This is a genomic window from Pseudacidovorax sp. NFM-22, assembly GCF_021401245.1.
In the GTDB taxonomy this organism is placed as follows: Bacteria; Pseudomonadota; Gammaproteobacteria; order Burkholderiales; family Burkholderiaceae_C; genus Xenophilus.
This window is the reverse complement of record NZ_JACBFY010000002.1, coordinates 278,769-509,454: the sequence shown is the minus strand read 5'-3', so window position 1 is coordinate 509,454 and position 230,686 is coordinate 278,769. Positions and strand designations below refer to the sequence as shown.

The window sequence follows — 230,686 nt, the reverse complement described above, 5'->3', positions numbered from 1 at the left end:
CGAGCGGATGGCCTCGATCTCCGGGAAGCCGAAGACGCGCTGGTAGAAGCCGCTCAAGGCGACCACGTCCTTGGCGAAGACGTTGACGTAAGACAGGTGTGCCATTACTTGGTGCCACCGAAAGTGGTTTGCTTGACGAACTTCGAAGTGAGGTGATCGCCGGAGGAGATGGGCGCGTACTTGGCCTTCTCGCCCGGCGCCAGGCAGGTCGGCAGGCACTCGACCATGGCGTCGTAGTTGGGCTGGTGGAAGAACACCAGCGACTGCCGGCGGTTGGTCTGCGCCACCTCGAAGGGCGGGTTGACCACGCGGTGCATGGTGGAGACCCACTGGTCGTTGGTCCACTGCATCATCAGGTCGGCGATGTTGACCACCAGGCCGCCTTCGACCAGCGGCACGTCCACCCATTCGCCGGCCTTGTTCTGCACCTGCAGGCCCTTGTCGTCGGGCAGCACGATGGTCAGGCTGCCGTAGTCGCTGTGCGCGCCGGCGCGCAGCTGGCCGGGCAGTGGCGCCTCGCGCTGGGGCGGGTAGGACAGCACGCGGAACATGCTGATGTGCTTGTCGATCTTGTCGTCGAAGTAGGTCTCGGGCAGTTCGAGCCCGAGCGCGAAGAGGCGCATGAGCGAGCGCGACAGGTCGCTCATCGCCTCGAAGTACTGCTCGTAGGCCTCGCGGAATCCCTCGATGGGCGGCCAGCTGTTGGGCTCGAAGTGCGGGCCGGCGGCCGGGCCGCGGTGGTACTCGTCGTTCGGCACGTTCGACGGGCCGATGGAGAAGGACTCCTTCAGGTCGCCCGGCGAGGCCTCTTCGAGGCTGTACGACAGGCCCTCTTCGCCGACGGCGCTGTAGCCGCGCACCGCGTCGTCGCGCGGGCGGTCCACCTTGCGCTTCTCGGCCAGCGGCAGGTCGAAGAACTGGCGCGACAGGGCCGAGACGCGGGCGATGAGCGCCGGGTCGATGCCGTGGTGCGTGATCACCAGGAAGCCGATGCTGCGGCAGGCCTCGTCCACCTGGCGGGCCAGCGCGGCCTTCTCCGCGGCGGTGCCCGAGAAGTAGGGCGCGAGGTCGATGATGGGAACGGTCATCAGGGTCATGGGGCGTCTCGATGCGCGGAAGGGGTACTGCAGAGCCCGTTTGCAACGACCGTGCCAGTTGGACCAAATGGACAAACGCCTGCCGGGCTGCGTACGATGCGCCGCATGCACGCCATTCGGCCGCGCTGCGGTGTCTTGGTGCAGGTCAAGACAGAGGAGCGGTGCGCGAAGCCCGTTGCTGGTGCGTGCAGGCTGGTACGCGATTCGCAATGACCGATGCAGGCGGGCCGTTGCCGACCCCACGACGCACGCCCACGACAACAAAAGGAAAGGGAAGCCCGATGGCCAGACCACCCGCGGCGAAGAAGAAGGCGCCGGCCGAGGTGCGCAAGCGCAAAGCAGAACCCGTGGGCACCAAGGCAGCGCCCGCAGCCGGCAAGCGAGCCGCGCGCCGGCCGCGCCAGGCGGAGGACAAGCGCAGCGTGATCCTGTCGGCCGCGCTCGGCCTGTTCTCGCGCTATGGCCTGCACGGCACCAGCGTGGACCAGGTGGCCGCCCGCGCCGAGGTCTCCAAGAGCAACCTGCTCTATTACTTCGCCAACAAGGAAGAGCTGTACGTGAGCGTGCTGCGCGAGCTGCTGCACGTATGGCTGGAGCCGCTGCGGGGCTTCAGTGCCGAGCAGGACCCGCGCGAGGCCATCGCCAGCTACATCCGCCGCAAGCTGATCATCTCGCGCGACCAGCCCGATGCGTCACGGCTGTTCTGCCTGGAGATGATCCAGGGCGCCCCACTGCTGCGCGAAGAACTGGCGCTGGAGCTGCGCACGCTGGTGGAGCGCAAGTCGGAGGTGATCGGCGAATGGGTGAGCTCGGGCCGGCTGCGGCCGGTGGCGCCGCATCACCTGATCTTCGGCCTCTGGGCGCTGACGCAGCACTACGCCGACTTCGCCGTGCAGGTGCAGGCCATCGCGGGTCGCACGCTGCAGGACGCGGCCTTCTTCGAGGAGACGGTGGAGAACGTGCAGCGACTGGTGCTGGATGGGATCTGCGTGAAGTGAAACACCCCCCATGCCGCTTCGCGGCTCCAGGCGGCCGCCAGAGGTGGCTGCTCTTCGGGCACGTCCAAGCCTGCGCAGGCAGGCTCGGAGCCGCGGCCCTCAGCCCCTCTCTCGCGCCTTCGGCTTGGAGGGGGGCGCACCCAGAGGCCTGGCAGAGCCAGTTCCTCGGGTGCACTGGCATGGCCTGCTCCGCGGCCCCTTGATTCTTGTGCCCACGGAGACTGCTGGTGCTGCGGGGGGCGCGCAGCACGCTGGGCGCCGCGAAAGGGCTCGGGGCTCTGCGCTCAGTGCGCTGCGGCTGGAGGAAGCAGGTCGTGGTAGCGGCGGTCGAAGTACACCAGGCCATGGGCGGCGTTGCCCAGGCGCACCGCATCCACTTCGCAGAACAGCACGTCGTGGGTGCCCACGGCGGTGCGGTTCACCACGCGGCATTCGAAGGTGGCCGCGGCTTCGGCCAGCACCGGCACGCCGCTGCGGCTCGCATGCCACTGGGCGGCGGCGAAGCGCTCGTCCATCGGCGTCTTGCCACCGAACAGGTTGGACAGCTGCTGCTGGCCCGCGCCCAGCACGTTCACGCACAGCACGCCGTTGGCCTGGAAGATGGGGTACACCGAGGCGCTGCGGTTCAGGCAGACGATCAGCGTGGGCGGCTCGTCGGTCACGCTGCACACGGCCGAGGCGGTGAAGCCCGCGCGGCCCGCGGGACCATCGGTGGTGATGACGTTCACGGCCGCACCCAGGCGGGCCATGGCGTTGCGGTAGTCGCCGCGTTCGGGCGGCGTGGCGGCCAGGGCCTGCAGGGCCGCGGCGGCGGTGGGAGCGGGGGCGGTGGACATCATCATCGGAAGCCGGAAGAGAAGAGGGTTCAGTCCTGACGCGACAGGAAGCCGATCAGCGCCGCGTTGAAGCCGGCCGGATCGGTCACGCTGTGCGCATGCCCGCCGTGCGGGCTGCGGTCGAGGAGGGCGTGGGGCAGGCCTTCGGCCAGGCGCTGGGACATCGTCCATGGCACCAGCACGTCGTCCTGCGCGCAGGCGACCAGGGTGGGCGCGGCGATCTCGTGCAGGCGCGCGTCGACGTCGAAGGCGCGCAGGGCACCGATGCGCGCGCGCATGTTGGCCTCGCCGGGGAAATGGGCGAAGGCATGGTCCACCTCGGCCTGCACCTCGGCCGCATGGGCCGCGGCCCAGTCGGCGGGGTACAGGAAGATGGGCTGCGCCTCCACATAGGCGCGTGGCCCGCAGGCCCCCAGCAGCGACAGTCGGGCGTCGAAGCAGCGGGCCGAGTGCGGATTGGGCCGCGACCAGGCGTTGACCAGCACCAGGCTGGCCACGCGCGCGGGCGCATCCAGCGCCAGCTGCAGGCCGACCAGGCCGCCCAGGGCATGGCCCACGAGGTGGCAGCGCTTGGTGCCGGTGGCGTCCATCACCTCGGCCACGTCGCGCGCCATGTCGGCGATGCTGTAGCCCGCGGGCAGGTCGGCCGGGCTGCGGCCGGTGCCACGCTGGTCGTAGGCCACGACGCGCCAGCCGGCCTCGACCAGCGCGGGGATCTGCGGCTTCCAGAAGCCGGCCGAGCCGCCCAGGCCGGAGGACAGCAGCACGCTGGGCGCGCCGGGCCGGCCTTCGCCGTGCACCTCGTGGTACAGCGCCATGGTGCGGCTCAGGCCTTCTTGCCGACGTGGGCGATGGAGGCGATCTCCACCAGCGCGTCGGGCTTCACCAGGCCGCACTGGATGCAGTAGCGCGCCGGCTTCGTGCCCGGGAAGTACTCGGCATACACCGCGTTGACCTTGGCGTAGTTGGCCCAGTCGGTGACGAAGATCATGTTGAAGGTGACGTCGTCCATCGTGCCGCCAGCGGTCTCGATGACGCCCTTGATGGTCTCCAGCACATGGCGGGTCTGCGCGGTGGCGTCGCCGACGTGCACCACGTTGTTGTCCTTGTCGAAGGGCAGGGTGCCCGAGACATAGACGACCCCGTCGGCCAGCGTGCCGGGCACGAAGGGCGCGATGGGGGTGCTGGTGCCGGGAGGGATGATGGCTTCCTTGGGCATGAAGGGACTCCAGAGTGGGATGAACGAAGGATCAGGCCGTGGCGGCTTCGGTGGCGGCGGGCGTGGCGGCGGTGGCCGGTGCGAGGGCCTGGCAGAACGCGTCCACCGTCGACACCCAGCCGAAGAAGGTCTCGACGTTGTAGACCGTGGCCTGCTGGATCGCGGCGCCGCCCAACTCGTGGGTGGCGTCTTCCAGCATCAGCGAGAAGTACTCCAGGTGGAAGGCATCGCGCAGCGACGACTCCACGCACACGTTGGTGGCGATGCCGGTGAACACCAGGCTGCGGATGCCGCGGGCGCGCAGGCTGCTGTCCAGCGTGCTGTTGAAGAAGCCGCTGTAGCGCGTCTTGGGGATCACGATGTCGCCGGCCTGCGGCTTCATCGCCTCGATGAGTTCGTAGTCCCAGCCGCCCTTGGCCAGGAAGCGGCCTTGCAGCTCGGGCTTGGCGCGCATGGTCTTGAGCGCGTTGGACTTGTGCCAGTTGGGCGAGCCGGGCCCGCCCGCTTCCACGTACTTCGCGTCCCAGCCGTTCTGCAGGAAGACGATGAGCATCCCCGCCGCCCGCGCCGCCTCGATGGCGCGCACGATGCCGGCGATGGTGCCCTGGGCACCGGAGATGTCGAAGCCGGCCGAGTCCACGTAGCCCCCGAGCGAGGCATAGGCGTTCTGCATGTCGACCACGATCAGCGCGGTCTGCGTGGGCACGAGCGCCAGGGGCTCGGGGCGCGAAGGAATCACCGTCGGTGCCGGTGCGCCCGGCGCCTGGGGTGGACCGACCGGCGTGGTCGAGCGCAGGGTGGCATTGGTCTTGGTGCTGCTCATGCTTCCACCTCCGTTCACGCCGCCAGCGCCTCGGGCGCACCCACCTGCGAGGGCACGGGCGTGTCCACGTCCACGCGGCTCTTCATCAGCGGCTGGATGCGCTCGCCGAAGTCCTCCACGCCCTGCACGAAGTCGTCGAAGGTCAGCAGCACGCCTTCGGTGCCGGGGACCTCGGCCATCTCGTCGAGCATGCGGGCCACGCTGGCATACGAGCCCACCAGCGTGCCCATGTTGATGTTCACCGCCGAGGGCGAGGTGGCATCGGTCATCTGGCGCACGTTGGTGTCGCCGCCGGACTTGGTGTCGGCCGCGCCCTGCTGGGCCATCCAGGCGATGGCGTCGGTGTCGGCGCCGGCCTTGTAGTGCTCCCACTTGGCGAAGGCGGCTTCGTCGGTCTCGGCGGCGATCACCATGATGAGCACGTAGGTGGTCACGTGGCGGCCGGTCTTGGCCGTGGCCTCGATCAGCTTCTGCGCGGCGGGCGCGAAGGCCTTGGGCGTGTTCACGCCCTTGCCGAAGCAGAAGTTGTAGTCGGCGTACTTGGCCGAGAAGGCCATGCCGGCGTCGCTCTGGCCGGCGCAGATCACCTTCATGTCCGCCTGCGGCTGCGGGCTCAGGCGGCAGTCGTCCATCTTGAAGTGGGTGCCCTTGAAGTCCGACTGGCCCTTGCCCCACAGGTCGCGCAGCACCTGGATGTATTCGGACAGGTACTCGTACCGGGTGGCGAAGAACTCGTCGCCGGGCCACATGCCCATCTGCGAGTACTCGGGCCGCTGCCAGCCGGTCACCAGGTTCAGGCCGAAGCGGCCGTTCGAGATGCTGTCGATGGTCGAGGCCATGCGCGCCACGATGGCCGGCGGCATGACCAGCGAGGCGGCGGTGGCGAAGAGCTTGATCTTCGTCGTCACGGCCGCCAGGCCCGACATCAGCGTGAAGGACTCCAGGTTGTGGTCCCAGAACTCCGTCTTCCCGCCGAAGCCGCGCAGCTTGATCATGGACAGCGCGAAGTCCAGGCCATAGTGCTCGGCCTTGAGGGTGATGGTCTTGTTCAGCTCGAAGCTGGGCTTGTACTGCGGCGCGTTCTGCGACAGCAGCCAGCCGTTGTTGCCGATGGGGATGAAGACGCCGACTTTCATGTGCGTGGACTCCGGGATGAGGATTGCCGGCGGGTGTGCATGCGCTGTGCCAATGCCGTTTTCCTGTTCCACATCAAGGACTTGATCGAAAAGTCCCATACACGTTTTGACCAAATGGTCCAAAACGGTTCGCGGCGATGGGCGCGTGCGCGGCAAGGTGGTGCGCCGCATGCCGGGGCGTGGTGCGTGCGCAGCGGCAGAATCGCGGCTGCCATGCCCAGCAAAACCCGATACCCCGCCGCCCTGGGCGGCACCGCCGACGACCTGGAAGCCGCCTTCTACGACGCGCTGCAGCGCGGCGACGCCGATGCATTGATGGCCTGCTGGGCCGACGAGGAGGACGTGTTCTGCGTCCACCCAGGCGGGCCGCGCCTGGTGGGCGTCGCCGCCATCCGCAGCGCCTTCGAGCAGATGTTCGCCAATGGCGGTGCCGTGCATGCGCGGCCTTCGCATGTGCGCCGCGTCGAAGCCCTGGGCACCAGCGTGCACAACGTGCTCGAACGCATCGAGGTGCTCACCGCCGAAGGCCCGCGCCACGCCTTCGTGCTGGCGACCAACGTGTACCTCAAGACCGAGATGGGCTGGCGACTGGTGGCGCACCATGCCAGCCCTGGCACCTCGCGCGAGCCCGACGACGCGGTGGAAGTGCCGGGCCTGCTGCACTGAGGTCGCCGAGCACAGTGCAGGCCTTCGTCGCGCCCCGCTGGCTGCCGGGCGGCAATGCGCAGACCATCTGGCCGGCTCTCTTCGGCCGCCGCTACACGGGCGCCGCGCCGGTGTACCGGCGCGAGCGCTGGAACGCGCCGGACGGCGACTTCGTCGATGTGGACTTCCAGGACGCGGCCGATCCGGCCACGGCGCCGCTGCTCGTGCTCTTCCACGGCCTCGAAGGCTCGTCGCGCAGCCACTATGCCGAGGCACTGGCCGCGGTCGCGCGCGAACGCGGGCTGGGCTTCGCGGTGCCGCATTTCCGCGGCTGCAGCGGCGAGCTCAACCTCGGGCCGCGCGCCTACCACTCGGGCGACCATGAAGAGGTGGGCTGGGTGCTGGCCCGCCTGCGCGAACGCAGCCCCGCCGGCGTGCTGGCCGTGGGCGTCTCGCTGGGCGGCAACGCCCTGCTGCGCTGGGCCGAGGAGGCTGGCGACAGCGCGGCGGCCGTGGCGCAGGCCGTGGCCGGCGTGAGCGCACCGCTGGACCTGGCCGCCGGGGCCGATGCCATCGGACGCGGCTTCAACCGGCTGGTGTACGAGCGCATGTTCCTCTCGACCATGAAGCCCAAGGCGCTGGCCAAGCTGGCGCAGCATCCGGGGCTGTTCGACGCGGACCGGTTGCGTGCCGCGCGCTGCCTGCGCGACTTCGACGACCTGTTCACCGCGCCACTGCATGGCTTCAAGGATGCGGTGGACTACTACGCCCGCGCCGCCGCGGGGCCGCGGCTGGGCGACATCCGCATTCCCGCGCTGGTACTCAATGCCCGCAACGATCCTTTCGTTCCCGGCGAGAGCCTGCCGGTGCCCGCTCGGGTGACCAATCCGCTCGTGACCCTCTGGCAGCCGCTGCATGGCGGCCATGTCGGCTTTCCGCAGGGCGGCTGGCCAGGGCATGTACGGACGATGCCGCAGGCCGTGGTGGACTGGCTGCTGGCCCATCGCTGAAGCCGCGTAGGTTGACGAAGCCGGCCCTGTCCGGTGCGCCCGGCCGCCGGGCAGCCCTGGCATGGGTGTCGGCCATGGCTCACCCAGGTTGGCGGCATGGGCGACATGGCATGAGGACGTCGGCGCGGACAATGCCGCAATGGATGACATCGTCAAACAGGCACTGGCCAAATGGCCCAACGTGCCCCATTGCTTTGGTTGGCTGGGCCTTGATGCACGCGGCCAGTGGTACATGCGCGACGACCCCACGCAGGCGGCCGGTCCCTTTCCGCAGAGCAAGGGCTCGCTACTGCGGCATGACAAGCTGATCGACTTCATCCAGCGCAACTACGAGCCGGATGCCCAGGGCCAGTGGTTCTTCCAGAACGGACCGCAGCGGGTCTACGTGGAGCTGGAGGCCGCGCCGCTGGTGTGGCGCGTGATGGACGACTTCTCGCTCCAGGCGCACACCGGACTGGCTGGCGCGTTGCAGCGCGTGCTGCTGGATGCGGAGGGTCGCCTGTATGTCGCAGCGCCGGCCGGCCTGGGCATCGTCCATTCGCAGGACATGGGCCTGGCCGCCGACGCGCTGGAGCAGGGCGCTTGGCCAGCGCCCGAGGAGGTGCCGGCGGCCGAGCTGCCGACGCGTTTCGGCTTCGTCCGCAGCCCGGCCGCGGCGCGCGACCTGGCCTCACGTTAGGCGGGAAGGCGCCGCACGGCGCCCGGTTAGTGCGACCCGCGGGGTGCCTGAGTGCCGCTGCGGCGCCACAAAACAGAAAAGCCGGCGATTGCCGGCTTTCGAGGAGGCCCGGAGGCCCAGGCGTGCAGTCTGCGCTGGTTACTGCTTGGCTGGCATTTCAGCGGCTGCCGCAGGGGCTGCTGCCGAGGTGGCCGCTCCATCGCCCGCCGGCGCGGCGGCGGCTGGTGCGGCCGGCTCTTCGAACTTGGCGCCGCCCGAGTTGGCCATGTAGGCCGCGGCGCGGCTGATCTCCACATCGCTGAAGTCGCCACCACCTTGGGGCGGCATGGCGCCCTTGCCCTTGAGCGCATGCTCGGTCAGGGTGGCCAGGCCCTGGCCGATGCGAGGACCCCAGGCCGCGGCATCGCCGAAGTGGGGAGCGCCCGGAATGCCGGGGCTGCCGTGGCAGGCGGCGCATTGGGTCTTGAAGACGGTCTCGCCGTTGGCGAGCGGGCGGTTGGCATCGCGGATCTCGACCATGCCCACCTTGCGGATGCGCTCGGCGACGTCGCGGTCGCGGGCGTCCTGGCTGACGCCGTAGAGGTTCATGTTGTCGCCGGTGGCCGCACCGGAGGGCTTGAGCCCGGACACCACGAAGAAGACCAGCCCCGCAATGATGAGGATGGGGACCACGAAGCCGAAGAGGACCGCGAGCATCAGCTGCTTGGGATTCTTGATCGGGCCCGTATGCGCCTCTTCGGTGGCCGGAGCCGGGTTTTGCGCGCTCTCGCTCATCGCTGTCCTCGGTATCGGGGGCTATTGGAAAACAGCGTTCGATTATAGGGACGGGGGGTGTGCGGACAGGCCCCGGCTGACCCGGGATAACCCCCGCACACCCCCCGAAAGAAGGACTCCTGATGCAGATCAGCGATCGGCCCGAAGGCCGCCGCCGACGCCTGCGTCCGGGCCTACTGGGCGCCGGCCTGCTGCGTGCTGCTGGTCCAGCCGCCGCCCAGCGTCTTGTAGAGCGTGACCTGGTTCTGCAGCAGCGCCAGCTGGGTCTGCACGGCCGTCTGGCGGGCCGTGAACTGCGAGCGCTGCGCGTCCAGCAGGTCCAGCGCACTGGCCACGCCGTTGCGGTAGCGCAGGTCCGACAGGCGCAGGCGCGTGCCTTCGGCCTCGGCCTGGGCGCGGGCGGCACGGGCCTGCTCGCCCAGCGTCTCGCGGCCGGCGAGGGCGTCGGCCACCTCGCGGAAGGCGGTCTGGATGGTCTTCTCGTACTGGGCGACGGCGATGTCGCGGCTGACGCGCGCCGAGGCCAGGTTGGCCGAGTTGGCGCCGGCCGTGAAGATCGGCAGCGTCAGGCTGGGCGCGAAGCTCCAGGCCCGCGTGCCGTCGCCGTTCCACAGGCCCGAGAAGTCGGAGCTCACCGTGCCGATGGAGGTGGTCAGCGCGATGCGCGGGAAGAAGGCCGCCCGCGCAGCACCGATGTTGGCGTTGGCCGCGATCAGCTGCTGCTCGGCCGACCGGATATCGGGCCGCTCGGTCAGCAGGTCCGAGGGCAGGCCGGCCGGCACGTCGGGCATGGCGCGCACGCTGGCCAGCCCGCCGTTGTCGCCCGCCAGGCCCTCCAGCGCACTGGCCGGCACCGGCGCGCCCAGCAGCAGCGCCAGGGCGTTCTCGTCCTGGCGGCGCAGGCGGATCTGCTGCGCATAGGTGGCGCGTGCGTTCTCGGCCAGCGAGACGGCCGACTGGTAATCCAGCTCGGACGCCACGCCGTTGTCGAAGCGCAGCTTGGTCAGCTTGAGCGTCTCCTCGCGCGTGGCCAGCGTCTGGCGGGTGATGGCCAGCAGCTCTTCGTCGGCGGCCAGCGTGAGCCAGCCGTTGGCCACCTGGGCGACCAGGCTGATCTGCGTGGCGCGGCGCGACTCCTCGGTGGCCAGCGCGCGGGCCTGCGCGGCGGCGCTCAGGCTCTGGATGCGGCCGAAGAAGTCGATCTCCCACGCCGTCACGCCCAGGCCCGCCGAGTAGCTCGACGACACCTTGGGCGCGGACGAGCTGTAGGCGCGGGCCGAGTTGGGCTCGGAGCGCGAGCCCGTCGTGCTCAGCCCCACCGTCGGGAAGAGCGCGGCGCGCTGCACGTCGAACTGGGCGCGGGCCTGCTCGATGTTGAGCACGGCCACGCGCAGGTCGCGGTTGTTGTCGAGGGCCGTCTGGATCAGCCCCGCCAGCCGCGGGTCGGAGAAGAAGGCCTGCCAGGGCACGTCCACCGCCGCCTTGGCGCTGCCCGGCTGGGCCGGGTCGCCCGGGAAGGTGGTGGGCACCGGCGCGGCCGGCCGCTCATAGGTGGGGATCAGCGAGCAGCCGCTCATCAGCAGCGCAGCGGCCAGCGCCAGCGGCGCCAGGGGCCCGAAGGGCAGCGTCATCATCGTCTTGGACTCAGCCATGGTTGTCGGCTCCGGATTCTTCCTGAATGCCCGCTTCCTGGGCATGGCGCTTGTTCATGTCCTGCTGGCGCTTGCTGCCCTTGAAGATCGTACGCACCACCACGAAGAAGATGGGCACGAAGAACACGGCCAGCGCGGTGCCCGTGAGCATGCCGCCCAGCACACCGGTGCCGATGGCGCGCTGGCTGGCCGAGCCCGCGCCCGAGGCCAGCACCAGCGGCACCACGCCCAGGCCGAAGGCCAGCGAGGTCATCACGATCGGGCGGAAGCGCAGGTGGGCGGCCTCCAGCGCGGCGGCGATGGCGCTCTTGCCCTGCGCCTGCAGGTCCTTGGCGAACTCGATGATCAGGATGGCGTTCTTCGCCGACAGGCCGATGATGGTGATCAGGCCCACCTGGAAGTACACGTCGTTCGAGTAGCCACGCAGCAGCGTGGCCAGCAGCACCCCCAGCACGCCCAGCGGCACCACCAGGATCACCGACAGCGGAATCGACCAGCTCTCGTACAGCGCCGCCAGGCACAGGAACACCGCCAGGATGGCGAAGCCATACAGGATGATGGCCTGCGAGCCGGCGAGCTTTTCTTCGCGCGACTGGCCCGTCCATTCGAAGCCGAAGCCCGGCGGCAGCTGGCCGGCCAGCTTCTCCATCTCGGCCATGGCGGCGCCCGAGCTGTAGCCGGGCGCGGCCTCGCCGCTGATGCGCATGGCCGGGTAGCCGTTGTAGCGCACGGTCTGCTGCGCGCCCTTGATCCAGCGCGTGGTCGCGAAGGAGGCGAAGGGCACCGGCTGGCCTTGCGTGTTGGACGCGTTCAGGCGCAGCAGGTCTTCGGGCTGCATGCGGGCCGGGGCATCGGCCTGCACCACCACGCGCTGCAGGCGGCCGCGGTTCGGGAAGTCGTTGATGTAGCTCGAGCCCAGCGAGGTCGACAGCGCGGTGTTGATCGCGTCGAAGTTCACGCCCAGGGCCTGCGCCTTGTCGCGGTCGATGTCGATCTGCAGCTGGGGCGCATCCTCCAGGCCGTCGGGGCGCATCGCGGTCAGCACCGGGCTCTTCATGGCCATGCCCAGCAGCTGGTTGCGGGCGTTGACCAGTGCGTCATGGCCCTGGCCCGAGCGGTCCTGCAGCCGGAAGCTGAAGCCGCTGGCCGAGCCCAGTTCGGGAATCGGTGGCGGGTTGAGCGGGTAGATGAAGGCATCGCGCACGCCCGACAGCGCACCGAAGGCGCGGCCTGCCAGCGCGGAGGCCGAGTTGGCCTCGCCGTCGCGCTCCTTCCAGTCCTTGAGCGTGACGAAGGCGATGCCCGCGTTCTGGCCCTGGCCCGAGAAGCTGAAGCCCAGCACGCCCACGATGCTCTGCACCTGCGGCTGCTTGAGCATGAAGTTCTCGACCTTCTCCATCACGGCCTCGGTGCGCTCCAGCGTGGCGCCCGGGGGCAGCTGCACGTTCACCAGGATGTTGCCCTGGTCTTCCTGCGGCAGGAAGGAGGTGGGCAGGCGCGAGTACACGAACACCACGCCGCCGATGATGGCCAGGTAGATGATCAGGTAGCGCGCCGCGCGGCGCAGTAGGCGCGACACGAAGCCTTCATAGCCCTTGGCCGTGCGCGAGAAGCCGCGGTTGAACCAGCCGAAGAAGCCGCGCTTCTCGTGGTGGTGGCCCGCTTCGACCGGCTTGAGCAGCGTGGCGCACAGCGCCGGCGTGAGCGACAGCGCCATGAAGGCCGAGAAGGCGATCGAGGCCACCATCACCGCCGAGAACTGGCGGTAGATGTTGCCCGTGGAGCCGGCGAAGAAGGCCAGCGGCACGAACACCGAGATCAGCACCACCGTCACGCCGATGATGGCGCCGGAGATCTGCTGCATGGCCTTGCGCGTGGCCTGCAAGGGCGGCAGGCCTTCCTCGCTCATGATGCGCTCGACGTTCTCCACCACCACGATGGCGTCGTCCACCACGATGCCGATCACCAGCACCATGCCGAACATGGTCAGCACGTTGATCGAGAAGCCCAGGGCCAGCAGCGTACCGAAGGTGCCCAGCAGGGCCACCGGCACCACCAGCGTCGGGATGAGCGTGTAGCGCCAGTTCTGCAGGAACAGGAACATCACCAGGAACACCAGCACCACGGCCTCGACCAGGGTCTCGACCACCTGGCTGATGGAGATGCTGATGAAGGCCGAGCTGTCGTAGGGGATGGAGTAGCTCACGCCCTGCGGGAAGAAGCGCTTGAGCTCGTCCATCTTGGCGCGCACCGCCTTGGCGGCCTGCAGCGCATTGCCCGAGGGCGACAGCTGCACGCCCAGGCCCACGGCCGGCTTGCCGTTCAGGCGCGCCGAGGTGGCGTAGCTCTGGCCGCCGATCTCGATGCGGGCCACGTCCTTGAGCCGCACGGTCGAGCCGTCGGCATTGGCGCGCAGCACGATGTTGCCGAACTGCTCCACCGACGACAGCTGGCCCTTGACCACCACCGTGGCCGCGATGGCCTGGCCGGTGACGTTGGGCAGGTCGCCGATGGTGCCGGAGGCGACCTGGGCGTTCTGGTTGCGGATGGCGGTGTTGACGTCGCCCGCGCTCAGGTTCAGGCCCTGCAGCTTGGCCGGGTCGATCCACACGCGCATCGCCGTCTCGCTGCCGAAGAGCTGCACCTGGCCGATGCCGGGCACGCGCTGCAGTTCGGGCTGGATGTTGCGCGCGGCGTAGTCGCCCAGCTGCGTGGTGTCCACGGCCGGGTTGGTCGACGACAGCATCGTGAACAGCAGGAAGTTGTTGCGCGACTTGTCCACGCGCACGCCCTGCTGCGTCACGGCCGAGGGCAGGCGCGGCGTCGCGCGCGACAGCCGGTTCTGCACGTCCACCTGCGCCAGGTCGGCATTGGTGCCGGGCTCGAAGGTCACGGTGATCGAACCGGTGCCGTCGGCCTGCGCCACCGACTCCATGTAGATCAGGCCGGGCGAGCCGTTCATCTCGCGCTCGATGACCGACAGCACGCTGTCTTCCAGCGTCTGGGCCGAGGCGCCGGGATAGGCGGCGTTGATGACGATGGCCGGCGGGGCCACCGGCGGGTACTGGGCGATCGGCAGCTGCGTGATCGCCACGCCGCCCATCACCAGGATGAACAGAGCGATCACCCACGCAAAGATGGGGCGATCGATGAAGAACTTGGCCATAGAGGTGCTCGCGTTCCTTCTTCGTGATCAGTCGGGGTTGCGGGCCGGCGTCATTGCTTGGCCGGTGCGGCCGCGGCCGCAGGGGCCGATGCGCCAGCGGCCGGGGCTGCGGCGGCGGTCGTCGGCGGCTGCCAGGGCACGGCCTTCACCGGCGTGCCGGGCGGCAGCATCTGCAGCTTCTGGAAGCCGTCGACCATCACCTGCTCGCCTTCCTTGAGGCCCTCGGTCACGATCCAGCGGTTGTTCCTGCCGGCGGTGATCTTCACGTTGCGCTTGGACAGCTTGCCGTCCTGGCCCACGATGGTCACGGTGTCGCCCTGGTCGGTGCGCGTGACGGCCTGCTGGGGCACGCTGATGGCCTTGTCGACCTGCGCCTGCTCGGTGCGCACGCGCACGTACATGCCCGGCAGCAGCTCGCCCTTGGGGTTGGGCACCTCGGCGCGCAGGGTGATCTGGCCGGTGCTCGCATCCACCGTCAGGTCGGAGAAGAGCAGGCGACCGCGCTGGGCGAACTCGGTGCCATCTTCCAGCACGATGCGCACGTCGGCGGCGTCCGGGCCGCTGGCGCGCTGCAGCTTGCCCTGCGCCATGGCGCGGCGCATGCGCATCACCTCGGTCGCCGACTGCGTGAAGTTGACGTAGAGCGGATCGATCTGCTGGATGGTGGCGAGCTGGGTCGCTTCGCCCTGGCCCACCAGCGCGCCCTCGGTCACCAGCGCGCGGCCGATGCGGCCCGAGATGGGGGCCGTGACGGTGGCATAGCCCAGGTTGATGCGGGCCGTCGTCACGGAGGCGCGGCCGGCCAGCACGTCGGCCTCGGCGGCCTTCTGCGAGGCGACGGCGTTGGCATAGTCCTGCTTGCTCACCGCGTTGGCCTCGACCAGGGGCTTGTAGCGGTCGGCCAGCGCCTTGGCCTGAGCCGCATTGGCCTCGGCGCGCGCCAGGGTCGCCTCGGCGCTGCGCAGCGTGGCCTCGTAGGGCGAGGCGTCGATCCTGAACAGCGGCTGGCCGGCCTTCACGTCGCTGCCCTCCACGAACAGGCGCTTCTGCAGGATGCCGGCGGCACGGGCGCGCACCTGGGCCACGCGCGTGGCCTCGAGCCGGCCGGGCAGCTCGGTCACCAGCCCGACTTCGCCCGGGGTGGCGATCACCACACCGACCTCAGGGGCCGGCATGCCGCCACCCGGAGGGCCGCCGGCCGGTGCCGCGGCGTCCTTCTTGCCGCAGGCCACCAGGGCCAGGCTCAGAAGGACCGCGGTGGCGGCGAGGGTCAGGGGCGAACCGGGACGAAACATCGAACGACTTGCAACAACATGCGATGCAGGCATGCGAATCCTCTTGGAGTGGGATTGAAAAAGCGGAGGAAGCGGACGCGCCGCGGATCGATCATGCGTGCAGGCAGATCGGGGCGCCAGAAGCTTGCCGGGGCAGCAAGTTTACATACATTCTTGAATGTATAGTCGCGGCCCTCACGTTTCGGTTTATTTCGTTTTCTTGCCAAGGAGATGCCGTGGTACGGCGCACGAAGGAAGAAGCCCTGGCCACCCGCCATCGCCTGCTCGATGCGGCCGAGCGGCTGTTCCAGGCCCAGGGCGTGTCGCGCACGTCATTGCAGCAGATCGCCGAGGAAGCGGGGGCCACCCGCGGCGCCGTCTACTGGCATTTCAAGGACAAGGCCGACCTCTTCAACGCCATGATGGAGCGGGTCACGCTGCCGATGGAAAAGGGCGTGCGCCAGGCGGCCGCGCCAGCCGGGGTCGATCCGCTGGACCTCATCGAGCAGGGCATGACGCAGGCGCTGGCGCTCATCGCCGACGACCCGCAGGTGCGCCGCGTCTTCCAGATCGCGGTGCACAAGGTCGAGTACACGGACGAGATGGCCTCGGTGCAGCAGCGGCACCTGGGCGCGCGCGACGCCTGCGTCATGGACTTCGAGAAGGCCCTGCGGCTGGCTGCGCGCATGCGCGGGCTGCGGCTGCCGGTGCCGGCCCGCACCGCGGCGCACGGCCTGCATGCCCTGATGTCGGGCCTGATCGACGACTGGCTGCTGGAGCCGGCGGCCTTCGACCTCGTGCCCGCGGGCCGTCGGCTCTTCGGGGTCTATCTCGCCGGCCTTGGCCTTCCCCGCGACCAGGAGTCGGCCGAGACCGGCGCCGCCGTCCCGTCGGCGGGGCGCCCCGAGCACGCCAAGCGCAGAAGATCGGTCATAATGCCGGGTTCGCGGCCGAACTCGGCGCGACTTTCTCGCCGTATTTCAACGGATAGAATTCGGCCCTCCGAAGGCTGAGATCCAGGTTCGATTCCTGGCGGCGGGACCAAACACAAAACCCGGCTACGTTTCTGACGTAGCCGGGTTTTTCCTTTGTTCTGTCCGATGCGAAGGACCGGGTCCCGGCCCCGGGGCCGACATGCGGCTCCTCGAAGATAAATGAACCACCAAGTTCATTTATGCTTCGGCGATGCGGATGTTCATGCGTTCCCGAGCCCCGGAGCCCGTTCCTGCGGCGGGCCGATTTCAACCGGATGCACAGGCATCGGCTGCGGCCGTTGATGAGGCCGCATGTCGGTCGACAGCCTCGACCTGATCAAGACCTTCCATGAAGTTGCCAGCCGTGGCAGCTTCTCGAAGGCGGCCGTCTCGCTGCAGCTGTCCAAGGCGACGGCCAGCAAGTACGTGGCGGAACTCGAGCGGCGGCTCGGCGTGCGGCTGCTGCACCGCTCCACCCGCGCGATCAGCCTGACCGATGCCGGCCAGCGTCTGCTCGAGCGCAGCACCTACCTCGTTTCCTACGCAGAGGAAATGATGGACGAGCTGCGCGAATTCGGATCGCTGCCCAAGGGAGGGCTCACGCTGAGCGCACCCTACGGCCTGATGTTCGGCGGCTTCAGCGACATCATCGCCACCTATGTGCGCAGCTACCCGGACGTGCGGCTCACCCTGCGCTTCACCAACGAACCGATCGATCTCATCCGCGAGGGCGTGGACCTGCACTTCGGCAGCGGCACCATCGCCGACCAGCACCTCATCGCGCGCCGCGTGATGAAGTTCGACCTGGTGCTGTGCGCTGCGCCGGCCTACTGGGAGCGTTTCGGCAAACCGGCCACGCTCGAGGAACTGACCCACCACAACGTGCTGCAGTACAGCGCCTGGGCGGCGGCGAGCCTGGCGCCGGCACGTCGGCCGGACACGCCGGTCGCCCGTCGGCTTGGCGTCATCGAGGTCAACGACCCGGTGGCCGTGGTCCAGCTGGCGTTGCGGGGCGTGGGCATCGCAGTCGCGCCCAAGCCCGCCGTGGCGTCGTTGCTGGCGAATGGGGAACTGGTCCAGGCCCTGGACGAGCACATGCCCACGGACCTCTGGGTCTATGCGGCCTATTCCGAGCGGCGCCACAAGAGTGCGGCGCTGTCGGCGATGCTGCGCCTCCTGGATCGCTTCGGCCTGGATGTCCAGTGAGCGTGGCGGGACCGCGCTCCGGGTTTCGAAGGATGCCGAAGGTCCGTGTTCAGTCTGCGTGCGCGACGGCCGTGACGGGCGGCCGCTGCGCCGGGGCCTGCGTGTGAGCGCCGGCGCGCACCGCGCCGTCCATGCCGCAGCGGTAGCGGCGCAGCCAGTCGGCATCGACCGTGGGCCGTGCCGGTGCGCGCAGGGCCGCGATGGTGCGCAGATGGCCCGCGTCCCAGGGATCGAGTTCCTCGCCCTCGCTGCCGGCCAGGTCCACCCATTCGGCATCCACGGCCGCCACGCAGCCGATGCCCTCGGGCCACATGGGGCGGCCGAGCGCACGCACCAGATCGGCGAGCCGTTGGCGTTCCTGGTGGGCGTCCGGGGTGCAGGGCCAGGCCACGAAACAGTCCTCGGCCAGCACGGCCACGCGGCGGGGGTCCGTCACGGCCTGGCGCAGGCGGCGCAGCAGTTCCCGGCTCGCGCCGGTCGCCACGTCCTCGCCATAGGCGGCGCGGATGGCCCACAGGTCCGGCAGCGTCACCAGCGCCGCGCGCGAGCCCGACAGCTCGCCGTCCGGGCGCGCGCCGTCCGCCCGTGCAGGGGCGCTCCCGTGCCGCGTCGGCACCGGCGGGAACAGGCAGCGCCGCCCCGCGACGCGCTCGTCGGTGCCTGTTCGCAGCAATGGCAGGGCATCCAGCATGGCTGTCAATGTAGGAAGCCCCCAGGTCGCTGCCGAGCGGAAACGGCCTCGAAATGACAAGTCGCTGACATCTGTCCGCAGCGCCCAGTCAGAGATATGTCAGCCAGTTAACACCTGATGCGCGATGCACCATCGCGGTGAACGAGGTGCCGCCCAATACTCGTGCCGCCATCAGGAGAGCGGGGATCTGGAAGGGCTGAGGAGGTGGGTGACCGACGCAGGGCATGCATGCACGCAATGCCCGGCGCCGGCGTGCCGTGCCTTGGGCTCCTGGCCGCCAAGCCGATGGCAATCCGGCTTGAATCTGTCCAAGGAGAACGTCAGTTGTTTGAAAAGGTCGTGCCCGTCAACAAAGAGCGCCATGCGCAAACGCGCATCAAGGAAATCACGGGCTTTTCCTTCGCCTCCAAGTTCCACATCGCCTACGTCACCATGCACGAGTTCGCCCGTGCCGCGGCGATCTATCCCATCGTCTTCCTCGAAGACAAGGAGAAGGACGAGTTCCGGCCCGTGGCCCTGCTGGGCCTCGATGCCGGCACCAACCTCTTCGTCGGTGCCGACGGCAAATGGGACGCCTCCTATGTGCCGGCGATCATCCGCCGCTATCCCTTTGCGCTGGCCTCGTCCGACAAGGAAGGCCAGTTCACCATCTGCATCGACGAGGGCAGCGAACTGGTGAGCAGCACCGAAGGCAGCCCGCTGTTCGACGACAAGGGCGAGCCCACGCAGGTCATCGAGAACGTCAAGCGCTACCTGTCCGAGCTGCAGCAGATGGACGCGCTGACCCGCGAGTTCGCCAAGTTCCTGGCCGCGCACAACATGCTCACGCCGCTGAACATGCGCGTGCGCGAGTCGGCCGGCATCAAGAACATCGCCGGCTGCTACGTGATCAACGAAGAGCGCCTGAACAACCTCTCGGACGAGCGCTTCCTGGAGATCCGTGCCAAGCGCTACCTGCCTGCGATCTATGCGCAGCTGATCTCGCTGGCCCAGATCGAGCGGCTGGTCACGCTGGCCGACAAGCGCGCCGGCAAGTAAGAAGACGCGGGCCGTGCGCAGGCGGGCGTCGACAAGGCGCGGCATGAAGCCGCGCGCAGGCTGGGTCGCGATGCTGGCCGCGGGCGCCTGCGCGCTCGCGCTGCCGGGCGCGGCGGCGCAGTCGCCCGCCGCGTCGGCGGCCGATGCACGCACGCTCACACCCCGCCGCTTCATCCAGCTGGTGGTGGACCGCAATGCCGAGATCGCCTATGCCCGCCTGCAGGCCCGCATCGCCGACCGCGGGCTGGCGGCCGAGGCCTCGCTCTACCAGCCGACGGCCTTCGGCTCGGTGCGCCACGAAAGCCGGCGCCGCCAGCGCACCGCCGAGGAACAGCTCTCGTCCCTGGCCGCCCGCACCTCGGTGCTGGACGAGATGGTGAACACCGCCGAGGCCGGGCTGCGCATGCGCGCCTCCACCGGCGCGGAGATCAGCACCAGCCTGCAGCGCTCCCTGCGCCGCAACAACCTGATCGAGGCCCTCTACAACGACGGCAGCGACCGCGAGGCCACCGCGCAGCTGGTGGTCACCGTGCGCCAGCCGCTGCTCAAGGGCCGCGGCACCGATGCCGTCGAGGCCGACCTGCGCGTGGCCGAACTCGAACGCGAGGTGGGCTACTGGACCTTCCGCCAGCAGCTGCTCAAGATGGGCAGCGAGGCCCTGTCCGCCTACTGGCAGCTGCAGCGTGCGTACCGCTCGCACCCGCTGCGCCAGCGCCTGCTAGACAACGCCCGCGAAGCGCTGGCCGATGCGCGCGAGCGCGCGGCCGCCGGCCGCGTGGCCGTCACCGTCGAGGACGAGGCCCGCGCCCTGCTGTCGATGCGCGAGAGCGAGCTGCTGCGCAGCAGCCAGGCCATCGTCGAGGCCGAGGCCCGCATCCGCACGCTGCTGGACCTGCCGCCCGAGGACGGCGCCTGGGCCCTGCCCGCGCTGCCGCCGGTGCCCGGCGACGAGGCCGCGGCCGCCGGCGCCTGGGAGCGCCGCCTCGACCAGTGGCCGCCCTTCCAGATCGCCAGCCTGCGCGTGCGCCAGAACCAGCACCGGCTGGACTTCGCGCGCAACCAGGCCCAGCCGCAGCTGGACCTGCAGGCCAACTGGGGCTCGCACGGCCTGGGCCGCAATCCCCACTCGGCCATGACCCCCGTGACCCACAACCGCTACCCCGACTGGTATGTGGGCCTGTACTACGAGCAGCCGCTGGGCGGCACCACGCGGCCCGAGGCCCAGTACCAGGGCCAGCAGCTCAAGCTGGAGCAGGCCGAGCTGGAGGCGCGCAACGCCCGCATCGGCTTCGCCAACGACTGGCGCAGCCGGGCCGACGCGCTGCAACTGGCCCGGCGCGACGTCGAGCAGCTGCGCGCCGACCTCGACAGTCGCGCCCGCCTGCTGCGGGCCGACGAGTCCGGCCTGCGCGACCAGCTGGTGCCGCGCGCCCGCGTGTTGCGCCGCGAGGCCGAGACGCTGGAAAGCGAGCTGCGCCTGGTCGAAGGCGACGCCCGGCTGTGGACGGCCCTCACCCTGTTCCAGCAGTCCGAAGGGCTGCTGCTCGCCGCCTACGGCGTGGACGTCACATGGCAATGAAACGACGCCCCGGCACCGACCGCCTGCGGGGCCGGCGCGCCGCCGTCCTCGATGTGCGCGCCGCGGCCTTCGGCCTGCTGCTGCTGGCCGCCAGCGCCGCGCTGCACGCGCGCGAATTCACCGGCCTCGTCCATGCGCGGCACGACCTGCTTCTGAGCGTGAGCGTGCCCGGTGTCGTGGCCCGCGTGCCCGTGGCCGTGGGCCAGCGGGTGGAGGCCCGCACGCCGCTGCTCTACATCGACGAGCGCATCCAGGCCACCGAGGTGCAGCGGCGCCGGGTGATGCTGGACGACCTCTCCGAGCTGCGTGCCACCGAGGAGCGCGTGCGCACCCTCGCGCCGCTGTACGAGGACACGCGCAAGCTGCTCAATGCCCGCGGCGCGGTCAGCCGCGACGAGGTCGCGCGGCTGGAGCTGGACCTGGTCACCGCGCGCGGCCGCGTCGCCCAGCTGCAGGCGCAGAAGGTGCGCGAGCGCGTCGAGCTGGCCGCGGCCGAGCAGGAGCGCGAGCTGCGCCGCCTGACGGCCCCCGTGGCCGGGGTGGTCACGCGCGTGGACACCGACGTGGGCGAATGGGCCAAGCCCGGCGACGCGCTGATCCAGCTGGTGGACGCCGACAACTGCTACCTCAAGCTCAACCTGCCGCCGGCCGCCGCGCTGCCGCTCAAGGCCGGCGCCGAGCTGCCGGTGCGCTTCGACCCGGCCACCGGCGTGGCGCCGGTGCGCGCCCGCGTCAGCTACATCGCGCCCGTCATCGACGCCGCCAGCGGCCTGGTCGAGGTGCGGCTGGGCTTCGCCAACCCGAAGGGCGCGGTGCCCGCGGGCATCAAGGGCATCGTGGACCTGCAGGAAGGGAGCCGCTGATGGGCGCGGCCGACCCTCCCCACACGCTCGGCGCGCCGGACGCGCTGGGGCTGGTGCAGGCCCTGCAGGCGCTGCGCCGCCGCTCCAGCGGCGAGCCCGGCTTCTGGGACGAGTACGCCGCGGGCCTGCGCCACCTGTGTCGCGCCCGCCGCGTGTGGATCGCCGGCCGCGTCGATGCCGCCGCCGAGCCCGCCCTGGCCGACGGCAGCGGCTGGCAGCTGCTGGGCGGTGCCGCCGAGGCGGCCCTGCCCATGGCGGGCGTGATCGATGCCGCCACGCTGGCCAGCCTGCAGGCCCTGGCGCCGCGCGCGGCCGACAAGGGCTTCGCGCTGATGCCCCTCACGCACGAGGGCGTCGCGCTGTTCCACCTGGCCGTGCGGCAGGCCGGCGAGCGGCCGGTGCTGGCCCTCATCGAGATTCCCCAGCGCGAGCGCGCCAGCCTCAACGAACTGGCCCTGCGCGCCCAGCTCGTGGCCGACATGCCGGGCGTCGGCGCCCCGGTCGGCGCGGCGGTGGGTGAGGGCGTCCCGGCCGCCTCGCCCACGCTGCCCGCGCTGCTGGCGTTGGCCACCGAGGTGCAGCGCGAGGCCCACGGCAGTGCCGCCCGGCTGGCCCTGGTCAACGGCCTGGCTGCCCTCTGCGGCGCCTCGCACGTGGCCCTGGGCTGGGTCGACGAGGGCCGTGCGCAGCTGGCCGCCATCAGCCACCTGGACCGCTTCGACGCCGGCACCGACCTGATCGCCCTGGTCGAGGCCGCCATGGACGAGAGCCTGACGCACGAGGGCGTGCTGCAGGCCGACCAGGCGCCCGTGCTGCAGCGCCTGGGCGAGGCCCTGGGCCTGCCCGCGGTGTGCGCCATGGCCATCGGCCCCGAGAACGGCCCGCCCGAGGCCGCGCTGCTCTTCGCGCTGCCCGAAGGCCGCGGCGTGGACGAGCCCGGCCTGGCCCGGGTGCGCGGCATGGCGGCGCTGGTGCTGCCGCGCCTGGCCGAGCTGCGCCAGCGCGAGCGCTGGTGGGGCCTGCGTGCGCGCGACGCCCTGCGGCTGCGCCTGGCGTCCTGGCTGGGGCCGCGCCATGTCTGGCCCAAGGCCGTGGCCGTGGCGGCCGGCCTGTTCGTGCTGTACGCCGCCTTCGCCACCTGGGACTACCGCGTGCACGGCACCGGCCAGCTCGCCACCGACAGCACGCGCGTGCTGGCCGCCGGCTACGACGGCCGCGTCGACAGCGCCGAGACCAGCGCCGGCGAGCGCGTGCAGAGCGGCCAGCTGCTCGCCACGCTCGACACCCGCGAGCTGCGCCAGCAGGAGAACGATGCCGACGCCGAGGTGCGCCGCTTCGGCGCCGAGGCCGACAAGGCCCGCGCCGCCGCCGCCTGGGCCGAGATGGAGGTGTCCACCGCCCGCCAGCGCCAGGCCCAGGCGCGCCTGGCCCGCGTGCGCGAGGCATTGGCCCAGGCCGAGGTGCGCGCGCCCTTCGACGGCGTGATCGTCGAGGGCGAACGCAAGGACCTGCTCGGCGCCCCGGTCAAGAAGGGCGACAAGCTCTTTCGCATCGCCCGCGTCGAAGGCCTGTACGTGGTGGCCACGGTGCCCGAGGGCGACATGCCCCTGGTGCCCGCGCAGGCCAGCGGCGAGCTGGTGCTGGTCAGCGACCCCGACCGTCGCATCCCGCTGCGTGTGACGGCCGTGATCCCCGTGGCCCAGACCAAAGGCCAGGACGGCAACCAGTTCCTGCTGCGCGCCGAGATGCAGCAGCCCGCCGCCGACTGGTGGCGGCCCGGCATGAGTGGCGCCGTGCGCATCGACGCCGGCGAACGCAACGTGGCGTGGATCCTGACCCACCGGCTGGTGGACAAGCTGCGCCTGTGGCTGTGGTGGTAGCGGAGCGCACACGACATGCCCGGCGCCGCCTTCAGTGACACCTGGTACCGCGTGGCCGGCCAGCGCGTGGCGCTGCAGCCGGCCGTGCAGGCGCGGGCCCAGCGCTACCGCGGCCAGCTGTGGTTCGTGCTGGAGGACGTCTACGCCCACCGCTTCTTCCGCGTCACGCCGCAGGCCTACGACTTCGCCCGCGCGCTCGACACCGGTCGCACCGTCGACGAGGTCTGGCGCGAGTACGTGCGCGTGCACGGCGCCGCCGCCCCCGGCCAGGACGAGGTGGTGCGCCTGCTGTCGCAGCTGCACGTGTCCAACATGCTCGTGACGGCCGGCTCGCCCGACAGCCATGCCATCGACGAGCGCAGCCGCCGCCAGAAGGACCGCGAGCTGCAGGGCAAGCTGCTGTCCTTCCTGTACGTCCGGGTGCCGGTGTTCAACCCCAACCGGCTGCTCGACCGCCTGCGTCCGCTCGTCATGGCCTGCACCGGCCGCGCCGCGGGCGTGGTGTGGCTGCTGGCCGTGCTGGCCGGCGTGTGGACGGCCGTGGAGCATTCCGAGCGCCTGGGCCGCCATGCCGACGGCGTGCTCTCGCTGTCCAACCTGCCCTGGCTCTACCTGGGCATGACGCTGCTGAAGGTGCTGCACGAGACGGCGCATGCCTTCGTGGTCAAGCGCTACGGCGGGCAGGTCCACACCTTCGGCGTGATGTTCCTCATCTTCACGCCGCTGCCCTATGTGGACGCCACCGCCACCTGGGGCTTCGGCAGCCGCTGGCGGCGCGCCTACGTGGGCCTGGCGGGCGTGGCCACCGAGCTGTTCTTCGCCGCCCTGGCCACGCTGCTGTGGGCCCACACCGCCGAAGGGCCGCTCAACGGGCTGGCCTTCAACATCATGTTCATCGGCTCGGTCTCGGCGCTGCTGTTCAACGGCAATCCGCTGCTGCGCTTCGACGCCTACTACGTGCTCACCGACCTGGTGGAGATGCCCAACCTCTACCAGAAGGGCCAGCAGCAGGTGATGGCCTGGTGCGACCGCGTGCTGCTGGGCAACCGCGCCGCCGCCGGCCCCGCCACCGATGCGACCGAGCGCCTGTGGTTCACCGCCTATGGCTGGGCCAGCTTCGCCTACCGCCTGCTGCTGAGCGCGACCATCCTGCTGACCACGCTGGACAAGTGGTTCGGCGTCGGCCTGGCGCTGCTGGCCACCACCGTCGTCACGCTGCTGGTGCTGCCGGGGCGCAAGTTCGCCGCCTACCTGGCCGGTCCGGCCGTGGCCGGGCGCCGCACGCGGGCCGTGGGCACCGTGGCGGGCCTGGTGCTGGCGGTCTACGTGCTGGCCGCCTGGGTGCCGCTGCCCCATGCGGTGCGCGTGCCCGGCGTGCTGGAGGCACAGCGCCGTGCGCTGCTCTTCGTCGAATCGCCGGGCGTGCTCACCGAGCTGCGTGTGCGCCACGGCCAAAGCGTGCGCCGCGGCGAGGTACTGGCCGAGCTGCGCAATCCCGACCTCGACCTCAACATCGACCTGGCCGCCCTGCAGCTGGACGAGCTGCGCACCCTGCAGCTGCAGTCGCTGCAGCGCACGCCCGCCGACGCCGCGCCGCTGCAGGTGCGCATCGACGCCACCCGCCAGCAGCTGGACGAGCTGCGCGCCCTGCGCGAGCGCCTGACCGTGCGCGCCCCGCAGGACGGCGAATGGGTGGCGCCGCAGCTGCACGAGCGCCGCCAGGCCTGGATCGAGCGTGGCCAGCTGCTGGGCGAGGTGGTCGATGCCGGCCACTACCGCTTCAGTGCCGTGCTGGCGCAGGGCGACGCGGCCGACCTGTTCGGCGCGCCGCCGGTGGCCGGCGAGCTGCGCCTGGCCGGCCAGGCGGGGCAAGGCATCGCCGTGCAGCGGCTGGAGGTGATCCCGTACCAGCGCGAGCGCCTCGCCTCGCCGGCCCTGGGCCTGCCCGGTGGCGGCGAGGTGGCCGTGCGGCCGGACGACAGCACCGGCACGCTGGCGGCCGAATCCTTCTTCGAGCTGCGGGCGCCGCTGCCTGCCGGCGCGGCGGCCACCACCTATGCCGGCATGTCCGGCGTGCTGCGGGTGGCCCTGCCCGCGCAGCCGCTGTGGGACCGCTTCCACAAGGGTTTCCTGCAACTGCTGCAGAAGAGGTACGCGCTGTGATCCTGCCCGGCGCCGACGCCTCCCACGACAGCACGCCGGCCGCGCCGGCGCTGCGCTCGCCCTGGGCCGGGCGCAGCACGCTGCCGGGCTGGTGGCGTCTGCAGGCTTGGCGCCAGCAGGCGATGCTGGCGGCCCTGCTGCAGTCGGCACGCGCCGCCGAGCCACCGCTGCAACTGCTGGACGACGAGGCGCTGGCCGCCCGGGCGCGCCAGGCCCGTCACGCGCTGCGCGCCGCCGTGGCCCGCGCCGGCGAGGCCGCCACCGGCACCACCGTGGCCGCCTGGGGCGCCGCCGCTGCGGCGGCGGCCGAACTGGCCTCGCGCAGCCTGGGCCAGCGGCCCACGCCGGCCCAGCTGCAGGCGGCCCTGGCCATGGCGCAGGGCCGGCTGGTCGAGGCCGGCCCCTGCAGCGGCAAGAGCCTCGCCATCGCGCTGGCCGCCGTGCTGGGCGCCTGGGCCGGCCGCCGCTGCCACCTGGTGTGCGGCAACGAACTGCTGGCGGCGCGCCATGCCGCCGCCTTCGGGCCGCTGTACCTGCGCAGCGGCGTGCCCTGCGCCGTGCTGCCGCCCCAGGCCCCCGCCGACGCGGCGCCGCAGGCCTACGGCGCACAGGTGCTGCTCGTCACCGCCCGCCGCCTGCTGGCCGACCGGCTGCGCGATCCCGCGCTGTGGCCGCGCGCCACGCCCTGCTGGGCCCTGGTGGACGACGCGGACCGCGTGCTCATCGACGACGCCGTGCATCCGCACGTGGCCAGCGAGCCCGGCCACAACCCGCTGCTGCTGGAGGCCATCGCCTGCGCGCAGGGGCTGGCCGAGGGCTTCCGCGCCGGTGAGCACTACCACGACCGCCGCCGGCTGCTGCGCTTCACCCCCGCGGGCCAGGCGTTGCTGGCCGAGGTGGAGGCGCGGCTGCCCCCCTTCTGGCGCGCGCCCCGCCGGCGCGACGAGCTGCTGATGCAGGCGCTGGTGGTGCGCGACCGGCTGGTGCGCGGCCGCCACTACGACGTGCAGCCTGGCCCGGCCGGCGGCGCGCGCATCGTGCTGGGCGGCGAGATGCCGCTGGCGCAGCTGGTGCCCGAGCGCAGCCTGCACACCGGCCTGCTGCAGGCGCTGGAGGCGCGCGAGGGCCTGCCCCTGTCGCATCCGCCCGCCACCCGCGGCCGGCTGTCGCACCAGGAACTCTTCAGCGGCTACCGGCTGCTGGGCGGCATCGCCTCGTCGCTGCGCGGGCTGGAGTCCGAGCTGTGGCGCATCTACGGCGCCGTGGTGCTGCGCCAGCCGCGCACCGCCGCGCCGCTCGCCCTGCGGCATGGCCTGGCCGCGACCGACGACGAGGTGCGCGCCCGCCAGGCCGCCGAGGCCGCGGCCGAGGCCGTGCGGCAGGGCGCTGCCGTGCTGGTGGGCCTGCGCCGCATGGAGAGCTTCCGCCTGCTGGTGCCGGCGCTGCGCGCGCACGGCCTCAGCCCCGCCGTGCTGGGCGCCGCCGCGCCGGGCCCCGACGACGGGTTGCTGCGTCCCGGCGAGGTCGTGCTGGTGCCCGAGCCGCTGCTGGCCGGCCTGGACGTGCGCACGGTGCCGGCCACGACGCCGCTGCATCTGCTGCTGCCCGAGGCGCTGGATGCGGCCCGCACCGAGGCGCTCTTCCACGCCCGCGGCCAGCGCCTGCCGGCGCCGCGCCGCAGCCTTCGGCTGTGGTCCGCCCCCGCCGGCACGCCGCTGACGGCCGCCGTGGCGCGACTGCAGTCGGCCCTGCCGGCGCGCCTGGCCGATCCCCTGGCGCTGGTGCTGCTGCGCACCGGCCTGCGCCTGCAGCGCGCCGCTGCCGCGCGCCAGGCACGCCGCCAGCGGCGCCAGCTCTTTCTGCACGAGCAGCAGCTCGTGCTCCAACTCTCCTTCGCCGCTCGCGGCGAGGCCCCTGTCCTGCGAGGTGAACTGCATGCCCCCCTTCCTTGAACCGATGCGCGCCCTGCGCCGCGCGCGCCCCTGGCCGCTGCTCGTGCTGGCCCTTGCCGGCTGCGGAGGCGGAGGCGGCGGGGGAGGCGGCGGCTTCTTCCTGCCCGTGCCCGAGACGCCGCTGGTGCTCAGCATGGCCGACAGCGTCGCGCTGGAGTCCGGCAACGGCATCATCTTCACGGTCAAGGTCGAGTCCGGCCCCAACGTGGACAAGACCATCACCTTCACCACGGCCGACCTGGCGCCCAACCTGGCCGCCAAGCCGGTGGCGGGCTATGCGCGCGGCGGGGCCAACTGCCCCGCCGGCGGCGACTACGTGGCCGCCAACGGCACCTCGCTGCGGGTGCCGGCCGGCGCCTCCAGCGTGACCTTCGCCATCCCGCTGTGCGACGACGGCACCTTCCAGGCCAACAAGCGCTTCCGCGTGAGCATCGGCGGCGCCTCCAATTCGCCGGTGGCCTACGGCACCATCCTCAACGACGATGCGGGCGGCCTCAACGACACCGGCATCGCCCAGTGCTACACGGCGGCGGGCGCGGCGGTGGCCTGCCCGGCCAGCGGCCTCGCGGGCCAGGATGCCGAATACGGCCGCGACAGCCGGGCCCTGACCGGCGGCGGCAGCGACGGCCCGGCCGGCTTCAGCTATGCCAAGGTCTCGGCCAGCGGCCAGGCCATGGCCTCCGGGGACAGCGGCTGGGCCTGCGTGCGCGATGCGGTCACCGGCCTGATGTGGCAGGTGCAGCAGGGCGTGAGCCAGCCGGCCGCCACCGCCTTCGCCGACGTGCAGGCGCAGATCGACGCCGCCAACACGGCCCGCCTGTGCGGCGCCAGCGACTGGCGCCTGCCCGAGGTCGCCGAGCTCGACAGCCTGGTCAACGCCGGCCGCAGCACCGGCGTCGCCGCCACCACCGAGTGGTTCTCCGACCTGGCCGGCCTGGGCAACCAGGCGCGCTCGGTGTTCTGGAGCAACACCACCTATCCCGACGACACGCAGACCGCCTGGGTGGTGGACTTCTCGCTGGGCATCGTGGGCCCGCGCAACAAGGCCGATTCGCCCGGCAATGCCGTGTCGTTGCGGCTGGTCAGCGGCGGCAGCGCGCCGGCCCTGTCGTCGGCGGCGCCGTGCACCGCCGACTCGGCCAAGTCGGCGTCCGACCGCTACAGCGCGCCCGGCGACGGCACCGTCACCGACCGGCGCACCCAGCTCATGTGGGCGCAGTGCCCGCAGGGCCAGAGCGGCGGCAGCTGCGAGTCGGGCAGTGCCGCCAGCTTCAGCTGGAGCGGCGCGCTGGGGCAGGTGGCGGCGGCCAATGCCGCGGGCTGGCTGGGCTACAGCGACTGGCGCCTGCCCAACCGCAACGAGTTGGCGTCGCTGGTCGAGCGCCACTGCCGGGCCCCCGCCTTCAACCGGGCGTACTTCCCCAACAGCGCGGGCGCCAGCTACTGGAGCAGCTCGCCGGCGGTGCCCAGCGCGGGCAGCGCCTGGTACGTGGACTTCGTCGATGGCGACGTGGCCATCGCGGACATGGCGGGCAACCGCCGGCTGAGGCTGGTGCGGGCGGGCCAGTGACACCCGGCTGCCGGCGGGCGCCACGCCCCCGTGCCGATCGCGCACGGGGGCGTTTGGCGCTTGCAGGCGGGCCGCTGAGGCAGGAACAGGGCATGCCGCGGCCAGCCGCGGCGTGATGACGAGGCGGGCCCGCGAGGGGCCCGATCGGAAACGAGAGAGACGGAGAAGATCATGAAGAAGGCACTCAAGAAGACCGTGGCGCGCATGGTGCGGGACGCCTGGCGCCTGGAGGCGCTGGAGCCGCGCGTGCTGCTGTCGGCAGACCCGGTGCTGGGCGTGTTGCCCGTGGTCATGCCGGACGACCAGGGCCATGGCCAGGCCCTGCACGGCGCCTACGACTTCGATGCCCCGGACGGCCAGGCGCCGGCCACGCCGCTGATCTCGCCCGAGGCCTACCAGGCGCTGGTCGAACAGCCGCGCCTGACGGCCGTGCCCGCCACCTTCTCCGTCGACAGCCAGGTCTTCGACGTCGGCAACCTCGCCAGCCAGGGCTACTTCGACAGCACGCTCGCGGTGGCGGCCAACGAGACGCTGTACGGCTCGGGCTCGCTCAACGTGGCGCTGCTCAACAGCGGCACCGTGAGCCCGGGACATTCGCCCGGCGTGCAGAACGTGCTGTCGTACACCCAGGCGGCCGGCGGCACGCTGGACATCCAGCTGGGCGGCAGCGCCGCCGGCACCGGCAGCGGCCACTACGACCAGCTCAACGTCAGCCAGCTGGCCACGCTGGACGGCAAGCTCAGCGTGAGCCTGATCGACGGCTTCCGGCCCACCGAGGGGCAGGAGTTCACCTTCCTCACCTACGGCCAGCTCAGCGGCAGCTTCGCCCACGGCACGGGCTTCGTCCAGGCCGCCGACGACCTGTACTTCACCATCGAGCAGCGGGCCGGCGACGGCGGCGGCGGCGCGCTGGTGCTGGTGGCCCACCAGCTCGACGGGGCCGCGGCCTTCCTGGTGGACGCGCTGGCCCAGACCACCGGCGGCACCACGGCCACCGACCGCATCGGCGAGTTCCTCAACCATTCCTACTTCGCCGACAACCAGAGCGTGGCCTTCAGCGGCGCGGTGGACCTGGGCCAGGGCCTGAGCCTGTCCGGCGACTTCCAGCTGGGCCACACCGCCCACCTGCTGCTCGGCGAGGGCGCCGATCAGGGCTACTACGACGTCTTCACGCTGTCGCTGGCCGGCGGCAGCGGCTACCTGGGCCTGGACGCGGCCGACAGCCAGGCGCCCGGCCTGGCGTTCAGCGGTGCCGACGTGGGCATCGTCTTCATCGCCGCCACCGACGGCAGCGACCGCGGCTGGGTGATGGCGCAGGGCCAGGCCAGCGGCGCCAGCCTGCAGGGCGTGGCCATGCAGCTGGACGCGACCCAGCTCACGCTGGAGTTCAGCCTGGGCCTGGGCGCCGGCAACAGCGGCAGCCTGGACCTGCACAACACGCCGCTGCACATCACCGACGCGCAGCAGCAGGTGCTCTACACCTTCGACGGCACCGGCTCGGACAGCAACGCCGCCACCCTCGCCGGCCATGCCAGCCTGACCGTGGCGAGCGACCTGCGCCTGGAAGGCGACATGGGCTTCTCGGTGGCCGACGGCACGCTGCAGGCCGCGGGGCAGGACATCAGCGCCCGGCTGCAGGCCGGCGGCATGGCGGTGGGCATCGACCACGGGGCCTTCGGCCTGGTGGTCGACGGCGACGGGCTGATCGCGCTGGAGGCCTCGGGCCGCGCCTTCCTGCAGGGCGGCGACTTCGCCTCGGTCAGCGCCGACTCGGCCACGCTGCGCTTCAACCAGCAGGCGCAGGCGCTCACCGGCCATGCGCTGGCCTTCGGTGACTTCGCCTACACCTTCTCCGACCTGCCGGGCCACAGCGCGGCCACGGTGGGCATCTACGGCCTGCAGGCCGTGGTGGGCGGCAGCATCGCCATCCATGGCGACTTCTTCTTCCAGCCCGGGGCCGACGGCGCCATGGCCATCGTGGCCAGCAAGGCCTCGGTCGCGCTGCGCAGCGGCGCCTTCGATGCCGGCGTGACCGACGCCGACGTCGGCCTGCTCGTGCTGGCCGGCGGTGGCGGCACCGTGCTGGAGGCCACGGGCGGCATCGACGTCGCCCTGGGCGCGGACGTCACGCTGGCCGCGGCCGTGGCCAGCGTGCGCTGGAACAGCACCGCCGCCGATGCCAGCGGCACCGTGGTCGACGCCGCGGGCGGCAGCCACACCTTCGGCGATGGCCTGCTCGCCGGCGTGCAGGAAGTGGCCGTCAGCCAGGGCCTGCTCGAAGTCGCCGGCTTCTTCAGCGCCACCGGCGACTTCGCGCTGCACAAGGGCACGGCGCAGATCGTGCTGGCCGGCGATCCCGACACGCCGGTGCTGGCCGACGTGCTCACGCTGGGCGCCAGCCACCTGGACGCCAGCGCCGGCCTGCTGGGCACCGCCTTCGGCCTGCAGATGACGGGCGTGGAATTCGCGCTCGCCCTCATGAGCGCCCGCAGCGATGCGAGCCGCACCTGGACCGGCCTCAAGGCCTCGGCCGAGACCGTCTCGCTGCAGGGCGTGCCGGGCGTCTCGGCCAGCGGCAGCCAGTTCGGCATCACCATCAACCGCGCCGGCCGCGCGGGCGACCCCGTGGCCGACCTGGCCCGCAGCCCGCTGCGCGTGGCCACCGGCGCCGACGGCGGCGAGGTCGTGCTCGACATGGACGGCGCCGCCGGTGAACTGCTGCATGCGCAGGGCACGCTGGACCTGTCGCTCTTCGGCTTCCTGCAGGCGCAGGGCACCGTCTCGGTGGACCGGCGCAGCGAATCGGTGGTGCTGGCCGACGGCAGCGTGGTCGATGCGCAGCTGCTGGCCATCGGCCTGCAGGACGCGGCCGGCCATGTGGGCATCGGCGGCGTGGGCTTCGACCTGGCCGGTGCCGACCTGGGCCTGGCGCTGCTGGCCGACTCGGCCGATGCCAGCCGCACCTGGGTCAGCGCCCAGGCCACGCTGGGCGCGGCCAGCCTGAGCGGCATCGACGGCCTCGCGCTGTCCGGCCGCGACCTGGGCCTGGCCATCAATCAGGCCGGCCGCCAGGGCGACGCCGTGGTGGACTACCTGGCCCATGGCCTGACGGTGGGCGAGGGCGCCCAGGCCGTGGCGCTGGACATGGACGGGCGCGACGGCACCCTGCTGCAGGTCGGCGGCCACCTCGACCTGCAGGCCTTCGGCTTCTTCAGCGCCGAGGGCGACTTCGCCCTGCGCAAGAGCAGCCAGACCGTGGTGCTGGCCGACGTGGCCGCCACGGCCGACGTGGACGAATCGGCCACGCCGGTGCAGGTGGACATGCTCAGCCTGGGCGGGCGCGGCATCGCCGCCTTCGCGGGGGTGCGCGACGGCCAGGCCGACGCCTTCGGCCTGCGCCTGTCGGACGTGGACTTCGCGCTGGCGCTGCTGAGCGAAGCCGGCGCGGGCGCGCAGGCGCGCCACTGGAGCAGCCTGCAGGCCCGCGTGGGCGAGGCCGCCTGGGTGGGCATCGACGGCTTCGCGCTGTCGGGCAGCGGGCTGTCCATCGAGATCAACCGCGCCGCCGCCGACGGCAGCCTGGTGGACTACGCGAGCGGCCGCACCCAGCTGGCCGTTCCCGTGGCCACCGGCACCACCGTGGCCCTGGCCATGGACGGCAGCGAAGGCGAACTGCTGCGCGCCAGCGGCCACCTGCGCGTGGACGCCTTCGGCTTCCTGCAGCTCGAAGGCGACTTCGCCCTGGCCAAGTCCACCCAGACGCTCACGCTGGCCGACCACAGCCAGGTGCGGGCCGATCTGCTCACCCTGGGCGGGCACGACCTGCAGGCCTTCGCCGGCACCGGCGGCGGCACCGCCCAGGCGCTGGGGCTGCAGCTGTCGGGCGTGGACTTCGCGCTGGCCCTGTCCACCGAGCAGGTGGCGGCCGGCCAGCCGGCACGCAGCTGGACCAGCCTGCAGGCCCGGGCCGACGGCGCCGCGCTCACCGGCGTGGACGGGCTCACGGCCGCCGGCGAAGACCTGCGCCTGGCCATCAACCGCGCCTCCTCCGGCCCGGTGGTCGACTTCTCCACCGGCGCCACCGCACTCGCGCTCGACACCGGCGCCGGCCGCCTGGCCTTCGACATGGACGGTGCCGAGGGGGCCATCACCCGCGCCGCCGGCACGCTGCGGCTGGACGTCTTCGGCTTCTTCCAGGCCAGCGGCAGCTTCGCGCTGGAAAGCTACGACACCACGCTGCACACCGCCGACCGGGCCGGCACCGCCGCCGACGAGTCGGGCGACGTGCAGGTGCACCTGCTGACGCTGGGCGCCAAGGACCTGGAGGCCTTCGCCGGCGTCGGCGGCACCGGCTTCGGTCTGTCGGGCGTGGACCTGGCGCTGGCCCTGGCCACCGAGAAGACCGCCGCCGGCCAGGGCACGCCGGCGCGCCATTGGAGCGTGCTGCAGGCCACTGCGGGCACGGCCGGCTTCACCGGGCTCGACGGCTTCAGCGCCAGCGGGCAGGACCTGTCCGTCGCCATCAACCGCGCCGCCGCCGATGGCGTGGTGCTCGACTTCTCGGGCAGCCATGGCCTGGCCGTGGACACCGGCGCCGACACCGGATTCACCCTGTCCCTGGACGGCAGCGAAGGCGCCGTCACCCGCGCTGCGGGCAACCTCACGCTCGACCTCTTCGGCTTCGTGCAGCTCGAAGGCGACTTCGCCTTCAACCGCAGCAGCGGCACCGTCACCCTGGCCGACGAGGACCACACCCAGGTCGGCGTCGACCTGCTCACCGTCGGCGCGGCCCATGCGCGCGGCTTTGCCGGCCTGGCCGGCGGCAGCAGCGACGCCATCGGCCTGCGCTTCGACGACGTCGGCTTCGGCCTGGTGCTGGCCACCGAGCAGCTGCAGGCCGCAGGCGGCACGGCCCGCCACTGGAGCGCGCTGGAGGCCAGCGCCGGCAGCGCCGCCTTCATCGGCGTCGAGGGGCTGGTGGCCACCGTCAGCCAGGTCGAGCTGCGCATCAACCGCGCCGATGCCGATGGCGTGGTGGTCGACTGGGCGGCGCAGCCGCTGCCCGTGGCCACCGGCCCCGACAGCACGCGCACGCTGGACTTCGCCGGCAGCGCCGGCGAGCTGCTCGAAGCCGCGGCCCACATCGAGCTCGATGTCTTCGACTTCTTCGCCGTGGAAGGCGACTTCGCGCTGCAGAGCAAGCGCCAGGACCTGACCCTGTCCGATGGCAGCGTCATCCATGCCGACACCCTCACGCTGGGCGGCGCCGGCCTGTCCGCCTTTGCCGGCCTGCATGGCGGCAGCGACGACGCGCTGGGCCTGCGGCTGGGCCAGGCCGACTTCGGCCTGCTGCTGGCCACCGACCGCGATGCGCCGGCCCGCCACTTCACCAGCCTGCAGGCCAGCGCCGAGCTGGCCGACTTCGTGGGGCTCGACGGCGTGACCATCGCCGGCTCCGACCTGCAGGTGCAGATCAACCGCGGCATGCCCATCCCGGCGGTGGATGCCAGCACCGAGACGCAGAACGCGCAGTGGCGCCTGCAGCTGGCCGCCGGCACCGCCGGCACGCTGGACCTGGACTACGGCGGCCACCAGGCGCAGCTCGCGCTGGACGGCCGCGAAAGCAGCAGCGCCCTCATCGCCCTGCTCACCGGTGCGCTCGAAGGGCTCACGGGCATCGGCCAGGGCAACGTGAAGGTCAGCGGTTCGCGGGCCGAAGGCTTCACCATCGAGCTCGTCGGCGCCCTGGCGGGGGCCGAGGCCCAGGCGTTGACGGTGCAGGCCCATGCCGCGCCGGTCACGGTCACCGTGGACACCGCGGCCGAGGCCACGGCCGGCGCCAGCGAGGTCAAGCAGATCGTCATCGAGGCCGAGCGCGTGCCCGCGCCGCCCGTGAGCATCGGCATCGCGCAGGTGGTGGCGGCCACGGCCGGCGCCGACGAGGTCAAGCAGCTGCTCTTCACCACGCCCTATTCGTCCCGGGGCACCTACACCCTCGAGATCGACGGCGTCGCCGGCGCGCGCACGCTGACCTTCGTGGGCAACGACGTCACCAACAACGCGCGCTACATCCACGATGCGCTGGTCGGCCTGCTGGGCGCCGCCGACGGCGACGTGCAGGTCCGCTTCGACACCCAGAGCCAGGGGGGCCACCGCTACACCATCCGCTTCCTCGGCGCACTGGCCGGTACCGACATCGGCGACCTGATCGTCACCGAGGCCCTGTCGGGCGACGTGGTGCCGCTGAACATCCGCCAGGGTGGCGGCGGCTCGGGCGAGGTGCAGCGCATCGCCGTCGACACCACGGCCACCGGCCACTACACGCTGTCGCTGGCCTACGGCGGCCGCACCTACACCACCGCGGCGCTGGCCTTCGACGCCGACGCGCAGGCGGTGGAGGACGCCCTCAACGCCGCCTTCGCCGCCATCGGCGGCGAGGTGAGCGTCGGCACCACGGCCGGCGGCGCGCTGCTGGTGCAGTTTGGCGGCGTCTTCGTCGGCCAGGACGTGGCCACCCTGCGCAGCCAGGTGAGCGTGGACGAGACGCGCCCCTCGGGCAGCTTCACCATCGAATACGCCGGCGTGCGCACCGGCCCCATCGCCTACAGCGACGACCCGGCCACCCAGGCCGCGGCCATCGAGGCCGCGCTGCTCGCCCTGGACGCCTTCGCGCCCGGCGACCTGCAGGTGACCTACAACGCCAATGCCTCGGGCAGCCGCTTCGCCAGCTACGACGTGGTCTTCACCGGTGACCGAGCCGACCAGGACGTCGGCGATTTCACCACCCACTTCGGCGACCTGGACCATGCCAGCGCCGCGCCCTTCAACCTCGTGCAGGGCCATGCCGCGGGCGCCGAGTCGCAGCGCGTGCACTTCGACACCCAGGCCACCAGCGGCGGCTTCACGCTGTCCTTCACCCACGGCGGCCAGACCTGGACCACCGGGCCGCTGGCCTTCGACAGCAGCCGCGCCGAGATCAATGCGGCGCTGGCCGCGGCCTTCGGTGCCCACATCGACGGGGCCCTGATCGAGGCCACCTTCTGGAACGGGCAGGACCTGGTGGTGCGCTTCGGCGGCAGCCTGGCCGGCGAGGACGTCGCGGCGCTGCAGGTGCAGGCCACGGCCGAGGTGCAGCAGCCCGTGCTGTCTCAGCTGCAGGACGGCTTCACCCACCACACGCCGGCCGAGCCGGCCGGCACGCTGGTCATCGACTTCGCGGCCCGGTCCGTGGACGCGGCGACCGGGCCCGGCGGCCAGGCCATGACGCTGGACATGGACGGCGCGCTGGGCGAGCTCACGCGCGTACAGGGCCACCTGGAGGTGGACCTGTACGGCTTCTTCCAGGCCGGGGGCGACTTCGCCATCGACCGCAGCAGCAGCCATGTGACGCTGGCCGACGGCAGCGATGTGGCCGTGGACCTGCTCACCCTGGGCGCGCACGACGCCCATGCCTTCGCCGGCCTGGACGGCGGGCATGCCGACGACCGGACCGGGCTGGTGCTGGACGGCGTGGACTTCGCGCTGGCGCTCGTCACCGACAAGCTGGACGCCCAGCGCCACTGGACCAGCCTCCAGGCCACCGCGGCCCAGGCCGAATGGGTGGGCACCGACGGCCTGACCCTTGCCGCCACCGGCCTCAGCGTCGCCATCAACCAGGCCAGCCGCGACGGCGACGCCGTGGTGGACTACGGCGACGGCGCCACCGCGCTGAACATCGCCACCGGGCCGAACACCGAGCTGGCGCTCGCGCTCGATGGCGACCAGGGCGAGTTGCTGCAGGCCAGCGGGCACCTGACCGTCGACGTGTTCGGTTTCTTCCGTGTGGAGGGTGATTTCGCCATCGAGAAAAGCAGCGCTGAGGTCACCCTGGCGAAGGCCAAGGACCAGACCGAAGCCGAGAAGGTCGAGGTCGACCTGCTCACGATTGGCGGCACGGGCGTCGACGCATTTGCCGGCATCAATGGCGGCACCAGCAGCGCGATGGGTCTGGAGCTGACTGGCGTCGAGTTCGGCCTGGCTTTGATGAGCCAGCAGATGGCCGCAGGCAGCACCACGCCCGCACGGACGTGGACGAGCTTGCAGGCAACGGCCACGAGCGCCGAGTTCAAGGGTGTGGACGGCCTGGAGTTGTCCGCGGGCGCCATTGCCGTGGCAGTGAACCAGGCCGGCAAGGCTGGCGACCAGGTGGTCGACTACGGCACTGGCAAGACCGAACTGAAGGTCGGCACCGGAACCGGCAGCGACCTCGAACTGACGTTGGACGGCAGCAAGGGCGAACTGCTGCAGGCCAGCGGTCACCTGACCGTTGACGTCTTCGGCTTCTTCCGCGTCGAGGGCGATTTCGCCATCGAGAAGAGCAGCGCTGAGGTCACCCTGGCGAAGGCCAAGGACCAGACCGAGGCGGAGAAGGTCGATGTCGACCTGCTCACGATTGGCGGCACGGGCGTGGATGCCTTCGCGGGCATCAACGGCGGCACGTCCAGCGCCATGGGTCTGGAACTGACCGGCGTCGAGTTCGGCCTGGCCCTGATGAGCCAGCAGATGGCGGCGGGCAGTACCACGCCCGCACGGACGTGGACGAGCTTGCAAGCAACGGCCACGAGCGCTGAGTTCAAGGGCGTAGACGGCCTGGAGCTGTCCGCGGGCGCCATTGCCGTGGCAGTGAACCAGGCGGGCAAGGCCGGCGACCAGGTGGTCGACTACGGCACTGGCAAGACCGAACTGAAGGTCGGCACTGGCACGGGCTCCGACCTCGAGTTGACGCTGGACGGCAGCAAGGGCGAACTGCTGCAGGCCAGCGGCCACCTGGCCGTCGACGTGTTCGGCTTCTTCCGCGTCGAGGGCGACTTTGCCATCGAGAAGAGCAGCGCTGAAGTCACGTTGGCGAAGGCCAAGGACCAGACCGAGGCGGAGAAGGTCGAGGTCGATCTGCTCACGATTGGCGGCACGGGCGTGGATGCCTTCGCGGGCATCAACGGCGGCACGTCCAGCGCCATGGGCCTGGAACTGACTGGCGTTGAATTCGGCCTGGCTTTGATGAGCCAGCAAATGGCGGCAGGCAGTACCACGCCCGCACGGACGTGGACGAGCCTGCAGGCAGCGGCCACGAGCGCCGAGTTCAAGGGTGTGGACGGCCTGGAGTTGTCCGCGGGCGCCATCGCCGTGGCAGTGAACCAGGCCGGCAAGGTCGGCGACCAAGTGGTCGACTACGGCGCCGGCAAGACGGAACTCAAGGTCGGCACCGGCACGGGCTCCGACCTCGAACTGACGCTCGACGGCAGCAAGGGCGAACTACTGCAGGCCAGCGGTCACCTGACCGTCGACGTGTTCGGCTTCTTCCGCGTCGAGGGCGACTTCGCCATCGAGAAGAGCAGTGCCGAAGTCACCCTGGCGAAGGCCGCGAACCAGACTGACGCCGAAAAGGTCGAGGTTGATCTGCTCACGATTGGCGGCACGGGTGTGGATGCCTTTGCGGGCGTCAATGGCGGCACCAGCAGCGCCATGGGCCTGGAACTGACTGGCGTTGAATTCGGCTTGGCTTTGATGAGCCAGCAGATGGCCGCGGGCAGTACCACGCCCGCGCGGACGTGGACGAGCTTGCAGGCAACGGCCACGAGTGCCGAGTTCAAGGGCGGGGACGGCCTGGAACTCTCGGCCGGCGCCATCGCTGTGGCGGTGAACCAGGCCGGCAAGGCCGGTGACCAAGTGGTCGACTACGGCGTCGGCAAGACCGAACTGAAGGTCGGTACGGGCACGGGCTCCGACCTCGAATTGACGCTGGACGGCAGCAAGGGCGAGCTGCTGCAGGCCAGCGGTCACCTGACCATCGACGTCTTCGGCTTCTTCCGCGTCGAAGGCGACTTCGCCATCGAGAAGAGCAGCACCGAAGTCACCCTGGCCAAGACCAAGGACCAGACCGACGCCGAGAAGGTCGAGGTCGACCTGCTGACCATCGGTGGCAGCGGCATCGATGCCTTTGCCGGTGTCAATGGCGGCAAGGCCAATGCCATGGGCCTGGCGCTGACGGACGTCGAATTCGGCCTGGCGCTGATGAGCCAGCAGATGGCCGCGGGCAGCACCACGCCCGCCCGCACCTGGACCAGCCTGCAGGCCTCGGCCGCCTCCGTGGCCTTCGTCGGCCTGGGCGACGACGTGACGGCCTCGGCCACGGACCTGATGGTGCGCATCAACCGCGCAGGCGTGCAGGGCGACCCGGTGGTCGACTATGCCGATGGCGCCACCGACCTGAAGATCGACGTGGGCGCCGACGCGCCGCTGGCGCTGGACATGGCGGGCAGCAAGGGCGAGATGACGCAGGCCGCCGGCCACATCGCGCTGGACATCTTCGGCTTCTTCCGCGTCAGCGGCGACTTCGCGGTCGAGAAGAGCACGGCCGACGTGCAGCTGGCCGCCAAGGGCACGGCCCAGCCCGAGAAGGTCGCCGTGGACGTGCTGACCATCGGCGGCGCCGGGGTCGACGCCTTCGCCGGCACCGGCAACGCGGGCCTGCAGCTGCAGGACGTGGACTTCGGCCTGGCGCTGATGACGCAGCAGTCGGTGCCCGGCCGCACCTGGACCACGCTGCAGGCCACCGCCGGCAGCGCCTCGGTGCAGGGCATGGGCAACCTGCAGCTGGACGCCACCGACACGCGGGTGCTGATCAACCAGGCCGGCCGCAACGGCGATGCCGTGGTCGACTACGCCAGCGGCGCCACCGAGCTGGCCGTGGCCACCGGCGATGGCGACCTGGCCTTCGACATGGCCGGCAACCTGGGCGAGCTGCTGCAGGTCAGCAGCCACCTCAAGCTGGACGTCGACGGCTTCTTCCAGGCCGAAGGCGACTTCGCGATCCAGACCAGCACCCGCACCGTCACCCTGGCCGACGGCACCGAGCAGGCGCCCGCCAGCCAGGTGAAGGTGGACGTGCTGACCATCGGCGGCCACGACGTGGACGCCTTCGCCGGCCTGCATGGCGGCCAGGCCGATGCCCTCGGCCTGGCGCTGCACCAGGTCACCTTCGGGCTGGCGCTGATGACCGAAGCCGCGCCGGCCCAGGGCAGCGCCGCACGCACCTGGACCAGCCTGCAGGCCACGGCCGGCAGCGCAGGCATGGTGGGCACGGGCGATCTCACGCTCACGGCCTCGGACGTGGCCGTCGCCATCAACAAGGCCGGCACCCCGGGCGGCGCCGTGGTCGACTACGCGGCCGGCGCCACCCAGCTCGCCGTGGTCACCGGCAGCGGCACCGACCTGCAGCTGAGCATGGACGGCGCCGACGGCGCGCTGCTGCAGGCCAGCGCCCACCTGGTGGTGGACCTGTACGGCTTCGTGCAGGTCGAGGGCGACTTCGCCATCGAGACCCGCACGGCCGAGGTGCGCCTGCAGGACCTGGCCTCCACGCCCGACGTGGACGAGGGCGCCCAGCCCGTGGCCGTGGACCTGCTGGCCATCGGCGCCCACAACGTGCATGCCTTCGCCGGCGTCAACGGCGGCACCAGCGACGCGCTGGGCATCGAACTCGACGGCGTGGACCTGGCCATCGCCCTGATGACCAGCCAGGCCGATCCGGCCCGCCGCTGGACGGCCGTGCAGGCCAGTGCCGATCAGGCGGCCTTCATCGGCATCGACGCCATCACCCTGGCGGCCACCGACGTGGGCATCGCCATCAACCGCGCCTCGGGCGCCGGCCAGCCGGTGGTGGACTTCGCCCGCATGGCCGAGCCGCTCACGGTGAACCTGGGCGGCGGCGAATCGCTGGCCTTCGACCTGGACGGCCAGGCCGGCAGCACCACGGCCGTGAACATCGGCCGCGCCACGCTCGCCATCTCCGACTACATCTACATCAGCGGCGGCTTCCACCTGGAGCAGCTGGCCACCACGCACGTGGACGTGGTCACCGGCCTGGCCGCCAACGGCGCCGGCCTGTCGCCTGCGCTGCGGGCCGGCCTGGCCAAGGTGCAGGGCCTGTCGGCCGACGACCGCCTCATCGACGACCTGGAGGTCTCGGCGCTGCTGCTCAGCGGCACCGACCTGGAGATCTTCGCGGGCCTGGGCCCCTACTTCATCGACAGCAACGGCAACGGCATCCGCGATGCCGGCGAGGCGCAGAATCCCGACGCCTTCGGCGTCAAGCTCGACGACATCGACGTCGGGCTGGTGATGTTCGACTCCACCCTCGCGGCGGACCCGGACTCGGTCATCCCCGACCTCTATGCCCTCAAGGTGAGCTGGGGCCAGGGCATCGACATCGACCTGGGCGGCATCTTCAAGTTCCAGACCCAGGGCCTGACCATCGACGTCAACCAGGGGGGCGCGTGGGCCGGCCAGCCCGCGGGCAGCGTGGCGCCCTACGTCGACTTCGCCAGCAGCTTCGAGGGCGGCCTGAAGGTGCCCACGGCCACCGGTACGCCCATCGTGCTGGACTACGACCGCGCCACCATCGCCGTCAGCCTGGCCCATGCGCTGCTGAACATCGGCGACTTCTTCCAGGTCGAGGGCAGCTTCGCCTTCGAGCGCACCACCACGCAGGTGGACGTGGCCACGGGCCTGTCGGCCGCCGACAGCTTCGGCGCCCTGGGCACCGACCTGGCCCGCTTCAAGGCGGCCGGGCTGCTGTCGGCCGACAACAGCCGCTTCACGCACCTGGCGGTGGACAGCATCACCATCGGCGCCGCCGACGTGCGCATCACCATCGGCGACCCGGACGACCCGTTCTTCACGCTCGACCACATCGACGTGGCCTTCGCGACCTTCCGCGCCAGCAAGAGGGTGGACGCCAACGGCGTGATCCCGCTCATGTACGCCATGAAGGCGTCCTGGGCCAATCCGCTGGACGTGGACTGGGGCTTCATGCAACTGCAGGTGCAGGACCTGCAGGTGCAGCTCAACCAGGGCTCCAGCTGGCGCGGCCTCACGGTGTCGCCCACCGTCGACTTCGTCTCCAGCTTCGGCGCGCAGGGCATGCGCGTGGCCACCGGCGGCGACGACGTGTACCTGGACTTCCGCCAGGCCTACTTCGGCGTGGAGGTCGGCCATGCGCTGATCGCCATCGGCGACTTCTTCTACATCGAGGGCGGCTTCTCGCTGGGCAAGGGCAAGGGCGTGGCGGTGGACATCGTCACCGGCTTCGGCGCCTACGACCCGACGGCCGCCGCGGCCGTGGGCAGCCTCGCCACCCCGGGCCACTACGACCGGCTCGAGAACTACGCCATGAACATGGTCACGATCGGCCTGTCCGACGTGAAGCTGTTCGTGGGCGCCGGCCCCTACTTCGTGGACGAGGACGGCGACGGCGTCATCGACGCCACCCGCAACCCCGACGCCGTGGGCCTGGTGGTGGACAACCTCGACCTGGGCATGGCGATCTTCACGGACCCCAAGCACAAGGTCGGCCGCCTGTGGTCGCTGGAGGCCAGCGTCGACCAGATCGCCTTCGTGGGCCTGGACTTCCTCACCCTCAGCGCCCAAGGCGCCGAGGTGCATGCCAACCAGGGCACCGCCTGGTCGGGCACGACGATCCGCCCCTACGTCGACTACCTCTCCAGCTTCGGCAGCGACGGGCTGGAAGTGCGCACCGGCGGCACGCCGGTGGCGCTGAAGTTCAGCACCAGCTACATCGGCGTGGACGTGGCGCGCGCCACCCTCACGCTGGAGAACTTCATCCACATCCAGGGTGGCTTCAGCTTCGAGCAGGGCCGGCGCGAGCGCTTCTCGGTCGACACTGGCGCCACCGCCGGCAACCTGCCGCTGTCGGCCGCGCTGCTGGCCGCGGGTGCCGCCGGGGCGCAGGTGTCCGAGGACCTCGGCCGCATCGACAACGTCGAGTTCCAGCTGATGACCATCGGGCTCAGCGACGTCGATGTCTTCATCGGCTACGGCAACCCCGACTTCGACAGCGCCGTGCCGCTGCGCGAGCAGAGCGACCTGTTCGGCCTGGCCCTGTCCAACGTCGACCTGGCCCTGGCCATCCTCACGCCCACCGGCGCGATGGCCAAGCTGCTGCCCAAGTTCACCGCCCTCGACGGCTCGGCCGACGAGTTCGCCGTCGCCGGCGGCGAAGGCCTGTTCGAGCTTTCCAGCGGCCGCATCGAGGTGCAGATGAACTGGAGCGACGGCTGGAAGGCCGATCCGAAGGTGCATGCCTCCATCGACTTCTCCGAGGCCACCGGCCGGCCGCTGCAGGTGCGCGCGGGCGACCAGCTGCTGACCATCGACTTCGCGGCCGGCGCCTTCATCCAGGCGCAGGTGCAGGGCGCGCTGCTGTCGGTCTCGGAATTCGTCTACTTCCGCGGCGACTTCGCCTTCCGCATGGGCTCGGCCACCGACCTCACGGTCAAGACCGTGCTGGGTGCCACCACCGTCAAGGCCAATGCCATCGAGTTCGGCGCGAACAACGTGCAGGCCTTCGTGGGCATCAATGGCCCGTACCGGCAGGACAGCAACGGCGACGGCGTGGTCGACAACCGGGACCCGGTCAACGACGAGGCCATCGGCCTGGTGATCGACGACTTCGACCTGGGCATGACGGTGCTGACCACCCAGTTCGACGCCCTCAACCCGCTGGTGCCCGCCAACACCAAGTTCGTCGGCCTGAAGGGCCATGGCGAGCAGATCGGCTTCGTCGGCTTCGGCAGCGACTTCATCCAGTTCAACCTGCAGGACATCGAGGTGGCGGTCAACGCCAGCAGCCGGCAGGAGCTGGTGGCCGACTTCACCAACGGCGGCACCCGCGAGGGCCTGGCCATCGCCACCGGCGGCGAGCCCGTGGTGCTGGACTTCAGCAATGCGCTCATCGAAGCCACGGTGGCGCATGCCACGGCCTCGGTCGCCGGCATCCTGTCGCTGCAGGGGGGCTTCACCTTCCAGAAGCGCACCGTGGAGAACGTGGCCTTCCACCTGCCCGGCACCACGCTGACCACCTCGGCCGAGGCGCTGGTGGTGGCGGGCAAGGACATCTACGCCTTCGCCGGCATCAACGGCCCCTACCGCCGCGACACCAATGGCGACGGCGTCATCGACGCGCAGGACCCGCCCAACGACGACGCCATCGGCCTGGCCATCGACGACCTGGACTTCGCGCTGGCCATGATGACGCCCACGCTGGCGCAGGGCGTGCCGCTGCCTGGCAAGTTCTTCGGCCTGTCGGCCACGGCCGGCATGGCCGGCATCGTCGGCACCGATCCCTTCCTCACGCTCAACGCGACGGACCTGCTGCTGTCCTTCAACGGCGCCTTCCTCGGCACGCTGCCCGTGCCCGGCGCCTATGTGGACTTCAGCGCCATCGACGGCGGCAAGGGCCTGCAGATCCCCATCGGCACGCAGGGCGAGCACCTCACGCTGGACTTCGACAGCAACTCGCTGGGCATCGGCATGCAGGCGCACCTGGGCCTGTTCGACCTGATCAACATCGATGGTGGCTTCCACTTCGAGTTCGAGCTGCCCGACGCCAGCCATCTGTTCCCGTCGATCAAGCTCTCGGGCCTGGGCGACCTGCTGCCCGAGTTCTCGCCCGACCTGGACTTCCTCAAGGGCGCGCTCGACTTCGTGCGCAACATCGACCTGTCCATCGGCTTCGATCCGAACCTGGGGCTGACGCTCTTCGGCTCGCTCTCGCTGCCCGACCTGTCGCTGGACCTGGGCGACTTCGTGCACCTGCGCGGCGACTTCCAGCTCAACATCGGCGAGACCTTCACCGGCACCCTCTACACCGGCCTGCCCTCCGAGGTGTCGCTCATCGAGACGCTGCTGGGCGACCAGGCGCAGTCCATCCTGGGCGCGCTGAAGGCGCTGGGCGGCGTGGCGGACGACTACTCCACCATCCAGAACGTCAGCTTCAAGGGCCTGAGCTTCGGCGCGAGCAACGTCTACGCCTTCGTGGGCCTGGGCAACCCGGACTACGAGGAAGTGCCGAACGGCAACGGCAAGCTGCAGATCGCCAACGGCGACGACCTCTTCGGCTTCAGCATGGAAGGCCTGGACGTGGGCCTGACCATGTTCAAGGCCCAACTGCCGAGCGTGTTCCAGGCGCAGGACTTCTTCTCGCTCTATGCGCACGCCGACACCGCCCGCACCTACGGCATGGGCGACGTGCTCAAGATCCGCGCCGAAGACCTCACCATCGAGCTCAACCGCGGCGGCGAGATGTTCGGCGGCCTGCTGCACGGCACGGCCGACTTCGTGGACAGCTTCCCGGCCGACGCGCAGGCGGGCCGGCCGGCCGGCTTCGAGGTGCGCACCGGCGGCACGCCGGTCTACATGCAGCAGCGCGGCACCCAGCTCATGGGGCTGGACATCGGCTATGCCGAGATCCAGGTGTCGCAGTTCCTGAGCCTCAGCGGCTCGCTGGCCTTCCGCAAGGGCGAGCGCATCGTCGGCGCCCAGGTCGACCTGGGCGGGCTGCAGACGCTGGTCAACGATGCCACCGGCAACGCCGGCACGCACCTGGCCATGGACATGGAGACGCTCACCCTGGGCGGCTACAACCTGCAGGGCTTTGCCGGCGTGGGCGGGCCCTACCGCTACGACAGCGCCACCGACGACAACGACCGCATCGACAACGACGACCCCATCAACGACGGTGCGGTCGGCGTGGCCATCGGCAACGTGGACTTCGGCCTGGTGATCGCCAAGCCGGCGCTGCTCACCAGCATTCCGGGGCTGGAGGCCGCCTCCCCGTACTTCCTGACGCTCAAGGCCGACGTCGGGTATGCCGGCCTGGTCGGCGTGGACCCGGACATCCTGGCCGTGCAGGCGCAGGACGTGTCGGTCAACATCAACACCTTCGTCCTCACCAACGATCCGACGGGCAACCTCAACCCGCTGCTGCAGCTCTTCGGGCCGCCCTCCATCGACTGGGCCGCCACCTTCAAGGAGTCCCCCGAGGACAAGAACGGCAACGGCGTGCTGGACGCCGGCGAAGACCTCGACGGCAACGGCAAGCTCGCCACCCGCGGCTATGCGCTGCCGGCCGGCGGCGACCATGCGGTCATCATCGACTTCGACCAGGAGATCATCCAGGCCGCCATCGGCTATGCGCAGATCAACGTGGCCGGCTTCCTGCAGCTGTCGGCCTCGATGGCGCTGACCAAGAAGGGTTCCGAGACCGTCACCCTCAACAACGGCCAGCAGACGCAGGTGACCAGCCTGGCCATCGGCATCAACGACGCCTACGGCTTCATCGGCGTGGGCGGCTACTGGCGCGACAGCAACGGCGACGGCCGCATCGACGAGAGCGACACGCCCAACGACAGCGCCGTGGGCCTGGCCGTCAAGAACCTGGACCTGGGCCTGGTGGTGGCCAAGGAACTGGTGATCGGCCTGAACTCGGTGGACGTGGGCGTGTACCTCGCGGGCCGCGCCAGCGTCGAGGCCATCGAACTGGTAGGCGTGCCCGGGGCCGAGCTCGATGCCGAGAACATGGTCATCGAGATCAACACCGGCGTGCGCGCCTCGGTGGGCCTCGGCCATGTGGTGCGCGACGCGGCCTCGGGCGCCGTGTCCTTCGACCCGGACCTGAGCCTGTCCTTCAGCTTCACCACCATCGACTTCAGCAAGTCGACCTGGCTGGACTCGAATGGCGCCTCGCACCAGGGCTATGGCATTCCCACGGGCAATGCCGACCAGCCGGTGGTGCTCATGTACAACGAGCAGCTGCTGCGCGTCTTCGGCGAGGCCGAGCTCAAGCTCTTTGGCCTGGTCAGCATGACCGGCGTGCTGGACTTCCGCTTCAGCGAGAGCGAAGGCCTGGTGGCCTTTGCCGACGTCACCGTCGCCATCGGGCCCGAGGGCCTGAACCTCAACCGCCACGGCACCGGCCTGGTGGTGGTGCGCGGCGGCAGCGATCCGGGCGTGGCCCTGCGCCTGGCGCTGGACGCCGACCTGGCCATCGGCTCGGTGGTGCAGATCCATGCCGACCTGGACCTGTCGCTCAACACCTTCGGCCGCGACGTGGTCTACGTGGTGCCCGAGCAGTTCCGCGACAAGGTGGACTTCGACACCTTCACCATCGGCGCCGCGCCTCCGGGCAAGCCCGACTGGGTGGGCGTGTACGCGGCCGTGGTGGGCCACGGCACCCTGGACCTGCTGGACGGCGCGCTCACCCTCAAGGGCGACTTCAGCGTCATCGTCGCCGAGATCGACGGCGCGGTGCGCGCCGAGCTGGGCGCCACCGCCACGCTGGACCTGCCGCTGCTGGAGCCGCTGTCGGTCACCGGCACGCTGGGCATCGTGGTCGATGGCGGCGACACCGGCATCTACGGCGCCTTCGAGGTGGGCGGCAGCGGTGCCGACTCCATCATCATCGACGGCGGCGGCGTGTTCACCGTCTCCGGCCGCTTCCTGCTGCAGATCAACACCACCGCCGCGAAGCAGGAGGTGCGCACCCTGGCCGTGGACGCCGCCGGCAAGCCGCTGGGCACCGTGTGGCTCGACCCGCAGATGCTGCGCATCTCGGGCTCGGGCGCCGTGGCCGTCGGCCCGGTGGAGATGACCGGCGCCATCGACCTGCTGATCGACAAGCGCGGCGTGCAGGCCGCGCTGGACGTGGCGCTGGAGCTGGGCGGCTTCGGCCGCGTGGCCGTGGGCGGCTCGGCCGCCTTCCTGATGGACGGCGACGCGCCCGTCTTCGCGCTCAACATCCACACCCACGTCAACATGGGCGTGGACATCATCGGCATCAGCGCCGATGCGGACATCCGCATCAACACCGGCCACAGCGACTACACCGACCTGCACGGCAACGTGATCAAGGCCAACACGCTGTTCGACATGCAGCTGAAGGGCGACATCAGCCTCTTCCTCTTCGATGTCGACTTCAAGGGCGGCATCAGCGTGATCGACAACGTGTTCAAGCTGTCCTTCGACGGCAGCCTGAACTTCTTCAATGCGCTGACCATCGACGTCGGCGGCTACGTGGATTCCGAGGGCAACTTCGAGATCCGCGGCAAGGCCGAGATCGACATCTGGCTCGGCCCGCTGCACCTCAACGCCGGCGCCTCGCTGGTGCTGTCGAGCCAGCCGCGCTTCGCGGCGGCGGTGTGGGGCTCGCTGGACTTCGAGATCGACCTGGGCCTGTTCTCCATCGACATCACGCTGGCGGGCTTCCGCGGCGAGATCGACATCAACGCCGCCAGCGCCTACCTGGCCGCGCGGGTGACGGTGATGGGCATCACCGTCTCGGGCAGCTTCAAGTGGTCGTGGGCCGACCCGCCGCAGATCGCCCACCAGGTGGGCGACACGCTCTACCTGAACATGGGCGATACGTCGGGCCGCTACGGCGACACGGTGTACGACGACATCACCAACGAGTCCTACTCCATCGAGCAGGAGCGCGGCAGCGACACGGTGGTGGTGCATTCGCTGGGCGAGACGGCCAGCTTCACCGGCGTCAACCGCATCGTGGGCGTGGGCGGCAAGGGCAACGACTCCATCTACGTCGGCAAGTACGTCACTGCGGCGCTGGACTTCGACGGCGGCGAGGGCAACGACAGCTTCGTCATCCTCGGCGGTGCCGCGGGCAGCGTGATCCGCGGCGGCGCGGGCGACGACGAGTTCCTCAGTGGCGAGGTCAGCGGCCTGCGCTTCGAGGGCGGGGCCGGCAAGGACCGCTTCACCGGCGGCGACGCCGCCGACATCGTGGACATGGGCGAGGGTGTCAACACCATCACGAGCGGCGGCGGCAACGACGTCATCTACGTGGGCGCCGGCGTCAACACCGTGGACGCGGGCAGCGGCGACGACCTCATCTACGTGAGCGGTGCGGGCACGCTCAACCTCAAGAGCGGCACCGGCACCGACCGCCTGGTGATCTCGCCCTTCTCCAGCACCGGCACGCTGCTGCTGGGCGACCACAGCCTGAAGGCGGCCATCGACGGCGCCGACCGCGTCATCAACTTCGACGACGCCCTGGAGCGCCTGGAGCTCAGCGACACCAGCACCGGCCGCACGGTGCTGAAGATGACCGACGGCGCCAGCTGGGGCCACACCTCGCTGCACCTGGAGACGGCCGGCATCCTCGACGTGCGCCAGACCGCGCTCTACAAGGCGCCGGACGCCCTGCTGAGCATCAGCGCCGCCGGCATCGACGGCACGCTCGCCACGCAGGTGTCGCAGCTGAACGTGGTCAACCGCGGCACGGCCGGCGCGGCCTACGCCGATATCGTGGTGCGCGAGGCCGACAGCCTGAGCGTGGTGACCGACGGCTACGCCGCCGGCGGCCTGAGCACGCCGACGGGCCGCATCGACCTGCAGCTGGGCAGCCACGAGGCGCTGCTGTCGCTGGACGGCGGCCAGATCTCCACCGGCACCGGCGGCGGAGCCATCGCCCTCGTGGCCGACGACGTGGACTTCGCCTCGGGCGACGACCAGGTCAGCGGCACCGGCAGCTTCAGCCTGCGCACCTTCTCGGCCGGCCAGGGCTACCGCGTGGGCGGCGCAGCCCAGGGCACCTATGGCGGCGACTATTCGCTGGGCAACGAGACGGGCTTCCTCGAACTCGGCATGCGCGACCTGGCCGCGCTGCGCGACGGCTTCTCGTCCATCGCCCTCGGCCATGCCGCCACCGGCGTGCGCATGTACGTGGGCGATGTCGAGGACGCCGTGGTGGGCACGCAGTTCTACTCGGCCCTGCTGCGCGACGACGCCACCTTCATCGCCGACCGCATCACCGTTCAGGGCGATGTGCAGTCCACCGAGCGCCTGGCCTTCGCCGGGCGGCTGATGGAGATCCAGCGCCAGAACGTGCGTGCGCCCATGGGCGTGCCCGACGCGGGCATCCACGCCCGCGAGACCGTGCTGCGCCTGACCGAACAGCTGGTCGTGAGCGGCTGGCTGCGCGCCGACGACCTGCTGGACGTGCAGGTCGTGGGCAGCACCGGCGCCGATGCGCTGGTGAGCTACGGCGCCGAGGCCAACAGCATCACCGCCGACAAGGGCGCCGCCATCGAGACCATGAAGGCGGGCAGCCACCTGTTCCTGGGCGGCTCGGGCTCGGTGGTGATCGCCGCCGGCGTGAAGGCCCATGGCGACGACGTGCAGCTGCAGATCGCCGCCGGCGCCTCGCTGCGCGTGCTCGAAGGCGCGACGGTGTCGGCCGAGGGCGCACGCTCGGTCATCGCGCTGAGCGCCACCGGCGCGCTGGGGCTGCTCTCGGGCAGCGCGGTGCTCTCGGGCGCGCGCTTCGGCGCCGACGGCCTCACGCCGGAGCTCACCGGCGTGGGCGCCAGCGTCTCGATCCAGACGGCCGGCGAGCTGATGCTCGCGGGCTCGCTCACCGCCGCCGGCGCGCTGCACATCGATGCCGGCGCCGTCAGCGATCCGCATGCCGACTACTTCGACACGCTGCCCGGCCGCACGCTCGCCACGCTGGGCGACGCGCAGAAGTTCGCCGCCATCATCGAGGCGCTGAACCGCGGCGGCATCCATGTCGACCTGCGCCAGCTCTTCGGCGGCGCCGACACGCCGCTGGCCGCGCTGGCCTCGGCCACGGCCCTGGCCAACTACACGCCCTTCGCCGAGCTGCCCGACGACGCCAAGGCGGCGCTGGTGGCGTCGCTCGGCTACACCACCTACGACCACGGCGGCTACTGGAACGCGCAGACGCACAGCTTCCGCACCGCGCTGACCGAAGGCGAGCTGGTGGCGTATCACAACGCCGACATCGACTGGGGCAGCGCCGGCGCGCCGGCCACGGACGCTGGCTTCGACCAGCTCACGCTGGCGCAGAAGAAGGCCGTGGCCGCCTCGCTGGGCTATGCCACCTACGACGGCCTGGTGTTCACCCACACCGCGCCGGACGGCAGCCTCACCGTGGCCACCGGCTTCACGCAGGGCGTGGCGCACGACTACGACAACGGCCACATCGACTGGGCCGCCGCCGGCGTGCCCGCACCGGCGGCCGGCACGGCCTTCGACCAGCTCTCGGGCGCGCAGAAGCTGGTGGTGGCCCAGGCCCTGGGTTACACCTTCGACTACTACGCCATGCCCGGCGACCTGTGGAATGGCACGGGCCTGGACGCCACGCCGATCGCGCCGCTGCCCGCGGTGGACGCCGGCTGGAGCCAGCTCACCGCCCTGCAGCGCCAGATCGTGGTCGACTACCTGGAGCACGGCAGTGGCGAGAAGAACTTCTTCAACTACAGCGCCGCGCCCGGAAAGAAGGTGCTGACCACCTTCAGCGAAGGCCCGGCCACCGACTACAGCAACGCCAGCATCTACTGGGGCAGCGCGGGCCAGCCCGCCGCCGACGCGGGCTTCGACCAGCTCACCGACGCGCAGAAGAAGGTGGTGGCGCGTGCGCTGGGCTACGAGGTGCTGGACGGCCTGCACTTCATCAAGGCCGACGCCGACCGCACCGTGCGCATCGTCGACGGCTTCGCTCAGGGCCAGGCCGCCGACTACAACCTGGACGCCATCGACTGGGGCGGCGCCGCCGCCCCGGCCGCCGGCGCGACCTTCGAGGACCTCGACCCCTCGCAGCGTGCCGTGGTGCTCGACGCCCTGGGCTATGCGCAGGTGGACCGCGAGGTGTTCCACAACGCGGCCACCGGCCGCACCGTGGGCCTGCTGGTCGAGGGCGAAGGCCGCGACTACCGCAATGCCGACATCGTGTGGACGGGGGCCGACGGCCATGCGCTCACCGTGCCGGCACCCGGCACCACCTTCGACCGCCTGAGCCTGGAGCAGCAGGACGCGGTGCTGCGTCAGCTGGGCTATGCCCGCTGGGACGGCGCCGTCTACTACAACGCCAATGCCTCGGCCGATGCGCAGTACCGCCTGAGCTTCGAGGCCGGGGCGGACTACCACGCCGAGACCCTGCGCTGGAGCGACGTGACGCGTCCCGCGGACGGCACGGCCTTCGCCCAGCTCTCGGGCGACCAGCTCTTCCGCATCGTCGACCAGAGCGGCTTCAAGACCTACGCCGGCACCGTCTACTACAACGCCGCGGCCGCCGAGGGCAAGCAGGTCATGACCGGCTTCACCGAGGGCGTGGACTACCGCAACGACACCAGCGGTGCCGCCGGCACCGACCGCTGGGTGGTGCGCGACGGCAGCCACACCTACGTGGTGCAGGCCTACGACGCCAACAACGACGGCGTGGTCGACGAGATCCGCGTGCTGGAGCCGCATCCGCTGCTGGGCCAGCGCGGCTTCGGCTTCCTGCTGACGGGCACCGTCACCACGCTGCAGGACGATGCGGACTTCGTGGTCTCCACCGCCGACGACGTGATCGTGCGCGGCAACATCAACCTGCTGGGCCAGGGCTCGGACCTGGTGCTGCAGTCTGACCGCTGGGTCTACTGGGAAGGCCAGGCTCGCGTCAACGGCAGCATCACGCTGGTGGGCGGCATGTCGCTGGACGGCACCGACCTGCACGGCGCCAATGCCGACGGCACCAGCGTCTACGTCAACGCCTCCTCGGTGCTCAACACCACGGCGGCAGGCAGCAGCGTCACCGTCATCGGCAGCCGCGACGTCGAGCTGCATGGCGCGCTGGTGGCCGGCGGCACCATCGGCAGCAGCGGCATCCAGTGGAGCGGGGCGGATTCCACGGTGCGCGTGCAGGCCGGCGAACAGGTGCTGGTGGACACGGCCCTGCAGGCCACGCGTGCGGTGCAGATCCAGACCACCGGCCTGACCGGCGCGGACGACGACGGCTGGGGCGTGGTCATCGGCAGCGGGGCCGGCCTCAATGCGGCGGGCATCACCAGCGACGGCTCGGGCGGGCTGGTCTCGGTGGACGCCTATGGCGGCATCACCATCGGCGGCAGCATCCTGTCGGGCGGCACGCTGCAGCAGAGCGGCGCGCCCGGCACCGGCGGCGAACGCACGGAGACCATCGACTGGTCGGCCGAGGCCTCGCGCGTGGTGCTGCGCTCGGCAGGCCAGCTCTACCTGGGCGCCCAGACCACGGGCGCCTCGGGCGCGACCGTGGAGGTGGGCGCCACCATCCGCGCCAGCCAGAGCGTGGAACTGGCCGGCGGCTACAGCGGCGACGGCATCGGCGTGCGCATGCCCGGCAGCGCGCGCGTGGCGGTGCACGATGCGGACGGCCGCATCGTGGTGAGCGCCTCGCAGGACGCGCAGCTCGACGGCCTGCTGGTGGCCGGCGGCGAGGTGGTGGACCACTTCGACCCGGCCGGCATGACGCTGGGCAGCACCGTCCATACCTTCGGTGGCGACTCCACCATCAGCATCACGGCGGGCCAGCAGGTGCGCCTGGGCCGCGACCTGATGGCCGGCAAGTCCATCGAGGTGCGCGGCGGCATCGGCGCCGGCACGCCCACCAGTGCCAACCCCTGGGCCGACCAGGGCGTGGTGCTCGGCGGCAACGTGCACCTGAAGACCTGGTCCGAGGACAGCGCGATCACCCTGTCGGCCGCGGGCGACGTGTCGGTGCTCACGCCGGCCTGGACGCAGGAGCTGGCGGCGGCGGGCTTCGCCGAATACGCCGACGGCCACCTGAGCCGCGACGCGAGCCTGGTGCTCACCGTCAAGGACGGCAGCAATCTGCACAGCGCCACCGTCACCGTGCCGGCCTCGGCCACCGCGGGGAACGGCGGCCTGGCCTCGCTGGTGCAGAACCTGCAGGCGGCCATCGACGCCACGCCCGAGCTGTCCGGCTACGGCCTGACGGTGCGCCTGACCGACGGGCGCCTGATGATCACCGGCGACTACGCCTTCACGCTGGCCGATGCCGGCGGCGGCGCCGGCCTGCTCGGCTTCACGCAGGCCGTGTCGGCCCCGGCCGATTCCGACCGCGGCTGGGCGCTGGACGCCAGCGCCCGCGGCTCGGTGGTCAACCTGGGCCGTGCCAATGCGCCGGGCGGCGAGATCACCATCGCCGGCGCGATCCGCGCCTATGGCGCCATCAACCTCTATGCCGGCACCAACGCCCTGGGCAACCAGACGGTGGAACTCACCGAGACCGGCCTGCTGGAGACCCTCTCGGGCGGCATGCACCTGGCCCCGGCCGGCAACGCCATCATCCGCGGCGACCTGGTGGCGCGCGGCGCCAATGCCGACATCGTCATCGAGGCGCGCAACACCCTGGAGCTGCGCGGCGACCTGACGGCCCAGCGCGACATCATCGTCAGCGCCGGCAGCCAGGTGCGGGCCGGCGAGCTGAGCCTGGTCACCACCAACTCGGCCCACTTCAACACGCTGGACGCCAACGGCCGCATCCTCTTCAGCGGCGTCAACGACGTCTCCATCAACAGCGCGCTCGGCCGCGACAGCGGCGGCACGGGCCTGGTGCAGATCGTCTCCAGCCAGGGCACGCTGACGCTGCAGCACGAGGCCGGCTGGATCGAGACCGGCGGGCAGATCGTGCTGTCGGGCCGCAACGTGGACCTGGCCGGCACCGTGCGCAGCACGGCGGCCACGCCGGCCACCTACGACTATGAGGTCGACATCGCGGCCGCGCAGGGCGTGCAGCTGCATGCCGACATGCAGCTGGCCGGTTCGCTGCGCGTGGTGGCGGGCGGCAACGTGGCGCTGTACGGCTCGCCCATCACGGCAGGGGCCGCGGGCCAGAGCGTGCTGGTGCAGGCGGCGGGGGACATCGCCATCGGCTCGGTCGGTGCCGCCAGCGGCGGCGCGGTGATCACGGCCGACCGGCTGCTCGAACTGCGCGCCGGCGGCAGCATCCGCTCGGCCGCGGACGGCCAGCTGGTGACGCTGGCCGCGGCCAGCGTGCTGCGCCTGGATGCGGGCGCGCGCATCGAGCTGGCGGGCGATGCCTATGCCGGCGGCCGGCAGCTCGACGGCGCCGGGGCCCAGATGCAGCTGCGTGCGGCGCTGGACATGGTGGTCGCGGCGCACCTGTCCGCCAGCGGCAGCCTGCAGCTGCTGGCGGGCACCGACACGGCCGGCAACGGCCTCGCGGTGACCTCGGCCGGCCGGCTGGGCGTGGGCGATGCCGACGGCCAGGTGGTGGTCTCGGCCGATGGCGACCTCATCCTGCGCGGCGACGTGGTGGCCGATGGCGAGGGTGCGGACATCACCCTGAGCTCGCGCTCGCAGGTGGTGGTCTCGGCCCTGGTGCGCGGGGACGACCAGGTGCGCGTCGAGGGCGGCACCGATGCCGCCACGCGCATCGGCGTGCTCATCGACACCCTGGTGCTCGACGCCGACGGCAAGCAGATCTCCGGCGGCGTGCTCGACACCGGCGAGGGCGGCACCGTCACCGTGCGCGCGGCCGACGGCATCACCATCTCGCACGTGATCGGCGAGCGCGTGGACGGCAGCAGCCCCACCCGCGCCCACGTGAAGGACGTGGTGATCGCCTCCACCTCCGGCGACGTCAACGTGATGCGCAACATCGAGGTGCAGGAGAGTGTGGCCATCACCGGCGCCAGCATCAACATGACGGCCGGCAGCCATGTCTTCGCCTTCGGCGAAGACTCGTCCATCTACATGCAGGCGCGCACGCGCCTGGTGCTGTCCAGCGCCTCGGCCGCGGGCACCGACGCGCCCATCGTCAAGGCCGGCTCGCTGGTGCACCTGGCGGCGCCCACCGTGGTCATCAACGGCAACGTGCAGGTCGACCAGGACGCCGACCATGGCCTGCTGCTGGTCAACGCGGGCGCCTCGCTCACGCTGGGCGGCTTCCTCGGCTCGCGCCATGACGTGCACCTCAATGCGGGCGTGGACCTGGGCCTGGGCCGCGAGAAGCTGGAGTCCGACATCGCGCGCGCCCAGCTGGCGGGCGGCAACATCCTGGTGCTGGAGCAGGGCAAGGTCAATGCCGAAGGCACGCTGGTCGTGCAGGCCGGCGGCGACGTGGTGCTCAAGTCCGCGCAGCAGCTTGCGGCCGTTCAGGCCGTGCAGGTCACCAGCTACACCACCACCGAACAGACGGTGGACGTGGTCACCGGCTACCAGCAGGTGGCCGACGGCACCATCCAGGTGCCCGAGGTGAGCTGGCAGACGACGCAGGTCACCGAGCAGGTGGGCACCGAGCTGGTCAAGGTGGGCAGCAGCTATCACACGATGGACGTGACGCTGTCGCAGACCGGCTACTACAACCCCTCCGCCGCGGCCAACCAGCAGTTCCGCGAGTTCTTCATCGAGGGCGTGGACTACTTCAACACGGCCGAGGAGAAGGCGCTGAGCACGCTGCCCAACAAGGCGGCCATCCCGGTGGTCGACTGGACGCGCGCCGGCGACGAGCAGAACCCCGGCCGCTCGGTCGCGGCGCCCAGCGGCGACTACAAGAGCTCCGACTACAAGAGCTTCTCGCAGCTCACCGATGCGCAGCGCTGGGCCGTGCTCAACACGCTCGGCTACATGCCGCTGTACGACTTCGGCTACGACAACGCCGTCACGCACCAGACGCTCAACGGCAACACCACCGAGTCGGCCTGGACGCCGGACTGGAAGGACGGCACGCTGCAGGTCTTCTATGTCAACGTGGCCGGCTGGCGCGACAAGTACGTGCTGATGCCCGTGGGCGCGCAGGAGGACGTGCTGCGCGTGGTCAGCCAGGGCAGTGCGCTCTACCTCGATGGCGACACCAGCGCCGACGGCAGCAACGCTGGCGGCAGCTGGGTGCAGGCCGGTGCCACCCACAGCGGCGAGCTGGTGGGCAGCTACATCGACAGCAGCAAGGTCTTCTACAAGCAGGTCAGCTCCAACTTCACGGGCACGGCCAGCAATTTCGACTGGTCGAGCCAGTCGCTGGACTTCGACCACGACATCGGCCGCTGGAAGGTCAGCTACATGGACGGCACCGGCACCCGCCAGTACCTGGACATGGCCGACGACCATGACGCGACGATCAGCTACGCGCCGAAGTGGTCGTGGTTCGACAGCGATGGCGCCAAGATCAATGTCAACAACGCCGCCTTCGGCATCAGCGCGATCCTGGCGAACGACGACTACCGCGCCACCCTGGCCTCGGGCACGGCCTCGCTGGTGCTGCAGTCCTCGGCCTTCGACAGCACGCGGCAGGTCGGCGTGGCGCCGGGCATCCAGGCAGGCTATGCCGGCCCGGTCTTCTACTGGTGGGCCAACTACGTGGGCTATGCGCTGGAAGTCAAGAACGACACCAGCAACCTCGTGGGCAACTACAACGGCTCGCGCGGCGGCGACGACTGGAACGACGACATCCAGGCGGTCAAGTTCAGTTCGGCCACCTATGCGGTGCAGGTCTTCCAGCACAAGAACTACGGCGGCTGGGAAGAGAAGCTCACGGGCAGCAAGCCGGACTTCGGCGGCCATAACGACGAGATCACGGCCATCAAGGTCTGGGGCTACCGCTACGAGAACTTCTGGAACTACACCTACCAGTGGACGGCCAAGACCGAGAACGTCTACGACCAGCGCGTGCAGCTCAAGTACCAGCTGGCCACGGTGGCGCAGGACATCGATGACTACCGGCCGGTCTACCAGACCACCACCAAGGAGGTGATGGTCACCACGCTGAAGGACGTGACCGTCTGGAAGTCGGTGCCGATCATCCAGAAGGTCACGCAGCTCGTCTCCGAGGCGCACACCGAGACGGTGGGCAGCAGCTACGGCGACTTCGGCGATGCCGCCGCGCTGGGCGCGAAGAACATCGTCATCGACGCCGGCGCCTCGGTGCGCCTGTCGGGCGTGGTCAGCGCCAGCGAGCGGCTGGACGTGAGCGCCCGCACGCTGGTGCAGGTGCAGGGCGTGGCCGATGCGCAGGGCCACGCCGTGCAGTCCACGCTGCAGGCCCACAGCCTGAGCCTGGCCGCGGGCACCACCCTGGAAGTGGGGGACAACGCCACCCTGCTGGGCACCGGCAGCGGCGCCACCGTGACGCTGCTGGCCGCGCAGGACCTGACGCTGGGCGGCGCCACGCATGCCGGCGCCGCCACGGGCGACAGCCTGGCGAGCGTGACGGTGGATGCGGGCCGCGACCTCTTCGTCAGCGGCACCGTGACCGCCGGCAGCATCGACCTGGAGGCCGGCTCGGCCGCCGCCGGCACGGCGCGCGACGGCGGCATCGAGGCCGACGCCCAGACGGTGCTCAAAGCCACGCAGGGCGACATCTCGCTCGCCGCCGGCCGCTTCGGCGGCGACATCGTGCTCGACCATGTGACGCTGGACGCCACCGCTTCGCAGGGCGTGCTGCACCTGCAGGCGCAGGCCGGCTTCATCGAGCAGCGCCGCGACCTGGTGCAACTGCCGGGCACCACCGGCGACGAGAACAAGGTCTGGGTGGCCATGGGCACCATTGCCGCGCGCCGCCTGGAGGCCTCGGCCGAGACCGGCCTGACCCTCGGCACCCGCGTGGCCGAGGCGCAGCTGGCGCTCACCGGCGTGGGCAACATCGACCTCGTCAACACCGGCGCGCTGAAGCTGGATGCCCAGACCGCCGACGGCGGCATCACGGTGGGCAACACCGGAAAGCTCACGGCGGAGCGCGTGCTCACGCTGGGCGCGAGCGACCGCAACGACATCGCCCTGAGCACCTTCAGCGCCGCCGGCCTGGCGGGCGACCTGGTGCTGGGCGACGTGCGCAACGACGCGCGCGGCGACGTCACCGTCAGCGCGCAGGGCGCCATCACGCAGGCCGACCAGACCCGCGTGGTGGCCGACGAGCTGGTGCTGACGGGCACCGGCGCGATGGACATCGCCACCAACGTCAACAGCCTGCGCCTGGCGGTGCAGGACAGCGCCAGCGCCACCGTGGCGCAGGGCGCGCGCCGCCTGACGGTGCAGGACGTGCAGATCGCCGACGGCAGCTTCACCCTCACCGGCGAAGGCGTGGTCGAGCTGGTCGAGGTGGTGCTGCGCACCAACCAGGCGGGCAACGACATCACCGTGGACGCGCAGCAGGACCTGCTGGTGCGCCACGTCTCGGCGGGCATCTACGCCGCCACCGCGGCCGACCTGCCGGTGGTGGACGGCCAGGCCCAGCAGAGCCTGAGCTCGGCCGGCAAGGTGACGCTGGTCTCGCGCCAGGGCGCCGTGGCCGAGTCCTTCGCCGACGCGGCGGTGGACGTGGTCGCGCAGCGCCTGACGGTGCGCGCCGCCACCGGCATCACCGGCCTGGAGATCGCCGTCAACGAACTCGACGCCACCACCGCGGGCGGCGACATCGCGCTGCACGACATCGATGGCGTGGGCGAGAAGTACGCCGGCCTCACCGTGGTCCAGGCCCTGAGCAGCGTGACCGCCGGCAGCGGCAACACGCGCGTGGCCATCGAGAGCGAAGGCAGCCTGCTGGTGGACGAGGACGGCCGCATGGCGGGCGATACCGTGTCGCTCACCAGCCACCAGGGCAGCGTGGTCGTCAGGACGCCCAAGGCCGGCGATTCGCTGGCCTACAGCCGCGGCGTGGTCTTCGACGCGGCGCAGACGGTGGAGCTCTACCGCTTCTTCGAGGCGCCCGAGTGGATGGAATACCGCGCGGGCAAGTACTTCGTGTTCGGCACCGAGGCCTCGGGCGGCGAGCCGGTCACCAAGCTGCTGCCCGCCACGCTCAGCGCCGACACACTGATCCTGCAGACCGGCGAGAGCCTGAACCTCAAGGACGTGACGCTCAGCGTCAACCGCCACCTGGAGCTGGTGGCGGGCCAGAACGTCAACCTCAGCGGCACCACCGCGGTCAAGGCGCAGCATTACGACGGCAGCGCCGCGCTCGGCGCCATCGAGCAGGTGATCGTGCGCGCCGAGGGCGCCACGGCGGTGCAGCAGTCGGTGGACGTCAACGCCAGCGGCAGCACCTCGGTCCACGCCCCGACGCAGGAGACCGGCTTCATCAACCTGCAGGTGGACCAGCTGCCCGCGCTGCGCTTCGACCTGCGGGTGCGGCAGGACATCTTCGTCCACGTGCAGGACGACCTGACGCTCAGCGGCTTCGTCGGCGGGCTGCAAGGCTTCGATCCGGCCCGCAACGTGACGCTGATCGTGGACGGCACCCTGGCCGTGCAGAGCGGCATCGTGGCCGCGGCCACCCCTGGCGGCGTGCTCAGCCTCACGGCGCAGGCCGTCACCAGCGATGGCGCCTCGGTGTTCATCTCCGACCGGCTGGAAGTGCAGACCGCGGGCGACGCCCAGCTCAACACGTTGGTCGACACGCTCAAGGTGCGCTCGACCGTGCACGGCGCCATCCGCATCAACGAGGCCACGGGCCTGGTGGTGGAACTGGCCAGCGCCCGCGACGGCCTGATCGACATCGCCGCCGGCGGCGACCTGTACCTGCGCGAGGTGCGCAACTTCGCCGGCGGCAGCGACATCGACCTGCGCGCGGCCGGCGTCATGTACGTCGACCTGGTGGAGGCTGCGACCGACCTGGGTGCCGAGAAGACCTCCGGCCACATCACCGCCGACGCCCTGCACGGCGTGAAGGAATGGAAGGCCCTGTCGGTGGCCACGCTGCAGGCCGACGGCACCACCACCGTGGTGACCGATGCCTATGACGACCGCACCGCCGACCTCTACGGCTACCAGGTGACGGTGCGCGGCGCGGCGCAGATCACCCAGCTCACCGACCCCGGCAAGCACGGCAATGGCGACGACGTCGAGGTGCGCACCATCGCCGCCGGCGGCTTCAGCTACGACGCGCAGAGCACCGTCACCGAGCATTCGCTGCTGGAGGCCGGCGGCGCCATCGTCAACCTGCAGGGCCAGACGCTCACGCCGGCCGGCGTGTCGGTGGCGCAGGTCAGCACGCTGGCCTTCGGCATCCAGCCGGCGGCGGGGCAGATCTACGCCGTCACCGTCAACGGCCATGCCTACAGCGTGACCGCGGCCCAGGGCGACACGGCGGCCGACGTGCTCGGCGCGCTCAAGACGCGCATCGAGCAGGGCGAGGCCATCGCCGTCACGGTGGATGCGGACAACCTGCGGCTGGTGCTCAGCGCCGAGCAGGGCAACACGCCCTTCACCCTGGCCGGCGTGTCGCTGACCCTGCCCACGCTCGACGCCGTCACCGGCGGCGTGGCCAAGGACGGCGGCAGCCTCGACACCGGCGCCGGCGACGTGCCGCCGGGCTTCGACCAGGCGCAGCACACCAACGTGCTGTTCGACAGCGGCGCGGCGCCGCAGTCCGGCAAGCTCTACGGCCTCACGCTGGACGGGCACGACTACCTCGTGCGCCTGGGCACCAATGCCTTCATCGACGTCACCGGCCTGGGCAACGGCAGCGGCAGCCTCGACGTGCTGGCGCTGCAGGCCGACAGCAGCCTGGGCACGGCCAGCGGCACGGCCTCGGGCAACGACGTCACGGTCGACCTGGCGGGCCTGTCCGGCATCGTCGCGGGCGCGCACTACACGCTCACGGTGGCCGACGGCAAGCGCTTCGACGTGGTCGCCGCCGATGGCGACACCCGTGCCAGCATCGCCGGCAAGCTGGCGGCGCTGGCCGATGCCGACGCCACCATTGCGGCCCAGGTCTCGGGCACGGTCATCACCTTCAGCGCGGGCGCCACGCTCGCGGCCACCCAGGTCGGCGGCAGCTCGATGCAGAGCGTGCAGGCCGGCCAGGCGGGCCTGCTGCAGGACGACACCACCCAGGCCGGCCGTCACTTCGACCTGAGCAGCCTGCAGGTGCAGCAGGGCTGGCGCTACGTGTTCACCGTGGGCGGCCAGAGCTTCAGCTACACCGCGGCCAGCGGCGACGGCCTGGCGGCCGTGGTGCAGGGCCTGGCGGCGGCGGTCGATGCTCATGCCAGCTACGGCGCCACCGCCACGGTGGCCAGCGTGACCGACTGGGCCTCGCTGCGCACGGCGCTGGCGGCGCAGATCGAGCGCGGCGAGGCCATCGACGCCACGGCCTACGACGGCCGCGTGCTCGACCTGCGCAGCCTGACGGTCGCGGCCGGCACGGCCTACACCATCACCCTCGACGGCACGGCCTACAGCTACACCGCCCAGGCGGGCGACAGCGCACAGGCCGTGACGGCCCAGCTGCTGACGCTGATCCAGGAGGGCGGCTACAAGGTCAGCAGCGACTTCGCCGATCCGCAGTCGGGCGCCGGCGGCCTGCTGACGGTGCTCAGCACCTCGGCCATCGCCTCCGCCTCCACCAGCTTCGGCGCCAGCGTGGCGCAGCGCAGCGTGGTCGGCCTCGCGGCCGAGGTGGCCAACGACGCCTTCGGCACGGTGGCCCTGGGCCAGTCGGGCGCGGTTGCTGCCACCTTCGACACCGACGTGGACGCGGGCACGCAGGTGCAGCAGAAGAGCCATGTGGTCTTCGCCGATCCGGCGACGGCCGGCTACACGCTGGCCACGGGCAGCGTCTTCACGGTGCAGGTCAACGGCCACGCTTACAGCGCCACCGTGGGCAGCGGCGGCGTGACCGCCAGCTGGGCCTCGGTGCTGGGCGCCCTGGCCACCGCCATCGAGGCGGGCGAGGTGGACGGCGGCCATGCGCTGCTGGACGTGGGCTTCGATGCCGCCACGCGCCAGCTGGTGCTGACGGCCAACGCGGCCAACCAGGCCTTCACCGTCGACGACGTGACGGTGCAGCGCCTGTCGCAGACGGCGGTGGCCGGCGGCGTGGTCGACGCGGGCAGCGTGCTGGCCGCGGCCGGCCAGGACGCCACGCAGGCCAGCCGCCTCACGTTCAGCGGCACGCCGCATGCGGGCGTGGACTACACCGTGCAGGTGGGCGCGCGCAGCTACACCGTGCAGGTGGGCGGCTCCGTGGGCGGCCAGGCCGTCACGGCCGACTGGGCCTCGGTGCTGGGCGCGCTGGAGCAGCGCATCGAGCAGGACGGCGTGGTCGCAGCCAGCGTGCAGGGCAGCACCCTCACGCTCACGGCGCTGCAGGCCAATGCGGCCTTCGAGCTCAAGGGCAGCGTGCGCGATGCCGCCGCCACCCAGGCGCTCGCCAAGAGCGGCGACTATGTGCTGATCGTCCCCGACCGCAGTGCCGGCGACGCCAGCCTGCTGGTCAGCGGCAGCCTGACGGTGGTCAACCTGCCCACCTTCGACGGCGACAACCTCACGCTCGGCGCGGGCCGCGACCTGGTGGTCGTCTCCGACATCGACGTGGGCAGCAGCGGCACGGTCACGCTCAGTGCCGGCGCCTCGCTCACGCTGGGCGGCACGCTCAGCGCGGGCGCGCTCACGGTGTCGGCCGGCCATGACCTGACGCTCACCACCGAGGTCGGCACGCTGCAGGTCACCATGACCGGCGACGGCAACCTCACGGTGATCCAGACCGGCGCGCTGGAGATCACCGGCATCCAGATGGCCGGCGGCAACATCACCATCGTGGCCGACGGCGATGTGCGCATCGGCGCCATCACCGGCACCGCGGGCGACGTGAGCATCACCTCGCGCACCGGCGCCATCGCCATCGACAGCATGACCTCGGCTGGCGCGGTGACGCTGACGGCGGCCGGTGCGGTGTCGGCGGGCCGGCTGGTCAATGGCGCGGTGGTCGGCACTATCGAGGCCGACACGCTGACGGTGACGGCCGGCTCGGCCATCGCCATCTACGAGAAGGACGGCATGACCGTCACCCAGGCGCTGAGCACCAGCCATGCCGCGGTGCACCTGCAGTCGGGCGGCGCCATGACGGTGGACGGCGCCATCGCCGCCACCGGCAGCGCCGGCATCTCGCTGGTCACCACGGCCGGCGTGCTGACGCTGAACCAGGCGCTGTCCAGCGTCTCGGGCGACGTGACGTTGCGCGGCCAGGGCGGCCTGGCCATGAGCGGCCAGGGCGACATCACCAGCGTCTCGGGCGCGGTGACGCTGGACGCCGGCACCGGCAGCCTTTCGATGGAAGGCGACACCACCGTCAATGCGGGCAGCGGCGCCATCGCGCTCGATGCGGGCGGCGCCATCCTGCTGGGCAAGCTGCGCACCACCCACGACGGCGCGCTGCGCATCGTGGCTGGCGGCGTGCTGGACGTGGCCGAGGGCAGCACCGACGTCATCGCGGCCGACGCGCTGCTGTACATCCGCTCCAGCGGCGGCATCGGCGAGGACGGCAATGCGCTGGAAGTGCAGGTGCGGGCGCTGGATTTCGTCAACACCGGCCACGGCGACGTGTTCATCGAGGAGGTGGACGGCCTGCAGCTGGTGGGCGTGGACCAGCAGGCCGCGGGCCGCGTCTCGATCCTGGCGCGCCATGGCGACATCGACGTGCTGGCGAGCGGCGCCGGCGTGCACAGCGCCGGTGGCGACCTGGCGCTGTATGCGGGCGGTAGCCTGCACATCGGCCAGGCGGTCGACACCACGGGCGGCAGCATCGCCCTCACGGCCGAGGGCGGCGACGTGGCGCTGGGCGCCACCGTCAAGGCCGGCGGCAGCGGCAGCATCGGCGTGCGCGCCCTCGCCGGCTCGGTGGTCAACGACAGCGCCGCGCTGGGCTGGCTGCGCGACGGCAGCGGCTTCGACGCCGACATCGACTGGATGCTCTCGCGCAACAAGTTCACCATGGACCAGGCCACCGGCCTGATCACCGTGGCGAACCTGGAGGACTACAACGCCGCCTCGCACGTGCCCAACGGCACGGTGCTGCGCAGCGCCGGCGGCCCCATGCTGTCGGCCGCGGGCGGCGGCATCACCATCACGGCCAAGGGCTCGGTGGGCCAGCGCTACGAGGACTTCACCTTCAGCCCGCAGGCCATCGTGGTGGACGCGCAGTCGCTCACCGTCTCCAGCACCAGCCGGCAGGACGTGGTGGTCTTCGCCACCGGCTCCATCGTTGTGCACTCGGACGCCGCGGCGGCCGGCTCGCGCGGCGGCCAGACCGACGTGGCGGCGCTGCAGGGCGAGCAGAAGTTCGTCAACGACGTGGACGCGGGCGGGCAGGACATCACCATCCGCTCCGACCAGGTGAGCATCGCCGCCGACGTGCGCAGCGCCGGGGCCACGCTCACCTTCAAGCCCTCGGACCCGACCGGCACCGTGGTGCTGGGCGATGCCGGCAGCACCGCCGGCGGCATGCAGCTGAGCAACGACTCGCTCGGGCACCTGCAGGACGGCTTCGGCCAGATCGTCATCGGCGGCACCGACACCGCGCTCAAGGTCTACCTGGGCGGCGCGGGCGTGTCCGGCGGAACGATCCAGGTCAGGGACGACCTGGTCATCCTCAACCCCAACGTGGGCGGCGAGGTCTACATCAACCAGGAGCTGGTGCTGACGCACGACGCCTCGCTGACCATCAGCGGCTCGGGCAACACCACCACGGTCTCGGCCAATGCGTCCTCGGACTCGGACATCACCATCAACGACTCGGTGCGCATCAACGGCGGCACCGCCAGCGCGCCGATCACCCTGCGCGCCGGCACCGACGGCACCGGCAGCCTGCAGCTGGGCAGCCTGCCCTCGCACATGCTCAACGGCAACCAGGACGCCACGCCCGACTACCTGCGCCTGGAGGCGGCCGACAACATCGTCATCAGCGGCACCGTGGGCGGCGACGATGCGCTCGAAGGCCTGACCATCGGCGGCGTGACGGTGGGCGGCGAGGTGAACCTGCCCAACAACGTCACCTTCTACGGCCCGGTCACCGTCAACGGCGACCTGCAGATCACCGCCAGCGGCGTGGTCACCTTCTACAGCGACGTGGTGCTCACCTCGGGCAAGCTGGTGATCCAGGGCGCGAGCCAGGTGATCTTCAAGGGCGGCGTGGTGGTGCAGGGCGGTGGCGACATCGTGCTGCAGGGCGACGAGATCGACTTCCAGGGCGGCGACGAGTCCATCGTGGGCACCGGCAAGCTCTGGCTGCGGCCCACCACCACCAGCCTCAACATCGAGGTGGGCTCGCCGATCAACAGCGTGACCAGCGCCACGCTCAACATCAACGACCAGGAGGTGCGCAAGCTGGCCGACGGCTTCAGCACCATCGTGATCGGCGGCTACGACAGCAGCACCGGCCATGCCACCGGCACCGGCACCGTGCGCATCGCGGCGCTGACCACGGCGGGCCAGCCGCTGCTGCGCGACAACCTGGAGGTCTACGGCCAGAACATCACGGTGGAGGACTCCAACCTCGCCAACCAGACGCTGCTGGTGGAAGGCACGGTCAAGCTCGACGCGATCGGCAACATCCGCATCGGCAACACCATGGAGGCGCGCACCGCGGCCGGCGCGCAGGACATCGTCCTGTACTCGGCCACGGGCTCCGTGCAGCAGTTCGACGCCGCGGCCGACGGCGCCACGGGCGAGGCGCTGATCGGCGGCCGCCTGACGGTGACCGCGGCCTCGGGCATCAACCTGGGCGCCACCCAGCTCGACAGCGTCAGCGCCACGCACACCGGCACGCTGGGCGACATCACCATCCGCGAGACGGCGGCCGGTGGCGACCTCACGGTGCTGGGCGTGGCCCAGACGCAGGCGGGCGCCAGCGGCAACATCGGCGTGGCCACCACGGCCGGCCAGCTCACGGTGGCGGCCTCGGGCACCGGCGTGCTGCAGGCCGGCAGCGGCAGCGTGTCGCTGACGGCCGATGGCGGCAGCCTGGTGGTGCACCAGGCCATCGCCAGCACCACCGGCGCCGTGTCGCTCACGGCCAGCGGCGGCATCGTGCTGCTGGACGACGCCACGCACGACGGGCGCATCGCCACCACCGGCGGCAGCGTGACGCTGCGCGCCAATGGCGGCAGCGCCTCGCTGGGCGGCGACATCGCCGCCGCGGGCGGCCTGGTGGACGTGCGCGCCAGCGCCGGCATCGCCATGGCCGACGGCGCGACCATCGGCTCGGTCAATGCCGGCAACACCGGTGCCGTGACGCTGACGGCCGACAGCGGCGACCTCTCGCTCAGCCGCATCCTGGCGGGCGGGCTGGTAACGCTCACGGCCACCGGCGGTGCGATCCGCGACAACCTCAGTGGCGACGGGCCAAACATCGACGGCGACACCGCCGCGCTGCGCATGAGCGCCGCGGCCGGCATCGGCGCCGCCTCGGCCGCGCTGCAGACCCGCGTGGCCCAGCTGAGCGCCACCAACGGCGCCACGGGCGGCGTGTATGTGCAGGAGGCCACGGCACTGCGCCTGGTGGCCTCGGGCATGACCGCCATCGACAACGCCGGCAGCGGCGCCATCGTGATCCAGACCACCGACGGACGGCTGGTGGTCGAGGGCACGGTGCGCCAGACCGGCAGCGGCCACATCCGCCTGCGCAGCGGCGAGGCGGCCGAAGGCACCGATGCCACGCTGGACCTGCGCGCCGACGTGAGCACCGCCGGCGGCGGCAGCCTCTCGCTGCTGTCGGCCGACGGCATCGTGGGCAGCAGCGCCTTCAAGGCGCAGGCCCTGGGCGGCAGCGCCACCGTCGAGCTGGCGGCCGACGCCGGCATCGCGCTGGACGCCGCGGCCCGCGTGCTGAGCGCGGGCGGCAACATCCGCATCGACGCCGCCGGCGGCGACGCCGTGATCGGCACCGTGGGCACCGGCAGCAGCACCGCGGGCCTGATCGCCATCGGCGCCTCGGGCTCGATCCTGGACGCGGATGCCGACGGCGCCTCGCCGCAGCTGGTCAACCTGACGGCGGGCGCGGTGCGCCTGGTGGCGGGCGGCAGCATCGGCACGGCGGCCAACCGCATCGAGACCTCGGTGAGCACCCTGGCCGCCAGCGCGGGCAGCGGCGGGCTCTTCGTGGGCGAGGAGAACGGCCTGACCATCGGCAGCGTGGCGGCCGTGGCGGTCAACCGCATCGGCGCCGACGGCAGCAGCGCCGCGTCCGCCAGCGGCAGCACCCTGGTGGGCCTGCGCAGCGGCGACGGCGGCGCCATCGTGGTGACCAACGGCCTGTCCCGCGCCGGCGACCTGGTGGTGGACGCGGCCGTGACGGCCGGCGGCAGCGGCAACGTGCTGCTCGCCAATGCCTGGACCGGCGCCACGCCGGGCAGCCTGCAGATCCGCGCGGCCGTGGGCTCCGGCAGCGGCGAGCTGACGCTGAGCGCGGGCGGCGCCATCACCCAGGCCGCGGGCATCGCCCTGGCCACGGGCGGCGGCCACATCGCCGTGCTGGCCGGCACCGGCTTCACCATGGGCGCGGGCGCCGTGGCCCAGAGCGACGGCGGCAACATCCAGGTGATGGCGGGCACCGGCTCGGCCACGCTGGGCCTGCTGGACGCGCGCAGCGCCGCCGACCGCACGGCCGGCAGCCTGGCCGGCCAGTCCGGCCAGTCCGGCTGGGGCTCGGTGAGCGTGCAGGCGGGCGCCTCCATCCTCGACGACGACGGCGAGACCGTGCCGTCGGTGGACGTGTATGCGCGCAACCTGCGCCTGCTGGCGGGCAGCGCCGCGGGCAACGGCATCGGCAGCGCCAGCAACGCGCTGGAGATCGAGGCGGCCGTGATGGGCGCCGCGGCCACCGGCACGGGCGGCGTGTTCGTGGCGGACGCCAGCGACCTCACGGTCGACAACATGAGCGTCATCGTGGTGAACCGTGTCGGCCCGGACGGCGCGAGCACCAGCACCTCCGCCGGCCGCATCTCCGATGTGGTCAGCGGCGGTAGCGTGGTGCTCACGGCGGCGGGCAGCCTGACCGTGAACGAGGGCATGACCAACGACCGCGGCGTCGATGCCGCGGGCACCCTGCGGCTGGAGGCCGGCACCGACCTGGCGCTCAATGCCCGCATCGGTGCGGGCGGCGCGGCCAGCCTGATCGCCGGGCGCGATCTGCTGCAGGCGGCCACGGTGGCCAGCAGCGGCATCGGCGCCAGCGTGGAGCAGGTGGCCGGACGCGACCTGCTGCAGACGGCCGGCAGCGGCCAGACCCGCACGGCGGGCGGCAACGTGGTCTTCACCGCGGCGCGCGACGTGGGCCTGGAACTCGTCGACGCCGGCGGCGGCAGCGTGGCCATCACGGCCACGGCCGGCAGCATCCTGGACGTGGATGGCGGCAGCGACCTGGACGTGAGCGCCACGGCGCTGCGCCTGACGGCCGGCACGGCCATCGGCAGCGGCAGCAATGCGCTCGACACCGCGGTGGGCACGCTCAGTGCCGCGGCGGGTGCGGGCGGGCTGTTCGTCAGCGAGGCCGACGGCCTGGTGGTGGGCACGGTGACGGTGGACGCGAGCCGCGTCGCCGCCACCGGCCTGGCCAGCACCGTGGCCGGCACCGCGCAGGAAGACCTGTCGGCCACCGGCGCGGGTGCCATCGTGCTGCAGGTGCAGGCGGGCAGCCTGACCGTGGGCGCCGGCACGGCCGGCACCGCGGGCGTGAGCGCCGCCAGCGGCACCGTGCGGCTGCAGGCCGCGGGCGATGTGACCCTCGCGGCGGGCGTGGGCTCGGCCAGCGGCAGCGTGAGCGTGCTTTCGACCGGCGGCAGCCTTGCGGTGTCGGCGGGCGTGGTGCTTGCCACCGGCGGCAGCGGCACGCTGGACCTGCAGGCACAGGGCAGCGTCGTCACCGCCGACGGCAGCGTGCTGCGCACCGGCGGCGGCAACATCCGCGTGGAAGCGAGCACCGGCGACCTCACGGTCGGCCTGGTCGATGCGCGCACCGCGGCCGACCGTGCGGCCGGCAGCCTGGCCGGCCAGTCCGGCTGGGGTTCGGTGAGCCTGGTGGCCGGCGGCGCGATCCTGGACAACGCCAGCGAGGCCACGGCCGGCGCCGTCGACGTGCAGGCCTCCCAGCTGCGCCTGTCGGCGGGCGGCGCCATCGGCAGCGGCGCCAATGCGCTGGAAACGGAAGCGGCGGTGCTGAGCGTCACGGCCGGCGCCGGCCTCTTCATCGCCGAATCCACGGCCCTGACCGTGGGCGCGGTCGGCGAGATCGCGGTGGTGCGCGTCGGGCTCGACGGCGGCAGCACCGCGTCGCGCGCCGATGCCGCGCAGGCGGCCTTCACGGCGGGCGGCGCGCTGGTGCTGGGCACCGCGGCCGGCACGCTCACCGTGCAGACGGCCGGCACCGCCGGCGGCAACCTGCTGCTGCAGGCCGGCGGCACCGGGGCCGACCTGGTGATCGACGCGGCCCTCACGGCCACGGCCGGCCACATCACGCTGGCCGCCGCGCAGGACCTGCGCCAGAACGCCGCCATCCTCACGCTGGGCAGCGGCGCCACGGTCGGCGCCACCGCCGGCCGCGACCTGGTGCAGGCGCAGGGTAGCGGCACCATCGTGACGGTGGACGGCAACGTCCTGCTGAGCGCGCTGGGCGGCGACCTGACGCTGGAGTCGGTAGACGCCGGCAGCGGCCGCGTGGCACTGACCGCGTCGGGCCGCATCGTCGATGGCGACGCAGCCGGCGACACCGACGTGGACGTGCGCGCCAGCGCCCTGCGCCTCGGCGCGGGCACGGCCATCGGCAGCGGCGCCAACGCGCTGGAGACCACCGTCGCCACCCTGAGCGCGAGCGCCGGTGCGGGCGGCCTGTTCATCGCCGAAAGCGATGGCCTGGCGGTGGACGCCGTCACCGTGGACGTGCAGCGCGTGCAGGCCGACGGCAGTGCCGTGGCCACCCAGAACGCGGCGCAGGAGGACCTGGCCGCCACCGGCGCCGGCGCCATCGTGCTCACCAGCGCCACCGGCGACCTGGTGCTGCGCGCCGGCACGGCCGGCAGCAGCGGCGTGGGCGCCGACAGCGGCCCCGTGCTGCTGCAGGCCCTGGCCGGCGCCATCACCCTCGACGGGGCGGTGGTGTCGCAGGGCGGCGCGATCAGCGTGCGGGCCGGCACCTCGGTCACGGCCAATGCCGACCTGCGCAGCAGCGGCGCCGGCAGCCTGGATGTGCAGGCCGGCAGCGGCGCGCTGACGCAGGCGGTGGGCAGCAGCTTCGTCACCGGCAGCGGCGACATCCGCCTGCAGGCGGGCGGCGCGGCCACCCTGGCGCGCGTCGCCACGGCTGGCAATGTGTCGGTGACGGCGGGCGGCGCGATCCTCGACGCCGACGCCGCGGGCGACAGCACCGTCAACATCCAGGCCGCGGGCCTGCGGCTGGAGGCGGGCGGCAGCATCGGCACTGGCGCCAACGCGCTGGAGACCACGGTCGCCACCCTGTCGGCGCGTGCCGGGGCCACGGGCGTGTTCCTGCTCGAATCCGACGGCCTGGCCGTCGGCGCGGTGGCGGCAAGCGTGCAGCGCGCGGCGGCGGATGGCAGCCTCTCGGCCTTGGCCGACGCCGCGCAGTCCGACATCGTCACCACCGGCAACACCGGCGTGGTGCTGCGCAGCACCACCGGCGACCTCGTGCTCGGCGACGGCGGCAATGCCGACGGCGTGGCCGTGGCGGCCGGCAACGGCAGCGGCGCGGGCGGCCATGTGCGCATCGAGGCCCTGGCGGGCCGGGTGATCGCCGACGCGGCCATCACCACCAGCGGCAGCACGGGCGGCTTCGTCACGGTGCTGGGCCAGGCGGGCGTGCGCTTCAACGGCGCGGTGGGCATCGCCACCGGCCTGGTGGGCGGCGTGGACGTGGAATCGGCCCTGGGCAGCATCGTCCAGGCGGCCGGCAACACCATCACGGCCGGCGGCACGGTGCGCCTGCTCGCGGCGCAGGACGTGGTGGTGGGCGTGATCGCGCTCACCTCGGCCACGGGCGGCGTCTCGGTCACCGCCACCGCGGGCAGCATCCTCGATGCCGACGCGGACGGCGACAGCAGCGTCAACATCACCACCGGCAATGTCTCGGGCGGCCTGCGCCTCGCGGCCGGCACCGGCATCGGCGCCGCGGGCAACCACCTGGAGACGGCCACCGTCAACCTCAGTGCCCAGGCGGCCGGCGGCGGCCTCTTCCTGAGCGAGGCCGACGGCGTGACCGTGACCACGGTCTCGGTGGCGGTGCAGAAGGTGAATGCGGCCGGCACGCTGGACGCCGCCACCGTGGACGCGGCCCAGTCGGACCTGCGCACCACCGGTGGCAACGGCAGCATCGTGCTGCGCACCGGCGGCACCGGCACGCTGACGCTGACCGACGGCCAGCCCGGCTCGCTCGACGGCGCGGCCGTGTCGGCGAACGGCAGCGGCAACGTGCTGCTGCAGAGCGCCGGCGCCTTCAGCGCCGCGGCCAATGCCGACGTGCTGAGCGGCAGCGGCGCGATCAGCGTGCGTGCGGCGGGCGCCATCGGCTTCGACGCCGGGGCGGACCTCCGCACGGGCGGAGCCGGCACGGTGGACGTGGACACAGCGGGCGCCCTGGCGATGAACGCCGGCAGCCTGCTGAGCAGCGGCACGGGCACGGTGCGCGTGAATGCGGGCACCACGGCCACCATCGGCCGCATCACGACGGGCGGCACCGTCTCCATCGTCGCCGGCACGGCCATCGTGGACGCGGACGCGGCCGGCGACAGCACGGTCAACATCGAGGCGGGCAGCCTGCGCCTGCAGGCGGGCACGGCCATCGGCAGCGCGGCCAACGCGCTGGAGACCAAGGTGACCACGCTGAGCGCGAGCGCCGGCAACGGCGGCATCTACCTGCTGGAGGCCGACGGCCTGACGGTGGGCGACGTGGCGGCCAGCATCGACCGCGTGGGTGCCGACGGCACCACGTCGGTGGTGGCCGATGCGGCGCAGTCGGACCTGCGCACGCTGGGCGGCAATGGCGCGGTGGTGCTGCAGAGCACGACGGGCGACCTGGTGCTGGGCGACGGCACGGCCAACGGCGCGGGCGCAAGCGTGTCGGCCCACGGCAGCGGCAACGTGCTGGTGCGGGCGCTGGCGGGCAACGTGACGGTGCAGGCCGACGTGCTGAGCACGAGCGGCGCGATCAGCGTGCGTGCGGGCGGTGCCATCGGCTTCGACGCCGGGGCGGACCTCCGCACGGGCGGTACCGGCACGGTGGACGTGGACGCGGCGGGCGCCCTGGCGATGAACGCCGGCAGCCTGCTGACCAGCGGCACGGGCTCGGTGCGCGTGAACGCGGGCACCACGGCCACCATCGGCCGCATCACGACCGGCGGCACCGTCTCCATCGTGGCCGGCACGGCCATCGTGGACGCGGACGCTGCCGGCGACAGCACGGTCAACATCGAGGCGGGCAGCCTGCGCCTGCAGGCCGGCACGGCCATCGGCAGCGCGGCCAACGCGCTGGAGACCAAGGTGACCACGCTGAGCGCGAGCGCCGGCAACGGCGGTATCTACCTGCTGGAAGCCGACGGCCTGACCGTGGGCGACGTGGCGGCGAGCATCAACCGGGTGGGTGCCGACGGCACCACGACGGTGGTGGCCGATGCGGCGCAGTCGGACCTGCGCACGCTGGGTGGCAACGGCGCGGTGGTGCTGCAGAGCACGACGGGCGACCTGGTGCTGGGCGACGGCACGGCCAACGGCGCGGGCGCAAGCGTGTCGGCCCACGGCAGCGGCAATGTGCTGGTGCAGGCGCTGGCCGGCAACGTGACGGTGCAGGCCGACGTGCTGAGCACGAGCGGTGCGATCAGCCTGCGTGCGGGCAGTGCCATCGGCTTCGACGCCGGGGCGGACCTCCGCACGGGCGGCGCCGGCACGGTCGATGTGGACGCAGCGGGTGCCCTGGCGATGAACGCCGGCAGCCTGCTGACCAGCGGCACGGGCACGGTGCGCGTGAACGCGGGCACCACGGCCACCATCGGCCGCATCACGACCGGCGGCACCGTCTCCATCGTGGCCGGCACGGCCATCGTGGACGCGGACGCGGCCGGCGACGGCACGGTCAACATCGAAGCGGGCAGCCTGCGCCTGCAGGCCGGCACGGCCATCGGCAGCGCCACCAACGCGCTGGAGACGAAGGTCACCACGCTGAGCGCGAGCGCCGGCAACGGCGGCCTGTTCGTGCTGGAGGCCGACGGCCTGACCGTGGGCGACGTGGCGGCGAGCATCAACCGGGTGGGTGCCGACGGCACCACGACGGTGGTGGCCGATGCGGCGCAGTCGGACCTGCGCACGCTGGGTGGCAACGGCGCGGTGGTGCTGCAGAGCACGACGGGCGACCTGGTGCTGGGCGACGGCACGGCCAACGGCGCGGGCGCAAGCGTGTCGGCCCACGGCAGCGGCAATGTGCTGGTGCAGGCGCTGGCCGGCAACGTGACGGTGCAGGCCGACGTGCTGAGCACGAGCGGTGCGATCAGCCTGCGTGCGGGCAGTGCCATCGGCTTTGACGCCGGGGCGGACCTCCGCACGGGCGGCGCCGGCACGGTGGATGTGGACGCCGGCGGCAACCTGACGCAGTCGGCCGACAGCGTGCTGAGCGCGCAGGCCAACATCCGCGTGGCGGCTGGGCAGCAACTGACGCTGGGCCGCATCGTGACCGACGCCGACGTGGCGGCGATCGCGGGCGGCAGCCTGGTCGACGGCGGCAACGGGGCGCAGGCCACGGTGCAGGCCCGGGCCCTGCTGCTGTCGGCCGGCCAGGCCATCGGCAGCGCGGCGCGCGCCATCGACACGCAGGTGCAGCGCCTGGCCGCCACGGCCGGCGACGGTGGCCTGTTCGTGCAGGAGCGCGACGCCCTGGCGGTCGGCGCGGTCGGCGTCACCGTCTCGCGCGTGGCGGCCGGCGGCACGGCCACGGCCCTGGGCGCGGCCACGGCCGATGGCCTGCAGGCCACCGGCCGCGGCGCCGTCGTGCTGGGCAACGGCAGCGGCGACCTGACGCTGGAAGCCGGCAGCGCCGGCGCCCGCAGCGCCCAGGGCGTGATGCGGCTGCAGGCGGCGGGCGAACTGGCCCTGCTCTCAGGCGTGCACAGCGAGGGCGGCGCCGTTAGCCTGCTGGCCGGCGGCGACCTGCGCACCGGCGCGGGCGTCACCCTGGCCACCGGTGGCAGCGGCACGCTGGACTTGCGTGCCAGCGCCGGCGGCATCGCCATGGGCGCCGGCAGCCTGCTGCAGGCCGCGGCGGACGTGCGCGTGCAGGCGCAGGGCGACCTGCGCATCGCCCGCATCCAGACGGCCGGCCAGGTGGCCCTGCTGTCCGAGCAGGGCGCGGTGCTGGACAACGGCGATGCCGGCGTGCACGTGCAGGCCGCGGGCCTGGCACTGCAGGCCCAGTCCGTGGGCCGCGCCGACGACGTGTTCGCCATCCAGGTCGGCACGCTCAGCGCCCGCGCAGGGGCCGGCGGCCTGCACCTGGACGAGGCCGACGGCCTGACCGTGGGCGAGGTCGGCGTCTCGGTGCGGCGCGTGGACGCGGCCGGCGCCACCACGGTGCTGGGCCTGGCCCAGTCCGACCTGCGCACCAGCGCGGGCGGCGACGTGGTGCTGACGGCGCACGGCGACGTGCAGCTCACCGACGGGCAGTCGTCCGCGGGCGACGGCGCCATCGCCGCCGTGGGCGGCGGCGCGGTGCGCATCCTGGCCAGCGGCGGCGGCATCGCCGGCGCGGCGGGCGGCGACATCGTGGCCGCCACCGGCGCGATCACGCTGCAGGCCTCGGGCGACATCGACGCGGCCGCGCTGACGGCCAGCGCCGGCATCCTGCTGCAGTCCGATGCGGGCGAGCTGCGCGTGACGCGCAGCGTGGCCGGCGGCGGCGGCAACGTGACGCTGGCGGCCGACCGCATGGACCTGTCGGCGACCATCGCCAGCGCGGGCGGCGTGCTGGCAATCCACGGCGCCAGCGCGGGCCATGCCATCGCCATCGGCGACGCCGGCCTGCACACCACCCAGCCGGACGCGCTCTACCTGGGCGTGGACGACCTGTCCTTCCTGGTGCCGGGCTTCTCGCGCATCGTGATCGGCAGCGACGCCGCTGGCCAGCGGGTGCAGATCTCCGGCCGCGACGAGGCGGTGCACCTGGCCGATGCGCTGGTGCTGCAGACCACGGGCAACGGCGGGCAGACGCTGCTGCAGGGCGCCATCTCGGCCGCCTCGCTGGCGGTGCAGGGCTCGGGCTCGGGCACGACGGCGAAGGACGCCAGCATCCTGGTGCAGGGCGGCATCGACGTCGACGACCTGCTGGTCGTGGCCGGCGAGGTGCACCTGGAGTCGGGCGTGGGTGGTGCCGGTGGCATCGTGCTGCACCGGGCGGTGGACGGCCAGGGCGGTGCGGCCGATTCGCTGATCCTGGCGGCCTCGGGCGGCTCGGTGAGCGTGACCGGCCCGGTGGGCCAGAGCACGCCGCTGGACGTGCTGCGCGTGAGCGATGCGGCCGACGTGGTGTTCGAGCGCTCGGTGCACGTGTCGGGCGAACTCGTGGTCGAGGCCACGGGCAGCGTGGCCTTCAAGGAGGCCGTGACGCTCGACGGCGGCACGCTGCGCATCGTGGGCGCCGCCTCGGTGGCGCTGGCCGACGTGGACGTGGGCACCGGCGGCGACCTGCTGATCGCCGCCGACAGCCTGCGCTTCGACGGCATCGTCCACGGCGCCGGCGATGCCACCGCGACGCTGACCACCGCCACGGCGGGCGGCGGCATCCGCGTGGACAGCGCCGGCAGCACGGCCGGCGCTGCTGGCGGGCTGCTCATCAGCGGCGAGACGCTGGAGGCGCTGCAGGGCTTCGCCCGCGTGGACCTCGGCCAGTCGGCGGCCGCGGGCGAGGTGCCGGCCTCGGGCGATGCGCTGCTGGCGCTGGAGACCCTGTCGCTGCTGACCACCGGCGAGCTCAACGTGCACGGCCGCGACGTCAGCCTGCGCGGGGCCGGCGCGCTGGACATCACCGGCGTGTTCCAGGTCGACGCCACCGGCGCCATCCGCATGGAGGCGGCGACGGCCCTGGTGCTGCACGGGGCGGGCGCGGCCTTCGCGGCCGGCGGCGACGTGGTGCTGGGCCGGGTCGACGCCGGCACCGGCGTGGTGGCCGTCAGCAGCAGCCGCGGCACCGTGCGTGCGGCGGCCGCGGGCGGTGCGGTCAACGTGGTGGCGGGCGACTTCGTCATGCGCGGCCGCGGCCCGCTGATGCAGGGCGGCCAGCCCACGCTGCCCGCGCTGGTGGTGCAGGCCAGCCGCATCGACGTGGACGCGCCCGACGGCCTGGTGGTGCGCGACAGCGACGGCAGTGTGTCGGCCTTCAACCTGCTGGCCGGCGGCCAGAGCTACCGCCAGTTGCTGGCGGTGGGCCAGCCCACGCGCACGACCTCGCCGATGGACCCGGCCGAGGCGGGCCCGCTGAATGCCGCCTTCGCGTTGCAGCTGGACACGCCGCTGCGGCAGGCCTTCTCGGCCAGCAGCCTGGCGGCCGTCTCGCTGTCGCCGACGCTGTTGCTGGCCCCGGCCGACGCGGACAGCGCGACGCAGGCCTACCTGGATGCGCTGGCCGGCGGCAGCGTCGCGGTGGCTGTGGCGCAGCTGGACGCGGGCGACGCAGCTGGCGCGCTGGGCACCGCGCTGGCGCAGTCGCATGTGCTGGGCACCGCGGCGGTGCAGCCCGACGCAGCAGGCACGGCGACGGTGCAAACGCAATCCTTCGACTTCTGGGAAGACGAAGTGCTGGCGTTGTGACCCCCTTTGGTGCGCAAAGCCGGCCCGTGGCCTTACCACGGGTCGGCGCCGTCAAGATTTGTAAACCTTTTGACACTTGCTGTAAGAAAAATCCTAGTCCGAACAGCCTATGTCCCTAGCATCCCCGGTGGGGGCTACGTAAAGGAGATGGGCAGTTGCCAACCGCAGCAAGCCCGCAACCATCAAGGAACGGATGCTCCAAAAAGGGGAGTGCCCGATCACTCGACGCTTGCGAAATGGATCAAATGTTCGACGTCTTTTTCTGGCCCGAAAGAGCCGCCTATCGCTTCGGTGCCAAGCGAGGACTCATCATCCTCGGCTGGGCCGTGCTGCCGGCGGTGCTGAGCCTGTCGCTGCTCTTCGCCGGCCTTCTGAACGGCAACGGACTCATCCTGGCCGTGGTGGGTTCGGTGGCGCTGTGCATCGTGCTGCTGATCGTCGGCGGCCGGACGCTGTGGGTGGACGTGCGGCGCGGCGAGCACCGCAGCCTGGCCTTCCGCTACCGGCGCGGCTGGCGCTGAGCGCACCTTCGGCGCCGCCAGGCGGCGCTGACTAAACTGCGGGGCTTCACGCCCCGCTGTTGCATTCCGAGCCCATGCATTCCACCGCCGACGCCCGTTCGCCCGACTGGGAACACGTGCTGCGCGAGCACGGCCTGCGCGTGACGCGGGCATCGGTCGCGGTGCTGCGGGTGCTGTCGGCCACGGCCTCGGCGCTGTCCCATGACGAGGTGCTGCAGGTCTGCATGCAGGACGCCGAGCAGCCCTTCGACCGCGTGACGGTCTACCGCGTGCTGGACCGGCTGACGCAGGCCGGCCTGGCCGACCGGCTGATGGGCTCGGACGGCGTCGCGCGCTTCATGCTGCACGACGCGCATTCGAGCCAGCTCTTCGAATGCCAGGCCTGCCACCGGCTGGTGAGCCTGCCGCAGGATGCGCAGCTGCAGGCCGTGCTGGAGCGGCTGAACCGCTCGCTCAAGCGGCGCGGCATGCAGCCCAGCGAGAGCGCGCTGCGCATCCGGGGCACCTGCGCCGACTGCAGGTAGAACGAGAAGTCACCCCCATGCCGCTTCGCGGCGAGCGGCGCCGCTTCTTCACTCCCAGGCGGGGAAGGGGTTGTCGTAGCGCAGCCAGGCTTCGGGGCCCTGGGCCATCTCGGCGTCGGTGAGCAGGCAGGCGTCCAGGCGGGCGCGCAGGGTGGTTTCGTCCATGTGCATGCCGATGAGCACCAGTTCCTGCCGGGCGTCGCCCACCTCGGGCAGCCAGTGCCGCTCGATGGCGGCCAGGGCCTCGGGGTCCTCGGGCCAGTGCTCGCGCGGCACGGCGGCCCACCAGTAGCCGCCCGCACCGTGGCGGGCCACGGCCCCGGCCTGCGACCACGACCCGGCCAAGGTCGGCCGGCTCGCCAGCCAGAAGAAGCCCTTGGAGCGCACCACGCCCGGCCATTCGCTTTCCACCCAGTCGAAGAAGCGCCGTGGATGCAGCGGCCGGCGCGCGCGCCAGCAGAAGCTGGCGATGCCGTAGGCCTCGGTCTCGGGCACATGCGTGCCGCGCAGTTCCTGCAGCCAGCCGGGCGCCTGCGCCGCCTGCTCGAAGTCGAACAGGCCGGTGTCCAGCACCTGTGCCAGCGGCACCCGGCCGAACTCGCTCGGCACGATGCGGGCGCGCGGGTTGAGGCCGCGCAGGATGGCCAGCAGCCGCTCGCGCTCCCCGGCGCTCACCAGGTCGGTCTTGTTGACGACCAGCACGTCGCAGAACTCCACCTGCTCGACCAGCAGGTCGACCACGGTGCGCGCGTCGTCCTCGCCCATCGATTCGCCGCGTGCGGCCAGGCTGTCGCGCGAGCCGTAGTCGCGCAGGAAGTTGCAGGCATCGACCACGGTGACCAGCGTGTCCAGCCGGGCCACGTCGTCCAGCCGGCGGCCGTCCTCGCCGGCGAAGGTGAAGGTCTCGGCCACGGGCAGCGGCTCGGAGATGCCGGTGGACTCGATGACGAGCTGGTCGAAGCGGCCTTCGCGCGCCAGGCGTCCGACCTCGATCAGCAGGTCCTCGCGCAGGGTGCAGCAGATGCAGCCGTTGCTCATCTCGACCAGTTTCTCCTCGGTGCGGGCCAGGCTGGCGCCGCCCTGGCGCACCAGCTGGGCATCGATGTTCACCTCGGACATGTCGTTGACGATGACGGCCACGCGCCTGCCCTCGCGGTTGTGCAGGATGTGGTTGAGCAGCGTGGTCTTGCCTGCGCCCAGGAAGCCGGACAGGACGGTGACGGGCAGGCGCGGCTGGGTGGTCGCCAGGGAGTCGGACATGTGGGGGAGCTCCAGGTCGGTCGGCCTCCGTCGGGATGGAGGCCTATTAATGCAACGGAATTGCATTTTATGGAGATGCAACGCGATTGCATCAAGGACCGGATGGCCGAAGTGTGCGGCGCCGCTCCCGCCGTTCAGGCAAAAAGAAACCCGCCGAAGCGGGTGAAGGCAGCCCTCGAGGGGGGGAATCAAGAGTCAGGAAGTCGGGCTGCGGATGCAGTGTGCGGCCCGATCTGGGAGGAATCTGGGGGGCCCGCCGCCCACCGGGCGAAATCCAGGTGATGCATCAGCTCGCGCAGCACCAGGATGGCGGCGGTGGAGGCCGCATCCTGCGGCAGGCCGGCGCCGGGCCGGCCGAGGGAGACCGCGGCGAACTGCTGGAAGAGCGCCTCCACGTCCTCGCGGGTGGCACCCGCGACGAGCGGCAGCACACACCCGAAGGCACCGGCCGGCCACAGCACGCGGCCGGCCGGCAGGGGCGGGTGCGGGCGCATCAGGGCGTCCTCGACGGTGTCGATGGCGGCTTCGAGTTCCACGGGCCGCGCAGGCTGGTGGCGGAAATGCGCGTCGCCCAGCGTGCGCAGGCCGAGCGGCAGGGCATGTGCCTGCAGTGCGCCGCCCTGCATCCAGGCCAGCAGGAGCCGGGTGTCGTCCAGCGTGGCCAGCACGGGCGTACCGGGATGCGGCCAGCGTGCCAGCCGGGCGGCCGTCTCGGCGGTATCGGACGCAGCGAGGGACGTCACGGTGGGGGACTCATTCATCCGCATTGCGCCACGCCAGGGCCTGGGCATAGAGGGCGTTGCGCGGCGCGCCCGTGATGTCCGCGGCCAGGCGCGCCGCGCTCTTGAGCGGCAGCTCGGCCAGCAGCAGGCGCAGCACGCGCTCGGCCTCGGCGCCGATGCCGTCGCCGTCGACCTGGGCGGGTTGCGGATGCAGCAGCAGCGCGAACTCGCCGCGCGTGCGCTGCGCGCCGGCGGCCAGCCAGTCCGCCAGGGCCTGGGCGGGCACGGTGGCGATCTCCTCGAACTGCTTGGTCAGCTCGCGGCCCACGGTCACCGGCCGCGTGCCCAGCACGGCCAGTGCGCGCGCCAGGGCCTCGATGCGGTGGGGGGCCTCCAGCAGCACCACGGCGCGCGTCTCGCCGGCCAGGACCTGCACCGCGGCATCGCGCTCGCCGGCCTTGGCCGGCAGGAAGCCCGCGAAGACGAAGGCGCCGCCGCGGGCGTCGTCATGCGCGCCGGCGGCGCTCAGCAGCGTGGTCACGCTGGACGGCCCAGGAAGGGGCAGCACGCGCTGGCCCGCGGTCTGCACGGCGGCGGCCAGCCGGGCGCCGGGGTCGCTCACGCCCGGCGTGCCGGCGTCGCTGACGTAGGCGATGCGCTGGCCCTCGGCCAGGCGCGTGATCACGGCCTGCGCGGCCTCGGCCTCGTTGTGCTGGTGCACGGCCAGCAGCTGGCTGCCGGGCCGGTCGATGCCGCAGGCGCGCAGCAGCTGGTGGGTGTGGCGCGTGTCCTCGCAGGCGATGGCATCGACCAGCTGCAGCACATGCAGCGCCCGCAGCGACAGGTCGGCCAGGTTGCCGATGGGCGTGGCCACGACGTAGAGGGTGCCCTGCGGATAATGCTGGCCGCCGGCCGCGTCGCGGGCGGCCTGGACAGCGGCGCCGAAAGAAGCAGCCGTGGGGAGGGTGTTCAAGATGGGTCTTCTTCCGTTCAAGCGGGGGCCGGTGGCGCCCCCGACCACCAAGCGCCTGGGCGATGCCGCCGAGGACGCCGCACTGGCCCACCTGCGCAAGGCCGGGCTGGGGCTGGTGGCGCGCAATTATCGAACCCCGGGCCGCGGCGGCGGCGAGGTGGACCTGATCATGCGCGAGCCCGGCGGCACGCTGGTCTTCGTCGAGGTGCGCAGCCGCTCCCGCGCCAGCCATGGCGGCGCGGGCGCCAGCATCACCTTCGCCAAGCAGCGTCGGATCATCTTCGCGGCCCGGCACTACCTCATGCGCCTGCCTTCGCCGCCGCCCTGCCGCTTCGACGCGGTGCTGGTGGAGGACGAGATCCGGTGGTTGCGGGGCGCGTTCACCGTGGAATGACCGCCAGGCGGCGCGCTTCGCGTTCCGCCGCCCGCTTTTGCAAGGGGCCAGGGGGCGCGTCTTGCGAAATGGCCCGCTCCGGCATGGGGTGCATCGGTCGTGGACGTCTCGCGGGTGTGGCCGCGACGCCTTGTTGCCAACTGGCGGGAACCTGACACGGCCGCGGCGGTCGCAGGCTGGGCCCCTTGGCCCGAAAAGCGCACGTCTATGATTCCGGACAGCATGGTTGAACAACGTCTACAACAACATTTCATCGACAGCGCCGATCTCAAATACCAGGCCGGGCCCGTGCTCAGCAAGCCGCTCGGGCTGGCCGTCCAGGCCCTGCTGGCGGGCGTGACCAGCGGCCGCAAGGTGCTGGCCTGCGGCGCCGGCGTCTCCGGTCTCCTGGCCGCCCAGTTCGCGGCCCAGTTCGTCGGCCGCTTCGAGCGCGAGCGGCCCTCCCTCGCGGCCCTGGCGCTGCCCTGCATCCCCGACGATCCGCTGGCCGACACGCGCCAGTGCGCCGATGCGGCCGGCCTGGCCCGGCAGGTGCGGGCGCTGGGCGAGGCCGGCGACGTGCTGCTGGCCATCAGCCCGCGCGGCGAGTCGGCCGCCGTGCTGGCCGCGGTGGGGGCGGCGCACGAGCGCGACATGTGCGTCATCGCCCTGACCGGGGGCGTCGGCAGCGGCGCGGGCGGTGCGCTGGGCCGGGCCCTGAGAGAAACCGATGTGCAGGTCTGCGTGCCGCATGACCGCCTTTCCCGCATCCACGAAGTCCACTTGGTGCTGCTGCACTGCCTGTGCGATGCCGTGGATGCCCAACTACTTGGTGAACAGGAGCTTTCCGCATGACCACCTCCCCGACGACGATCTTCCGACGTGGCCAGCGCCTGGCCTGCGCCTGCCTGGCCGTTGCCGCACTGGGCGGCAGCCTGGCGGGTTGCGTTCCGCTGGTGGTGGGCGGTGCCGCGGCCGCGGGCATCGGCACCCTGGCGCTGGACCGCCGCAGCTCCGGCGCGCAGCTCGACGACCAGGCCATCGAGTTGCGCGCCGCCGCCCGCATCCGCGAGATTGCCAACGACGACATGAACGTCACGGTGATCAGCTTCAACCGCACGGCCCTGCTGACCGGCACCGTGGGCAGCGAGGCCGACAAGCAGCGCGCCGGCGAGGTGGTGCGCACCGCGCCCAACGTGCGCGCGGTCGTCAACGAGGTGGTGGTGGGGCCGGCCCTCAACATCGCCCGCCGCTCCAACGACACCTACCTGACCACCAAGGTCAAGGCCTCGCTGCTGGACGCGTCCGACGTGCCCGCCAACTCGATCAAGGTGGTGACCGAGGGCGGCGTGGTCTACCTGATGGGCCTGGTCACCCGCCGCGAGGCCGACCGCGCGACCGACATCACGCGCGGCATCTCCGGCGTCGAGAAGGTGGTGCGTGTCTTCGAATTCGTGGGCGACGACGGCCAGTCCCTGCCCGGCGGCGTCGGCCCCTCGCAGACCGTGCCCGGCACCGACGGCGCGCGGGTGCCGCTGCCGCCCATGGCGCCGCTGCCAGCGCCCGCTGCCCCAGCGGCCGCACCCGCACCAGTGCCGGGCGTGGTCACGACACCGGTACGCTGATCGGCTTCTCGATGGCATCCTTATGGATGCCGAGAGCGCGGCAGGGCCGCTACGCCGTTCTCAGGCAAGTTCAGCCACGCGGTCTCCTACGCCAGCGGCACCTGTGCTTCCCAGGCGCCAACGGCCGCGGAGCAGGCCACGCCAGTGCACCCGAGGAACTGGCTTTGCCAGGCCTCGGGGTGCGCCCCCCTCCAAGCCGAAGGCGCCAGAGAGGGGGGAGCCGCGAAGCGGCATGGGGGGTGCTCTTTATTTCAACCGGGTGATCAAGCTGGAGGTGTCCCACCGGGCGCCGCCGGCCTGCTGCACGTCGGCATAGAACTGGTCCACCAGCGCCGTCACCGGCAGGCGGGCGCCGTTGCGCTTGGCCTCGTCGAGCACCAGGCCCAGGTCCTTGCGCATCCAGTCCACGGCAAAGCCGAAATCGAAGCGGCCGGCCACCATGGTCTTGCCGCGGTTGTCCATCTGCCAGCTCTGGGCGGCGCCCTTGCCAATCACCTCCAGCACCTTCTCCATGTCCAGGCCGGCACGCTGGCCGAAGGCGATGGCCTCGGACAGGCCCTGCACCAGCCCGGCGATGCAGATCTGGTTGACCATCTTGGCGAGCTGGCCGGCGCCGCTGTCGCCCAGCAGCGTGACCGCGCGGGCGAAGGCACCGATCGCGGGCTCCACCTGCGCGAACACCGCCGCGTCGCCGCCGCACATCACCGTGAGCATGCCGTTCTGCGCGCCGGCCTGGCCGCCGGAGACCGGCGCGTCGATGAAATGCAGGCCCTGGCCGCTCGCGGCGGCGGAAAGCTCGCGCGCCACCTCGGCCGAGGCCGTGGTGTGGTCCACGAAGACCGCGCCCGGCTTCATGCCGGCGAAGGCGCCCGTTTCGCCCAGCACCACCGAGCGCAGGTCGTCGTCGTTGCCCACGCAGCAGAACACGATGTCGGCGCCGGCGGCCGCCTCGCGCGGGGAGGGGGCCGAGGCATGGGCGGCGCCGAATTCCTGCACCCAGGCGGCCGACTTGGCGGCGTTGCGGTTGTAGACGGTGACGCGGTGGCCCGCGGCGGCGAGGTGGGCTGCCATGGGATAGCCCATCACGCCGAGGCCGAGGAAGGCGACGGCGCGGGCCGGGACGGCGGCGTAGGACTTGGGGTGGAAGGAGGGGGAGGGTGTGCTCATCCCCCGAGCTTAGCGGCGCTGCGCGGCCTGCGGTGCCTCCGGCCTCGTCAGACCACCGACAGGTGCTCGGTGCCCGAGCTCAGGTCGCGGCTGCGCGCGCGCTGGCTGTGCAGCTTGATCTGCAGGCGCAGGTCGTTGGTGGAGTCGGCGTTGCGCACGGCGTCCTCGTACGAGATGGCGTACTGCTCGAACAGGTCGAACAGCGCCTGGTCGAAGGTCTGCATGCCCAGGTTGCGGCTCTTGCGCATCACTTCCTTCATCTCGCCCACCTGGCCCTTGAAGATCATGTCGGCGATCAGCGGGGTGTTGAGCATGATCTCCACCGCCGCCACGCGGCCGCGGCCGTCCTCGGTGGGCACCAGCCGCTGGGAGATCATCGAGCGCAGGTTGAGCGACAGGTCCATGAGCAGCTGCTCGCGCCGGTCGTCGGGGAAGAAGTTGATGATGCGGTCCAGCGCCTGGTTGGCGTTGTTGGCGTGCAGCGTGGCCAGGCACAGGTGGCCGGTCTCGGAGAAGATGATCGCGTTCTCCATGGCCGTGCGGTCGCGGATCTCGCCCATCAGGATCACGTCGGGCGCCTGGCGCAGGGCGTTCTTGAGCGCCGTCTCCCAGCTGTCGGTGTCGATGCCGATCTCGCGCTGCGTGACCACGCAGTTCTTGTGCGCGTGCACGAACTCGATCGGGTCTTCGACGGTGACGATGTGGCCCTGGGTGTTCTCGTTGCGCCAGTCCAGCATGCCGGCCAGCGTGGTCGACTTGCCGGAGCCGGTGGCGCCCACCACGATCACCAAGCCGCGCTTGGTCATGGTGACTTCCTTGAGCACCTGCGGCAGGTTCAGCCCGTCGATGGTGGGTGGCGTGGTCGGGATGGTCCGCAGCACCATGCCCACGCGGCCCTGCTGCACGAAGGCATTGACGCGGAAGCGGCCGTAGCCGGCGGGCGAGATGGCGAAATTGCATTCGCGCGTGCGCTCGAACTCCGAGGTCTGCCGGTCGTTCATCAGCGCCCGCGTCAGGGCCAGCGTGTGCTGCGGCGACAGCGGCTGCTGCGAGATCTTGACCACCTTGCCGTCGATCTTCACGGCCGGCGGGAAGTCGGCCGTGATGAACAGATCGCTGCCCCCGCGGCTGACCATGAGTTTCAACAGGTCGGTGATGAACTGGCTGGCCTGATCGCGTTCCATGGTGGCTCCAGAAAGGTGGGAATGGGGGACGGGCGGGACGGCAGCGGGGGCGCCCCAGGGAAGGGAGGAAGGGCGCCGTTCGGGGTCAGCCTGGGAAATTCTCGGGCGTCTTGGCCTTGCCGCGGGCCTCGGCCGCGCTGATGACCCCGCGCCGCACGAGGTCGACCAGGCACTGGTCCAGCGTCTGCATGCCCATGCTCTGGCCGGTCTGGATGCTCGAGTACATCTGCGCCACCTTGGCCTCGCGGATCAGGTTGCGGATGGCCGGCGTGCCCAGCATGATCTCGTGCGCCGCCACGCGGCCGGCGCCGTCCTTGGTCTTGCACAGCGTCTGAGAGATCACGGCCTGCAGCGATTCCGACAGCATCGCCCGCACCATCTCCTTCTCCTCGCCGGGGAAGACGTCGATGATCCGGTCGATGGTCTTGGCGGCGCTGGAGGTGTGCAGCGTGCCGAACACCAGGTGGCCCGTCTCGGCCGCCGTGAGCGCCAGGCGGATGGTCTCCAGGTCGCGCAGCTCGCCCACCAGGATCGCGTCCGGGTCCTCGCGCAGCGCCGAGCGCAGGGCGTTGGCGAAGCTCAGGGTCATCGGCCCGACCTCGCGCTGGTTGATCAGGCACTTCTTGGACTCGTGCACGAACTCGATCGGGTCTTCCACCGTCAGGATGTGGCCGTATTCGGTCTCGTTGAGGTGGTTGACCATCGCCGCCAGCGTGGTCGACTTGCCCGAGCCGGTCGGCCCAGTCACCAGCACCAGCCCGCGTGGCTTGAGCGCGAGCTCGCCGAAAATCCGCGGCGCATTCAGCTGCTCCAGCGTCAGCACCTTCGACGGGATGGTCCGGAACACCGCCGCGCAGCCGCGCTGCTGGTTGAAGGCATTGACCCGGAAGCGCGCCAGGCCCTCGATCTCGAACGAGAAGTCGATCTCCAGGAACTCCTCGTAATGCTTGCGCTGCGCGTCGTTCATGATGTCGTACACCATGGCATGCACTTCCTTGTGCTCCATGGGGTCGAGGTTGATGCGGCGCACATCGCCATGCACGCGGATCAGCGGCGGCAGGCCGGCCGAGAGGTGCAGGTCCGAGGCCTTGTTCTTGACGCTGAATGCCAGCAACTGGGTGATGTCCACGCGCGACCTCTCTAGACTTCGTGACGTTTTGAAACGGTTTCAGCAATTATGACTACGACGAGTGAGCAGCTCCAGCAGGTTCATGCACGGATCGTGCGCGCCTGCGAGGCGGCCGGCCGCGATCCGGCCGGCGTGCGGCTGCTGGCCGTCTCCAAGACCTTCGGACCCGAGGCCGTGCGCGATGCCGTGGCCGCCGGCCAGCAGGCCTTCGGTGAGAACTATGTGCAGGAGGGGCTGGACAAGATCGCCGCCCTGGCCGACCTGCGTGACCAGCTGGAATGGCACTGCATCGGTCCGCTGCAGAGCAACAAGACGCGGCCGGTGGCCGAGCAGTTCGACTGGGTGCACAGCGTGGACCGGCTCAAGATCGCCCAGCGGCTGTCGCAGCAGCGGCCGCCGGGGCTGCCACCGCTGCAGGTCTGCCTGCAGGTCAACATCGACGGCGGCGCCAACAAGTCGGGGGTGACGCCGGAGGAGACCCTGGCGCTGGCGCGCGAGGTGGCGGCGCTGCCGCAGCTGGTGCTGCGCGGGCTGATGGCCATTCCCGAGCCGCAGCCCGACGACGCCGCCGAGCGGGCCGTCTTCGCCCGGGTGGCCGATCTGGCGGCCCGGCTGCGCCATGCGCTGGGGCTGCCGCTGGACACCCTCTCGATGGGCATGAGCGCCGACCTCGAATCGGCCATCGCCGCCGGCAGCACGATGGTGCGCGTGGGCACCGCCATCTTCGGCGGCCGGCCGCGCGCCGGGGCCGCCGCCGCGCCGGCCGCCTGAGGCAGGGCCGGGCGGCGAGCCGGCCGGACTGATCGAGCGTCCGATCGCCCGATCCCCCCGCCTTGCCGCTCGCGCATAAGGTCCGTCGCCGGCGGCATGGCCCCTGGCGCGGCGCGGTCGGGCGGCCTATCGTCGCGGCCATCCGCACCACCGAGGCCTCCTCACCATGCAGCAGTCCAGCGAACTCTCGTACGTCCACCCGTCCTCCACCAGCCCCTGGGGCACCTACCTGTCGCAGGTCGACCGCGTGGTGCCCTACCTGGGCCACCTGGGCCGCTGGGCCGAGACCCTCAAGCGTCCCAAGCGGGCGCTGATCGTGGACGTGCCGATCGAGATGGACGACGGCACCATCGCCCACTTCGAGGGCTTCCGCGTGCAGCACAACCTCTCGCGCGGGCCGGGCAAGGGCGGCGTGCGCTTCCACCCCGACGTGACACTGGAGGAAGTGATGGCCCTGTCGGCCTGGATGACCGTCAAGTGCGCGGCCGTCAACCTGCCCTACGGCGGCGCCAAGGGCGGCATCCGCGTCGACCCCAAGAAGCTGTCGCAGAAGGAACTGGAGAAGATGACGCGCCGCTACACCAGCGAGATCGGCCTCATCATCGGCCCCCATTCCGACATCCCCGCGCCGGACGTCAACACCAACGGCCAGATCATGGCCTGGATGATGGACACCTACTCGATGAACACCGGCTCGACCGCCACGGGCGTGGTCACCGGCAAGCCGATCCACCTGGGCGGCTCGCTGGGCCGGGTCAAGGCCACGGGCCGCGGCGTGTTCGTCACCGGCCGCGAGGCGGCGCGCCGCCTGGGCCTGCCGCTGCAGGGTGCGCGCGTGGCGGTGCAGGGCTTCGGCAACGTGGGCTCGGTGGCGGCCGAACTCTTCGCCGACGCGGGCGCCAAGGTGGTGGCCGTGCAGGACCACACCGGCACGCTGGTCAATGAAGGCGGCTTCGACATGCCGGCGCTGATGGCCCATTCGCGCCGCACCGGCGGCATCGCGGAATTCGGCGCCGGCGAGCAGGTGGACAACGAGGCCTTCTGGGACGTGCCCACCGACATCCTGATCCCGGCCGCCCTGGAAGGCCAGATCACCGCCGAGCGCGCCCGCCGCATCACGGCCCGCCTGGTGCTCGAAGGCGCCAACGGCCCCACGGTGCCGCAGGCCGACGACATCCTGGCCGAGCGCGGCGTGCTGGTGGTGCCCGACGTCATCTGCAATGCCGGTGGCGTGACGGTCTCGTACTTCGAATGGGTGCAGGACTTCTCCAGCTTCTTCTGGACCGAGGACGAGATCAACCAGCGGCTGGACCGGATCATGGTCGGCGCGCTGGAGCACATCTGGCACAAGGCCGACGAGCACCACATCCCTTTGCGGACGGCCACCTTCGCCGTGGCCTGCGAGCGCATCCTGGCGGCGCGCCAGGATCGCGGGCTTTATCCATGACCCACCCCGTTTGGTTTTCTCGCTGCGTGTAGAAAACCAATCCCCCTCCAGGGGCGCACCCCTGGGCCCGGCAAAGCCGGTTCCCAGGGTGCGCTGAAACGTCGTGTCCGGGGGCGTCCTGGCCCCTCTCCCCTTGTGCGGGAGAGGGGTGGGGGAGAGGGGGCGCATGCATCGGAGCAGCCTTGACGCATGGCGGGCGCTGTCCCCCTCTCCCCCGCCCTCTCCCGCGAGGGGAGAGGGAGGAACCACCGCGTCGTGTGCGCCCATCCAAGCCGTGTGCGCCCCTGTACGCCACGCGCCCGCGGGCGGGAACCGTCCTCGTGCCGGGGCGTCCAAGCCACGCCCTGGCCGTCGGCCGGGCGACACTTGCGGGATGACGACGATGCGAACAAAAGCGGGGCGCGGCTGGAGCGCCGTGGGGATGGTGGTGCTGGCAGCCGCGCTGGCCGGCTGCGGCAGTGCGTTGAAGCGCCACGGCGGCAAGGACCTGGCGACCGAGGACTTCGAGGCGACCAACACCCACACCCGCATCTACGACGCCACGGTGGCCCAGACCTGCGAGGCCGCGCGGCGGGCGCTGCTGAGCCAGGGTTACATGATCACGGCCGCGGCGGCCGAGCAGGTGACGGGGCGCAAGAGCTTCCAGCCCGAGGGCGAGGTGCATGTGGAGGTCGAGTTCCGCGTGGTCTGCGCCCAGGAGCAGGGCGACAACGGCCAGCCCGCCGCCATCGCCTTCGCCACCGCGGTGCAGGACCGCTACGGCCTGAAGAAGGTCAACAACTCGGCCAGCGTGGGCGTGGGGGCCTTCGGCTCGCTGTCGCTGCCCTTCACCTCCAGCGATGACGCGATGGTCAAGGTCGCCAGCCAGACGCTCACCGACGACCGCTTCTACGAGGGCTTCTACGCCCTGCTGGAGCGCTACCTGGCGCGGACCGAACCGGCGGTGGCCACGCCCGTCACCGAGGGCTCGGTGAAGCCGGCGCCATCCCCCCGCTAGCCGGCGTGGCCAGGGCATCGGCCAGCGCGTCGATGCCGAAGGGCTTGCGCAGCCATTGCGTGTTGGCAGGCAGCTCGCGCGGAGAAGGCCGGCCGGTGGCGAAGATGATGCGTACCGGATCGCGCACGCCCAGCGCCTCGGCCAGCTCCAGCCCGGACAGCGCAGGCAGCCCGACGTCGATCATCACGACGTCGAAGGCGCCGTCGAGGTAGCGGTCGCGCGCGGTCTCGGCGCTGCCCACCCCGGTCGCCCAATGGCCCAGCAGCTTCAGCATCTCCAGCGTGGTCTGCAGCACGTCGGGATCGTCTTCGACGACCAGGACGCGCAGGGCAGAACCAGGGGGAGCGGCGGATTCGGGCATGGATGAGGGCGGGCGCAGCAGGGGTGGACCGACTATGGGCTACCCGCGACATTCACTGTCGCCCGGGCGGTCGACGAAGCGTGTAGGAACAACGCCCTTTGTCAGCAGACGTGACGCGGACCCTCAGCCGCGCGTCAGGGTGGACTTGCCCAGCAGGCTTTCGATGAGTTCCACCGCGATCTCCGCACTGCGGTTGCGCACGTCCAGCGCGGGGTTGAGCTCCACGACGTCCAGCGAGCCCAGGCGGCCCGTGTCCGCGATCATCTCCATGCACAGCTGCATCTCGCGGTAGCCGGGCCCGCCGCGCACGCCGGTGCCCACGCCGGGCGCGACGTCCGGGTCCAGGCAGTCGATGTCGAAGCTCACGTGGAGGTGGGTGTCCTCGTCCATGCCGTGCAGGGCCTCGGTCATGGTGGTGCGCATGCCGTGCTCGTCGATGTGGCGCATGTCGAAGACCGTGAGGCCGAGTGTGCGGATGGCATCGCGCTCCGCCGCGTCGACGCTGCGGATGCCGATGAAGCGCAGCGCCTCGGCCTGCAGCGCGCCGGGCGTGCCGCTCCAGCCCGTCAGGGCGGCTGGCCCATGGCCCAGCAGGCAGGCGACCGGCATGCCATGGAGGTTGCCGCTGGGCGAGGTGGCCTCGGTGTTGACGTCGGTGTGCGCATCGAGCCACAGCACCCGCAGCGTCTTGCCACGGCGGCGTGCATGCCACGCGACCGCGCTGATGGCGCCGACCGCCAGGCAGTGATCGCCGCCCATCAGCAGCGGCAGCTGGCCCAGGCCCAGGGCCGCATCGACCGCGTCGTAGACGCTGCGGTTCCAGGCCACGGCCTCCTTCAGGTGACGCAGCCCGCCCTCGGGCGTGCGCCAGGGCGTGGCGGGGCCGGCCAGGTTGCCGCGGTCGACCACCGTCAAGCCCAGGCGCGCCACGCATTCGGCCAGGCCCGCCACGCGCAGCGCGTCGGGCCCCATGCCGCAGCCGCGGACACTGGCGCCCACGTCGGTGGGCGCCCCGATCAGGGCCACGGTGGTGGCCGCGGGGCGGGCGTCGGGGGCGGAGCGGGCTTGCATCCAACCAGTCTAGATACGGTCGATGAAGACGGCGTGCCAGCCAATGCCGACACCGTCGGCGTGATGGGTTAGCCGCCCGGGCGCACCATCTTGCAGTCGGTGCCCTGCGCCAGTTCGTTGCCGCTGTAGACGGCCTCGGTGCGGAAGCCGTAGTTGGTGCCTTCCCAGCCGGTCTTGACCGTCTTGCCGTCCACCGGCGCGATGGTGTTGACCACCTGCGGCAGCAGCAACTGGTGGTCCTCGCCGCGCATGCGCACCGGGCCGACCACCGAGTCGAAGCTCAGGTCTTCCAGTGCGCGGGCCACGGCCACCGTCTCGGTGCTGCCGGCCTTGTCGATGGCAGCGGCCAGCAGGCGTGGTGTCATGTCGATGCGCGGCGCCAGGAAGTCCTTGCCCATCCGGGCCTTGTAGGCCTTGGCCAGCGCATCCACGCGCGGGCTGTCGGCCTGGCCGGGGTGCCATTCGGCCACCCACGTGAGCTGCCCCAGCTTGGCCTGCGACACGGCCAGCACCGTGCCCGGCACCGAGCCGGCGCTGTGGTTGAAGTAGCGCAGGTTGTAGCCGGCATCGCCCGCGGCCTTGAGCAGCAGCGTCATGTCCTGGCCCCAGTTGCCGGTGATGACCGAGTCGGCGCCCGAGGCCTTGATGTTGGCCACGTAAGGCGCGAAGTCCTTCACCCGGCCAATGGGATGCAGCGCCTCGCCCACGAACTGCACGTCGGGCCGGGCCAGCCCCACGAGCTGCTTGCCGTAGCTGGCCCATTGCTTGCCATGGGCATAGTCCTGGTTGAGCAGGTAGACCTTCTTCACGTCGGGCGTCTTCTTGATGAAGTTGGCCAGCGCCTTCATCTTCATCGCCGTGTTGGCCTCGGTCTGGAAGTGCCAGAAGCTGCAGGCCTTGCCGGTGAGTTCGGGGTCGATGGAGGAGTGGTTGAGGACCAGGATCTCCTTGCCCGGGTTGCGCTGGTTCCAGCGGTTGACGGCCTGCACCAGCGCCGTCACCACCGAGGAGCCCGAGCCACCGGTGACGATGGCGCGCGCGCCCTGGTCGATGGCGGCCTGCAGGGCGCTCTGGCTTTCCTGCGCGGAGAGCCTGCTGTCGAACTGCAGCAGCTGCAGCTTGGCCTGGCCCTTGAGCACGCCGCCCTTGGCATTGATGTCGTCCACGGCGTACTGCACATGGGCCAGCATCAGCTCGCCCACGTTGGCGAAGGGGCCCGAGAGCGGGTCGATGTAGGCGAGCTTGTAGACCTTGCCGTCCTGGGCCGAGGCACCGCCAGCGGCGGCGAGAAGCAGGGCGGCGGCCAGGGGCGCGAGCCGGGCGCGGAATGTCATGGTGTGTCTCCGTTCGTTGTCGTTGGCATGGAAGGATCAGGCGGCGCGCGTGCGCAGGCCGATCACGCGCGTGGCCAGCTGCGTGAGCTCGTCCACGATCTGCTCGGGCCCCAGCCTGCCGCCCGGCTGGTACCAGCTGTACAGAAAGCCCGGCAGGCTGCAGGCCGCCAGCGCGGTGATGCGTGTCTCGTTGAAGTCGAGGTCGCCGTCGCGCCGGCCCTGCTCCAGCAGCGGCGTGAGCTTGTCGTAGAAGTGGTGGGCCAGCTTCTTCATCGCGGCGTTGTATTCGGGCCGGTAGACCTGCGGCTCGCGGTAGGGGAAGAAGGCCGCCGGGTAGTGCATGACGGTGGCGCGGATCAGCCGCCGCAGGCCTTCCTGCACCTTCTGCGCCGCCGGGCGCGGGTCGTCGTCGGCGAAGTCCAGCGCCGTGAAGCAGTCCACCGTGGGCCGCCACGACAGCACCTCGAACAGCTCCTGCTTGTCGCGGAAGTAGTAGTAGATGAAGGGCTTGGTCACCTGCAGCGCCTGCGCCACCTGCGCCAGCGTGGTGTTGGCGTAGCCCTGGGCCGCGAAGAGCTGCGTGGCGGCCTGCAGGATGCGCTCGCGCTGCACGTCGGTGCCTGCCGTGGCCGAACGCTGCCGCCCATTGCCGTGCGTGCGTGTCCCCCCTTCCGCGGGCAGGCGGCTGGCCGGCCCGCGCGGCGCTGCGGCTTTGGGTTTGTGCGGTGTCTCCGATGTTCTACCCATCGGTAGGATTGTTCGTGCACCATGCATCGCAAGACAAGGGCCGACAGGGTTCGATGCGCTATCGCTAACCCTGATCGGCAGACGCCACGGAGACACCCATGAGCCTCGATACCCACCCCGGCACTGCGGCCGAAGCACTGCCAGAACGCCCCCGCCAGCCCCTGCACGAGTACCTGCGCACCCATGCGCGCGAGCGCGGCAACCATGCCGCCTGCTTCTGGTACGGCTACCGCATGCGCTATGCCGAGCTCGACCGCGCGAGCGACGCCTTCGCCGCCCGGCTGCAGGCGCTGGGCGTGGCCAAGGGCGAGCCGGTGGTGCTCTTCCTCAACAACTGCCCGCAGTACCTGGTGGCCCACTACGGCATCCAGAAGATCGGCGCCATCGTCTGCCCCAGCGGTCCGCTCAACAAGGCCCACGAGCTGGCCTACCAGGTGGGCGACCTCAAGGCGCGCGTCATCGTGGCCGCCGCGCCGCTGCTGCCCGTGGTGCAGCAGGTGCAGGCCGAGGCGCCACACCTGGCCCATGTCTTCGTCGTGCACTATGCCGACCTGCTGCCCACCGAGCCGGTGCTGGACCTGCCCGCCGAGCTGCAGGCCGCGATGAAGGCGCCGCGCACCGTCCCCGACGGCTGCGAGGACTTCCGCGAAGCCAGCGCGGGCGATGCAAAGCCCGCCCCGATCGCGCTGTCGCTGGACGACGTGGCGCTCATGACCTACACCTCCGGCACCACGGGCCTGCCCAAGGGCGCGATGCTCAGCTACGGCAACGCCCTGTTCAAGACGCGCATCGCCGCCGACTGCAACGGCGTGCAGCCCGACGACGTGCTGCTGTCGGTGGCGCCGCTGTACCACATCGCCGGCATGCTGATGGCCGTGAACGTGCCGGTGCTGGTGGGCGCCACGCAGGTGCTGCTGCACCGCTTCGATCCGCATGCGGTGCTCCAGGCCATCGACCGCCACAAGGTCACCTGGTGGTACAGCATCGCGCCCATGAACGTGGCCTGCATGCAGCTGCCCGATGCGCGCGACTTCGACCTGTCCAGCCTGAAGGTCAACCCGGTCACCAGCTTCGGCATCGCCTTCACCGAGCCGTTGGCCAGGCAATGGCAGGGCTTTGCGCCCAATTGCACCTCGCACGAAGCCGCCTACGGCCTGTCGGAGACCCACACCTGCGACACCTACACGCCGCGCCACGCGCCGCGCTGGGGCACGCAGGGCGTGCCGGCGCCGGGCGTGACCATCCGCATCCTCGACCCCGAGACCGGCCGCGACCTGTCGGCCGGCGAGGTGGGCGAGATCGTGCTGGCAAGCGAGGGCACCTTCAAGGGCTACTGGAACAAGCCCGAGGCCACCGCCGCCACGCTGCGCAATAGCTGGGTGCACACGGGCGACATGGGCAAGCTCGACGCCGACGGCTACCTCTGCTTCATCGGCCGCTTCAAGGAGATGATCAAGGTCTCGGGCTACAGCGTGTTCCCGGAGGAGGTCGAGACCATCCTCATCAAGCATCCGGCCGTAGCCCAGGCCGCGGTCATCGCCCAGCCCGATGCGGAGAAGGGCGAGGTGGTCAAGGCCTTCATCGTGCGCAAGCCGGGCGCCGACACCACGCCCGAGGCCATCGCCGCCTGGGCGCGCGACAACATGGCGCCCTACAAGGTGCCGCGGCAGGTGCGCTTCATCGATGCGCTGCCGGCCACCGGCGCGGGCAAGGTGCTGCGCCGCCTGCTCAAAGACATGGATTGAGGACCGGCACGTGTTGTTCAAGAAAGTACTGATCGCCAACCGCGGCGAGATCGCCGTACGCCTGGTGCGCGCCCTGCAGGACCTGGGCATCGCCAGCGTGGCCGTGCATGCGCAGGACGATGCGCAGGCCCTACACGCTCAGCTGGCCGACGTGGCCGTGCCGCTGGCGGGCACGGGGCCGTCGGCGTACCTCGACATCGACGCGCTGCTGGACATCGCCCGCGCGCAGGGCTGCGATGCGGTGCATCCCGGCTATGGCTTCCTGAGCGAGCGGGCCGATTTCGCGCAGGCCTGCGCGAAGGCCGGCCTGGTCTTCATCGGGCCGACGCCGGAGCAACTGGCCCTGTTCGGCGACAAGGCTCGCGCCCGCGCGCTGGCCCAGCAATGCGACGTGCCGGTCATGCCGGGCAGCGCCGGCGCGGTGACGCTGCAGGAAGCCCAGGCCTTCTTCGCCGAGCAGGCGAAAGACGGCGCGGGCGTGATGATCAAGGCCATCGGCGGTGGCGGCGGGCGTGGCATGCGCGCCGTGCTAAGGGCCGACGAGGTGGCCGAGGCCCATGCCCGTTGCGTCTCCGAGGCCCGCGCGGCCTTCGGTGTCGAGGGCGTGTATGTGGAGCGGCTGATGCCGCGCGCCCGCCACATCGAGATCCAGGTGCTGGGCGATGGCGCTTCGGTCGCCAGCCTGGGCGAGCGCGAATGCACGTTGCAGCGCCGCTTCCAGAAGCTGGTGGAGATCGCGCCCAGCCCCACCTTGTCCGAGCCCCTGCGCGCGGCCCTCACGCAGGCCGCGCTGCGGATGGCGCAGGCCGTGGGCTATCTGGGGCTGGGCACCTTCGAATTTCTGGTGGACGAGTCCTCGGCCACGCTGCCCTGGGTCTTCATCGAGGCCAACCCCCGCCTGCAGGTGGAGCACACGGTGACCGAGGCCGTCACCGGGCTCGACCTGGTGCAACTGCAACTGGCCGTGCTGGCCGGCCAGCGGCTGCAGGCGCTGGGCATCGCGCCGCAGCGCACGGCGGCGCAGCAGGGCTTTGCCACCCAGTGGCGCATCAATGCCGAGACGCTGGACGCACAGGGCAACGCCCGCCCCTCGGGTGGCCGGCTGGCGCGTTTCGACCTGCCCTCGGGCCCCGGCGTGCGCGTGGACAGCCACGGCTACGCCGGCCTGGCGCCCTCGCCGCACTACGACACGCTGCTGGCCAAGCTGATCGTCGCCAGCCGCAGCAGCGACTTCGCCGACGTGCAGCGCCGCAGCCTGCGCGCGCTGGCCGAATGCCGCATCGAGGGCATGGCCACCAACCTGCCGCTGCTGCGGGCCATCGGCGCGCGGCCGGAGTTCGCCCGGCAGGACGTGCACACGCGCTTCGTCGAGGCGCATCTGGGCGAGCTGCTGACCGCGGCCGAGGCGATGGCGACGGCGGTTGCGCCCATGCCGTCCGCTGAGAAGACCGTCGCCGCGACCCAGGACGAGCCGGACGACGGCCTCCTCCACATCCGCGCCCCCATGCCCGCCCGTCTGGTGCAGTTCGACGTGGCCCTCGGCGACGTGGTGCCCGCCGGCGCGCAGCTGGGCGTGCTGGAGGCCATGAAGATGGAGCACCTGCTGCAGGCCGGCGAGCCCGGCCGCGTGGTCGCGCTGTTGGCCGCCGCCGGCGACTACCTCGCCGAAGGCCAGCCGCTGGTGCGGCTGGAGCCCGTCGATGCCCAGCAGGCCGGCGAGCAGCAGGGCGCCGCGGTCGACCCCGCTCACATCCGCCCCGACCTGCAGCGCGTCATCGACCGCCATGCCCCCACGCTGGACGCCAACCGCCCGCAGGCCGTCGCCAAGCGGCATGCGCAGGGCGGCCGCACGGCGCGCGAGAACATCGCCGACCTGTGCGCGCTCGATGCCGACCCGGGCAACTTCATCGAATACGGCCAGCTCGCCATCGCCGCGCAGACGCGGCGCCGCAGCCTGGAGGACCTGATCGCCAACACGCCGGCCGACGGCATGGTGACGGGCATCGGCAGCGTCAATGCCGAGCTGTTCGGCGCCGAGGCCTCGCGCTGCGTGGTCATGGCCTACGACTACACCGTGCTGGCCGGCACGCAGGGCATGCGCAACCACCACAAGAAGGACCGCATGCTGGCACTGGCGCACCAGCTCAAGCTGCCGGTGGTGCTGTTCGCCGAAGGCGGCGGCGGCCGGCCGGGCGATGTGGACATGCCCATCGTCGCCGGCCTCAACAACCACACCTTCAGCCAGTACGCGGCGCTGTCGGGCGTGGTGCCGGTGGTGGGCATCGCCCACGGCCGCTGCTTCGCGGGCAATGCGGCGCTGCTGGGCTGCAGCGACGTGATCATCGCGACGAAGAACAGCAACATCGGCATGAGCGGCCCCGCCATGATCGAAGGCGGCGGCCTGGGCCGCTTTGCGCCGGAGCAGATCGGGCCCAGCCCGGTCCAGTCGCGCAACGGCGTGATCGACATCCTGGTGGAGGACGAGGCCGAGGCCACGGCCGCGGCGCGGCAGTACCTGTCGTACTTCCAGGGCCGCACGGCCAAGTGGGAGGCCGCGGACGCGCGCCTGCTGCGCCAGGCCGTGCCCGAGAACCGGCTGCGCGTGTACGACGTGCGCGCCGTCCTGCGCGGCCTGGTCGACACCGGCTCGGTGCTGGAACTGCGCGCCGGCTTCGGCGCCGGCATGGTGACGGCGCTGGCGCGCATCGAGGGGCGCCCCGTCGGCGTGCTGGCCAACAACCCGCGCCACCTGGGCGGCGCCATCGACGTCGAGGCGGCTGACAAGGCCGCGCGCTTCATGCAGCTGTGCAATGCCCACGGCCTGCCGCTGGTGGCGCTGTGCGACACGCCCGGCTTCATGGTCGGCCCCGACGTCGAGGCCCAGGCCCAGGTGCGGCATGTGTCCCGCATGTTCATGGTGGCCTCGCACCTGCGCGTGCCCTACTTCACCGTGGTGCTGCGCAAGGGCTACGGCCTGGGCGCGCAGGCCATGGCGGCGGGCGGCTTCGATGCGCCGGTGTTCACCGTCGCCTGGCCCACGGGCGAATTCGGCGCCATGGGGCTGGAAGGCGCGGTGCGCCTGGGCTTCCGCAAGGAGCTGGAAGCGGTGCCGGAAGGCGCCGAGCGCGATGCCCTGTTCAAGCAGCTGGTCGACCGGCAGTACGCCGACGGCCAGGCCGTCAACATGGCGCAGACGCTGGAGATCGATGCCGTGATCGACCCGGCCGACACCCGCGCCTGGCTGGTGCGCGGCCTGGCCTCGGCCGGAGGCGTTCAGGCGTCGCCCAAGCCCTACGTCGACACGTGGTGAGCCCTGGCAGGCGCGGCATGGCGCCTGCGACTATCGTGCCGGGCCCTGAACTGCCCCTTGCACGATGACCTTCTTCCACTGGCGCGGCCTTGGCGCCGCCCTCGTTCTCGTCATGGCGGCGCTGGGCGCCCATGCCGCGCCCGCCTGGACGGCCGCGTGGGCGGCCGCGCCCCAGAACTTCGACGCCCTGCCGCAAATGCCCGGCGTGCCCGCCGCGCCCAAGTGGATGGTGCAGGGCACCGTGCGTCAGGTGCTGACCGTGGCCCTGGAAGGCGATCAGGTGCGGGTGCGCTTCTCCAACCGTTTCGGCCAGCGGCCGCTGCGCATTGCGGCCGCCACGGTGGCCCTGGGCACCGGCGGGGGCAATCTGTCGCCCGGCACGCTGCAGCCCCTGCGGATGGGGGGCCGCACCGCCTTCGAGGTGCCGGCCGGGCAGGAGCAGTGGACCGACGGTGCGGCCCTGGCGGTGCGTGCCGGCCAGCCGGTGGTGGTGAGCTTTTCGCTGGCCGAGTCCGTGCCCGCCACCGTGGTGCATCGGCTGCCGCCCGACGGCGGCTGGACGGCCCCCGGCAACCAGACCGACGCTGCCCAGCTGAAGGACGCCCGCCGCAAGCCGTGGAACCTGTTCGTCACCGGCCTGGACGTCAGGCCGCCCCGGCCCGCCAATGTGGTGGTGGCCTTCGGCGACTCGATCACCGAAGGCTCGGGCGCCGAGAGCGGCGCCGAGGCCGCCCGCTATCCGCAGCGCCTGGGCGTGCGGCTGCAGGGTGTCGAAGGCCGTACGCCGGTGGCCGTGATCAACGCCGGCATCGGCGGCAACCGGCTGCTGGCGGATGTCACCGGGCCCAGTGGCCTCTCGCGTTTCGACGCCGACGTGCTGCGGCAGAGCGGCGCGACGCATGTGCTGGTGCTCATCGGCATCAACGACATCGGCTTCGGCACCTTCCAGGGCAAGGTGCTGCCGGGATTCCATCCGCCGGACGCGCAGGCCCTCACGGCCGGGCTGCAGCAATTGGTCGACCGGGCGCGCGCCCGCGGCCTGAAGGTGCTGCTGGGCACGCTGCTGCCCTTCGAGGGCTCGGGCTACTGGAGCGAGGCCAACGAGGCCAGGCGCGAGGCGGTCAACCGCTGGATCCGTGGCCGCCAGGACGTGGCCGTCGTCGATTTCGACGCCGCGTTGCGCGACCCGGCCGATGCCCGCCGCCTTGCCGCGCGCTACGACAGCGGCGATCACCTGCATCCCAACGCCGCGGGAACGGCCGCCATGGCGCAGGTGGCCGACGTGCCGCTGCTGAGGGAATGAGGCCGGGTGCACTCGGCCTTCCCGCCGCCTCAGGTACGGGATACAGCTTCACACAAGCATTTGCCTTGCGCTGACGTGCCGTTGACACCCGCGGCGCACCATCGAGGCTCCAACACTTCATGAGGAAGCAACCCATGAAAAAAAGCATCACCGCCGTCGCCCTCTCGCTGGGCACCGCCACTCTTCTTTCCCTGGGCGCCATTGCCATTCCGGCCTCCGCCCAGGCACAGCCGGTCATCAACGTGCAGATCGGCCAGCCCCCGCCGCCGCCGCGGGCCGAGCGCATGCCTCCGCCGCGCCGCGGCTTCGTGTGGGCACCCGGCCATTGGGAAGCCCGCCGTGGCCAGTATGTGTGGGCCCCCGGCCAGTGGGTGAAGGCCCGTCCGGGCTATGCCTACCGCGCGCCGGAATGGCGTGAGCGCGGTGGCCGCTGGGAATACGCCCGCGGTCGCTGGGACCGGGACGGCGATGGCGTGCCCAACCGGTACGACAACCGCCCTGGCAACCCGCACCGTCGCTGAGGTCCCTCGCCGTGGCGCGGCGCCGGCCGGTCGCGACGGCGGATGCGACGGCGGCCGTTCCCGTGCATGCGCAGGCCGGCACCGTGCTTGGGTGCCCGTGCTGCGCGTTGCCAGCCCGCGCTACCCGATCAGCCGGAAGATCAGCGGCATGAGCAGCGCCGACAGCACCACCTGCAGGCCCAGCGCCAGCCCGGCATAGGCGCCCGCGTCGGCATTCACCTGCAGCGCGCGTGCGGCGCCGATGCCGTGCGCGGCGGTGCCGAGGGCAAAACCGCGGGCCGTCCAGCCCGCGCCCGCTGCCGGCACGCGCAGCAGGTCGAACAGGTACTTGCCCGTCAGCGCGCCCACCATGCCGGTGAGCACCGCAAAGACGGCCGACAGGGCGGGTACACCGCCGATCTTCTCGGCGATGCCCATCGCCACCGGCGCCGTGACCGACTTCGGCGCCATCGACAGCACCACGTCCTTCGGCAGGCCGAACAGCCAGGCCAGCAGCACCGCCGACGCGCCCGCCGCCCCACCGCCGAGCAAGGCGGCCACCAACAGCCGCGGACCGCGGGCACGCAGCTCGGCGCGCCGCTCCCACAGCGGCCAGGCCAGCGCCACGACGGCCGGGCCCAGCAGGAAGTGGATGAACTGCGCGCCCGAGAAGTAGGTCGGGTAGCGCACGCCGGTCGCCGTCAGCAGCAGCGCCAGCACCACCACCGACCACAGAACCGGATTGGCCCAGGGCGCGCCCTGCATGCGGCCGTAGAAGGCCTGCGCCAGCAGGTAGACCACCAGCGTGGCCGTCAGGCCGAACAGCGGCGTGGCCGAGAGGTAGACCCAGAGTTGGACGAAGTTCGGCATCAGCGCTCTTCCCGTTCTTCCTTCGGCCGGCCGGCATGCAGCACCAGCGCCGTGACGCCCAGGCCGATCCAGGTGGACAGCGCGATCACCAGCAGAATGCGCAGGCCGTAGTCCGCAAACAGCCCCAGGTGCGTCATCACGCCCACGCCCACCGGCACGAAGAGCAGCGACAGGTGCGACAGCAAAAATTGCGCGCACACCGCCACCGCCTCGCGGATGGCCGCCACGCGCAGCGCGGGCAGCAGCATCAAGAGGCCCAGCACGGGGCCGGGCAGCGGCAGGTGAAGGCCGCGGGAGATCAGTTCGCCCAGCGACTGGAAGACCAGCAGCCAGGCCAGGCCGCGCAAACCCTGCATGCGTCGCCCTGCCTCAGAAGCGGGGCAGTTCGGGATGCGGCAGCCGCCCGCCGCGCACCACCTGCTTGCCGTATTCGGCGCAGCGCGCCAGTGTCGGGATCACCTTGCCGGGGTTGAGCAGGCCGGCAGGGTCGAAGGCGGCCTTCACTGCGAACATCTGCGCGTTCTCTTCGGCGGTGAACTGCACGCACATGCTGCTGAGCTTTTCCACGCCGACGCCATGCTCGCCCGAGACGGTGCCGCCCATGGCGACGCTGGTCTCCAGGATGTCGGCGCCGAAGAGCTCGCAGCGGTGCAGCTCGTCGGGATCGTTGGCATCGAACAGCACCAGCGGATGCAGGTTGCCGTCGCCGGCATGGAAGACGTTGCAGCAGCGCAGCTTGTACTTCTTCTCCATCTCGGCGATAGCGAGCAGGATGTCGGCCAGCCGCTTGCGCGGGATGGTCGAGTCCAGGCACATGTAGTCGGGGCTGATGCGTCCCGAGGCGGGGAAGGCGTTCTTGCGGCCGCTCCAGAAGCGCAGCCGCTCGTCCTCGGTCTGGCTCACGGTGAGGGCGGTGGCGCCGCAGCCGCGAAGCACCTCGCTCATGCGGCCGATCTCCTCGTCGACCTCTTCGGGCGTGCCGTCGGATTCGCACAGCAGGATGGCCGCGGCCGTGAGGTCGTAGCCGGCATGCACGAAGTCCTCGACGGCGGCGGTCATGGGCTTGTCCATCATCTCCAGCCCGGCCGGGATGATGCCGGCGGCGATCACGGCCGCCACGGCATCACCCGCCTTCTGCACGTCGTCGAAGCTGGCCATGATGCAGCGCGCCAGCTGCGGCTTGGGCACCAGCCTGACGGTGACTTCGAGCGTCACGGCCAGCATGCCCTCGCTGCCGACGACCAGCGGGAGCAGGTCCAGGCCCGGCGCGTCCAGCGCCTCGCCGCCGAACTCCACCTGCTCGCCGTCGGCCAGGAAGCCGCGTACCCGCAGCACGTTGTGCAGCGTCAGACCGTACTTGAGGCAGTGCACGCCGCCCGAGTTCTCGGCCACGTTGCCGCCGATGGTGCAGGCGATCTGGCTGGACGGGTCGGGCGCGTAGTACAGCCCGTAGGGCGCGGCGGCCTCGCTGATGGCCAGGTTGCGCACGCCGCACTGCACGGTGGCGGTGCGGGCGACGGGGTCGACCTTCAGGATCTGGTTGAAGCGGGCCAGCGACAGCGTCACGCCCTCGCCATGCGGCATCGCGCCGCCCGACAGGCCCGTGCCCGCACCGCGCGCCACCACCGGCACGCCCAGGCCGTGGCAGGTGCGCAGCACGGCCTGCACCTGGGCCTCGGTCTCGGGCAGGGCCACCACCAGCGGGCGCTGGCGGTAGGCCGTCAGGCCGTCGCATTCGTAGGGCGTGGTGTCCTCGTCCTGCCACAGCAGGGCATGCGCCGGCAGCAGGGCACCCAGGGCCCGCACCACCTGGGCCTGTCGTTCCGCGCGCTGGAAGTTCGATTGCTGGGCGGAGGTGGCGGGAGCGTTCATGGCGGGGCTCGCGATGAGGAGGGCTAGCGGAAGATCACCGTGCGGTGGCCATTGAGCAGCACGCGGTGCTCGCTGTGCCACTTGACGGCGCGGGCCAGCACCAGGCTTTCGGTGTCGCGGCCGCGGGCGGTGAGGTCCTCGACGGTGTCGGTGTGGTCGGCGCGGGCCACGTCCTGCTCGATGATGGGGCCTTCGTCCAGGTCGGCCGTCACGTAGTGGGCGGTGGCGCCGATCAGCTTCACGCCGCGGTCGTGGGCCTGGTAGTAGGGCTTGGCGCCCTTGAAGCTGGGCAAAAAGCTGTGGTGGATGTTGATGGCCCGGCCGGCCAGCCGGCCGCACATCTCGTTCGAGAGGATCTGCATGTAGCGCGCCAGCACCACCAGGTCGGCGCCCTCGGCCTCGATGATCTCCAGCTGCTTCGCCTCGGCCTGGGCCTTGGTGGCGGCGGTCACCGGGATGTGGTGGAAGGGCACGTTGTAGCTGGCGGCCAGCTGGTAGAAGTCGCGGTGGTTGCTGATGATGGCGCGGATGTCCACCGGCAGCAGGCCGCTCTTCCAGCGGAACAGCAGGTCGTTGAGGCAGTGGCCTTCCTTGCTGACCAGCAGCACGGTCTTCATCGGCTGCTGGGCGGCGTGCAGCTTCCAGGCCATGCCGAAGCCGTCGGCCAGCGAGGCCAGCTGGCTGCGCAGCTCGGCCTCGGGCACGCCCTCGCAGGCGAAGCGCACGCGCATGAAGAACAGGCCCGTGCCATGGTCGTTGTACTGGGCGGCCTCTTCGATGTTGCCGCCCCGCTCCATCAGGAAGCCCGAGACGGCATGCACGATGCCGCGGCGGTCCGGGCAGGAAAGGGTCAGGATGTACGCGCTCATGAGGGGGCGGATTGTCGCAGCGCGCGCGGCGGGGTGTCGGCGGGCGCTCCAGGGCTCAGAGCTCGCCCGGCGGCAGGGCGGCCAGCGCAGCCCGGCAGTTGCCGGCGATCAGTTCCTGCCGCTGGCGCGGCATGCGCTCCAGCGTGGAGGCGACGCTGATGCCGGCCACCGCCTCGCCGCGCGCGTTGCGCACCGCCATGCCCACGGCCAGCACGTTGCGCGTGGCATGGTTACCGATGACCGACCAGCCGCGCTCGCGCGTGGCCCGCACCAGGATGCGCAGGCGCTCGGGCGTCATGCCGCCGTAGCGCGGCAGCTGCGCGGCGTTGGCGGCGATCACCTCGTCCACCTGCGCATCGGGCAGGGCGGCCAGCAGCGCCAGTCCGGCCGCGCCCACGCCCAGCGGCTGGCGCGTGCCCACCTGGATCACCAGCACCTGCACCGGGTGCGTGCCCACCTGCCGCGCGATGCAGTGCGAGGCCGCGCCCTCGCGCACGATGGCGAAGGCCGCATCGCCGCAGGCGCGGCTCACGCGTTCGAGCACCGGCTGCAGCTGCACCGCCATGTTGGGCTGGCGGACGGCGGGCTGCAGCGCGCCCCAGCGCGGGCCCGGCACGTAGAGGAAGCGGCCGCGCTGCGCCACATGGCCGCCTTCCTTCAGCGTGGCCAGCAGCCGGTAGACCGGCGCCCGCTCCAGGCCGGTGGCGCGGCACAGGTCGACCACCCGCAGGCCCTCGGGCCGGGCCATCACCGCGTCCAGGATCTGCAGGCCGCGGCGCAGGGTGCGGCTGCCGGGGTCTTCCGTGGCCTCGGCGGGATCGTCCGGCTGCCGGACGTTTTCGTTCGTGTTTCGGGAGGTCATCTCCAAGAATCCGCCCATCCAGAAGCCTGCAGTGTGCCGCGCCCCATGCGCCGCGCCCGCAGGCCTGGGCATTCGAACATCACGGAGACACCTACATGCCTGCATTCCCTTTCCGTCCCTCGGCCGTGCCTGCGCTGCGCCCGCAACGTGCCGGCCGCCGATTCTTCAGCATGGCCGCGGTGGCCCTCGCCGTGGCGATGGGCGCGTCGGCGTTGCCCGCCGCCGCGCAGCCGGAGGCCTGGCCCAGCCGGCCGATCCGCCTCGTCGTGGGCTATGCGGCCGGCGGCGCCACCGACGTGGTGGCGCGCCTGGTGGCCGTGAAGATGGGCGAGCAGCTGGGCCAGCCCATGCTGGTGGACAACCGCGCCGGCGCCAACAGCAACCTGGGCGCCGAGATCGTGGCCCGCGCCGCGCCCGACGGCTACACGCTCTACGTCTACACCATCGCCAACACCATCAACGCCTCGCTCTATCCCAGGCTGGGTTACGACCCGGTGAAGGACTTCGAGCTGGCGGGCCTGATGGCCAAGATCCCCAACATCCTGGTGGTCAATCCCAAGCTGCCGATCCGCTCGGTGGCCGACTACGTGCGTCAGGCCAAGGCGTCGAAGGAGGGCCTCACCTTCGCCTCGTCCGGTGCCGGCTCGTCCATCCACCTGTCGGGCGAGATGTTCAAGATGCAGTCGGGTCTCAACATGCTGCACGTGCCCTACAAGGGCAGCGCGCCGGCCATCACCGACCTGATGGGCGGCCAGGTGGACTCGATGTTCGACAACGCGCCCTCGTCGCTGCCGCATGTGCAGGCCGGCAAGCTGCGCGCCATCGCGGTCACCAGCGCCCAGCGCCTGCCGCAGCTGCCCGATGTGCCCACGCTGGCCGAGTCGGGCTACGCGGGCTTCGACGTGCAGTCCTGGTTCGCCCTGGCCGCGCCGGCCGGCACGCCGCGGCCGGTGATCGACCGGCTCAATGCCGCCCTGGCCAAGGTGCTGGCCGCGCCCGACGTGCGCCAGCGGCTGCAGGACCTGGCGGCCACGCCCGCCGGCGGCACCCCCGAGCAGGCACGCGCCTTCGCCGCCTCCGAGATCCAGCGCTGGCGCGAGGTCGTCAAGGCCTCGGGCGCCAGCGCCCAGTAAGCGCAGGCGCGGCGCGGGCATCCCGCCGCCGCGCCCTGCATCACGCCCGAGCGGGCCGCTTTCCTTCCTGACCATGTACCCCATCGACTTCTTCTGGCGGGCCGCCCAGCGCTGGCCCGCGCGCATCGCCATCGACGCGCCCGAGGGCCTCGTGCGCTACGACGCGCTGGCCGCCCGCGTCGCCGCCCTGGCCGCCGGCCTGATGGCGCTGGATCCGGCGCCCCAGAGCCGCGTCGGCCTCTGCGCCGCCAACAGCGCGGACCACATCGCCGCGCTGCTGGCCGTGCTGGCCTGCGGCAAGGTGTGGGTGCCGCTCAACCCCAAGAGCACGCGGCCGGAGATCCGGCGCATCGTGGACGCGACCAAGCCCTCCATCCTGGTGCTGGACGAGGCCCATGCCGACCTGCTGGACGGCGCGCCGGGTGCCCGCGTGCTGACGGGCGATGCGGTGCCAGCCGCCAGCGCCACCACGCTGCAGGCGCTGGAACAGGCCCATGCCGGCGCGCTGCCGCCGCGCCTGACGCTGCCGGCCGACGCCACGCAGGCCATCAAGTTCACCGGCGGCACCACCGGCCTGCCCAAGGGCGTGATGCAGCCCTACCGCGCCTGGATGGCCACCATCGCCAACCAGATCCATGCCTGGGGCTTCGACGAGCACGAGCGCTACGTGGTGGCCGCGCCCATCACCCACGGCACCTCGACCTACCTGCTGCCCATCCTGGCGCAGGGCGGCTGCCATGTGCTGCTGGCGGGCGCCGGCGCCGAAGCCGTGCGCACCGCCTTCCGCGAGCGCGGCGGCACCGTCTGCTTCATGCCGCCCACGCTGGTCTACATGCTGATGGCGCTGCCGGATGCGAGCCGCGACGACTTCCCGCAGCTGCGCCGCCTGATCTACGGCGGCGCGCCCATGCCGCCCGAGAAGATCCGCCAGGTGCGCGACTTCTTCGGCCCGGTGCTGGGCACCACCTACGGCCAGACCGAGGCGCCGCAGATCCTCACCGTGATGAGGCCCGAGGACTTCGACGACCCGCGCAACTGGCCCGCCGTCGGCCGCACCACCTGGTTCAGCGACGTGGCCATCATGGCGCCCGACGGTCGCCTGCTGCCGCCCGGTGAGGTGGGCGAGGTGGTGGCCCGCGGCGACCTGCTGATGACCGGCTACTGGCGCCTGCCCGAGAAGACCGACGAGACGCTGGTGGACGGCTGGCTGCACACCGGCGACCGCGGGCTGATCGACGAGCGCGGCTACCTCTTCCTCAAGGACCGGCTCAAGGACATGGTCATCACCGGCGGCTTCAACGTCTATCCGGTGGACGTCGAGAACGCCTTGGGTCAGCACCCCGCCGTGCACGAATGTGCCGTGTTCGGCCTGCCCGACGACAAGTGGGGCGAGACGGTGCAGGCCGCGGTGCAACTGCGGCCCGGCGCCGACGTGGGCGAGGCCGAGCTGATCGCCTTCGTGCGCGAGCGCCTGGGGCCGGTGCAGACGCCCAAGCGCATCCACTTCCATGCCAGCCTGCCGCGCTCGCCGGTGGGCAAGGTGCTCAAGAACGCCGTGCGCGACGCCGCCCTGGCCGCCACCGCCTGACCTTCGAACGGAGACACCGATGACCGACGAGAACGCCACCCCCGTCACCCGCCTGTGCACCCACACCCTCACCAGCCTGCACTACCGCGACGCGGATCTGGTGCAGGACCTGATGGGCCAGAAGACCTTCACCGAGGTGATGCTGATGCAGATCCTCGGCCGCACGCCGCGCCCGGTGGACATGCGCATCACCGACGTGGTGCTGATCGTGCTGATGGAGCACGGCCTCACGCCCAGCGCCATCGCCACGCGGCTGATCTACATGAGCGCGCCCGAGAACCTGCAGGGCGCCGTCAGCGCCGGCCTGCTGGCGGTGGGCAGCTCCTTCGTGGGCACCATGGAGAACTGCTCGCGCCTGCTCGACCGCATCATGGCGGCGGAAGACCCGCAGGCCGAGGCCGCCGCCATCGCGCAGCACCACAAGGCGCAGAAGAGCGCGGTGCCCGGCTTCGGTCACCACCTGCACAAGCCGGTGGACCCGCGCGCCTACAAGCTGCTGGAACTCGGCCGCGCCGAGCCCGAACTGGCCGGCCGCCACATCGAGGCGCTGGCGCTGTTGTCGGCGGCCGTCGATGCCGCCGCGGGCCGGCCCATCACCATCAACGCCACCGGCGCGGTGGCCGCGCTACTGGGCGAGATCGGCGTGCCCACGGGCGTGATGCGCGGCTTTGCGGTCATCTCCCGCGCGGCCGGGCTGGTGGCGCACATCGTCGAGGAGCAGCAGAGCCCCTCGGGCCGCTTCATCTGGGACACGGTGGAGCACGCCATTCCCTACGTGGGCGAGGGCGGGCGCTGAGCGGCCCTTTGCGCCGTTCTCAAGGCTTGGCCGGCGCGGCGGGCTTGCGAAGCTCGGCGCAGTAGTCCTTGGGCGGCATGGCGGGCGTGGCCCACAGGGCGTCGAAGCGCTGGCGATCCGCACCCGCGCCACCGGCCGCCATGCGCACGCTGCGGACCGTCATGTCGGTGGGCAGGTGCTGGGGCACGCCCAGCGCCGGGTCCGCATGCCCGGCGCCGGTGACGAGCAGCACCACCCGGCCCGGCCCGGCGGCCTGCGCGGCCTGGGCCACGGTGCGCGCCATCTCGCGGTCGCGCGCGACCTGGATGCGGGTCATGGGCTGCATCTGCGATTCCGGCAGCAGGCCGCAGTGGCCCTCGCGCACCGCGGCCACCTGGGCCTGCCAGGCGGGCGGCGGCAGCTGGGCGTCGAGCGAAACGTCGGCCATGGCGTCCTTCATGCGGGCGCGGGGCAGGTTGGCGCCCAGCACCGGCACGCCGGCGCCCACGGCGGCCATCACCACGGGGCCGTAGGCAGCCCAGGGCCAGGCGCGTTCGCTCCAGCCCAGGGCGGCGCGGGCCTGCGCCTCGGTGGCGGTCGGCGGCAGCGCGGCGGTGCTGCGGCCGCTGTCGGCCATCTCCAGTGCGACGGCGGCCAGGCGCTGGCGGGCGGCGAGCTGCTGCACCGTCTCGCGCTCCAGCGCATGGTGGGCGTCGGCGTCGTGCTGCTCGCCGAGGATCAGCACCTGCGCGGGCAGCAGGGCGTCCAGGCGGCGGGAGAGCGGGGTGTCGGGCGCGTCTGCCGCCACGCCGGCGCAGCCCGCGGCCAGCACGGCCGCCATCGACAGCGCCGCACGGCGGCAGAGCAGGGGCAGGGGAGACAGCATGCCGCGGATACTAGGCGCGCCGCGGGCGGCCTGCCTGTCCGCGCGATTCGCTTTCTTTCCGCGTCTTCTTCCGTTCGTCGTCCCCCGTGCCGTCTTCCGCTGCCGCTGTCCGGCGTCCCCCTCCCTATGTGCTGCGCGTGCTGGGCACGCTGCTGCTGGCCCTGGCGGCCGCGGGCCTGTGCCTTCTGCTGCACACGCCGCTGCCCTGGATGATCGGGCCCATCCTGGCCGTGTCCTTCGCCTCGATGGCCGGCTTGCCCACCGCGAGCTGGGCGCCGCTGCGCAATGGCGGGCAGTGGACCATCGGCGCAGCCCTGGGCCTGTACTTCACGCCCGAGGTGACGGCGCTGGTGGCCAGCCTGTGGTGGGCCATCGTGCTGGCCATCGCCTGGGCGCTGGCGCTGGGCACCGGCTTCGGGCTCTGCCTGGACCGGGTCCACGCGCGCCACATGCCCCAGTTGCCGCCGCGCACATTGAGAGCCACCACTTACTTTGCAGGCGCCATCGGCGGCGCGTCCGAGATGACGCTGCTGTCCGAACGGGCGGGTGCGCGCACCGACCTGGTGGCTGCGGCCCACAGCCTGCGGCTGGTGATCGTGACGGTCAGCATTCCCTTCGGCCTGCAATGGGCGGGCCTGCATGGGCTGGACAGCGTGCCCGCCGCGCTGCGCGAAGTGCGCTGGGGCGGCTTCGCGCTGATGGCCGTGGCCACCGCCGCAGGGGCCTGGCTGATGCGGCGGCTGGGGCGCGCCAACCCCTGGTTCCTGGGTCCGCTGCTGGTGACGGCGGGCATCTCGATGAACGGGATCACGCCCTCGGCCGTGCCGCAGTGGCTGTCGAACTCGGCGCAGCTGGTGATCGCCGTGAGCCTGGGCGTGCGCTTCTCGCGCGAGTTCGTGCACACCGCGCCGCGCTGGCTGGCTTCGGTGGCGGTGGGCACCGTGGCCATGATCGGCGCCTGTGCGCTGTTCGCGGAAGTCCTGGCCTGGGCCACCGGCCTGCGCTGGACCACGCTGCTGCTGGGCACCTCGCCGGGCGGCATCGCCGAGATGTCGATCACGGCCAAGGTGCTGCAGCTGGGCGTGCCGGTGGTGACGGCCTTCCAGGTCTGCCGGCTGGTGGCGGTGCTGCTCCTGACGGGACCGCTGTTCGAGCGCCTCTACAGGCGGCGGTGAAGTGAAACACCCCCCATGCCGCTTCGCGGCTCCCCCCTCCCTTGCGCCTTCGGCTTGGAGGGGGGCGCACCCCACGGCCTGGCAAAGCCAGTTCCGTGGGTGCCCTGGCTTGGCCTGCTCCGCGGCCCTTCGATCAGGATCATGGCGTCGGTTTCCCTCTACGCGGGAGGCACGCAGCATCGAGGAAAAGTGAGAGGAACGCCCGAAAAGCAAAAGGCCCGCGCGATGCGGGCCTCTTCGTGCCGATACCTTCTTATCGCCGGCGTTGTCAGTGCATCAGCACTGGGTTCTGCGCAAGCTCGGCATAGCCTTCGAGCGTGTCCTCCACCTCTTCCTGCGTAGGGGTGTTCTCCTGCCAGGCGGCGATCTGCTGCTGGAACAGCTCGGCCCAGGAGCCGTCGAGGTAGACCTCCTTGCCGGAGCGCTTGTCCACGATCTCGAAGCCGTCGCGCGACAGCATCGGATGGCTGCCGGCGGGGCGGCTGCCCTCCTCCGGCTGCACGTGGACGACGACGAAGCTGTCGGAGTCGTAAAGCATGTGCATGGCGGGGTGCTTCAGAGAGTCGATGAGGGACATGGTCATGTATTTAGCAATCAATGCGCCAGATTCAAGAGCTGCCGATCTCGTGTGGGCCAATGCGCCGCCCTAATGTACGCGGCACATCGCGGGCCCGTCCGCAAAGGGTCTCCCCTGGGGCGCCGCTGTTGCGGCGGCGCATCTCACTGTGCCTTGTCGGCGCTGCGCAGCTGCAGGTCGGCGAAGTCGCCGTTGACCTCGGTCTGGCGGATGCGCACCGGCAGCCAGCCAAGGTCGGATGCGAGCCAGACCTCGATCTTCTGGTCGTACTCGCGCCGCGGCAGGCGAACCAGGCGGCGGGCTGGATGCTCGCCGGAGGGCGTGGCGACGGTCTCGTCGCCTTCGACGCGGAAGGTCCACACATCGGCATCGCGCGGCCCCGCCACCTGCAGGCTGATCGTGCGGCCGGCCGTGTAGCGCGCCGGGTCGCCGCCCACCAGCGCCGTCAGCTGCATCAGGATGCTCAGCCGGTCCTGCGCGCCCGGCTGCAGCGGAACGCGCGTGTTGGCGCTGCTGAAGACGATCTCGCCCGTGTCGCGCACGAAATGCGTGGCGACTTCGCTGCGGCGGCGGTCCGAGAAGCGCTCCGGCGCGATGCCTTGCGGGCCGATGCGGCCCTCGCTGGTCTGCGCCCGGATGGTGCGGAACAGCACCTTGAGTGAGAGCCGCGCGTTGTAGCGGTCGCCGTCCTGCAGCCAGGTGAGTTCGCCGAACACGCCCGACATGGGCTGCATGCCCTGCTGGCCCGTGGCGTCGAAGTCGAGCTTCACCGAGCCCGGCAGCTGCAGCGGCACGGTGGCGCCCGCCGTGGGCGTGCCGGCCGGCGGGCCCGAGGGGGCGTCGCCACTGCCGCCGGGGCCATCGCCGCCCCCGGGCCCGAGCAGTCCGCCACGTTGCGATCCGCCGCCGTTGTCGGTGTCGGCAGCCGCCACCTCGGCGGGCGCGGATGCCGCGGCCTGCGGGGCGGGCGCCGAGGCGGCCGGCTCCGGCGCGGTGGCCACTTCGACGGCGGGCAGGGTGGGCGCTGGTGGTTCAGGCTCGGCCACCGGGCGCGGCGCCGCCGCCGGCGCGGGCCGGTGAGCGGGGTGCCGGGGCGCCGCATGCGGCGCGGCGCGTGCAGGCGCAGGGGCGGCCGCTGCCGGGGCCGGCGGCGCGATCACCACCTCGCGCGTGCTGAAGCTGTGGGCCAGCGGCAGGGGCGGCGGCTCGCTGCCCAGCGGCAGCAGGCCCAGCAGCAGCACGTGCGCGAGCACCACCGCCACGGCCAGCAAGGCCAGCGCGCGCCAAGGGCTGCGGCGGGGGGCGGGGAGGTCGGTGGAGGAGGCGCTCGGCGTCATCGGCGGCTTCGGCGGAACAGCGGCTGGCTACACTGCCCCGTCCTGGGGGATGGCCCTCGCCGATCGCGCAGCCCGTGGGCAGAAGGCACACGGCGCGGCGATGGGGAACGGCATCCCGATGAGTTTAGTCAGCGCGTGCGGCCCACCTCCGGCCGCGTGCCGCATCCCCTTCACGCCTCCATGAAACTCGCCACCCTCAAGGACGGCTCGCGCGACGGCCAGCTGGTCGTGGTCTCGCGCGACCTGACGCAGGCCCATTACGCCACCGGCATCGCCCACCGCCTGCAGCAGGTGCTGGACGACTGGGGCTTCATGAGCCCGCAGCTGCAGGACCTGTACGACCTGCTCAACAGCGGCCGCGCGCGGCATGCCTTTCCCTTCGACCCGGCCCAGTGCATGGCGCCGCTGCCGCGCGCCTACCAGTGGGCCGACGGCTCGGCCTACCTGAACCACGTGGAGCTGGTGCGCCGCGCCCGCGGCGCCGAGATGCCGGCCAGCCTGCGCAGCGACCCGCTCATGTACCAGGGCGGCAGCGACGACCTGCTGGGCCCCTGCGACGACATCGTGGTGCCCAGCGAAGCCATGGGCATCGACTTCGAGGCCGAGGTGGCGGTCGTCACCGGCGACGTGCGCATGGGCGCCTCGCCCGAGCAGGCGCTGGACGGCGTGCGTCTGCTCATGCTGGTCAACGACGTCTCGCTGCGCCACGTGATCCCGGCGGAGCTGGCCAAGGGCTTCGGCTTCGTGCAGGGCAAGCCCGCCACCGCCTTCAGCCCCGTGGCCGTGACGCCCGACGAGCTGGGCGAGGCCTGGCGCGAAGGCCGCGTGCACCTCACGCTGCAGGTGGCCTGGAACGGCCGCACCGTGGGCCTGTGCGAGGCGGGTCCGGACATGCACTTCCACTTCGGCCAGCTGATCTCGCATCTGGCGGCCACCCGCCGCGTGCGCGCCGGCAGCATCGTCGGCAGCGGCACGGTCAGCAGCCCGGGCGTGGAAGACGCGGCGGGCCGACTCGATTGGCCGCGCGGCTATGCCTGCATCGCCGAGAAGCGCTGCATGGAGACGCTGCAGGACGGCGCCCCGCGCACCGGCTTCATGCAGTTCGGCGACACCGTGCGCATCGAGATGAAGGGCCTGGACGGCCGCTCCGTCTTCGGCGCCATCGACCAGGAGGTCGTGCCGCCCGGCGGACGGCCCCGCGCCGAGGCGCCGCCCGCCGGGGGCGACGGCGGCGACTGATCCGGCGCGGCGGCGCTGGCGTAAGGAGAGGGCGGCGTCCCACCCGCCGGTGGCGGATGTCGCGCCAGCATTGCACCGGAGGTCCAGCCCATGAACGCCACTTCTCTTTCGATGAACCCGCCTGCTTCGTCCCGCGCCCGCCAGGTGCTGGGCCTGGTCGGCTGGCTGCTGCTGTGTTTTGCGGCGGCCGGTGTCGGCGGGCTGGCCTCGGCCAACGCGGCCGGGTTCTACGGCGAACTCACGCGGCCCGACTGGGCGCCGCCGGCCTGGCTCTTCGGCCCGGTGTGGAGTGCGCTCTACACGCTGATGGCGATCTCGGCCTGGCTGGTCTGGCGCCGCGGCGGCTGGGCGGCTGCGCCGGGCGCGCTCGGCCTGTTCGTCGTCCAACTCGCGGTCAATGCGTCGTGGAGCTGGTTCTTCTTCGTGTGGCACCTGGGCGCCGCATCGCTGGCGGTGCAGGTCGTGCTGGTGCTGCTGGTACTGGCGACGCTGGTCGCCTTCTGGCGCCGCTCGGCGCTGGCCGGTGCGCTGCTGCTGCCCTATGTGGCGTGGCTGGGCTTTGCCGGCGTGTTGATGACCGTGGTCTGGCGGCTCAATCCGGCGCAGCTGGGTTGATCGCAGGCGCCTGATGGAGCACGCCGACGAGGGGCATGCGCGTCTCGTGAACGCCGGCCGTGCCAGGCGGGCCGTCGCGAGAAGGTGGCGCCGCGCACGGTGGGCCGATGGCCGACGCCGCGCACGTCGCCCGCTCGGGTAAGCTGGCACGCCGGCCGCCCGCCCCGGTGGCGAGCCCGCGATGCCGCCGCCATGCGCGCCCGATCCGCCTTCGAATGCCAGACAGGAGACGCCCCATGTCCGATGCCAGCCCGCCCCCCTTCAGCTTCGCCCAGTTCGTGCCGGGCTTCGACTTCCTGCGGAACCTCGCCGCAGGCGGGGCCTCCGCCGCCAGCGCCATGCCCGGGCTGGGCGGCATGTCCAGCTGGGTCGCGCCCACGCTCAGCGTGGAGGAGATCGACAAGCGCATCCAGGAACTCAAGGCCGTGCAGTACTGGCTGGAGCAGAACGGCCACGCGCTCAAGGCCACGATCCAGGCGCTCGAAGTGCAGCGCATGACGTTGTCGACCCTGCGCGGCATGAACGTGCGCATGGAGGACCTGGCCCAGGCCTTCGCCGATTCGACCACCCGTGCGGCCGAGGCGGTGCGCGAGGCCACAGCGGCGGCCACGGCGGCACCCGCGGCGCGCGATGCAGCGCCGGAGCCCGCGCCCGCCCCGGCGCCCTCCGCCGAGGCCCCGGCGGGGGAGGAGGCCGACGCCCCTGCCGCCCCTGCCGCCGCTGCGCCCGGCGTCATCGACCCGCTGCAATGGTGGGGCTCGCTCACCCAGCAGTTCCAGCAGATCGCCAGCCAGGCCCTCAAGGACGCTTCGGCCATGCAGATGCCGATGGCCGCGGCTGGCGCGATGCCCGAGGCGCCGGCCGCTCCCGCCAAGTCGGCCGGCCGCAAGGCGCCGGCCAGGAAGGCCGCGTCCCGCAAGACAGCGGCGCGAAAGAAGCCAGCGGCCTCCAAATCCAGCACCGGCAAGAAGCCGGCCGCCGCCTCCACCGCCACTAGCGCCCGCCGCACCGGCGGCAACCGGAGCACCGGATGAAGCTCTTTCCCACCGGCCACGCCACGCATCCCGACTGGCGCATGGCCGCCGGCCTGGTGCTGGCGCAGCTGCGCGCCCAGATGGCGCTGCCCGACTACGAATCCTCGCCCTCGCTGGGCCTGCTCTACGTCACTGACCACTACACGGCCGAGTCGGCCGACATCCTCGACCTGCTGGCGGCCGAGCTGCCCGAGGTGAGCGACTGGGCCGGCGCCGTGGCGGCCGGCATCGTCGCCAATGCCGCCGAGTACATCGACGAGCCCGCCATCAGCGTGATGCTGCTGGGCGTGCCGGCCGACCAGTACCGCGTGTTCTCGGGCGTGGCACCGCTGGCGGCTTCGGGCCATGCGCCGGGCGACGGACCCAATGCCGGCTTCAGCGCGCGCTGCGCGCTGGTGCATGCCGACCCCGAGACGCCCGAGCTGCCCGAGCTGATCGCCGAGGTCGCCGGCCGCACCGACGACGGCCTGCTCTTCGGTGGCCTGGCCTCGGGCCGTGCGGGCGCGCTGCAGTTCGCGCTGGGCGGCAACGGCACCATGGCGGGCCAGGGCGCCACGCGCGGTGTGTTCGAGGGCGGGCTGTCGGGCGTGGCCTTCGGGCCCGAGGTGGGGCTGGCCACGCAGGTCACGCAGGGCTGCCAGCCCGTCTCGCGCCAGCGGGAGATCACCGGCGCCGACGAGAACCTGCTGCTCACGCTCGACGGCCGACCCGCCCTGGACGTGCTGCTCGAAGACCTGGACATCTCGCTGGAACGCGACCCGCAGCAGGCCATCGACACCGTGCGGGCCACCTTGGTGGGCCTGTCGGCCGCCGGCACCGACGGCGTGCGCATCACCGGCGACCTGGGCCCGCAGGCGCGGGTGCGCCACATCATCGGGCTGGACCCCAAACGCCGCGCCGTCGCCATCGCCGACCGGGCCGAGGCCGGCATGCGCATGAGCTTCTGCCGCCGCAACGCCCAGGCCGCGCGGGCCGACCTGATGCGCATCTGCGCCGAGATCCGCGAAAGCCTGGAGCCGCAGGAGCAGAGCCTGGCCACCGCGCAGGCACTGGCACTGTCGGAGACCGATGCCTCGCCGCACCCGGCGCGGCGCATTGCCGGCGCGGTCTACATCAGCTGCGTGGGCCGCGGCGGGCCGCACTTCGGGGCGCCCAATGCCGAGCTGCAGATCCTGCGGCATGCGCTGGGCGACGTGCCGCTCACGGGCTTCTTCGCTGGCGGCGAGATCGCCGGCCATCACCTGTACGGCTACACCGGCGTGCTGACGGTGTTCACCGCGGAGTGACGCGCTCGGACGGGGCCGAACGGCGGCCTCAAGCGCCCGCCAGCTCGGCCCGGTAGGTCGCCACTTCCTCGGCGAGCCAGTCGCCGAAGGCGGTCGGCGGCCCCCGCCGCCCGCCCGTGATGGGCCACACCAGCCAGTACGGATAGGGATAGGGCACGCGCACGTCGGTCAGCGCCACCAGCTCGCCGCGCTGCAGCAGGCCGTGGACGATGCTCCGCCGCTCCAGTGCCACGCCCTGGCCCAGGCGCACGGCCTCGATCGTGAGGTTGGAATCGTTGATCCACAGGCCGGCGAGCGGCGGCGGTTCGGGCAGGCCCACGGCCTCGCACCAGCTCGACCAGGATTCGGCCGAGCGCACCGGCGGGCAGGCCAGCACCTCGGCCGGCGTGGCCGGCAACTGGCCGCCGCGGAAATGCGGCGCGGCCACCATCAGCAGCTCGTCCTCGAACAGCGGCTGCTGGCTCAGGCCTTCCCAGGGGCCATGGCCCATGCGGATGGCGACGTCCGCCGCGCCCTGGCGCAGGTCCTGCACGTCCAGGCCGGCCTGCAGGCGGATGCGCTCATGCGGATGGCGCTCGGCAAAGCGCGGCAGTCGCGGCAGCAGCCAGTGCAGGCCGAAGGAGGGGATCACCGACACCACCAGCTCGCCCTCGCGCGGGCGCACCCGCAGGCTGCGGGTGGCATCGCCGATGTCCGAGAGGGCGGCGCGCACCTGCAGCGCATAGAGCCGGCCGTTCTCGGACAGCCGCAGGCCGCGGCCCTCGCGCTCGAACAGCGCCAGGCCCAGCAGCGATTCGAGGTGCCGCAGCTGCTGGCTCACGGCCGAATGGGTGACGTGCAGCGTCTCGGCCGCGCGGGTGACGCTGCCCAGCCGGGCCACGGCCTCGAAGCATCGCAGGGCTTGCAGGGGCGGCAGGTCGCTCATGGAAGGCGGGGGTCGTTGAAGAAGAACTAACGGATTGGCGCAGAACAAGTCGATGGTTCTTGCCGTGGCCGCAGGGTAGATTGAAAGGGGCGGCACTGATGCCCGCCTGACTTGCTGAAGTGGAACTGAAATGATGCAACTGATCGGCATGCTGGACTCGCCCTACGTCCGGCGCACCGCCATCGCCCTGGAGCTGCTGGGGCTGCCCTTCGAATCGAAGCCCCTGTCGGTCTTCCGGCAGATGGAGGAATTCCGCCGCCACAACCCGGTGGTGAAGGCGCCCACGCTGGTGCTGGACGACGGCCAGGCGCTGATGGATTCGACCCTGATCCTGATGCACGCGGAGCAACTCGCCGGCCCGGGCCGCAGCCTGTGGCCGACCGATGCCACCGACCGCGTGCGGGCCCTGCGCCTGACCGGCCTGGCCCTGGCGGCCTGCGAGAAGGCGGTGCAGGCCGTCTACGAGCGCGAACTGCGCCCGGCCGAGCGGCAACATGCGCCCTGGTCGGAGCGCGTGACGGGCCAGATGCGCACCGCCTGGCAGTTGCTGGAGGCCGAGATGCGCCGCGCGCCCGTGCCCGGCGGCGCCCGCGCCGGGGCCATCGGTCATGCCGGCATTGCCATTGCTGTCAGCTGGCATTTCACGCAGCAGTTGCTGCCGGGCGTGCTGGCGCCCGCGGACTTTCCGATGCAGGCGGCCTTCTCGGCCGAGGCCGAGGCGCTGCCCGCCTTCGTGCGCTGGCCGCACGCCTGAAAGAGCCGGCCGCGCCGACCCGGCGGCGTCGGGGGGCCGTGCGATCATCCCGCGATGCATTCCCGCTCCGCCCGCGCCATCCGGCTGGTCGCCCTCATCGAAGCCTTCAAGGGCGTGCTCGCCGTCGCTGCGGCGTCAGGGCTGCTCCTGCTGCTGCACAAGGACCTGCGCACGGTGGCCGAGCACCTGGTGCATCACCTGCACCTCAACCCCGCCTCGCACGAGCCGCAGGTCTTCATCGACTTCGCGGCCCATCTGCAGGACGGCCGGCTGGCGCTGCTGTCGGCCGGGGCGGCGGCCTATGCGCTGGTGCGCTTCACCGAGGCCTACGGCCTGTTCCGCGAGCGGGCCTGGGCCGAGTGGCTGGGCGCTCTCAGTGGCGCCATCTACCTGCCCTTTGAGGTGCTGGCGCTGGTGCGCCACATGCACTGGCTGGACGTGGTCACGCTGGCCGCCAACCTGACGGTGGTGGGCGTCATGGTGCGGGCGCTGTGGCTGCGCCGGCATGCGGCCGCGCCGGGCCTTCCACTGCGCGTCAATTGATCCGCCACCGTTCGGGCTGAGCCTGTCGAAGCCTGGGCACCCACCCTTCGACCCTTCGACCAACCCGGCACAGGTCCTGCGCAGGGTCGCCGGGCCGTCTCAGCCCACCACGCCCAGCAGCCGCGCCAGGTCGCCGGCCGTCTCCGGCCGCGAATCGAAGGCCAGCTGCGACTCCAGCCGCGTCAGGTGCTCGTGCATACGCCTTGCCGCCTCCGGTGCATCGCGCAGGCGGATGGCGTCGATCAGCGCCCGGTGCTCGCGGCAGCCGCAGGCCGTGGCCTCTTCCCGCTCGTCGGCATGGGCCGAGCTGTAGGTCATCAGGATCAGCGAGGTGCGCGAGATCAGCTCCCGCAGGATGCGGCCCAGCGTCTGGTTGCCCGAGCGCTCGGCGATGGCCAGGTGGAAGTCGCCCGCAAGACGGATCGCGCGACGCATGTCGCCGCTGGTGCGGGCCGTCTCCTCCGCCTCGGCCGAGGCGCGCAGGCGCTGCACGTCGGCATCGCTGGCGCGGGCCACGAACAGCTCGACCAGCGTCGGCTCGATCAGCCGCCGCGCGCCGAAGACCTCGCGCGCCTCTTCCTGCGTGGGCTCGGCGATGGTGGCGCCGCGGTTGGGCGTGAGCGTGACCACCTGCTCGTTGGCCAGGCGCACCAGCACCGGACGGATGCGCGTGCGCGAGACGCCGAAGGCGCTGGCCAGCTTGTCTTCCACCAGCTTGGTGCCGGGCGGCAGCTTGTGGTCGAGGATGGCCGAGACGATGCGCTCGTACATCTGCGCCTCGGTCAGCGCCGTGGTCGCGGCGGCGGGGCTGCTGTCGTCCGATGTCATCGGCGGCCCGGCGTCTGGCGGCGGCGCAGCAGCAGCGCCAGGCCCACGGTGAGGCCCATCACGCCCAGCGACACCACGGTGGTGACCGTGCCCAGCGCATAGATGGCCGGCGTGGTGACGGTGGAGGTCAGGCCCTGCAGCTCCAGCGGCAGGGTGTTGACGTCGCCGACGGCCTGCGAGGTGCGGGCGATCTCGTCCCAGCTCAGCGTGAAGCCGAACATGCCGATGCCGACGATGGAGGGGCCGATCAGCGGCAGCACCACATGGCGGAAGCTCTGCCACGGCGTGGCGCCCAGATCGCGGGCGGCCTCCTCGTAGGCGGGGTTGAAGCGGTTGAACACGGCGAACATGATGAGCAGGCCGAAAGGCAGCGTCCAGGTGAGGTGGGCGCCCAGGGCCGAGGTGAACAGGCCGAGCGCAGTGCCGTAATTTTCGAGCATGCCGTCCGCGCCCAGCGCGGCCAGCGCCGACTTGAGGCCGGTGTCGATCAGCCGGAACTGCAGGCCGATGCCCAGCGACACGATGATGGACGGCATGATCAGGCTGGCGATGCTCACGTAGAACAGCGCGCCGCCGCCCGCCAGCCGCTTGCGGAAGGCCAGCCCCGCCAGCACCGACAGCCCCACCGTCAGCGCCATCACCGCCGTGCCCAGCGCCAGCGAGCGCCGGAAGGCCGCCCCGATGTCCACCGTGCCCAGCCCCTCCGCCAGCTGCCGGAACCAGTGCAGCGACACCCCCCGCATCGGAAAGGTGAGCCCGCCCTCCGGCCCCTGGAAGGACAGCACGAAGATGGTGAACATCGGCCCGTACAGGAAGAGCACGAACAGCACGAACACCGCTGCCAGCGGCCAGAACCCCGGCGCACGCGCCTCAGAAACCCGAGCCTGCATGAAAGTCGCTCCTGTCGTCGCTATCGTTGCTGTCGTCGCCGGTCTTCGCGGGTGGCACCGCGGAACCGGCTCCGCCGGGCCGCTGGTGCCGCCCCCTCGAGGGGGAGGCGCCGAAGGCGCCACGGGGGTGGGTCAAAGCTCTTTCCGGATGTCCACCACCCGCGTCAAGGCCCAGATGATCATCAGCACCACCGCCAGCAGGATCACCGCGTTGGCCGCCGCCAGCGGGAACTGCAGGTAGCTGGTCTGCACCTGGATGATCTTGCCCACCGAGGCGATCTGCTGGCCGCCCATCACGCCGATGGTGACGAAGTCGCCCATCACGATGGTGATGACGAAGATGGAGCCGATCAGGATGCCGGTGCGCGACAGCGGCACGATCACGTTCCACAGCGTCTGCCAGCCCGAGGCGCCGCAGTCGTCGGCCGCTTCGAGCAGGCTGCGGTCGATGCGCATCATGCTGTTGAAGATCGGCACGATCATGAACATGGTGTAGAGGTGCACGAAGGCCAGCACCACCGAGAAGTCGGAGAACAGCAGCCACTCCACCGGCTCGTGCACCAGCCCCAGGCCCATCAGCGTCTGGTTGACCAGCCCGTTGCGGCCCAGCAGCGGCACCCACGAGATCATGCGGATCACGTTGCTGGTCCAGAAGGGCACCGTGCACAGCACGAACAGCAGCGTCTGCATGCCCGGCGTGCGGACATGGAAGGCGAGGAAGTACGCCACTGCAAAACCCAGCAGCAGCGTGATCGCCCACACCAGCAGGCAGAACTTGAAGGTCGACAGGTAGGTCGACAGCGTCACGCACAGGTCGCCGTTGTCCGTGAGGTGCGAGCAGCCCTCGAAGATCGCGAGGTAGTTGCGCAGCGAGACCGCGGGGATCAGCTCGTACTCGTTGAAGTCCCACAGGCTGACCATGCCGATCAGCACCAGCGGCACCACGAAGAACAGCAGGAACACCAGCGCGAACGGCGCCGCCTGCCACCACGGCTTGACCCCGCCTTCCATCGGCGCAGGAGCATGGACGCTGGATGCGGGAGCACTCATAGGGTTTTTTCCTGGCGCTGTGCGCCATCCGCGCCGCGTGAAATTTGCGCAGCGGCGGGGACCGTGCGGCGACACACGAACGGCGTCTTGCTCCCTCTCCCCTTGTGGGAGAGGGCTGGGGAGAGGGGGCTGCGACGGTTGCAAGGCACACGCTCGTTATGACCCGCGCACCCCCTCTCCCCAACCCCTCTCCCGCGAGGGGAGAGGGGCGCAGGACAGCACAGGTCAGGACGCTTCATTTCAGCCAAGGATGTAGAGATCGGCAAGCGCAGCGAGCCGCCGCGGGAGCACCCGCGGAACCGGCTTTGCCGGGCCGCTGGGTGCGCCCCCTTGAGGGGGGAGGCGGCTACACGAAGTGAGCAAGCAACGGGGGTGGTCCCTTTATGCGGCCACGAATTCGTTCCATTTACGGACCATGTACTCGTTCTCGTCCATCACCGCGTTCCAGCACGCGATGCCGCCCATGCGCTGCTCGTAGCTGCCGCCGTCGCGCACGCTCCCGGCCTTGGCGATCACCACGCCCTGCGGGCTCTTGATGTCCTGCGTGGCCGGCTTGCCTTCCATCCAGTAGGCCCACTCGTAGGGCTCCATCTTGGCCTTGGCCGTCTCCAGCACCGCGCTGTAGTAGCCCTGGCGGTTGAGGTACGCACCGGCCCAGCCGTCGAGGAACCAGTTGATGAACTCGTAGGCGGCGTCGAGTTTCTTGCCCGACAGCGTGGCCGGCAGGCCGAAGCCCGAGGCCCAGGCGCGGTAGCCTTCCTTGAGCGGCTGGAACACGCAGTCGATGCCCTTGCTGCGCACGGCCGTCACGGCGGGGCTCCACATCGACTGGATCACCACCTCGCCCGAGGCCATCAGGTTGACCGACTCGTTGAAGTCCTTCCACAGCGCGCGGAACTGGCCGGCCTTCTTGGCTTCGATCAGGGTCTTGATCGTCAGGTCGATCTCGGCCTTGCTCATGTTGCCCTTGTCCTTGTATTTGTGGATGCCCTTGGCCTCTACCACCATCGCCGCGTCCATGATGCCGATGGAGGGGATGTTCAGGATCGCGGCCTTGCCCTTGAACTCGGGATTGAGCAGCTCGGCCCAGCTCTCGATCGGGCGCTTGATCAGGTCGGGGCGGATGCCCAGCGTGTCGGCGTTGTAGGTGGTGGGGATCAGCGTCATCCACTGCGTGGGCGCCTTGGCGAAGACCTTGCTCTTCTCGCCTTCGAGGAAGATCACCTTCTTGGGCGCCGTGCCCTGATCGCCCACGGCCTTGCCGGCGACTTCGCCCTTGGTGAAGAGCGAGGTGATCTTGTCGGCGTTCTTCACCCGCTTGACGTCGATGCCCTTCAGGTTGCCGGTGGGCACGATCTTCTTGAGCGAGAAGAACTCGGTGTCGATCAGGTCGAAGCTGTTGGGGGCGGTGACGGCGCGCTTGGTCACGTCGTCGGTGGTCACGGCCACGTACTGGATCTCGATGCCGGTGTCGGCCTTGAACTTCTCGGCGATGGCCTTGTCCTGGTTCACCGCGGTGCCCAGGTAGCGCAGCACCATCTTCTCCTGCGCATGGACGAAAGGCGCCGCGCCCGTGGCCAGGATGCCGGCCATGCCGGCGCCGCCTTGCAGCAGGCTGCGGCGCGAAAGGCCGGGGGTGCGGGGATCGAGCGTGTCGGACATCGAGGACTCCTTCTTGGGGGATGAGGAAGCGCGAGCGCGGTTGGAAAAAAGAAAGGACGGGGCGACGGCTGGGGCGTGCGCCTCAGGCCGGCAGTGCATGCGCCTGGTGCGGCGCCCAGAACAGGTGCACGTCTTCGCCCAAGGCATAGGGCCGTTCGGCGAAGCGGGCTTCGGGCAGCATCACCGAGACGCCGTTGGCACCGGCCGCGTCCTGCGCCTGCAGGCCGAGCAGCACGTAGGTGCCCTGGTATTCGACGTCGGTGACGGTGGCGCCCAGGCCGGGCGCGGCGGTGGCGGGCGCCTCGGCGGCGGCGGGCCGGATCTGCAGGTGGTCGTTGCGCACCGCCACCTTGCCGGCGCCGGTCTGGATCACGTTGTGGCCGCCCATGAAGCGCGCCACGAACTCCGTGGCCGGCGCGTTGTAGACCGCATGCGGCGAGCCGACCTGTTCGATGCGGCCCTGGTTCATCACCACCATGGTGTCGGCCAGCGCCATCGCCTCTTCCTGCGAATGCGTGACGTGGATGAAGGTCAGGCCCAGCTCCTTCTGCCAGCGCCGCAGCTCGGCGCGCATCTGCACGCGCAGGAAGGGGTCGAGGGCCGACAGCGGCTCGTCCAGCAGCAGCACGCGTGGCTGGGTGATCAGCGCCCGGGCCAGCGCCACGCGCTGCTGCTGGCCGCCGGACAGCTCACCCGGCTTGCGCTCCGCCAGGTGGCCGAGCGAGACGCGCTCCAGCAGGTCCTGCGCGCGGGCCTGGCGCTCGGCCCTGGCCACGCCTTTCATCTTGAGGCTGAAGGCCACGTTGTCCAGCGCCGACAGGTGTGGGAAGAGGGCGAAGCTCTGGAACATCATGGCCGTGCCACGCGCGGCGGCGGGCAGGTCGGTGATGTTGCGGTTCTCCAGCAGGATGTCGCCGCCGGTCACCGATTCGTGGCCGGCGATCATGCGCAGCGTGGTGCTCTTGCCGCAGCCCGAGGGGCCGAGCAGGCAGCAGTAGCTGCCGCTGGCGATGCGCAGGTCGATGGCGTCCACGGCCGGCGCACCCTGCGCATAGCGCTTGGTCAGCGCGACGAGCTCGATGGCGGCGGGCGATGGCGTGGCGATGGCGTCCATGCCGCAGACCTACGCAAGGCGTGTGCCAGCGTGCGCTCATTGTTTGCACGCAATCGCCGCCGGAAATTGCGTACAAAAAGCACCGCCGCAGTGCGCGGCGGGCCGGTTCAGCGCCGAAGCGGTGCCAGCGGCTGCGCGTCGGCCGCGTCGCCGTCGATCAGGAAGTGCCCGCCCGCCACATGGTGGAGGGTGCGCAGCGCGTCCTGCCCGTCGAAGTGCCAGCGACCTTCCGAAAAGACGCGGGCATCGGCCTGGGCCGCCACCACCTCGCCCAGGAACAGGTCGTAGCGCTGCTGGATCGGCGGCTCGGGCAGCAGCCGGCATTCCAGCCAGGCGGCGCAGCCTTCCAGCAGGGGCGCGCCCGTGACGCTGCCCGCGAAGGTGGTGAGGCCATAGGCCTCGAACTTGTCGACGCCGCTCAGCGCGTCGGTATCGCGGCCCGAGACGCTGCCCAGCGCATTGCACAGGTCCAGCTGCGCCCGCACCGGCACCTGCAGCACGAATTCGCCGCTGGCCTCCAGCAGCTCGCGGGTGTAGGTGCTCTTGTCGAGCACAACGGCCACCTTGGGCGGATCGAAGTCCAGCGGCATCGCCCAGGCGGCCGCCATGATGTTGCGGCGGCCGCCCGCCGCCGCGCTCACCAGCACGGTGGGGCCGTGGTTGAGCAGGCGGTAGGCCTTGGCCAGATCGACGGGGCGGCGGTGGTGGGCGGTGGTCATGCGGCCGACGATAGCGCGCCCCTGCACCCCTGCGCCCTTACGCCGGGCTGGCGGATCAGGCGGCGCTGGCGAGCGGCCGGAGCACACCCGCATGGCGGGTGTCGGCGGTGAACGCGAAATCCACCTCCGGCGCCAGCCCGCTCACGATGCGCGCGATGGACTGGCCCGAGCCACACGCATGCGTCCAGCCCAGCGTGCCGTGGCCGGTATTGAGGAACAGCCGGCCCACGCGGCTGGCGCCGATGATCGGCACGTTGCTCGGCGTGGCCGGGCGCAGGCCGCTCCAGAACTGGGCCCGGGCCGTGTCGCCCGCACCCGGGAAGAGCTGCTCCACACGCCGCACGATGGCCTCGCAGCGCACGGTGCTCAGGTCACGGTCGTAGCCGTTGAGCTCGGCCGTGCCGGCGATGCGCAGCCGGTCGCCCTGCGGGCCGGTCAGGCGCGAGAACACCAGCTTGAATTCGTCGTCCGTCAGCGAGACCTGGTGCGCCCGGCTCGCGTCCTTGACCGGCATGGTCACGGAATAGCCCTTGGCCGGGTAGATCGGCAGCCGGATGCCGAGCGGCGCCGCCAGCAGCGGGCTGAACGAGCCCATCGCCAGCACGTACGCGTCGGCGCGCAGGCGCTGATAGCGGCCTTCGGCGTCGGTGGCCTCCACATGGTCGATCTCGCCCGCCACCTCGCGCAGCGCGGTGATGGTGTGGCCCATCAGGAAGCGCACGCCGGCCGCCTCGGCGCGCCTGGCCAGTTCGCGGGTGAAGCGGTTGGCGTCGCCCGACTCGTCCTCGGCGGTGTAGGTGGCGCCGGCCAATTGCGGGCGGATGTGGGCGAGGGCGGGCTCCAGGCGCACGGCCTGGTCGGCGTCGATCACCTGCCGCTCGCAGCCCAGCTGGCGCATCTGCTCGGCCGGCGCCAGGGCGGCGTCGAACTCCTTCTGCGAGGTGTAGAAGTGCAGGATGCCCTGCGTGCGCTGGTCGTAGGCGATGCCGGTGTCGCGGCGCAGCTGCTGCAGCACGTCGCGGCTGTAGGTGCCCAGGCGCACGATCTGTTCGATGTTGTGGCGGGTGCGCGCGGGCGTGCATTCGCGCAGGAAAGACAAGCCCCAGAGCCATTGCCGCAGGTCGGGCCGCAGGCGGAAGAGCAGGGGCGCATCTTCGCGGCCCAGCCACTTCAGCAGCTTGAGCGGCGCGCCGGGGTTGGCCCAGGGCTCGGCATGGCTGACGGAGATCTGCCCGCCGTTGGCGAAGCTGGTCTCGGCGCCGGGCGTGGCCTGGCGGTCGACGACGGTGACGTCGTGGCCGAGCTGGGAGAGGAAGTAGGCGGAGGTGGTGCCGAGCAGGCCGGCGCCGAGGACGATCACGCGCATGGAAGAACCCCTTTCAGGTTGCAGCGCATGAACGCGGCAGCGGGGTCCGTCCTTGGGGCACAAGGGGGCAACCGCCGCATGACGCGTTCAGGTTGCCGCTCCCCCTGTCCTTGGTACCTGAGAGTTTCACCCGCAGCGCTCGCGGCGGGTTTGCTCCTTCGGTGCGCCACATGGTGTGGCGACTCTCCAGACGGCGTGATGGATGTTGCAGTACGGGCCCGTTGCCGGACCGACCTGAGCGTTTATGGGAGTTTGCGCCTTCGGTAGCGCCGCCCGGCCTGTGCAGGCGGGCGGTGCGTTCTCCTGCGGGGCGCGATTCTAGGGGGCCGGTCGCGTTCAACCAAGCCCACCCTGTCCGCATCGCCTGAAACTGGCGCGGCCACAAGACTCGAATGGACGCGGAGCAGGCCATGCCTGGGCACCCCAGGAACTGGCTTCGCCAGGCCTGTGGGTGCGCCCCCCTCCAAGCCGAAGGCGCCAGAGAGGGGGGTGCCGCGAAGCGGCATGGGGGGTGTTCCGCTCTAGCGGCGCAGCTGGGTGAACTGGCCGAATTCCCACTCGCGCATCGCCAGCAGCAGCGTGTAGCCCTCCAGCTCGCCGGCGGGCAGCTTCTGGTCGGTCTGGTGCTGCTGGGCGAAGTCCTGCGCCACGCGTTGCAGCCGCTCCAGGAAGGCCGGCGCCAGCGCCCGCGAGATGGAGCCGTGCACCAGCAGCAGCCCCTCGGCCGGGCCGTCGAAGCCGCCGGCGTAGTAGTCGAGCACCACTTCCTCACGGAAGAACTGCATCACCGGCCCGTGCGGCCGCCAGCGAAAGGTCTTGGCCACCTTGAGCCGGTAGCGGTTGAGCGGCCGCAGCTCGATGATGCCGATGCGGTCCAGCTGCGCCAGGTAGCCGATGCATTCGGCCTCGGTGATCCGGTAGGTGCCGACGATCTGCTCCAGCGTCCATTGGCTCAGCACGTTGATGGCCACCAGCAGCAGCTTGCGGTCGCGCACCACGGCCTGCTCCTGCTCCTGCGTCAGCTCGCGCAGCAGCGGCTGGCTGTCGGCCACGCGCCGCGCCAGGTCGGCGAAGTCGATGCGCAGGGCGCGGCAGATGGCGTCGACGCGCGCCAGCGGCATGTCGCCCCGGGCCAGCATGCGCTTGACGCTGGATTCGGCCAGGCCCAGGGCCACGGCCAGGTTGGCATAGGTCATGCCTGCGGCCTTGAGTTCGGCCTTGATGGCCCGGACCAGATCGACGGTGGTGCTCATGGCGGTATTGTTGGACGATACCGCGCGGCGCGAGATCGGGGCTTGTATCGTTTGCCGCGCCCGGGCGGGCACGGCAGCATGGACAGTGGCGGCCGTCCGTCCCGCCTGCTCCGGCACAATGCCCGCGCGCCGGCGGTCCTTCCTTCCGCAGTGCCATCCGCATGACCGCTCACGCCAACCAGTTCGCCCTGCTGCGCCAGCGCCGCTTCGCGCCCTTCTTCTGGACGCAGTTCGCCGGCGCCGCCAACGACAACCTGTTCAAGTTCGCCTTCACGGTGATGGTGACCTACCAGCTGCAGGTGGCGTGGCTGCCGCCCTCGCTGGCGGGGCTGGTGATCGGGGCGCTGTTCATCCTGCCCTTCCTGCTGTTCTCGGCCACTGCGGGGCAGCTCACCGACAAGTACGACAAGGCCCGCATCATCCGGCTGGTCAAGACGCTGGAGATCGCCATCATGGCGCTGGCCGGCTGGGGCTTCGTGGCCGCCAACGTGCCGGTGCTGCTGGGCTGCGTCTTCCTGATGGGCCTGCATTCCACGCTGTTCGGCCCGGTGAAGTTCGCCTACCTGCCGCAGGCGCTCGATCCGCACGAGCTGACGGGCGGCAACGGCATGGTGGAGATGGGCACCTTCGTCGCCATCCTGCTCGGCCAGGTGGCCGGCGGCCTGCTGGTGGCGCTGCCCGGCATCGGCCACGGCACCGTGGCGGCAGCCTGCGTGGCGGTGGCCGTCATCGGCCGGCTGACGGCGCAGGCCGTGCCCGCCGCACCGGCCACCGACCCGGGCCTCGCGGTCAACTGGAACCCGGTGACCGAGACCTGGCGCAACCTCAGGCTCGCGCATGGCAACACGGTGGTGTTCCGCTCGCTGCTGGGCATTTCGTGGATGTGGTTCTTCGGCGCCACCTTCCTGTCGCAGTTCCCGAGCTTCGCCAAGGAGGTGCTGCACGGCGATGCGCAGGTCGCCTCGCTGCTGCTGGTGGTGTTCTCGGTGGGCATCGGCGCGGGCTCGCTGCTGTGCGAGACGCTGTCGCGCCGTCAGGTGGAGATCGGCCTGGTGCCGCTGGGTGCCATCGGCATGAGCGTGTTCGCCATCGACCTGTACTTCGCCTCGCGCGGGCTGCCGCCTTCGGCCGAGATGGGGCTGGGCGCCTTCCTGGCGCAGCCGGCGCACTGGCGCGTGATGGCCGACCTGGCGCTGCTCTCGCTCTTCGCCGGCCTCTACAGCGTGCCGATGTATGCGCTGATCCAGCTGCGCAGTCAGCCCACGCACCGCGCGCGGATCATCGCGGCCAACAACATCCTCAATGCGCTGTTCATGATCGCCAGCGCGGTGATCGCCGGGGCGCTGATCGGCGCCGGCTTCAGCATTCCGCAAGTCTTCCTCTTCACCGGCATCGCCAATGCGGTGGTGGCGGGCTACATCTTTTTGCTGGTGCCCGAGTACCTGCTGCGCTTCATCGCCTGGGTGGCGTCGCGCTTCGTCTACCGCTTCAAGGTGCGGGGCGACGAGCAGATCCCCGACCAGGGCCCGGCCGTGCTGGTGTGCAACCACGTGAGCTTCGTCGACGCCGTGCTGCTGATGGCGGCCAGCCCGCGGCCGATCCGCTTCCTGATGGACCACCGCATCTTCCGCGTGCCGGTGCTGGGCTGGCTGTTCCGGCTGGCCAAGGCGATCCCGATCGCGCCGCAGAAGGAAGACCCGGCCGCCTACGAGCGCGCCTTCGACGAGGCCGCCCAGGTGCTGCGCGAGGGCGACCTGCTGGGCATCTTTCCCGAAGGCGGCATCACGCGCGACGGCACGCTGCAGCCCTTCAAGGGCGGCGTGATGAAGATCCTGGCCCGCGCGCAGGAGGACGGCCTGGCGGTGCCGGTGGTGCCGATGGCGCTGACGAACCTGTGGGGCTCGTACTTCAGCCGCATCGAGCTGCGCGGCGGCGAGCCGGTGGCCATGGTGCGGCCCTTCCGCCGCGGCTTCTGGAGCCGCGTGGGCCTGAACGTGGGTGAACCGCTGCCAGCTTCGGCAGTGCAGCCTGAACTGCTGCGTGCGCGGGTGTCCAACCTGCTGACGCAGTCTTGATTCCTCATTGATGAACGCTTTTCTGAACTGGCATGCGCTGACCTGGCTGGGCGACAGCAGCCTGATGATGCCGATGGCGCTGGCCATCACCGCCTGGCTGGGCTGGGCCCGGCGGACCCGGCCGGTGATGTGGCTGTGGCTGCTGTGCGTGGGCACGGCGGGCGCGACCGTGGTGGCGGGCAAGCTGGCCTTCATGGGCTGGGGGCTGGGCATCGCGGCCATCGATTTCACCGGCTTCAGCGGCCACACCACGCTGTCGACCACCCTCTGGCCGGTGGCGCTGTGGCTGGCGGTCTCCAGCTTCGCGCATCGCTGGCGCGTGGCGGCCGCCTTCGCGGGCTGGGCCCTGGGCATGGCCATCGGCTATTCGCGTCTGGCCCTGGACGCGCATTCGGTGTCGGAGGTGGTGTCGGGCTTCCTGCTCGGGCTGTCGGCCAGCGGCTTCTTCCTGTGGGGCCAGCGGAGCAAGCCGCACCCCAGGCTGCGCCTGCTGCCGGTGCTGCTCACGCTGGTACTGCCGGCGCTGGTGATCCCGCCCGGCACGCGCGCGCCCACGCACGAACTGATCGGCCGCACCGCGGCCTGGATGGCCGGCAACGAGCGCCCCTTCGTGCGGGCCGATCTGCATGCCGGCACGCGACCATCGCGGCGGGCGGCCGGCTGAACGGGCGCCTGCGCGGTGGTATCGCCTGGCGATACCTGAAGCTGCAAATTCCGAGCGGGGTACAGCCCGGCACTGCCGTGAGGTCGAAGCCCGGGCACGATGCGATTCATCTCGGGCGGCGGGCGAGCGGCTGGATCCCCCAAGCGCTGTCCAACGGCCGAGCCTGAAAGGAAATCGCCCATGAAGACCTCCCTGCGCCTGTCCGAAGCCTGGTTCCGTCGTGGCCTGTGGCTGTTGTCCCTGGTGTTCGCCAGCTTCCTGATCGGCCTGGGCGGCACGGTGGTGGGCGACCTGCCGCGGGTGGAGCGCCAGTTGCGGCTGGACGACTTCATCGACCGGTCGGCCGCACAGGCCCAGCGCGACGCCCTGGCCCGCGCGCAACAGGCCCGGACCGAGGCCGACGAGGCCCTGGCGCAGGCGCAACTGCGCGCCCGGACGGCCCAGGCCAACACCCGTTCGGCGCAGGCCAGCCTCGGCGACTGGCTGGCCACGCGCAGCGCCACCGCCCGGCCGGAGCAGGACCCGGCCCTGATCGAACGCACGCGCGCCCTCGACGAACTGCGTGCCGCCCAGCGGCAGGCCCAGGCGGCGGCCGAGCGCCAGGAGCAGCGGGCACTCGATGCCCGCCAGGCCGCTGCACGCAGCCAGCGCCAGCTGGACGAACTGGAAGCGGCCGCCGCCGAGCGCTTGCAGGCGGCCGAGCGGCGGCAGGAACTGCGCGTCTTCGGCTACCGCCTCGCCCTCACGCTGCCGCTGCTGGCCGTCGCCGGCTGGCTCTTCGTGCGGCACCGCAAGGGCAACGGGTGGCCCTTCGTCTGGGGCTTCGTCTTCTTCGCCCTCTTCACCTTCTTCGTGGAGCTGGTGCCCTACCTGCCCAGCTATGGCGGCTATGTGCGCTACGGCGTGGGCGTGGTGCTGACGCTGTTGGCCGGCCGTTGGGCCATCGCCGCGCTGCAGCGCTACCTGGCGCGGCAGCAGGCGGCCGAGGCCCGGCCCGAGCCGGCACGGCGCCAGGCCCTGGACTACGACGTGGCGCTGGCGCGCCTGGCCAAGGGCGTCTGCCCGGGCTGCGAGCGGCCGGTGGACCTGAAGAACGCGGCCATCGACTTCTGCCCGCACTGCGGCATCGGCCTGTTCGACCGCTGCGGGGGCTGCGGCAGCCGCAAGAGCGCCTTCGCGCGCTTCTGCCACGGCTGTGGCAAGGCGGCGGAAACCCGGCCGACCGCCACTCCCGGTCCAGATACAGAATTAAGCAACATTTCTTCGCAGAAGCCGGCAGAAGATCACGAACACGGCCGCCGCTGACGCAGGGCCACCCCGCACGGGTGCTAGAACCGGGCACCCGCCGCCGAGCGGTGACTGTTCCTCCCCATCCGACCCAGGAGTCATGCCCGTGAGCATCTTCAGCAGCATCCTTTCCAAGATCTTCCCCGGCGCACAGGCTGCGCCCGCCCCGGCCCCGGCCCCGGCCCCGGCCCCGGCCCCCGCGCCCGCCGCACCGTCGGCGACCGCTGCGCCGGCTCCGGCGGCGCCAGCCGTGCCCGCGCCACCGCCGTCCATCCCCCTGGGTGAGGTGGCCCCCATCCTCGATGCGAAGCCAGGTGCGGCCCAGCTGAACTGGCGCACCTCCATCGTGGACCTGCTCAAGCTGCTCGGCCTCGACAGCAGCCTGGCCGCCCGCAAGGAACTGGCCAACGAGTTCATCTACACGGGCAGCGCAGAACCGGGCTCCGCCGAATGGAACATCTGGCTGCACAAGCAGGTGATGACCCGCATCGCGGCCAACGGCGGCACGCTGCCGCCCGAGATGCGCTGAGCGCGTCGCGCCCAGAAAAAGAAAAGCGGCCTGCGGGCCAATCTCAGTCAGTTCACCAAGAACCGTTCGGGCTGAGCCTGTCGAAGCCAGGGCACTGCGTGTCAAAGCCCTTCGACAAGCTTGGGCGAACGGATTAACTGACTGGCAGTGGCCCTCGGGCCGCTTTGCCGTTGTGGCGGCGGCCCTTCTCAGACGCCCCGCGCCCGGTCGCTCGCGAACTGCCGCCGGAATTCGCCGAAGCGCCCGGCATCCAGCGCCTCGCGGATCTCCCGCATCAGGTTCAGGTAGTAGTGCAGGTTGTGGATGGTGGTGAGCATCGGCCCCAGCATCTCGCCGCAACGGTCCAGGTGGTGCAGGTACGCGCGCGAGAAGCCGCCGCGCCCGCCGTCGGCCCAGCTCACGCCCGCCGTGCCGGCGCAGGCGTGGCAGGTGCAGCTCGGGTCCAGCGGCTGCGGGTCGTTGCGGTGGCGGGCGTTGCGCAGTTTCAGGTCGCCGTAGCGGGTGAAGATGGTGCCGTTGCGCGCGTTGCGGGTGGGCATCACGCAGTCGAACATGTCCACGCCCTGGGCCACGCCTTCCACCAGGTCTTCCGGCGTGCCCACGCCCATCAGGTAGCGCGGCTTGTGGGCCGGCAGGCGGTGCGGCGTGTGGGCGGTGATGCGGCGCATCTCCTCCTTGGGCTCGCCCACGCTCACGCCGCCGACGGCGTAGCCGGGAAAGTCCATCTCCACCAGCGCGGCCAGCGATTCCTCGCGCAGGTGCTCGAACATGCCGCCCTGCACGATGCCGAACAGGGCGTTGGGGTTCTGCAGCCGCGCGAACTCGGCCTGGCAGCGCTTGGCCCAGCGCAGGCTCAGTTCCATGGAGCGGCGCGCTTCGGCCTCGGTGGTGATGCGGCCCTGCGTCTCGTAGGGCGTGCATTCGTCGAACTGCATGACGATGTCGCTGTTCAGCACCGTCTGGATCTGCATCGACACCTCGGGCGTGAGCAGCAGCTTGTCGCCATTGACCGGCGAGGCGAACTTGACGCCTTCCTCGCTGATCTTGCGCATCGCGCCCAGGCTCCAGACCTGGAAGCCGCCCGAGTCGGTAAGGATGGGCTTGTTCCACTGCTCGAAGGCATGCAGGCCGCCGAAGGCGCCCATCACGTCCAGGCCGGGGCGCATCCACAGGTGGAAGGTGTTGCCCAGGATGATCTGCGCGCCCATCTCCTCCAGGCTGCGCGGCATCACGCCCTTGACGGTGCCGTAGGTGCCCACGGGCATGAAGATCGGCGTCTGCACCACGCCGTGGTTGAGGGTCAGCGTGCCCCGGCGCGCATGGCTGTCGGGGTCGGTGGCCAGCAGGTCGAACTGGAGGGCGGTCATGGTTTGGCAGGCGAAGAAGAAGGGGCGGCGGAGGGCTGCACGGGCAGCAGCATCAGCACGGTCCGGTTGAAGTCTTCCACCACCAGCAGGCGGCCGGCGCGGTCGACGGTGAGGCCGGTGGGGCGGCCCATGGGCCGCACGCCGTCCTTGGCCTGCCAGCCGGCGAGCCAGTCGATGGCGGGGCCTGCGGGCAGGCCGGTCTTGGCATCGAGCCTGAAGCCGACCACGCGGTGGCCGCTGGCCTGCGGGCCGCGCCAGGCGACGAGCAACTGGCCGGCGAAGGGCGTGCCGGCAGGGCCGAGCGCCATCTGCAGCGGCGCGGCATGCGCGGGCCACAGGGCCAGCGGCGCCTCGCTCTTGCTGCAGTCGTAGCGGCCTTCGTAGCCGTGGGCGTTCTTGCGCGGGCCCACGCAGTAGGGCCAGCCGTAGAAGCGGCCGCGCTGCAGCAGGTTCAGCTCCTCGGGCGGGCTCTGCGCGTCGCGGTAGTCGATGCTGTTCTCGCCCTGCAGCACGCGGCCTTCGGGGGCCGCGGACGTGGCGGGGAGGACGGCCAGCGCCATGCTGTTGCGCAGGCCGGTGGCGAAGGGCGCGAAGCGCTGCACGGTGCGCTGCGGGCCGCCGAGTTGCGCCTCGTACACGGCGGCGCGGGGCTTGGCCCCTTCGCCGTCGGGGCAGGGCAGGACGGGCGCGTCTTGGCCGCTGCGGCAGTTGTCGCTGCTGGAGCCGACGTTGACGTAGAGCCGGTCGCCGGGGCCGAAGGCGATCTCCTTGAGCGGATGGGTGCCGTCGTCGGGCAGTTGGTCGAGCACCGTCTCGCGCTGCGGCGCGGCGCCCGGTGCGCCGACGGCCGTGCGCCAGACGCTGCCGGCCTCGCCGACGTAGACCTTGCCGTCCGGGCCCAGCGCCAGGCCCGAGGGCCGGTCCAGGCCGCTGGCCAGCACGGCGATGCGCGCACGGCGCGGGGCGGGGCCGTCGGCGGGCAGCGTCATTTCCAGCAGCCGGCCGCGCTTCGGCTCCCAGGAGCCCATGTCGGCGATCCAGTAGCGGCCGGGCGCCACCTCCAGGATGCGGCGCGGCGCGCGCAGGCCTTCGGTCTCGTCGGCCAGAAGCGCGACGCAGGTGCCGGCCGGGCTGGGAATGTCCAGCCGCGCGAAGTCGCCGCAGCGGCCGGCGGGCGTGTAGCCGCGCGCGGTGGCGAGCAGGGGCAGGACCAGCGCGCACAGCGCGGCGAGGCGGACGACCCGGTTCATGGCGCAGTCCTTTGCAGCAGCATGGCATCCCCGTAACTGAAGAAGCGATAGCGCTCGCGGATGGCGTGGGCGTACAGCGCCATCACCCGCTCGTAGCCCGCCAGGGCGCTGACCAGCATCATCAGCGTGCTCTTGGGCAGGTGGAAGTTGGTGATGAGCAGGTCCACATGCCGGAAGCGGAAGCCCGGCGTGATGAAGATCTGCGTGTCGCCCTGCGCCTGCCCGCTGGCGGCCCAGGATTCGAGCGTGCGCACGGTGGTCGTGCCCACCGCCACCACGCGGCCGCCGTGGGCGCGGCAGTCGGCGATGGCCTGCTGCGTGGCCGGCGGCACGTCGTAGCGCTCGGCATGCATCACATGCTCGGCGATGTTCTCGGTCTTGACCGGCTGGAAGGTGCCCGCGCCCACATGCAGCGTGACGTTGGCGCGGCGCACGCCGCGGGCCTCGAGCTGCGCGAGCAGGGCCTCGTCGAAATGCAGCGCTGCGGTGGGCGCGGCCACGGCGCCGGGCACGCGGGCGAAGACGGTCTGGTAGCGGCGCGCGTCCTCGGCGGCGTCGCTGGCGCTTTCCTGCGCCTGCTGGCGCTCGATGTAGGGCGGCAGGGGCACGTGGCCGTGGCGCTCCATCAGCGTGTAGGGATCGGCGCCGTCGTCGCTCTCCAGCGCGAAGCGGAACAGCGGGCCGCCTTCCTCGGGCCAGCGGCCCAGCAGCGTGGCGCGGAAGGCCGGCTGGCCGGGCGCGGCGTCCATGCGCAGCACCGTGCCGACGGCTGGCTTCTTGCTGACCTTCATGTGGGCGGCGACCTCCTGGCCGGCGAGCACGCGCTCGATCAGCAGCTCCAGCCGGCCGCCGGTGGGCTTTTCGCCGAAGAGGCGGGCCTTGACCACCTGCGTGTCGTTGAAGACCAGCAGGTCGCCGTCGCGCAGCAGCGTGGGCAGGTCGCGGAAGATGCGGTCGGCGGGTTCGGGGCCGGTGCCGTCGAGCAGGCGCGAGGCGCTGCGTTCGGGGGCGGGTTGCTGCGCGATCAGTTCGGGCGGCAGCGCGAAGTCGAAATCCGAGAGCGTGAAGTCGGTGCGGGACATGCTTGAGGGCCGGACGGGCCCGTTCCAAGAAAGAAGCGGAAGCCCTCCGTGCAGGCCGTCGCGGGGCGGCGGCGTTCCGCGCGGGGCGGAGGAGGGCGGGGAGGCAGAATTGTCCCATGTCCGCGCGCCCCCTCGCTTCGCCTGCCCCCGCGCCCGCCGCCCCTCGCGCGCCCGGCAGCGGCGAAAGCCAGGTGCAGCGGGCGCTCAAAAAACTGGGCCTGGTGCGCGACATCGACTTCGCGCTCTACCTGCCCCTGCGCTACGAGGACGAGACCCGCATCGTGCAACTGGCCCATGTGCGCGACGGCGAGCATGCGCAGGTCGAGGGCACGATCGTGGACAGCGAAGTCGTCTTCCGCCCGCGCCGCCAGCTCATCGCCACGCTGGACGACGGCAGCGACACCTGCCAGCTGCGCTTCTTCAATTTCTACCCTTCGCAGCAGAAGCAGTTGGCGCCCGGCAGCCGGGTGCGGGCCCGCGGCGAGGTGCGTGGTGGCTTCGTGGGCCGGACCATGCTGCACCCGGTCATCAAGGCGGCCGGCACGGCGCTGCCGCTGGCGCTGACGCCCGTTTATGCCACGACCGCGGGCCTGGCTCAGCCGGTGCTGCGCCGCGCCGTGCAGGCCGGCCTGGCGCGGGCGCCGCTGGAGGAGCTGATCCCCGCCGAGCTGCTGCCCCACAAGGCCTGGACGCTGCGGGCTGCGCTCGAATTCCTGCACCACCCCACGCCCGACGTGGCCCTGGCCGCGCTGGAGGACCGCAGCCATCCCGCCTGGCAGCGCCTGAAGGCGGACGAGCTGCTGGCCCAGCAGCTGTCGCAGCTGGAGGCCCGCCGCGCCCGCGAGGCCCAGCGCGCGCCCGTGCTGCGCGCGGGCACGGGCGACGGCAGCCTGCATGCCCGCCTGCTGGCGGCGCTGCCCTTCTCGCCCACCGGCGCGCAGGCGCGTGCCGACCGCGAGATCGCCGCCGACCTGGCCCACCGTCAGCCCATGCACCGGCTGCTGCAGGGCGACGTGGGCTCGGGCAAGACGCTGGTGGCGGCGCTGGCCGCGGCCCGCTGCATCGACGCCGGCTTCCAGTGCGCGCTGATGGCGCCCACCGAGATCCTGGCGTCGCAGCATTTCGGCAAGCTGGTCGGCTGGCTCGATCCGCTGCTGGCGGCGCAGGGCCGGCGCGTGGCCTGGCTCACCGGCAGCCAGAAGAAGCGCGAGCGCGACGCCATGGCGGCGGCCGTCGAAAGCGGCGAGGCGGCGCTGGTGGTGGGCACGCATGCGGTCATCTCGGAGAAGGTGCGCTTCCAGCGGCTGGCGCTGGCCATCGTGGACGAGCAGCACCGCTTCGGTGTGGCCCAACGCCTGGCGCTGCGCGGCAAGGCCTCCGAGGGCGGCGACGGCATGCAGGCGTTGGAGCCCCACCTGCTGATGATGAGCGCCACGCCCATCCCGCGCACCCTGGCCATGAGCTACTACGCCGACCTGGACGTCTCCACGCTCGACGAGCTGCCGCCCGGCCGCACGCCGGTCGTCACCAAGCTGCTGGCCGAGCACCGGCGCGACGAGGTCATCGCCCGCATCCACGGCCAGATCCAGCAGGGCCGGCAGGTCTACTGGGTCTGCCCGCTGATCGAGGAGAGCGAGGCGGTGGACCTGCGCAACGCCACCGCCACCCGCGACGAACTGGCCGACGCCCTGGGCGAGACGGTGCGCGTCGGGCTGCTGCATTCGCGCATGCCCACCGTCGAGAAGCAGGCCGTGATGGCCGACTTCAGCGCCGGCACGCTGCAGGTGCTGGTCAGCACCACGGTCATCGAGGTGGGCGTGGACGTGCCCAACGCCTCGCTGATGGTGATCGAGCATTCGGAGCGCTTCGGCCTGTCGCAGTTGCACCAGCTGCGCGGCCGGGTCGGGCGCGGCGCGGCGGCCTCGGCCTGCGTGCTGCTCTACGCGCCGGGCGACAGCGGCCGCGTGGGGCAGGCCGCCAAGGCCCGGCTGACGGCGATGGTCGAGACGGCCGACGGCTTCGAGATCGCCCGGCGCGACCTGGAGATCCGCGGCCCCGGCGAATTCCTGGGCGCGCGCCAGTCCGGCGCGCCGCTGCTGCGCTTTGCCGACCTGGGCACCGACCAGCGCCTGCTCGAATGGGCGCGCGACCTGGCGCCACAACTGCTGGACCGCCATCCGGACCAGGCCCACCGGCATGTGGACCGGTGGCTGGGGACGAGGGCGGAGTTCCTGAAGGCCTGAAGGGCTGCCTGTCGGCAGGGCTTCGCCCGCCCGGGACCGGCGCGCATAATTGACGCAAGCTATGACCCTGACCGAACTCAAATACATCGTCGCGGTGGCGCGCGAGCGGCATTTCGGCAAGGCGGCCGAGGCCTGCTACGTCTCCCAGCCCACCCTGTCGGTGGCCATCAAGAAGCTGGAGGACGAGCTCGAGGTGAAGCTCTTCGAGCGCAGCGCGGGCGAGGTGACGGTCACGCCGCTGGGCGAGCAGATCGTGCAGCAGGCCCAGTCGGTGCTCGACCAGGCCGCCACCATCAAGGAAATCGCCAAGCGCGGCAAGGATCCGCTGGCCGGTCCGCTGAATCTGGGCGTCATCTACACCATCGGCCCCTACCTGCTGCCCGACCTGGTGCGCCAGAACATCGCGCGCACGCCGCAGATGCCGCTGATGCTGCAGGAGAACTTCACCGCCAAGCTGCTGGAGATGCTGCGCGCCGGCGAGATCGACTGCGCCATCATGGCCGAGCCCTTTCCCGACTCCGGCCTGGCCATGGCCCAGCTCTACGACGAGCCCTTCCTGGCCGCCGTGCCGGCCCAGCACCCGCTGGCCAGCCGCGAATGGGTCAGCTCCGACGAGCTCAAGAACGAGACCATGCTGCTTCTGGGCACCGGCCACTGCTTCCGCGACCATGTGCTGGAGGTCTGCCCGGAGTTCGCCCGCTTCTCCAGCAATGCCGAGGGCATCCGCAAGAGCTTCGAAGGCTCCTCGCTGGAGACCATCAAGCACATGGTGGCCGCAGGCATGGGCGTCACGCTGGTGCCGCGCCTGTCGGTGCCGCCCGAGGCGCTCAAGCCGCGCAGCAAGGCGCGCAAGGATCTGGAGCCCATCGTTCGCTATGTGCCCGTGCGCGATGGCGAAGGCGGCGCGCCGCCCTCCCGCCGCGTGGTGCTGGCGTGGCGGCGCAGTTTCACCCGCTACGAAGCGATCGCGGCGCTGCGCAACGCGATCTATGCCTGCGAGTTGCCGGGCGTCAAACGTTTGTCCTGACGCGGTGCCGGCCTGCATCGCGGCCGGCTATGTCTTCGATAGAGTGCGGGGTGTTGCCTCCGGCAGGCCCCGGCGCCTAAGGTAGAGGCCTCGCCGCCTCGCTCTGCGGGGCGCATCCCGTTCCCGACCTCCCTCCAAAGGAAACCAGCATGGCCAAGATCCCCAAGTCGCCCAAGAAGGACAAGAACCCCATCGTGGCTGCTGCGCCCGCGGCATCTGCCGGTGCCGTGCCCGACAAGGGCGGTGACCGCGTGGCCCCCGAATCCGGTGGCCGCAACGCGCCCATCATCAACATCGGCATCGATCGCCAGGACCGCGCCGCCATTGCCGAAGGCCTCTCGCGCGTGCTGGCCGACACGTACACGCTCTACCTCACGACCCACAACTTCCACTGGAACGTGACCGGGCCGCATTTCAACTCGCTGCACGCCATGTTCATGGCGCAGTACACCGAGTTGTGGAACGCCACCGACGTGATCGCCGAGCGCATCCGCGCCCTGGGCCACTATGCGCCGGGCTCGTATGCCGAGTTCAGCAAGATCGCCACCGTGCCGGACGTGCCACTGCAGCCGCCGCGGGCCATGGAGATGGTGCGCATCCTGGTCAAGGGCCACGAGACGGTGTCGCGCATCGCGCGCGAATTCATCCCGGTGGCCGAAGAGGCGGGCGACGATCCGACCGCCGACATGCTCACGGCGCGCTGCACCGTGCACGACCAGACCGCCTGGATGCTGCGTTCGCTCCTGGAAGAGTGAGCGCCAGTGCCACCCAGCCGCCCGCCCGCCGCGGGCGGCTTTCTCTTTATCTGGACCTGATCCGCTGGGACCGACCCGCGGGCTGGCTGCTCCTGCTCTGGCCGACGCTGGGCGCGCTGTGGTTCGCCGCAGACGGTTTCCCGGGCTGGCACCTCCTGGCCGTCTTCGTGCTCGGCACGATCCTCATGCGCAGCGCCGGCTGCTGCGTCAATGACGTCGCCGACCGCGACTTCGACCGCCACGTCAAGCGCACCGCGAGGCGGCCCGTCACCAGTGGCGCCGTGTCGGTCAAGGAGGCGCTGGCCCTTGGCGCTGCCCTGGCGCTGGTCGCCTTCGCGCTGGTGCTGACCACCAACGGGCCGACGGTCGCCTGGTCCTTCGGCGCCTTGGCCATCACGCTGGCCTATCCTTTCGCCAAGCGTTTCGTTTCGCTGCCGCAGGCGGTGCTCGGCGTGGCTTTCAGTGTCGGCATTCCGATGGCCTTCAGCGCGGTGCGCGACGGCGCCGTGCCGGCGATGGCCGCCTGGCTTCTGCTGGGCAACCTGGGCTGGGTCCTGGCCTACGACACCGAGTACGCGATGGTCGACCGTGACGACGATCTGCGCATCGGCATCAAGACTTCCGCGATCACCTTTGGCCGCTTCGATGTGGCGGCGGTGATGGCTTCCTATGCGCTGTTCCTGGCGATCTGGGGCGTGCTCGGCCTGCGCGCCGGGCTGGGCGGGGCGTTCGCGCTGGGAATGGCCGCGGCGCTGGGCCAGGCGTTCTGGCATTGGCGATTGATCCGCGACCGCACCCGGGAGGGATGCTTCCGGGCCTTCCGCCACAACCATTGGCTGGGCTTCGCCGTCTTCGCCGGCATCGTCGCCGGCTACGCCCTTCGCCCGTGATCCCGCAACACGGGTGTAGGGAGGGCGCCAAACCAGGCGCTTGACAGCAATCCGCCGGCAACGCACAATAGCCGGCTTCGCCCTAAAAGGCGAACTCTTTCCGCCCAGACGGACGCGTGCAACCAGCAAAAGCGCCTTACGGCTTTTTTGTGTGCGCCGACGACGGGCCCAAGACTGACCGAACAGGTTTTTCGCGCCGGTGCACTGCCGGACGTCTGGCCTCAACGGTACAAGTTGGGAACTACTAGCAATGATCCAGACTGAATCCCGGCTCGAAGTGGCCGACAACACGGGCGCGAAGTCCGTCCTGTGCATCAAGGTGCTCGGCGGCTCCAAGCGTCGCTACGCCAGCGTCGGCGACGTCATCAAGGTGAGCGTCAAGGAAGCTGCGCCGCGTGGTCGCGTCAAGAAGGGCGAGATCTACAACGCCGTCGTGGTGCGCACCGCCAAGGGCATCCGTCGTGGCGACGGTTCGCTCGTCAAGTTCGACGGCAACGCCGCCGTCCTGCTCAATGCCAAGCTGGAGCCGATCGGCACCCGCATCTTCGGACCCGTGACGCGTGAGCTGCGTACCGAGAAGTTCATGAAGATCGTCTCGCTGGCCCCCGAAGTTCTGTAAGAAGGACAACGCCATGAACAAGATTCGCAAGGGCGACAAGATCATCGTGATCGCCGGCCGCGACAAGGGCAAGCAAGGCACCGTCAGCCTGCGCGCCGGTGAAGAGCACGTGGTCGTCGAGGGCGTGAACCTCGTCAAGAAGCACGCCAAGCCGAACCCCATGAAGGGCACGACCGGCGGCATCGTCGAGAAGGCCATGCCCATCCATCAATCCAACGTGGCCATCTTCAATGCCGCGACCGGCAAGGCCGATCGCGTGGGCATCAAGCTGGTGGACGGCAAGCGCGTGCGCGTCTTCAAGTCCAGCGGCGAAGAAATCAAGGCTGCCTGAGGTACACCATGGCCCGTCTGCAACAACACTACCGCGAAAAGATCGCGAAAGAACTGACCGAGAAGTTCGGCTACAAGTCGCCGATGCAGGTCCCCCGCCTGACCAAGATCACGCTGAACATGGGCGTGAGCGAAGCCGTGGCGGACAAGAAGGTCATGGACCACGCCGTCGCCGATCTGACCAAGATCGCCGGCCAGAAGCCCGTCGTGACCAAGGCCAAGAAGGCCATCGCCGGCTTCAAGATCCGCGAAGGCCAGGCCATCGGCTGCATGGTCACCCTGCGCGGCGTGAAGATGTACGAGTTCCTGGACCGTTTCGTCACCGTGGCCCTGCCCCGCGTGCGTGACTTCCGCGGTATCTCCGGCCGGGCCTTCGACGGCCGCGGCAACTACAACATCGGCGTCAAGGAACAGATCATCTTCCCCGAGATCGAGTACGACAAGGTGGATGCGCTGCGTGGTCTGAACATCAGCATCACGACGACCGCCAAGACCGACGAAGAAGCCAAGGCGCTGCTGCAGGGCTTCCGCTTCCCCTTCAAGAACTAAAGGTGACCCTGTGGCAAAAGTTGCTTTGATCCAGCGCGAACTGAAGCGCGACAAGCTGGCCGCCAAGTACGCCAAGAAGTACGACGAACTGAAGGCGACCGCCAACGACGCCAAGAAGAGCGACGAAGAGCGTGCCGCCGCCCGCCTGGCGCTGCAGAAGCTGCCGCGCAACGCGAACCCCACCCGCCAGCGCAACCGTTGCGAAATCACTGGCCGCCCCCGTGGCACCTTCCGCCAGTTCGGTCTGGCCCGTGCCAAGGTCCGCGAACTCGCCTTCGACGGCGAGATCCCCGGCGTCACCAAGGCCAGCTGGTAAGCCAGGCAGGAGCAAGAAACATGAGCATGAGTGATCCCATCGCCGACCTGCTGACGCGCATCCGCAATGCGCAGATGGTCGCGAAGCCCACCGTGTCGGTCCCGTCTTCCAAGGTGAAGATCGCGATCGCACAGGTGCTGAAGGACGAGGGCTACATCGACGGCTTCCAGGTCAAGACGGAAGACGGCAAGACGAACCTCGAGATTTCGCTGAAGTACTACGCCGGCCGCCCGGTGATCGAGCGCATCGAGCGCGTGAGCCGCCCCGGCCTGCGTGTCTACAAGGGTGCCGGCGCGATCCCCAAGGTCCAGAACGGTCTGGGCGTGGCCATCGTCACCACCCCGCAAGGCGTGATGACCGACCGCAAGGCCCGTGCAAACGGCGTCGGCGGCGAAGTGCTGTGCTACGTGGCCTAAGACGGAGGAACTGAACAATGTCCCGAGTCGGAAAAATGCCGATCACCGTCCCCGCAGGCGTGGACGTGCAGATCAAGGGCGACCAGATCAGCGTCAAGGGCGCTGGCGGCCAACTGTCCATCCCGGCCAACGCGCTGGTGAAGGTGTCGGCCAATGATGGCAAGCTGACTTTCGTGCCCGCCGACGAGTCGCGTGAATCGAACGCGATGAGCGGCACGGTGCGCCAGCTGGTCAACAACATGGTGCTGGGTGTGAGCAAGGGCTTCGAGAAGAAGCTGACGCTCGTGGGCGTGGGCTACAAGGCCGCTGCCCAAGGCACCAAGCTCAACCTGGCCGTGGGCTACTCGCACCCGGTCAACATCGAGATGCCTGCCGGCATCACCGTCGCCACCCCGACCCCCACGGAAATCGTGATCAAGGGTGCCGATCGCCAACGCGTCGGCCAAGTGGCTGCCGAGATCCGCGCGGTCCGCTCTCCCGAGCCCTACAAGGGCAAGGGCATCCGCTATGCGGACGAGAAGATCGTGATCAAGGAAACGAAGAAGAAGTAAGAGGCCGCATGATGTTGACCAAAAAGGAACAGCGCCTGCGCCGCGCCCGCCAGACCCGCATCCGCATTGCCACGCAAGGCGTCGCGCGTCTGATGGTGAACCGCACCAACCTGCACATCTACGCCACCGTCATCTCTGGCGACGGCGCCAAGGTGCTGGCCACGGCCTCCACGGCCGAAGCCGAAGTGCGCGCCTCGCTGGGTGGTGCTGGCAAGGGTGGCAATGCCGCCGCCGCCACCATCATCGGCAAGCGCATCGCCGAGAAGGCCAAGGCCGCCGGCGTCGAGAAGGTGGCCTTCGACCGTGCAGGCTTCGCCTACCACGGCCGTGTCAAGGCTCTCGCCGAAGCCGCCCGCGAGGCCGGCCTGCAGTTCTAAGCGCCCGCGCAGAACAGGAATTCAAGATGGCAAAGATTCAGGCAAGAACGCAGAACGAAGGTCCCGAGGACGGTCTGCGCGAGAAGATGATCGCGATCAACCGCGTCACCAAGGTGGTGAAGGGTGGTCGTATCCTGGGTTTCGCGGCACTCACCGTGGTGGGTGACGGCGATGGTCGCGTCGGCATGGGCAAGGGCAAGTCGAAGGAAGTGCCCGCCGCCGTGCAGAAGGCGATGGAAGAAGCCCGCCGCAACCTCATGAAGGTGTCGATCAAGAACGGCACCCTGCACCATGAAGTGACCGGCCACCATGGCGCCTCCACCGTGATGATGTCCCCGGCTCCCAAGGGTACCGGCATCATCGCCGGCGGCCCGATGCGTGCCGTGTTCGAAGTCATGGGCATCACCGACGTCGTGGCCAAGAGCCATGGCTCGTCGAACCCCTACAACATGGTTCGCGCCACGCTCGACGCGCTGAAGAACTCGACCACCGCCTCGGAAGTCGCTGCAAAGCGCGGACTGACGGTCGAAGAGATCTTCGCCTGAGCAGGAGAGACGCAATGACGACGCAACAACAGACCGTGAAGGTCCAGCTGGTTCGCAGCCCCATCGGCACGAAGCAGTCGCACCGCGCCACCGTGCGCGGCCTGGGCTTGCGCAAGCTCAACAGCGTGAGCGAGCTGCAGGACACGCCCGCCGTGCGCGGCATGATCAACAAGATCGCCTACCTGGTGAAGGTGCTCTGACATGGAACTCAACAGCATCAAGCCCGCAGCGGGCGCGAAGCACGCCAAGCGCCGTGTCGGCCGTGGCATCGGCTCTGGCCTGGGCAAGACTGCAGGTCGTGGCCACAAGGGCCAGAAGTCGCGTGCCGGTGGCTTCCACAAGGTTGGTTTCGAAGGCGGTCAGATGCCGCTGCAGCGCCGCCTGCCCAAGCGCGGCTTCAAGTCGGCTTCGCTGAAGTTCAACGCCGAGGTCACCCTCGCCGCGCTGGAGCAGCTGGGCCTGGCCGAAGTCGATGTCCTGGCACTGAAGCAAGCCGGCCTCGTGGGTCAGCTCGCCAAGGTGGTGAAGGTCATCAAGGCTGGTGAACTGACGAAGGCCGTCAAGCTGACGGGTGTCGGTGCGACCGCAGGTGCCAAGGCCGCCATCGAGGCTGCCGGCGGCTCCGTCGCCTGATCCAGACGCGAAAGCAAGGCAGCACAGTGGCAACCAACGCGGCAACGCTCGCGAAGACCGGCAAGTTCGGCGACCTGCGTCGCCGGCTGGTCTTTCTGCTGCTCGCCCTCGTGGTGTACCGCATCGGCGCGCACATTCCGGTCCCCGGCATCAACCCGGATCAGCTGGCTCAGCTGTTCCAGGGCCAGCAGGGCGGCATCCTGAGCCTGTTCAACATGTTCTCGGGTGGTGCGCTGTCGCGCTTCACGGTCTTCGCGCTGGGGATCATGCCGTACATCTCGGCATCGATCATCATGCAGCTGATGACCTATGTTCTTCCCTCCTTCGAGCAATTGAAGAAGGAAGGCGAAGCCGGCCGCCGCAAGATCACGCAGTACACCCGCTATGGCGCGCTGGGTCTGGCTCTGTTCCAGTCCTTCAGCATCGCCGTCGCGCTCGAGGCCTCTCCCGGCCTGGTGGTGGCACCTGGTTTCGGCTTCCGGTTCACCGCGATGGTGAGCCTGACGGCCGGTTCCATGTTCCTCATGTGGCTGGGTGAGCAGATCACGGAGCGGGGCCTGGGCAACGGCATCTCGATCATCATCTTCGCCGGTATCGCCGCGGGCCTGCCCAATGCGATCGGCGGGTTGCTGGAGCTGGTGCGTACCGGTGCCATGAGCGTGATCGTGGCCCTGTTCATCGTGGCGTTGGTCGTGCTGGTCACCTACTTCGTGGTGTTCGTCGAACGCGGACAGCGCAAGATCCTGGTGAACTATGCGCGCCGTCAGGTGGGCAACAAGGTCTACGGTGGACAGGCTTCGCACCTGCCGCTGAAGCTGAACATGGCTGGCGTGATCCCCCCGATCTTCGCCTCGTCCATCATCCTGCTGCCTGCGACGGTGGTGGGCTGGTTCAGCACTGGCGACAGCATGCGCTGGCTCAAGGACATCGCTTCGGCGCTGGCCCCGGGACAGCCGATCTACACGCTGCTGTACGCAGCAGCGATCGTGTTCTTCTGCTTCTTCTACACGGCGCTCGTGTTCAACAGCCGCGAGACCGCCGACAACCTGAAGAAGAGCGGTGCGTTCATCCCCGGGATCCGTCCTGGTGACCAGACCGCCCGCTACATCGACAAGATCCTGCTGCGTCTGACGCTGGCTGGCGCGGTGTACATCACCTTTGTCTGCCTGCTGCCGGAGTTCCTGATCCTGAAGTACAACGTGCCGTTCTATTTCGGCGGCACCTCGTTGCTGATCCTCGTGGTCGTGACGATGGACTTCATGGCCCAGGTGCAGAACTACCTGATGTCGCAGCAGTACGAATCGCTGCTCAAGAAGGCCAACTTCAAGACGACGTTGGGTGGTTGAACGCAAGGTCGAGTGAACGCCCTGCCGCGACGAGCCGGGCACGCACATCGTGTTTCGGGCGTCCTAGGGTCGCCACAGTAAGAGTTAGGAGAAATGAAATGAGAGTTTCGGCATCGGTCAAGCCCATCTGCCGCAATTGCAAGGTCATCCGCCGCAAGGGTGTGGTGCGCGTGATCTGCACCGACCCGCGCCACAAGCAGCGCCAGGGTTGATTCGAGAGTTCTAGAGGACGCACATGGCACGTATTGCTGGCATCAACATCCCGCCGCACAAGCACGCCGAGATCGGCCTGACGGCAATCTTCGGCATCGGCCGTACCCGCGCTCGCAAGATCTGCGAAGCCTGCGGCATCGACTACGCCAAGAAGATCAAGGACCTGACGGACGCCGATCTCGAAAAGATCCGCGACCAGATCGCCCAATTCACGATCGAGGGTGACCTGCGTCGTGAAACCACGATGAACATCAAGCGCCTGATGGACATCGGCTGCTACCGCGGCTTCCGCCATCGTCGCGGTCTGCCGATGCGTGGTCAGCGCACGCGCACCAACGCCCGTACCCGCAAGGGTCCGCGCAAGGCTGCCCAGGCCCTGAAGAAGTAAAGAGAGAACAGCATGGCTAAAGCTCCTGCCAACAACGCCGCACAGCGTGTGCGCAAGAAGGTCCGCAAGAATGTGGCGGACGGCATTGCGCACGTGCATGCGTCGTTCAACAACACGATCATCACCATCACCGACCGCCAGGGCAACGCACTGTCCTGGGCTTCCTCGGGTGGCCAGGGCTTCAAGGGTTCGCGCAAGTCGACGCCCTTCGCTGCCCAGGTGGCTTCCGAAGTGGCCGGCCGCGCCGCTGTCGAGCAAGGCATCAAGAACCTGGACGTCGAGATCAAGGGCCCTGGCCCGGGTCGCGAATCCTCGGTGCGCGCACTGGCTGCGCTGGGCATCCGCATCACGTCGATCTCCGACGTGACCCCGGTACCCCACAACGGCTGCCGCCCCCAGAAGCGTCGTCGCATCTGAGGTGAGGCCGCCTGCGCAGTCCGCCTCCGGGCGGTCTGCGCGTTTTTGCGTTCTCGCTTTTCACAAGCCCACCGCCATCGACCGAAACGACTGATGGCTCCCGCGGCAGCAATGCCCGCGGCAGAAACCACAAGGAAAATACCGTGGCACGTTACCTCGGCCCCAAGGCCAAACTCTCCCGCCGTGAAGGCACCGACCTGTTCCTGAAGAGCGCCCGCCGCTCCATCGCGGACAAGGCCAAGTTCGACTCCAAGCCCGGCCAGCACGGCCGTACCTCGGGTCAGCGCACCTCCGACTTCGGTCTGCAACTGCGCGAGAAGCAGAAGGTCAAGCGCATGTACGGCGTGCTGGAAAAGCAATTCCGCCGCTACTTCGCCGAAGCCGATCGCCGCAAGGGCAATACCGGCGCCAACCTGCTGTCGCTGCTCGAATGCCGTCTGGACAACGTCGTCTATCGCATGGGCTTCGGTTCGACCCGTGCCGAAGCGCGCCAGCTGGTGTCGCACAAGGCGATCACGGTGAACGGCCAGTCGGTCAACATCCCGTCCTACCTGGTGAAGGCCGGTGACGTCGTGGCCGTTCGCGAGAAGTCCAAGAAGCAAGCCCGCATCATCGAGGCGCTGCAACTGGCCCAGCAGGTCGGCATTCCGGGCTGGGTCGAAGTGAGCATCGACAAGGCCGAAGGCACCTTCAAGAAGGCCCCGGACCGTGACGAATTCGGCGCCGACATCAACGAATCGCTGATCGTCGAACTCTACTCGCGTTAAAGCGAGACCCAGAGGCGACCGGTGGCGCTGCCCCGCAGCGCCACCCTTGAATGTTTTTGTACCCCCTCGAAGGCATTCGAGGCGGGCACTTCACCAGCCTTACCGGTGTAACGAGCCGGGGGTATTGAGAGGAAGTCCGCATGCAAACCACCCTGCTGAAACCCAAGACCATCCAGGTCGAGCAACTGGCTGCCAACAAGGCGAAGGTCACGCTCGAGCCTTTCGAGCGCGGCTATGGCCACACGCTCGGCAACGCGCTGCGCCGCGTTCTGCTGTCGTCGATGGTGGGGTATGCAGCCACGGAAGTGACGATCGCCGGCGTGCTGCACGAGTACTCGTCGATCGACGGCGTCCAGGAAGACGTCGTGAACATCCTGCTCAACCTCAAGGGCGTGGTGTTCAAGCTGCACAACCGCGACGAGGTCACGCTGAGCCTGCGCAAGGAAGGCGAAGGCCCGGTCACGGCCGCCGACATCCAGACGCCGCACGACGTCGAGATCATCAACCCCGAGCATGTCATCGCCCACCTGTCGCAAGGCGGCAAGCTGGACATGCAGATCAAGGTCGAGAAGGGCCGCGGCTATGTGCCCGGCACGATGCGCCGCTACGCGGACGAGCCGACCAAGTCGATCGGCCGCATCGTCCTCGACGCTTCGTTCTCGCCCGTCAAGCGCGTGAGCTACACCGTCGAGAGCGCCCGCGTCGAGCAGCGTACCGACCTGGACAAGCTGCTGGTCGAGATCGAGACCAACGGTGCGATTACCGCCGAAGACGCCGTGCGCGCCTCGGCAAAGATCCTGGTCGAGCAACTGGCCGTGTTCGCGCAGCTGGAAGGCGGCGAGCTGACCGGCATGTTCGAGCAGCCTGCCCAACGCAGCGCCCAGCAGTTCGACCCGATCCTGCTGCGCCCTGTCGATGAGCTGGAACTGACCGTGCGCTCGGCCAACTGCCTGAAGGCCGAGAACATCTACTACATCGGCGACCTGATCCAGCGGACGGAGAACGAGCTGCTCAAGACCCCGAACCTGGGTCGCAAGTCGCTCAACGAAATCAAGGAAGTCCTCGCTTCGCGCGGCCTGACCCTTGGCATGAAGCTCGAGAGTTGGCCGCCGGCCGGCCTCGACAAGCGCTGAGAGGCCCTCGGGCTTCTCGCTCCACGGGGCAGTACCTGATCCGGCTGCCCCGATCAACTAAAGTCAAAAGGAAATCACCATGCGTCACGGCCTCGGTCTTCGCAAACTCAACCGCACCAGCTCGCACCGCCTCGCGATGTTGCGCAACATGTCCAACTCGCTGATCGAGCACGAAGCCATCAAGACCACCGTGCCCAAGGCGAAGGAATTGCGCCGCGTCGTGGAGCCGCTGATCACGCTGGCCAAGAATCCCACCGTCGCCAACAAGCGCCTGGCCTTCGACCGCCTGCGCAACCGCGACAACGTGGTCAAGCTCTTCAACGAACTGGGCCCGCGCTACCAGGCTCGCCCGGGTGGCTACACGCGCATCCTGAAGATGGGTTTCCGCGTTGGCGACAACGCGCCCATGGCGCTGGTCGAACTCGTTGATCGTCCGGAAATTTCTGACGAAAAAGACGTGCAGACCGCGCAAGACTGACATATAATCTATTCCTCGACGCGCGATGGAGCAGTCTGGTAGCTCGTTGGGCTCATAACCCAAAGGTCGGAGGTTCAAATCCTCCTCGCGCAACCAAATTCAAGGGCCCTCTTTTGAGGGCCCTTTTTTTCTTGGTCGCCCGGCCTGCGCCTGCCTGCCGAGGAGCTTCTGCACAATCTGGAAACTTTCTGCACAATGGCTCGTCATGCAGAGCCTGGTTCAGAAGATCGAGTCTCAACTCGTTTCTCTCCCGATTCCTGTATCGCTGCGCTTGCCGGACGGGCATCGCATCGACACCCCTGGCGCCAAGGTCCGGCTGGGTTTCTCGAGTTGGACCGGATTGGCCAAGCTCGCTGCGCGGCAGATCGGCAGTGTGGGCGAGGACTATGTCGAAGGCCGCGTGGAGATCGAAGGCTCCATGCGCGATCTGATGGCTGCTGCCGCCGCGCTCATGCCCGACAACCCGGTGGAAAGCGACACCGGCTGGTGGACCCGCCTGCTGCGCAACGCCAAGTCCCGTGGCTCGCACACGCTGCGGCGCGACGCCGAGCAGATCCAGTTTCACTACGACGTTTCCGACGACTTCTACGCCCTCTGGCTCGATCCGCGCCGCGTGTATTCGTGCGCGTACTACCGCGACGAGGCGATGACGCTGGCCCAGGCGCAGGAGGCCAAGCTCGACCACATCTGCCGCAAGCTGCGCCTGAAGCCGGGCGAGCGCTACCTCGACATCGGCTCGGGCTGGGGCGGGCTGCTGCTGTGGGCGGCGGAGCACTACGGCGTGGATGCCACCGGCATCACCCTGTCGAAGAACCAGCACGCGCATGTGGAGAAGCTGATCGCGCAGCGGGGCCTGGAGAACCGCGTGCGCGTCCGCCTCATGGACTATCGCGAGCTCGCGGCCGAGCAGCCCTTCGACAAGATCTCATCGGTGGGCATGTTCGAGCATGTGGGCAGCGCCAACATGGGCACCTACTTCCAGGATGTGCACAAGCTGCTCGCGCCCGGGGGCCTGACGCTGCAGCACGGCATCACCTCGGGCCAGCTCGACTACCGCCAGTTGGGCGCAGGCATGGGTGACTTCATCGAGAAGTACATCTTTCCCGGCGGGGAGTTGCTGCACGTGACGACGGTGCTGCGCGAGACCGCGCATGCGGGCCTGGAGATGGTCGACACCGAGAATCTGCGGCCACATTACGCCCGCACGCTCTGGGCTTGGTCCGACGCCCTCGAAGCCCAGCTCGACAAGGCGCGAGAGGTGCTCGAAACCACCGCCGGCGCCGAGCGGGGCGCGCGCATCCTGCGCGCCTATCGCCTCTACCTGGCCGGCTGCGCGATGAGCTTCGAGCAAGGTTGGATCGCCCTGCACCAGATGCTTTCGGCCCGACCCGATGGCAAGATTTCGTCCCACGCCATGCGCGGGGCCCAGTCGCTATACCCTTTCTCGCGCGATTACATGTACGCGCCGCGGTAGGCCGCGTGCCGCCCGGAGTCCGGGAACCGCGGCCACTGGCGCAGGTCACAACAACAAACAAGTGCGAAAAGGAGTACCCGCATGCTGTACCGCTTCAAATCCCAGGCTTCGGCCGACGTGGTGATGCTCGAACCGAGCGCCCGCCATCTTCTGGAGATCATCGGCAAGACGCCGGGCGCACCCGGTGTCATCACCGTGGACCAGATGCCCGCCGCGATCTCGGCGCTGGAGGCTGCGGTCGCCAGTGAGGCGAAGATGGCCAGTCATGGCAATCACGACGCCCATGCCGTCGAGGACCATGAGGCACACGCCGAGCAGGAGCATGTGTCGCTGCACCAGCGGGTCACCCCGCTGCTGCACATGCTCAAGGAGTCGCACGGCGAGGGCAAGGACATCGTCTGGGGCACCTGAGCGCCGTTCGATCCCTCACCTACAAGAAATGAGGCCGCATGCATCGCATGCGGCCTTTTTTCATGGCGGCACGGTCAGTCGACCTTGGCACCCGAGGCCTTCACCACCTGCGCCCACTTCACATGTTCGCGCTCGATGTGCTGCGCGAAGGCCGCCGGGGTATTGCCTCCCGGGATCGCGCCCTGCGCCAGCATCTTCTCCTTGACAGCGGCCGTGGCCAGCGACTTGGCCACTTCCTGCTGGATGCGCTGAACGATCTCAGGCGAGGTGCCGGCCGGCGCCAGCAGGCCGAACCAGGAGCTGGCCTCGTAGCCCTTGAGGGAGGGTCCGCCTGCCTCCTCCACCGTCGGCACATCGGGCAGGGCGGCCGAGCGCTGGCTGCTGGTCACGGCCAGCGCCTTGAGCTTGCCGGCCTTGATCTGCTGCATGGAAGAAGGCAGGTTGTCGAACATCACGTCGGCATTGCCGGCCACCATGTCGAGCAGCGCGGGCCCGGAGCCCTTGTACGGGATGTGCGTCATGAAGGTGCCGGTCATGCTCTTGAACAGCTCGCCTGCGAGGTGGATGGAGGTGCCGCTGCCGCTCGAGGCCATGTTGAGCTGGCCCGGGTGCGAGCGCGCATAACGGATGAAGTCCTGCACGTTCTGGATGCCGTACTGCCTGGCCTTGTCGGCGTTCATCTCCATCACATTGGGCACCGAGGCCACCAGCGTGATGGGCACGAAGTCCTTGATCGGGTCATAGGGCAGCTTGGGATACAGCGCACGGTTGATGCCGTGCGTACCCACGGTGCCCATCAGCAGCGTGTAGCCATCGGGTGCGGAGCGCGCCACGATCTCGGCGCCGACGTTGCCGCCGGCCCCGGCGCGGTTGTCCACGATGAACTGCTGGCCGAAGGCCTTGGAGAGTTCCGGGGCGACGGCGCGGGCCAGGATGTCCGTGGTGCCGCCGGGTGCAAAGGGCACGACGATGCGCACCGTCTTGGTGGGCCACGTGTCCTGCGCCTGGGCGATGCCGCCGGCGCCAAGCAGCGCTGCAGCGAGGGAGGCCACGGCCACGAGGCGGCGACGCGGGATGGAATGCATGAGGGAAGTCTCCTGAGGGGGGAAAGCCCGGGGCGCCGCCTGCGTGAAGGGCCGTGGCGGCGCGCCTTCGTGCGAAGGTGCCATCCGGGAAAAAAAGGCCAAGGCCTGGTTTTACCCGGGCGAGACCCCGCCTCGATGGGTGAAAACCCCTCTCGCGTGCGCCGTGAATACGCGGGGGCTTGCGGGGAGTCGGCACAATCTCGCCCTTTCGCCCGCACCCCCTTTCCGGCCGTCCCCAGGCTGCCGCGAAACCGCATCCGACCTCCCGCTCGATGACCGTTGCCTCCCGCCTTCGCGCAGCCGCCGCCTGCCTGCCGGCCGCCGCTTTTTGTCTGTTGGCGGCAGGGTGCATGGACGGTTATCCGACCGAGGACGTGATGGCCCTCGACGCCATGGGCCCTGCCGAACATGTGCAGGCCCTCAACCGGCGCCTGGGGGAGGGCGGCGGCTCTCCGATGCGCGTGGCGATGAGTGCCGACTGCCGGCTGCAATGGCAGGGCGCGGCGGAACCCGCCTCATTGGCGCTGCCGGCGATCTCGGTGCGTTTCGACACCGACCCCGACACCGGGCGCTATCTCGTGCTGGTGGCCGAGCAGGCGGGCCAGCCCCCCCGCACGGCCTTCGAGGTCAGGGACTGGGTGGCGGCGGTCGCCTTCCGTTCGCATCTCCAGCAGTTGCAGCATCTGTGCATGGCGCAGGCCGACGCCTGAGCGCGAGGGAGCGGCGAATGGGGCGGCGGTTCGTCGCGTCCGGGCGCGGCGCGCATTGGCCCTGCAGCCCCACAGCCCGCCCGCTCGCGCTGCGGCGAGCCGGCATGCCGCCATCGATTCAGCCTACCAGCCGAAGCGCCGCCGCCTCGATCGCCTCCACCCCTACCCGGGACTGTGCCTCCAGCACCGGCGCATAGCCCACCGGAATGCGCGGTGCCCCGAGGCGCGCGATGCGGCAGCCCGTCGCCTCGGCCGCCGTGGCCGCGATTTCCGCGCCGAAGCCGGCGGCCTGCACCGCCTCGTGCACGACCAGCAGCCGGCCGGTGCGGCCGCAGCTGTCCAGCACCGTCTCCCGGTCCCACGGCCAGAGCGTGCGCAGGTCGATCAGGTCGACGGCGATGCCGGCGGCTGCCAGTCGCGCGCAGGCCGCTTCGCACACCTGGACCTGTCGGCTCCAGCTCACCATCGTGAGGGCATCCCCATGGCGCCGGTGCGCCGCGCGCCCCAGCGGAACGGCCAATTGCGGATCGACGGTGCCGCGCTGGCCCCACAGCGTCTTGTGCTCGATGTAGACCACCGGGTCGCCGCAATCCAGGGCCGCGCGCAGCAGGGCATGGTTGTCCTGCGGCGTGGAGGGGCTGACCACCACCACGCCCGGCAGATGCGCGAACCAGGCTTCCAGCGACTGCGAATGCTGCGCAGCCGAGGCATCCCAGATACCGCCGGGCATGCGCGCCACCAGCGGCACGCGGCCCTGGCCGCCGAACATGAAGCGGTTCTTGGCCGCCTGGTTGACCAACTCGTCCATGCCGCAGAGCGCGAAGTCGACCACCCGCATCTCGACCACCGGCTTCAAACCCGCCAGCGCCATGCCGACGCCAGCGCCCATGATGGCCGCCTCGCTGATCGGTGTGTCGATCACGCGCTGCGGGCCGAAGCGCTGCTGCAGGCTCTGGTACTGTCCGAAGATGCCGCCCCGGCCCACGTCCTCGCCGAGCACCACCACGCGTGCGTCCTCGGCCATCGCCTGGCCCAGTGCCTGCGCGGCGGCCTGGGCGTAGCTCCAGTCGTGTACCGCGTGCACCGTCGAATCGTCCGTCGTCATCGCCATTGGCCGGCTCCCGTGGTCTGCACATCGGTGAAGGCGGCCGAGGCGTCGGGCCAGGGTGCGGCATCGGCGGCGTCGAGGGCCGCCTGGACCTCGTCCAGGGCTTCGCGCTCGATCTGCATGAGCACGGCCTCTTCGATGCCATCGGCCCGCAGGCGCGCGCGCGCACGGGCGATGGGATCGGTTTCCAGCGCGGCGGCCAGTTCGGCGGGATCGCGGTAAGCGGCCACGTCCACCGACACGTGGCCCTTCACGCGGTAGGTGAGGGCATGCAGCAGCCGCGGACCCTGGCCGGCGCGCACCTCGGCCACCAGCCGGCCGGCGGCCTCGTGCACGGCGAAGACGTCGTTGCCGTCCACCGGCGTGGCGGGAATGCCCAGGGCCAATGCGCGGGCGGAGGCGCCCTCGCCGGCCGTCATCGGCCCGCTGGCGGTGGTGGCGCTCCAGCGGTTGTCCTCGCAGACGAAGAGCACCGGCAGGCCGTACACCTGCGCCCAGTTGAGCGCTTCGAGGAAAGGCCCCCGGTTGATCGCGCCGTCGCCGAAGAAGCACACGGTGATGTCGTCGCTGGCGCTGCCGTCGGGCCGCAGGCTGCGCAGCTTCTGCGCATGCGCCGCGCCCACCGCGATGGGCAGGCCGGCCGCCACCACGCCGTTGGCGCCCAGCATGCCCACCGAGAAGTCGGCGATGTGCATCGAGCCGCCCTTGCCGCCGTTGAAGCCGGTGGCCTTGCCGAAGAGCTCGGCCATCATCCGCGCCAGGTCGGCGCCCTTAGCCAGCGTGTGGCCGTGGCCGCGGTGGGTGGAGGTGAGGTAGTCGCTGGGCCGCAGATGGGCGCAGACGCCGGCGGGCACGGCTTCCTGCCCGGTAGACAGGTGCAGGGGCCCGCGCACGCGGGCGGCGCCGCCGGCCTGCTGGCCATAGGCGCTCACGCCGCCCTGGCTGGCCGTCTCGGCCGCGTTCTCGAAGGCACGGATGCGCTGCATGGTGCGATACAGCGCCAGGGCCATGGGGCCGCTGGTCGTGGATGTCACGGGGCTTGTCTCCTCTTGCTTCTGCGGATCCGGCTCGGGCGGCCGGTCGGGGGATGCTAGCGCGCGTGCCCCGTGCGGCGGGGACGCTGCGGCGACAGCCTGGGTGAGACCCGCATGGGGGCATGAACCTGCCCGCCGGGCCGCCCGTCAGCCGGGCTGGGGCCGCTGGCGCAGCCGGCGGTACAGCGTGCCACGCGACACCCCGAGCTGGCGCGCGGCGCGGGCGATGTTGCCGCCGCTCTCCTGCAGCGTGCGTTCGATCAGGTCCTGCTGCAGGCCGCGCAGCGTGGCGGGCGCGGGGTCGGTCTCGGCCTCGGAGGGCTGGGGCGCTGGCGGCAAGGCGCGCGCCGATCCGGAGAGCGCCACGCCATGGCGCAGATTCAGCCCGTCGCTGGCGGGCAGCCGCACCTGCACCCACACGCCCAGCCCGCTGGTCAGGCGCAGCGGCCTGGCGCCCTCGCCACCGGCGAGCCGCAGCAGCCCGTGCAGGTCGCGGCCGAAGAAGCGCACCGCCGAACGTGCCAGCGGATCGCGCGGCAAGGGCCCGAGCAGGCGCGAGGCCGCCGTGTTCAGCCAGGCCACGCGTCCATCCTGCGTCACGCCGGCCATGGCTTCCAGCGGCGTGCCCAGCAGCGCCGGGCTGGCCTGGAAGCGCAGCACCAGGTGCTCGCCGGACTGCCGCGCCAGCAGCCGGTTCTCGATGACGGTGGCATACAGGCCCACCATCGAGCCCGCATCGAAGCCGAAGCGGCGCGACTCCACCGACAGGTCCAGCACGCCAGCCAGGCGGCCGTCGACGCCGCGGATGGGGGCCGCGGCGCAATGCACCTGGTGGAGCGTGTCGAAGTAGTGCTCGCCGCCTTCCACCGTGCTGGCCTGCCCGGTGCACAGCACGATGCCCGGCGCCGTGGTGCCCACCACCGATTCGGCCAGGTTCACGCCCAGCCGCGCCGTGCGGCCCAGCACGGGCTGCTGCGGCGCCATGGGATGGTGCGTGACATGCAGCAGCACGCCCTCGCGGTCGGTGAGGATGACGCGGCAGTCCGTGCCCGACAGGGCGCCTTCCATCGCGGCGATCTCGGCGCCCGCGGCGTCGAGCAGGGCGCGGTTGCGCGACAGCGCCCCATGCAGCCGGCTGGGGGTGACGGGGTCGAAGGCGATGGTGCGGCCCGGGTCCTCGTGCCGGCGGCGGCAGCGCATCCACGACTGCAGCACCTCCTCGCCCACGAGGCCGGACGGCCGGTCGCCTTCGTCGAAGAAGCGCGTGCGCGCCTGCGCAGTCCGCTCCTCGGGCGTGGTGGCGAACAACTGGCGCAGCGTGTGCGCGCCGGTGGTGGGGGCAGTCGGCAAGCGGAACCTCCTTCGGCTGCGGCCGACTGTGTTCCGCAATGGAACAGGCCCGCACCCGGGAATTCCCGAGGGTGAAAGCGCCCCCCGCGCGGCGGCATCCTCTGGCGCGTTGGCTTCAACCAAGAACCGAGAAGGAGACACACGATGAGGCTTCTTGCGCTCGCGGCGCTGGCCGCCTGGGCCTGCCTGGCCCAGGCCCAGGCCCCTGCACCCAAGGCGGCCCCGGCCGCCAAGGTCGACGGCAACTTCATCCGGGCCAATGCCCAGAAGACGCCCGAATGGCCCAGCGTCGGCCTGGACTATGCGGAGACCCGCTACAGCCGGCTCGACCAGCTCGACACCGGCAACGTCGGCCAGCTGGGGCTGGTGTGGTCGTACAACCTCGAATCCACGCGCGGCGTCGAGGCCACGCCGCTGGTGGTCGATGGCGTGATGTACGTGACGGCCTCCTGGAGCGTGGTGCATGCCATCGACGTGCGCACCGGCCAGCGGCTGTGGAGCTTCGACCCGCAGGTCGACCGCGCCAAGGGCTACCGCGGCTGCTGCGACGTGGTCAACCGCGGCGTGGCGCTGTGGAAGGGCAAGGTCTATGTCGGCGCCTTCGACGGCCGGCTGATCGCGCTCGATGCCGCCTCCGGCAACAAGCTGTGGGAGAAGGACACGCTCATCGACCATGCCCGCAGCTACACCATCACCGGCGCGCCGCGGGTGTTCAAGGGCAAGGTCATCATCGGCAACGGGGGCGCCGAGTACGGCGTGCGCGGCTACATCACCGCCTACGACGCCGAGACCGGTGACCAGAAGTGGCGCTGGTTCACGGTGCCGGGCGACCCGTCCAAGCCCTTCGAGGACGAGGCCCAGGCCCGGGCCGCCAAGACCTGGGACCCGGCCGGCAAGTGGTGGGAAAGCGGCGGCGGCGGCACGGTGTGGGACACCATGGCCTTCGATCCCGAGCTCAACACCATGTACATCGGCACCGGCAACGGCTCGCCGTGGGCGCGCAGCAAGCGCAGTCCGGCTGGCGGCGACAACCTGTACCTGGCGTCCATCGTGGCGCTGGACCCGGACACCGGCAAGTACAAGTGGCACTACCAGGAAACGCCCGGCGACAACTGGGACTACACCTCCACCCAGCCGATGATCCTGGCCGACATCAAGCTGGACGGCAAGCCGCGCAAGGTGATCCTGCATGCGCCCAAGAACGGCTTCTTCTTCGTCATCGACCGCACCAACGGGAAGTTCATCTCGGCCAAGAACTTCGTCGAGGTGAACTGGGCCACCGGCTACGACAAGAACGGCCGGCCGATCGAGGTCGCTGCTGCCCGCGATGGCAGCAAGCCCAACGACTCGATCCCGGGTCCTTTCGGGGCGCACAACTGGCATCCGATGTCCTTCAACCCCAAGACGGGGCTGGTCTACCTGCCGGCGCAGCATGTGCCGATCACGCTGATGGACGACAAGGACTGGAAGTTCAACGAGAACGCGCCGCTGCGCCCGCACTCCGACCTGGGCTGGAACCTCGCCAAGTTCGCCAATGCCGAACCGCCCAAGAGCAAGCCCATGGGCCGGCTGGTGGCCTGGGACCCGGTCAAGCAGAAGGAGGCCTGGGGCGTGGAGCATGTCTCGCCCTGGAACGGCGGCACGCTGACCACGGCCGGCAACCTGGTCTTCCAGGGCACGGCCGACGGGCGCCTGGTGGCCTACGACGCCCGCGACGGCAAGAAGCTCTGGGAGACGCCCACCGGCACTGGCGTGGTGGCGGCCCCGTCCACCTACATGGTCGATGGCAAGCAGTACGTGTCGGTGGCCGTGGGCTGGGGCGGCGTGTACGGCCTGGCGCAGCGCGCCAGCGAGCGCCAGGGCCCCGGCACCGTCTACACCTTCGCGGTGGGCGGCACGGCCAAGATGCCCGAGTTCGTGCAGTACCGCATGGACAAGCTGCTGCAGGGCGTGAAGTACGACCCCGCCAAGGTGCAGGCCGGCACGGGGCTGTACGTGAGCAACTGCGTCTTCTGCCACGGCGTGCCGGGCGTGGACCGGGGCGGCAACATCCCCAACCTGGGCTACCTGGGGGCGCCCTACATCGAGAACCTGGACAAGTTCGTCTTCAAGGGGCCGGCCATGTCGCGCGGCATGCCGGACTTCACGGGCAAGCTGAGCATGGAGGACGTGGAGGCGATCAAGGCCTTCATCCAGGGCACCGCTGACGCCATCCGGCCGAAGTAAGCCTCCCCCAGGCTGCGCGCCTCCCCAAGAGGAGGCGTGTCTTGAACGAAAAAGGCCCGCCATCACTGGCGGGCCTCGTCGTTGGTGCGGGCGGTTTGGGATCAGTCGGCGTAGACGCCGGCTTCCTTGATCACGGGACCGAAGCGGGCGACTTCGGACTGCACGAACTTCTTGTGTTCGGCCGGGTCGCTGCGCTTGTCGCTCACCACCACGGCGCCCAGGGCTTCCTCGCGACGGATGAAGTCCGGGTCCTTCAGCGCGGTCTTGAGCGCGTCGTTGAGCTTCTTGAGCACCGGCGCCGGCGTGCCCTTGGGCGCGTACAGGCCGTGCCAGATCGTCACCTGGAAGTTCTTCAGGCCCTGCTCGTCCAGCGTCGGGATGTCCTTGAGCGCCGGCGTGTTCACCCGCTTGAGCGTGGTCACGCCATAGGCCTTGACCTTCTTGGCCTCGATCTGACCGGTGGTGTTGGTGGTCTGGTCGCACAGCAGGTCGATCTGCCCGCCCATCAGGTCGGCGATGGCCGGTGCGGTGCCCTTGTAGGGCACGGTGGTCATCTCGGCCTTGAGTGCGCTCTGGAACAGCAGGCCGCACAGGTGCGAGGCCGAGCCGATGCCGGCGTTGCCCAGGTTGACCTTGCCCTTGTGGGCGGCGATCCAGGTCTGTAGTTCCTTGAAATTGTTGGCTTCGAGCTGCGGCTTGCCGATCAGCGTCATGGGCACATCGTTGATCATGCCCAGGTACTCGAAGTCGGTCTCGTAGTTGTAGCTGAGCTTGCGGTAGAGCACCGGGGTGGTGGCCATGCCGACGTGGGTGACCAGCAGGGTGTAGCCGTCGTTCTTGGCGCGGGCCACCTTGGCATTGCCGATGGTGCTGCCGGCGCCGGCGGTGTTGTCCACCACGATGGTGGCGCCCAGGGCCTTCTGCATGGCCTCGGCCAGGTCGCGTGCCACCTTGTCGGTCGGGCCGCCGGCCGCGAAGGGCACGACGAAGGTGATGGTCTTGCCATCGGGGAAGTCGGCAGCCTGCGCGCCGAAGGTGAGGGCGGCAAGGGCGGCCAGGGCGATGGTCTTCTTCATTCGAAACTGCTCCGACAGAGGGTGAAAAGGACCTGAATGGTAGGGACCGGACTTGTCCGGGAAATTCCGGATTTCCCTAGTAGGACGGCTGCAGTGCGGTCCTCCTGATCCGGCGCAAGCCGGGGCGCGGTCAGGCGGCGGGGCAATAATGCCCGCCCATGCCTTCCCTCCTCGCACTCGACATCGGCAACACGCGGCTCAAGTGGGCGCTCTACGCCCAGGCCCAGCCAGGCAGCGCGCCGCTGGCCTCGGGGGCCGAGTTCCTGGACCACATCGACCGCCTGTCCGAAGGGCCCTGGGCCTCGCTTCCCCTGCGGCCCGAGGCCATGATCGGCTGCGTGGTCGCGGGCGACGCGGTGCGCCGCCGCACCGAGGAGCAGGTGGAGGAGAGCTTCGACTTCGAGCCACGCTGGGTCGTCTCGAGCGCGGCCGAGTGCGGCATGGTCAACGGCTACGACCATCCGACGCGTCTGGGCGCCGACCGCTGGGTGGCCATGATCGGCGCCCGCCATCGCATGCTGGCGCAGGTGGCCGACGGCCGGCCGCGACCGATGGTGGTGGTGATGGTGGGCACCGCGGTCACGGTCGAGGCCATCGATGCCGAAGGCAAGTTCCTCGGCGGCCTGATCCTGCCGGGCCACGGCATCATGCTGCGCGCGCTGGAGTCGGGCACCGCCGGCCTGCATGTGCCCACCGGCGAGGTGCGCGAGTTTCCGACCAACACCAGCGATGCCCTCACCAGCGGCGGCACTTATGCCATCGCTGGCGCCGTCGAGCGCATGGTGCAGCACGTCCGCCGCCACTGCGGCGCCGAGCCCGCCTGCTACATGACCGGCGGCGCGGGCTGGAAGATGGCGCCGTCGATGTCGGTGGAGTTCGAGCTGGTGGAGTCGCTCATCATGGACGGCCTGCTGGTCATTGCCGGCGACCGCGCCGCGCGCATCGCCGGCTGAGCACCGGCGTCGGGCCGCCGCATCTGTGGCATTGCCGCGTGCAGGGCTGCACGCCCCCGCGTCACCCAGGCTCAGCCGCGCAGCCCTTCGGCTGCCTGGAACAGCGCCTCGCGCGCCTGCGCCACGATGCGCTGCTTCCACGCCTCGGTGTCGGTGTAGAAGGCCGCCCGCATGCGCTGGTGGATCGACTGGGCCAGCTCCGGCGCGGCCTCGGGATGCAGATGCAACCAGTGGTCGCCGCGCATGGCGGTGAGCACCTCCATCAGCGGCTCGGTGCCGTATTCCATGGCGATGCCGGTGAACTCGGCCTGGGGGCATTCCTCGTAGATCGAGTTCCACATCAGCCCGGTGAGCAGGGCCGAGGCCGAACTGCCGTCGTAGATGGAGGTGACCGGCGTCGTGCCACCGCCACCCCACCAGGCGCTGGCGCGGGCGTAGGCGGCCGGGTCGTTGCGGCCCGCGAAGATGCGCTCGCCCAGGCCGCTGGGCCCCAGTCCGGTGTGGATGTCGATCCAGGCCACTCGACGGGCCCGCCCGGCGTGCTGTCGCAGCACCTGCCGCAGCGTGCGCTGGCTCCAGGTGGGGGCTTGGCCGCCGAAGAACATGCCATCGGCGAAGGCGTACTGGCCCTGCGTGACGGCGGTCTGGAATTCGCCCATGCCGTGCTTGGCGATCCAGTGCTCCAGCGCCTCCTGGTCGCGGGGCGCCGGTGGCCACTGCGGCGGCAGCAGCAGCGCGTGCAGCTTGGCATAGGGCTTGTTGACGGGCAGCGGCGCCGCGAAATCCTGGAAGTTGCGGTTGAGGTCGACGTTCTCCTGCGTCACCCGCCGGCCGTGCGAGAAGCCGTGCGGATTGAGCGCATGGATGTGCACCACGGCCACGCCGGCATCGCGCGCCGCCTTGCGCCAGGCGGTGTCGTGCAGCGCATGCACCTGCACGCCGCTGCCGCAGTGGCCTTCCACGCCATGGCAGGCGCTGCTCACGATGAGCACCCGCTCGGCATCGGCTGGTCCGTCGCGCGCCACATCCATGGCCAGCGCCTCGCCGTCGGCGCCGCGCAAGGACAGGGGATGGCTTTCGACCGGCATGCCGGCCGCCACGCAGGCCGCCAGGAATTTCTGCCGCGCCAGCGCGTAGCTGGGCGAGAAGGCCTGCGCGGCGTCCATCATGGCTGCGCCGCGGCCGGCTGGGCGAGGAACTCCTCCGCCAGCTTCACCCACACGCTGGCGCCCAGCGGGATCAGCTCATCGTTGAAGTCGTAGCTGGGGTTGTGCAGCATGCAGGGCCCTTCGCCGTGCAGGTGCGGCCGGTGGCTGCCGTCGCCGTTGCCGATGAAAGCATAGGCGCCGGGCTTGGCCTGCAGCATGAAGGCGAAGTCCTCGGAGGTCATGGCCGGCTCCTGGCGCAGCACGTTGGCCTCGCCCACCACGCCGGCCATCACCCGGCGGGCGAAGTCGGCTTCGGGCGCGGTGTTGATGGTGGGCGGGTAGTAGCGCACGAACTCGAAGTCGCATTCGGCATCGTGCGCGGCGCAGATGTGCTCGGCGATCTTGCGCATGCGCGCCTCGATCATGTCCAGCACCTCGACCGAGAAGGTGCGCACGGTGCCGGTCAGCTCGCAGTCGTTGGGGATGACGTTGTTGGTGTCGCCCGCGTGCACCGTCGTCACCGAGATGACGGCCGAGTCCAGCGGCTTCATCTTGCGCGTCAGGATGGTCTGGAAGGCCTGCACCATCTCGCAGGCGACCGGCACCGGATCGACGGTGGTGTGGGGCAGGGCGGCATGGCCACCCTTGCCGCGCACCGTGATGTAGAACTTGTTGCCCGAGGCCATGACGGGCCCGGGGCTGACGGCGAACTGGCCGGCCGCCATGCCGGGCCAGTTGTGCATGCCGAAGACCGCTTCCATCGGGAATTTCTCGAACAGGCCGTCGTCGATCATGCGCTTGGCGCCGCCGCCGCCTTCCTCGGCCGGCTGGAAGATCAGGTAGACCGTGCCATCGAAGTGGCGGTTCTTCGCCAGATGCTGGGCCGCTGCCAGCAGCATGGCGGTGTGGCCGTCGTGGCCGCAGGCGTGCATCTTGCCGGCGTTCTTGCTGGCGTGGTCGAAGGTGTTGAGTTCGTTGATGGGCAGGGCGTCCATGTCGGCCCGCAGGCCCACGGCGCGCTCGCTGCTGCCGTTCTTGACGATGCCGACCACGCCGGTGGTGCCCAGGCCGCGGTGGATCGGAATGCCCCACTCGGTGAGGCGGGCCGCCACGACATCGGCGGTGCGCACTTCCTCGTAGGCCAGTTCGGGATGGGCATGCAGGTCGCGGCGGATGGCGGCGATCCCGGCCGCCTGGGTGACGATCGAGTCGATGAGCTTCATGGAAGGCAGTCTAGTGGGGGCAGGCCGGCGCAGGCTGACACGCCCGGGATGCCGGTGCAAGCAATACGGATGCCCGCGGCAGGGGCAAGCCCGCCGTCCGGCCTTGCCGCAGGGCGGGATGGGGACAAGGGGGCGCGGCCACAATCCGGGCCCATGAGCCAACTCCCGCTTTCCGACCGCGCGCTGGCCTTCGCCCAGGCGCTGGTGCGGATGAACACCATCAGCGACCGCAGCAACCTCGAACTGATCGAGTTCGCGCGCGATCACCTGGCCGGCCTGGGCGTGAAGAGCCGGCTGACCTGGAATGCCGAGCGCACCAAGGCCAACCTGTTCGCCACGCTGGGCGAGGGCAAGCCGGCCGGCGTGATCGTCTCTGGCCACACCGACACCGTGCCGTGGGAGGGCCAGGCCTGGACGGTCGATCCGCTGTCTGCCGTCGTGCAGGACGGTCCCGAAGGCCTGTCGCTCTTCGGGCGCGGCTCGGCCGACATGAAGAGCTTCATCGCCATCGCATTGGCGAATGCCGAGCGCATCCTGGCCGGCAACGCGCCCTTCGCGGTGCACTTCGCCTTCAGCTACGAGGAGGAGATCGGCTGCTTCGGCGTGCGCGAACTCATCGCGGACATGCGCGATGCCGGCGTCAAGCCTCTTGCCTGCATCGTGGGCGAGCCGACGTCGATGGTGCCCGCCATCGCGCACAAGGGCGTGTGGCGCTACCGCTGCTGCGTGCGCGGCAAGGAGGCGCATTCCTCCCTCACGCCGCATTCGGTCAATGCCATCGAGATGGCGGCGCGGGTGGTAGGCAAGGTGCGCGACATGGCCGAGGCCTTCGAGCGCGAGGAGCCGCGCTACGACGGCTTCGACGTGCCCTTTTCCACCGCCAGCGTGGGCCAGTTCCACGGCGGCATCGCCGACAACGTGGTGCCGCGCGACGCCGAGTTCCGCTATGAATTCCGCGACCTGCCCACGGCCGATGCCCGAGCCATGCAGCAGCAGGTGGTCGACTATGCGCGCGGCCTGGAGCCCGGCATGCAGCGCGTGGCGCCCGATGCGGGCTTCCGCTTCGAGACCATCTGCGAAATCCCGTCCTTCCTCGGCGACCGCGACGACCCGGTCACCCGGCTGGCGCAGCGCTTGGCGGGCGAGGCCGGCACGACGCTGGTCGCCTTCGGCACCGAGGCAGGCCTGTTCAAGAACGCGGGCATTCCCACCGTGGTCTGCGGCCCCGGCAGCATCCAGCAGGCGCACCAGCCCGACGAGTACGTGACGCTGGCGCAGCTGGCGCGCTGCGAGGCCTTCATGCACGGCCTGGCCGACAGCGCCGAGATCGGCTGACGCCTTTTCCATGGCCGTGGCGACGGGCCCCGGCCCGATGAAGCGGATGGCGCTGGCGCTGCTGGTCGGCGCCGCGCTGCTGTATGCGCTGGCCACCTGGCAGGAAGGGCACGGCGGCCATGCCGGCTGGGGCTGGCTGGCGGCCTTCGCCGAGGCGGCCATGGTGGGCGCGATCGCCGACTGGTTCGCGGTGGTGGCGCTGTTCCGCCATCCGCTGGGCCTGCCGATTCCGCACACCGCCATCCTGCCGCGCAGCAAGGCGCGGCTGGGCGCCAACCTGGCGCGTTTTTTCTGCGACAACTTCCTGGGCACGGCGCAGGTGCTGGCCAAGCTGCGCGCCTTCGACGCGGCCGGTCGGCTGGCCGCGTGGCTGTCGCGCCCCGCGCAGGCCGAACGGCTGGGCCGCCTGGGCGTGGCGGCGGCCGGCCAGGTGCTGGCGGCCGTCGACGACCAGCGGCTGCGCGACTTCCTCGGCCGCGCCGCGGCGGCCGGGCTGCGTCAGCTGGACTTCTCCCGCATGGCCGGTCAGGTGCTGGAGACGCTGACGGCCGAAGGCCGGCACCAGGCCATGCTCGATGCGGTGCTGGGCCACGCCGCGCAGTGGCTGGACGACGAGGCGCTGCAGGACCAGCTCACCGAATCCATCGCGCAGGAGGTCAAGGCCCTGCGCTACGTCGGCCTGGACCAGGTCGCCGCGCGCCTGGCCACGCGCAAGCTGGTGGCCAGCATCGCGCGGGCGCTGGGCGAGACGGCGGCCGACCCGGCCCATCCGCTGCGCCAGCGCTTCGACGCCTATATGCAGGGCTTCGTCCAGCGCCTGCAGCAGGACCCGGCCTTCGTCGCCCGCGGCGAGCGGCTGCGTGACGAACTGCTGGCCCATGACGGACTGCGGAACTACCTCGACGGCCTGTGGCAGCAGCTGCGCGACTGGCTGCAGGCCGACCTGGCGCGGCCCGATTCGGCCATCGGCCAGCGCATCGCCCGCCTGGCGGCGTCGCTGGGCGAGCGGCTGGCGTCCGATGCCGCCATGCGCGCCTGGCTCAACGAACAACTGGAACAGGCGGCACCCGCCGCCATCGAACGCTGGCGCGAGGACATCCGCCGCTACATCGAAGAGCGCGTGGCGGCCTGGGACACCGACGAGCTCGTGGCCGAGCTGGAGCAGCACGTGGGCCGCGACCTGCAGTTCATCCGCATCAACGGCACGGTCGTGGGCGGGCTGGTGGGCGTGGCGATCCATGCCGTCACGTTGATGCTGAGATGAACAAAACGCGATGGCGCGGCGCGCCATGCACTCCTAGACTCGCCCTTCCCATGTGCCCCGTGCCGCCGACGACCCCGCGATGACCATGACTGCCGCTATGCCCACCCCCGACACGCACACCGTCCTCGGCGCCTGCCCGCACGACTGCCCCGATACCTGCGGCCTGGTCACGACGGTGCAGGACGGCGTTGCCATCAAGCTGCAGGGCAACCCGGCGCACCGCCACACCGGCGGCGTGCTGTGCACCAAGGTGTCGCGCTACCTGGAGCGCAATGCGCACCCGGAGCGGCTGACCCAGCCGCTGCGCCGCGTCGGCCGCAAGGGCGAGGGCCGCTTCGAGCCGGTGAGCTGGGACGAGGCGCTGGACGACATCGCCGCCCGCCTGAAGACCATCGCCGCCGATGAGCCGCAGGCCATCCTGCCCTACAGCTACGCCGGCACCATGGGCCTGGTGCAGGGCGAATCGATGGACCGGCGCTTCTTCCACAAGCTGGGCGCCTCGCTGCTGGACCGCACCATCTGCTCCACCGCCGGCGGCGAAGGCCTGGGCTACACGCTGGGCGGCAAGGTGGGTATGCGCATCGAGCATTTCGCGGAGTCCAAGCTGATCCTCATCTGGGGCAGCAACGCCATCGCCAGCAACCTGCATTTCTGGCGCCATGCGCAGGCCGCCAAGCGGGCCGGCGCGCGGCTGGTCTGCATCGACCCGCGGCGCACCGAGACGGCCGACAAGTGCGACGAGCACATCGCCCTGCTGCCGGGCACCGACGGCGCCCTGGCACTGGCGCTGATGCATGAGCTGATCGTGCACGACTGGCTGGACCACGACTACATCGCCCGTCACACCCTGGGCTGGGAACAGTTGCGCGAGCGCGCCCTGCAATGGCCACCCGCGCGCGCGGCCGCCGTGTGCGGTGTGCCGGTGGCGCAGATCGAGGCCCTCGCGCGGGACTACGGCACGACCAAGCCGGCGGCCATCCGCCTGAACTACGGCATGCAGCGCGTGCGCGGCGGCGGCAATGCGGCGCGGGCCGTGGCCTGCCTGCCGGCGCTGGTCGGTGCCTGGCGGCACCGCGCGGGCGGGCTGCTGCTCAGTGCCTCCGGCCAGTTTCCGGCGGACCGCGCCACGCTGCACCGCCCCGACCTGCTGGCCGGCCGCCAGCCCCGCACGCTCAACATGAGCAGCATCGGCGACGTGCTGACCGGCGATGCCACGGCCCTGGCCGGCGGCCCCGCGGTGAAGGCGGTGGTGGTCTACAACAGCAACCCGGTGGCGGTGGCGCCCGAGTCGGCCAAGGTGGCCGCGGGCTTCGCGCGCAAGGACCTGTTCACCGTGGTGCTGGAGCAGTTCCAGACCGACACCGCCGACCACGCCGACTACCTGCTGCCCGCCACCACGCAGCTGGAGCACTGGGACATCCACTTCAGCTACGGCCATACCGACGTGATGCTCAACCGCCCCGCCGTCGCGCCGCGCGGCCAGGCGCGCAGCAATGCCTGGGTGTTCCGCGAGCTGGCGCGCCGCATGGGTTTCGACGAGCCCTGCTTTGCCGACGACGACGAAACGCTCTGCCGCCAGGCCTTCCGCCCCGAGGCCATCGACTGGGCGGCGCTGGAGCGCGACGGCTTCGCCACCCTTCCGCTGCCCGATGCGCCCTTCGCCGAGGGCGGCTTTCCCACGCCCTCGGGCAAGTGCGAGTTCTTCAGCGCCCGGCTGGCCGCGCAGGGCCTGGACGGGCTGCCGGACCACCTGCCCAACTACGAGTCTGCGGGCAGCTCGGCCGACTATCCGCTGGCCATGATCTCGCCGCCGGCGCGCAACTTCCTCAACTCCACCTTCGTCAACGTGACCAGCCTGCGGTCCATGGAAGGCGAGCCGCTGGTGGAAATCCATGCCGACGATGCCGCAGCGCGCGGCATCGCCGACGGTGCCATGGTGCGGGTGTTCAACGCCCGCGGCGAGCACCGCTGCCGCGCCGAGGTCTCGCGCCGTGCCCGGCCGGGCGTGGTCAACGGCCTGGGCATCTGGTGGCGCAAGCTGGGCGCGGACGGCACCAACGTCAACGAACTGACCAGCCAGCGCCTGACCGACCTGGGCCGCGGCCCCACCTTCTACGACTGCCTGGTGCAGGTGGAGGCCGTGGCGGCGTGAGCAGGCCCTCTGCCGGCCCGGATGGCGTGCGCACCCCGGGCGATGTTGCAGGGACGCCGGCGCGGCCGAGGCGTTGGCGCCTGGTGTTGGCCACCGGCGGGGCCGTGGCGTCGCTGCTGCTCGCCGGCTGCGGCCCGCTGGGCTACTACGCGCAATCGGTGGGGGGCCACCTGGCCATCCTGCATGCGGCGCGCCCCGTGCCCGAGGTATTGCAGGACGCCACGCTCTCCGAAGGACTGCGCCGCAAGCTCACGCTGGCCCAGCACATCCGCCGCTATGCCAGCGACCGGCTGGCGCTGCCCGACAACCGCAGCTACACGGCCTATGCCGACCTGCACCGCGCCGCCGCCGTCTGGAACGTGGTGGCGGCGCCGGCCTATTCGCTGCAGCTCAAGACCTGGTGCTACCCGGTGGCCGGCTGCGTGGGCTACCGCGGCTACTACGACGAGGCCGAGGCCCAGGCAGAGGCGGCGCGCCAGCGGGCCGAGGGCCTGGAGGCGGCCGTCTACCCGGTGCCCGCCTATTCGACGCTGGGCTGGCTCAACTGGCTGGGCGGCGATCCCCTGCTGTCGACCTTCATCGGCTATCCGGACGGCGAGCTGGCACGCATCGTCTTCCACGAGCTGGCGCACCAGCGCTTCTATGTCTCGGGCGACACGGTGTTCAACGAGTCCTACGCCACGGCGGTCGAGCGCCTGGGCAGCGCCCAGTGGCTGCGCGACGAGGCGGACGAGCCGGCGCGCGAGGCCTATGCCCGCTTCGACCAGCGCCGGCGCCAGATGCAGGCGCTGATGCTGGCCACGCGCGAGGCGCTGGCGCGCGCCTACGGCTCGCCGGCCGCCAAGGCGGGCGACTGGGCCCGGGTCGAGGCGATGAAGCAGACCGCCATGCGCGAATTCCGCGAGCGCTATGCGCAGCTGCGTGCCGGCTGGCCGGCCGACGGCCGCCAGGGCGCCTACGACGCCTGGGTGGCGCGGGCCAACAACGCGACCTTCGGCGCGCAGGCGGCCTACGACCAGCTGGTGCCGCAGTTCGAGCAGCTCTTCGCGCGCTGCAACGGGGACTGGGCGCGCTTCCATGCCGAGGTCGAGCGCATCGGGCGCCTGCCGACGCACGAGGCCAGGGTGGCGGCGCTGGCGTCCGCACCGGCGCCCTGAACGGCCCGTCGACCGGGCAACAAAAAGCCGCTCCGGGGAGCGGCCTGGTCATGGGCCGACCTGTTCAGGCGGCGTGCAGGGCGTCGATCAGGTCGATGTACTTCTTCTTGGCCTCGTCGGCCGACACGCCCTTGTGCGTGTTCCAGGCATCCCACTTGGCGCGGGCGACGATGTCGCTGAAGCTGGGCTTCTTCTCGGTGTTGTCGCCGAGGGTCGCCTGCTTGTAGAGGCCGTAGATCTTCAGCAGGGTGGGGTTGTCGGGGCGCGAAGGCAGCAGCTTGGAGCGGGCTTCGGCGGCTTCGAAACGGGCTTGCAGGTCGGACATGGCGGGTGGGTCTGAAAAAAGCACGATTGTGCGCTTTTTGGTCGCGACAACGCTGGCCGACGTCAATCCGCCATGCAGGCCAGCGCCACTTCACGGTCCAGGCACTGCCGGGCGTCCAGCGGCTCGACGGCGGCGGCGTCTTCGTACAGCTGTTGCACCTGCGCGAGTGTCGGGTCGCCGCGCAGCGCCACCAGCGCCCGTGCGTACTCGACCCGGCCCGTGGCCGAGGCCGGGTGCAGCGCCAGGCCCCGTTCGAAGAGTTCGACCGCGCGTTCGGCGCGCACGCCGTAGGTCATGCGGGCGACGAGTTCGCCCACCTTGTCGATCACCTCCGCGTGGAAGGCGCCGAGCGCGAAGTGGGCATCGGCATGGCCGGGTTGCAACTGGATGATCCGCTCCAGCGTCTCCTTGAGGCGACCGCCCAGGCCCTGGGCCAGGGCCCGCGCGACGCTCACGGCCTGCGCATGGCGTCCCAGCGCATAGGCATGCCAGTACAGCGCCTGCACGTCCGCCCCGTCGGCCTCGTGCCGGGCCAGTGCCCGCTCGCCCACCTGGCGCAGCAGCGCCAGGCGCCGCTCGTCGTCGGGCTCCACATAGTTGGCATAGATGGCGGTGGCCTGGTCGGCCAGTGCGGCCCCGGGTGCGCCGCCGATCCGCTGGCCGGCCTGGGCCGCCGCCGCGAAATCGCCCGCGTGGTACAGCGCCCAGGCACCGGCCAGCGCCTCGGTGGCGGGCGGTGGCAGGGGCTGGCCGGCGTGCAGGGCCGTCCACGCGGTCCGCACCCGGGCGGCATCGAAAGGAAACCGACCCAGGCAATCGGGCGTGGCCCATTGCTCGGGCGGCGGAGGCGTGCGCAGGACAGGCGGCATGGCGGCAGGCTTTCTCAGGTCGAGAGGGCGTCTTCCTCGGGCGCCGGTGCGCTCGCCAGGCGCACCAGCTCTGCACGCTGGGCGGCGCCCAGGTAGGGCACCAACAGCTGCAGGGTGTGACGGGTGCCCCGCACCATCGCGTCGCAGATGGCACACGGCTCCAGCGCCTCGCGAGGATTGCACACGAATTCGTAGTTGAGCCAGTAGGTCGCCAGCACCACCATGCTGCGCGCCAGGGTTTCGCGCTCCGCGGGCTCCAGCCGCAGCAGTCCCGCCCCCGCCAGTCCCGAGAGCATGGCCTGCATGGCGGCCTCCTTGCGCGACAGCGCCTCGCGCAGGCGGGTCTCCAGGTGGTGGTTGTTGCTCAGCAGGTCGTTCATGTCCCGGTACAGGAAGCGGTAGCGTCCCATCAGCTCGAAGAGCTCGCGCACGAAGCGCCAGGCGCCTGCCAGGTCGCGCACGTCGGTGGCCTGGGCGAGGAGGGCGTCGAGGCTGGCCTCGAAGTCCTCGTGCAGGCGGTTGATGAGCGCCTCCTTGGCCGGGAAGTGGTAGTAGAGGTTGCCGGGGCTGATGCGCAGTTCGGTGGCCAGCAGCGTGGTGGAGACGTTGGGCTCGCCAAAGCGGTTGAACAGCGCCAGGGCGGTTTCCTGGATGCGCTGGGCGGTGCGGCGCGGCGCTTTCCGTGTCATGGGCAGCCTCCGTTGTCTCTTGTGTGTTCTGTGCCGGATCACTCTACCCCATGTGTCCGGGGCGTCCATGCTGCGCTGCGGCATCGGCGCTGGCTGTTGACACAGTGTCACAGTGAGTGGGTCTGACGTGCGTGATGTAGCGTTTGGTTGAAAAGACGCCGGGGAGGCGCATGGATAATCGCCCCCCTCGGCGCACCGCTCCCAGGGTGCGCCATTTCTACGATTCCTGCGAGAGATACATGATCCTTGTGACAGGCGGCGCCGGCTTCATCGGCGCCAACTTCGTGCTCGACTGGCTGGCTGGCGCCGACGAGCCGGTCGTCAACCTCGACAAGCTGACCTACGCAGGCAACCTCCAGACGCTGGCCTCGCTCGATGGCGACAAGCGCCACGTCTTCGTGCAGGGCGACATCGGCGACAGCGCCCTCATCGACCGCCTGCTGGCCGAGCACCAGCCCCGCGCCGTCGTCAACTTCGCCGCCGAGTCGCATGTGGACCGCTCCATCCACGGCCCCGAGGACTTCATCCAGACCAACGTGCTGGGCACCTTCCGCCTGCTCGAATCGGTGCGCGGCTACTGGAGCCAGCTGCCGGCCGAGCGCAACGCGGCCTTCCGCTTCCTGCACGTCTCCACCGACGAGGTCTACGGCACGCTCTCGCCCACCGACCCGGCCTTCACCGAAGAGAACAAGTACGAGCCCAACAGCCCGTACTCGGCCAGCAAGGCCGCCAGCGACCACCTGGTGCGCGCCTGGCACCACACCTACGGCCTGCCCGTGCTGACCACCAACTGCTCCAACAACTACGGGCCCTTCCACTTCCCCGAGAAGCTGATCCCGCTCATGATCGTCAACGCCCTGGCCGGCAAGCCCCTGCCGGTCTACGGCGACGGCATGCAGGTGCGCGACTGGCTCTACGTGAAGGACCACTGCAGCGCCATCCGCCGCGTGCTGGAAGCCGGCCAGCTGGGCGAGACCTACAACGTGGGCGGCTGGAACGAGAAGCCCAACATCGAGATCGTCAAGACCGTGTGCGCGCTGCTGGACGAGCTGCATCCCCGCGCCGACGGCAAGGCCTACGCCGAGCAGATCACCTACGTCACCGACCGCCCCGGCCACGACCGCCGCTACGCCATCGACGCACGCAAGCTCGAGCGCGAACTGGGGTGGAAGCCGGCCGAGACCTTCGACACCGGCATCCGCAAGACGGTCGAGTGGTACCTGGCCAACCAGGAGTGGGTGCGCAACGTGCAAAGCGGCGGCTACCGTGACTGGGTGGCCAAGCAGTACGGAGAGCAGCCGAAGGCGGCGGCATGAAGGTCCTGCTCTTCGGCAAGGGCGGACAGGTCGGCTGGGAGCTGCAGCGCAGCCTGGCGCCGCTGGGCGAGCTGGTGGCGCTGGACTTCGACAGCACCGAGCTGCACGGCGACTTCAGCCGGCCCGAGGCGCTGGCCGCCACGGTCGAGGCCGTGCGGCCCGACGTCATCGTCAATGCCGCGGCCCACACGGCCGTGGACAAGGCCGAGAGCGAACCCGACTTCGCCCGCGCCCTCAACGCCACCGCCCCCGGCGTCGTGGCCCAGGCCGCGCAGAAGCTGGGCGCGCTGATGGTCCATTACTCCACCGACTATGTCTTCGACGGCAGTGGCGACACGCCCTGGCGCGAGGACGACGCCACCGGCCCGCTGTCCGTCTACGGCGCCACCAAGCTCGAAGGCGAGCAACTCGTGGCCGGCCACTGCGAGCGGCACCTGATCTTTCGCACCAGCTGGGTCTATGCCGCGCGCGGCGGCAACTTCGCCAAGACCATGCTGCGCCTGGCCAGGGAGCGCGAGCGCCTGACGGTCATCGACGACCAGTGGGGCGCGCCCACCGGCGCCGAGCTGCTGGCCGACGTCACGGCCCTGGCCATCCGCGAGACCCTGCGCGATCCGGCCAAGGCAGGCCTGTACCACCTGGTGGCTGGCGGCACGACCACCTGGAACGGCTATGCCCGCTTCGTCGTCGAGGAGGCGCTGCGCCGGGGCGTCGAACTCAAGACCACGCCCGACGCGGTGGAAGCCGTGCCCACCAGCGCCTTCCCCACGCCGGCCAAACGCCCGCACAACTCGCGCCTGGACACCTCGCGCATCCGCAGCACCTTCGGCATCGAATTGCCGCACTGGCAGGCGGGTGTGGCCCGCATGCTGGCCGAAACCCTCTGACGATTGGCCGAACACCCATCAATCGCAGCCACCTGCGCGGATTGACCGCCAGTCCCTCTTTCCCAGGAAGCCAACGATGACCCAGAACAGAAAAGGCATCATCCTCGCCGGAGGCTCCGGCACGCGCCTGCACCCGGCCACGCTGGCCATCAGCAAGCAGCTGCTGCCCGTCTACGACAAGCCGATGGTGTACTACCCGCTGAGCACGCTGATGCTCGGCGGCATGCGCGATGTGCTCATCATCAGCACGCCGCAGGACACGCCGCGCTTCCAGCAACTGCTGGGCGACGGCAGCCAGTGGGGCATGAACCTGCAGTACGCCGTGCAGCCCAGCCCGGACGGGCTGGCCCAGGCCTTCATCATCGGCGAGCAGTTCCTGGCCGGCGCCCCCAGCGCGCTGGTGCTAGGCGACAACATCTTCTACGGCCACGACCTGCAGCAGCTGCTGGGCGCCGCCGACGCGCAGCCCAGTGGCGCCACCGTCTTCGCGTACCACGTGCACGACCCCGAGCGCTACGGCGTCGTCGAGTTCGACCAGGCCGGCCGCGCGGTGAGCATCGAAGAGAAGCCCGCCCAGCCCAAGAGCAGCTACGCCGTCACCGGCCTGTACTTCTACGACCAGCAGGTCGTGGACATCGCCAAGGCCGTCAAGCCCAGTGCGCGCGGCGAGCTGGAGATCACGGCCGTCAACCAGGCCTACCTGGAGCAGGGCAGCCTGAACGTGCAGATCATGAAGCGCGGCTATGCGTGGCTGGACACCGGCACGCACGAAAGCCTGCTGGAGGCCGGCCAGTTCATCGCCACGCTGGAGCAGCGCCAGGGCCTGAAGATCGCCTGCCCCGAAGAGATCGCCTGGCGCGCCGGCTTCATCGATGCCGCCCAGGTCGAGAAGCTGGCCGCGCCGCTCAAGAAGAACGGCTACGGCCAGTACCTGCTGCGCCTGCTGCGCGAGGAGTACCGGGGATGAACGTCACGAAGACAAAGCTGGAAGGCGTGCTGATCCTGGAGCCGAAGGTCTTCGGCGATGAGCGTGGCTTCTTCATGGAAAGCTTCAACCAGCGCGTGTTCGACGAGGCGGTGGGCCGGCACATCGAATTCGTGCAGGACAACCATTCGCGCTCGACCCGGGGCGTGCTGCGGGGCCTGCACTACCAGCTGCAGCAGGCGCAGGGCAAGCTGGTGCGTGTGACGCGCGGCGCAGTGTTCGACGTGGCGGTGGACATCCGCAAGAGCTCGCCGACCTTCGGGCAGTGGGTGGGCGTGGAGCTGAGCGAGAGCAACCACCGGCAGCTGTGGATCCCGGCCGGCTTTGCGCACGGCTTCGTGGTGACCAGCGACAGCGCGGACTTCCTGTACAAGGCCAGCGACTACTACGCGCCGGCGCATGAGCGCAGCATCCTGTGGAGCGATCCGGACATCGGGATCGAATGGCCGGACTTCGGGGGGGAGCCCAAGGTGTCGGCGAAGGATGCGGCGGCCGTGCCGCTCAGGCAGGCAGAGACCTATTCCCCGACGTGAGCGTTGAGCATCGATGGAAAGAGAACAAAGCGGGGAGACGTCGCCAAGCCTGCCGGGTATCAGTGGCCTCGTCATTTCGTACAACCGTGCCACCCTGATCGGGACCTGCCTCAAGGCGCTGTCGTTCGTCGATGAACTGCTCGTCGTCGACAAGTCGTCCGACGACGGCACGGCCGAGATTGCCGCGGGCCTCGCCGACCGTGTCGTCGTGGTGCCCTGGTCCGCGGTCGTGGAGGACACACGCGCCCAGGCGGTGGCGATGTGTCGGCACGAGTGGATCCTCTACCTGGACGACGACGAATGCCTGAGCGCCGAGTCGGCCGCATTCATCCGGGAGGAGATTCGCAATCCGAGGGCCGATGTCTATCTGCTGCCCCAGCGGCACTACATCCTCGGGGAGCATGACGAACGGGCCTATTACTGGCCCGAGCATCAGGTCCGGCTCTTCAGGCGCACCGCCGTGAACCTGAGCGCCACGGTGCACAACGGCATGGCCTTCGACGAGGCGCGGGCCTATCGCATTCCGCCGGAGACGGGGGTCTGCATCCACCACCTGTCGCACAAGGATGTGGCGCAATGGGTGGAGAAGCTCAACCGCTACACCTCGCGTGCGGATCGTGCTCGACCAGCGCATTCGGGGGCGGATCTGGTGGCGTTCGCCCATCGCGCGATCGACGAATACGCTGGCCGCACGCGCAGCGACGATGTCTCGGACTATCCGCACGCGGTTGCGGTGCTGCGCTCGCTCTACGACATCGTCGACCGGCTGAAGACTTGGGAAGAGGAGCGCGGCCTGTCGGGTGAGGAGGCGTTCCGCCGGGTATGCATCGACCTTGAGCGCGACTACGCGCGCAAGTTGCCGGCGCTGCGCGGAACAGGGGGGCAACTGGAGCACCTCGATCCGGGCGCTGCGCAAGGGGCCCCGAGCGAGTCGGAGGCCGACACCGAGCGTGCCCTGCGCGTGCTGTCCGAGCGCCTGCGGGCGCTGCGCTTGGAGCTCGACCGTCAACTTGCCGCCCAGGAACAGGACCGGCAGGCACAGGCACTGCTGCGCGACGCGCTCGACGAGCGCGACCGCCGGATCCAGTCCATCGACGGGCAACGCCGCAACGCGGTCCAGGCGCAGGCGCTGGCCGACATGCAGAGTGCGACCCTTCGTTCGCAGGTTGCGGTGCTCGAGCACGAGGTGCAGGCATTGCGTTCCTCGTCGTCGTGGCGCATGACGGCACCCGTGCGCTTCCTGTCCGATCTCCTGCGGCATCCCGAACGTGTCAAGCCGAAGGTGCTCCGTGCAGCCTACCAGGCGCACGAAGCCATGCCCTTGCCGCCCGCTCTCAAGGCCGCTGTCCGCGGCTTGGCGTTTCGGCTGGCGGCGCCCGTGTTCTCGGGCAGCCCGCGCTACGAGGCCTGGAAGCGCAAGCGGATGGCACCCGCCACCCTTGCATCGCTGCGGTTCGAGGATCAGCCCGATCCCACTGTCACGGTGGTGATCCCGGCTTACGGCAACCTTGAGATGACGCTGGCCTGCGTGGCCTCCATCGCGAAGCACCTGCCCAAGGCGCCCATCGAGGTCCTCGTGGTCGAGGACGCTTCGGGCGATCAGGAGATCCTGAAGCTCGCGCAGGTGCCGGGCCTGAGGTTCCATGTCCATCCGCAGAACCTCGGCTTCCTGCGCTCCTGCAACGCAGCGGCGAAGATGGCCCGGGGCCGGTACATCTGCTTCCTCAACAACGACACCGAGGTCGAGGCGGGCTGGATCGACACCATGCTCGAACTCTTCGAGCGCGACCCGAAGTGCGGCATGGTGGGCTCCAAGCTGCTCTATCCGGACGGCCGCCTGCAGGAGGCGGGCGGCATCCTCTGGCGCGACGGCAGCGCCTGGAACCTCGGCCGGCTGGATGACCCGGATCACAGCCGCTACAACTACGTCAAGGAGGTCGACTACTGCTCGGGCGCCTCCATCCTGTTGGCGCGCGCCCTCTTCGACGAACTGGGCGGCTTCGACGAGTACTACCTGCCGGCCTATTGCGAGGATTCCGACCTGGCCTTCCGCATTCGGGCGCGGGGCCTGAAGGTCCTCTACCAACCCGCGTCGCGCGTGATCCATCACGAGGGGCTGTCCCACGGCACCGACACCGGCTCGGGGGTCAAGGCCTACCAGGTGGCCAATCAGCGCAAGTTCCTCCAGCGATGGGCGCAGGTGCTGGAGCGCGAGCATTTCGCCAACGGCGAGCATGCCCTGCTGGCGCAGGACCGCGCCAACCTGTGCAAGACGATCCTCATCATCGACCACTACATCCCGCAGCCGGATCGGGACGCAGGGTCGCGCTCGATGAACGCCTTCATCGACGTCCTGCTGTCCATGGGACTGCGCGTGAAGTTCTGGCCCCACAACCTGCAGCCGGATCCGGTGTACGGGCCCCAGTTGCAGCAACGGGGCGTGGAGGTCATCTACGGCGCACGCTATCACCAGGGCTTCGAGGCCTGGATCCGCGAGATGGGCCGCGACCTGGACTATGTCCTGATCAGCCGGCCGGATGTCGCCGCGGCCTTCCTGCCTGCGCTGTGCGCATACAGCCCCGCCAAGCGGCTCTACTACGGCCACGACCTGCACTACGAGCGTGAACTCGCGAGCGCGCGGCTGAGCGGGGATGCCGCGGCCGCCGAGGCGGCCGAGCGCATGCGGCAGCTGGAGCTGAGCATCTGGCTGCAGGTCAGCACGATCTACTATCCCTCGCCCACCGAGACGGCGGCGGTCCAGGCCCATCCGGGCGCGGGCACGGCCCGCACCCTGCCGCCGTACTGTTTCGAGCCCCGCCCGACGGCGCCGCTGGAAGGGCGCGAGCGGCGCCGGCTGCTCTTCGTGGCCGGCTTTGCGCACCGTCCCAACGTGGACGCCGCCGTCTGGTTCATGGCGCAGGTGTTCCCGCTGGTGCTGGCCGCCGAGCCGGACGTGCAACTGATGCTGGTCGGCTCCAATCCCTCCCCGGAGGTGAAGGCGCTGGCGAGCGAGCGTGTCGAAGTCACGGGCTATGTCACCGATGCCGAGCTCGAGGCGATCTATGCGCGCGTCGGCCTGGCGGTGGTACCGCTTCGCTTCGGTGCCGGCATCAAGGGCAAGGTCGTGGAGGCCATGCACAACGGCGTGCCCCTGGTCACCACCTCGGTCGGCGTGCAGGGCCTGAGCAGCACCGGCGATGCCGCCAGCGTGGCGGACGAGCCGCAGCAGATGGCGCACGAGATCCTGCGCCTGCTGCGGGACGACGACGCCTGGCGGCAGTCCGCCGCAGCGGGTCCGGCCTACGTGGCCGCGCATTTCTCGGCCGCGGCGATGGAAGCCGTCCTGGTGCAGGACATCGATGTCCGGCCCTACACCGACTACACGCGCTCTGCGATCAAGGAGACGTTTGCATGAAGGCAATCATTCCTTCTTCCACTGTCGTGGCCCGCGCCAGGGCGCCGCTGCGGCTCGGCCTGGGCGGCGGAGGCACCGATGTCTCCCCCTACTGCGACCAATACGGCGGCGAGGTGCTCAATGTCACCATCGACAAGTACGCCTATGCCACGGTGTGCGCGGCCGAGCACGGCACGGTCCGCCTGACGGCGGCCGACAGCGGACGTGTGTGGCAGGGTGCCGCCGAGCCCGTGCTCCAGCGACAGCAGGGCCTGGACCTGCACGTCGGCGTCTACAACCGGGTCGTGCGCGACTTCATGGGCGGCCAGCCGCTCGCCGTGGACGTCATCACCCATTCGGAAGCGCCCCCCGGCTCGGGGCTGGGTTCCTCGTCCACCATGGTGGTGGCGCTGCTCCAGGCCTTCTGCGAGTACCTGTCCCTGCCCCTGGGCGAATACGACATCGCCAGCCTGGCCCACGACATCGAGCGCGTGGACCTGGGCATGGCCGGCGGCAAGCAGGACCAGTACGCGGCCACCTTCGGCGGCATGAACTTCATGGAGTTCTACGCCGACCGCGTCATCGTCAATCCGCTGCGCATGAAGGCTGAACTCAAGGCGGAGCTGGAGTCCTCGGTGGTGCTCTTCTACACCGGCGTCTCGCGCGAATCCGCCGCGATCATCGCGGAGCAGACGGACCACATCCGTCGTCGCGACAGCGCGCCGCTGGAGGCGATGCATCGCGTCAAGGCCGAGGCCCGCGCCATGAAGGAGGCCGTGCTCACCGGCAACCTCGAAGCCTTCGCCCAGTCGATGCGGACCGGCTGGGAAGAAAAGAAGAAGCTGGCTCGCAGCATCAGCAATGCGGCCATCGACGAGGTCTATGACGCGGCCATGGCGGCCGGGGCGCTCGCCGGCAAGGTCTCCGGCGCCGGCGGCGGCGGCTTCATGATGTTCGTGGCAGAACTGTCGCGGCGTCCTGAAGTCATGCGCTGCCTGCAACGCTTCAATGGCCAGGTCTTCACCTGCAATTTCACCGAGCGTGGCGCTCATTCCTGGAGAAAGAATTGAAATCCATCATCGAACAGCAGATCGACGCCACCCTGGCCTGCCTGCGGGCCGTACGCGAAGACACGGCCCTGCTGGGCCGGGTCGAGGAGGTCGTCGAGGTCATCGTGCAGGCCTTGCAGCGCGGCAACAAGCTGCTGCTCGCGGGCAATGGCGGCAGTGCGGCCGACGCCCAGCACATCGCCGGCGAGTTCGTCAGCCGCTTCATGTACGACCGGCCCGGGCTGCCGGCCTTCGCGCTCACGACGGACACGTCGATCCTCACTTCCGTGGGCAACGACTACGGCTTCGAGAGGGTGTTCGAGCGCCAGGTGCAGGCGGTGGGCGTGCGCGGCGACGTGCTCTGGGTCTATTCGACCTCGGGCAAGTCGCCCAACATCCTGCGCGCCATGCGCCAGGCCCGGCAGGGTGGCCTGACGGTGATCGGCTTCACGGGCGAGCGCGGCTGGGCGGAGCCAGACCTGTGCGACATCGAGATCGCCGTGCCGTCGCCCGAGACGCCGCGCATCCAGGAAGGCCATGCCATGCTGGGCCACATCATCTGCGGGCTGGTGGAGGCCCGGATCTTTCCCCGCGCATGATGGAGCCGGCGCTGGTCCTCGCGGGCGGGCTCGGCACCCGCCTGCGCGCGGTGGTGGGCATGTCGACGCCCAAGCCCATGGCCATGGTGGGCGGCGAGCCCTTCCTGCATTGGTTGCTGCGCATGCTGGCGCGCCAGGGGGTGCCGGCGGTGTACCTGTCCGTCGGCTTCCTGCACGACGCCATCAGCGGTGCGCTGGGGGACCGGTTCGAAGGCCTGGACCTGCATTACGTCGTCGAGCCGGAGCCACTGGGCACGGGCGGTGCCGTCGCCCTGGCCGCCAGCCGAATTGCGGCGCCCCGCTTTCTGGTCCTCAATGGGGACACCCTGGCGGCCATGGACCTCCAGGCCTTCGCGGCCCAGGCCCGCGCCGACGCCGCCGACCTGAGCATCGCGCTGGCGCAGACGTCCGATGTCGGCCGCTATGGCGCCGTCCTGTACGAGCCGGACACGCGCAAGGTGACCGGCTTCGCGGAGAAGGGCGGCAGCGGTGCGGGCTGGATCAATGCCGGCGTCTACATGGTCGACAAGGCCGCCCTGCAGCGGCTGGACCTGCCCACCCGGTTCTCCTTCGAGCGCGATCTGATGGCCGATCGGCTGGCCCAGCTGGACATGCGCGCATGGCCCGGCGTCCAGGACTTCATCGACATCGGCGTGCCCGAGGACTACGCCCTGGCGCAGACGAAGGTTCCCAGGCTCGTCGGGTCGTCGCCCCAGGGCGGGCATGCGTGAGCCGTGCAGCCGCTGGTGCAGCGGACTCCTGCCGGCAGCGACCCATCTGCGGGCCGTCGGCACGGCCGCCGACATGAAGGCCGGGCGACGGCCTGGCCGCGGCCGGCGTGCTGTCGAGGTGGCCGCCCTCGAGGAGCGGCCGTTGCAGGAACACCGGGGCGTGCCGTCGTTCCATGGGCCGCGCCATCGCGCGGCGTGCATCGATCTCGGCTGGGACGAACCGCGCCAGGCCGGTTTTGCGCGGGCCCATGTCGAGAGCCATGCCTCGGTACCGCGCGAGCCCCTGGGTGGCACCCAGCGCGTGCTGCATGCCACCACCTGAGCGCCGCGCCATGCGACGACCCACGCTTTTCCTCGACCGTGACGGCGTCATCAACGTCGACCACGGCTATGTGCACACGCCGGACAAGACCGATTTCGTCCCGGGCATCTTCGAACTCGTCGCGCAGGCCAATCGCCGCGGCTGGCTCGTGGTGGTGGTGACGAACCAGGCCGGCATCGCACGGGGCTACTACGACGAGCGCCAGTTCCATGACTACATGGACTGGGTGCGCGCGCAATTCCAACGGCAGGGCGCCCGCCTCGATGCCATCTATTTCTGCCCTCATCACCCACAGCACGGCCAAGGCCGCTACCTGGCCGAGTGCGATTGCCGAAAGCCTGCGCCCGGCATGCTGTTGAAGGCCATGGCCGAGCACGCCATCGACCCCGCGGCCTCCGCCATGGTGGGTGACACGCGCACCGACATGGAGGCCGGCCTGCGCGCCGGGGTGGGGCGCCTGTACTGGCTCGGCGGGCCCACCGACGCGGAGATTCCCCAGGCCCTGCGCGTGGCCGATCTGGAAGACGTCGCCCAGGACCTCTGGCCGTCGTCCAGCACCGAGTGACGCGCCGCCGCTCCACGGGGGCGGACGGGTTGGGTGCCGGACCGCGTCTTTTACCCACGTGTGGGATTAAAAAATGAGAGTGTTGCCGATGAGCGAAACGCGGCGCTTTGGTCTGTTCGTCCTTGCCGGATGTCTTTTCTCGGTCTATCTCGGCAAGGACCTCAACTGGGATCTGCTGAACTACCACTACTACAACCCCTGGGCCCTCCTGCACGGCCGGCGGACGATCGACCTGTTCCCGGCGCAGTTGCAGACCCTCTTCAATCCGCTGATCGACCTGCCCTTCTACGTGGCGGCCAGGCATTGGCCGGATCATGTGGTTGTCTTCCTGATGGGCGCGCCCTTCGGCGCGGCCATGTACCTGGTGTGGAAGCTGACCGCCGCGCAGGAAGCGCCGGCCGCCGGTCGTGCGGCCCGCTGGCAATTGCTGGCCCTGCGCGTCGCCACCACCGGCCTGGCCGTCTCGGGCGCGGCAGGCCTCGCCCAGGCCAATTCGACCACCGGCGAGTGGGTCGTCGCCGCGCTCATCCTTGCAGGCGTCTGGGGCATCGTCTCGGCGGGCGTTGCCGATGCGCGCGCATGGGATCGACGGTTGGCGCTGGGTGGACTGCTGCTGGGCATGGCGGTCGGATTGAAGCTGACCGCCGCGGTGGCCGTGGTCGGCTTCACCGTGGCTTTGCCGCTGCTGCGCCGCCCTGACGGGTTGAGGCTGCGTCCGCGGGGCGCCATCGGCTTCGCCCTGGCCGGCATCCTGGGTTTCCTCATCGTGGCGGGCCCGTGGATGTGGCTGCTCCAGCGGGACTTCCAGAGCCCGCTCTTTCCCTTCTTCAACGGCGTGTTCCGCTCGCCCTGGCTCGAAGACGGCAGCATGCTGGACCGGCGCTTCCTGCCGCAGGAATGGGCAGATGTCCTCAAGCTGCCGTTCTATGCCCTGCTGGTGAAGAACACCCTGCACTCGGAATTTCCGATCCGCGACCCGCGTCTGCTGATCGGGTGCGTCGTGGCCGTCCCGACCCTGATCGCGATGCTGCGGCCCCGGTGGCGTGCCGCGGTGGCGCCTCGCCGTGTCTTCCTCGCGGTCTTCTTCCTGGTCACCTATTTCGTCTGGATCCGGCTCTTCGGCATCTACCGCTATGCCATCCTGCTCGAGATCCTGGCCCTGCTCCTGCTGCACGCCACGCTGATCGATCTGCTGCGGCGCGGTGCCGCCGAGCGCGCGGCCGCGGCGGCCCTCCTTGGCCTGGGCTCCGCGGCTCTGCTCACGGTGGTGCCGAACTGGGGGCATGTGGATGTCGAGGGCAAGCGCTATTTTTCGCGCGCGGCCCTGCCGCCCCTGCCCAAGGACGCGATGCTGCTGTCGATGTCCGGTTCGCCCGTCGGCTACATGGCGGCGCTCTGGCCAGGTCGACCGGCTTTCGTGGCCCCTTTGTCCAATCTGTCCTCACCCGGGCACAACGATGGCCTGCAGCGAATGATCGCCCGGCGCGTGCTCGACCACCCCGGGCCGCGCTACGTGATGCTGGACGGACAGGGCGAACTCAGCGCCCCGGCGCGTTATCTCTTGCTGAATTACGCGCTGTCCCCGGACATGGCCAGCTGCATGCCGGCCAGGGGGGCGGAAGGCAGCATCTTCCGGGTCTGCCGGCTGCAGCCGCGCACGGTGGACAACGCCCTCGGTTTCGATGTCGCCCGTCAGGCGCCGCCGCCGACGCTCATCGGTGGCTATTTCCCGGCGGACGCGCCCGATGGCGGTGCGTGGACGGGGGCCTTCGCGCGTGTCGTGGCGTCGCGGGCGGTCGTGGACGAGGGCAAGGACCTCGTCATCGAGGCCGGCATCCCCGAGGGCCTGCTGGTGCTTGCCGATCCTCGCGCCCCGCTCGGTGCTGCCACGGTGTGGATCAATGGCGTCGTGGTGAAGGTGGAGCCGCTGCGCGCCGGGCACGGGCTGTCGATGCGCATACCGGCATCCGTGGTCCGGAGCGCGGCAGAAGGCTTTCCGTCCGTGGGCGTACAGGTGCGGGTCTCCCGGGAGGTGGTCCCGGCGGCGGCCGGCCTGGGGCCGGACCAGCGCGCACTGGGCATGAGCGTGCGCCGCATCGCATTCGACTCGCCCGCCTGAACGGGACCCCGCCCGGGACCGCTGTCCGGTGCGGGGGCGGGTCGCTCTCAGTCCAGCAGCTCGGGCGGCTCGGTGCTCACCACCCGCCCGTGCTCCAACCGGATGAACCGGTTGCATTCCTTCAGCAGCAACTTCGGCGAATGCGAGGCCAGCACCAGGATGCCCGACTTGGCCACCATCTCGGTCATGCGCTGCTCGGCCTTGGCCTGGAAGTCGGCGTCGCCGACCGAGAGCCATTCGTCCATCAGCAGGATGTCCGCCGTCATGCTGGTGCAGATGGCGAAGGCCAGGCGCATCACCATGCCGGTCGAATAGGTGCGCACGGGCATGTTCACGTACTCGCCCAGGCCGCTGAACTCGCAGATCTCGGGCGTCATGGCCTCGATCTGGCGGCGCTTGAGGCCCATCGACAGGCCGCGCAGCATGATGTTCTCGACGCCGCTCGCGTCGCGTTCGATGCCCATCGACGGGTCGATCAGACTGGCCACGCTGCCGATGCGGGCGAACTCGCCCGAGGTGGGCTCGTAGACGCCCGCCAGCAGGCGCAGCAGGGTGGACTTGCCGGCGCCGTTGTGGCCCAGGATGCCCAGGCGGTCGCCGGCCTTGAGTTCAAGGTCGATGTCCGACAGCGCCTGCACCACCGTCACGCCGGTTTCCTTGCCCACGCGGCCACCGGTGACCGAGGCGGCCAGCGTCTTCTTGAACGAGGTGGCGCTGGCGCCGTAGATCGGAAAGCCCAGGCTGACGTTCTTGAGCGAAAGGGAGGTCATGGGCGACTCAGAGCCAGAAGACGATGCGGCGGCGATAGCGCGCGAAGAGGATGCAGGCCACGGTGATGTTGATCACCGTCCAGATGGCCATGCCCGCCCAGTTGTGCCAGTGCGCGACGCCGCCCATCAGCGGCGTGCGCAGCAGATCCAGCATCTGCGCCAGGGGGTTCCACAGCATGTACTTGGCCCGGTCGGGCAGGTTCTCGGGCAGCCAGAACACTGGCGTGAGGAACATCAGCATCTGCATGACGCTGGCGATGATCTGGGCCACGTCCCGGAAGCGCGTGCACAGGATGCCCAGGCCGATGCCGATGCAGTGGGCATTGACGATGAGCAAGGCGAAGGCCGGAATGACCATCAGGGCCGGCCATGACAGCGAGATGCCCGTCCACAGGGCCACCGGCACGAACAGGATGATGTGGTGGGCAAACTGGATCACGCTGCGCGCCTGGGTGCGCCAGACGAACATGCTCACCGGGAAGTAGCCCTGCTTGAGGTAGTTCTGCGCGTTGATGAAGGCGTCGCCCGAGTCGATCACCGTCACCGAGAAGAAGGTCCAGAAGATGATGCCCAGCGCCAGGTGCGGGAAGAACTTCGACAGCTCGGTGCCGAACAGCGAGGCGTACAGCGGCCCCATGCCGCCGATCATGGCGCCCATGCTCAGGGTCAGCCACAGCGGCCCGAGCGTCGAGCGGCGGTAGCGCAGCACGATGTCGAACCAGGCCAGGGTCCACCAGATGTCGATGCGGCGGGTGCCTTCCCACCAGTCCTTCCACGCGCTTCTGTGCAGGTTGGAGTGGACGGTGGTGGTCATGCGGTCGGGGGCTGAAGGGAAGCGCGGGATTCTATCCGGGGGCTTTTCCCGGTGGGTTTTCCGGCCAGTCCGCGCCGCAGGGGCGTCGGACAGGCATGGATAATCCGCGGTCCTGTTCAGCACAGTGTGGCCCTGCGCCACCCGGCCGCACCGCATGCCGCCCAGCCCCGCCACCGCGCCTTCACTCTCCCACCCGGCCTATCGCCCCGACATCGACGGACTGCGCGCGATCGCGGTGCTGTCGGTCATCATCTTCCACGCTTCGCCGCGCTGGCTGCCCGGCGGCTTCGTGGGCGTGGACATCTTCTTCGTCATCTCGGGCTTCCTGATCTCCACCATCATGTTCGGCAGCCTGGCCGGCGGCGGGTTCAGCTATGCCGAGTTCTATGCCCGGCGCATCCGCCGCATCTTCCCGGGCCTGGTGCTGGTGCTGATCGCCACGCTGGCCTTCGGCTGGTGGGTGCTGCTGGCGGACGAGTTCCGGCAACTCGGCAAGCACGTGCTGGCCAGCGCGGGCTTCGTGGCCAACCTGGTGCTGTGGGGCGAGGCCGGCTACTTCGACACCGTGGTCGAGACCAAGCCGCTGCTGCACCTGTGGTCGCTGGCGGTGGAGGAGCAGTTCTACATCTTCTGGCCGCTGCTGCTGACGCTGGCCTGGAAGCGCCAGCACCTGCTGCGGTGGATGGGCGTGGCGGTGGGCCTGTCCTTCCTGCTCAACGTGGGGCTGGTGGTGCGCCATCCGGATGCCGCCTTCTACATGCCGTTCACGCGCGTGTGGGAGCTGGGCGCGGGCGCGATGCTGGCCTGGGTCGCCTGGCGCCGGGGCCCCGGCGCCGCGCCGCTGCCCGGGCACCAGTTCATGGGGGCGGCCGGGCTCGCCTGCATCGTGGCGGCCCTGGGCCTGCTCGACCGGTACAAGGCCTTCCCGGGCTTCTGGGCCGTGCTGCCGGTGCTGGGCGCCTGCCTGTGCATCGCGGCGGGGCCGCAGGCCTGGTTCAATCGTCGGCTGCTCGGTGCGCGGCTCTTCGTCTGGTTCGGCCTGATCAGCTACCCGCTGTACCTGTGGCACTGGCCGCTGCTGGCCTATGCGCGCGTGCTGCAGGAAGGCTTTCTCGATCCGCCGCGGGTGCTGCGCTTCGGTGCCCTGGGCGTGTCGGTGCTGCTGGCCTGGCTGACCTTCCGCTTCGTGGAGCGTCCGCTGCGGCGGGGTGGCCGCAGCGTGGTCGCGGGCCTGGCCGGAGCCATGGTGGTGCTCGCGCTGGTGGGCGCGGCGGCGCAGTTGCGTTGGCTGCTGCCGCGCAACGACGATCCGAGCATCCAGGCCATCATGAATGCCGGGGCCGACTGGGTGTACCCGGAGGCGCTCAAGCCCTTCACCTTCGAGGGCCAGGGCTTCGAGCGCATCGACGGCGGCCCGCGCGAGGTCCTGCTGATCGGCGACAGCCACGTGGAGCAGTACCGTGCCCGTGCCCTGGCGCTGGCCGAGCGCAAGCCCGACGAGGTGTCGACCCTGCTCTTCGCGACGCGCGGCGCCTGCCCGCCGATTCCCAACCTCATCGAGGACCGCGACCCGATCTGCGGGGAGCGGCTGTCCGCCGCGCTCGACCTGGCCCGCACGCCCGCCGTCAAGGCCGTGGTGATCGGCGGCTGCTGGGGCTGCTATTTCGACGTGGACCAGGCCCCGCCGGCCGCCAGCGCCCCGCCGCCGCCCGACCATTACTACTACCGCGACGCCCAGGGCCAGCGCCACATGCTGCGGGGCGGCGATGGCGTGGACCAGTCCATCGCCGCGCTCGGCCGCCTGCTGGCCGAGATCCGGGCGATGGGCAAGACGCCCTACCTGCTGCTCAACATCCCCGTGGGCGCCGACTTCGAGCCGCGCAGCCGCCTCACCGGCAACCGCCTGGAGCGGATGACCGCCGCGCCCGTCACGCCCATGGCGCCCTTGCCGCCCTCGCAGGCGGCGCTGCACGAGCGGCTGCGGCAACTGGCACTGGTCAACGGCGCGATCCCGCTGGATCCGATGGCCGGCCTGTGCCGTCCGGACGGCCAATGCGTGCGCGCGGACGGGAAGGGCGATCCGGTCTACAAGGACGCGACGCACCTGCGCGCCGCCTATGTGCGCGAAGCGGCGACCTTCCTCGACACGGCGCTGCTGGCGCCGGCCAGCCGGTGAATCCCTGGCATGACGCCTTCAGGAGCCTGAATTGACGAATCGATGGTGGCGGCTCGCCCGCCTGGCCGTGACGCAGGGGCCGCGGCTCGCCACCCGGCTGCCGCAGGCCTGGCGTGTCTGGCGCAAGGCCGGCTGGCGGGGGGTGGACTGGGAGTTCCGCCGCAAGCTGCGGCCCGGCAACGATTACGGCCGCTGGGCGCGTGAGCACGACACGATCACGCCCGAGCAGCGCGAGGCCCTGCGTGCCCGTGCCGCAGCGCTGGCCGACGGCCCGCTGATCTCGGTGCTGATGCCCTGCTACAACCCCGACCCGCAGTTCCTGCGCGCGGCCATCGCCTCGGTGCAGGCCCAGCTCTACGGCCGCTGGCAGCTGTGCATCGCCGACGACGCCTCGCCCGCGCCCGAGGTGCGGCAGGTGCTCGAAGCCTGCCAGGCCAGCGACCCGCGCATCCAGGTCGTCTTCCGGCCGAAGAACGGCCACATCTCCGCCGCCTCCAACAGCGCGCTGGAACTGGTGCAGGGCGAGTGGATCGCCCTGATGGACCACGACGACCTGCTGCCCGAGGACGCGCTGCTGCGCGTGGCCGAATGCGTGCGCGCCCATCCGCAGGCCCAGCTCGTCTACTCCGACGAGGACAAGGTCGACGACCAGGGCCACCGCTCCGACCCGTACTTCAAGCCCGACTGGAACCTCGACCTCTTCCGCTCGCACAACATGTTCAGCCACCTGGGCGTGCTGCGCACGGCGCTGGTGCGCGAGGTCGGGGGCTTCCGCCAGGGCCTGGAAGGCTCGCAGGACTGGGACCTGGTGCTGCGCTGCGTCGAGCGCATCGCGCCCTCGCAGATCGTGCACATCCCGCGGGTGCTCTACCACTGGCGCATCCATGTGCAGAGCACGGCCAAGTCCATGGATGCCAAGCCCTATGCGGCCGTAGCGGGCGAGCGGGCGCTGGACGAGCACTTCCAGCGCCTGGGCATCCAGGCCAAGGCCGAGTACCTCGGCTACGGCTACCGCGTGCGCTATGCGCTGCCCAGCCCGCCGCCGCTGGTGTCGCTGATCATCCCGACGCGCAATGCGCTCGCGCTGGTGCGCCAGTGCATCGAGTCGATCCAGAAGCGCACCGAGTACCCGAACTGGGAAATCATCCTGGTGGACAACGGCTCTGACGATCCGGCCGCGCTGGCGTACTTCGAGCGGCTGGCGCAGCAGCCCCACCTCCGCGTGCTGCGCGACGACCGGCCCTTCAACTACTCGGCGCTGAACAACCAGGCGGTGGCGATGGCCCGCGGCGAGCTGGTGGCGCTGGTCAACAACGACATCGAGGTGATGTCGCCCGGCTGGCTGTCCGAGATGGTGAGCCTGGCGATGCAGCCGGGCGTGGGCGCCGTGGGCGCGCGGCTGTGGTACCCCGACATGACGCTGCAGCACGGCGGCGTGATCCTGGGGCCGGGCGGCTGCGCCGTGCATGCGCACAAGGCGCTGCCGCGCGGCCTGAACGGCTATGCGGGGCGGGCGGCGCTGATCCAGTCCTTCAGCGCCGTGACGGCCGCCTGCCTGGTGGTGCGCAAGTCGCTCTACACGCAGGTGGGGGGGCTGGACGAAGTGAACCTGAGCGTGGCCTTCAACGATGTGGACTTCTGCCTGCGCCTGCGCGAGGCGGGCTACCGCAACGTGTGGACGCCCTATGCGGAGCTGCTGCATCACGAATCGGCCACCCGGGGCGAAGACGTGGCGCCGGAGAAGCGCGAGCGCTTCGAGCGCGAGTTGGCCTTCATGCAGCAGCGCTGGGGTGCGCTGATCGACCATGACCCGGCCTACAGCCCCAACCTCACGCTGCTGCTCGAGGACTTCAGCCTCGCGTGGCCGCCCCGCCGCACGGACGCATGACCGAGGCCGTGCCGATTCCGTCAGCCGCCGCTCCGGCGTGGCCCGCGGCATCCGTCGCGCAGGCCGATGTCTCCGTGGCCCTGTGCACCCGCAATGGCGCGCGCTACCTGCCCGCGCAGGTGGCCAGCATCTGCACGCAGGACCTGCTGCCGCGCGAGATCGTGCTCTCCGACGACGACTCGTCCGACGACAGCGTCGCCGTGGTCGAGCGCACCCTGGCCGAGCACGGACTTGCCGCGCGCATCCCGCTCACCATCATGCGCAACCGCCCGCCGCTGGGCGTGACCCGCAATTTCGAGCAGGCCATCCGGGCATGCCGCGGCGCGCTGATCGCCCTGTGCGACCAGGACGATGTATGGCACGCAGGGCGGCTGCGACGCATGGTGGCCGAGTTCGAGCGCCGGCCCGAACTGCTGCTGCTGCATTCCGATGCGCGGCTGGTGGATGGCGAGCTCAAGCCCCTGGGCCAGACCCTGCTGCAGGCGCTGGAGACCCGCCCGGGCGAACTGGCCGACATCGCGGCCGGCCGGGCCTTTGCGGCCCTGATGCACCGTAACCTGGTGACCGGCGCCACCACCATGCTGCGCCGGAAGCTGCTCGACACTGCCTTGCCCATCTCGCCGCTGTGGGTGCACGATGAATGGCTGGCCACCGTGGGCGCCGCCATCGGCCGCATCGACCTCCTGGCCGAACCGTTGATGGACTATCGCCAGCACGGCAACAACCAGATCGGCGCCCAGCGCATGACGCTGCGGCAGAAGATCGACAAGGCGCTCGGCGAACGGGGCGACAAGTACGCCCATCGCGTGCGGCGGTCCGAGGCCTTGCTGGCCTTCCTGCAGGGGCTGGGCCCGCGGGTGGCCGGAGAGACGCTGGCACTGGCACAGGGCAAGCTGGACCACTTCCGCTTTCGGGCGGGACTGCCGCGCTGGCGTCCAGCCCGTGTGCTGCCCGTGGCCCTGCAGGCGGCACGAGGCCGTTACGCCCGCTTCGACCGCGGCCTGCCGGCCATCCTCCAGGATCTGATGGAGCGCGGCTGACCTCGCCCGACTCGCGGCAGCGCGGGCGCCGCGCGGTCGGCGCTGGCGCGGCCGGATCACCGGGGCCACGACGCCTGCGCAGCCTCGCGCGCCAGCAGCCGCCGATAGCGCCAGAAGGCGCCCGAGCCCCACACCTTCATCAGGCTGCTCACATGCCACCACAGGTGCCGCAGGCGGGTGCGGCTGGCGCGCTGGGCCTCGTGCCGGGCCTGTTGCTCCTCGGCGATCTGGATGCGCCAGCCGGCCAGGCGCAGGCGGGCGCAGATGTCGAAATCCTCGCCATACATGAAGAAGCGCTCGTCGAAGCCGCCGATCTGGCGGTAGGCCTCGCTGCGGAAGAGCATGAACAGGCCCGGGATCCAGTCGGGCACGGCCGGGATGCCGTAACCGGGCTTGCGGCGCTGGAGGATCTCGGTCGGCGTGAGGAGCGCGCGGTGCTGCTCCGGCGCCGCCTTGCCGGGCTCCAGGATGCGCGGCGCCAGCAGCCCGGCGCCGGCCGCGGCCTGGGCCAGCAGCGGCGAGAGCACGTCATGGTCCAGCCGGATGTCCGGGTTCAGCACCAGGAACCACGGGGTCTGGCAGTGGCCGAAGGCCTGGTTGTTGTTGGCGCCGAAGCCCATCGGGGCCGGGTTGTCCAGCCGCAGCAGCGGCAGGCCGGGCGGCGCGTCGCCCAGCAGGTCGGGCTCGGGAATGTTGACCGTGAGCACCACGCGATGGATCAGCGGGCCGCAGAAGCGGGCGAGCTGATGCAGCAGCGGCAGGATCAGCGCCTGCTGTCCGTGGCTCACGATGGAGATGGTCAGCGGCGGGCGGTCTGTCAGCTCAGGCATGGTCTAATTTCGCACGGGATTCTAGGAGGCTGCCCCGTGGCCTCGCGCCTGGCGCGTCCCGCTCCCCCGCCATGATTGCCCTGATCGTCATCAGCTTCCTTGTTTCCGCCTTCACCGTGCTCGTGCTCATGCGCCGGGCGCGGCGCCATGCGCGGCGCTATGCCGCCGACATGCCGCAACGCTTCCACAAGGGCCACATTCCGCGCCTGGGGGGCGCCGGCATCCTGGTGGGTACCGGCGCGGCCTGGGTCGCTTCGGGCATCACGGGCAACGACCCGTTCAACCTCAATTGGCCGTTCGGAACGGCGCTGCTCACCTTCGCCTGCATCCTGCCGGCGGTGCTGGGCGGCATCACCGAGGACGTGACCCAGCGTGTGCCGGTGCGCATCCGGCTGGCGCTGACGACGGTGTCGGGCGTGCTGCTGTGCTGGCTGCTGGGCATCGGCGTGCACCGCCTGGGCATTCCCGGCCTCGATGGCTGGCTGCAGGCCACGCCGTGGGTGGGGGCGCTCATCGCCGTGCTGGGGCTGGCGGGCCTGCCGCATGCCTTCAACATCATCGACGGCTACAACGGCCTGGCAGGCACGGTGGCGGTGCTGGTGGGCCTGGCCATCACCCACGTGGCGCTGCAGCTCGGCGACCGGCAACTGGCCGGCATGGTGGTCTGCCTGGTGGGCGCGACCATGGGCTTCCTGCTGTGGAACTACCCGCGCGGCAAGATCTTCGCCGGCGACGGCGGGGCCTATGTCTGGGGCATGGTGCTGGGGCTGTCGTGCGTGCTGCTGGTGCAGCGCCACTCGGCGGTCTCGCCCTGGTTCCCCGTGCTGCTGCTGATCTACCCGGTGTGGGAGACGCTGTTCTCCATCTACCGCAAGGCCGCCCGCGGCCAGTCGCCGGGCACGGCGGACGCGCTGCATTTCCACCAGCTCATCTTCCGCCGCATCGTGCGCGTGGCCTTCGAGGACAACGAGGCGCGCCAGCTGCTGGCCCGCAACAACCGCACCTCGCCCTACCTGTGGATGTTCGCCGCCATGTCGGTGGTGCCGGCCGTGCTGTTCTGGAACAACACGCTGATGCTGGCCTTCTTCTGCCTGCTGTTCGCCGTCACCTACGTGGCGGCCTACCTGATGATCGTGCGCTTCAAGGTGCCGCGCTGGCTCAGGCCGTAGCCGGCGCCGCCGTCTTTTCATTTTCCTTCTTCATGTCACGAGGCCAGCCATGACCGACCCCGTCCTGAACATCCCCCCGCGCGACAAGGCCGAGATCCTGGCCCAGGCGCTGCCCTACATCCGCAAGTTCCATGGCAAGACCATGGTCATCAAGTACGGCGGCAATGCCATGACCGATCCGGCCCTGCAGGCCGACTTCGCCGAGGACGTGGTGCTGCTCAAGCTGGTGGGCATCAATCCGGTGGTGGTGCACGGCGGCGGTCCGCAGATCGAGGCGGCCCTCAAGCGCCTGGGCAAGACGGGCCAGTTCATCCAGGGCATGCGCGTGACCGACGCCGAAACCATGGAAGTCGTCGAATGGGTGCTGGCCGGCGAGGTTCAGCAGGACATCGTGGGCCTGATCAACCAGGCCGGCGGCAAGGCCGTGGGCCTCACCGGCCGCGACGGCGGGCTCATCCGCGCGCAGAAGCTCAAGATGGCCGACCGCCACGACCCCAGCCTCTTCCACGACGTGGGCCAGGTGGGCGACATCGTCTCCATCGACCCGGGCGTGGTGCAGGCCCTGCAGGACGACGCCTTCATCCCCGTCATCAGCCCCATCGGCTTCGGCGAGGACAACGAGAGCTACAACATCAACGCCGACGTGGTGGCCGGCAAGCTGGCCACGGTGCTCAAGGCCGAGAAGCTGGTGCTGCTGACCAACACGCCCGGCGTGCTCGACAAGACCGGCAAGCTGCTCACCGACCTGAGCGCCCGCGAGATCGACGATCTCTTTGCCGACGGCACGATCTCGGGCGGCATGCTGCCCAAGATCGAGGGAGCGCTCGATGCCGCCAAGAGCGGCGTCAACGCGGTGCACATCATCGATGGCCGCGTGCCGCACGCCATGCTGCTGGAGATCCTGACCGAGCAGGCCTTCGGCACGATGATCCGCGCCCGCTGAGGCTCCGGGCCTGGCCTGGCGCCGGGCCCATACCGCCGACGGCAGAATCGGCGCTTTACAAGAACTGGGGCAGCGCAGCGATGGAGAACGAGGAGCCGCTGGGTTCGGAAGCCATGTCGGAGCCGGCCGCCAGCCCGGCCGCCCCGCCGGCGCGCAAGCGGCCACGGCCGGGCGAGCGCCGCGTGCAGATCCTGCAGGCCCTGGCGGCCATGCTGGAGCAGCCCGGGGCCGAGCGCATCACCACGGCGGCGCTGGCCGCACGGCTGTCGGTGAGCGAGGCGGCCCTGTACCGGCACTTCGCCAGCAAGGCGCAGATGTTCGAGGGGCTGATCGATTTCATCGAGCAGAGCGTCTTCTCCCTCGTGCAGCAGATCGCCGAGCGCGATCGACCGCCGGCCGAGCAGGCCGCGCAGCTCATGCACATGCTGGTGCAATTCGCCGAGAAGAACCCCGGCATGGCACGGGTGATGACCGGCGATGCCCTCGTCTTCGAACACGAGCGGCTGCAGCAGCGCATGAACCTCTTCTTCGACAAGCTCGAAGCGCAGTGGCGGCAACTGCTGCGCGAGGACGCCCTGGCCGGCGGCTCGGCCACGCCCACCGTCGACGCCCAGGTGCGCGCCGCCGCCCTGGCGGCCTTCGCGATGGGCCGGCTGCAGCGCTACAGCCGCTCGGGCTTCCGGCGCCTGCCGTCGGAGCAGCTCGACGGTTGCATCGCGCTGTTGCTGTCGGGACTGCCGGCGTCCATCGGCCACTGAGTCGGTAGCGTCCCGTGCTGCGCAAGCCCCCGCGGTGCCTGGGGGCTAATCCGGTCGCATGCGGCGTCCGTAGGGCTCATGACGGCCGCTCGACCTCCGTCGCCTATGGCCGGGATAGGCGTTGTTGGCTCGCCCCGCGTGGGCCTTCTGCAGAGAATCCACGGCACCGTTTCCCTCACCCCAAGTCCCGACAACGCACAAGGAGCGCCCATGGCCCACGAGAGCTCGCAGAGCAAATGCCCCTTCCACCAGGCCGCCAGCAGCGGCACCACCAACCGTGACTGGTGGCCCCAGCAGCTGCGGCTGGACATGCTGCACCAGCATTCGGCCAAGTCGAACCCGATGGGCGAGGACTTCGACTACGCCGAGGCCTTCAAGAGCCTGGACCTCGATGCCGTCAAGCGCGACCTCACCGCGCTCATGACCGATTCGCAGGACTGGTGGCCGGCCGATTTCGGCCACTATGGCGGCCTGTTCGTGCGCATGGCCTGGCACAGCGCCGGTACCTACCGCACTGCCGATGGCCGTGGGGGTGGCGGCCGGGGCCAGCAGCGCTTTGCGCCGCTCAACAGCTGGCCCGACAACGTCAGCCTCGACAAGGCCCGCCGCCTGCTGTGGCCCATCAAGCAGAAGTACGGCAACAAGATCTCCTGGGCCGACCTGATGATCCTCACGGGCAACGTCGCGCTCGAATCCATGGGCTTCAAGACCCTGGGCTTCGGCGGCGGCCGGGCCGACACCTGGGAACCCGACCAGGACGTGTACTGGGGCCGCGAGACCAAGTGGCTGGGCGGCGACGTCCGCTATTCGCAGGGCTCGCCCGGCGTCGAAGGCCGCGGCGTGCTGGTCAAGGACGACGACAGCAAGGCGCCCGAGAGCCGCGACCTGGAGAACCCGCTCGCTGCCGTGCAGATGGGCCTGATCTACGTGAACCCCGAAGGCCCGGACGGCAAGCCCGACCCCGTGGCCTCGGCCCGCGACATCCGCGACACCTTCGGCCGTATGGGCATGGACGACGAAGAGACCGTGGCCCTGATCGCCGGCGGCCATACCTTCGGCAAGACCCACGGCGCCGCGCCGGCCGACAACGTGGGTGCCGAGCCCGAGGCGGAAGACCTGGCATCGCAAGGCTTCGGCTGGCACAACAAGCATGGCTCCGGCAAGGGCGCCGACGCCATCACCAGCGGCCTGGAAGTCACCTGGACGCGCACGCCCACGCAGTGGAGCAACGACTACTTCGAGTTCCTGTTCGGCCACGAGTGGGAGCTGACCAAGAGCCCGGCCGGCGCCCACCAGTGGGTCGCCAAGAATGCCGAGCCGAGCATCCCGCATGCCTTCGATGCCGGCAAGAAGCTGCGGCCGACGATGCTCACGTCCGACCTGGCGCTGCGCTTCGACCCGGCCTATGAGGCGATCTCGCGCCGCTTCCTGGCCAACCCCGACCAGTTCGCCGATGCCTTTGCCCGCGCCTGGTTCAAGCTGACCCACCGCGACATGGGTCCGCGCGCCCGCTACCTGGGCAAGGACGTGCCGGCCGAGGAATTCGTCTGGCAGGACCCGCTGCCCGCCGTTGACCATCCGGTCATCGGCGAGCAGGACGTCGCCACCCTCAAGGCCAAGGTGCTGGCCTCGGGCCTGACGGTGTCGCAACTGGTGGCCACCGCCTGGGCCTCGGCTTCCACCTTCCGCGGCGGCGACAAGCGCGGCGGTGCCAACGGCGCGCGCATCCGCCTGGCGCCGCAGAAGGACTGGGCCGTCAACCAGCCCGAGCAACTGGCCCAGGTGCTCAAGACGCTGGAAGGCATCCAGGCCGAGTTCAACGGCGCGCAGAAGGACGGCAAGAAGGTGTCGCTCGCCGACCTGATCGTGCTGGCCGGCGGCGCCGCCATCGAGAAGGCCGCGGGCCAGGGCGTGACCGTGCCTTTCACCCCGGGCCGCACCGATGCCAGCCAGGAACAGACCGACGTCGAAGGCTTCGCCGTGATGGAGCCCTTCGCCGACGGCTTCCGCAACTACATCAAGACGGCCTCGGCCGTGCCGGCCGAGGCGCTGCTGGTCGACAAGGCCCAACTGCTGACGCTGACCGCGCCCGAGATGACGGCGCTGGTGGGTGGCCTGCGCGTGCTGGGCGCCAACACCAACGGCAGCCAGCACGGTATCTTCACCGACCGCGTGGGCACGCTCAGCAACGACTTCTTCGTCAACCTGCTGGACATGGCCACCGAATGGAAGGCCACCTCGCCCGCCAAGGACCTGTACGAAGGCCGCGACCGCAAGACCGGCGCCGTGCGCTGGACGGGCACCCGCGCCGACCTGGTGTTCGGCTCGCATGCCCAGCTGCGCGCCATCGCCGAGGTCTACGGCAGCGCCGACGGTCAACAGAAGTTCGTGCGCGACTTCGTCGCTGCCTGGACCAAGGTGATGAACCTGGACCGCTTCGACGTGGCCGCCTGATCGCCGCCGCCCTTCGCGCCTGCCGGCCCTGCTGGCAGGCGCGTGGAAGAATGCGCCCGCCCGCCGCCGTCCCAACGGCCGGGCGGGCGCTTTCGTTCACGTCACACGCAAGTAAGAAAAGGATTTCCCATGAAGCTCGTCCGCTACGGCAACCCCGGCAAGGAAAAGCCCGGACTCATCGATGCCGAAGGCCGTCTGCGCGACCTGAGCGCCGTCATTCCCGACCTGGGTGCCGCTCAGCTCGACGACAAGGTCGTCGCCAAGCTGCGGCGCCTCAAGACCGACACGCTGCCGCTGGTGCGCGGCAAGCCGCGCCTGGGTTGCCCGGTGTCGCAGGTGGGCAAGCTGGTGGCCATCGGCCTGAACTACGCCGACCATGCCGCCGAGGCCGGCATGCCGGTGCCCAAGGAACCGATCATCTTCCTCAAGGCCACCACCTGCATCCAGGGCGCCAACGATCCGGTGATGCTGCCCAAGGGCTCGGTCAAGACCGACTGGGAGGTGGAGCTGGGCGTGGTCATCGGCCGCCAGGCCCGCTACGTGTCGCAGAAGGAAGCGCTGGACCATGTGGCCGGCTACTGCGTGGTCAACGACGTCAGCGAGCGCGAGTACCAGACCGAGCGCGGCGGCACCTGGGACAAGGGCAAGGGCTGCGACACCTTCGGCCCCATCGGCCCCTGGCTGGTCACGCGCGACGAGGTGCCCAACCCGCAGCGCCTGTCGCTGTGGCTGGACGTGAACGGCGAGCGCATGCAGACCGGCAGCACCCGCACCATGGTCTTCGGCGTGGCCAAGATCATCAGCTACGTCAGCCAGTTCATGACGCTGATGCCCGGCGACGTGATCGCCACCGGCACGCCGCCTGGCGTGGGCATGGGCATGAAGCCGCAGCGCTTCCTGCGCGCGGGCGACACCATGACGCTGGGCATCGAAGGCCTGGGCGAGCAGGTGCAGCCCGTGGTCGCGTTCAAGCGCTGACCCAGGCTGGCGGGGCGGCAACGCCCCTTTAAACTGCGCCGCGAGGGCCGCCCCCGGGTGGGAGCGGAAACGAGAAGAGAGCAGTGCACGAGGGCCGCGGCCCGCTTGGCGCCCCACGGGCGCAAGGCCGGCCGCGGGTGCAAGGAGCAGGGTTTGAACACCATCGTTCGCGTCGCGTCCATGGCGGCGTCGGCCGGGGCCTTGTGCCTCGCCACGGGTTGTGCATCGGTCACCCATGGGGCCCACCAGTCGGTGCGCATCGACACCCACACGGCCGCGGGCGAAGCGGTCAAGGACGCCGACTGCCGCCTGTCCAACGACAGGAGCGAGACGGCCGTGCGCTCCGGCCAGACCGCCGAAGTGCGCCGGTCGGCGGGCAACCTCACCATCCAGTGCCAGCACGACGGCCAGCCTCCCGCGTCGGGGCAGGTCATTTCGCGCGTCAACGCGGGCATGGTGGGCAACGTGATGATCGGCGGCCTGATTGGCGTGGCCATCGATTCGAGCACCGGCGCCGGCTTCAACTATCCGAGCTGGGTGCGCCTGGTGTTCGGCGAGGTGCGCACCTTCGACCGGGGCAACCAGACGGCGGACCAGCCCGAACTCGGGCTGAAGATCGGCGAGACGCAGTTCGCCAAGGCTTCTTCGGCGACCGATGCACCGGCCGTTCCCGCGCCGGCCATGATCGTGGCATTGCCGCCGGCCCCTGCCGCCCCGCCCGCGCGCACCGAGCGCCCGCCTGCCGCGCCGCGCGCGCCCGCCAACGACGGCGCCACGCCCTTTGCCGGTACCCGGCTCGACGAATTGAAGCAGCTGCTGCCCACCGGCCGATGACCTCCCGTCTCTTTCCTCTGCTGCGCCGCGCGCTCGCGGGCCTGGGCCTGCTGGGCGCGGCGGCCATCCACGCGCAGCCGGCCGTGCCGGCCGACGCCGTGCTGTCGCTCGAAGCCCTGTTCGCCCAGCGCTCGCCCCAGGTCTGGGTGCTGCAGACCGGCGACGCGCAGGGCCAGTTGCTGGCTCAGGGCCACGCGATCGCCATCGGCCCGGACGCTGCCGTGACGCCTTGCGCATTGCTGGCCAAGGCGCGCACCGTGAATCTGCTGCGCGGCAATGTCCGCTATGGCGCGACCCTGGCGTACCCCGACGTGGAGCGCGGCCTGTGCCAGTTGCGCGTGCCCCAGCTGCCATCGCCCGTGCTGCCCATCCGCGCCGTCGAGACGATGGGCGTGGGCGCGCCGCTGTATGTGATCGGCGCGCCGCGCGGCCGGGAACTGACGCTGGGCGTCGGCATGCTGGCCGGCATCCGCCGCAGTGCAGCCGGCGAGGTGGAGGCCCTGCAACTGGGCGCGGCGCTGGAGCCCGCGCTGGTGGGCGCTGGCCTCTTCGATGCGCAAGGCCGGCTGGCGGGTGTGGTGGGCGCCGCCAGCGCCGATGCGGCGGCACCGCCGCTGGCCATTCCTGCGGCCTGGATCCCCGAGCTGCCCGCCCGCGGCCAGGCCACGCTGGCGAGCGCCGGTCCCCGTATGGGCACGCCGACGCTCATCGAATACCAGTTGCTCGACCGGCTCACCGGGCTGCGGCGATCTGCCGTCTACCGCCTCGACCCGGACGCTGGTGCCGACGGCGGCCTGAGCTTCAACAACGGGGGCTGGGTCGAGAAGCCGGACGGTGGCGGCATCGAGGTGCGCAGCGCAGTGGCCGGCGAGTTCGACCTGGTGATGCCCCCGGGCGGCTGGGTGCGGCCCGACTACGCGCAGCAACCCAACTGGCGGGTGCGCTACAGCTCGACCCTCACGGCCATCCGCGTGAACATGGACCTGAACGCCACGGTGCTGGGCGAGTCCCGGCAGACCGTCGCCGGCCGCGAAATGAACGTGGTGCGCATCCAGTACCGGGGATTCACTGAGCGCTACCCCACCGGGGGCGCAGTGCCTGGCAATTACTTTGGACCGTACCGTGCGGAGGTCTGGTACGCCCCTGATCTGGGCCGCGTGGTACGTCTCGATGTCAAGACCCATGGCGGCATCGCGGGAAACGCCTTCCAGATCGACGAGTTGCTCGAACTGCGAAGCATCCGCTGACGACCCCGCTGGCGAGGGCGCTTCCCCTTGACGCATCGGCGACTGGACATAAAAATGCACGACCGTTCGTTTTATTCGCCGGCCGTCCCATGTCCTCCACCGCCCCCGCCAAGTCTCCGCGTGCTGCGCCCAAAGGCCAGCAGACCAAGGCCGCCATCGTCGATGCCGCCCTGAACCTGGCCGCCCAGGTGGGGCTGGAGGGCCTGTCGATCGGCGCGGTGGCCGAACTCACGCAGATGAGCAAGTCGGGCGTCTTCGCCCATTTCGGCTCGCGCGAGGAACTGCAGATCTCGGTGGTCCGTGAATACCACCACCGCTTCGAGCAGGAAGTGTTCTATCCGGCGCTCACCCAGCCGCGGGGCCTGCCGCGGCTGCGGGCCATGTTCGCCAACTGGATGAAGCGCACCACGACCGAGATCGACTCGGGCTGCATCTACATCAGCGGCGCTTCCGAATTCGACGATCGCCCGGGCCCGGTGCGCGACGCGCTGGTCGAGTCGGTCAGCATCTGGCAGGCCGCCGTGCTGCGGGCCGTGCGCCAGTCGCAGGAAGAAGGCCATCTGCAGACCGAGGCCGACGCCCGGCAGATCGCCTTCGAGATCCACGGCCTGATCCTGGCACTGCACTACGAGGCGCGCTTCCTGCGCGTCGACGGCTCGGTCGACCGCGCCAACACCGGCTTCGACAACATCCTCGCCCGCAGCGCCACGCCCGATGCGCCGCCGGCCGCGCCACCCGCACCGACGCGCAAGCTGCGCACCGTGCGCTGACCGGCACCCGTTTCTTTTCTTCCCTTCCTTCTTCTTCAACCTTCTTCCCGAGCAGGAGACGCCTCGCATGCCCACCTACACCCCCCCGCTGCGCGACATGCAATTCGTGCTGCATGAAGTGTTCAACGTCGCCGACGAGTTCAAGGCCATGCCGGCCCATGCCGAGACCGACGCGGACACCATCAATGCCGTGCTGGAAGAAGCCGGCAAGTTCGCCGCGGAGGTCGCCTTTCCGCTGAACATCGGCGGCGACACCGAGGGCTGCACGCTGGACGTGAAGACCCACGCCGTGACCACGCCCAAGGGTTTCAAGGACGCCTACGCGCAGTACGTCGAAGGCGGCTGGCCCGCGCTGTCGTGCGACCCGCAGTTCGGCGGCCAAGGCCTGCCGCACACGGTCAACCAGTGCGTGTACGAGATGCTCAACAGCGCCAACCAGGCCTGGACCATGTATCCCGGCCTGTCGCATGGTGCCTACGAGGCGCTGGTGGCCCACGGCACCGACGCGCAGAAGAAGACCTACCTGCCCAAGCTGGTGAGCGGCGAATGGACCGGCACCATGTGCCTGACCGAGCCCCACTGCGGCACCGACCTGGGCCTGCTGCGCACCAAGGCCGAGCCGCAGGCCGATGGCAGCTACCGGCTGACCGGCAACAAGATTTTCATCTCGGCCGGCGAGCACGACATGGCCGAGAACATCGTGCATCTGGTGCTGGCCCGCCTGCCCGACGCGCCCAAGGGCAGCAAGGGCATCAGCCTGTTCGTGGTGCCCAAGTTCAAGGTGAATGCCGACGGCAGTCTGGGCGAGCGCAACCCGATCTTCTGCACGGGCCTGGAACACAAGATGGGCATCCACGGCAACGCCACCGCGCAGATCGCGCTCGACGGCGCCGTGGGCAGCCTGGTCGGGGAGCCCAACAAGGGCCTGGCCGCCATGTTCGTGATGATGAACGCCGCCCGCCTGGGCGTGGGCAACCAGTCGCTGGGCCTGACCGAAGTGGCCTTCCAGAATGCGCTGGCCTATGCCAAGGACCGCATCCAGATGCGCTCGCTGTCGGGCGTCAAGGCCAAGGACAAGGACGCCGATCCGATCGTCGTGCACCCCGATGTGCGCAAGATGCTGCTGACGGCCAAGGCCTATGCCGAAGGCGGCCGCGCGCTGCAGATCTTCTGCACGCTGCTGCTGGACAAGGCGCACCACCATCCCGACGAGAAGGTGCGCAAGAACAGCGAAGAGCTGGTCGCGCTGCTCACGCCCATCGTCAAGGCCTTCATCACCGACAACGGCCACATCAGCACCAATGCCTGCATGCAGGTCTTCGGCGGCCATGGCTTCATCAAGGAATGGGGCATGGAGCAGTTCGTGCGGGACAACCGCATCAACATGATCTACGAGGGCACGAACACCGTGCAGTCGCTGGACCTGCTGGGCCGCAAGGTGCTGGGCAACAACGGCGCCACGCTCAAGAAGTTCGGCAAGCTGATCGGCCAGCTGGTGGAAGAGGAAGGCGTCAACGAGAAGATGGCCGAGTTCATCAACCCGCTGGCCTACCTGGGCGACCAGATGACCAAGTTCACCACCGAGATCGGCTTCAAGGGCTTCCAGAACCCCGACGAGGTGGGCGCCGCCGCCGTCGACTACCTGCGCGTGGCCGGCCACCTGGTGTTCGCCTACATGTTCGCCCGCATGGCCCAGGTGGCGCTGCGCCAGATCGCCGCGGGCAGCACCGACCCGTTCTACACCGCCAAGCTGCAGACCGCGCGCTTCTACTTCGCCAAGCTCTTCCCCGAGACCGCGACGCTGATGCGCACCGCGCGTTCGGGCAGCAAGGCGCTGATGGACACCGACGCCGCGCTGGCCTGATCGCCGCTGCCGCTCCCTCCCATCCACCACGACCGGAGACCTCCATGCTGCTTCGTGCATCCCTCGCGCTCTCGCTGGTGCTGGCCTCGGCCGCCGCGCTGGCGCAGACAAGCCCCGTGGGCCTGTGGCGCAACGTCGACGACAAGACGGGCGAGACCAAGGCCGAGATCCGCATCACCGACAACGGCGGTCAGCTCTCGGGCCGCATCGAGAAGGTGCTGAAGAAGGACGGTTCCTCCACCTGCGAGCAGTGCACCGACGACCGCAAGGGCCAGCCCATCGTGGGGCTGGAGATCGTGCGCGGCGGCAAGAAGGCCGATGGCAAGGAGGTGTGGGAGGGCGGCAAGATCCTCGACCCCGAGAACGGCAAGGAATACCGCGCCAGCTACACGCCGGTCGATGGCGGCAAGAAGCTGGAAGTGCGCGGCTACCTGGGGCCGTTCTGGCGGACGCAGACCTGGCAGCGCGCCCAGTGAGGGCGCAAGCCGTTTCACCTTCAGGCCGCTCGTCGCGCTTTCCATGTCCCGACTTTGGGTTGCCCTTCCTGAACCACCCCGACCGTTCGTCGTCCTGAACCCACCTGGCCGCTCGCTGTGCTGAACCGCCCAGACCGTTCGCCCTGAGCCTGTCGAAGGGCCGCCCCGGCGCCCCGGCTTCGACAGGCTCAGCCCGAACGGCTTGCGGTGCATCCAACGTTTGAAGACACCCGTGACGGTTCACGGCGCGCCATCGGTTCAAGACATCCACCAACGGTCCCAGACACCCACCACCATGTCCAGATTCCAAGTCAAGAAAGTCGCCGTCCTCGGCGCAGGCGTGATGGGCGCGCAGATTGCGGCCCATCTCGTCAACGTGCGCGTGCCGGTCATCCTGTTCGACCTGCCCGCGAAAGAAGGGCCCAAGAGCGGCATCGTGCTCAAGGCCATCGACAACCTCAAGAAGCTCAAGCCCGCCCCCCTGGGTGTGGCCGAGGACGCGGCGCTGATCCAGGCAGCCAATTACGAGGAGCACCTCGGCCTGCTGGGCGAATGCGACCTGGTGATCGAGGCCATCGCCGAGCGCATGGACTGGAAGCTCGATCTGTACAAGAAGATCGCGCCCCACGTCGCGCCGCATGCCATCCTGGCGTCCAACACCTCGGGCCTGTCGATCACCAAGCTGGCCGAGGCGGTGCCCGAGAGCATCCGTCCGCGCTTCTGCGGCATCCACTTCTTCAACCCGCCGCGCTACATGACGCTGGTGGAGCTGATCCCCACGCCCACCACCAACGCGCAGGTGCTGGACGACCTCGAAGCCTTCGCCGTCACCGCGCTCGGCAAAGGCGTGGTGCGCGCCAAGGACACGCCCAACTTCATCGCCAACCGCATCGGCATCGCCGGCATGCTGGCGACGATGAAGGAGGTCGAGAAGTTCGGCCTCTCCTTCGACGTGGTCGACGACCTCACGGGCAAGCGCCTGGGCCGTGCCAGCTCCGGCACCTTCCGCACCGCCGACGTGGTGGGCTTGGACACCATGGCCCACGTCGTCAAGACGCTGCAGGACAACCTGAGCGAGGCCACCGATCCGTTCTACCCCAACTTCGCCACACCGCCGGTGCTGGCCAGGCTGATCGAACTGGGGCGCCTGGGCCAGAAGACCAAGGGCGGCTTCTACAAGAAGGCCGGCCGCGACATCCTGCGTTTCGACCTCGAATCGGGCGACTACGTGCCTGCCGGCCAGAAGGCCGACGAGGTCTACGGCCGCATGCTCAAGAAGCCGGCCGGCCAGCGGCTCAAGCTGCTGCGCGAGAGCGAAGGGCCGCAGGGCCAGTTCCTGTGGGCCATCCTGCGCGACGGCTTCCATTACGCGGCGCTGCACCTGGCCAACATCGCCGAGAGCGCGCGCGATGTGGACCTGGCCATGCGCTGGGGCTTCGGCATGAAGCAGGGCCCCTTCGAGCTGTGGCAGGAGGCCGGCTGGTCGCAGGTGGCGCAGTGGATCCAGGAGGACATCGACGCCGGCAAGGCGCTGGCCAAGGCGCCGCTGCCGAAGTGGGTGTTCGACGGTCCGGTGGCCGCGGCCGGCGGCGTGCACACGTCCGAAGGCTCCTGGAGCGCCGCCGAGCAGCGCTTCGTGCCCGAGCGCCGCCTGCCGGTGCATGCGCGCCAGCTCTTCCCCGAGAGCGTGTTGGGCAGCGGTGCCAAGCGCGCTGAAGAGTCCGGCACCACGATCAGCGACGAGGGCGACGTGCGCGTCTGGACGCTGGACCGCCCGGGCTATGAAGGCGTGCTGATCGCCAGCATCCATTCCAAGATGAACGCCATCAGCCCCGACGTGGCCGAGGCGCTGGCCGAGGCCGTGGCGCTGGCCGAGCGCGAGTACCAGGGCCTGGTGATCTGGTCGCCGTCGGACAAGTTCTCCGTCGGTGCCGACCTGCAGGCCATGCTGCCCGCCTTCGTGGTGGCCGGCGTGGGCGCCATCGAGGGCGCCGAGCAGGCCCTGCAGGACGTGATGCTGCGCATCCGCTATGCCAACGTGCCGGTGGTCTCCGCCGTGCGCGGCATGGCCCTGGGCGGCGGCTGCGAGCTGGCCGTGCACAGCGCCCGCCGCGTGGCCGCGATGGAAAGCTACATCGGCCTGGTCGAAGTCGGCGTGGGCCTGGTACCCGGCGCTGGCGGCCTCACCTACATCGCCCGCCGCGCGGCCGAGAACGCCGCCGCCTCCACCGGCACCGACCTGCTGCCCTTCCTCACCGAAGGCTTCACCGCCGCGGCCATGGCCAAGGTGGGCACCAGCGCGCTGGAATCGAAGAAGCTGGGCTACCTGGTCGAGGGCGACGTGATCGTTCCGCACAAGGACGAGCTGCTGCACGTGGCCGTCGGCCAGGTCAAGGCCATGAGCGACGCCGGCTGGCGCCCGCCGCTGAAGAAGCCCTTCCGCGTGGCCGGGCGCAGCGGCGCCGCCACCATCAAGGGCCAGCTGGTCAACATGCGCGACGGCGGCTTCATCAGCGCCCACGACTTCCACATCGCCAGCCTGATCGCCCACGTGGTGACCGGCGGCGACGTGGACCCCGGCACCCTGGTGACCGAGGAATACCTGATGCGCCTGGAGCGCGAAGCCTTCTGCGCGCTGGTGCAGCATCCCAAGACGCAGGAGCGGATCATGGGGATGCTCTCCACTGGCAAGCCTGTGCGCAACTGAACGACGAGACCACGACCATGAGCAAGCAAGTTCAAGACGCCTACATCGTCGCCGCCACGCGCACCCCCATCGGCAAGTCGCACCGCGGCTTCTTCCGCAACACCCGGCCGGACGACCTGCTGGCCACCACGCTCAAGGCAGCGCTGGCGCAGGTGCCGCGCCTCGATCCGCAGACCATCGAGGACATCGTCTGCGGCTGCGCCATTCCCGAGGCGCAGCAGGGCCTGAACGTGGCGCGCATCGGCGCCGTGCTGGCGGGCCTGCCCACCAGCGTGGGCGGCATCACCGTCAACCGCTTCTGCGCCTCCGGCCTGTCGGCCGTGCAGATGGCGGCCGACCGCATCCGCGTGGGCGAGGCCGAGGTCATGATCGCCGCCGGCGTCGAGAGCATGAGCATGGTGCCGATGATGGGCAATGCGCCCTCGCTGTCGCCGTCCATCTTCGAGCGCGACGGTGACGTGGGCATCGCCTACGGCATGGGCCTGACGGCCGAGAAGGTGGCGCAGCAGTGGAAGGTCAGCCGCGAGGCGCAGGATGCCTTCGCCCTCGAATCGCACCGCCGCGCCGTCGCCGCCCAGCAGGCCGGCGAGTTCGCCGACGAGATCACGCCCATCGAGGTGACCGACCGCGGCTTCGACGCCGTGACTGGCGAGACCACCACGAAGACGCGCACCGCCAGCCTGGACGAGGGCCCGCGCCCCGACACCAGCCTGGAAGGCCTGGCCAAGCTGCGCACCGTGTTCGCCGCCCGCGGCTCGGTCACCGCTGGCAACAGCTCGCAGACCTCCGACGGCGCCGGCGCGCTGATCCTGGCCAGCGAAGCCGCCTGCCAGAAGTACGACCTGCAGCCGCTGGCGCGCTTCGTCAGCTTCGCCAGCAAGGGCGTGCCGCCGGCCATCATGGGCATCGGCCCCATCGAGGCGATTCCGGCCGCGCTGCGCTATGCCGGCCTGAAGCAGGACGACATCGACTGGTTCGAGCTGAACGAGGCCTTCGCGGCCCAGTCGCTGGCCGTGATCAACACGCTGGGCCTGGATGCGGCCAAGGTCAACCCGATGGGCGGTGCCATCGCCCTGGGCCATCCGCTGGGCGCCACCGGCGCCATCCGCGCGGCCACCGTCGTGCATGCGCTGCGCCGCAAGCAGCTCAAGTACGGCATGGTGACCATGTGCGTGGGCATGGGGCAGGGCGCGGCAGGCATCTTCGAGCGCGTCTGAATCGGCACCGCAGCCGGCCGGCGCCAGGCCGGCTGCCCGCCACGGGCTGCGGGTTCCTACGGAGGCGCGCGCGTCCCGCACACGACTCGCGCGCCAAGTCGCTTTATGCACACTGCCGCCATGAACGACCACCCGCTCGATCGTGCCCTCGCGCTGTCGCACAGCGACATCCAGTCCGGGCTCTTCACCGGGGCCACGAGCCCCGACTACTGGAACATGGTCGGGCCCTTCGGCGGCACGACCGCGGCACTGCTGCTGCAGGCCGTGATGCAGCACCCTGAGCGGCTGGGCGAGCCGATCGCGCTCACGGTCAACTATGCCGCGGCCGTGACCGAAGGCGCGCTGCAGGTGCAGGCGGTGCCGGTGCGCACCAACCGCTCCACGCAGCACTGGACGCTCACGCTCAGCCAGGCCGGCGAGGACGGCAAGCCCCAGCTCAACACCACCGCCACCGTCGTCACCGCACTGCGGCGCCAGACCTGGAGCACCACCGATGTCTCCATGCCCAAGGTGCCGGCCCCGGCCGACGTGGCGGGCATGGGCACCGGCCCCAAGGGCGTGGCCTGGGTCGGCCAGTACGACATGCGGCCCATCAGCGGCGGCATTCCGCGCGAGTGGAACGATGCCGGCGACCACAGCGAGACGCTGGTGTGGGTGCGCGACGCAGTGCCGCGCACGCTGGACTTTCCGGCGCTGGCGGCGATGAGCGATGTGTTCTACCCGCGCGCGTGGCTGCGGCGCGCGCGGCCGGTGCCGGCGGGCACGGTGTCCATCAGCACCTATTTCCACGGCAGTGCGGCCGAGCTGGCGCAGGTGGGCCACGGCCACCTGCTCGGGCGCGCCACGGGCCAGCAGTTCCGCAACGGCTTCTTCGACCAGACCGCGCAGCTCTGGAGCGAGGCCGGGCTGCTGCTCGCCACCAGCCATCAGATCGTCTACTACAAGGAATAGCGCGTCCGCGCGTTCCTTCGTCGTCAGGAGCCCCCATGCCTCAACCCGCAGCCCTGATCGTCGGCGCCGGTGACGCCACCGGCGGCGCCATCGCCCGTGCCTTCGCGCGCGAAGGCTATGCCGCCTGCGTCACCCGCCGCAGTGCCGATAAGCTGGCGCCGCTGGTGGCGCAGATCCAGGCCGATGGCGGCACGGCCCATGCCTTCGGCAGCGATGCCCGCAAGGAAGAGGAGGTCGTCGCCCTGGTCGAGCAGATCGAAGCCACCATCGGTCCCATCGAGGTGATGGTCTTCAACATCGGCGCCAACGTGCCCGAGAGCATCCTCACCGAGACGGCGCGCAAGTACTTCAAGGTCTGGGAGATGGCCTGCTTCTCCGGCTTCCTCAATGCGCGTGAAGTGGCCAGGCGCATGGTGGCCCGGCCGCTGCCGACGGGCGGGCAGCGCGGCACGATCCTGTTCACCGGCGCCACGGCCTCGTTGCGCGGGGGCGCCAACTTCGCGGCCTTCTCGGGCGCCAAGATGGCGTTGCGCGCGCTGGCCCAGAGCATGGCGCGCGAGCTGGGGCCGCAGGGCATCCATGTCGCCCACACCATCATCGACGGCGCCATCGACACCGAATTCATCCGCAGCAACTTTCCCGAGCGCTACGCGCGCAAGGCCGAGGACGGCATCCTCAACCCCGAGCACATCGCCGCGGCCTACGTCATGCTGCACCGCCAGCCGCGCGATGCCTGGACCCACGAGCTGGACCTGCGGCCCTGGATCGAGAATTTCTGAGCGCACCGCGCGCAGCATCCGGGCCGGCCCGGCATCATTGCGGCCTTCCCACGAGAACGACTGGAGACTTCCCATGACCGCTCCCGCCCGCGTCGAATGCTTCTTCGACTTCGGCAGCCCCGCTGCCTACCTCGCCTGGATGCAGCTGCCCCACGTGTGCGCCGACACCGGCGCCGAGCTGGTGTGGCGGCCCATGCTGTTGGGCGGCGTGTTCCAGGCCACCGGCAACCGCTCGCCGGCCGAGGTCCCGGCCAAGGGCCGCTACATGCGCGAGGACCTGCAGCGCTTCGCCCGCCGCGCCGGCCTGCCCTTTGCGCACAATCCGCACTTCCCGATCAACACGCTGACGCTGATGCGCGGCGCCACGGCGATGCAGATGCACCGGCCCGAGCGCTTCCAGGGCTATGCCCAGGCCGTGTTCGAGGCCATGTGGGCGCAGCCGCGCAACCTGGGCGATGCGGGCGAACTGACGGCGGTGCTCACCGCGGCCGGCTTCAATGCCGCCGAGTTCATGACGCTGCTGGGCCGCCAGGACGTCAAGGACCAGCTCAAGGCCACCACGCAGGAGGCCGTCGAGCGTGGCGTGTTCGGTGCGCCGACGATGTTCGTCGGCGACCAGATGTTCTGGGGCCAGGACCGGCTCGACTTCGTGCGCGACGCCCTCATCCCCCGTTGATTTTTCTCTTCACCTCACCAACACCATGAGCGACATCCTCGTCCACACCGAAGCGGGTGTGACCACCCTGACCTTCAACCGCGTCGACAAGAAGAACTCCATCACCAGCAGCATGTATGCCGAGCTGGCCGATGCGCTCGACGCCGCGCGCGACGACGCGGCCGTGCGCTGCGTGCTGATCCAGGGCGATGCGACCATCTTCTCGGCCGGCAACGACATCGGCGACTTCCTCAACAAGCCGCCGTCGACGCAGGATTCGCCGGTGTTCCGCTTCCTGCGCGGCATCGCCGCCTTCCCCAAGCCGGTGGTCGCCGCCGTGTGCGGGCCGGCAGTGGGCATCGGCACCACGCTGCTCTTCCACTGCGACCTGGTCTATGCCGGTGACAACGCGGCCTTCTCGATGCCTTTCGTCAACCTGGGCCTGTGCCCGGAGGCGGCGTCCAGCCTGCTGGTGCCGCAGATGTTCGGCTATCACCGCGCGGCCGAGGCACTGCTGCTGGGCGAACCCTTCATGGCCGAGGCCGCGCTCGAAGTGGGCCTGGTCAACCGCGTGCTGCCGCCGACGGAGTGCAATGCCTACGCCCAGCAGCAGGCCCGCAAGCTGGCTGCCAAGCCGCTGTCGGCGCTGATCGAGACCAAGCGCCTGCTCAAGAAGACGCAGTCCGCCGCCGTGGTCGAGCGCATGGACGAGGAGGGCGCGAGCTTCGGCCGCATGCTGCGCGAGCCCGCCGCCCGCGAGGCCTTCACGGCCTTCATGGAAAAGCGTCGGCCGGATTTCAGCAAGGTCTGAGGCCGCGCCGGCCTGGCCGGCGACGCAGCGTGCTCAGAGCCCGTCTGTCATATGGCGACCGGGCCGTGATCAACGGCCCTCAGCCCTTGGGCGTCACCACCGGCCGCGGCCGGCCGTTCTCGTCGATGGCCACGTAGGTGAGCGAGGCCTCGGTCACCTTCACGTACTCACCCTGCTGGCGGATGCGCTCGGCGAAGACCTCGACTTTCACCGTGACCGAGGTGCGGCCCACGCGGGTGACGGCGGCATAGAAGGACAGCAGGTCGCCCACGCGCACTGGCTGCTTGAAGATGAATTCGTTGACCGCCACCGTGGCCATGCGGCCCTGCGCATAACGGGCCGGGATCACCGAGCCGGCCAGGTCGACCTGGGCCATCACCCAGCCGCCGAAGATGTCGCCGTTGCCATTGGTGTCGGCCGGCATCGGGATCACCTTGAGCACGAGCTCCATATCGGCGGGCAGGCTTTTGAGGACGGCGGGGGCGGCGGTCGGGGCGGTCATTGGACAATCCGGGAAAACAACGCCGCGGATTGTCCCGCATGCGACATGGCCGCCGGCCCGTCGCGACACAAACCCCCATGAGACCTGCCCACTCCCTGCCGCCCGTCGCCGAGCCGGGCGCGCCTGCGCCCGCGCGCAGCGATGCCGCCACGCTGCGGCGCCTGTTCCCCTACCTGTGGGCCTACAAGTGGCGGGTGCTCGCGGCCCTGCTGTTCATGGTGGGCGCCAAGCTGGCCAACGTGAGCGTGCCGGTGCTGCTCAAGCACCTGGTCGATGCGATGACGCTGCAGCCCGGCGATCCGCGTGCACTGCTGGTGGTGCCGGCGGCGCTGCTGGTGGGCTACGGGCTGCTGCGCTTTTCCACCTCGCTCTTCACCGAGCTGCGTGAGCTGGTGTTCGCCCGCGCCACCGAGGGCGCGGCGCGGCGCATCTCGCTGGAGGTGTTCCGCCACCTGCACGGGCTGTCGCTGCGCTTCCACCTGGAGCGGCAGACCGGCGGCATGACGCGCGACATCGAGCGCGGCAGCCAGGCGGTGCATTCGCTCATCTCCTATTCGCTCTACAGCATCGTGCCCACGCTGATCGAGCTGGTGCTGGTGCTCGGCATCCTGGGCGTGCGCTTCGACTGGTGGTTCGTGGCCATCACGGGTTCCGCGCTGGTGGTGTACATCGGCTTCACCGTGTGGGTGACCGAGTGGCGCACGCAGTTCCGCCGCAGCATGAACGAGCTGGGCGCCAAGGCGCAGAGCCGGGCCGTGGATTCGCTGCTGAACTACGAGACGGTCAAGTACTTCAACAACGAGGGCTTCGAGGCCCGCCGCTACGACGAGCAGCTGGAGCGCTACCGCCGCGCCGCCGTGCGCAGCCAGACCACGCTGTCGCTGCTCAACACCGGCCAGCAGATGCTGATCGCGCTCAGCCTGGTGGCGATGCTGTGGCGCGCCACGCAGGGCGTGGTCGACGGGCGCATGACGCTGGGCGACCTGGTCATGGTCAACGCCTTCATGATCCAGCTGTACATCCCGCTCAACTTCCTGGGTGTGCTCTACCGCGAGATCAAGCAGAGCCTGGTGGACCTGGAGAAGATGTTCGCCCTGCTGGAGCGCGAACGCGAGGTGGCCGATGCGCCCGGCGCCCGGCCGCTGCGCCATCCGGAGGGCGATGTGCAGTTCGACGATGTGCACTTCGCCTACGAGCCGGCGCGGCCCATCCTGCGCGGCCTGAGCTTCACCATCCCGGCTGGCAAAACGGTGGCGGTAGTCGGCCCCTCGGGCGCGGGCAAGTCCACGCTGGCGCGGCTGCTGTACCGCTTCTACGACGTGGATCCGGCCTCGGCGGGGACCGGCGGCGGCGCCATCCGCATCGGCGGTCAGGACATCCGCGAGGTGACGCAGCACAGCCTGCGCGCGGCCATCGGCATCGTGCCGCAGGACACGGTGCTCTTCAACGACACCATCGGCTACAACATCGCCTACGGCCGGCCCGATGCCAGCCAGGCCGAGGTGGAGGCCGCGGCCCGCGCGGCGCGCATCCATGCCTTTATCGCCGCCACGCCCAAGGGCTACGAGACCACGGTGGGCGAGCGTGGCCTCAAGCTCTCGGGTGGCGAGAAGCAGCGCGTGGCCATCGCCCGCACGCTGCTCAAGAACCCGCCGATCCTGATCTTCGACGAGGCCACGTCGGCGCTCGATTCCGCCAACGAGCGCGCCATCCAGGCCGAGCTGGCCACTGCCGCGCGCGGCAAGACCACACTGGTGATCGCGCACCGGCTCTCGACGGTCGTGGACGCGCACGAGATCCTGGTGCTCGACGCCGGCCAGGTGGTCGAGCGCGGCACCCATGCCGAACTGCTGGCGCGCGGTGGCGTGTACGCGCGCATGTGGTCGCTGCAGCAGAACGAGCGTCCGCCCGAGGCCGTACCTGCCCCTGTGGTCGCCTTGCCCGACGGCACCGCGCAGCCCGCCTGATCCGTTTCTTGCTTCCCTTCGTTCCCATGTCCGCCAAGATCCCTCTTCTCGTCCTCAACCAGCAGACGCCCGAACACCAGCAGCAGATCGGCGCCGTCTACGACCTCGTCTATGCGCCCACGCCGGCGGAGCGTGCAGCGGCCATCGCCAGACGGGGCCGCGACTTCCGCGCCGTGCTCACCATCGGCACCATCGGTCTCACGCCCGACGAGATCGCGGCCATGCCGGCGCTGGAGCTGGTGTGCTGCATGGGCGTGGGCTACGAGGGCCTGCCCATGGACGCGCTGCGGGCGCGCGGCATCGTCACGGCCAACGGTGCCGGCACCAATGACAGCACGGTGGCCGACCATGCCTTCGGCCTGATCCTGGCCATCGTGCGCCGCATTCCCGAGCGCGACCGGCTGTGCCGCGAGGGCGTGTGGCGCGACGTGCTCACGATGCCGCCACAGCTCGAAGGCCGGCGCCTGGGCATCTTCGGCATGGGTGCCATCGGCGCCAAGCTGGCGCGCCGCGCCGCCGGCTTCGACATGCCGGTGGGCTACCACAACCGCAAGCCGGTCGACGGCTCGCCGCACCGCTACTTCGACGACCTGGTCGAGCTCGCGCGCTGGTGCGACGTGCTGGTGTGCGCGGCGCCCGGCGGCGCGGCCACGCGGCACAAGGTGAATGCGCAGGTGCTGCAGGCGCTGGGCCCGCAGGGCTACCTGGTCAACGTGGGCCGCGGCAGCCTGGTCGATACCGAGGCGCTGGCCGAGGCCTTGCGCAGCGAGACCATCGCCGGTGCCGCGCTCGATGTGTACGAGAGCGAGCCCAAGCGGCCCGAGCCGCTGGTGGGCCTCGCCAACATCGTGCTCTCGCCCCACATGGCCGGCTGGTCGCCCGAGGCCGTGCAATGCAGCGTGGACCGCTTCATGGCCAATGCCGAAGGCCATTTCGCGGGCCGTGGCGTGGTGTCGCCGATCTGAAGAAGGCGGGAACGAACCCGCCACCGAGCACCGAATCCCTTTCCCAGGCCGCCCACGGCATCGTCCCATGAACGTCTTCATCGCCGGCTTCCAGCACGAGACCAACACCTTCGCGCCCACCCTGGCCGACTGGGCCGCCTTCGAGGCGGGTTCGGGCTTTCCGGCCTACCGTCGCGGGCCGGTGGTCATCGAGGCCTATCGCGGCAAGGCCATTCCCATCGGCGGCTTCATCGAGGCGGCCGAAGCCCAGGGCTGGACGCTCACCGCCTCGGGCTGGGCCGGCGCCAATCCCTCGGCCCATGTCACGCGCGAGGCCTTCGAGCGCATCGCCGGCGACATCGATGCCGACCTGCGCGCCGCGCTGGCCGGTCCGGGCGTCGATGCGGTCTACCTCGACCTGCACGGCGCCGCCGTCACCCAGCACCTGGACGACCCCGAGGGCGAATTGCTGGCGCGCATCCGGGCCGTGGTCGGTCCGCGGGTGCCCATCGTCGCCAGCCTGGACCTCCATGCCAACGTGACCGCAGCCATGCTGTCGGTGGCCGATGCGCTGGTGGCCTACCGCACCTATCCGCATGTGGACATGAAGGACACCGGCACGCTGGCGGCCACGCTGCTGGCACGTCGCCTGGGCCGCGGTAGCCGCGAGCCGCTGGCCGTACGCCGGCTCGACTTCCTGCTACCGCTCAATGCGCAGAGCACCATGACCGCGCCGGCCGATGCCGTCTACGACGAACTGCTGCGCCTGGACGCGGCGCATGGCACGGTCCTCAGCTTCGCCATGGGCTTTCCGGCGGCGGATATCGCCGAATGCGGGCCCGTGATCTGGGCCCATGGCGAGCAGGCCGAGGCGGCCGTGGCCGCGCTCTTCGCCCGCGTGGACCAGCCGCGCAGCCAGTGGCAGCTGGACCTGAAGGCCCCCGGGGCCGCGGTCACCGAGGCCCTGGCGCTGGCCGCTGTCGCATCGGCCCCGGTGGTCATCGCCGATACGCAGGACAACCCCGGCGCCGGCGGCGACAGCAACACCACCGGCCTGCTCCATGCACTGCTGGCCGCGGGCGCCGGCCGGCGCTTTCCGGGGCAGGTGGCGCTTGGCCTGCTGGCCGATCCGGAGGCCGCCGCCGCGGCCCATGCCGCCGGCGAGGGCGCGCAGATCGAGGTGCAGCTCGGCCGGCGCGTGCCCACCTGGGGCGGCCAGTTCAGCGACGAGCCGGTGCGCGCGCGGGCCACCGTGCGTGCGTTGCGGGACGGCCATGTGGTGCTCAAGGGCCCGATGGGCATGGGGGGCGAGGTCCGCCTCGGCCCCAGCGCCTGCCTGGAGGTGGACGGCGTGCTGGTCGGCGTCTGCACGCTCAAGACGCAGATGCTGGACCGCGAGCTCTACCGCTTCCTCGGCATCGCGCCCGAGGCCATGAAGCTGCTGGTCAACAAGAGCTCGGTGCACTTCCGCGCCGACTTCGCGCCCATCGCCAGCCACATCCTGGTGGCCAAGGCGCCGGGCCCCATGGCGGCCGACCCGGCCGACCTGCCATGGACGAAGCTGCCGGCGGGTATGTCGCTGCGGCCCTGACGTCACCGCTTCATCGCACGGTCCCCAGGCATTGCAGGCGCCTCAGCGCGCTTCGCGCGGCGCCAGCACAGGCGGCTGCAGCGCCGACCACGGGCAGGCCTGGTCGTACGCATGGCCCAGCTGCAGGACCGCGAGGTCGGCGTTGGCCGGCCCGGCCAGCTGCAGGCCCATCGGCAAGCCTTGCGGTCCGAAGCCCGCGCGCACGTTCAGCGTGGGCAGCCCGGCCAGGGTGAAGGGCGTGACGATCTCCATCCAGTGGTGGTAGGTCTGGCTCTTCACGCCCGCCACTTCGCCCGGCCAGTGCAGGTCGGCGTCGAAGGGGAAGACCTGCGCCGTCGGCGCCACCACGGCGTCGAAGCGCTCGAAGAGCCGCACGAAGGCGCGGTAGACGTTCGAGCGCCAGATCGAGGCCTGGTAGAGCGAGGCGGCGTCGAGGTGGCGGGCCTGTTCGATCTCCCACAGCGCCTCGGGCTTGATGCGCGCATGGTTGCGTGGATCGGCCGCCAGCGCGCCGAGTTTGCCGCCCACCAGCAGCTGGCGCAGGCGCAGCCAGGCCTGCCAGTTCTGCTCGCGCGGCACATCGAGCTGGCAGGCCTCGACCTCGCAGCCCAGCGTGCGGAAGACGTCCAGTGCCTGCTCGCAGGTGGCCATCACGGCCGGGTCCACCGGCAGCTCGGGCCAGAGGCTGCCCAGCCAGCCGATGCGCCGGCCCTTCACCTCGGTGCGCAGGTCGAGCGCATTGGCATCCGGCAACGCCTGCGGCAGCGAGAGCGGCACGCGCGCATCGACGCCCGCCTGCACGCACAGCAGCCGGGCGGCGTCCTCCACGGTGCGGGCCATGGGGCCTTCGGTGCCCAGCTGCTGGAAGAACAGGTCCTCGTCCGGTGAGCCGGGCACGCGCCCGCGCGAAGGCCGGAAGCCGATGACGTTGTTGAAGGCGGCGGGGTTGCGCAGCGAGCCCATCATGTCGCTGCCGTCGGCCACGGGCAGCATGCCCAGGGCCAGCGCCACGGCGGCACCGCCGCTGCTGCCTCCGGCGGACTTGCGGTCGTCCCAGGCATTGCGGGTGGTGCCGAAGACGGTGTTGTAGGTGTGCGAGCCCAGGCCGAACTCGGGCGTGTTGCTCTTGCCGATCACGATGGTGCCAGCCGCCCGGGCGCGGGCCACATGCAGGCTGTCCTGCCGCGCGGGGCTCTTGGGTGCCAGCGGCGAACCCATCGAGGTCGGCAGGCCGGCCGCATGGCTCAGGTCCTTCACGGCCAGCGGAAAGCCATGCATCCAGCCCAGGCGCTCGCCGCGGGCGAGCTGGGCGTCGCGCGCATCGGCCTCGGCCAGCAGCGTGTCGGCATCGCGCAGCGAGACCAGGGCATTGAAGCGGGGGTTGAGCGCGTCGATGCGCGCCAGCGTGGCCTGCATCAGTTCGCGGCACGAGAGGCTGCGGTCGGCGATGCGGCGCGACAGGGTGGTGGCATCGAGGTCGAGGAGGTCGGAGGCGGTCATGAGCAGGTGGACAGGAAAGGCGGGACGGGCAGGCCGGGCCTGGAGCGTACCCAGGACCATAATCGCGCGCCATGGAAACCAAATGGCTCGAGGACTTCGTGAGCCTCGCCGAAACCCGCAGCTTCAGCCGCTCGGCCCAGTTGCGGCACGTGACCCAGCCGGCCTTTTCGCGCCGCATCCAGGCCCTGGAGAGCTGGGCCGGCACCGACCTGGTGGACCGCAGCAGCTATCCCACGCGGCTCACGGCCGCCGGCCAGACCCTCTACACCCAGGCGCTGGAGATCCTGCAGTCGCTGCAGAGCACCCGGGCCATGCTGCGCGGCCATTCGGCCGTGGCGCAGGACGTGATCGAGTTCGCCGTGCCGCACACGCTGGCCTTCACCTTCTTCCCGAGCTGGGTCACGCGGCTGCGGCAGGAGTTCGGTCCGCTCAAGAGCCGGCTGATCGCCCTGAACGTGCACGACGCCATGATGCGGCTGGTGGAAGGCAACTGCGACCTGCTGATCGCCTACCAGCATCCGTCGCAGCCGCTGCAGCTGGACACCCACCGCTACGAGATGGTCCACCTCGGCGAAGAGGTGGTCGCACCGTGGGTGCGACCCGATGCCGAAGGCCAGCCGCGCCACCGCCTGCCCGGCCAGCCCGGCTGGCCGCTGCCCTACCTGGGCTATGCGCCGGGCGCCTACCTGGGCGGTGTGGTCGACCAACTGCTCAAGTCGTCCTCCGTGCCCATCCACCTGGACCGCGTCTACGAGACCGACATGGCCGAGGGCCTGAAGGTCATGGCCCTCGAAGGCCACGGCATCGCCTTCCTGCCGCAGAGCGCGGTGCGCAACGAGGTGCGGGCGCGCAAGCTGGTCAGCGCCAACGGGCCGGACATGGCGCCGCTGGAGGCCACGATGGAGATCCGCGCCTACCGCGAGCGCCCGGCGGCACCGGCCCGCGGCGGCGACGGCGGCTCCACGCCCAAGCGGGCGGCCGACCTGCTCTGGGCCTACCTCACCAACGCGCAGCCGGCCGCGGATTGACCGGCCGGGTGCCCTCCCGCAGCGCTGCGCAGCGCACCGGCCCCCCGCCTTCAGCGCGTTGGCCGATGCGGGCCGTGCATTCGCGATGCCGTGTATGCATGCCTCCATCCCTGATGCACATGGGCCTGCCACAGCTTGGGCATGGAGACTGCTAATCCTTGCAAAGCCCTGACACAGAGGGCGCACGCCTCACTTTGTGGTGCGCGGCGCGCTGTTTTAATGCCCAATGTTGGTGGGTTCTGCACCCTCTTGGTTCGGGTTATCCCGAAAAAGGTGTGTGTCTAGAATTTCGCCCGTCCCCGACCCCTCCCAAGGAACATTCATGAAGAAGCAACTCACGCTCATCGCCATCGCGGCGCTCGCCACCAGCGCAGCGTTCGCGCAGGCCACCGACACCCTGGCCAAGATCAAGGAGCGCGGCGCGGTCAACCTCGGCGTGCGCGATTCGTCCGGCCTGGCCTTCACGCTGGGCGGCGGCAAGTACGTCGGCTTCCACACCGAAATGGCCGAGAACATCATCAAGGACATCGGCAAGGAAATGGGCAAGCCCCTGACCATCAACTACCAGGTCATCACCTCGCAGAACCGTGTGCCGCTGGTGCAGAACGGCACCATCGACTTCGAGTGCGGCTCCACCACCAACAACACCGCACGCCAGAAGGATGTCGACTTCGCCTACACGACCTACGTGGAAGAAGTCCGCATCCTGACCAAGGCGAATTCGGGCATCAATGGCATCGCCGACCTGAAGGGCAAGACCGTTGCCACGACGACGGGCACCACCTCGGTCCAGACGCTGCGCAAGAACAAGCGCGCCGAAGGCATCGACTTCAAGGAAGTCATGGGCAAGGACCACGCCGACAGCTTCCTGCTGCTCGAGTCGGGCCGCGCCGATGCCTTCGTGATGGACGGCTCCATCCTGGCCGCCAACGCCGCCAAGTCGAAGAACCCCAAGGACTTCAAGCTCGTCGGCGAAGTGCTGTCGGTCGAGCCGATCGCCTGCATGCTGCCCAAGGGCGATGCCAAGCTGAAGAAGGCGGTCGATGACAGCATCGTCCGCCAGATCAAGGATGGCTCGCTGGCCAAGCTGTACGACAAGTGGTTCATGCAGCCGATCCCGCCGAACAACGTCAACCTGAACATGCCCGCTTCCGAGAGCACCAAGGACGCCTGGGCCCATCCGAACGACAAGCCGATGGAAGCCTACGCCAACAAGTAAGGTCTCTGTCGACCTCAATAGCCAAGCCCGCGCGGCGCGCCTGCCGACGCGGGCTTTTCGATGGAATGAGCGCGGGGCCTGACCCGCGGAGGAGGATGGATGCTGAGCCTGGATATGTCGGTTTTCTGCCAGGACACGCTCACCAATGAGGCGGTCGCCAGCTGTTTTGCACACGGGCGCGACCAGACCTATCTGCAGTGGATGCTCAATGCCTGGGGCTGGACCGTGAGCGTGGCGCTCGCGGCCCTGCTGCTGGCGCTGGTGGTCGGCTCGATCATCGGCACCTTGCGTACCCTGCCGGACAGTCCCTGGCTGGTGCGCTTCGGCAATGCGTGGGTGGAGCTGTTCCGCAACATCCCGCTGCTGGTGCAGGTGTTCATCTGGTACTTCGTGCTGCCCAAGATGATTCCGGCGATGCGTGACCTGCCGCCGCTGGTGCTGGTGGTGTGCGCGCTCGGTTTCTTCACCTCGGCGCGGATTGCCGAGCAACTGCGCTCGGGCATCCAGGCGCTGCCGCGCGGTCAGCGCTACGCGGGCATGGCGGTGGGCTTCACCACCTTCCAGTACTACCGCTTCGTGCTGCTGCCGATGGCCTACCGGATCATCATGCCGCCGCTGACCAGCGAGTCGATGAACATCTTCAAGAACTCCTCCGTCGCCTTCGCGGTGTCGATCCCCGAGCTCACGCAGTTCTACCTGCAGGCCGGCGAGGAGACCTCAGCCCAGATCCCGATCTACGTCGGGGTCGTCATCCTCTATGTCATCAGCGCCATGCTGATCAACCGCATCATGACCTTCATCGAGCGCAGGATCCGCGTGCCGGGCTTCGTGGCCGCGGGCGGGACGGGAGGCCACTGACATGCTGGGCCTCGACTTTTCCTTCTACAGCTGGAACCTCATCAGCACCTATGTGCTGAAGGGCCTGTACTTCAGCGTGATGCTCACCGTGGTGGCCACGCTGGGCGGCATCTTCTTCGGCACGCTGCTGGCGCTCATGCGGCTGTCGGGCAAGAAGTGGCTGGACTTCCCGGCGGCGGTGTACGTCAACGGCATGCGTTCGGTGCCGCTGGTGATGGTGATCCTGGGCTTCTTCCTGCTGGTGCCTTTCGTCATCGGCCGGCCCATCGGTGCCGAGACCTCGGCCATCGTCACCTTCATCTGCTTCGAGGCCGCCTACTTCTCGGAGATCATGCGCGCCGGCATCCAGTCGATCCCGCGCGGCCAGGTGTTCGCGGGCATGGCGGTAGGCATGACCTACAAGCAGAACATGACACTGGTGATCCTGCCGCAGGCCTTCCGCAACATGCTGCCGGTGCTGCTCACGCAGACCATCATCCTGTTCCAGGACACCTCGCTGGTCTATGCCATCGGCGCCTACGACCTGCTCAAGGGCTTCGAGACGGCGGGCAAGAACTTCGGCCGCCCCGAGGAGGCCTACCTGCTGGCCGCCGTCGTCTATTTCATCCTCTGCTATTCGCTGTCCTACATGGTCAAGCGACTGCACAAGAAAATCGCCATCATCCGATGAAGGGTTCCAGCCATGGCTGAAAAAATGATCGAAATCAAGAACGTCTCGAAGTGGTACGGCCCCGTCCAGGTGCTGCACGACTGCTCCGTGAGCATCGACAAGGGCGACGTGGTGGTGGTGTGCGGCCCCTCGGGTTCGGGCAAGTCCACGCTGATCAAGACGGTGAACGCGCTGGAGCCGATCCAGAAGGGCGAGATCGTCGTCAACGGCGTCAAGGTCAACGACCCCAAGACCAACCTGCCCAAGCTGCGCTCCAAGGTGGGCATGGTGTTCCAGCATTTCGAGCTGTTCCCGCACCTGTCGGTGACCGAGAACCTCACCATCGCGCAGATGAAGGTGCTGGGCCGCAGTGCCGACGAGGCCAAGACCCGTGGCCTCAAGATGCTCGACCGCGTGGGCCTGATGGCGCACAAGGACAAGTTCCCGGGCCAGCTCTCCGGCGGCCAGCAGCAGCGCGTGGCCATCGCCCGCGCGCTGTCGATGGACCCGATCGTCATGCTCTTCGACGAGCCCACCTCGGCGCTCGACCCCGAGATGGTCGGCGAGGTGCTCGACGTGATGGTGAGCCTGGCCAAGGAAGGCATGACCATGATGTGCGTGACCCATGAGATGGGCTTCGCGCGCAAGGTGGCCAGCCGCGTGATCTTCATCGACGTGGGCGGCCGCATCCTGGAAGACTGCTCCAAGGAAGAGTTCTTCGGCCATCCGGAGAACCGCCAGCCGCGCACCAAGGACTTCCTCAACAAGATCCTGCAGCACTGAGCCCAGGCTGCGATCACAACGACCGGCCCTGCATGTTCCGCTCCAGTCCCTTCGCTCTGCACCGTCCCGCCTTGCGGGCGTGCCAGAGCGCGGGCGTCCAGCGGCGCCTGCGCGGCCAGTGCCTGGCCGCACCCTCCTGAGCCCGGCGAGCACGCATCCGTCCTCCTCGCCAATCGCATCGCCGGGCTCTGACCCGGCGATTGTTTTTTCAGGAGTCGTGCGATGTCTTTTTCTTCTTTCTCTTCTTCCCCGACCACGTCCTCGTCCGCCACCGCGGCGCCGGTGCGTGTGCTGACCGAGCTCGACCATGTTCGCCTCGGCAAGTGGCTGCAGGTCCCCTCCGCAGCGGCCGATGCGCTGCAGGACGTGCTCGACAACGCCGAGCTGGTGCCCTCCGCACAGGTCGCGCCAGACGTGGTGACGATGCGCTCTCGCCTGCGTGTGGCCGAGGCCGGCGCCTCCACCGCCCGCGAGATCGCGCTGGTCTATCCCGACGAGGCCGATGCGGGCCAGGGCCGCATCTCCGTGCTGTCGCCCGTGGGCATCGCCTTGCTGGGCCTGCGGGCGGGTCAGGAGGCACGCTGGCGTGCTCCCGACGGGCGCGCGGCCGTGCTGCAGGTGGAGGCCATCACCTTCCAGCCCGAGGCCAGCGGCGAGTTGCTGCGTTGACCGGCCTGCGCCTGTTTAAGAACCTTCTAAGCGCCCATTCCTAGGATGAACCCATCGCCCTCCGACACCTGCGGTGTCCGGGCGATAAGGCAGTGGACGTGGCCGGTCCGTGGTGACCGGCCATGCCCTCACCCAAGTTCTTGCCTCAGGAGTGTCCCCATGAAAGTTCTCGCAGCCCTCTCCGTCCTGACCCTGTCGACCCTGGCCGCCTCGGCCGCGATGGCACAGACGCCGCCACCTGCACCGGCTGCTCCCGCTCCGGTGCAGGCCACGGCCACCGCCAAGCCCATCGTCAAGATGCGCTGCTCCGACTACGTGGCGCTCGACGAGACCGTGAAGCCCAAGTTCATCTACTACGTCGTGGGCCACGGCACGCACGGCAAGAAGGACGCGGTGTTCGACGAGGTGGCGGTCGAGAAGATCAAGCCGCAGCTCGACGAGTACTGCAAGATCAACCTCACCAAGTCGGCCTACAAGCAGGTGATGGCCAGCAGCATGGCCTCCGACCCCGTGCACGGGGCCGGGATGCACAAGGCCAAGTAAGCCGCCTTACTTCTGCCGCGCCGCGATGGCCTTCTCGGCCTTGTCGACGAGGCCGGCGCCGATGGTGCCCTTCCACTTGGCATAGACCGGACGCGTCGCCTTGACGAAGGCCTCGCGCTCGGCCGGCGTGAGCTGGGTCACCGTCACGCCCATGCCGGCGATCTCCTTGAGCAGCGGCTTGTCGGCCTCCGTCAGGCCCTTGCGGGCCAGGGCGATCTCCTGCTTGCCGGCATCGATGGCGGCCTGCCGCACGATGGCCTGGTCGGCCGGCGTCCAGCTGGACCAGATCTCCTTGTTGACCACGAAGATCAGCGGATCGGCCACGTAGCCCCAGGTGGTCACGTACTTCTGGCCCACCGTGTGCATCTTCAACACCGTGAAGAGGAAGAGCGGGTTCTCCTGCCCATCCACCGCACCGCTGGCCAGCGCCGGCTGCGCATCCGCCCAGCTCATCTGCGTGGGGTTGGCGCCCAGGGCGCTGAAGGTGTCGGAATAGATGGGCGAGCCCACCACGCGCAGCTTCATGCCCTTCAAGTCCTCGGGCGTCTTGATGGGGCGCTTGGAGTTGGTCACCTCGCGGAAGCCGTTCTCGCCCCAGGCCAGCGGCACCACGCCGGCCTTGTCCAGGCGGGTGAAGATGTCCTTCCCCACCTCGCCCTGCGTCAGCGCGTCGATGGCCGCGTAGTCGGGCATCAGGAAGGGCATCGAGAAGAGGTTGAGCTCCTTCACCTGCGGCGACCAGTTGATGGTCGAGCCCACGGCCATGTCGATCACGCCCTGGCGCAGCGCGCTGAACTCGCGCGTCTGGTCGCCCTGGATCAGCGACACGCCCGGATAGAGCTTGATGTTGATGCGGCCCTGCGTGCGCTCCTTGACCATGTCGGCCCACAGCTTGCCGGCCATGCCCCAGGGCGTGGGCGGGCCCAGCACCAGCGACATCTTGTATTCGGCCTTGTAGGCCGCCTGCGCGGCGGCGCCGGTCGAGAAGGTGGCCAGGGCCACGGCGGCGGCGGCCAGGCCGATGAGGCTGCGGCGGAAGGTGGATGGGGTCATGCTTCGTCTCCTTGGGTTGTGTTGTCGGGGGCGTGGGCTCAGTAGCCCAGTTGCTGCGGCAGCCACAGCGCCAGCTGCGGCCAGATGATCACGGCCACCATCACCAGGAACATGGCGAACAGCATCCAGCCCACCCAGCGCACGGTGGACTCCATGCGCACGCCGGCGATGCGGCAGGACACCATCAGGTTCACGGCCAGCGGCGGCGTGAACTGGCCCAGCGCCACCTTGAGCGTGAGCAGCACGCCGAACCACACCGGGTCCCAGTTGTAGTGCTGCACGATGGGCCACAGCAGCGGCACGAAGATCAGGAAGATCGACACGCCGTCCAGGAACATGCCCACCGTGATCAGCATGAGGATGACCAGCGACAGCACGCCGTATTCGCCCAGGCCCGAGTTGACGATGGCCTTGGCCACCGGGTCGATCACGCCCAGCGTGGAGAGCGAATAGGCAAAGATGCCCGCCAGCGAGACCACGATCAGGATCACCGCCGACAGCTCGCCCGATTCGCGCAGGATCGGGAACAGGTCGCGGACCTTGATGGTGCGGTGGATCGCCATGCCCACGAAGAGTCCGTAGAACACCGCCACCACCGCCGCCTCGGTGGGTGTGAACCAGCCGGCCCGCATGCCGCCGAGGATGAGCACCGGCGCTGCCAGGCCCCACACCGCCTCGCGCAGGCTCTGCCAGAAGGGCGGACGGGGCAGCGTGGCCTCCAGCGCGCCCATCTTGTGGCGGCGGGCCATCCACACGGCGGGGATGATCAGCGCCAGCCCGGCCAGGATGCCCGGCACCATGCCGGCCGCGAATAGCGCCGGCACCGACGCACCCGGCACCAGCACCGAATACACGATAAAGGCCACCGAGGGCGGGATCAGGATGTCGGTGGCCGCCGCCGCGCCGACCACGCTGGCCGAGTAGGCCGCCGGGTAGCCGGCGCGCGACATGGCCGCGATCATCACCGCGCCCACGGCCGCGGCATTGGCCGGGCCGGAGCCCGAGATGCCGCCCAGGAACATGGCCACCACGATGGCCACCAGCGGCAGCATGCCGGGGCCGCGGCCCACGATGGCGATGGCGAAGTTCACCAGTCGCAGCGCCACGCCCGAGCGGTCGAAGATGGAGCCCACCAGCACGAACATCGGGATGGCCAGCAGCGGGTACTTGCCCAGGCCCGCATAGAAGTTCTGCGGCACGGCCAGCAGGCCGAACCACTGCGCATCGGCATTGGCCAGCGCGATGCAGGCCGCACCGGCCAGGCCCAGCGCCGCGCCGATCGGCACGCCGATCAGCATCATGGCCACGAAGCCGACGAAGAGCAGGGTGGCGATCATGCGTCGCTCCCTTCGCCGCCATCGGGGGGGCGCCGGCCGCGGCGGATGAATAGGCCCACGGCACGCAGGCCGATGCCGGTGCACACGATGGGCAGCCAGATCGAGTACCACCACTGCGGCACGCCGATGCCGGGCGAGGTTTCCTCGAAGCGCCAGTCGTCCCATACCACGCGCACCGACAGCGCCGCGATCAGGAAGAACAGCAGCGCCACCATGGCCGCGCCGAACTGCGCGAGGCGCCGGCGGCGGTTCATGGAGCCCGCTTCGCTGAAGTACTCGATGCGGATGTGCCGGTCGCGCGCCACGGCGGCGCAGCCGCCCACCATGGCCAGCAGGATCATCAGGAAGACCGAGAACTCCTCCGTCCAGGCGAAGGAGGAATCGGTGAAGTAGCGCACCAGCACATTGGCGAAGGTGATGCAGGCCAGCAGGGCCATGATGACCACGGTGGCCCAGTCCTCGATGGCCAGCGGCACCTTGACGGGCTCGTCGGCGGCGGCGATGTCGGGGGGGAGGGGGCTGGCGGCGTCCAGCTGGGCGCCGGGCTCGGGGGCGGAGGACATGGCAGGCGGGGGCGGCCGGGCCTTGCGCGCGCCGCACCGGGGAGGAAAACGACGTCGGATCGTAGGGGGCGACGTCCCTGGGGCCCATGGGGGCTTTCCATGAACGGCGCGGGCGACACGCACATTGGCGACAGTCGGGCCATGCCCCGCATCGCCCTCATCTCCGACACCCACAACCTGCTGCGCCCCGAGGCCCTCGAATGGCTGCACGGCAGCGACGCCATCGTGCATGCCGGCGACATCTGTGGCGCCGAGGTGCTGCAGACGCTGGACGCCATCGCGCCCACGCTGGCCGTACGCGGCAACAACGACATCGGCCCCTGGGCCGAGGCGCTGCCCAAGCGGCTGGACTGCGAGCTGCACGGCGTGCGGCTGTGCGTGGTGCACGACATCGCCGACCTGGTGGCCGAGCCGCCGGCCCTCGGCACGCAGGTGGTGGTCACGGGCCATTCGCACAAGCCGCATGTGGAGATGCGTGGCTCCGTGCTCTACGTGAACCCGGGCAGCGCCGGGCCGCGGCGCTTCAAGCTGCCGGTGTCGGCGGCCGAGCTGCAGGTGCGCGAGGGGCGGGTGCAGGCGCGGGTGAAGATGCTGCTGGAGGTGTGACGCCTTCTATGCCCGCCTGCGCCAGCATGGCATGCAGCAGCACATTGCAGCCGGCCGCCAAGTGCTCGGGGTTCGCATCCTCGATCTCGTTGTGCGAAATGCCGTCCTTGCAGGGGACGAAGATCATCGCGGCCGGCGCCACGCGCGCGACATAGACCGCGTCGTGGCCGGCGCCGCTGACGATGTCCTGGTGCGGCAGGCCGGCGCGTTCGGCGCCGTCGCGCACGGCGGCCACCAGCTCGGCCGTGAACTGCACCGGCGGGAAGTACACGGTCTGCTCCGCCGACACGCTGACACGCCCCTCGGCCTGCAGCGCGGCGCAGGCGGCGCGCAGGCGGGCGTCCATGCGGGCGAGGCCCTCGTCGTCGCCATGGCGCAGGTCCACGGTGAAGGTGACGCGGCCCGGGATGACGTTGCGCGAGTTGGGATGCACCTGTACATAGCCCACGGTGCCGCGGCCGTGCGGCTGCTCGTCCATGGCGATGGCGACCACCTCCTGCATCAGGCCGGTGGCGGCCTGCAGCGCGTCGCGGCGCAGGCGCATGGGCGTGGGGCCGGCATGGGCCTCCTGGCCGGTCACGATCACGTCGTACCAGCGCTGGCCCAGCGCGCCGGTGACCACGCCCAGCGGCAGGTCCGCGTCTTCGAGCACCGGGCCCTGCTCGATGTGCGCCTCGAAGTAGGCACCGAAGCGCGGCGCGCCGGCACTCACGGCCGCGGGCTCGCTGCCGGCAAAGCCGGTGGCGGCCAGCGCATCGGCCACCGAGATGCCGTCGCGGTCCCGCGCGGCCAGCGCATGGTCGAGCGTGAAGGCATCGGCATACACGCCCGAGCCCATCATCACGGGCACGAAGCGCGAGCCTTCCTCGTTGGTCCAGACGCAGACCTCCAGCGGCGCGACGGTGCGGATGCCGGCATCCTGGAGCGTGCGCAGCACCTCCAGGCCCGCCAGCACGCCGTAGTTGCCGTCGAACTTGCCGCCGGTGGGCTGCGTGTCGATGTGGCTGCCGGTGGCCACGGCGGGGCGCGTGGGATCGCTGCCTTCGCGGCGCACGAAGAGGTTGCCGATGGCATCGACGCGCACGCTGCAGCCCAGCTCCTGCGCCCAGCGCAGGAAGAGCTGCCGGCCCTGGCGGTCCAGGTCGGTCAAGGCCAGGCGGCAGACGCCGCCCTTGTCGGTGGCGCCGATGCGCGCCAGCGTCATCAGCGATTGCCAGAGGCGTTCGCCGTCGATGGCGAGCGGGCGGTGGGGGGTGGCGGTGGTCATGGTCGTGCGGGGTGTCGGTTCAGTGGGCCGCCAGCCGTTCGGCCAGCGCGATGAGGCTGCGGTCGCTGCCCGCGGGGCCCAGCAGCGACAGGCCCAGCGGTGCATCGTCGCGGCGCGCGAGCGGCAGCGACAGCTGCGGAAAGCCCGCGAGTCCGGCCAGGCACAGCAGGCGGATGGACCGGTTGCGGTAGTCCTCCAGCGCCGATTCCGGGTCGCTGCGCAGCGGCGCGATGTCGGGCATGGTGGGCATCACCAGCACGCCGTCGTGGCCCAGGAGCGCGGCCAGGTGGGCGCCGAAGCGGGTGCGGAAGGCCTGCGCCTCGGCCACCTGCGCATCGGTCACGCCGCGCGAGAAGGCGAAGCGCTCCTTCACGCCCGGCCCCAGCGGCGGCGCGAAGCGCTCGATCAGCGGCCCGTCGGTCATCCAGGCCTCGCGGCCCTGGATGTGGCGGAAGTGCCAGTACAGCGCGTCGAAGCCCTCCAGTGCCGCTTCGACGGGTGTGGCCGTGCCGAAGGCGGCCTCCACCTGCGCCAGCGCGGGTTGCAGGGCGTCGGCCGCTTCGGGCGTGGCGAGCGCCCACAGGTCGGTGGGCCGCAGCAGGCGGGGCGCCGTGGGCAGCTGCGCCGGGTCGGCACCGAGCAGCACGTCGGCCACCCGGGCGAAGGTGCCGATGTCGCGGGCGAACCAGCCGCAGGTGTCCAGGCTCGGGGCGAGATCCAGTGCGCCTTCCAGGCTCACGCGGCCATGGGTGGGCCGCAAGCCGTAGAGCCCGCAGTGGTTGGCGGGCGCGCGCACCGAGCCGCCGGTGTCGGTGCCCAGCGCGAAGTCGCACAGGCGGCCCGACACGGCCGAGGCCGAGCCCGAGGACGAGCCGCCGCTGATGCGTCCCGGCACCGCGCCGTTGACCGGCGCGCCGAAGTGGGCGTTGTCGCCGTTCATCGAGAAGGCGAGTTCGTCGGTCACCGTCTTGCCGGCGAACACGGCGCCGGCGTCGAGCAGTTTCTGCACCGTGGGCGCGGTGCGGGTCTTGATTCCCGACATGGCCAGCACGATGGGGCTGCCGCCGCCGGTGGGATAGCCCGCGACGTCGAACAGGTCCTTCACGCCGAAGGTCAGCCCCGAAAGCGGCCCGGTGGCCGCATGCGCCACCGGCGGGTCGGGGTACGGGACGAAGGCGTGGGCGGGGTCGTGCAGGGGCATGGGTCTTGAGCGTGGTCAGGCAAGGGCGGGCGCCAGGCCGGCGGTCTCGTCGGTGCGGTTGCAGCGGGCGCGGTGGCCGGGGTCGAACTGGACGACGCGCGGCTGCCCTTCCAGGCAGGCCTCGGCGGCCAGCGTGCAGCGGGGCGCGAAGGCGCAGCCCGGCGGCAGCGCGGCCAGATCCGGCGGCGCGCCGGCGATGGTGCCCAGCGGCACGCCGCGGTCCATGGCGCCGTGCGCGCGGCTGCGCAGCAGGGCGATCGTGTACGGGTGACGCGGCCGGTGGATCAGCTCGCGCGCCGAGCCTTCCTCGACGATGCGGCCGGCATACATGACGGCGATGCGGTCGGCCACCTCCACCGCGGCGCCGATGTCGTGCGTGACGAAGATGGTGGCCAGGCCCAGGTCGCGCTGCAGCTCGCGCAGCAGCAGCAGGATCTGGATCTGCACCGTGGCGTCGAGCGCGGTGGTGGGCTCGTCGGCCAGCAGCAGTTGCGGGTTGCAGGCCAGGGCCAGCGCGATCATGGCGCGCTGGCGCATGCCGCCGGACATCTCGTGCGGATAGGCCGCCAGACGGCGCTCCGGGCTCGGAATGCGCACCCGCTCGAACAGGGCCAGCGCGCGGGCATGGGCGGCCGCCTTGTCCAGGCCTTCATGGCGGCGCAGCGACTCGACGATCTGCGCGCCGACGGGGTAGACCGGGTCCAGCGCCAGCAGCGGCTCCTGGAAGATCATCGACGCCACCTTGCCGCGGTAGGCCGACAGCGCGCGGCCGGACATGGCGAGCACGTCGCGCCCCGCCACCTGCACCTGCCCGCCGATGTGCGTGCGCCGCTCGGGATGCAGCCGCAGCAGCGTGCGCAGCGTGACGCTCTTGCCCGAGCCCGATTCGCCGATCAGCGCCACCACCTCGCCGCGGCGCACCTCCAGGCTCACGCCGCTGACGGCCTGCACCGGTTTGCGGCCGCCGGTGAAGGTGACGGTCAGGTCGTGCACGCGCACGAGCGGCGCCTGGGCATCGGGCAGGTCGTTCATGGATGTCATGGGGTCATGCGGCCAAAGCGGGCGCCTGCGGATGGCCGCTGCCGGCCTCGTGCACCAGGCAGCGCGCCACGCGCAGCGGCGCCACCGGCAGCAGCACCGGCGCACGCTGGCTGCACACGGGCGCGGCATGGGCGCAGCGCGGATGGAAGCGGCAGCCCGAGGGCGGATCGATGGGATTGGGCGGGTCGCCGGCCAGCGGCGCCTCTTCGGTGCGGCGGTCCGGGTCCATGGACGGCATGGACGACAGCAGCGCCTGCGTGTAGGGGTGCGCCGGCTCGTCGTAGAGCGCATCGGCCGGGCCGACCTCGGCCACCTGGCCCAGGTACATCACCATCACGCGGTCGCTCATGTAGCGCACCACGTGCAGGTCGTGGCTGATGAAGACATAGGTCAGGCCGAACTCGGCCTTGAGCTGCTGCAGCAGGTTGATGACCTGCGCCTCCACCGACTTGTCCAGCGCCGAGACGGCCTCGTCCAGGATCACCAGCCGCGGCTGCAGCGCCAGCGCGCGGGCGATGTTGACCCGCTGGCGCTGCCCGCCCGACAGCTCGTGCGGCCAGCGCTCGGCGAAGCGCGAGGGCTCCAGCCCCACGCGGGCGAGCAGGTCGCGGGCGCGTTCCACCGCCTCGCGCCGACGCACGCCGTGCACCTGCGGGCCGAAGGCGATGGAGTCCTCGATGGTCAGCCGCGGGTTGAGCGAGGCATAGCTGTCCTGGAACACCATCTGCACCTGGCGCCGGAAGTGCTTGAGCGGCAGGTCGCGCGAACCGACCACGCGGCCGTCGAACACCACCTCGCCGGCCGTCGGCGCGATCAGGTGCATCAGCAGCCGGGCCGTGGTGCTCTTGCCGCAGCCGGATTCGCCCACCACGCCCAGCGTCTCGCCCTTGAGCACCTCGAAGTCCACGCCGTCCACCGCGCGCACCACGCCACCGGCGCGGCCCAGGAGGTCCTTCTTGAGCGGGAAGTGCTTCTGCAGCCCGCGGATGGTGAGCAGCGGCTGCGCCGGGCCACCCACGTCGGCAATATCCATCGTGGTCATATCAGCTTTCACCGGAGCTATAGCGGCCCCGCTTCGTCCGAAGCCGGCGTCCTTGCGCTGTTCGAAAGGCCGCGGAGCGAGCCATGCCAGGGCACCCGAGGAACTGGCTTCGCCAGGCCT

The 230,686-nt window shown here is 70.6% G+C and carries 175 protein-coding genes, 2 tRNA genes and 1 riboswitch (1 of these 178 running past the window's edge); of the genes, 113 read left to right on the top strand and 64 right to left on the bottom strand.

The features are described from left to right. Positions 1-105, bottom strand: partial view of a VOC family protein gene (locus tag L0984_RS07890; RefSeq protein WP_076507423.1) — the 5' end (the start) only. The gene continues 282 nt to the left of window position 1, outside the view; 105 of the gene's 387 nt are visible here — the first part of the coding sequence; the start codon lies at positions 103-105; its stop codon lies beyond the left edge, outside the window. Beyond that, positions 105-1,097, bottom strand: a complete 993-nt coding sequence (locus L0984_RS07885) for an isopenicillin N synthase family dioxygenase (protein ID WP_234193162.1) — start codon at positions 1,095-1,097, stop codon at positions 105-107. Before L0984_RS07885 ends, L0984_RS07890 begins: the two co-directional genes overlap by 1 nt. A gap of 281 nt (positions 1,098-1,378) precedes the next feature. On the opposite strand from L0984_RS07885, the gene rutR reads away from it, so the two are divergent. Further along, on the top strand, positions 1,379-2,095 hold the full coding sequence (rutR, locus tag L0984_RS07880; RefSeq protein ID WP_234193161.1) for an HTH-type transcriptional regulator RutR: 717 nt from the start codon (positions 1,379-1,381) through the stop codon (positions 2,093-2,095). A 284-nt stretch (positions 2,096-2,379) separates the two neighbouring features. On the opposite strand, the gene rutF is transcribed toward rutR, so the two are convergent. The 5 genes from rutF to rutA are packed head-to-tail and all read right to left on the bottom strand — an operon-like array spanning position 2,380 to position 6,109. Next, on the bottom strand, positions 2,380-2,934 hold the full coding sequence (gene rutF, locus L0984_RS07875; RefSeq protein WP_370645910.1) for an NADH-dependent FMN reductase RutF: 555 nt from the start codon (positions 2,932-2,934) through the stop codon (positions 2,380-2,382). Positions 2,935-2,960: 26 nt separating this feature from the next. After that, positions 2,961-3,749: a pyrimidine utilization protein D gene (gene rutD, locus L0984_RS07870; protein WP_234193159.1), complete on the bottom strand. Its 789-nt coding sequence runs from the start codon at positions 3,747-3,749 to the stop codon at positions 2,961-2,963. Positions 3,750-3,757: 8 nt separating this feature from the next. Continuing rightward, the gene (rutC, locus tag L0984_RS07865) at positions 3,758-4,150 is read right to left on the bottom strand and encodes a pyrimidine utilization protein C (RefSeq protein WP_076507432.1); all 393 of its coding nucleotides are present in this window, start codon (positions 4,148-4,150) and stop codon (positions 3,758-3,760) included. 31 nt (positions 4,151-4,181) lie between these two features. Beyond that, positions 4,182-4,973: a pyrimidine utilization protein B gene (rutB, locus tag L0984_RS07860; RefSeq protein WP_234193158.1), complete on the bottom strand. Its 792-nt coding sequence runs from the start codon at positions 4,971-4,973 to the stop codon at positions 4,182-4,184. 14 nt (positions 4,974-4,987) lie between these two features. Then, entirely contained in the window at positions 4,988-6,109 is a 1,122-nt protein-coding gene (gene rutA, locus L0984_RS07855; protein ID WP_234193157.1) for a pyrimidine utilization protein A, read from the bottom strand. Between the two features lie 213 nt (positions 6,110-6,322). Here rutA and L0984_RS07850 point away from each other — a divergent pair, with 213 nt between their 5' ends. From L0984_RS07850 to L0984_RS07840, 3 genes are all read left to right on the top strand, one after another. Next, positions 6,323-6,775, top strand: coding sequence for a YybH family protein (locus L0984_RS07850; protein WP_076507440.1), 453 nt, complete (start codon positions 6,323-6,325; stop codon positions 6,773-6,775). A gap of 14 nt (positions 6,776-6,789) precedes the next feature. Beyond that, entirely contained in the window at positions 6,790-7,764 is a 975-nt protein-coding gene (locus L0984_RS07845) for a YheT family hydrolase (protein WP_234193156.1), read from the top strand. Positions 7,765-7,903: 139 nt separating this feature from the next. Continuing rightward, on the top strand, positions 7,904-8,443 hold the full coding sequence (locus L0984_RS07840) for a DUF2946 family protein (RefSeq protein ID WP_234193155.1): 540 nt from the start codon (positions 7,904-7,906) through the stop codon (positions 8,441-8,443). A 138-nt stretch (positions 8,444-8,581) separates the two neighbouring features. On the opposite strand, the gene L0984_RS07835 is transcribed toward L0984_RS07840, so the two are convergent. The 4 genes from L0984_RS07835 to L0984_RS07820 form a co-directional block, all read right to left on the bottom strand. Next, positions 8,582-9,217, bottom strand: a complete 636-nt coding sequence (locus tag L0984_RS07835) for a c-type cytochrome (RefSeq protein WP_234193154.1) — start codon at positions 9,215-9,217, stop codon at positions 8,582-8,584. A 173-nt stretch (positions 9,218-9,390) separates the two neighbouring features. After that, on the bottom strand, positions 9,391-10,869 hold the full coding sequence (locus L0984_RS07830; RefSeq protein ID WP_280525148.1) for an efflux transporter outer membrane subunit: 1,479 nt from the start codon (positions 10,867-10,869) through the stop codon (positions 9,391-9,393). After that, positions 10,862-14,035, bottom strand: a complete 3,174-nt coding sequence (locus L0984_RS07825; RefSeq protein ID WP_234193153.1) for an efflux RND transporter permease subunit — start codon at positions 14,033-14,035, stop codon at positions 10,862-10,864. The genes L0984_RS07830 and L0984_RS07825 overlap by 8 nt, the downstream gene beginning before the upstream one ends. Positions 14,036-14,085: 50 nt before the next feature. Then, positions 14,086-15,363, bottom strand: coding sequence for an efflux RND transporter periplasmic adaptor subunit (locus L0984_RS07820; RefSeq protein WP_234193152.1), 1,278 nt, complete (start codon positions 15,361-15,363; stop codon positions 14,086-14,088). Here L0984_RS07820 and L0984_RS29940 point away from each other — a divergent pair. The 3 genes from L0984_RS29940 to L0984_RS07805 all read left to right on the top strand — a co-directional run bounded on the left by L0984_RS29940 (position 15,354) and on the right by L0984_RS07805 (position 17,489). Beyond that, positions 15,354-16,322 (top strand): TetR family transcriptional regulator, encoded by a 969-nt coding sequence (locus L0984_RS29940; protein ID WP_370645935.1) that lies wholly within the window; start codon positions 15,354-15,356, stop codon positions 16,320-16,322. The genes L0984_RS07820 and L0984_RS29940 overlap by 10 nt on opposite strands. Further along, positions 16,279-16,353 (top strand) — tRNA-Arg (locus tag L0984_RS07810). Before L0984_RS29940 ends, L0984_RS07810 begins: the two co-directional genes overlap by 44 nt. A gap of 242 nt (positions 16,354-16,595) precedes the next feature. Next, complete coding sequence (locus L0984_RS07805; RefSeq protein ID WP_234193151.1) at positions 16,596-17,489, top strand: LysR family transcriptional regulator; 894 nt, start codon at positions 16,596-16,598, stop codon at positions 17,487-17,489. A 49-nt stretch (positions 17,490-17,538) separates the two neighbouring features. On the opposite strand, the gene L0984_RS07800 is transcribed toward L0984_RS07805, so the two are convergent. Continuing rightward, positions 17,539-18,180, bottom strand: a complete 642-nt coding sequence (locus tag L0984_RS07800; RefSeq protein ID WP_234193150.1) for a hypothetical protein — start codon at positions 18,178-18,180, stop codon at positions 17,539-17,541. 339 nt (positions 18,181-18,519) lie between these two features. Here L0984_RS07800 and L0984_RS07795 point away from each other — a divergent pair, with 339 nt between their 5' ends. The 10 genes from L0984_RS07795 to L0984_RS07750 all read left to right on the top strand — a co-directional run bounded on the left by L0984_RS07795 (position 18,520) and on the right by L0984_RS07750 (position 78,495). Next, positions 18,520-19,218 (top strand): SapC family protein, encoded by a 699-nt coding sequence (locus L0984_RS07795; protein WP_234193149.1) that lies wholly within the window; start codon positions 18,520-18,522, stop codon positions 19,216-19,218. Between the two features lie 43 nt (positions 19,219-19,261). Then, entirely contained in the window at positions 19,262-20,797 is a 1,536-nt protein-coding gene (locus L0984_RS07790) for a TolC family protein (protein ID WP_234193148.1), read from the top strand. Then, positions 20,794-21,660, top strand: coding sequence for an efflux RND transporter periplasmic adaptor subunit (locus L0984_RS07785; protein WP_234193147.1), 867 nt, complete (start codon positions 20,794-20,796; stop codon positions 21,658-21,660). The genes L0984_RS07790 and L0984_RS07785 overlap by 4 nt, the downstream gene beginning before the upstream one ends. Beyond that, on the top strand, positions 21,660-23,540 hold the full coding sequence (locus L0984_RS07780) for an efflux RND transporter periplasmic adaptor subunit (RefSeq protein WP_234193146.1): 1,881 nt from the start codon (positions 21,660-21,662) through the stop codon (positions 23,538-23,540). Before L0984_RS07785 ends, L0984_RS07780 begins: the two co-directional genes overlap by 1 nt. Before the next feature lie 15 nt (positions 23,541-23,555). Next, complete coding sequence (locus tag L0984_RS07775; RefSeq protein WP_234193145.1) at positions 23,556-25,703, top strand: biotin/lipoyl-binding protein; 2,148 nt, start codon at positions 23,556-23,558, stop codon at positions 25,701-25,703. Beyond that, positions 25,700-27,655, top strand: coding sequence for a hypothetical protein (locus L0984_RS07770; protein ID WP_234193144.1), 1,956 nt, complete (start codon positions 25,700-25,702; stop codon positions 27,653-27,655). Before L0984_RS07775 ends, L0984_RS07770 begins: the two co-directional genes overlap by 4 nt. Continuing rightward, complete coding sequence (locus L0984_RS07765) at positions 27,639-29,225, top strand: Lcl C-terminal domain-containing protein (protein WP_234193143.1); 1,587 nt, start codon at positions 27,639-27,641, stop codon at positions 29,223-29,225. The genes L0984_RS07770 and L0984_RS07765 overlap by 17 nt, the downstream gene beginning before the upstream one ends. A gap of 171 nt (positions 29,226-29,396) precedes the next feature. Further along, positions 29,397-77,450, top strand: coding sequence for an LEPR-XLL domain-containing protein (locus tag L0984_RS07760; RefSeq protein WP_234193142.1), 48,054 nt, complete (start codon positions 29,397-29,399; stop codon positions 77,448-77,450). Between the two features lie 245 nt (positions 77,451-77,695). Further along, positions 77,696-77,971 (top strand): hypothetical protein, encoded by a 276-nt coding sequence (locus L0984_RS07755; RefSeq protein ID WP_017757757.1) that lies wholly within the window; start codon positions 77,696-77,698, stop codon positions 77,969-77,971. A 74-nt stretch (positions 77,972-78,045) separates the two neighbouring features. Continuing rightward, complete coding sequence (locus tag L0984_RS07750) at positions 78,046-78,495, top strand: Fur family transcriptional regulator (RefSeq protein WP_234193141.1); 450 nt, start codon at positions 78,046-78,048, stop codon at positions 78,493-78,495. A 48-nt stretch (positions 78,496-78,543) separates the two neighbouring features. Here L0984_RS07750 and zigA read toward each other — a convergent pair whose 3' ends face one another. The 3 genes from zigA to rsmI form a co-directional block, all read right to left on the bottom strand. Continuing rightward, entirely contained in the window at positions 78,544-79,755 is a 1,212-nt protein-coding gene (gene zigA / locus L0984_RS07745; protein ID WP_234193140.1) for a zinc metallochaperone GTPase ZigA, read from the bottom strand. A 188-nt stretch (positions 79,756-79,943) separates the two neighbouring features. Beyond that, positions 79,944-80,498 carry a hypothetical protein gene (locus tag L0984_RS07740; protein ID WP_234193139.1) on the bottom strand — a complete coding sequence of 185 codons (555 nt, stop codon included), beginning with the start codon at positions 80,496-80,498 and terminating at the stop codon, positions 79,944-79,946. 10 nt (positions 80,499-80,508) lie between these two features. Further along, on the bottom strand, positions 80,509-81,450 hold the full coding sequence (gene rsmI / locus L0984_RS07735) for a 16S rRNA (cytidine(1402)-2'-O)-methyltransferase (RefSeq protein ID WP_234193138.1): 942 nt from the start codon (positions 81,448-81,450) through the stop codon (positions 80,509-80,511). 1 nt (position 81,451) lies between these two features. On the opposite strand from rsmI, the gene L0984_RS07730 reads away from it, so the two are divergent. The 3 genes from L0984_RS07730 to L0984_RS07720 all read left to right on the top strand — a co-directional run bounded on the left by L0984_RS07730 (position 81,452) and on the right by L0984_RS07720 (position 83,448). After that, positions 81,452-81,844 (top strand): YraN family protein, encoded by a 393-nt coding sequence (locus L0984_RS07730; protein ID WP_234193137.1) that lies wholly within the window; start codon positions 81,452-81,454, stop codon positions 81,842-81,844. A 222-nt stretch (positions 81,845-82,066) separates the two neighbouring features. Then, the gene (locus L0984_RS07725; RefSeq protein WP_234193136.1) at positions 82,067-82,678 is read left to right on the top strand and encodes an SIS domain-containing protein; all 612 of its coding nucleotides are present in this window, start codon (positions 82,067-82,069) and stop codon (positions 82,676-82,678) included. Continuing rightward, the gene (locus L0984_RS07720) at positions 82,675-83,448 is read left to right on the top strand and encodes a BON domain-containing protein (RefSeq protein WP_234193135.1); all 774 of its coding nucleotides are present in this window, start codon (positions 82,675-82,677) and stop codon (positions 83,446-83,448) included. The genes L0984_RS07725 and L0984_RS07720 overlap by 4 nt, the downstream gene beginning before the upstream one ends. Before the next feature lie 246 nt (positions 83,449-83,694). On the opposite strand, the gene L0984_RS07715 is transcribed toward L0984_RS07720, so the two are convergent. From L0984_RS07715 to L0984_RS07705, 3 genes are all read right to left on the bottom strand, one after another. Continuing rightward, a complete protein-coding gene (locus L0984_RS07715; protein WP_234193134.1) occupies positions 83,695-84,615 on the bottom strand; it encodes an NAD(P)-dependent oxidoreductase in 921 nt (306 codons plus the stop codon). 47 nt (positions 84,616-84,662) lie between these two features. Next, positions 84,663-85,799, bottom strand: a complete 1,137-nt coding sequence (locus L0984_RS07710; protein WP_234193133.1) for a PilT/PilU family type 4a pilus ATPase — start codon at positions 85,797-85,799, stop codon at positions 84,663-84,665. An 85-nt stretch (positions 85,800-85,884) separates the two neighbouring features. After that, positions 85,885-86,928 carry a type IV pilus twitching motility protein PilT gene (locus L0984_RS07705; protein ID WP_234193132.1) on the bottom strand — a complete coding sequence of 348 codons (1,044 nt, stop codon included), beginning with the start codon at positions 86,926-86,928 and terminating at the stop codon, positions 85,885-85,887. A 48-nt stretch (positions 86,929-86,976) separates the two neighbouring features. Here L0984_RS07705 and L0984_RS07700 point away from each other — a divergent pair, with 48 nt between their 5' ends. The 3 genes from L0984_RS07700 (at position 86,977) to L0984_RS07690 (ending at position 90,143) form a co-directional block, all read left to right on the top strand. Next, a complete protein-coding gene (locus L0984_RS07700) occupies positions 86,977-87,699 on the top strand; it encodes a YggS family pyridoxal phosphate-dependent enzyme (protein ID WP_234193131.1) in 723 nt (240 codons plus the stop codon). A 166-nt stretch (positions 87,700-87,865) separates the two neighbouring features. Then, complete coding sequence (locus tag L0984_RS07695) at positions 87,866-89,146, top strand: Glu/Leu/Phe/Val family dehydrogenase (protein WP_234193130.1); 1,281 nt, start codon at positions 87,866-87,868, stop codon at positions 89,144-89,146. Positions 89,147-89,528: 382 nt separating this feature from the next. Then, the gene (locus L0984_RS07690) at positions 89,529-90,143 is read left to right on the top strand and encodes a DUF2242 domain-containing protein (protein WP_234193129.1); all 615 of its coding nucleotides are present in this window, start codon (positions 89,529-89,531) and stop codon (positions 90,141-90,143) included. Here the strand turns inward: L0984_RS07690 and L0984_RS07685 are convergent. From L0984_RS07685 to L0984_RS07670, 4 genes are all read right to left on the bottom strand, one after another. Continuing rightward, positions 90,103-90,504: a response regulator gene (locus tag L0984_RS07685; protein WP_234193128.1), complete on the bottom strand. Its 402-nt coding sequence runs from the start codon at positions 90,502-90,504 to the stop codon at positions 90,103-90,105. The genes L0984_RS07690 and L0984_RS07685 overlap by 41 nt on opposite strands. 123 nt (positions 90,505-90,627) lie before the next feature. Next, positions 90,628-91,575 (bottom strand): arginase, encoded by a 948-nt coding sequence (rocF, locus tag L0984_RS07680; RefSeq protein WP_234193127.1) that lies wholly within the window; start codon positions 91,573-91,575, stop codon positions 90,628-90,630. A gap of 68 nt (positions 91,576-91,643) precedes the next feature. Further along, positions 91,644-92,909, bottom strand: a complete 1,266-nt coding sequence (locus L0984_RS07675; protein ID WP_234193126.1) for a branched-chain amino acid ABC transporter substrate-binding protein — start codon at positions 92,907-92,909, stop codon at positions 91,644-91,646. Between the two features lie 36 nt (positions 92,910-92,945). Next, entirely contained in the window at positions 92,946-93,656 is a 711-nt protein-coding gene (locus L0984_RS07670) for a TetR/AcrR family transcriptional regulator (protein ID WP_234193125.1), read from the bottom strand. 98 nt (positions 93,657-93,754) lie between these two features. Between L0984_RS07670 and L0984_RS07665 the strand changes: the two genes are divergently transcribed. The 4 genes from L0984_RS07665 to L0984_RS07650 all read left to right on the top strand — a co-directional run bounded on the left by L0984_RS07665 (position 93,755) and on the right by L0984_RS07650 (position 100,535). Beyond that, positions 93,755-95,401, top strand: coding sequence for an AMP-binding protein (locus L0984_RS07665; RefSeq protein ID WP_234193124.1), 1,647 nt, complete (start codon positions 93,755-93,757; stop codon positions 95,399-95,401). Between the two features lie 13 nt (positions 95,402-95,414). Continuing rightward, complete coding sequence (locus tag L0984_RS07660) at positions 95,415-98,711, top strand: carboxyl transferase domain-containing protein (RefSeq protein WP_234193718.1); 3,297 nt, start codon at positions 95,415-95,417, stop codon at positions 98,709-98,711. Positions 98,712-98,775: 64 nt separating this feature from the next. After that, positions 98,776-100,014 carry an SGNH/GDSL hydrolase family protein gene (locus L0984_RS07655; RefSeq protein WP_234193123.1) on the top strand — a complete coding sequence of 413 codons (1,239 nt, stop codon included), beginning with the start codon at positions 98,776-98,778 and terminating at the stop codon, positions 100,012-100,014. Between the two features lie 134 nt (positions 100,015-100,148). Then, positions 100,149-100,535 (top strand): YXWGXW repeat-containing protein, encoded by a 387-nt coding sequence (locus L0984_RS07650; RefSeq protein WP_234193122.1) that lies wholly within the window; start codon positions 100,149-100,151, stop codon positions 100,533-100,535. A gap of 120 nt (positions 100,536-100,655) precedes the next feature. Here the strand turns inward: L0984_RS07650 and L0984_RS07645 are convergent, their stop codons facing one another. From L0984_RS07645 to L0984_RS07625, 5 genes are read right to left on the bottom strand one after another with little or no spacing between them, the layout of a single operon-like run. Further along, positions 100,656-101,384 carry an LrgB family protein gene (locus tag L0984_RS07645; protein ID WP_234193121.1) on the bottom strand — a complete coding sequence of 243 codons (729 nt, stop codon included), beginning with the start codon at positions 101,382-101,384 and terminating at the stop codon, positions 100,656-100,658. Beyond that, the gene (locus L0984_RS07640; protein WP_234193120.1) at positions 101,384-101,740 is read right to left on the bottom strand and encodes a CidA/LrgA family protein; all 357 of its coding nucleotides are present in this window, start codon (positions 101,738-101,740) and stop codon (positions 101,384-101,386) included. The genes L0984_RS07645 and L0984_RS07640 overlap by 1 nt, the downstream gene beginning before the upstream one ends. Before the next feature lie 13 nt (positions 101,741-101,753). Next, positions 101,754-103,256 (bottom strand): FAD-linked oxidase C-terminal domain-containing protein, encoded by a 1,503-nt coding sequence (locus L0984_RS07635; RefSeq protein ID WP_234193119.1) that lies wholly within the window; start codon positions 103,254-103,256, stop codon positions 101,754-101,756. 23 nt (positions 103,257-103,279) lie between these two features. After that, a complete protein-coding gene (gene purU, locus L0984_RS07630) occupies positions 103,280-104,125 on the bottom strand; it encodes a formyltetrahydrofolate deformylase (RefSeq protein WP_076507512.1) in 846 nt (281 codons plus the stop codon). Positions 104,126-104,180: 55 nt separating this feature from the next. After that, entirely contained in the window at positions 104,181-104,987 is an 807-nt protein-coding gene (locus L0984_RS07625) for an IclR family transcriptional regulator (protein WP_076507723.1), read from the bottom strand. 170 nt (positions 104,988-105,157) lie between these two features. Here L0984_RS07625 and L0984_RS07620 point away from each other — a divergent pair, with 170 nt between their 5' ends. The 3 genes from L0984_RS07620 (at position 105,158) to L0984_RS07610 (ending at position 108,504) form a co-directional block, all read left to right on the top strand. Continuing rightward, on the top strand, positions 105,158-106,120 hold the full coding sequence (locus L0984_RS07620; RefSeq protein WP_370645934.1) for a tripartite tricarboxylate transporter substrate binding protein: 963 nt from the start codon (positions 105,158-105,160) through the stop codon (positions 106,118-106,120). A 73-nt stretch (positions 106,121-106,193) separates the two neighbouring features. Continuing rightward, entirely contained in the window at positions 106,194-107,708 is a 1,515-nt protein-coding gene (locus tag L0984_RS07615; RefSeq protein WP_234193118.1) for a class I adenylate-forming enzyme family protein, read from the top strand. Between the two features lie 19 nt (positions 107,709-107,727). After that, entirely contained in the window at positions 107,728-108,504 is a 777-nt protein-coding gene (locus L0984_RS07610; protein WP_234193117.1) for a citryl-CoA lyase, read from the top strand. Between the two features lie 19 nt (positions 108,505-108,523). Here the strand turns inward: L0984_RS07610 and L0984_RS07605 are convergent, their stop codons facing one another. Beyond that, positions 108,524-109,369 (bottom strand): ChaN family lipoprotein, encoded by an 846-nt coding sequence (locus L0984_RS07605; protein ID WP_234193116.1) that lies wholly within the window; start codon positions 109,367-109,369, stop codon positions 108,524-108,526. Positions 109,370-109,455: 86 nt separating this feature from the next. Between L0984_RS07605 and L0984_RS07600 the strand changes: the two genes are divergently transcribed. After that, on the top strand, positions 109,456-110,544 hold the full coding sequence (locus L0984_RS07600) for an AbrB family transcriptional regulator (protein WP_234193115.1): 1,089 nt from the start codon (positions 109,456-109,458) through the stop codon (positions 110,542-110,544). Between the two features lie 268 nt (positions 110,545-110,812). On the opposite strand, the gene L0984_RS07595 is transcribed toward L0984_RS07600, so the two are convergent. Both L0984_RS07595 and L0984_RS07590 read right to left on the bottom strand, forming a co-directional pair. Then, positions 110,813-111,088, bottom strand: a complete 276-nt coding sequence (locus L0984_RS07595) for a BTH_I0359 family protein (RefSeq protein WP_076507731.1) — start codon at positions 111,086-111,088, stop codon at positions 110,813-110,815. A 176-nt stretch (positions 111,089-111,264) separates the two neighbouring features. Further along, positions 111,265-112,458 carry a DUF3108 domain-containing protein gene (locus L0984_RS07590; protein WP_234193114.1) on the bottom strand — a complete coding sequence of 398 codons (1,194 nt, stop codon included), beginning with the start codon at positions 112,456-112,458 and terminating at the stop codon, positions 111,265-111,267. A gap of 180 nt (positions 112,459-112,638) precedes the next feature. Here L0984_RS07590 and L0984_RS07585 point away from each other — a divergent pair, with 180 nt between their 5' ends. The 4 genes from L0984_RS07585 (at position 112,639) to L0984_RS07570 (ending at position 116,632) form a co-directional block, all read left to right on the top strand. Further along, complete coding sequence (locus L0984_RS07585) at positions 112,639-113,697, top strand: fumarylacetoacetate hydrolase family protein (protein ID WP_234193113.1); 1,059 nt, start codon at positions 112,639-112,641, stop codon at positions 113,695-113,697. A 90-nt stretch (positions 113,698-113,787) separates the two neighbouring features. Then, positions 113,788-114,312 (top strand): TspO/MBR family protein, encoded by a 525-nt coding sequence (locus L0984_RS07580; RefSeq protein ID WP_234193112.1) that lies wholly within the window; start codon positions 113,788-113,790, stop codon positions 114,310-114,312. A 236-nt stretch (positions 114,313-114,548) separates the two neighbouring features. Next, positions 114,549-115,346 (top strand): PhaM family polyhydroxyalkanoate granule multifunctional regulatory protein, encoded by a 798-nt coding sequence (locus tag L0984_RS07575; protein ID WP_234193111.1) that lies wholly within the window; start codon positions 114,549-114,551, stop codon positions 115,344-115,346. Next, on the top strand, positions 115,343-116,632 hold the full coding sequence (locus L0984_RS07570; RefSeq protein WP_234193110.1) for an FIST signal transduction protein: 1,290 nt from the start codon (positions 115,343-115,345) through the stop codon (positions 116,630-116,632). The genes L0984_RS07575 and L0984_RS07570 overlap by 4 nt, the downstream gene beginning before the upstream one ends. Positions 116,633-116,660: 28 nt before the next feature. Here the strand turns inward: L0984_RS07570 and L0984_RS07565 are convergent, their stop codons facing one another. After that, positions 116,661-117,557: a LysR substrate-binding domain-containing protein gene (locus tag L0984_RS07565; RefSeq protein ID WP_234193109.1), complete on the bottom strand. Its 897-nt coding sequence runs from the start codon at positions 117,555-117,557 to the stop codon at positions 116,661-116,663. 133 nt (positions 117,558-117,690) lie between these two features. Between L0984_RS07565 and L0984_RS07560 the strand changes: the two genes are divergently transcribed. Continuing rightward, positions 117,691-118,311: a glutathione S-transferase family protein gene (locus tag L0984_RS07560; RefSeq protein WP_234193716.1), complete on the top strand. Its 621-nt coding sequence runs from the start codon at positions 117,691-117,693 to the stop codon at positions 118,309-118,311. A 54-nt stretch (positions 118,312-118,365) separates the two neighbouring features. Continuing rightward, positions 118,366-118,854 (top strand): DUF2127 domain-containing protein, encoded by a 489-nt coding sequence (locus tag L0984_RS07555; protein ID WP_234193108.1) that lies wholly within the window; start codon positions 118,366-118,368, stop codon positions 118,852-118,854. Between the two features lie 99 nt (positions 118,855-118,953). On the opposite strand, the gene L0984_RS07550 is transcribed toward L0984_RS07555, so the two are convergent. From L0984_RS07550 to L0984_RS07515, 8 genes are all read right to left on the bottom strand, one after another. After that, the gene (locus tag L0984_RS07550; protein WP_043114341.1) at positions 118,954-119,682 is read right to left on the bottom strand and encodes a GntR family transcriptional regulator; all 729 of its coding nucleotides are present in this window, start codon (positions 119,680-119,682) and stop codon (positions 118,954-118,956) included. Then, positions 119,679-120,572, bottom strand: coding sequence for an ABC transporter permease (locus L0984_RS07545; protein WP_234193107.1), 894 nt, complete (start codon positions 120,570-120,572; stop codon positions 119,679-119,681). Before L0984_RS07545 ends, L0984_RS07550 begins: the two co-directional genes overlap by 4 nt. A 132-nt stretch (positions 120,573-120,704) precedes the next feature. Further along, on the bottom strand, positions 120,705-121,622 hold the full coding sequence (locus L0984_RS07540) for an ABC transporter permease (protein ID WP_234193106.1): 918 nt from the start codon (positions 121,620-121,622) through the stop codon (positions 120,705-120,707). A 381-nt stretch (positions 121,623-122,003) separates the two neighbouring features. After that, positions 122,004-123,284 (bottom strand): ABC transporter substrate-binding protein, encoded by a 1,281-nt coding sequence (locus L0984_RS07535; RefSeq protein WP_114801404.1) that lies wholly within the window; start codon positions 123,282-123,284, stop codon positions 122,004-122,006. 82 nt (positions 123,285-123,366) lie between these two features. Beyond that, positions 123,367-124,398 carry an ABC transporter ATP-binding protein gene (locus tag L0984_RS07530; protein ID WP_234193105.1) on the bottom strand — a complete coding sequence of 344 codons (1,032 nt, stop codon included), beginning with the start codon at positions 124,396-124,398 and terminating at the stop codon, positions 123,367-123,369. Between the two features lie 107 nt (positions 124,399-124,505). Beyond that, a complete protein-coding gene (locus tag L0984_RS07525; RefSeq protein WP_234193104.1) occupies positions 124,506-125,117 on the bottom strand; it encodes a flavin reductase family protein in 612 nt (203 codons plus the stop codon). A 55-nt stretch (positions 125,118-125,172) separates the two neighbouring features. After that, complete coding sequence (locus L0984_RS07520) at positions 125,173-126,483, bottom strand: D-amino acid dehydrogenase (RefSeq protein ID WP_234193103.1); 1,311 nt, start codon at positions 126,481-126,483, stop codon at positions 125,173-125,175. A 94-nt stretch (positions 126,484-126,577) separates the two neighbouring features. Next, positions 126,578-126,683, bottom strand: a riboswitch (glycine riboswitch). Positions 126,684-127,004: 321 nt separating this feature from the next. Further along, positions 127,005-127,736, bottom strand: a complete 732-nt coding sequence (locus L0984_RS07515; protein ID WP_234193102.1) for a helix-turn-helix domain-containing protein — start codon at positions 127,734-127,736, stop codon at positions 127,005-127,007. Positions 127,737-127,897: 161 nt separating this feature from the next. Between L0984_RS07515 and L0984_RS07510 the strand changes: the two genes are divergently transcribed. From L0984_RS07510 to L0984_RS07495, 4 genes are all read left to right on the top strand, one after another. Then, positions 127,898-129,811 (top strand): MFS transporter, encoded by a 1,914-nt coding sequence (locus tag L0984_RS07510; protein ID WP_234193101.1) that lies wholly within the window; start codon positions 127,898-127,900, stop codon positions 129,809-129,811. A 10-nt stretch (positions 129,812-129,821) separates the two neighbouring features. Next, positions 129,822-130,475 carry a phosphatase PAP2 family protein gene (locus tag L0984_RS07505; protein WP_234193100.1) on the top strand — a complete coding sequence of 218 codons (654 nt, stop codon included), beginning with the start codon at positions 129,822-129,824 and terminating at the stop codon, positions 130,473-130,475. 180 nt (positions 130,476-130,655) lie between these two features. Continuing rightward, entirely contained in the window at positions 130,656-131,780 is a 1,125-nt protein-coding gene (locus tag L0984_RS07500) for a zinc ribbon domain-containing protein (RefSeq protein ID WP_234193099.1), read from the top strand. 88 nt (positions 131,781-131,868) lie between these two features. Continuing rightward, a complete protein-coding gene (locus tag L0984_RS07495) occupies positions 131,869-132,291 on the top strand; it encodes a DUF3597 domain-containing protein (protein WP_234193098.1) in 423 nt (140 codons plus the stop codon). Positions 132,292-132,479: 188 nt separating this feature from the next. On the opposite strand, the gene tgt is transcribed toward L0984_RS07495, so the two are convergent. From tgt to queA, 3 genes are read right to left on the bottom strand one after another with little or no spacing between them, the layout of a single operon-like run. After that, positions 132,480-133,658: a tRNA guanosine(34) transglycosylase Tgt gene (gene tgt, locus L0984_RS07490; RefSeq protein ID WP_234193097.1), complete on the bottom strand. Its 1,179-nt coding sequence runs from the start codon at positions 133,656-133,658 to the stop codon at positions 132,480-132,482. Then, on the bottom strand, positions 133,655-134,908 hold the full coding sequence (locus L0984_RS07485; RefSeq protein ID WP_234193096.1) for a PQQ-dependent sugar dehydrogenase: 1,254 nt from the start codon (positions 134,906-134,908) through the stop codon (positions 133,655-133,657). Before L0984_RS07485 ends, tgt begins: the two co-directional genes overlap by 4 nt. Further along, complete coding sequence (gene queA, locus L0984_RS07480) at positions 134,905-135,990, bottom strand: tRNA preQ1(34) S-adenosylmethionine ribosyltransferase-isomerase QueA (RefSeq protein WP_234193095.1); 1,086 nt, start codon at positions 135,988-135,990, stop codon at positions 134,905-134,907. The genes L0984_RS07485 and queA overlap by 4 nt, the downstream gene beginning before the upstream one ends. 116 nt (positions 135,991-136,106) lie before the next feature. Between queA and recG the strand changes: the two genes are divergently transcribed. From recG to L0984_RS07360, 24 genes are all read left to right on the top strand, one after another. Then, entirely contained in the window at positions 136,107-138,233 is a 2,127-nt protein-coding gene (recG, locus tag L0984_RS07475) for an ATP-dependent DNA helicase RecG (protein WP_234193094.1), read from the top strand. A gap of 61 nt (positions 138,234-138,294) precedes the next feature. Next, entirely contained in the window at positions 138,295-139,260 is a 966-nt protein-coding gene (locus L0984_RS07470) for a LysR substrate-binding domain-containing protein (RefSeq protein WP_114801399.1), read from the top strand. Positions 139,261-139,409: 149 nt separating this feature from the next. Continuing rightward, entirely contained in the window at positions 139,410-140,015 is a 606-nt protein-coding gene (locus tag L0984_RS07465; protein WP_255697234.1) for a Dps family protein, read from the top strand. Further along, entirely contained in the window at positions 140,012-140,905 is an 894-nt protein-coding gene (ubiA, locus tag L0984_RS07460) for a 4-hydroxybenzoate octaprenyltransferase (RefSeq protein WP_234193093.1), read from the top strand. The genes L0984_RS07465 and ubiA overlap by 4 nt, the downstream gene beginning before the upstream one ends. 250 nt (positions 140,906-141,155) lie before the next feature. After that, positions 141,156-141,524: a 50S ribosomal protein L14 gene (gene rplN / locus L0984_RS07455; protein ID WP_017760917.1), complete on the top strand. Its 369-nt coding sequence runs from the start codon at positions 141,156-141,158 to the stop codon at positions 141,522-141,524. A 13-nt stretch (positions 141,525-141,537) separates the two neighbouring features. Next, positions 141,538-141,855, top strand: coding sequence for a 50S ribosomal protein L24 (gene rplX, locus L0984_RS07450; protein ID WP_017760916.1), 318 nt, complete (start codon positions 141,538-141,540; stop codon positions 141,853-141,855). Positions 141,856-141,863: 8 nt separating this feature from the next. After that, positions 141,864-142,403: a 50S ribosomal protein L5 gene (rplE, locus tag L0984_RS07445; protein WP_234193092.1), complete on the top strand. Its 540-nt coding sequence runs from the start codon at positions 141,864-141,866 to the stop codon at positions 142,401-142,403. A gap of 10 nt (positions 142,404-142,413) precedes the next feature. Then, positions 142,414-142,719 carry a 30S ribosomal protein S14 gene (gene rpsN / locus L0984_RS07440; RefSeq protein WP_043117682.1) on the top strand — a complete coding sequence of 102 codons (306 nt, stop codon included), beginning with the start codon at positions 142,414-142,416 and terminating at the stop codon, positions 142,717-142,719. Positions 142,720-142,739: 20 nt separating this feature from the next. After that, on the top strand, positions 142,740-143,135 hold the full coding sequence (gene rpsH, locus L0984_RS07435) for a 30S ribosomal protein S8 (protein WP_017760913.1): 396 nt from the start codon (positions 142,740-142,742) through the stop codon (positions 143,133-143,135). 17 nt (positions 143,136-143,152) lie between these two features. After that, positions 143,153-143,686 (top strand): 50S ribosomal protein L6, encoded by a 534-nt coding sequence (gene rplF, locus L0984_RS07430; protein WP_234193091.1) that lies wholly within the window; start codon positions 143,153-143,155, stop codon positions 143,684-143,686. A gap of 11 nt (positions 143,687-143,697) precedes the next feature. After that, a complete protein-coding gene (gene rplR / locus L0984_RS07425; RefSeq protein WP_043117689.1) occupies positions 143,698-144,063 on the top strand; it encodes a 50S ribosomal protein L18 in 366 nt (121 codons plus the stop codon). Positions 144,064-144,089: 26 nt separating this feature from the next. Then, on the top strand, positions 144,090-144,608 hold the full coding sequence (rpsE, locus tag L0984_RS07420) for a 30S ribosomal protein S5 (protein WP_017760910.1): 519 nt from the start codon (positions 144,090-144,092) through the stop codon (positions 144,606-144,608). A 14-nt stretch (positions 144,609-144,622) separates the two neighbouring features. Next, a complete protein-coding gene (gene rpmD / locus L0984_RS07415; RefSeq protein ID WP_017760909.1) occupies positions 144,623-144,808 on the top strand; it encodes a 50S ribosomal protein L30 in 186 nt (61 codons plus the stop codon). A 1-nt stretch (position 144,809) separates the two neighbouring features. Next, the gene (gene rplO, locus L0984_RS07410; protein WP_017760908.1) at positions 144,810-145,241 is read left to right on the top strand and encodes a 50S ribosomal protein L15; all 432 of its coding nucleotides are present in this window, start codon (positions 144,810-144,812) and stop codon (positions 145,239-145,241) included. 26 nt (positions 145,242-145,267) lie between these two features. Next, positions 145,268-146,587 (top strand): preprotein translocase subunit SecY, encoded by a 1,320-nt coding sequence (gene secY / locus L0984_RS07405; protein ID WP_017760907.1) that lies wholly within the window; start codon positions 145,268-145,270, stop codon positions 146,585-146,587. 98 nt (positions 146,588-146,685) lie between these two features. After that, positions 146,686-146,799 (top strand): 50S ribosomal protein L36, encoded by a 114-nt coding sequence (rpmJ, locus tag L0984_RS07400; RefSeq protein WP_017760906.1) that lies wholly within the window; start codon positions 146,686-146,688, stop codon positions 146,797-146,799. 23 nt (positions 146,800-146,822) lie between these two features. Beyond that, positions 146,823-147,188, top strand: coding sequence for a 30S ribosomal protein S13 (gene rpsM, locus L0984_RS07395; protein WP_017760905.1), 366 nt, complete (start codon positions 146,823-146,825; stop codon positions 147,186-147,188). 12 nt (positions 147,189-147,200) lie between these two features. Continuing rightward, positions 147,201-147,605, top strand: a complete 405-nt coding sequence (rpsK, locus tag L0984_RS07390; RefSeq protein ID WP_017760904.1) for a 30S ribosomal protein S11 — start codon at positions 147,201-147,203, stop codon at positions 147,603-147,605. Between the two features lie 143 nt (positions 147,606-147,748). Then, positions 147,749-148,372: a 30S ribosomal protein S4 gene (rpsD, locus tag L0984_RS07385; RefSeq protein ID WP_017758444.1), complete on the top strand. Its 624-nt coding sequence runs from the start codon at positions 147,749-147,751 to the stop codon at positions 148,370-148,372. A gap of 140 nt (positions 148,373-148,512) precedes the next feature. Continuing rightward, a complete protein-coding gene (locus L0984_RS07380; RefSeq protein WP_017758445.1) occupies positions 148,513-149,505 on the top strand; it encodes a DNA-directed RNA polymerase subunit alpha in 993 nt (330 codons plus the stop codon). A 79-nt stretch (positions 149,506-149,584) separates the two neighbouring features. Next, on the top strand, positions 149,585-149,983 hold the full coding sequence (rplQ, locus tag L0984_RS07375; protein ID WP_017758446.1) for a 50S ribosomal protein L17: 399 nt from the start codon (positions 149,585-149,587) through the stop codon (positions 149,981-149,983). 19 nt (positions 149,984-150,002) lie between these two features. Further along, positions 150,003-150,079 (top strand) — tRNA-Met (locus tag L0984_RS07370). Between the two features lie 109 nt (positions 150,080-150,188). Beyond that, positions 150,189-151,457 (top strand): class I SAM-dependent methyltransferase, encoded by a 1,269-nt coding sequence (locus tag L0984_RS07365; RefSeq protein ID WP_234193090.1) that lies wholly within the window; start codon positions 150,189-150,191, stop codon positions 151,455-151,457. An 81-nt stretch (positions 151,458-151,538) separates the two neighbouring features. Beyond that, the gene (locus L0984_RS07360) at positions 151,539-151,868 is read left to right on the top strand and encodes a DUF1840 domain-containing protein (protein WP_234193089.1); all 330 of its coding nucleotides are present in this window, start codon (positions 151,539-151,541) and stop codon (positions 151,866-151,868) included. A 74-nt stretch (positions 151,869-151,942) separates the two neighbouring features. Here L0984_RS07360 and L0984_RS07355 read toward each other — a convergent pair whose 3' ends face one another. Next, positions 151,943-152,953: a Bug family tripartite tricarboxylate transporter substrate binding protein gene (locus tag L0984_RS07355; protein WP_234193088.1), complete on the bottom strand. Its 1,011-nt coding sequence runs from the start codon at positions 152,951-152,953 to the stop codon at positions 151,943-151,945. Between the two features lie 350 nt (positions 152,954-153,303). On the opposite strand from L0984_RS07355, the gene L0984_RS07350 reads away from it, so the two are divergent. Next, positions 153,304-153,663: a hypothetical protein gene (locus tag L0984_RS07350; RefSeq protein WP_234193087.1), complete on the top strand. Its 360-nt coding sequence runs from the start codon at positions 153,304-153,306 to the stop codon at positions 153,661-153,663. Positions 153,664-153,781: 118 nt separating this feature from the next. Here L0984_RS07350 and L0984_RS07345 read toward each other — a convergent pair whose 3' ends face one another. The 3 genes from L0984_RS07345 to L0984_RS07335 form a co-directional block, all read right to left on the bottom strand. Beyond that, entirely contained in the window at positions 153,782-154,774 is a 993-nt protein-coding gene (locus tag L0984_RS07345; protein ID WP_234193086.1) for an alpha-ketoacid dehydrogenase subunit beta, read from the bottom strand. Beyond that, positions 154,765-155,781, bottom strand: a complete 1,017-nt coding sequence (locus tag L0984_RS07340; RefSeq protein WP_234193714.1) for a thiamine pyrophosphate-dependent dehydrogenase E1 component subunit alpha — start codon at positions 155,779-155,781, stop codon at positions 154,765-154,767. Before L0984_RS07340 ends, L0984_RS07345 begins: the two co-directional genes overlap by 10 nt. Before the next feature lie 171 nt (positions 155,782-155,952). Then, entirely contained in the window at positions 155,953-157,155 is a 1,203-nt protein-coding gene (locus L0984_RS07335; protein ID WP_234193085.1) for a helix-turn-helix domain-containing protein, read from the bottom strand. 144 nt (positions 157,156-157,299) lie between these two features. On the opposite strand from L0984_RS07335, the gene L0984_RS07330 reads away from it, so the two are divergent. Continuing rightward, entirely contained in the window at positions 157,300-159,381 is a 2,082-nt protein-coding gene (locus L0984_RS07330) for a PQQ-dependent dehydrogenase, methanol/ethanol family (RefSeq protein WP_234193084.1), read from the top strand. 101 nt (positions 159,382-159,482) lie between these two features. Here the strand turns inward: L0984_RS07330 and L0984_RS07325 are convergent, their stop codons facing one another. Further along, positions 159,483-160,457, bottom strand: a complete 975-nt coding sequence (locus tag L0984_RS07325) for a tripartite tricarboxylate transporter substrate-binding protein (protein WP_114801392.1) — start codon at positions 160,455-160,457, stop codon at positions 159,483-159,485. Between the two features lie 158 nt (positions 160,458-160,615). Here L0984_RS07325 and L0984_RS07320 point away from each other — a divergent pair, with 158 nt between their 5' ends. Then, positions 160,616-161,410, top strand: coding sequence for a type III pantothenate kinase (locus L0984_RS07320; protein ID WP_234193083.1), 795 nt, complete (start codon positions 160,616-160,618; stop codon positions 161,408-161,410). Between the two features lie 71 nt (positions 161,411-161,481). Here the strand turns inward: L0984_RS07320 and L0984_RS07315 are convergent, their stop codons facing one another. Both L0984_RS07315 and L0984_RS07310 read right to left on the bottom strand, forming a co-directional pair. Continuing rightward, positions 161,482-162,579, bottom strand: a complete 1,098-nt coding sequence (locus L0984_RS07315; protein WP_234193082.1) for a M14 family metallopeptidase — start codon at positions 162,577-162,579, stop codon at positions 161,482-161,484. Continuing rightward, on the bottom strand, positions 162,576-163,781 hold the full coding sequence (locus L0984_RS07310) for a M20 aminoacylase family protein (protein WP_234193081.1): 1,206 nt from the start codon (positions 163,779-163,781) through the stop codon (positions 162,576-162,578). The genes L0984_RS07315 and L0984_RS07310 overlap by 4 nt, the downstream gene beginning before the upstream one ends. A 153-nt stretch (positions 163,782-163,934) precedes the next feature. Here L0984_RS07310 and argE point away from each other — a divergent pair, with 153 nt between their 5' ends. From argE to L0984_RS07290, 4 genes are all read left to right on the top strand, one after another. Continuing rightward, positions 163,935-165,116, top strand: coding sequence for an acetylornithine deacetylase (argE, locus tag L0984_RS07305; RefSeq protein ID WP_234193080.1), 1,182 nt, complete (start codon positions 163,935-163,937; stop codon positions 165,114-165,116). A 10-nt stretch (positions 165,117-165,126) separates the two neighbouring features. Further along, positions 165,127-166,380, top strand: a complete 1,254-nt coding sequence (locus L0984_RS07300) for a DUF445 domain-containing protein (protein ID WP_234193079.1) — start codon at positions 165,127-165,129, stop codon at positions 166,378-166,380. Positions 166,381-166,477: 97 nt separating this feature from the next. Further along, the gene (locus L0984_RS07295) at positions 166,478-168,532 is read left to right on the top strand and encodes a molybdopterin-containing oxidoreductase family protein (protein WP_234193078.1); all 2,055 of its coding nucleotides are present in this window, start codon (positions 166,478-166,480) and stop codon (positions 168,530-168,532) included. A gap of 83 nt (positions 168,533-168,615) precedes the next feature. After that, positions 168,616-169,689, top strand: a complete 1,074-nt coding sequence (locus tag L0984_RS07290) for an aminopeptidase (RefSeq protein ID WP_234193077.1) — start codon at positions 168,616-168,618, stop codon at positions 169,687-169,689. Positions 169,690-169,753: 64 nt separating this feature from the next. On the opposite strand, the gene L0984_RS07285 is transcribed toward L0984_RS07290, so the two are convergent. The 3 genes from L0984_RS07285 to L0984_RS07275 form a co-directional block, all read right to left on the bottom strand. After that, positions 169,754-170,014: an acyl-CoA-binding protein gene (locus tag L0984_RS07285; protein ID WP_234193076.1), complete on the bottom strand. Its 261-nt coding sequence runs from the start codon at positions 170,012-170,014 to the stop codon at positions 169,754-169,756. 62 nt (positions 170,015-170,076) lie between these two features. Next, a complete protein-coding gene (locus tag L0984_RS07280; protein WP_234193075.1) occupies positions 170,077-170,883 on the bottom strand; it encodes a hypothetical protein in 807 nt (268 codons plus the stop codon). 14 nt (positions 170,884-170,897) lie between these two features. After that, a complete protein-coding gene (locus L0984_RS07275) occupies positions 170,898-171,572 on the bottom strand; it encodes a TetR/AcrR family transcriptional regulator (RefSeq protein ID WP_234193074.1) in 675 nt (224 codons plus the stop codon). 239 nt (positions 171,573-171,811) lie between these two features. On the opposite strand from L0984_RS07275, the gene rfbB reads away from it, so the two are divergent. From rfbB to L0984_RS07220, 11 genes are all read left to right on the top strand, one after another. After that, positions 171,812-172,888, top strand: a complete 1,077-nt coding sequence (gene rfbB / locus L0984_RS07270; RefSeq protein ID WP_234193073.1) for a dTDP-glucose 4,6-dehydratase — start codon at positions 171,812-171,814, stop codon at positions 172,886-172,888. Beyond that, entirely contained in the window at positions 172,885-173,775 is an 891-nt protein-coding gene (gene rfbD / locus L0984_RS07265; RefSeq protein WP_234193072.1) for a dTDP-4-dehydrorhamnose reductase, read from the top strand. Before rfbB ends, rfbD begins: the two co-directional genes overlap by 4 nt. 76 nt (positions 173,776-173,851) lie before the next feature. Continuing rightward, complete coding sequence (gene rfbA, locus L0984_RS07260) at positions 173,852-174,742, top strand: glucose-1-phosphate thymidylyltransferase RfbA (protein ID WP_234193071.1); 891 nt, start codon at positions 173,852-173,854, stop codon at positions 174,740-174,742. Further along, positions 174,739-175,293: a dTDP-4-dehydrorhamnose 3,5-epimerase gene (gene rfbC, locus L0984_RS07255; protein WP_234193070.1), complete on the top strand. Its 555-nt coding sequence runs from the start codon at positions 174,739-174,741 to the stop codon at positions 175,291-175,293. Before rfbA ends, rfbC begins: the two co-directional genes overlap by 4 nt. Before the next feature lie 13 nt (positions 175,294-175,306). Continuing rightward, positions 175,307-178,708: a glycosyltransferase gene (locus tag L0984_RS07250; RefSeq protein ID WP_234193069.1), complete on the top strand. Its 3,402-nt coding sequence runs from the start codon at positions 175,307-175,309 to the stop codon at positions 178,706-178,708. After that, positions 178,705-179,757: a GHMP family kinase ATP-binding protein gene (locus L0984_RS07245; RefSeq protein ID WP_234193068.1), complete on the top strand. Its 1,053-nt coding sequence runs from the start codon at positions 178,705-178,707 to the stop codon at positions 179,755-179,757. The genes L0984_RS07250 and L0984_RS07245 overlap by 4 nt, the downstream gene beginning before the upstream one ends. After that, positions 179,742-180,335, top strand: coding sequence for a D-sedoheptulose 7-phosphate isomerase (locus tag L0984_RS07240; protein WP_370645932.1), 594 nt, complete (start codon positions 179,742-179,744; stop codon positions 180,333-180,335). Before L0984_RS07245 ends, L0984_RS07240 begins: the two co-directional genes overlap by 16 nt. Then, complete coding sequence (locus L0984_RS07235; protein ID WP_234193067.1) at positions 180,332-181,066, top strand: sugar phosphate nucleotidyltransferase; 735 nt, start codon at positions 180,332-180,334, stop codon at positions 181,064-181,066. Before L0984_RS07240 ends, L0984_RS07235 begins: the two co-directional genes overlap by 4 nt. Positions 181,067-181,226: 160 nt before the next feature. Then, a complete protein-coding gene (locus L0984_RS07230; protein WP_234193066.1) occupies positions 181,227-181,388 on the top strand; it encodes a hypothetical protein in 162 nt (53 codons plus the stop codon). A 10-nt stretch (positions 181,389-181,398) separates the two neighbouring features. Then, entirely contained in the window at positions 181,399-181,953 is a 555-nt protein-coding gene (gmhB, locus tag L0984_RS07225; RefSeq protein WP_234193065.1) for a D-glycero-beta-D-manno-heptose 1,7-bisphosphate 7-phosphatase, read from the top strand. Between the two features lie 88 nt (positions 181,954-182,041). After that, positions 182,042-184,072 (top strand): hypothetical protein, encoded by a 2,031-nt coding sequence (locus L0984_RS07220; RefSeq protein WP_234193064.1) that lies wholly within the window; start codon positions 182,042-182,044, stop codon positions 184,070-184,072. 47 nt (positions 184,073-184,119) lie between these two features. Here the strand turns inward: L0984_RS07220 and L0984_RS07215 are convergent, their stop codons facing one another. Together L0984_RS07215 and L0984_RS07210 are read right to left on the bottom strand one after the other, a co-directional pair. After that, positions 184,120-184,842 (bottom strand): ABC transporter ATP-binding protein, encoded by a 723-nt coding sequence (locus tag L0984_RS07215; protein WP_017757217.1) that lies wholly within the window; start codon positions 184,840-184,842, stop codon positions 184,120-184,122. 7 nt (positions 184,843-184,849) lie between these two features. Further along, entirely contained in the window at positions 184,850-185,656 is an 807-nt protein-coding gene (locus L0984_RS07210; RefSeq protein ID WP_017757218.1) for an ABC transporter permease, read from the bottom strand. A gap of 154 nt (positions 185,657-185,810) precedes the next feature. Here L0984_RS07210 and L0984_RS07205 point away from each other — a divergent pair, with 154 nt between their 5' ends. The 3 genes from L0984_RS07205 to L0984_RS07195 all read left to right on the top strand — a co-directional run bounded on the left by L0984_RS07205 (position 185,811) and on the right by L0984_RS07195 (position 190,760). Beyond that, on the top strand, positions 185,811-187,832 hold the full coding sequence (locus L0984_RS07205) for an acyltransferase family protein (RefSeq protein WP_234193063.1): 2,022 nt from the start codon (positions 185,811-185,813) through the stop codon (positions 187,830-187,832). A gap of 289 nt (positions 187,833-188,121) precedes the next feature. Then, the gene (locus L0984_RS07200; protein WP_234193712.1) at positions 188,122-189,720 is read left to right on the top strand and encodes a glycosyltransferase family 2 protein; all 1,599 of its coding nucleotides are present in this window, start codon (positions 188,122-188,124) and stop codon (positions 189,718-189,720) included. After that, positions 189,693-190,760: a glycosyltransferase gene (locus tag L0984_RS07195; RefSeq protein ID WP_234193062.1), complete on the top strand. Its 1,068-nt coding sequence runs from the start codon at positions 189,693-189,695 to the stop codon at positions 190,758-190,760. Before L0984_RS07200 ends, L0984_RS07195 begins: the two co-directional genes overlap by 28 nt. A gap of 56 nt (positions 190,761-190,816) precedes the next feature. Here the strand turns inward: L0984_RS07195 and L0984_RS07190 are convergent, their stop codons facing one another. Then, entirely contained in the window at positions 190,817-191,590 is a 774-nt protein-coding gene (locus L0984_RS07190; RefSeq protein ID WP_234193061.1) for a glycosyltransferase family 2 protein, read from the bottom strand. A 71-nt stretch (positions 191,591-191,661) separates the two neighbouring features. Between L0984_RS07190 and L0984_RS07185 the strand changes: the two genes are divergently transcribed. The 16 genes from L0984_RS07185 (at position 191,662) to L0984_RS07110 (ending at position 210,203) form a co-directional block, all read left to right on the top strand. Next, on the top strand, positions 191,662-192,759 hold the full coding sequence (locus L0984_RS07185; protein ID WP_234193060.1) for an MraY family glycosyltransferase: 1,098 nt from the start codon (positions 191,662-191,664) through the stop codon (positions 192,757-192,759). Between the two features lie 49 nt (positions 192,760-192,808). Next, positions 192,809-193,702 (top strand): acetylglutamate kinase, encoded by an 894-nt coding sequence (gene argB, locus L0984_RS07180; RefSeq protein WP_234193059.1) that lies wholly within the window; start codon positions 192,809-192,811, stop codon positions 193,700-193,702. A gap of 80 nt (positions 193,703-193,782) precedes the next feature. Next, a complete protein-coding gene (gene slmA, locus L0984_RS07175; RefSeq protein WP_234193058.1) occupies positions 193,783-194,460 on the top strand; it encodes a nucleoid occlusion factor SlmA in 678 nt (225 codons plus the stop codon). Positions 194,461-194,670: 210 nt separating this feature from the next. Next, a complete protein-coding gene (gene katG / locus L0984_RS07170; protein ID WP_234193057.1) occupies positions 194,671-196,914 on the top strand; it encodes a catalase/peroxidase HPI in 2,244 nt (747 codons plus the stop codon). A gap of 129 nt (positions 196,915-197,043) precedes the next feature. Then, a complete protein-coding gene (locus L0984_RS07165; protein ID WP_234193056.1) occupies positions 197,044-197,892 on the top strand; it encodes a fumarylacetoacetate hydrolase family protein in 849 nt (282 codons plus the stop codon). A 153-nt stretch (positions 197,893-198,045) separates the two neighbouring features. After that, on the top strand, positions 198,046-198,726 hold the full coding sequence (locus L0984_RS07160; RefSeq protein ID WP_234193055.1) for a hypothetical protein: 681 nt from the start codon (positions 198,046-198,048) through the stop codon (positions 198,724-198,726). Further along, a complete protein-coding gene (locus tag L0984_RS07155; RefSeq protein WP_234193054.1) occupies positions 198,723-199,973 on the top strand; it encodes a S1 family peptidase in 1,251 nt (416 codons plus the stop codon). The genes L0984_RS07160 and L0984_RS07155 overlap by 4 nt, the downstream gene beginning before the upstream one ends. A gap of 89 nt (positions 199,974-200,062) precedes the next feature. Continuing rightward, positions 200,063-200,743, top strand: coding sequence for a TetR/AcrR family transcriptional regulator (locus tag L0984_RS07150; RefSeq protein WP_234193053.1), 681 nt, complete (start codon positions 200,063-200,065; stop codon positions 200,741-200,743). A 67-nt stretch (positions 200,744-200,810) separates the two neighbouring features. After that, on the top strand, positions 200,811-202,607 hold the full coding sequence (locus L0984_RS07145) for an acyl-CoA dehydrogenase C-terminal domain-containing protein (protein ID WP_234193052.1): 1,797 nt from the start codon (positions 200,811-200,813) through the stop codon (positions 202,605-202,607). Between the two features lie 44 nt (positions 202,608-202,651). Further along, positions 202,652-203,083, top strand: coding sequence for a DUF2147 domain-containing protein (locus L0984_RS07140; RefSeq protein WP_234193051.1), 432 nt, complete (start codon positions 202,652-202,654; stop codon positions 203,081-203,083). A gap of 295 nt (positions 203,084-203,378) precedes the next feature. Further along, a complete protein-coding gene (locus L0984_RS07135; RefSeq protein WP_234193050.1) occupies positions 203,379-205,790 on the top strand; it encodes a 3-hydroxyacyl-CoA dehydrogenase/enoyl-CoA hydratase family protein in 2,412 nt (803 codons plus the stop codon). A 17-nt stretch (positions 205,791-205,807) separates the two neighbouring features. Next, entirely contained in the window at positions 205,808-207,007 is a 1,200-nt protein-coding gene (locus L0984_RS07130) for an acetyl-CoA C-acyltransferase (RefSeq protein WP_234193049.1), read from the top strand. 120 nt (positions 207,008-207,127) lie between these two features. Continuing rightward, positions 207,128-207,958, top strand: coding sequence for an acyl-CoA thioesterase (locus tag L0984_RS07125; RefSeq protein ID WP_234193048.1), 831 nt, complete (start codon positions 207,128-207,130; stop codon positions 207,956-207,958). A 35-nt stretch (positions 207,959-207,993) separates the two neighbouring features. Further along, positions 207,994-208,737, top strand: a complete 744-nt coding sequence (locus L0984_RS07120) for an SDR family oxidoreductase (RefSeq protein WP_234193047.1) — start codon at positions 207,994-207,996, stop codon at positions 208,735-208,737. 73 nt (positions 208,738-208,810) lie between these two features. Continuing rightward, a complete protein-coding gene (locus L0984_RS07115; RefSeq protein WP_234193046.1) occupies positions 208,811-209,413 on the top strand; it encodes a 2-hydroxychromene-2-carboxylate isomerase in 603 nt (200 codons plus the stop codon). Between the two features lie 25 nt (positions 209,414-209,438). Continuing rightward, the gene (locus L0984_RS07110) at positions 209,439-210,203 is read left to right on the top strand and encodes an enoyl-CoA hydratase (RefSeq protein WP_234193045.1); all 765 of its coding nucleotides are present in this window, start codon (positions 209,439-209,441) and stop codon (positions 210,201-210,203) included. 79 nt (positions 210,204-210,282) lie between these two features. Here L0984_RS07110 and L0984_RS07105 read toward each other — a convergent pair whose 3' ends face one another. After that, a complete protein-coding gene (locus L0984_RS07105; RefSeq protein WP_234193044.1) occupies positions 210,283-210,705 on the bottom strand; it encodes an acyl-CoA thioesterase in 423 nt (140 codons plus the stop codon). 77 nt (positions 210,706-210,782) lie between these two features. On the opposite strand from L0984_RS07105, the gene L0984_RS07100 reads away from it, so the two are divergent. The 3 genes from L0984_RS07100 to L0984_RS07090 all read left to right on the top strand — a co-directional run bounded on the left by L0984_RS07100 (position 210,783) and on the right by L0984_RS07090 (position 215,207). After that, complete coding sequence (locus tag L0984_RS07100) at positions 210,783-212,672, top strand: ABCB family ABC transporter ATP-binding protein/permease (protein ID WP_234193043.1); 1,890 nt, start codon at positions 210,783-210,785, stop codon at positions 212,670-212,672. A gap of 26 nt (positions 212,673-212,698) precedes the next feature. After that, the gene (locus tag L0984_RS07095) at positions 212,699-213,637 is read left to right on the top strand and encodes a 2-hydroxyacid dehydrogenase (RefSeq protein WP_234193042.1); all 939 of its coding nucleotides are present in this window, start codon (positions 212,699-212,701) and stop codon (positions 213,635-213,637) included. 67 nt (positions 213,638-213,704) lie between these two features. Continuing rightward, positions 213,705-215,207, top strand: coding sequence for a M81 family metallopeptidase (locus tag L0984_RS07090; protein WP_234193041.1), 1,503 nt, complete (start codon positions 213,705-213,707; stop codon positions 215,205-215,207). 42 nt (positions 215,208-215,249) lie between these two features. On the opposite strand, the gene L0984_RS07085 is transcribed toward L0984_RS07090, so the two are convergent. Continuing rightward, positions 215,250-216,707 carry an amidase gene (locus L0984_RS07085; RefSeq protein WP_234193040.1) on the bottom strand — a complete coding sequence of 486 codons (1,458 nt, stop codon included), beginning with the start codon at positions 216,705-216,707 and terminating at the stop codon, positions 215,250-215,252. A 71-nt stretch (positions 216,708-216,778) separates the two neighbouring features. Between L0984_RS07085 and L0984_RS07080 the strand changes: the two genes are divergently transcribed. The 7 genes from L0984_RS07080 (at position 216,779) to L0984_RS07050 (ending at position 222,456) form a co-directional block, all read left to right on the top strand. After that, complete coding sequence (locus L0984_RS07080; protein WP_234193039.1) at positions 216,779-217,735, top strand: LysR substrate-binding domain-containing protein; 957 nt, start codon at positions 216,779-216,781, stop codon at positions 217,733-217,735. Positions 217,736-218,057: 322 nt separating this feature from the next. Beyond that, positions 218,058-218,954, top strand: coding sequence for an amino acid ABC transporter substrate-binding protein (locus tag L0984_RS07075; RefSeq protein WP_234193038.1), 897 nt, complete (start codon positions 218,058-218,060; stop codon positions 218,952-218,954). Positions 218,955-219,056: 102 nt separating this feature from the next. Next, positions 219,057-219,812: an amino acid ABC transporter permease gene (locus tag L0984_RS07070; RefSeq protein ID WP_234193711.1), complete on the top strand. Its 756-nt coding sequence runs from the start codon at positions 219,057-219,059 to the stop codon at positions 219,810-219,812. 1 nt (position 219,813) lies between these two features. After that, a complete protein-coding gene (locus L0984_RS07065; protein ID WP_234193037.1) occupies positions 219,814-220,482 on the top strand; it encodes an amino acid ABC transporter permease in 669 nt (222 codons plus the stop codon). Positions 220,483-220,506: 24 nt separating this feature from the next. Next, positions 220,507-221,244: an amino acid ABC transporter ATP-binding protein gene (locus tag L0984_RS07060; protein ID WP_234193710.1), complete on the top strand. Its 738-nt coding sequence runs from the start codon at positions 220,507-220,509 to the stop codon at positions 221,242-221,244. 222 nt (positions 221,245-221,466) lie between these two features. Beyond that, positions 221,467-221,913 carry a nucleoside diphosphate kinase regulator gene (rnk, locus tag L0984_RS07055; RefSeq protein WP_234193036.1) on the top strand — a complete coding sequence of 149 codons (447 nt, stop codon included), beginning with the start codon at positions 221,467-221,469 and terminating at the stop codon, positions 221,911-221,913. Between the two features lie 159 nt (positions 221,914-222,072). After that, positions 222,073-222,456, top strand: coding sequence for an HdeA/HdeB family chaperone (locus tag L0984_RS07050; RefSeq protein WP_234193035.1), 384 nt, complete (start codon positions 222,073-222,075; stop codon positions 222,454-222,456). Between the two features lie 6 nt (positions 222,457-222,462). On the opposite strand, the gene L0984_RS07045 is transcribed toward L0984_RS07050, so the two are convergent. From L0984_RS07045 to L0984_RS07035, 3 genes are read right to left on the bottom strand one after another with little or no spacing between them, the layout of a single operon-like run. After that, positions 222,463-223,509, bottom strand: coding sequence for a DctP family TRAP transporter solute-binding subunit (locus tag L0984_RS07045; RefSeq protein WP_234193034.1), 1,047 nt, complete (start codon positions 223,507-223,509; stop codon positions 222,463-222,465). 38 nt (positions 223,510-223,547) lie between these two features. Then, on the bottom strand, positions 223,548-224,846 hold the full coding sequence (locus L0984_RS07040; RefSeq protein WP_234193033.1) for a TRAP transporter large permease: 1,299 nt from the start codon (positions 224,844-224,846) through the stop codon (positions 223,548-223,550). Beyond that, positions 224,843-225,409 carry a TRAP transporter small permease gene (locus L0984_RS07035; RefSeq protein ID WP_234193032.1) on the bottom strand — a complete coding sequence of 189 codons (567 nt, stop codon included), beginning with the start codon at positions 225,407-225,409 and terminating at the stop codon, positions 224,843-224,845. The genes L0984_RS07040 and L0984_RS07035 overlap by 4 nt, the downstream gene beginning before the upstream one ends. A 141-nt stretch (positions 225,410-225,550) precedes the next feature. On the opposite strand from L0984_RS07035, the gene L0984_RS07030 reads away from it, so the two are divergent. Continuing rightward, positions 225,551-226,015, top strand: a complete 465-nt coding sequence (locus L0984_RS07030; RefSeq protein WP_234193031.1) for a metallophosphoesterase family protein — start codon at positions 225,551-225,553, stop codon at positions 226,013-226,015. On the opposite strand, the gene L0984_RS07025 is transcribed toward L0984_RS07030, so the two are convergent. The 4 genes from L0984_RS07025 to L0984_RS07010 are packed head-to-tail and all read right to left on the bottom strand — an operon-like array spanning position 225,933 to position 230,557. Further along, positions 225,933-227,282 carry a Zn-dependent hydrolase gene (locus L0984_RS07025; RefSeq protein WP_234193030.1) on the bottom strand — a complete coding sequence of 450 codons (1,350 nt, stop codon included), beginning with the start codon at positions 227,280-227,282 and terminating at the stop codon, positions 225,933-225,935. The genes L0984_RS07030 and L0984_RS07025 overlap by 83 nt on opposite strands. 19 nt (positions 227,283-227,301) lie before the next feature. After that, positions 227,302-228,483, bottom strand: a complete 1,182-nt coding sequence (locus L0984_RS07020) for an amidase (protein WP_234193029.1) — start codon at positions 228,481-228,483, stop codon at positions 227,302-227,304. A gap of 15 nt (positions 228,484-228,498) precedes the next feature. After that, positions 228,499-229,515 (bottom strand): ABC transporter ATP-binding protein, encoded by a 1,017-nt coding sequence (locus tag L0984_RS07015; protein ID WP_234193028.1) that lies wholly within the window; start codon positions 229,513-229,515, stop codon positions 228,499-228,501. 13 nt (positions 229,516-229,528) lie between these two features. Further along, positions 229,529-230,557, bottom strand: a complete 1,029-nt coding sequence (locus tag L0984_RS07010) for an ABC transporter ATP-binding protein (protein WP_234193027.1) — start codon at positions 230,555-230,557, stop codon at positions 229,529-229,531. Between the last annotated feature and the right edge of the window lie 129 nt (positions 230,558-230,686).

What these genes read in the sequence shown, in the direction of transcription:
- L0984_RS07805 (WP_234193151.1), top strand. Translation starts at nt 16,596, where the DNA reads ATGTCGGTCGACAGCCTCGACCTGATCAAGACCTTCCATGAAGTTGCC.
- rnk (WP_234193036.1), top strand. Translation starts at nt 221,467, where the DNA reads ATGTCTTTTTCTTCTTTCTCTTCTTCCCCGACCACGTCCTCGTCCGCC.
- L0984_RS07135 (WP_234193050.1), top strand. Translation starts at nt 203,379, where the DNA reads ATGTCCAGATTCCAAGTCAAGAAAGTCGCCGTCCTCGGCGCAGGCGTG.
- rutA (WP_234193157.1), bottom strand. Translation starts at nt 6,109, where the DNA reads ATGAAAGTCGGCGTCTTCATCCCCATCGGCAACAACGGCTGGCTGCTG.
- L0984_RS07200 (WP_234193712.1), top strand. Translation starts at nt 188,122, where the DNA reads ATGCCCTGCTACAACCCCGACCCGCAGTTCCTGCGCGCGGCCATCGCC.
- L0984_RS07150 (WP_234193053.1), top strand. Translation starts at nt 200,063, where the DNA reads ATGTCCTCCACCGCCCCCGCCAAGTCTCCGCGTGCTGCGCCCAAAGGC.
- L0984_RS07015 (WP_234193028.1), bottom strand. Translation starts at nt 229,515, where the DNA reads ATGAACGACCTGCCCGATGCCCAGGCGCCGCTCGTGCGCGTGCACGAC.
- L0984_RS07350 (WP_234193087.1), top strand. Translation starts at nt 153,304, where the DNA reads ATGGACGGTTATCCGACCGAGGACGTGATGGCCCTCGACGCCATGGGC.
- L0984_RS07720 (WP_234193135.1), top strand. Translation starts at nt 82,675, where the DNA reads ATGACCACCTCCCCGACGACGATCTTCCGACGTGGCCAGCGCCTGGCC.
- L0984_RS07100 (WP_234193043.1), top strand. Translation starts at nt 210,783, where the DNA reads ATGAGACCTGCCCACTCCCTGCCGCCCGTCGCCGAGCCGGGCGCGCCT.
- L0984_RS07625 (WP_076507723.1), bottom strand. Translation starts at nt 104,987, where the DNA reads ATGACCTCCCGAAACACGAACGAAAACGTCCGGCAGCCGGACGATCCC.
- L0984_RS07250 (WP_234193069.1), top strand. Translation starts at nt 175,307, where the DNA reads ATGGAAAGAGAACAAAGCGGGGAGACGTCGCCAAGCCTGCCGGGTATC.
- L0984_RS07850 (WP_076507440.1), top strand. Translation starts at nt 6,323, where the DNA reads ATGCCCAGCAAAACCCGATACCCCGCCGCCCTGGGCGGCACCGCCGAC.
- recG (WP_234193094.1), top strand. Translation starts at nt 136,107, where the DNA reads ATGTCCGCGCGCCCCCTCGCTTCGCCTGCCCCCGCGCCCGCCGCCCCT.
- rpsE (WP_017760910.1), top strand. Translation starts at nt 144,090, where the DNA reads ATGGCAAAGATTCAGGCAAGAACGCAGAACGAAGGTCCCGAGGACGGT.
- L0984_RS07570 (WP_234193110.1), top strand. Translation starts at nt 115,343, where the DNA reads ATGAAGCTCTTTCCCACCGGCCACGCCACGCATCCCGACTGGCGCATG.
- L0984_RS07525 (WP_234193104.1), bottom strand. Translation starts at nt 125,117, where the DNA reads ATGACCACCGCCCACCACCGCCGCCCCGTCGATCTGGCCAAGGCCTAC.
- L0984_RS07760 (WP_234193142.1), top strand. Translation starts at nt 29,397, where the DNA reads ATGAAGAAGGCACTCAAGAAGACCGTGGCGCGCATGGTGCGGGACGCC.
- L0984_RS07620 (WP_370645934.1), top strand. Translation starts at nt 105,158, where the DNA reads ATGGCCGCGGTGGCCCTCGCCGTGGCGATGGGCGCGTCGGCGTTGCCC.
- L0984_RS07790 (WP_234193148.1), top strand. Translation starts at nt 19,262, where the DNA reads ATGAAGCCGCGCGCAGGCTGGGTCGCGATGCTGGCCGCGGGCGCCTGC.
- argE (WP_234193080.1), top strand. Translation starts at nt 163,935, where the DNA reads ATGAGCCAACTCCCGCTTTCCGACCGCGCGCTGGCCTTCGCCCAGGCG.
- L0984_RS07040 (WP_234193033.1), bottom strand. Translation starts at nt 224,846, where the DNA reads ATGATCGCCACCCTGCTCTTCGTCGGCTTCGTGGCCATGATGCTGATC.
- rutB (WP_234193158.1), bottom strand. Translation starts at nt 4,973, where the DNA reads ATGAGCAGCACCAAGACCAATGCCACCCTGCGCTCGACCACGCCGGTC.
- purU (WP_076507512.1), bottom strand. Translation starts at nt 104,125, where the DNA reads ATGAGCGCGTACATCCTGACCCTTTCCTGCCCGGACCGCCGCGGCATC.
- L0984_RS07535 (WP_114801404.1), bottom strand. Translation starts at nt 123,284, where the DNA reads ATGTCCGACACGCTCGATCCCCGCACCCCCGGCCTTTCGCGCCGCAGC.
- L0984_RS07090 (WP_234193041.1), top strand. Translation starts at nt 213,705, where the DNA reads ATGAACGTCTTCATCGCCGGCTTCCAGCACGAGACCAACACCTTCGCG.
- L0984_RS07380 (WP_017758445.1), top strand. Translation starts at nt 148,513, where the DNA reads ATGCAAACCACCCTGCTGAAACCCAAGACCATCCAGGTCGAGCAACTG.
- L0984_RS07365 (WP_234193090.1), top strand. Translation starts at nt 150,189, where the DNA reads ATGCAGAGCCTGGTTCAGAAGATCGAGTCTCAACTCGTTTCTCTCCCG.
- L0984_RS07635 (WP_234193119.1), bottom strand. Translation starts at nt 103,256, where the DNA reads ATGAACGCTCCCGCCACCTCCGCCCAGCAATCGAACTTCCAGCGCGCG.
- L0984_RS07675 (WP_234193126.1), bottom strand. Translation starts at nt 92,909, where the DNA reads ATGACATTCCGCGCCCGGCTCGCGCCCCTGGCCGCCGCCCTGCTTCTC.
- L0984_RS07220 (WP_234193064.1), top strand. Translation starts at nt 182,042, where the DNA reads ATGAGCGAAACGCGGCGCTTTGGTCTGTTCGTCCTTGCCGGATGTCTT.
- L0984_RS07205 (WP_234193063.1), top strand. Translation starts at nt 185,811, where the DNA reads ATGCCGCCCAGCCCCGCCACCGCGCCTTCACTCTCCCACCCGGCCTAT.
- rplX (WP_017760916.1), top strand. Translation starts at nt 141,538, where the DNA reads ATGAACAAGATTCGCAAGGGCGACAAGATCATCGTGATCGCCGGCCGC.
- L0984_RS07020 (WP_234193029.1), bottom strand. Translation starts at nt 228,483, where the DNA reads ATGCCCCTGCACGACCCCGCCCACGCCTTCGTCCCGTACCCCGACCCG.
- L0984_RS07730 (WP_234193137.1), top strand. Translation starts at nt 81,452, where the DNA reads ATGGGTCTTCTTCCGTTCAAGCGGGGGCCGGTGGCGCCCCCGACCACC.
- L0984_RS07115 (WP_234193046.1), top strand. Translation starts at nt 208,811, where the DNA reads ATGACCGCTCCCGCCCGCGTCGAATGCTTCTTCGACTTCGGCAGCCCC.
- L0984_RS07120 (WP_234193047.1), top strand. Translation starts at nt 207,994, where the DNA reads ATGCCTCAACCCGCAGCCCTGATCGTCGGCGCCGGTGACGCCACCGGC.
- L0984_RS07215 (WP_017757217.1), bottom strand. Translation starts at nt 184,842, where the DNA reads ATGACCTCCCTTTCGCTCAAGAACGTCAGCCTGGGCTTTCCGATCTAC.
- L0984_RS07885 (WP_234193162.1), bottom strand. Translation starts at nt 1,097, where the DNA reads ATGACCCTGATGACCGTTCCCATCATCGACCTCGCGCCCTACTTCTCG.
- L0984_RS07105 (WP_234193044.1), bottom strand. Translation starts at nt 210,705, where the DNA reads ATGACCGCCCCGACCGCCGCCCCCGCCGTCCTCAAAAGCCTGCCCGCC.
- L0984_RS07065 (WP_234193037.1), top strand. Translation starts at nt 219,814, where the DNA reads ATGCTGGGCCTCGACTTTTCCTTCTACAGCTGGAACCTCATCAGCACC.
- L0984_RS07690 (WP_234193129.1), top strand. Translation starts at nt 89,529, where the DNA reads ATGCGAACAAAAGCGGGGCGCGGCTGGAGCGCCGTGGGGATGGTGGTG.
- L0984_RS07545 (WP_234193107.1), bottom strand. Translation starts at nt 120,572, where the DNA reads ATGCAGGCTCGGGTTTCTGAGGCGCGTGCGCCGGGGTTCTGGCCGCTG.
- L0984_RS07640 (WP_234193120.1), bottom strand. Translation starts at nt 101,740, where the DNA reads ATGCAGGGTTTGCGCGGCCTGGCCTGGCTGCTGGTCTTCCAGTCGCTG.
- L0984_RS07610 (WP_234193117.1), top strand. Translation starts at nt 107,728, where the DNA reads ATGACCGACGAGAACGCCACCCCCGTCACCCGCCTGTGCACCCACACC.
- rutC (WP_076507432.1), bottom strand. Translation starts at nt 4,150, where the DNA reads ATGCCCAAGGAAGCCATCATCCCTCCCGGCACCAGCACCCCCATCGCG.
- L0984_RS07155 (WP_234193054.1), top strand. Translation starts at nt 198,723, where the DNA reads ATGACCTCCCGTCTCTTTCCTCTGCTGCGCCGCGCGCTCGCGGGCCTG.
- L0984_RS07575 (WP_234193111.1), top strand. Translation starts at nt 114,549, where the DNA reads ATGTCCGATGCCAGCCCGCCCCCCTTCAGCTTCGCCCAGTTCGTGCCG.
- L0984_RS07605 (WP_234193116.1), bottom strand. Translation starts at nt 109,369, where the DNA reads ATGCTGTCTCCCCTGCCCCTGCTCTGCCGCCGTGCGGCGCTGTCGATG.
- L0984_RS07075 (WP_234193038.1), top strand. Translation starts at nt 218,058, where the DNA reads ATGAAGAAGCAACTCACGCTCATCGCCATCGCGGCGCTCGCCACCAGC.
- L0984_RS07755 (WP_017757757.1), top strand. Translation starts at nt 77,696, where the DNA reads ATGTTCGACGTCTTTTTCTGGCCCGAAAGAGCCGCCTATCGCTTCGGT.
- rpsH (WP_017760913.1), top strand. Translation starts at nt 142,740, where the DNA reads ATGAGCATGAGTGATCCCATCGCCGACCTGCTGACGCGCATCCGCAAT.
- L0984_RS07210 (WP_017757218.1), bottom strand. Translation starts at nt 185,656, where the DNA reads ATGACCACCACCGTCCACTCCAACCTGCACAGAAGCGCGTGGAAGGAC.
- L0984_RS07775 (WP_234193145.1), top strand. Translation starts at nt 23,556, where the DNA reads ATGCCCGGCGCCGCCTTCAGTGACACCTGGTACCGCGTGGCCGGCCAG.
- L0984_RS07330 (WP_234193084.1), top strand. Translation starts at nt 157,300, where the DNA reads ATGAGGCTTCTTGCGCTCGCGGCGCTGGCCGCCTGGGCCTGCCTGGCC.
- slmA (WP_234193058.1), top strand. Translation starts at nt 193,783, where the DNA reads ATGGAGAACGAGGAGCCGCTGGGTTCGGAAGCCATGTCGGAGCCGGCC.
- rfbB (WP_234193073.1), top strand. Translation starts at nt 171,812, where the DNA reads ATGATCCTTGTGACAGGCGGCGCCGGCTTCATCGGCGCCAACTTCGTG.
- L0984_RS07785 (WP_234193147.1), top strand. Translation starts at nt 20,794, where the DNA reads ATGAAACGACGCCCCGGCACCGACCGCCTGCGGGGCCGGCGCGCCGCC.
- L0984_RS07340 (WP_234193714.1), bottom strand. Translation starts at nt 155,781, where the DNA reads ATGGCCCTGGCGCTGTATCGCACCATGCAGCGCATCCGTGCCTTCGAG.
- L0984_RS07085 (WP_234193040.1), bottom strand. Translation starts at nt 216,707, where the DNA reads ATGACCGCCTCCGACCTCCTCGACCTCGATGCCACCACCCTGTCGCGC.
- rfbA (WP_234193071.1), top strand. Translation starts at nt 173,852, where the DNA reads ATGACCCAGAACAGAAAAGGCATCATCCTCGCCGGAGGCTCCGGCACG.
- L0984_RS07285 (WP_234193076.1), bottom strand. Translation starts at nt 170,014, where the DNA reads ATGTCCGACCTGCAAGCCCGTTTCGAAGCCGCCGAAGCCCGCTCCAAG.
- L0984_RS07595 (WP_076507731.1), bottom strand. Translation starts at nt 111,088, where the DNA reads ATGCACATGCTTTACGACTCCGACAGCTTCGTCGTCGTCCACGTGCAG.
- L0984_RS07325 (WP_114801392.1), bottom strand. Translation starts at nt 160,457, where the DNA reads ATGAAGAAGACCATCGCCCTGGCCGCCCTTGCCGCCCTCACCTTCGGC.
- rutR (WP_234193161.1), top strand. Translation starts at nt 1,379, where the DNA reads ATGGCCAGACCACCCGCGGCGAAGAAGAAGGCGCCGGCCGAGGTGCGC.
- L0984_RS07360 (WP_234193089.1), top strand. Translation starts at nt 151,539, where the DNA reads ATGCTGTACCGCTTCAAATCCCAGGCTTCGGCCGACGTGGTGATGCTC.
- rutD (WP_234193159.1), bottom strand. Translation starts at nt 3,749, where the DNA reads ATGGCGCTGTACCACGAGGTGCACGGCGAAGGCCGGCCCGGCGCGCCC.
- L0984_RS07165 (WP_234193056.1), top strand. Translation starts at nt 197,044, where the DNA reads ATGAAGCTCGTCCGCTACGGCAACCCCGGCAAGGAAAAGCCCGGACTC.
- rpsM (WP_017760905.1), top strand. Translation starts at nt 146,823, where the DNA reads ATGGCACGTATTGCTGGCATCAACATCCCGCCGCACAAGCACGCCGAG.
- L0984_RS07300 (WP_234193079.1), top strand. Translation starts at nt 165,127, where the DNA reads ATGGCCGTGGCGACGGGCCCCGGCCCGATGAAGCGGATGGCGCTGGCG.
- L0984_RS07565 (WP_234193109.1), bottom strand. Translation starts at nt 117,557, where the DNA reads ATGAGCGACCTGCCGCCCCTGCAAGCCCTGCGATGCTTCGAGGCCGTG.
- L0984_RS07515 (WP_234193102.1), bottom strand. Translation starts at nt 127,736, where the DNA reads ATGAGCACCACCGTCGATCTGGTCCGGGCCATCAAGGCCGAACTCAAG.
- L0984_RS07580 (WP_234193112.1), top strand. Translation starts at nt 113,788, where the DNA reads ATGAACGCCACTTCTCTTTCGATGAACCCGCCTGCTTCGTCCCGCGCC.
- argB (WP_234193059.1), top strand. Translation starts at nt 192,809, where the DNA reads ATGACCGACCCCGTCCTGAACATCCCCCCGCGCGACAAGGCCGAGATC.
- L0984_RS07665 (WP_234193124.1), top strand. Translation starts at nt 93,755, where the DNA reads ATGAGCCTCGATACCCACCCCGGCACTGCGGCCGAAGCACTGCCAGAA.
- L0984_RS07765 (WP_234193143.1), top strand. Translation starts at nt 27,639, where the DNA reads ATGCCCCCCTTCCTTGAACCGATGCGCGCCCTGCGCCGCGCGCGCCCC.
- rplO (WP_017760908.1), top strand. Translation starts at nt 144,810, where the DNA reads ATGGAACTCAACAGCATCAAGCCCGCAGCGGGCGCGAAGCACGCCAAG.
- L0984_RS07670 (WP_234193125.1), bottom strand. Translation starts at nt 93,656, where the DNA reads ATGGGTAGAACATCGGAGACACCGCACAAACCCAAAGCCGCAGCGCCG.
- L0984_RS07030 (WP_234193031.1), top strand. Translation starts at nt 225,551, where the DNA reads ATGCCCCGCATCGCCCTCATCTCCGACACCCACAACCTGCTGCGCCCC.
- L0984_RS07050 (WP_234193035.1), top strand. Translation starts at nt 222,073, where the DNA reads ATGAAAGTTCTCGCAGCCCTCTCCGTCCTGACCCTGTCGACCCTGGCC.
- L0984_RS07835 (WP_234193154.1), bottom strand. Translation starts at nt 9,217, where the DNA reads ATGAGCGAGAGCGCGCAAAACCCGGCTCCGGCCACCGAAGAGGCGCAT.
- L0984_RS29940 (WP_370645935.1), top strand. Translation starts at nt 15,354, where the DNA reads ATGCAGGCATGCGAATCCTCTTGGAGTGGGATTGAAAAAGCGGAGGAA.
- rutF (WP_370645910.1), bottom strand. Translation starts at nt 2,934, where the DNA reads ATGATGTCCACCGCCCCCGCTCCCACCGCCGCCGCGGCCCTGCAGGCC.
- L0984_RS07080 (WP_234193039.1), top strand. Translation starts at nt 216,779, where the DNA reads ATGGAAACCAAATGGCTCGAGGACTTCGTGAGCCTCGCCGAAACCCGC.
- L0984_RS07095 (WP_234193042.1), top strand. Translation starts at nt 212,699, where the DNA reads ATGTCCGCCAAGATCCCTCTTCTCGTCCTCAACCAGCAGACGCCCGAA.
- rfbC (WP_234193070.1), top strand. Translation starts at nt 174,739, where the DNA reads ATGAACGTCACGAAGACAAAGCTGGAAGGCGTGCTGATCCTGGAGCCG.
- L0984_RS07825 (WP_234193153.1), bottom strand. Translation starts at nt 14,035, where the DNA reads ATGGCCAAGTTCTTCATCGATCGCCCCATCTTTGCGTGGGTGATCGCT.
- rplN (WP_017760917.1), top strand. Translation starts at nt 141,156, where the DNA reads ATGATCCAGACTGAATCCCGGCTCGAAGTGGCCGACAACACGGGCGCG.
- L0984_RS07185 (WP_234193060.1), top strand. Translation starts at nt 191,662, where the DNA reads ATGATTGCCCTGATCGTCATCAGCTTCCTTGTTTCCGCCTTCACCGTG.
- L0984_RS07315 (WP_234193082.1), bottom strand. Translation starts at nt 162,579, where the DNA reads ATGATGGACGCCGCGCAGGCCTTCTCGCCCAGCTACGCGCTGGCGCGG.
- L0984_RS07465 (WP_255697234.1), top strand. Translation starts at nt 139,410, where the DNA reads ATGGCCAAGATCCCCAAGTCGCCCAAGAAGGACAAGAACCCCATCGTG.
- L0984_RS07530 (WP_234193105.1), bottom strand. Translation starts at nt 124,398, where the DNA reads ATGGACGCCATCGCCACGCCATCGCCCGCCGCCATCGAGCTCGTCGCG.
- L0984_RS07645 (WP_234193121.1), bottom strand. Translation starts at nt 101,384, where the DNA reads ATGCCGAACTTCGTCCAACTCTGGGTCTACCTCTCGGCCACGCCGCTG.
- L0984_RS07780 (WP_234193146.1), top strand. Translation starts at nt 21,660, where the DNA reads ATGGGCGCGGCCGACCCTCCCCACACGCTCGGCGCGCCGGACGCGCTG.
- L0984_RS07715 (WP_234193134.1), bottom strand. Translation starts at nt 84,615, where the DNA reads ATGAGCACACCCTCCCCCTCCTTCCACCCCAAGTCCTACGCCGCCGTC.
- L0984_RS07140 (WP_234193051.1), top strand. Translation starts at nt 202,652, where the DNA reads ATGCTGCTTCGTGCATCCCTCGCGCTCTCGCTGGTGCTGGCCTCGGCC.
- rpsK (WP_017760904.1), top strand. Translation starts at nt 147,201, where the DNA reads ATGGCTAAAGCTCCTGCCAACAACGCCGCACAGCGTGTGCGCAAGAAG.
- L0984_RS07820 (WP_234193152.1), bottom strand. Translation starts at nt 15,363, where the DNA reads ATGCCTGCATCGCATGTTGTTGCAAGTCGTTCGATGTTTCGTCCCGGT.
- rfbD (WP_234193072.1), top strand. Translation starts at nt 172,885, where the DNA reads ATGAAGGTCCTGCTCTTCGGCAAGGGCGGACAGGTCGGCTGGGAGCTG.
- L0984_RS07060 (WP_234193710.1), top strand. Translation starts at nt 220,507, where the DNA reads ATGATCGAAATCAAGAACGTCTCGAAGTGGTACGGCCCCGTCCAGGTG.
- L0984_RS07560 (WP_234193716.1), top strand. Translation starts at nt 117,691, where the DNA reads ATGCAACTGATCGGCATGCTGGACTCGCCCTACGTCCGGCGCACCGCC.
- L0984_RS07655 (WP_234193123.1), top strand. Translation starts at nt 98,776, where the DNA reads ATGACCTTCTTCCACTGGCGCGGCCTTGGCGCCGCCCTCGTTCTCGTC.
- L0984_RS07485 (WP_234193096.1), bottom strand. Translation starts at nt 134,908, where the DNA reads ATGAACCGGGTCGTCCGCCTCGCCGCGCTGTGCGCGCTGGTCCTGCCC.
- L0984_RS07245 (WP_234193068.1), top strand. Translation starts at nt 178,705, where the DNA reads ATGAAGGCAATCATTCCTTCTTCCACTGTCGTGGCCCGCGCCAGGGCG.
- L0984_RS07550 (WP_043114341.1), bottom strand. Translation starts at nt 119,682, where the DNA reads ATGACATCGGACGACAGCAGCCCCGCCGCCGCGACCACGGCGCTGACC.
- L0984_RS07700 (WP_234193131.1), top strand. Translation starts at nt 86,977, where the DNA reads ATGACTACGACGAGTGAGCAGCTCCAGCAGGTTCATGCACGGATCGTG.
- L0984_RS07585 (WP_234193113.1), top strand. Translation starts at nt 112,639, where the DNA reads ATGAAACTCGCCACCCTCAAGGACGGCTCGCGCGACGGCCAGCTGGTC.
- L0984_RS07615 (WP_234193118.1), top strand. Translation starts at nt 106,194, where the DNA reads ATGTACCCCATCGACTTCTTCTGGCGGGCCGCCCAGCGCTGGCCCGCG.
- L0984_RS07345 (WP_234193086.1), bottom strand. Translation starts at nt 154,774, where the DNA reads ATGGCGATGACGACGGACGATTCGACGGTGCACGCGGTACACGACTGG.
- L0984_RS07695 (WP_234193130.1), top strand. Translation starts at nt 87,866, where the DNA reads ATGCAGCAGTCCAGCGAACTCTCGTACGTCCACCCGTCCTCCACCAGC.
- L0984_RS07025 (WP_234193030.1), bottom strand. Translation starts at nt 227,282, where the DNA reads ATGACCACCGCCACCCCCCACCGCCCGCTCGCCATCGACGGCGAACGC.
- tgt (WP_234193097.1), bottom strand. Translation starts at nt 133,658, where the DNA reads ATGACCGCCCTCCAGTTCGACCTGCTGGCCACCGACCCCGACAGCCAT.
- L0984_RS07505 (WP_234193100.1), top strand. Translation starts at nt 129,822, where the DNA reads ATGAACGCTTTTCTGAACTGGCATGCGCTGACCTGGCTGGGCGACAGC.
- gmhB (WP_234193065.1), top strand. Translation starts at nt 181,399, where the DNA reads ATGCGACGACCCACGCTTTTCCTCGACCGTGACGGCGTCATCAACGTC.
- zigA (WP_234193140.1), bottom strand. Translation starts at nt 79,755, where the DNA reads ATGTCCGACTCCCTGGCGACCACCCAGCCGCGCCTGCCCGTCACCGTC.
- rocF (WP_234193127.1), bottom strand. Translation starts at nt 91,575, where the DNA reads ATGCAAGCCCGCTCCGCCCCCGACGCCCGCCCCGCGGCCACCACCGTG.
- L0984_RS07800 (WP_234193150.1), bottom strand. Translation starts at nt 18,180, where the DNA reads ATGCTGGATGCCCTGCCATTGCTGCGAACAGGCACCGACGAGCGCGTC.
- rplF (WP_234193091.1), top strand. Translation starts at nt 143,153, where the DNA reads ATGTCCCGAGTCGGAAAAATGCCGATCACCGTCCCCGCAGGCGTGGAC.
- L0984_RS07310 (WP_234193081.1), bottom strand. Translation starts at nt 163,781, where the DNA reads ATGAAGCTCATCGACTCGATCGTCACCCAGGCGGCCGGGATCGCCGCC.
- katG (WP_234193057.1), top strand. Translation starts at nt 194,671, where the DNA reads ATGGCCCACGAGAGCTCGCAGAGCAAATGCCCCTTCCACCAGGCCGCC.
- L0984_RS07235 (WP_234193067.1), top strand. Translation starts at nt 180,332, where the DNA reads ATGATGGAGCCGGCGCTGGTCCTCGCGGGCGGGCTCGGCACCCGCCTG.
- L0984_RS07555 (WP_234193108.1), top strand. Translation starts at nt 118,366, where the DNA reads ATGCATTCCCGCTCCGCCCGCGCCATCCGGCTGGTCGCCCTCATCGAA.
- L0984_RS07650 (WP_234193122.1), top strand. Translation starts at nt 100,149, where the DNA reads ATGAAAAAAAGCATCACCGCCGTCGCCCTCTCGCTGGGCACCGCCACT.
- L0984_RS07145 (WP_234193052.1), top strand. Translation starts at nt 200,811, where the DNA reads ATGCCCACCTACACCCCCCCGCTGCGCGACATGCAATTCGTGCTGCAT.
- L0984_RS07130 (WP_234193049.1), top strand. Translation starts at nt 205,808, where the DNA reads ATGAGCAAGCAAGTTCAAGACGCCTACATCGTCGCCGCCACGCGCACC.
- L0984_RS07035 (WP_234193032.1), bottom strand. Translation starts at nt 225,409, where the DNA reads ATGTCCTCCGCCCCCGAGCCCGGCGCCCAGCTGGACGCCGCCAGCCCC.
- rplQ (WP_017758446.1), top strand. Translation starts at nt 149,585, where the DNA reads ATGCGTCACGGCCTCGGTCTTCGCAAACTCAACCGCACCAGCTCGCAC.
- L0984_RS07280 (WP_234193075.1), bottom strand. Translation starts at nt 170,883, where the DNA reads ATGCCGCCTGTCCTGCGCACGCCTCCGCCGCCCGAGCAATGGGCCACG.
- L0984_RS07500 (WP_234193099.1), top strand. Translation starts at nt 130,656, where the DNA reads ATGAAGACCTCCCTGCGCCTGTCCGAAGCCTGGTTCCGTCGTGGCCTG.
- L0984_RS07590 (WP_234193114.1), bottom strand. Translation starts at nt 112,458, where the DNA reads ATGACGCCGAGCGCCTCCTCCACCGACCTCCCCGCCCCCCGCCGCAGC.
- L0984_RS07110 (WP_234193045.1), top strand. Translation starts at nt 209,439, where the DNA reads ATGAGCGACATCCTCGTCCACACCGAAGCGGGTGTGACCACCCTGACC.
- L0984_RS07725 (WP_234193136.1), top strand. Translation starts at nt 82,067, where the DNA reads ATGGTTGAACAACGTCTACAACAACATTTCATCGACAGCGCCGATCTC.
- L0984_RS07045 (WP_234193034.1), bottom strand. Translation starts at nt 223,509, where the DNA reads ATGACCCCATCCACCTTCCGCCGCAGCCTCATCGGCCTGGCCGCCGCC.
- L0984_RS07010 (WP_234193027.1), bottom strand. Translation starts at nt 230,557, where the DNA reads ATGGATATTGCCGACGTGGGTGGCCCGGCGCAGCCGCTGCTCACCATC.
- L0984_RS07520 (WP_234193103.1), bottom strand. Translation starts at nt 126,483, where the DNA reads ATGCGCGTGATCGTCCTCGGCGCCGGCCTGCTCGGCACCACCTCCGCC.
- L0984_RS07685 (WP_234193128.1), bottom strand. Translation starts at nt 90,504, where the DNA reads ATGCCCGAATCCGCCGCTCCCCCTGGTTCTGCCCTGCGCGTCCTGGTC.
- L0984_RS07295 (WP_234193078.1), top strand. Translation starts at nt 166,478, where the DNA reads ATGCCCACCCCCGACACGCACACCGTCCTCGGCGCCTGCCCGCACGAC.
- L0984_RS07320 (WP_234193083.1), top strand. Translation starts at nt 160,616, where the DNA reads ATGCCTTCCCTCCTCGCACTCGACATCGGCAACACGCGGCTCAAGTGG.
- L0984_RS07275 (WP_234193074.1), bottom strand. Translation starts at nt 171,572, where the DNA reads ATGACACGGAAAGCGCCGCGCCGCACCGCCCAGCGCATCCAGGAAACC.
- rpmD (WP_017760909.1), top strand. Translation starts at nt 144,623, where the DNA reads ATGACGACGCAACAACAGACCGTGAAGGTCCAGCTGGTTCGCAGCCCC.
- L0984_RS07125 (WP_234193048.1), top strand. Translation starts at nt 207,128, where the DNA reads ATGAACGACCACCCGCTCGATCGTGCCCTCGCGCTGTCGCACAGCGAC.
- L0984_RS07710 (WP_234193133.1), bottom strand. Translation starts at nt 85,799, where the DNA reads ATGGAACGCGATCAGGCCAGCCAGTTCATCACCGACCTGTTGAAACTC.
- queA (WP_234193095.1), bottom strand. Translation starts at nt 135,990, where the DNA reads ATGTCCCGCACCGACTTCACGCTCTCGGATTTCGACTTCGCGCTGCCG.
- L0984_RS07510 (WP_234193101.1), top strand. Translation starts at nt 127,898, where the DNA reads ATGACCGCTCACGCCAACCAGTTCGCCCTGCTGCGCCAGCGCCGCTTC.
- L0984_RS07190 (WP_234193061.1), bottom strand. Translation starts at nt 191,590, where the DNA reads ATGCCTGAGCTGACAGACCGCCCGCCGCTGACCATCTCCATCGTGAGC.
- L0984_RS07540 (WP_234193106.1), bottom strand. Translation starts at nt 121,622, where the DNA reads ATGAGTGCTCCCGCATCCAGCGTCCATGCTCCTGCGCCGATGGAAGGC.
- rplR (WP_043117689.1), top strand. Translation starts at nt 143,698, where the DNA reads ATGTTGACCAAAAAGGAACAGCGCCTGCGCCGCGCCCGCCAGACCCGC.
- L0984_RS07840 (WP_234193155.1), top strand. Translation starts at nt 7,904, where the DNA reads ATGGATGACATCGTCAAACAGGCACTGGCCAAATGGCCCAACGTGCCC.
- rpmJ (WP_017760906.1), top strand. Translation starts at nt 146,686, where the DNA reads ATGAGAGTTTCGGCATCGGTCAAGCCCATCTGCCGCAATTGCAAGGTC.
- L0984_RS07750 (WP_234193141.1), top strand. Translation starts at nt 78,046, where the DNA reads ATGCATTCCACCGCCGACGCCCGTTCGCCCGACTGGGAACACGTGCTG.
- L0984_RS07830 (WP_280525148.1), bottom strand. Translation starts at nt 10,869, where the DNA reads ATGGCTGAGTCCAAGACGATGATGACGCTGCCCTTCGGGCCCCTGGCG.
- rplE (WP_234193092.1), top strand. Translation starts at nt 141,864, where the DNA reads ATGGCCCGTCTGCAACAACACTACCGCGAAAAGATCGCGAAAGAACTG.
- L0984_RS07355 (WP_234193088.1), bottom strand. Translation starts at nt 152,953, where the DNA reads ATGCATTCCATCCCGCGTCGCCGCCTCGTGGCCGTGGCCTCCCTCGCT.
- L0984_RS07470 (WP_114801399.1), top strand. Translation starts at nt 138,295, where the DNA reads ATGACCCTGACCGAACTCAAATACATCGTCGCGGTGGCGCGCGAGCGG.